General features: G+C 65.7%; 199 protein-coding genes, 1 tRNA gene and 2 pseudogenes (2 of these 202 running past the window's edge). 107 read left to right on the plus strand and 95 right to left on the minus strand.

The annotated features are described in order from the left end of the window. Positions 1–301: the 5' end (the start) of a TonB-dependent receptor gene (locus LOY33_RS15070; protein ID WP_258659257.1), read on the minus strand. 1,922 nt of this gene lie to the left of the window's left edge; only the first 301 of its 2,223 coding nucleotides appear in the window; its start codon is at positions 299–301; its stop codon lies off the left edge, out of view. A gap of 238 nt (positions 302–539) precedes the next feature. Between LOY33_RS15070 and LOY33_RS15075 the strand changes: the two genes are divergently transcribed. Continuing rightward, complete coding sequence (locus LOY33_RS15075) at positions 540–986, plus strand: GNAT family N-acetyltransferase (RefSeq protein WP_258659258.1); 447 nt, start codon at positions 540–542, stop codon at positions 984–986. Between the two features lie 79 nt (positions 987–1,065). Here the strand turns inward: LOY33_RS15075 and LOY33_RS15080 are convergent, their stop codons facing one another. The 3 genes from LOY33_RS15080 to LOY33_RS15090 form a co-directional block, all read right to left on the minus strand. After that, positions 1,066–1,617 (minus strand): DUF4174 domain-containing protein, encoded by a 552-nt coding sequence (locus LOY33_RS15080; RefSeq protein WP_043860195.1) that lies wholly within the window; start codon positions 1,615–1,617, stop codon positions 1,066–1,068. Positions 1,618–1,860: 243 nt separating this feature from the next. Then, a complete protein-coding gene (locus tag LOY33_RS15085; RefSeq protein WP_054916068.1) occupies positions 1,861–4,221 on the minus strand; it encodes a DNA polymerase II in 2,361 nt (786 codons plus the stop codon). Between the two features lie 54 nt (positions 4,222–4,275). Next, positions 4,276–5,490 (minus strand): MFS transporter, encoded by a 1,215-nt coding sequence (locus LOY33_RS15090; protein ID WP_043860193.1) that lies wholly within the window; start codon positions 5,488–5,490, stop codon positions 4,276–4,278. 117 nt (positions 5,491–5,607) lie between these two features. Between LOY33_RS15090 and LOY33_RS15095 the strand changes: the two genes are divergently transcribed. From LOY33_RS15095 to LOY33_RS15115, 5 genes are all read left to right on the plus strand, one after another. Continuing rightward, complete coding sequence (locus tag LOY33_RS15095; RefSeq protein ID WP_213605791.1) at positions 5,608–6,561, plus strand: LysR family transcriptional regulator; 954 nt, start codon at positions 5,608–5,610, stop codon at positions 6,559–6,561. Positions 6,562–6,597: 36 nt separating this feature from the next. Next, positions 6,598–7,284 carry a sel1 repeat family protein gene (locus LOY33_RS15100; RefSeq protein WP_258659261.1) on the plus strand — a complete coding sequence of 229 codons (687 nt, stop codon included), beginning with the start codon at positions 6,598–6,600 and terminating at the stop codon, positions 7,282–7,284. A gap of 83 nt (positions 7,285–7,367) precedes the next feature. Next, a complete protein-coding gene (locus tag LOY33_RS15105) occupies positions 7,368–8,066 on the plus strand; it encodes an AzlC family ABC transporter permease (protein ID WP_043860191.1) in 699 nt (232 codons plus the stop codon). Then, positions 8,063–8,386, plus strand: a complete 324-nt coding sequence (locus LOY33_RS15110; RefSeq protein WP_054916070.1) for an AzlD domain-containing protein — start codon at positions 8,063–8,065, stop codon at positions 8,384–8,386. Before LOY33_RS15105 ends, LOY33_RS15110 begins: the two co-directional genes overlap by 4 nt. Then, positions 8,383–9,213, plus strand: a complete 831-nt coding sequence (locus LOY33_RS15115; RefSeq protein ID WP_054916071.1) for an AraC family transcriptional regulator — start codon at positions 8,383–8,385, stop codon at positions 9,211–9,213. Before LOY33_RS15110 ends, LOY33_RS15115 begins: the two co-directional genes overlap by 4 nt. A 69-nt stretch (positions 9,214–9,282) precedes the next feature. On the opposite strand, the gene LOY33_RS15120 is transcribed toward LOY33_RS15115, so the two are convergent. From LOY33_RS15120 to LOY33_RS15140, 5 genes are read right to left on the minus strand one after another with little or no spacing between them, the layout of a single operon-like run. Further along, entirely contained in the window at positions 9,283–10,035 is a 753-nt protein-coding gene (locus tag LOY33_RS15120; RefSeq protein WP_054916072.1) for an ABC transporter permease, read from the minus strand. Continuing rightward, positions 10,035–11,234: an ABC transporter substrate-binding protein gene (locus LOY33_RS15125; protein ID WP_100633811.1), complete on the minus strand. Its 1,200-nt coding sequence runs from the start codon at positions 11,232–11,234 to the stop codon at positions 10,035–10,037. Before LOY33_RS15125 ends, LOY33_RS15120 begins: the two co-directional genes overlap by 1 nt. Then, entirely contained in the window at positions 11,200–12,048 is an 849-nt protein-coding gene (locus tag LOY33_RS15130) for an ABC transporter ATP-binding protein (RefSeq protein ID WP_043860186.1), read from the minus strand. The genes LOY33_RS15125 and LOY33_RS15130 overlap by 35 nt, the downstream gene beginning before the upstream one ends. Continuing rightward, positions 12,045–13,112 (minus strand): acyl-CoA dehydrogenase family protein, encoded by a 1,068-nt coding sequence (locus LOY33_RS15135; RefSeq protein ID WP_258659268.1) that lies wholly within the window; start codon positions 13,110–13,112, stop codon positions 12,045–12,047. Before LOY33_RS15135 ends, LOY33_RS15130 begins: the two co-directional genes overlap by 4 nt. 51 nt (positions 13,113–13,163) lie before the next feature. Further along, a complete protein-coding gene (locus tag LOY33_RS15140; protein WP_043860184.1) occupies positions 13,164–13,724 on the minus strand; it encodes a carboxymuconolactone decarboxylase family protein in 561 nt (186 codons plus the stop codon). 106 nt (positions 13,725–13,830) lie between these two features. Here LOY33_RS15140 and LOY33_RS15145 point away from each other — a divergent pair, with 106 nt between their 5' ends. Both LOY33_RS15145 and LOY33_RS15150 read left to right on the plus strand, forming a co-directional pair. Next, positions 13,831–14,742, plus strand: a complete 912-nt coding sequence (locus LOY33_RS15145; protein ID WP_043860183.1) for an AraC family transcriptional regulator — start codon at positions 13,831–13,833, stop codon at positions 14,740–14,742. 127 nt (positions 14,743–14,869) lie between these two features. Beyond that, positions 14,870–16,495: a methyl-accepting chemotaxis protein gene (locus tag LOY33_RS15150; protein ID WP_236176847.1), complete on the plus strand. Its 1,626-nt coding sequence runs from the start codon at positions 14,870–14,872 to the stop codon at positions 16,493–16,495. 53 nt (positions 16,496–16,548) lie between these two features. Here LOY33_RS15150 and LOY33_RS15155 read toward each other — a convergent pair whose 3' ends face one another. The 11 genes and pseudogenes from LOY33_RS15155 to LOY33_RS15205 form a co-directional block, all read right to left on the minus strand. Continuing rightward, positions 16,549–17,517 (minus strand): LysR family transcriptional regulator, encoded by a 969-nt coding sequence (locus tag LOY33_RS15155; RefSeq protein ID WP_078480219.1) that lies wholly within the window; start codon positions 17,515–17,517, stop codon positions 16,549–16,551. 54 nt (positions 17,518–17,571) lie between these two features. Beyond that, a complete protein-coding gene (locus LOY33_RS15160) occupies positions 17,572–18,528 on the minus strand; it encodes a peptidylprolyl isomerase (protein ID WP_058541152.1) in 957 nt (318 codons plus the stop codon). Continuing rightward, positions 18,525–19,001, minus strand: a complete 477-nt coding sequence (locus tag LOY33_RS15165; protein ID WP_043860180.1) for a YbjN domain-containing protein — start codon at positions 18,999–19,001, stop codon at positions 18,525–18,527. The genes LOY33_RS15160 and LOY33_RS15165 overlap by 4 nt, the downstream gene beginning before the upstream one ends. Positions 19,002–19,018: 17 nt before the next feature. After that, positions 19,019–19,678 (minus strand): DNA repair protein, encoded by a 660-nt coding sequence (locus LOY33_RS15170; RefSeq protein ID WP_258659272.1) that lies wholly within the window; start codon positions 19,676–19,678, stop codon positions 19,019–19,021. A 24-nt stretch (positions 19,679–19,702) separates the two neighbouring features. Continuing rightward, positions 19,703–21,385, minus strand: a complete 1,683-nt coding sequence (locus LOY33_RS15175; protein ID WP_258659274.1) for a putative porin — start codon at positions 21,383–21,385, stop codon at positions 19,703–19,705. Positions 21,386–21,438: 53 nt separating this feature from the next. Beyond that, positions 21,439–22,113, minus strand: a complete 675-nt coding sequence (locus LOY33_RS15180; protein WP_240619904.1) for an energy transducer TonB — start codon at positions 22,111–22,113, stop codon at positions 21,439–21,441. A gap of 8 nt (positions 22,114–22,121) precedes the next feature. Continuing rightward, positions 22,122–22,547 carry a biopolymer transporter ExbD gene (locus tag LOY33_RS15185; RefSeq protein WP_043860333.1) on the minus strand — a complete coding sequence of 142 codons (426 nt, stop codon included), beginning with the start codon at positions 22,545–22,547 and terminating at the stop codon, positions 22,122–22,124. Between the two features lie 10 nt (positions 22,548–22,557). Then, entirely contained in the window at positions 22,558–24,363 is a 1,806-nt protein-coding gene (locus LOY33_RS15190) for a DUF2341 domain-containing protein (protein WP_054916079.1), read from the minus strand. Positions 24,364–24,393: 30 nt separating this feature from the next. After that, positions 24,394–25,932, minus strand: coding sequence for a ShlB/FhaC/HecB family hemolysin secretion/activation protein (locus tag LOY33_RS15195; RefSeq protein ID WP_088515468.1), 1,539 nt, complete (start codon positions 25,930–25,932; stop codon positions 24,394–24,396). An 87-nt stretch (positions 25,933–26,019) separates the two neighbouring features. Continuing rightward, a pseudogene (locus LOY33_RS26090) lies at positions 26,020–26,334 on the minus strand (transposase); the annotation flags it as partial. A gap of 531 nt (positions 26,335–26,865) precedes the next feature. Beyond that, complete coding sequence (locus tag LOY33_RS15205; protein WP_078481895.1) at positions 26,866–27,492, minus strand: LysE family translocator; 627 nt, start codon at positions 27,490–27,492, stop codon at positions 26,866–26,868. A gap of 135 nt (positions 27,493–27,627) precedes the next feature. Here LOY33_RS15205 and LOY33_RS15210 point away from each other — a divergent pair, with 135 nt between their 5' ends. Next, positions 27,628–28,125: an Lrp/AsnC family transcriptional regulator gene (locus LOY33_RS15210; RefSeq protein ID WP_058541157.1), complete on the plus strand. Its 498-nt coding sequence runs from the start codon at positions 27,628–27,630 to the stop codon at positions 28,123–28,125. Between the two features lie 48 nt (positions 28,126–28,173). Here LOY33_RS15210 and LOY33_RS15215 read toward each other — a convergent pair whose 3' ends face one another. The 9 genes from LOY33_RS15215 to gspG form a co-directional block, all read right to left on the minus strand. Then, positions 28,174–40,806 carry a filamentous hemagglutinin family protein gene (locus LOY33_RS15215; RefSeq protein WP_258659286.1) on the minus strand — a complete coding sequence of 4,211 codons (12,633 nt, stop codon included), beginning with the start codon at positions 40,804–40,806 and terminating at the stop codon, positions 28,174–28,176. 205 nt (positions 40,807–41,011) lie between these two features. Beyond that, positions 41,012–42,154: a substrate-binding domain-containing protein gene (locus LOY33_RS15220; protein WP_043860338.1), complete on the minus strand. Its 1,143-nt coding sequence runs from the start codon at positions 42,152–42,154 to the stop codon at positions 41,012–41,014. A gap of 335 nt (positions 42,155–42,489) precedes the next feature. Then, positions 42,490–43,695 (minus strand): type II secretion system inner membrane protein GspF, encoded by a 1,206-nt coding sequence (gene gspF, locus LOY33_RS15225; RefSeq protein ID WP_054916085.1) that lies wholly within the window; start codon positions 43,693–43,695, stop codon positions 42,490–42,492. Then, entirely contained in the window at positions 43,695–45,113 is a 1,419-nt protein-coding gene (gspE, locus tag LOY33_RS15230; RefSeq protein ID WP_258659296.1) for a type II secretion system ATPase GspE, read from the minus strand. Before gspE ends, gspF begins: the two co-directional genes overlap by 1 nt. Continuing rightward, entirely contained in the window at positions 45,110–47,461 is a 2,352-nt protein-coding gene (gene gspD, locus LOY33_RS15235) for a type II secretion system secretin GspD (RefSeq protein ID WP_258659303.1), read from the minus strand. The genes gspE and gspD overlap by 4 nt, the downstream gene beginning before the upstream one ends. Then, entirely contained in the window at positions 47,458–47,976 is a 519-nt protein-coding gene (gspM, locus tag LOY33_RS15240; protein WP_043860342.1) for a type II secretion system protein GspM, read from the minus strand. The genes gspD and gspM overlap by 4 nt, the downstream gene beginning before the upstream one ends. Then, entirely contained in the window at positions 47,966–48,913 is a 948-nt protein-coding gene (gene gspL, locus LOY33_RS15245) for a type II secretion system protein GspL (RefSeq protein ID WP_088515442.1), read from the minus strand. Before gspL ends, gspM begins: the two co-directional genes overlap by 11 nt. Further along, entirely contained in the window at positions 48,910–49,869 is a 960-nt protein-coding gene (gspK, locus tag LOY33_RS15250) for a type II secretion system minor pseudopilin GspK (RefSeq protein WP_240619902.1), read from the minus strand. Before gspK ends, gspL begins: the two co-directional genes overlap by 4 nt. 8 nt (positions 49,870–49,877) lie before the next feature. After that, positions 49,878–50,321, minus strand: a complete 444-nt coding sequence (gene gspG / locus LOY33_RS15255; RefSeq protein WP_054916090.1) for a type II secretion system major pseudopilin GspG — start codon at positions 50,319–50,321, stop codon at positions 49,878–49,880. Positions 50,322–50,460: 139 nt separating this feature from the next. Between gspG and gspI the strand changes: the two genes are divergently transcribed. Continuing rightward, positions 50,461–50,844: a type II secretion system minor pseudopilin GspI gene (gene gspI, locus LOY33_RS15260; RefSeq protein WP_043860346.1), complete on the plus strand. Its 384-nt coding sequence runs from the start codon at positions 50,461–50,463 to the stop codon at positions 50,842–50,844. Here the strand turns inward: gspI and LOY33_RS15265 are convergent. Then, positions 50,831–51,262: a type II secretion system protein N gene (locus LOY33_RS15265; protein WP_258659313.1), complete on the minus strand. Its 432-nt coding sequence runs from the start codon at positions 51,260–51,262 to the stop codon at positions 50,831–50,833. The two genes, gspI and LOY33_RS15265, sit on opposite strands and share 14 nt — an antisense overlap. 118 nt (positions 51,263–51,380) lie before the next feature. On the opposite strand from LOY33_RS15265, the gene gspH reads away from it, so the two are divergent. After that, positions 51,381–51,824 carry a type II secretion system minor pseudopilin GspH gene (gspH, locus tag LOY33_RS15270; RefSeq protein WP_258659320.1) on the plus strand — a complete coding sequence of 148 codons (444 nt, stop codon included), beginning with the start codon at positions 51,381–51,383 and terminating at the stop codon, positions 51,822–51,824. After that, positions 51,821–52,432, plus strand: coding sequence for a prepilin-type N-terminal cleavage/methylation domain-containing protein (locus LOY33_RS15275; protein ID WP_054916093.1), 612 nt, complete (start codon positions 51,821–51,823; stop codon positions 52,430–52,432). Before gspH ends, LOY33_RS15275 begins: the two co-directional genes overlap by 4 nt. On the opposite strand, the gene LOY33_RS15280 is transcribed toward LOY33_RS15275, so the two are convergent. From LOY33_RS15280 to LOY33_RS15290, 3 genes are read right to left on the minus strand one after another with little or no spacing between them, the layout of a single operon-like run. Next, on the minus strand, positions 52,425–53,336 hold the full coding sequence (locus tag LOY33_RS15280) for a DUF4880 domain-containing protein (protein ID WP_258659324.1): 912 nt from the start codon (positions 53,334–53,336) through the stop codon (positions 52,425–52,427). The genes LOY33_RS15275 and LOY33_RS15280 overlap by 8 nt on opposite strands. A gap of 39 nt (positions 53,337–53,375) precedes the next feature. Further along, complete coding sequence (locus LOY33_RS15285) at positions 53,376–53,906, minus strand: sigma-70 family RNA polymerase sigma factor (protein ID WP_043860351.1); 531 nt, start codon at positions 53,904–53,906, stop codon at positions 53,376–53,378. A 20-nt stretch (positions 53,907–53,926) separates the two neighbouring features. After that, on the minus strand, positions 53,927–54,556 hold the full coding sequence (locus LOY33_RS15290; RefSeq protein ID WP_258659326.1) for an STN domain-containing protein: 630 nt from the start codon (positions 54,554–54,556) through the stop codon (positions 53,927–53,929). A 138-nt stretch (positions 54,557–54,694) separates the two neighbouring features. On the opposite strand from LOY33_RS15290, the gene LOY33_RS15295 reads away from it, so the two are divergent. Next, the gene (locus LOY33_RS15295) at positions 54,695–55,015 is read left to right on the plus strand and encodes a hypothetical protein (RefSeq protein WP_258659328.1); all 321 of its coding nucleotides are present in this window, start codon (positions 54,695–54,697) and stop codon (positions 55,013–55,015) included. A 359-nt stretch (positions 55,016–55,374) separates the two neighbouring features. Here LOY33_RS15295 and LOY33_RS15300 read toward each other — a convergent pair whose 3' ends face one another. Together LOY33_RS15300 and LOY33_RS15305 are read right to left on the minus strand one after the other, a co-directional pair. Further along, positions 55,375–56,673 carry an ATP-binding protein gene (locus tag LOY33_RS15300; RefSeq protein ID WP_054916096.1) on the minus strand — a complete coding sequence of 433 codons (1,299 nt, stop codon included), beginning with the start codon at positions 56,671–56,673 and terminating at the stop codon, positions 55,375–55,377. Between the two features lie 15 nt (positions 56,674–56,688). Further along, complete coding sequence (locus LOY33_RS15305) at positions 56,689–57,390, minus strand: response regulator transcription factor (RefSeq protein WP_043859689.1); 702 nt, start codon at positions 57,388–57,390, stop codon at positions 56,689–56,691. A gap of 155 nt (positions 57,391–57,545) precedes the next feature. Between LOY33_RS15305 and LOY33_RS15310 the strand changes: the two genes are divergently transcribed. The 3 genes from LOY33_RS15310 to mobA are packed head-to-tail and all read left to right on the plus strand — an operon-like array spanning position 57,546 to position 62,503. Beyond that, positions 57,546–58,724 (plus strand): efflux RND transporter periplasmic adaptor subunit, encoded by a 1,179-nt coding sequence (locus LOY33_RS15310; protein ID WP_043859688.1) that lies wholly within the window; start codon positions 57,546–57,548, stop codon positions 58,722–58,724. Positions 58,725–58,735: 11 nt separating this feature from the next. Then, positions 58,736–61,864 (plus strand): efflux RND transporter permease subunit, encoded by a 3,129-nt coding sequence (locus LOY33_RS15315; RefSeq protein ID WP_043859687.1) that lies wholly within the window; start codon positions 58,736–58,738, stop codon positions 61,862–61,864. Positions 61,865–61,924: 60 nt separating this feature from the next. After that, complete coding sequence (gene mobA, locus LOY33_RS15320) at positions 61,925–62,503, plus strand: molybdenum cofactor guanylyltransferase MobA (protein ID WP_258659337.1); 579 nt, start codon at positions 61,925–61,927, stop codon at positions 62,501–62,503. Between the two features lie 661 nt (positions 62,504–63,164). Here the strand turns inward: mobA and LOY33_RS15325 are convergent. From LOY33_RS15325 to LOY33_RS15415, 19 genes are all read right to left on the minus strand, one after another. Beyond that, entirely contained in the window at positions 63,165–64,742 is a 1,578-nt protein-coding gene (locus LOY33_RS15325) for a diguanylate cyclase (protein ID WP_258659339.1), read from the minus strand. 257 nt (positions 64,743–64,999) lie between these two features. After that, a complete protein-coding gene (locus tag LOY33_RS15330; protein ID WP_229589305.1) occupies positions 65,000–66,832 on the minus strand; it encodes a long-chain-acyl-CoA synthetase in 1,833 nt (610 codons plus the stop codon). Positions 66,833–66,971: 139 nt separating this feature from the next. Beyond that, on the minus strand, positions 66,972–67,634 hold the full coding sequence (locus LOY33_RS15335; RefSeq protein WP_043859798.1) for an iron-containing redox enzyme family protein: 663 nt from the start codon (positions 67,632–67,634) through the stop codon (positions 66,972–66,974). A gap of 69 nt (positions 67,635–67,703) precedes the next feature. Continuing rightward, positions 67,704–68,102, minus strand: a complete 399-nt coding sequence (locus LOY33_RS15340; protein WP_043859797.1) for an ester cyclase — start codon at positions 68,100–68,102, stop codon at positions 67,704–67,706. A gap of 38 nt (positions 68,103–68,140) precedes the next feature. Then, positions 68,141–68,917: a hypothetical protein gene (locus tag LOY33_RS15345; RefSeq protein WP_231390606.1), complete on the minus strand. Its 777-nt coding sequence runs from the start codon at positions 68,915–68,917 to the stop codon at positions 68,141–68,143. Between the two features lie 188 nt (positions 68,918–69,105). Then, on the minus strand, positions 69,106–69,552 hold the full coding sequence (locus tag LOY33_RS15350) for an HIT family protein (RefSeq protein ID WP_043859795.1): 447 nt from the start codon (positions 69,550–69,552) through the stop codon (positions 69,106–69,108). A 319-nt stretch (positions 69,553–69,871) separates the two neighbouring features. Then, positions 69,872–70,876, minus strand: a complete 1,005-nt coding sequence (locus LOY33_RS15355) for a CDP-6-deoxy-delta-3,4-glucoseen reductase (RefSeq protein WP_196932328.1) — start codon at positions 70,874–70,876, stop codon at positions 69,872–69,874. Positions 70,877–70,890: 14 nt separating this feature from the next. Continuing rightward, positions 70,891–71,925: a 4-hydroxy-2-oxovalerate aldolase gene (gene dmpG / locus LOY33_RS15360; protein WP_054916102.1), complete on the minus strand. Its 1,035-nt coding sequence runs from the start codon at positions 71,923–71,925 to the stop codon at positions 70,891–70,893. Between the two features lie 10 nt (positions 71,926–71,935). Continuing rightward, the gene (locus LOY33_RS15365) at positions 71,936–72,877 is read right to left on the minus strand and encodes an acetaldehyde dehydrogenase (acetylating) (RefSeq protein WP_043859792.1); all 942 of its coding nucleotides are present in this window, start codon (positions 72,875–72,877) and stop codon (positions 71,936–71,938) included. Continuing rightward, entirely contained in the window at positions 72,874–74,733 is a 1,860-nt protein-coding gene (locus LOY33_RS15370) for a feruloyl-CoA synthase (RefSeq protein WP_258659342.1), read from the minus strand. Before LOY33_RS15370 ends, LOY33_RS15365 begins: the two co-directional genes overlap by 4 nt. A gap of 104 nt (positions 74,734–74,837) precedes the next feature. Further along, the gene (locus tag LOY33_RS15375) at positions 74,838–75,620 is read right to left on the minus strand and encodes a 2-keto-4-pentenoate hydratase (protein ID WP_058541174.1); all 783 of its coding nucleotides are present in this window, start codon (positions 75,618–75,620) and stop codon (positions 74,838–74,840) included. Positions 75,621–75,649: 29 nt separating this feature from the next. Next, positions 75,650–76,621 carry a nitronate monooxygenase family protein gene (locus LOY33_RS15380; protein ID WP_043861080.1) on the minus strand — a complete coding sequence of 324 codons (972 nt, stop codon included), beginning with the start codon at positions 76,619–76,621 and terminating at the stop codon, positions 75,650–75,652. Between the two features lie 31 nt (positions 76,622–76,652). Continuing rightward, positions 76,653–77,465 (minus strand): 3-(cis-5,6-dihydroxycyclohexa-1,3-dien-1-yl)propanoate dehydrogenase, encoded by an 813-nt coding sequence (gene hcaB, locus LOY33_RS15385; protein ID WP_054916105.1) that lies wholly within the window; start codon positions 77,463–77,465, stop codon positions 76,653–76,655. Positions 77,466–77,475: 10 nt separating this feature from the next. Further along, the gene (locus LOY33_RS15390; protein ID WP_043861078.1) at positions 77,476–78,006 is read right to left on the minus strand and encodes a 3-phenylpropionate/cinnamic acid dioxygenase subunit beta; all 531 of its coding nucleotides are present in this window, start codon (positions 78,004–78,006) and stop codon (positions 77,476–77,478) included. Between the two features lie 9 nt (positions 78,007–78,015). Then, complete coding sequence (locus tag LOY33_RS15395) at positions 78,016–79,365, minus strand: SRPBCC family protein (protein ID WP_043861077.1); 1,350 nt, start codon at positions 79,363–79,365, stop codon at positions 78,016–78,018. 38 nt (positions 79,366–79,403) lie between these two features. Beyond that, on the minus strand, positions 79,404–79,757 hold the full coding sequence (locus LOY33_RS15400) for a non-heme iron oxygenase ferredoxin subunit (RefSeq protein ID WP_043861076.1): 354 nt from the start codon (positions 79,755–79,757) through the stop codon (positions 79,404–79,406). After that, complete coding sequence (locus LOY33_RS15405; protein ID WP_054916106.1) at positions 79,754–80,605, minus strand: protocatechuate 3,4-dioxygenase; 852 nt, start codon at positions 80,603–80,605, stop codon at positions 79,754–79,756. Before LOY33_RS15405 ends, LOY33_RS15400 begins: the two co-directional genes overlap by 4 nt. A gap of 4 nt (positions 80,606–80,609) precedes the next feature. After that, positions 80,610–80,906 (minus strand): extradiol ring-cleavage dioxygenase, encoded by a 297-nt coding sequence (locus tag LOY33_RS15410; RefSeq protein ID WP_043861074.1) that lies wholly within the window; start codon positions 80,904–80,906, stop codon positions 80,610–80,612. Between the two features lie 6 nt (positions 80,907–80,912). Next, a complete protein-coding gene (locus LOY33_RS15415) occupies positions 80,913–81,728 on the minus strand; it encodes an alpha/beta fold hydrolase (protein WP_258659350.1) in 816 nt (271 codons plus the stop codon). Positions 81,729–82,022: 294 nt separating this feature from the next. On the opposite strand from LOY33_RS15415, the gene LOY33_RS15420 reads away from it, so the two are divergent. The 6 genes from LOY33_RS15420 (at position 82,023) to LOY33_RS15445 (ending at position 89,117) form a co-directional block, all read left to right on the plus strand. After that, positions 82,023–82,604, plus strand: coding sequence for a TetR/AcrR family transcriptional regulator (locus tag LOY33_RS15420; RefSeq protein WP_043861072.1), 582 nt, complete (start codon positions 82,023–82,025; stop codon positions 82,602–82,604). Between the two features lie 447 nt (positions 82,605–83,051). Continuing rightward, positions 83,052–84,089: a branched-chain amino acid ABC transporter permease gene (locus LOY33_RS15425; RefSeq protein WP_043861071.1), complete on the plus strand. Its 1,038-nt coding sequence runs from the start codon at positions 83,052–83,054 to the stop codon at positions 84,087–84,089. Further along, on the plus strand, positions 84,089–85,855 hold the full coding sequence (locus tag LOY33_RS15430; RefSeq protein ID WP_258659351.1) for an ABC transporter permease subunit: 1,767 nt from the start codon (positions 84,089–84,091) through the stop codon (positions 85,853–85,855). The genes LOY33_RS15425 and LOY33_RS15430 overlap by 1 nt, the downstream gene beginning before the upstream one ends. Positions 85,856–85,860: 5 nt before the next feature. Continuing rightward, on the plus strand, positions 85,861–86,619 hold the full coding sequence (locus LOY33_RS15435) for an ABC transporter ATP-binding protein (protein ID WP_229589366.1): 759 nt from the start codon (positions 85,861–85,863) through the stop codon (positions 86,617–86,619). Between the two features lie 48 nt (positions 86,620–86,667). Then, positions 86,668–87,804, plus strand: a complete 1,137-nt coding sequence (locus LOY33_RS15440) for an ABC transporter substrate-binding protein (RefSeq protein WP_043861069.1) — start codon at positions 86,668–86,670, stop codon at positions 87,802–87,804. Positions 87,805–87,836: 32 nt separating this feature from the next. Further along, complete coding sequence (locus tag LOY33_RS15445) at positions 87,837–89,117, plus strand: OprD family porin (protein WP_258659352.1); 1,281 nt, start codon at positions 87,837–87,839, stop codon at positions 89,115–89,117. A 215-nt stretch (positions 89,118–89,332) separates the two neighbouring features. Here LOY33_RS15445 and LOY33_RS26095 read toward each other — a convergent pair whose 3' ends face one another. The 3 genes and pseudogenes from LOY33_RS26095 to LOY33_RS15455 form a co-directional block, all read right to left on the minus strand. Next, complete coding sequence (locus LOY33_RS26095) at positions 89,333–90,166, minus strand: methyl-accepting chemotaxis protein (protein ID WP_371920459.1); 834 nt, start codon at positions 90,164–90,166, stop codon at positions 89,333–89,335. Positions 90,167–90,196: 30 nt separating this feature from the next. After that, positions 90,197–90,970 (minus strand): annotated as a pseudogene (locus tag LOY33_RS26100) (cache domain-containing protein); the annotation flags it as partial. Positions 90,971–91,115: 145 nt separating this feature from the next. Further along, positions 91,116–92,003 (minus strand): SDR family oxidoreductase, encoded by an 888-nt coding sequence (locus LOY33_RS15455; protein WP_054916111.1) that lies wholly within the window; start codon positions 92,001–92,003, stop codon positions 91,116–91,118. 113 nt (positions 92,004–92,116) lie between these two features. Here LOY33_RS15455 and LOY33_RS15460 point away from each other — a divergent pair, with 113 nt between their 5' ends. From LOY33_RS15460 to LOY33_RS15535, 16 genes are all read left to right on the plus strand, one after another. Next, the gene (locus tag LOY33_RS15460) at positions 92,117–93,094 is read left to right on the plus strand and encodes a LysR family transcriptional regulator (protein ID WP_088515457.1); all 978 of its coding nucleotides are present in this window, start codon (positions 92,117–92,119) and stop codon (positions 93,092–93,094) included. A 42-nt stretch (positions 93,095–93,136) separates the two neighbouring features. Next, positions 93,137–93,841 carry a GntR family transcriptional regulator gene (locus LOY33_RS15465; protein ID WP_043861088.1) on the plus strand — a complete coding sequence of 235 codons (705 nt, stop codon included), beginning with the start codon at positions 93,137–93,139 and terminating at the stop codon, positions 93,839–93,841. A gap of 152 nt (positions 93,842–93,993) precedes the next feature. Further along, complete coding sequence (locus LOY33_RS15470; RefSeq protein ID WP_100633773.1) at positions 93,994–94,926, plus strand: 4-hydroxyproline epimerase; 933 nt, start codon at positions 93,994–93,996, stop codon at positions 94,924–94,926. Further along, positions 94,923–96,038 carry an FAD-dependent oxidoreductase gene (locus tag LOY33_RS15475; protein ID WP_309475757.1) on the plus strand — a complete coding sequence of 372 codons (1,116 nt, stop codon included), beginning with the start codon at positions 94,923–94,925 and terminating at the stop codon, positions 96,036–96,038. The genes LOY33_RS15470 and LOY33_RS15475 overlap by 4 nt, the downstream gene beginning before the upstream one ends. Next, positions 96,031–96,267: a 2Fe-2S iron-sulfur cluster-binding protein gene (locus tag LOY33_RS15480; protein WP_043861063.1), complete on the plus strand. Its 237-nt coding sequence runs from the start codon at positions 96,031–96,033 to the stop codon at positions 96,265–96,267. Before LOY33_RS15475 ends, LOY33_RS15480 begins: the two co-directional genes overlap by 8 nt. Beyond that, a complete protein-coding gene (locus tag LOY33_RS15485; RefSeq protein ID WP_258659353.1) occupies positions 96,264–97,520 on the plus strand; it encodes an FAD/NAD(P)-binding oxidoreductase in 1,257 nt (418 codons plus the stop codon). Before LOY33_RS15480 ends, LOY33_RS15485 begins: the two co-directional genes overlap by 4 nt. Before the next feature lie 74 nt (positions 97,521–97,594). Further along, positions 97,595–98,344: an AraC family transcriptional regulator gene (locus LOY33_RS15490; RefSeq protein ID WP_043861061.1), complete on the plus strand. Its 750-nt coding sequence runs from the start codon at positions 97,595–97,597 to the stop codon at positions 98,342–98,344. Between the two features lie 248 nt (positions 98,345–98,592). Continuing rightward, the gene (locus tag LOY33_RS15495) at positions 98,593–99,411 is read left to right on the plus strand and encodes a transporter substrate-binding domain-containing protein (protein WP_043861060.1); all 819 of its coding nucleotides are present in this window, start codon (positions 98,593–98,595) and stop codon (positions 99,409–99,411) included. Between the two features lie 10 nt (positions 99,412–99,421). Next, complete coding sequence (locus LOY33_RS15500; protein ID WP_078480793.1) at positions 99,422–101,203, plus strand: aconitase X; 1,782 nt, start codon at positions 99,422–99,424, stop codon at positions 101,201–101,203. Beyond that, complete coding sequence (locus tag LOY33_RS15505) at positions 101,196–101,861, plus strand: amino acid ABC transporter permease (RefSeq protein ID WP_043861058.1); 666 nt, start codon at positions 101,196–101,198, stop codon at positions 101,859–101,861. The genes LOY33_RS15500 and LOY33_RS15505 overlap by 8 nt, the downstream gene beginning before the upstream one ends. 10 nt (positions 101,862–101,871) lie before the next feature. Further along, positions 101,872–102,522, plus strand: a complete 651-nt coding sequence (locus LOY33_RS15510) for an amino acid ABC transporter permease (protein WP_043861057.1) — start codon at positions 101,872–101,874, stop codon at positions 102,520–102,522. Beyond that, positions 102,515–103,237, plus strand: a complete 723-nt coding sequence (locus LOY33_RS15515; RefSeq protein ID WP_054916116.1) for an amino acid ABC transporter ATP-binding protein — start codon at positions 102,515–102,517, stop codon at positions 103,235–103,237. The genes LOY33_RS15510 and LOY33_RS15515 overlap by 8 nt, the downstream gene beginning before the upstream one ends. A gap of 116 nt (positions 103,238–103,353) precedes the next feature. Further along, positions 103,354–104,382, plus strand: coding sequence for a trans-3-hydroxy-L-proline dehydratase (locus LOY33_RS15520; protein WP_054916117.1), 1,029 nt, complete (start codon positions 103,354–103,356; stop codon positions 104,380–104,382). A 124-nt stretch (positions 104,383–104,506) separates the two neighbouring features. After that, on the plus strand, positions 104,507–105,424 hold the full coding sequence (locus LOY33_RS15525) for a dihydrodipicolinate synthase family protein (protein ID WP_043861054.1): 918 nt from the start codon (positions 104,507–104,509) through the stop codon (positions 105,422–105,424). An 81-nt stretch (positions 105,425–105,505) separates the two neighbouring features. Further along, positions 105,506–106,897, plus strand: a complete 1,392-nt coding sequence (gene abaF, locus LOY33_RS15530; RefSeq protein WP_213605811.1) for a fosfomycin efflux MFS transporter AbaF — start codon at positions 105,506–105,508, stop codon at positions 106,895–106,897. A gap of 28 nt (positions 106,898–106,925) precedes the next feature. After that, positions 106,926–108,506, plus strand: a complete 1,581-nt coding sequence (locus LOY33_RS15535) for an aldehyde dehydrogenase (NADP(+)) (protein WP_258659354.1) — start codon at positions 106,926–106,928, stop codon at positions 108,504–108,506. Positions 108,507–108,621: 115 nt separating this feature from the next. Here the strand turns inward: LOY33_RS15535 and LOY33_RS15540 are convergent, their stop codons facing one another. The 4 genes from LOY33_RS15540 to LOY33_RS15555 form a co-directional block, all read right to left on the minus strand. After that, a complete protein-coding gene (locus tag LOY33_RS15540; protein WP_058541183.1) occupies positions 108,622–109,629 on the minus strand; it encodes an Ldh family oxidoreductase in 1,008 nt (335 codons plus the stop codon). 218 nt (positions 109,630–109,847) lie between these two features. After that, a complete protein-coding gene (locus LOY33_RS15545) occupies positions 109,848–111,683 on the minus strand; it encodes an NAD(P)/FAD-dependent oxidoreductase (RefSeq protein ID WP_258659355.1) in 1,836 nt (611 codons plus the stop codon). Positions 111,684–111,832: 149 nt separating this feature from the next. Then, the gene (locus LOY33_RS15550; protein ID WP_213605813.1) at positions 111,833–113,905 is read right to left on the minus strand and encodes a PQQ-dependent dehydrogenase, methanol/ethanol family; all 2,073 of its coding nucleotides are present in this window, start codon (positions 113,903–113,905) and stop codon (positions 111,833–111,835) included. A gap of 34 nt (positions 113,906–113,939) precedes the next feature. Further along, positions 113,940–114,863, minus strand: a complete 924-nt coding sequence (locus LOY33_RS15555) for a transporter (RefSeq protein ID WP_052504233.1) — start codon at positions 114,861–114,863, stop codon at positions 113,940–113,942. A 358-nt stretch (positions 114,864–115,221) separates the two neighbouring features. Here LOY33_RS15555 and LOY33_RS15560 point away from each other — a divergent pair, with 358 nt between their 5' ends. After that, a complete protein-coding gene (locus tag LOY33_RS15560) occupies positions 115,222–116,712 on the plus strand; it encodes an aldehyde dehydrogenase (protein WP_258659356.1) in 1,491 nt (496 codons plus the stop codon). A gap of 78 nt (positions 116,713–116,790) precedes the next feature. Here the strand turns inward: LOY33_RS15560 and LOY33_RS15565 are convergent, their stop codons facing one another. After that, on the minus strand, positions 116,791–117,096 hold the full coding sequence (locus tag LOY33_RS15565; RefSeq protein ID WP_043861047.1) for an NIPSNAP family protein: 306 nt from the start codon (positions 117,094–117,096) through the stop codon (positions 116,791–116,793). Positions 117,097–117,213: 117 nt separating this feature from the next. Beyond that, the gene (locus LOY33_RS15570) at positions 117,214–117,591 is read right to left on the minus strand and encodes an SH3 domain-containing protein (RefSeq protein ID WP_058541187.1); all 378 of its coding nucleotides are present in this window, start codon (positions 117,589–117,591) and stop codon (positions 117,214–117,216) included. Positions 117,592–117,687: 96 nt separating this feature from the next. On the opposite strand from LOY33_RS15570, the gene LOY33_RS15575 reads away from it, so the two are divergent. After that, positions 117,688–118,002: a hypothetical protein gene (locus tag LOY33_RS15575; protein WP_258659357.1), complete on the plus strand. Its 315-nt coding sequence runs from the start codon at positions 117,688–117,690 to the stop codon at positions 118,000–118,002. A 114-nt stretch (positions 118,003–118,116) separates the two neighbouring features. Here LOY33_RS15575 and LOY33_RS15580 read toward each other — a convergent pair whose 3' ends face one another. Together LOY33_RS15580 and ggt are read right to left on the minus strand one after the other, a co-directional pair. Next, the gene (locus tag LOY33_RS15580; protein ID WP_258659358.1) at positions 118,117–118,584 is read right to left on the minus strand and encodes a YbaK/EbsC family protein; all 468 of its coding nucleotides are present in this window, start codon (positions 118,582–118,584) and stop codon (positions 118,117–118,119) included. Between the two features lie 76 nt (positions 118,585–118,660). Continuing rightward, the gene (ggt, locus tag LOY33_RS15585; protein ID WP_258662896.1) at positions 118,661–120,439 is read right to left on the minus strand and encodes a gamma-glutamyltransferase; all 1,779 of its coding nucleotides are present in this window, start codon (positions 120,437–120,439) and stop codon (positions 118,661–118,663) included. A 234-nt stretch (positions 120,440–120,673) separates the two neighbouring features. On the opposite strand from ggt, the gene LOY33_RS15590 reads away from it, so the two are divergent. Together LOY33_RS15590 and LOY33_RS15595 are read left to right on the plus strand one after the other, a co-directional pair. Beyond that, positions 120,674–121,861 carry an MFS transporter gene (locus LOY33_RS15590; protein ID WP_178075074.1) on the plus strand — a complete coding sequence of 396 codons (1,188 nt, stop codon included), beginning with the start codon at positions 120,674–120,676 and terminating at the stop codon, positions 121,859–121,861. A 36-nt stretch (positions 121,862–121,897) separates the two neighbouring features. Then, entirely contained in the window at positions 121,898–122,362 is a 465-nt protein-coding gene (locus LOY33_RS15595; protein ID WP_240619899.1) for a hypothetical protein, read from the plus strand. Between the two features lie 90 nt (positions 122,363–122,452). Here LOY33_RS15595 and LOY33_RS15600 read toward each other — a convergent pair whose 3' ends face one another. After that, entirely contained in the window at positions 122,453–122,635 is a 183-nt protein-coding gene (locus tag LOY33_RS15600) for a hypothetical protein (RefSeq protein ID WP_054916126.1), read from the minus strand. Positions 122,636–122,970: 335 nt separating this feature from the next. Between LOY33_RS15600 and LOY33_RS15605 the strand changes: the two genes are divergently transcribed. The 3 genes from LOY33_RS15605 (at position 122,971) to LOY33_RS15615 (ending at position 125,609) form a co-directional block, all read left to right on the plus strand. Further along, complete coding sequence (locus tag LOY33_RS15605) at positions 122,971–123,954, plus strand: DUF1852 domain-containing protein (RefSeq protein WP_100633752.1); 984 nt, start codon at positions 122,971–122,973, stop codon at positions 123,952–123,954. Positions 123,955–123,982: 28 nt separating this feature from the next. Then, positions 123,983–125,014: a methionine synthase gene (locus tag LOY33_RS15610; protein WP_258659359.1), complete on the plus strand. Its 1,032-nt coding sequence runs from the start codon at positions 123,983–123,985 to the stop codon at positions 125,012–125,014. Positions 125,015–125,099: 85 nt separating this feature from the next. Beyond that, positions 125,100–125,609 carry a flavin reductase family protein gene (locus tag LOY33_RS15615; protein ID WP_258659360.1) on the plus strand — a complete coding sequence of 170 codons (510 nt, stop codon included), beginning with the start codon at positions 125,100–125,102 and terminating at the stop codon, positions 125,607–125,609. Positions 125,610–125,630: 21 nt separating this feature from the next. Here the strand turns inward: LOY33_RS15615 and LOY33_RS15620 are convergent, their stop codons facing one another. Genes LOY33_RS15620 through LOY33_RS15630 form a run of 3 tightly spaced genes read right to left on the minus strand, consistent with a single transcriptional unit; the run spans position 125,631 to position 129,103 of the window. Beyond that, positions 125,631–126,950, minus strand: coding sequence for an aspartate aminotransferase family protein (locus LOY33_RS15620; RefSeq protein WP_258659361.1), 1,320 nt, complete (start codon positions 126,948–126,950; stop codon positions 125,631–125,633). Then, entirely contained in the window at positions 126,947–128,014 is a 1,068-nt protein-coding gene (locus tag LOY33_RS15625) for a phosphotransferase (RefSeq protein WP_258659362.1), read from the minus strand. The genes LOY33_RS15620 and LOY33_RS15625 overlap by 4 nt, the downstream gene beginning before the upstream one ends. Positions 128,015–128,071: 57 nt before the next feature. Beyond that, on the minus strand, positions 128,072–129,103 hold the full coding sequence (locus LOY33_RS15630) for an ABC transporter substrate-binding protein (RefSeq protein WP_258659363.1): 1,032 nt from the start codon (positions 129,101–129,103) through the stop codon (positions 128,072–128,074). A gap of 185 nt (positions 129,104–129,288) precedes the next feature. Between LOY33_RS15630 and LOY33_RS15635 the strand changes: the two genes are divergently transcribed. The 4 genes from LOY33_RS15635 (at position 129,289) to LOY33_RS15650 (ending at position 131,845) form a co-directional block, all read left to right on the plus strand. Beyond that, positions 129,289–130,023, plus strand: coding sequence for an SDR family NAD(P)-dependent oxidoreductase (locus LOY33_RS15635; RefSeq protein WP_043861035.1), 735 nt, complete (start codon positions 129,289–129,291; stop codon positions 130,021–130,023). A gap of 67 nt (positions 130,024–130,090) precedes the next feature. Then, entirely contained in the window at positions 130,091–130,759 is a 669-nt protein-coding gene (locus LOY33_RS15640) for a GntR family transcriptional regulator (RefSeq protein WP_043861034.1), read from the plus strand. Between the two features lie 207 nt (positions 130,760–130,966). After that, positions 130,967–131,245, plus strand: a complete 279-nt coding sequence (locus LOY33_RS15645) for a hypothetical protein (RefSeq protein WP_258659364.1) — start codon at positions 130,967–130,969, stop codon at positions 131,243–131,245. A gap of 300 nt (positions 131,246–131,545) precedes the next feature. Then, positions 131,546–131,845: a hypothetical protein gene (locus tag LOY33_RS15650; RefSeq protein ID WP_043861032.1), complete on the plus strand. Its 300-nt coding sequence runs from the start codon at positions 131,546–131,548 to the stop codon at positions 131,843–131,845. Positions 131,846–132,712: 867 nt separating this feature from the next. Here the strand turns inward: LOY33_RS15650 and LOY33_RS15655 are convergent. Together LOY33_RS15655 and LOY33_RS15660 are read right to left on the minus strand one after the other, a co-directional pair. Next, on the minus strand, positions 132,713–133,513 hold the full coding sequence (locus LOY33_RS15655) for a class I SAM-dependent methyltransferase (protein ID WP_258659365.1): 801 nt from the start codon (positions 133,511–133,513) through the stop codon (positions 132,713–132,715). A 905-nt stretch (positions 133,514–134,418) separates the two neighbouring features. Next, a tRNA-Ser gene (locus LOY33_RS15660) sits at positions 134,419–134,506 on the minus strand. A 121-nt stretch (positions 134,507–134,627) separates the two neighbouring features. Between LOY33_RS15660 and LOY33_RS15665 the strand changes: the two genes are divergently transcribed. The 8 genes from LOY33_RS15665 (at position 134,628) to LOY33_RS15700 (ending at position 140,430) form a co-directional block, all read left to right on the plus strand. Continuing rightward, complete coding sequence (locus LOY33_RS15665) at positions 134,628–135,299, plus strand: Bax inhibitor-1/YccA family protein (protein ID WP_043860836.1); 672 nt, start codon at positions 134,628–134,630, stop codon at positions 135,297–135,299. 217 nt (positions 135,300–135,516) lie between these two features. Beyond that, positions 135,517–136,887, plus strand: a complete 1,371-nt coding sequence (locus tag LOY33_RS15670; RefSeq protein WP_043860837.1) for a nucleobase:cation symporter-2 family protein — start codon at positions 135,517–135,519, stop codon at positions 136,885–136,887. Between the two features lie 93 nt (positions 136,888–136,980). Beyond that, positions 136,981–137,373: a sulfurtransferase complex subunit TusD gene (gene tusD / locus LOY33_RS15675; protein WP_043860838.1), complete on the plus strand. Its 393-nt coding sequence runs from the start codon at positions 136,981–136,983 to the stop codon at positions 137,371–137,373. Continuing rightward, entirely contained in the window at positions 137,374–137,733 is a 360-nt protein-coding gene (gene tusC / locus LOY33_RS15680; protein WP_078480771.1) for a sulfurtransferase complex subunit TusC, read from the plus strand. Beyond that, complete coding sequence (tusB, locus tag LOY33_RS15685) at positions 137,733–138,029, plus strand: sulfurtransferase complex subunit TusB (protein WP_058541209.1); 297 nt, start codon at positions 137,733–137,735, stop codon at positions 138,027–138,029. Before tusC ends, tusB begins: the two co-directional genes overlap by 1 nt. Further along, on the plus strand, positions 138,026–138,361 hold the full coding sequence (locus LOY33_RS15690; protein WP_043860841.1) for a TusE/DsrC/DsvC family sulfur relay protein: 336 nt from the start codon (positions 138,026–138,028) through the stop codon (positions 138,359–138,361). The genes tusB and LOY33_RS15690 overlap by 4 nt, the downstream gene beginning before the upstream one ends. After that, a complete protein-coding gene (locus tag LOY33_RS15695) occupies positions 138,358–139,353 on the plus strand; it encodes a glycosyl transferase family protein (RefSeq protein ID WP_078480769.1) in 996 nt (331 codons plus the stop codon). The genes LOY33_RS15690 and LOY33_RS15695 overlap by 4 nt, the downstream gene beginning before the upstream one ends. 108 nt (positions 139,354–139,461) lie before the next feature. After that, complete coding sequence (locus LOY33_RS15700) at positions 139,462–140,430, plus strand: glutathione S-transferase family protein (RefSeq protein ID WP_258659366.1); 969 nt, start codon at positions 139,462–139,464, stop codon at positions 140,428–140,430. A 92-nt stretch (positions 140,431–140,522) separates the two neighbouring features. Here the strand turns inward: LOY33_RS15700 and cysG are convergent, their stop codons facing one another. The 6 genes from cysG to ftsK form a co-directional block, all read right to left on the minus strand. Continuing rightward, a complete protein-coding gene (gene cysG, locus LOY33_RS15705) occupies positions 140,523–141,908 on the minus strand; it encodes a siroheme synthase CysG (RefSeq protein WP_043860844.1) in 1,386 nt (461 codons plus the stop codon). Next, positions 141,909–143,189 (minus strand): serine--tRNA ligase, encoded by a 1,281-nt coding sequence (gene serS / locus LOY33_RS15710; RefSeq protein ID WP_043860845.1) that lies wholly within the window; start codon positions 143,187–143,189, stop codon positions 141,909–141,911. 17 nt (positions 143,190–143,206) lie between these two features. Beyond that, on the minus strand, positions 143,207–143,581 hold the full coding sequence (gene crcB / locus LOY33_RS15715; RefSeq protein WP_043860846.1) for a fluoride efflux transporter CrcB: 375 nt from the start codon (positions 143,579–143,581) through the stop codon (positions 143,207–143,209). Beyond that, positions 143,578–144,903, minus strand: a complete 1,326-nt coding sequence (locus LOY33_RS15720; protein ID WP_043860847.1) for a replication-associated recombination protein A — start codon at positions 144,901–144,903, stop codon at positions 143,578–143,580. Before LOY33_RS15720 ends, crcB begins: the two co-directional genes overlap by 4 nt. Before the next feature lie 19 nt (positions 144,904–144,922). Continuing rightward, positions 144,923–145,546 carry an outer membrane lipoprotein chaperone LolA gene (gene lolA / locus LOY33_RS15725; protein WP_043860848.1) on the minus strand — a complete coding sequence of 208 codons (624 nt, stop codon included), beginning with the start codon at positions 145,544–145,546 and terminating at the stop codon, positions 144,923–144,925. Positions 145,547–145,611: 65 nt separating this feature from the next. Next, positions 145,612–148,017 (minus strand): DNA translocase FtsK, encoded by a 2,406-nt coding sequence (gene ftsK / locus LOY33_RS15730; RefSeq protein ID WP_078480766.1) that lies wholly within the window; start codon positions 148,015–148,017, stop codon positions 145,612–145,614. Positions 148,018–148,358: 341 nt separating this feature from the next. On the opposite strand from ftsK, the gene aat reads away from it, so the two are divergent. From aat to infA, 3 genes are all read left to right on the plus strand, one after another. Continuing rightward, the gene (gene aat, locus LOY33_RS15735; protein ID WP_258659367.1) at positions 148,359–149,036 is read left to right on the plus strand and encodes a leucyl/phenylalanyl-tRNA--protein transferase; all 678 of its coding nucleotides are present in this window, start codon (positions 148,359–148,361) and stop codon (positions 149,034–149,036) included. A 75-nt stretch (positions 149,037–149,111) separates the two neighbouring features. Beyond that, positions 149,112–149,819, plus strand: a complete 708-nt coding sequence (locus LOY33_RS15740; RefSeq protein WP_043860851.1) for an arginyltransferase — start codon at positions 149,112–149,114, stop codon at positions 149,817–149,819. A gap of 101 nt (positions 149,820–149,920) precedes the next feature. Beyond that, a complete protein-coding gene (gene infA, locus LOY33_RS15745; protein WP_002553999.1) occupies positions 149,921–150,139 on the plus strand; it encodes a translation initiation factor IF-1 in 219 nt (72 codons plus the stop codon). A 130-nt stretch (positions 150,140–150,269) separates the two neighbouring features. Here the strand turns inward: infA and clpA are convergent, their stop codons facing one another. Further along, positions 150,270–152,540 carry an ATP-dependent Clp protease ATP-binding subunit ClpA gene (clpA, locus tag LOY33_RS15750; protein ID WP_043860852.1) on the minus strand — a complete coding sequence of 757 codons (2,271 nt, stop codon included), beginning with the start codon at positions 152,538–152,540 and terminating at the stop codon, positions 150,270–150,272. Positions 152,541–152,570: 30 nt separating this feature from the next. Continuing rightward, a complete protein-coding gene (gene clpS / locus LOY33_RS15755) occupies positions 152,571–152,933 on the minus strand; it encodes an ATP-dependent Clp protease adapter ClpS (RefSeq protein WP_043860853.1) in 363 nt (120 codons plus the stop codon). A 228-nt stretch (positions 152,934–153,161) separates the two neighbouring features. Here clpS and cspD point away from each other — a divergent pair, with 228 nt between their 5' ends. Next, on the plus strand, positions 153,162–153,416 hold the full coding sequence (gene cspD / locus LOY33_RS15760; RefSeq protein WP_058541364.1) for a cold shock domain-containing protein CspD: 255 nt from the start codon (positions 153,162–153,164) through the stop codon (positions 153,414–153,416). A gap of 61 nt (positions 153,417–153,477) precedes the next feature. Here the strand turns inward: cspD and icd are convergent, their stop codons facing one another. Continuing rightward, positions 153,478–154,734 (minus strand): NADP-dependent isocitrate dehydrogenase, encoded by a 1,257-nt coding sequence (gene icd / locus LOY33_RS15765; protein WP_043860855.1) that lies wholly within the window; start codon positions 154,732–154,734, stop codon positions 153,478–153,480. Positions 154,735–155,152: 418 nt separating this feature from the next. Here icd and LOY33_RS15770 point away from each other — a divergent pair, with 418 nt between their 5' ends. The 23 genes from LOY33_RS15770 (at position 155,153) to LOY33_RS15880 (ending at position 184,180) form a co-directional block, all read left to right on the plus strand. Then, entirely contained in the window at positions 155,153–157,378 is a 2,226-nt protein-coding gene (locus LOY33_RS15770; RefSeq protein ID WP_054915101.1) for an NADP-dependent isocitrate dehydrogenase, read from the plus strand. A 163-nt stretch (positions 157,379–157,541) separates the two neighbouring features. After that, positions 157,542–157,982 carry an NUDIX hydrolase gene (locus LOY33_RS15775; protein ID WP_054915102.1) on the plus strand — a complete coding sequence of 147 codons (441 nt, stop codon included), beginning with the start codon at positions 157,542–157,544 and terminating at the stop codon, positions 157,980–157,982. Between the two features lie 73 nt (positions 157,983–158,055). Then, positions 158,056–159,177, plus strand: coding sequence for a tRNA 2-thiouridine(34) synthase MnmA (gene mnmA / locus LOY33_RS15780; RefSeq protein WP_058541215.1), 1,122 nt, complete (start codon positions 158,056–158,058; stop codon positions 159,175–159,177). Next, a complete protein-coding gene (gene hflD / locus LOY33_RS15785; protein ID WP_043860859.1) occupies positions 159,177–159,797 on the plus strand; it encodes a high frequency lysogenization protein HflD in 621 nt (206 codons plus the stop codon). Before mnmA ends, hflD begins: the two co-directional genes overlap by 1 nt. A 135-nt stretch (positions 159,798–159,932) precedes the next feature. After that, positions 159,933–161,303: an adenylosuccinate lyase gene (gene purB, locus LOY33_RS15790; RefSeq protein ID WP_043860860.1), complete on the plus strand. Its 1,371-nt coding sequence runs from the start codon at positions 159,933–159,935 to the stop codon at positions 161,301–161,303. Positions 161,304–161,383: 80 nt separating this feature from the next. After that, on the plus strand, positions 161,384–162,550 hold the full coding sequence (locus LOY33_RS15795; protein WP_043860861.1) for a cupin domain-containing protein: 1,167 nt from the start codon (positions 161,384–161,386) through the stop codon (positions 162,548–162,550). Continuing rightward, the gene (locus tag LOY33_RS15800; protein WP_043860862.1) at positions 162,543–162,968 is read left to right on the plus strand and encodes a GNAT family N-acetyltransferase; all 426 of its coding nucleotides are present in this window, start codon (positions 162,543–162,545) and stop codon (positions 162,966–162,968) included. The genes LOY33_RS15795 and LOY33_RS15800 overlap by 8 nt, the downstream gene beginning before the upstream one ends. 125 nt (positions 162,969–163,093) lie before the next feature. Beyond that, positions 163,094–163,828: a secretin N-terminal domain-containing protein gene (locus tag LOY33_RS15805; protein ID WP_258659368.1), complete on the plus strand. Its 735-nt coding sequence runs from the start codon at positions 163,094–163,096 to the stop codon at positions 163,826–163,828. Positions 163,829–164,350: 522 nt separating this feature from the next. Next, positions 164,351–165,676, plus strand: a complete 1,326-nt coding sequence (gene aceA / locus LOY33_RS15810; RefSeq protein ID WP_043860864.1) for an isocitrate lyase — start codon at positions 164,351–164,353, stop codon at positions 165,674–165,676. Between the two features lie 627 nt (positions 165,677–166,303). Further along, on the plus strand, positions 166,304–166,717 hold the full coding sequence (locus LOY33_RS15815; protein WP_010220397.1) for an NADH-quinone oxidoreductase subunit A: 414 nt from the start codon (positions 166,304–166,306) through the stop codon (positions 166,715–166,717). A gap of 10 nt (positions 166,718–166,727) precedes the next feature. Continuing rightward, positions 166,728–167,405 carry an NADH-quinone oxidoreductase subunit B gene (locus LOY33_RS15820; RefSeq protein WP_043860865.1) on the plus strand — a complete coding sequence of 226 codons (678 nt, stop codon included), beginning with the start codon at positions 166,728–166,730 and terminating at the stop codon, positions 167,403–167,405. Between the two features lie 77 nt (positions 167,406–167,482). Further along, positions 167,483–169,264 (plus strand): NADH-quinone oxidoreductase subunit C/D, encoded by a 1,782-nt coding sequence (gene nuoC / locus LOY33_RS15825; RefSeq protein WP_258659369.1) that lies wholly within the window; start codon positions 167,483–167,485, stop codon positions 169,262–169,264. Positions 169,265–169,266: 2 nt separating this feature from the next. Next, positions 169,267–169,764, plus strand: a complete 498-nt coding sequence (gene nuoE / locus LOY33_RS15830; protein ID WP_043860867.1) for an NADH-quinone oxidoreductase subunit NuoE — start codon at positions 169,267–169,269, stop codon at positions 169,762–169,764. After that, the gene (gene nuoF / locus LOY33_RS15835) at positions 169,761–171,116 is read left to right on the plus strand and encodes an NADH-quinone oxidoreductase subunit NuoF (protein WP_043860868.1); all 1,356 of its coding nucleotides are present in this window, start codon (positions 169,761–169,763) and stop codon (positions 171,114–171,116) included. Before nuoE ends, nuoF begins: the two co-directional genes overlap by 4 nt. Positions 171,117–171,244: 128 nt before the next feature. Next, positions 171,245–173,959, plus strand: a complete 2,715-nt coding sequence (nuoG, locus tag LOY33_RS15840) for an NADH-quinone oxidoreductase subunit NuoG (RefSeq protein WP_043860869.1) — start codon at positions 171,245–171,247, stop codon at positions 173,957–173,959. After that, on the plus strand, positions 173,956–174,963 hold the full coding sequence (gene nuoH / locus LOY33_RS15845) for an NADH-quinone oxidoreductase subunit NuoH (RefSeq protein WP_054915105.1): 1,008 nt from the start codon (positions 173,956–173,958) through the stop codon (positions 174,961–174,963). The genes nuoG and nuoH overlap by 4 nt, the downstream gene beginning before the upstream one ends. 11 nt (positions 174,964–174,974) lie before the next feature. Then, the gene (gene nuoI, locus LOY33_RS15850; RefSeq protein ID WP_009400993.1) at positions 174,975–175,523 is read left to right on the plus strand and encodes an NADH-quinone oxidoreductase subunit NuoI; all 549 of its coding nucleotides are present in this window, start codon (positions 174,975–174,977) and stop codon (positions 175,521–175,523) included. Between the two features lie 9 nt (positions 175,524–175,532). Then, positions 175,533–176,033, plus strand: coding sequence for an NADH-quinone oxidoreductase subunit J (gene nuoJ, locus LOY33_RS15855; protein WP_043860871.1), 501 nt, complete (start codon positions 175,533–175,535; stop codon positions 176,031–176,033). A gap of 3 nt (positions 176,034–176,036) precedes the next feature. Then, on the plus strand, positions 176,037–176,345 hold the full coding sequence (nuoK, locus tag LOY33_RS15860; RefSeq protein ID WP_010220409.1) for an NADH-quinone oxidoreductase subunit NuoK: 309 nt from the start codon (positions 176,037–176,039) through the stop codon (positions 176,343–176,345). After that, the gene (nuoL, locus tag LOY33_RS15865) at positions 176,342–178,195 is read left to right on the plus strand and encodes an NADH-quinone oxidoreductase subunit L (protein ID WP_043860872.1); all 1,854 of its coding nucleotides are present in this window, start codon (positions 176,342–176,344) and stop codon (positions 178,193–178,195) included. Before nuoK ends, nuoL begins: the two co-directional genes overlap by 4 nt. A gap of 39 nt (positions 178,196–178,234) precedes the next feature. Then, positions 178,235–179,767, plus strand: a complete 1,533-nt coding sequence (gene nuoM / locus LOY33_RS15870) for an NADH-quinone oxidoreductase subunit M (RefSeq protein WP_043860873.1) — start codon at positions 178,235–178,237, stop codon at positions 179,765–179,767. Between the two features lie 7 nt (positions 179,768–179,774). Then, positions 179,775–181,244: an NADH-quinone oxidoreductase subunit NuoN gene (gene nuoN, locus LOY33_RS15875; protein WP_043860874.1), complete on the plus strand. Its 1,470-nt coding sequence runs from the start codon at positions 179,775–179,777 to the stop codon at positions 181,242–181,244. An 842-nt stretch (positions 181,245–182,086) separates the two neighbouring features. Then, positions 182,087–184,180 carry a TonB-dependent receptor domain-containing protein gene (locus tag LOY33_RS15880; RefSeq protein WP_258659370.1) on the plus strand — a complete coding sequence of 698 codons (2,094 nt, stop codon included), beginning with the start codon at positions 182,087–182,089 and terminating at the stop codon, positions 184,178–184,180. Between the two features lie 17 nt (positions 184,181–184,197). Here the strand turns inward: LOY33_RS15880 and LOY33_RS15885 are convergent, their stop codons facing one another. Then, positions 184,198–185,259 (minus strand): AI-2E family transporter, encoded by a 1,062-nt coding sequence (locus LOY33_RS15885; RefSeq protein WP_043860876.1) that lies wholly within the window; start codon positions 185,257–185,259, stop codon positions 184,198–184,200. Positions 185,260–185,379: 120 nt separating this feature from the next. Here LOY33_RS15885 and yegQ point away from each other — a divergent pair, with 120 nt between their 5' ends. Then, positions 185,380–186,699, plus strand: coding sequence for a tRNA 5-hydroxyuridine modification protein YegQ (gene yegQ, locus LOY33_RS15890; RefSeq protein WP_116054807.1), 1,320 nt, complete (start codon positions 185,380–185,382; stop codon positions 186,697–186,699). An 84-nt stretch (positions 186,700–186,783) separates the two neighbouring features. On the opposite strand, the gene LOY33_RS15895 is transcribed toward yegQ, so the two are convergent. Next, positions 186,784–189,105, minus strand: coding sequence for an acylase (locus tag LOY33_RS15895; RefSeq protein WP_309475758.1), 2,322 nt, complete (start codon positions 189,103–189,105; stop codon positions 186,784–186,786). A gap of 208 nt (positions 189,106–189,313) precedes the next feature. Here LOY33_RS15895 and LOY33_RS15900 point away from each other — a divergent pair, with 208 nt between their 5' ends. After that, positions 189,314–189,700, plus strand: a complete 387-nt coding sequence (locus LOY33_RS15900; protein WP_088515161.1) for a fe2+ zn2+ uptake regulation protein — start codon at positions 189,314–189,316, stop codon at positions 189,698–189,700. Positions 189,701–189,740: 40 nt separating this feature from the next. Here LOY33_RS15900 and LOY33_RS15905 read toward each other — a convergent pair whose 3' ends face one another. Beyond that, positions 189,741–189,929 (minus strand): hypothetical protein, encoded by a 189-nt coding sequence (locus tag LOY33_RS15905; RefSeq protein WP_043860879.1) that lies wholly within the window; start codon positions 189,927–189,929, stop codon positions 189,741–189,743. A 455-nt stretch (positions 189,930–190,384) separates the two neighbouring features. Here LOY33_RS15905 and LOY33_RS15910 point away from each other — a divergent pair, with 455 nt between their 5' ends. Next, positions 190,385–190,765, plus strand: coding sequence for a Mor transcription activator family protein (locus LOY33_RS15910; RefSeq protein ID WP_196933150.1), 381 nt, complete (start codon positions 190,385–190,387; stop codon positions 190,763–190,765). Between the two features lie 79 nt (positions 190,766–190,844). Here LOY33_RS15910 and LOY33_RS15915 read toward each other — a convergent pair whose 3' ends face one another. The 3 genes from LOY33_RS15915 to LOY33_RS15925 form a co-directional block, all read right to left on the minus strand. Next, a complete protein-coding gene (locus LOY33_RS15915) occupies positions 190,845–194,519 on the minus strand; it encodes a translocation/assembly module TamB domain-containing protein (RefSeq protein ID WP_258659371.1) in 3,675 nt (1,224 codons plus the stop codon). Next, the gene (locus LOY33_RS15920) at positions 194,516–196,255 is read right to left on the minus strand and encodes an autotransporter assembly complex family protein (RefSeq protein ID WP_258659372.1); all 1,740 of its coding nucleotides are present in this window, start codon (positions 196,253–196,255) and stop codon (positions 194,516–194,518) included. The genes LOY33_RS15915 and LOY33_RS15920 overlap by 4 nt, the downstream gene beginning before the upstream one ends. Before the next feature lie 66 nt (positions 196,256–196,321). Further along, positions 196,322–196,972 carry an N-acetyltransferase gene (locus LOY33_RS15925; RefSeq protein WP_043860883.1) on the minus strand — a complete coding sequence of 217 codons (651 nt, stop codon included), beginning with the start codon at positions 196,970–196,972 and terminating at the stop codon, positions 196,322–196,324. A 148-nt stretch (positions 196,973–197,120) separates the two neighbouring features. Here LOY33_RS15925 and xthA point away from each other — a divergent pair, with 148 nt between their 5' ends. The 3 genes from xthA to LOY33_RS15940 all read left to right on the plus strand — a co-directional run bounded on the left by xthA (position 197,121) and on the right by LOY33_RS15940 (position 200,488). Further along, positions 197,121–197,933: an exodeoxyribonuclease III gene (gene xthA, locus LOY33_RS15930; RefSeq protein ID WP_258659373.1), complete on the plus strand. Its 813-nt coding sequence runs from the start codon at positions 197,121–197,123 to the stop codon at positions 197,931–197,933. 85 nt (positions 197,934–198,018) lie between these two features. After that, complete coding sequence (locus LOY33_RS15935) at positions 198,019–199,329, plus strand: phosphate ABC transporter substrate-binding/OmpA family protein (protein WP_258659374.1); 1,311 nt, start codon at positions 198,019–198,021, stop codon at positions 199,327–199,329. A gap of 160 nt (positions 199,330–199,489) precedes the next feature. Then, positions 199,490–200,488, plus strand: a complete 999-nt coding sequence (locus LOY33_RS15940; RefSeq protein ID WP_258659375.1) for a TerC family protein — start codon at positions 199,490–199,492, stop codon at positions 200,486–200,488. An 84-nt stretch (positions 200,489–200,572) separates the two neighbouring features. On the opposite strand, the gene LOY33_RS15945 is transcribed toward LOY33_RS15940, so the two are convergent. After that, on the minus strand, positions 200,573–201,802 hold the full coding sequence (locus LOY33_RS15945; RefSeq protein ID WP_043860887.1) for an acyl-CoA dehydrogenase: 1,230 nt from the start codon (positions 201,800–201,802) through the stop codon (positions 200,573–200,575). A 150-nt stretch (positions 201,803–201,952) separates the two neighbouring features. Here LOY33_RS15945 and LOY33_RS15950 point away from each other — a divergent pair, with 150 nt between their 5' ends. The 3 genes from LOY33_RS15950 (at position 201,953) to LOY33_RS15960 (ending at position 204,368) form a co-directional block, all read left to right on the plus strand. Further along, positions 201,953–202,879, plus strand: a complete 927-nt coding sequence (locus LOY33_RS15950; protein ID WP_043860888.1) for a LysR family transcriptional regulator — start codon at positions 201,953–201,955, stop codon at positions 202,877–202,879. A gap of 167 nt (positions 202,880–203,046) precedes the next feature. Beyond that, the gene (locus LOY33_RS15955) at positions 203,047–203,448 is read left to right on the plus strand and encodes a MerR family DNA-binding transcriptional regulator (RefSeq protein ID WP_043860889.1); all 402 of its coding nucleotides are present in this window, start codon (positions 203,047–203,049) and stop codon (positions 203,446–203,448) included. Between the two features lie 20 nt (positions 203,449–203,468). Next, on the plus strand, positions 203,469–204,368 hold the full coding sequence (locus LOY33_RS15960) for a hydroxymethylglutaryl-CoA lyase (RefSeq protein ID WP_043860890.1): 900 nt from the start codon (positions 203,469–203,471) through the stop codon (positions 204,366–204,368). Between the two features lie 550 nt (positions 204,369–204,918). Here LOY33_RS15960 and LOY33_RS15965 read toward each other — a convergent pair. Continuing rightward, complete coding sequence (locus LOY33_RS15965) at positions 204,919–205,437, minus strand: MgtC/SapB family protein (RefSeq protein WP_043860891.1); 519 nt, start codon at positions 205,435–205,437, stop codon at positions 204,919–204,921. 139 nt (positions 205,438–205,576) lie between these two features. Here LOY33_RS15965 and LOY33_RS15970 point away from each other — a divergent pair, with 139 nt between their 5' ends. From LOY33_RS15970 to LOY33_RS15985, 4 genes are all read left to right on the plus strand, one after another. Then, entirely contained in the window at positions 205,577–205,816 is a 240-nt protein-coding gene (locus LOY33_RS15970) for a DUF3203 family protein (protein ID WP_043860892.1), read from the plus strand. Positions 205,817–205,937: 121 nt separating this feature from the next. Beyond that, entirely contained in the window at positions 205,938–207,350 is a 1,413-nt protein-coding gene (ccoG, locus tag LOY33_RS15975) for a cytochrome c oxidase accessory protein CcoG (RefSeq protein WP_043860893.1), read from the plus strand. 39 nt (positions 207,351–207,389) lie between these two features. Then, positions 207,390–208,799 (plus strand): GntR family transcriptional regulator MpaR, encoded by a 1,410-nt coding sequence (gene mapR, locus LOY33_RS15980; RefSeq protein ID WP_043860894.1) that lies wholly within the window; start codon positions 207,390–207,392, stop codon positions 208,797–208,799. Positions 208,800–208,968: 169 nt separating this feature from the next. Further along, on the plus strand, positions 208,969–209,802 hold the full coding sequence (locus LOY33_RS15985; RefSeq protein WP_258659376.1) for a hypothetical protein: 834 nt from the start codon (positions 208,969–208,971) through the stop codon (positions 209,800–209,802). 14 nt (positions 209,803–209,816) lie between these two features. Here the strand turns inward: LOY33_RS15985 and LOY33_RS15990 are convergent, their stop codons facing one another. The 5 genes from LOY33_RS15990 to LOY33_RS16010 all read right to left on the minus strand — a co-directional run bounded on the left by LOY33_RS15990 (position 209,817) and on the right by LOY33_RS16010 (position 214,877). Continuing rightward, positions 209,817–210,245 (minus strand): actin depolymerization factor/cofilin-like domain-containing protein, encoded by a 429-nt coding sequence (locus tag LOY33_RS15990; protein WP_258659377.1) that lies wholly within the window; start codon positions 210,243–210,245, stop codon positions 209,817–209,819. Positions 210,246–210,395: 150 nt separating this feature from the next. Continuing rightward, positions 210,396–211,016, minus strand: a complete 621-nt coding sequence (locus LOY33_RS15995) for a cell wall hydrolase (protein WP_058541232.1) — start codon at positions 211,014–211,016, stop codon at positions 210,396–210,398. A 64-nt stretch (positions 211,017–211,080) separates the two neighbouring features. Next, positions 211,081–212,385: an FAD-binding oxidoreductase gene (locus tag LOY33_RS16000; RefSeq protein WP_258659378.1), complete on the minus strand. Its 1,305-nt coding sequence runs from the start codon at positions 212,383–212,385 to the stop codon at positions 211,081–211,083. Continuing rightward, the gene (locus LOY33_RS16005; protein WP_043860898.1) at positions 212,382–213,470 is read right to left on the minus strand and encodes a polyamine ABC transporter substrate-binding protein; all 1,089 of its coding nucleotides are present in this window, start codon (positions 213,468–213,470) and stop codon (positions 212,382–212,384) included. The genes LOY33_RS16000 and LOY33_RS16005 overlap by 4 nt, the downstream gene beginning before the upstream one ends. 48 nt (positions 213,471–213,518) lie before the next feature. Beyond that, positions 213,519–214,877 (minus strand): glutamine synthetase family protein, encoded by a 1,359-nt coding sequence (locus tag LOY33_RS16010; protein ID WP_043860899.1) that lies wholly within the window; start codon positions 214,875–214,877, stop codon positions 213,519–213,521. Between the two features lie 173 nt (positions 214,878–215,050). Here LOY33_RS16010 and LOY33_RS16015 point away from each other — a divergent pair, with 173 nt between their 5' ends. The 6 genes from LOY33_RS16015 to LOY33_RS16040 all read left to right on the plus strand — a co-directional run bounded on the left by LOY33_RS16015 (position 215,051) and on the right by LOY33_RS16040 (position 220,844). Further along, complete coding sequence (locus LOY33_RS16015) at positions 215,051–215,965, plus strand: helix-turn-helix domain-containing protein (RefSeq protein ID WP_258659379.1); 915 nt, start codon at positions 215,051–215,053, stop codon at positions 215,963–215,965. Further along, positions 215,955–216,164, plus strand: a complete 210-nt coding sequence (locus tag LOY33_RS16020; protein ID WP_116054828.1) for a DUF6434 domain-containing protein — start codon at positions 215,955–215,957, stop codon at positions 216,162–216,164. The genes LOY33_RS16015 and LOY33_RS16020 overlap by 11 nt, the downstream gene beginning before the upstream one ends. Before the next feature lie 91 nt (positions 216,165–216,255). Beyond that, on the plus strand, positions 216,256–216,693 hold the full coding sequence (locus tag LOY33_RS16025; protein ID WP_054915124.1) for a hypothetical protein: 438 nt from the start codon (positions 216,256–216,258) through the stop codon (positions 216,691–216,693). Positions 216,694–216,840: 147 nt separating this feature from the next. Beyond that, on the plus strand, positions 216,841–217,344 hold the full coding sequence (locus LOY33_RS16030; RefSeq protein WP_043860903.1) for a sigma-70 family RNA polymerase sigma factor: 504 nt from the start codon (positions 216,841–216,843) through the stop codon (positions 217,342–217,344). Further along, the gene (locus tag LOY33_RS16035; RefSeq protein WP_258659380.1) at positions 217,341–218,312 is read left to right on the plus strand and encodes a FecR domain-containing protein; all 972 of its coding nucleotides are present in this window, start codon (positions 217,341–217,343) and stop codon (positions 218,310–218,312) included. Before LOY33_RS16030 ends, LOY33_RS16035 begins: the two co-directional genes overlap by 4 nt. A gap of 108 nt (positions 218,313–218,420) precedes the next feature. After that, positions 218,421–220,844, plus strand: a complete 2,424-nt coding sequence (locus LOY33_RS16040; protein WP_253087274.1) for a TonB-dependent siderophore receptor — start codon at positions 218,421–218,423, stop codon at positions 220,842–220,844. A 79-nt stretch (positions 220,845–220,923) separates the two neighbouring features. On the opposite strand, the gene LOY33_RS16045 is transcribed toward LOY33_RS16040, so the two are convergent. Continuing rightward, positions 220,924–221,385 (minus strand): GNAT family N-acetyltransferase, encoded by a 462-nt coding sequence (locus tag LOY33_RS16045; RefSeq protein ID WP_258659381.1) that lies wholly within the window; start codon positions 221,383–221,385, stop codon positions 220,924–220,926. Between the two features lie 79 nt (positions 221,386–221,464). Here LOY33_RS16045 and LOY33_RS16050 point away from each other — a divergent pair, with 79 nt between their 5' ends. Continuing rightward, the gene (locus tag LOY33_RS16050) at positions 221,465–222,403 is read left to right on the plus strand and encodes a helix-turn-helix transcriptional regulator (protein WP_258659382.1); all 939 of its coding nucleotides are present in this window, start codon (positions 221,465–221,467) and stop codon (positions 222,401–222,403) included. Positions 222,404–222,527: 124 nt separating this feature from the next. Continuing rightward, entirely contained in the window at positions 222,528–224,720 is a 2,193-nt protein-coding gene (locus LOY33_RS16055; protein ID WP_258659383.1) for a TonB-dependent siderophore receptor, read from the plus strand. Positions 224,721–224,833: 113 nt separating this feature from the next. On the opposite strand, the gene LOY33_RS16060 is transcribed toward LOY33_RS16055, so the two are convergent. Further along, positions 224,834–225,397 (minus strand): GNAT family N-acetyltransferase, encoded by a 564-nt coding sequence (locus LOY33_RS16060; protein ID WP_258659384.1) that lies wholly within the window; start codon positions 225,395–225,397, stop codon positions 224,834–224,836. Positions 225,398–225,556: 159 nt separating this feature from the next. Here LOY33_RS16060 and LOY33_RS16065 point away from each other — a divergent pair, with 159 nt between their 5' ends. Further along, the gene (locus tag LOY33_RS16065) at positions 225,557–227,971 is read left to right on the plus strand and encodes a membrane-bound PQQ-dependent dehydrogenase, glucose/quinate/shikimate family (protein ID WP_258659385.1); all 2,415 of its coding nucleotides are present in this window, start codon (positions 225,557–225,559) and stop codon (positions 227,969–227,971) included. 5 nt (positions 227,972–227,976) lie between these two features. Next, on the plus strand, positions 227,977–228,451 hold the 5' portion of the coding sequence (locus tag LOY33_RS26105; RefSeq protein ID WP_043860909.1) for a TetR/AcrR family transcriptional regulator. Its footprint extends 161 nt past the window's final position; 475 of the gene's 636 nt are visible here — the first part of the coding sequence; it begins with the start codon at positions 227,977–227,979; its stop codon lies beyond the right edge, outside the window.

The following is a 228,451-nucleotide window of genomic DNA, read 5'->3' on the forward strand; positions in this document are numbered from 1 at the left end:
AGCCCATGCCGCGGATGTACCAGCGCGGGCGCTGGTGCCCGGCGAACTCGGGGGCGATGGCGTTGGGCACGTTCTGCAGGGCCTTGCCGGCACTGAAGCCGCCGCCGCTGCGGTCGATCTGGCGGTCACTGACCACCGAGATCGCCGAGGGTACGTCCTGTACCGATTCTTCGCGCTTCTGCGCGGTCACGGTGACGGTGGGCAAGGCGTCGGCGGGCGGTGCGGCGGCAAGCGCAGCGGCGCCGTGCAACGTGGCGGCAATGGCCAGGGCAAGGGGTAGATAGGCGGTAGGGGCAGGCATGGCTGGGGTTCCGATGAGTCAGGGTAAGCGGACTACCGCAAGCGGCGTGCCAATGAGACATGTACTTGATTTATATGTGTTTTATGGATAAACAGCGAACGTACTGCTGGCCAGGCAACAGTGAGGCAGCAGTGGGTTGTGTGCCAGGCATCAGGGCCTGTTCACCGGCAAAATGCTGCCCTGCGACAACGCCTTGATTTAAGGTAGGCGCTTGCTGCCACCCACCAGGAGCCTGCCGATGATCCGCCCCGCCACCGCCCACGACGTTGCACCTGTACAGGCACTGATCGAGGCTGCCTATGCGCTGTACATTCCACGCATCGGTGCCAGGCCGGGGCCGATGTTGGAGGATTACGCCGCGCTGATCGCCCAGTGTCGGGTCGAGGTGTTCGAAGAGCAAGGTCAGGTGCTCGGTGTGCTGGTGCTGATCGCCCAGGCCGATGGCCTGTTGCTCGACAATGTCGCGGTAAGCCCGGCCGCTCAGGGCCGCGGGCTGGGGCGACAACTGATGGCGCATGCCGAAGCGCGGGCCCGGCAGCTGGGGCTGGAGGTGGTGCGGCTGTACACCAATGAAGCGATGAGCGAAAACCTGGGGCTGTATGAGCGGCTGGGTTATCGCGAAACCCACAGGGCCGAGCAGGCGGGGTTTCGGCGGGTGTTCATGGAGAAGCGGCTGGGCGACTGAAGTGCTTGGCCGGCAAGGCCGACGTCTACAGGCGTAGCGCTGAACCTGTAGGCGCCGGCCTTGCCGGCGAAGGGGTGTCTCAGTCTTCCAGCGGCTTGGGCGGCGCAGCCGGCTTGGCGGGCTTGGCCGGCTTGGCATGCTTGCCCGGCTTGCCCTCTGGCGCAGGCTCGGCGGCGGGCGCTGCGACCGTCGGCGCCACAATGGCCTTTTCGCTGGCCGGCAACTGGTCGACCGCCGCGAAGATCTGCTCCGGCTCCACCGTGCCGTCATGCTCGATGATGTGCTTCTCGCCGTCCTTGCCCACCAGCACCACCTGGGTGCCCTTGCGCGCGCCCAGGCTGAGTTCGCGAATCAGCGCCATGGTGGTCTGCTGCTCGAGGTTCTTGTCGTCACGCTTGCCGACCATGCCCGCCACGCTGTAGAGCACCAGGTTGCGCTCCTCGAACTTGCTCTTGGTCGCCGGGTCCTTGAGGGCCTCGTTCAGGGTGCGCAAGGTCGGGTCGGCGGTGCTGGGGGCAATCACGATCAGGGGTCTGGACTTGCCCAGGTCAACGGCCAGGGGCGCGTCGTCGGCGAGCAGCGGGCTGGCGACTGCCAGCAGGGTGGCGAAGGTCAGTGACCGAACAAGCATGTGCATCTCCTTCTTGTTTCCATGCACCAAAGACTACAGATCAAAGCGAAAGATCCGAGCGAGCCTAAACGACTGCCCGCATGTGTGGACGTTTACAAAAGTAACTTTCGGTTTCAAGGGTAGCTGTGCATGTGCAGAGGATAGCTGAAGGTCAGGGATGTGTCGGGCTACTGGCCCCTCCGCCGGCCAGGCCGGCTCCTGCAGGTTCGCTCAATGGTGGTGTGCAGGGGCGCAACAGCCCCATCAGAACAACCCCATCTGCCGATCGATCAGGGTGCTGAAGTCATCCCCCACAAACGGCAGTATCGCATCGGCCACCGGCTGCAGCTGCCGGGTCAGGTAATGCTCGTAGTCGATGCCGTTGCGCCGGTTTTCCAAAGGCTCGGGCCCGGCCAGGGTCATCACGTAGCTGATCCACCCGCCATTCTGGTACTGGCGTGGCCGCCCCTGGCTGTCGTTGAACTCGTCGGCCATGCGCGCCGCCCGCACATGCGGCGGCACGTTGCGCTGGTAGTCGTCCAGGGGCCGGCGCAGGCGCTTGCGGTAGACCAGCTGATCGTCCAGCTCCCCGGCCAGGGTGCGCTGCACGTAGTCCTTCACATAGGCCTGGTGCGGCCTGCGCTCGAAAATGCGCTGGTACAGCTCCTGCTGAAAGTGCTGGGCCAGCGGCGACCAGTCGGTGCGCACGGCCTCCAGGCCCTTGTAGACCATCTCGTCGGGCCCGCCCTCGCGGTGTACCAGGCCCGCATAGCGCTTCTTGCTGCCCTCCTCGGCACCGCGGATGGTGGGCATCAGAAAGCGCTTGTAGTGGGTTTCGTACTGCAGCTCCAGCGCACTGTCCAGGCCGTACTCATCGCGCAGGTGCTCGCGCCACCACTGGTTGACCTGCTGCACCAGGGCACGCCCGATCTCCCCGGCCTGCGCCTCGTCATGGGCCCGCTTGAGCCACACGAAGGTCGAGTCGGTATCGCCGTAGATCACCGTGTAGCCCTGGGCCTCGATCAGCTCGCGGGTGCGGCGCATGATCGCGTGCCCGCGCATTGTGATCGACGACGCCAGGCGCGGGTCGAAAAAGCGGCAGCCACTGGAACCAAGCACCCCGTAGAAGGCGTTCATGATGATCTTCAGCGCCTGCGACAGCGGCGCATTGTGTTCGCGCTTGGCCTGCTCGCGGCCCTGCCACACGCGCTCGACGATGGCCGGCAGGCAATGCCGGGTGCGCGAGAAGCGTGCGCCGCGAAAACCCGGCACCGAGTGTTCGTCATCCGGCTCGCGCAGGCCCTCGACCAGGCCGATGGGGTCGATCAGAAAGGTGCGGATGATCGACGGGTACAGGCTCTTGTAGTCCAGCACCAGCACCGACTCGTACAGGCCGGGGCGCGAATCCATCACGAAGCCGCCGGGGCTGGCCTCGTCCGGGCGCCCGCCCAGGCTTGGGGCGACGAAGCCCTGGCGGTGCATCAGCGGTATGTACAGGTGACAGAACGCCGCCACCGAACCGCCGCTGCGGTCGGCCGGCAGGCCGGTGACCGTGGCGCGTTCGAGCAGAAAGGTCAGCAGCTCGGTCCTGGCGAAGATGCGCGTGACCAGCTCGCAGTCCTTGAGGTTGTAGCGCGCCAGGGCCGGCTTGTCCTCGGCGAACATGCGGTTGATTTCGTCCATGCGCTGGTACGGCGTATCGATGGCCTTGCCTTCGCCGAGCAGGGTCTGGGCGACGTTCTCCAGGCTGAACGAGGGGAAGCTCCAGGTCGCCGACCGCAGCGCCTCGATGCCGTCGATGATCAGGCGCCCGGCAGCGGCGGCAAAAAAGTGCGTGCGGCTGCCGTGCTCGCGCCATTCCATCACCTCGCCGCCGCGCCCCAGGCGCAGCGGCACCTGCAACTGCTGGGCATGGGCGTGCAGCACGCGCAGGTCGAACTGCACCAGGTTCCAGCCGATGATCGCGTCGGGGTCGTGCCGGGCCATCCAGTCGTTCAGGCGCTCCAGCAGCTGGGCACGGCTGGCGCAGTACTCCAGGTCGAAGTCCACGCCACTGGCGTCGCCGTTGGCCGGGCCGAGCATGTACACCTGGCGCTGGCCACAACCTTCCAGGGCAATCGAGTACAGCTCGCCGCGCTCGGTGGTCTCGATGTCCAGCGACACCAGGCGCAGGTTCGGCCGGTAGTCCGGGGCCGGCTTGAGCTGGGCGTCGAGCAGCAGGCCGTCGGCATCGGGGCGGCCGCTGAACGTCACCGGGGCAGTGATGAAGCGCTCCATCAGGTAGCGCTCGGGCGGGCGGATGTCGGCTTCCAGCAGGTCGACGCCCGCGGCGCGCAGGCGTTTTTCCAGCTGCATCAGCTGGCGATGCTGGCGGCAGTACAGGCCCAGCACCGGTCGGTGGCGGAAGTCGCACAGCGCCAGCTCGCGCAGCTCGACGTCGCGTTCGGTGCGCAGCACCGCCTCGACATGGGCACGCTGGGTGGCGGCGACGAACGCCACCGACGTCTGCACGGGCAGGCGCAACTGGCGCGGGCCCTGGTCGGTCGCCAGCCAGAACTCCACGCATGTGCCCTCTGGCGTATCCCGCCAGTGCCGGGTCAGGACAAAGCCCTGTTGAACCTCCACCGCTGCAACCTCGTACCCCTGTCAATGCGCCGATTCTACCTGATAGTGCCGGGCTTACCCGGCATTGCGCCGCCCCAGCGGAAAACCGTGCCGGTGCGAACGCAGGGTCAGGGTCAACGCCAGCCCCACCAGCGCCAGCAGCAGCCACGGGAAACTCTGCACGCCCCAGTGGCTCAGCAGCACGCCGCCCACCAGCCCGGCCACGGCGATGGCCAGGTTCCACACGGTGACGATCATCGACTGCGCCACGTCCGCGCCCTCGCCCGCCGCATCGGCACTGGCGGTCTGCAGCAGGGTGCCGGCGCCGCCGAAGCTCAGGCCCCACAGCGCCACACTGAAGTACACCAGCAGCGGCGCACCGGTAGCCAGGCCCAGCAGCACCGACGCCACGCCGAAACCGACCAGGCTGCCCAGCACCAGCCGGCGCAGGTGGCGATCGATCAGCGCGCCCACCACGCCAATCCCCACCAGCGCGGCGCAGCCGAACAGCAGCAGTACCGGGCCGGTGCTGCCGGCCATGCCGCCGGCCTGCAGAAACGGCACGATGTAGGTGTACAGCACGTTGTGCGCCAGCACCCAGGTGAAGATCACCGCCAGCACCGCGCTCACCCCGGGGGTGGCCAGCACCTGACCGATGGCGGCACGCCTGCCGGCCGGCAGGCCGTCGAAGTCCGGCACGCTGAGCAGCACCCAGCCCATCAGCACCAGGGTCGCCAGCGACACCAGCACGAAGGTGCTGCGCCAGCCCAGCAGGTCGCCCAGCCAGGTGCCCGCCGGCACCCCCAGCGACAGCGCCAGGGGCGCGCCGATCATGGCCACCGCCATCGCCCGGCCCTGCTGGCTCACGCTGACCATGCGCCGTGCGTACCCGGCGATCACGCCCCACGCCAGGCCGGCCGCCACCCCGCACATGAAGCGCGCCGCCAGGGTCAGGGTGTAGTGCTCGGACACCGCCGTCACCGTGTTGAACACCCCGAAGCCGAGCACCGCCAGCATCAGCACCCTGCGTCGGCGCCAGCCCTGGGTCAGGGTCACCAGCGGGATCGCCGCCAGCAGCGAGCCCAGCGCATAGGCCGTGACCAGTTGCCCGGCCATCGCCTCGCTGACCTGCAGGCCGCTGGCGATGTGCCCCAGCAGGCCGGCCGGCAGGGTCTCGGTGAGAATCGCGATAAAGCCGGCCATCGACAACGCCAGCAGGCCGGACAACGGGAACGCCGGTTCGGCCTCCACCCCTGCTGCGGCCTGGGCCGGGCAACTGCTCTGGGACATGGTGCAAACTCCTGAAATAAAAAAGTGACTGCACGGTAATCCTTCCCGCCACTGCGGAAAAAGACGGGTAGAATTCCGCACAATCCGGACACACCTGTCCGCAATCGGAGAACGACCATGGACAGCCTCAGCGGCTTCGTGGTGTTTGTGAAAGTGGCCGAAACCCGCAGTTTCGTGGCCGCCGGCAAGGCCCTGGGGGTCAGCGCCTCGGCGGTGGGCAAGCGCGTGGCACGGCTGGAGAGCCGGCTGGCGGTACGCCTGTTCCACCGCAGCACCCGCAGCATCACCCTCACTGCCGAGGGCGCGCTGTTTCTGGAGCGCAGCCGGCGCATCCTGGCCGAAATCGAAGCCACCGAAGCCGAGCTGTCCCAGGCCAGCCAGGCCCCGCGCGGCAAGCTGCGGGTGAGCCTGCCCCAGGTCAGCAGCATGATCGTGCCGCTGCTCAGCGACTTCATCGGGCAGTACCCACAGATCGAACTGGACCTGGACTTCAGCGACCGCATGGTGGATATCGTCGGCGAAGGTTTCGACGTGGTACTGCGGGCCGGCGAACCCTCCGATTCGCGTCTCAATGCCCGCCGCCTGGGCGACTTCCGGCATGTGCTGGTGGGCTCGCCGGCCTACTTCGCCGAGCACGGCACACCGCGCCATCCCCGCGATCTGGCCCGTCACGCCGGGCTGCACTACCGCTTCCTGACCACCGGCAAACTCCAGCGCTGGCCACTGCGCCGCGCCGACAACGGCGCCGACCACGAGGTGCCGGTGTCGATGGTGTGCAACCACCTGGAAACACGCATCTGCTTTGCCATGCGCGGCCACGGTATCGCCTGCCTGCCGGACTTCACCATCACCCAGCAACTGGAACGCGGCGAACTGGTGACGGTACTGGATGAACACCTGGACCACGGCGGTTGTCTGTACCTGTTGTGGCCATCGGGGCGACAGATGTCGCCCAAGCTGCGGGTATTCATCGACTTCATGGAGCAACGGCTGTTTGCCCCGGTGCCGCCAACCGCTAGAATGCCGACCCAGGAGCCCCACCCAACCATGGATAGCCGGATACCGACATGACCAGCGCTGCCCTTTTTTCGCGGATGGAACGTTAACGTGTTTTCTGCCTGTCGCTACATCAGCCTGCTCTGTCTGCTGCCCGCCCTGGCCCTGGCCGATGAGGTGCGCATCGACCCCCACGCCGACCTGCTATACCGCCAGGCCCTGCCGTTTCTGGAGCAGGCCGATGCCCGCAGCCGTGCCCTGCCACTGACCCCCGAGCCTGGCGACCAGGAGCTGATCGGCGAGGTCGAGGCGCTGGGGCGCATCCTGGAACCGGCGGTGGCGCTGCTGCGCAAGGCGGCCGAACTCGACCACCCGGTGGCGCAGTACCGCCTGGCGCTGTTCTACATCACCTACCTGCCGCAAAACGACATCGCCAGGTCCACCTGCCCGCTGCTCGAAGCCAGCATTCGCCAGGGCTTCGCCCCGGCCGCCCTGGGCATCACCACCTGGTGCCCGGCCTTCAGCGACAGCGCCGACTACCGCCAGGCGCTGGAACGCATACCGCTGAACAACACCCTGTACGCCCCCTATTACCCGCAGCCGGCGGTGCGCCTGGAATGCAATCGCCAGCAGCCCCAGGGGCTGAACATGCAGTGGGGGCGCCAGCGTGACTTCCAGGCCGAGGTCTACCGCCTGCTGGGCACCATCGACCCGGGTCAGCGCCTTACCTACTACCAGAAGGCCGTCGACATCAATGGCTGCCTGCCGGCGCAGCGACGCCTCACCAGCCAGCGCTGAAGTACGCGGGCACCGCAAGATCGTACAAGGCAAGCGCCCACGGCTCTGGCATCCTGTGCAACCGACCCCAAGCGTGTGTTGTCATGTCCCGTTCTGCCGTTGCCCGCACTGCCTACATCCAAGGCTCGATCGCCTGCCTGCCGCTGTCGCTGGCGGTGGCCCCCTGGGGGCTGCTGGCCGGTTCCATGGCCATCGAGGCCAACCTCACCCCGCTCGAAGGCCAGGGCCTGTCGGCCATCGTGTTCGCCGGCGCCGCGCAACTGGTGGCCATCGGCATGCTCAAGGGCGGCGCCAACCTGTTCTCGATCCTGCTCACCACCCTGCTGCTGACCTCCCAGCACCTGCTGTACGGCCTGTCGATGCGCCCGGTGATCGCCGACCTGCCGCTGCGCTGGCGGCTGGGCCTGGGCTTTCTGCTGACCGACGAATTCTTCGCCCTCACCAGCCAGTACGACCGCCAGCAGTTCAACCGCTGGTACGCGCTGGGCGTGGGTCTGACCTTCTACATTGCCTGGAACCTGTTCACCCTGGCCGGCATCGTGCTGGGGCGCAACATCCCGCACCTGGACCAGCTGGGCCTGGACTTCTCCATCGTCGCCACCTTCGTGGCGCTGATCGCGCCGCTGGTACGCAACCTGGCCACCGTGGTGTGCGTGGCCGTGGCCCTGTTCAGCTCGGTGCTGTTCAGCTACTGGCACTGGGAAACCGCGCTGGTGCTGGCCGGGCTGCTGGGCATGAGCGCAGGCTTCATCTGCCAGAAACTGACCGGAGCACGCACATGATCATGCTGCTGATCGTTGCCATGGGCCTGCTGGTGTTTCTCAACCGCTACGCCTTTCTCGAACCCCGCCTGCCGTTGCGCCTGAGTTCCAATGCGCGGCAGTTCCTGGGGTTTGCCGTGCCGGGCATGCTCACAGCCATCTGCGGGCCGATCGTGTTCATGCCTGACCACCAGCTCGACCTGAGCCTGGCCAACCCCTACCTGCTGGGCGCGGTCGTGGCCGTCGTGCTGGTGCTGTGGACCCGCAGCGTGCTGCTGAGCATGTTGCTGAGCATGGGGTTGTTCTTCGTGCTGCGCTGGTGGTTGAACGGCGCCCCATGAAAACCGTGCTGCGTGAACAGACCCGCCTGTGGCAGGCCCAGGCACTGGGCGACATCGAGATGCTGCATGCGCGCTACGTGCAGCAGCGCTTCGCCCCGCATGTGCACGAAGGCTACGTGATCACCATCATCGAGTCCGGTGCACAGCGCTTCTGGCACCGTGGCAGCGAGCACCTGGCGCCCGAGGGCAGCATGGTGCTGATCAACCCGGACGAGCTGCACACCGGTGCCAAGGCGCATGCCCATGGCTGGCGCTACCGTGGCTACTACCCCGAGCAGGAGCGCATCACCTCGGTGCTGGACGAGCTGGAGCTCAAGCGCGGCGGCCTGCCCATCTTCAAGGCCAGCGTGCTGCACGACCCGCAGCTGGCGCGTGCCTTCAGTGGCTTGCACAGCCTGGCCGAGCATGGCGCCAGTGCGCTGGAGCAGCAGACCGCGTGGCGCGAGGCGGTGTTGCTGCTGGTGCAGCGTCATGCCGGGGCGCGCGAGGCGCGGGCACCGGGGCAGGAGCCGCAGTCGGTGGCCAGGGCCAAGGAGCTGATGGAAAGCCGGCTGGCCTACCCGCCGTCGCTGGAGGAGTTGGCGGTTGCGGTGGGGTTGTCGCCGTTTCATTTTGCCCGGGTGTTTCGCCAGGCTACCGGCCTGCCGCCGCATGCCTGGCTCAAGCAGCGCCGGCTGAGCCGTGCGCGGGAATTGCTCAAGGCTGATTGCCTGCCGTTCAACGTTGCGTTTGCGCTGGGGTATTCGGACCAGAGTCATCTGAACCGGCAATTCAAGCAGGCGTATGGCGTGACGCCGGGGGAGTATCGGCGGGCGTGTTCGGTGTAAGGTGCTGGGCTGCCCCCACGACCTGGAGCCAATGCAGGAGCCGGCCTTGCCGGCGAAGGGGTCAGCCCCTCACCCATGCACCCAGCGCCGATGCAGCCCTCGCGCCAGTGCATCCAGCATGAAGCCCAGCACCCCGATCACCAGCACCATCGCCATCAGCTCCGAGTACGCCAGCCGGTCGCGGGTATCCAGAATGAAATACCCCAGCCCCGCACTCACCCCGAGCATCTCGCACGGCACCAGCACGATCCACAATATGCCGATGGCCAGCCGCACGCCGGTCAGCACATGCCCCACCACCCCCGGCAGGATCACCTTGCGCAAGGTCTCCCAGCGCGTGGCGCTCAGGCTGCGGCTCAACTGCAACCAGCGCGGGTCGAGCTGACGCACACCCGCCGCCGTGTTGAGCAAGATCGGCCACAACGCGGCAAACGCCAGCAGGAAGTAGATCGGCGCATCACCCACCCCCATCAGCATCACCACCACCGGCATCCACGACAGCGGCGAGATCATGCGCAGGAACTGGAACGCCGGGGTGGTCGCCGCGTCCAGGCGCCGGTAGCTGCCCACCAGCAAACCCAGCGGCACGCCCACCAGCAACGCCAGCACCAACCCCACCAGAATGCGCTTGAGGCTCACCGCCACATGCTCGTACAGCTCGGCATGCCCCAAAAGCTCCAGCAGGCTGGCAAAGGTGGCCTGCGGCGCAAACCGCAAGGCCAGCCCGTCACCGCCGAACAGCACGATCCCACCCCACCACAGCAACAACAGCACCAGCAGCCCGGCGATACCCAGGGCCGCGTGTTTGACTGGCTTGACCATCAGACCGCGAACTCCTCGCTGCGCTCGAAGCTGTCGGGCAAGCCGAAGGCCTTGAGCCCGCCGACGGCACCGATGGCGTTGCGCACGAAGCGGTCATCCACCAGGTCGCGGGCGGTCTGTTGCGGGTCCAGTGCGGCCAGGAAGCCCTTGTCGCCTTCGATCAGGGTGTCCTTGAGGCGGCGCACCAGTTCCTCGGTGTAGCTGGGGAACGGGTACGGCTGGAAGTCGATGCGCTGCTCGTCCCACTGCGCATGCCGGATCGCCCCGCTCTGCACATACTGTTCGCGGCTGTCGGCAGCCGGCGTGAGCACCCGGCCCAGCACCTCGGGGGCATGCGGGGTGTAGCGGTTGGCACCGCTCTTGGACAGAATCTGCGCCGCCTCGGCGCGGTGGTCGCGGGTCCACAGCTGGGCCTTGACGATGGCGTTGACCACCTTCTGCGACCACTCGGGGCGGTTGTTCAGGTCGTGCTCGTGCATGAACACCACGCAGCATGCATGGTTGCGCCACACGTCCCCGGTAAAGCGCTGCACGCGCCCGACCTTGAGTTCCTCGGCCAGGGCATTGAACGGCTCGGCGACGATGTAGCCGGCAATGCGCTTGCTGGCCAACGCCGGCGGCATGTCCGAAGGCGGCAGTACCACCAGGTTGACCTCGTTGGCCGCCACCGCAGCCGTCGCCGCCTGCGACACCGGCTGCAAGCCGTTATCACGGAACAGTTGCTGCACCACCACGTTATGAATGGAGTACCAGAACGGGATCGCCACCGTCTTGCCGCCCAGCTGCTTCACCTCGGTGATGTCCGGGGCCACGGTCAGGCCCGAGCCGCCCACGTGATTCCAGGCCACCACCTTGGCCGGCACCTTGCTGCCGTAACGCGCCCATACGGTCATCGGCGACAGCAGGTGGATCACGTTGACCTGCCCGGAAATGAACGCCTCGATCACCTGCGCCCAGCTGCGCAGCAGCACCGGGCGCTCGGCCTTGATGCCCTCGGCCTCGAACAGGCCGTTGTTGTGCGCCACCAGCAGCGGCGTGGCGTCAGTGATCGGCAGGTAGCCGATGCGCACCGGCGCATCCGGCTCGGCGGCGGCACGCGCCTGCAGGCTGCTCAGCAGCGGCATCGCACCGGCGGCACTGAGCACCGCGCTGAGTTTGAGAAAATCACGACGAGTGTGGGTGAAGTCGTCCAGGCACATGGGCAGTCTCCGACGGCGTAGGCAAAGAATCGGTTGGGGAAGTGTGGGTGCGGCTCGCCCGCCGAAGGGTCTTGAGAATCTCGATGCGCAACGCGCCCAGTGCCTCGACCTGCTGCTCACGCGGGTGCGCCAGGTCGATGGGCCATTGGCCGAGGGTCCGCGCCGGGTGGTCGCCCAGTAGCAGGATGCGGTCGGACAACAGCAGGGCCTCGTCGATATCGTGGGTGATCAGCACCGCAGCGGTGCCGTGTTCGGCGATCACGCTCAGCAGCAGTTGCTGCATGTCGGCGCGGGTCACTTCGTCCAGCGCGCCAAAGGGCTCGTCCAGCAGCAGTACATGGGGCTGGCGCGCCAGGCAGCGCGCCAGCGCGGTGCGCTGGGCCATGCCGCCGGACAACTGCGCCGGGTAATGCTGGCGTGCATGCTGCAGGCCCACGGCGGCGATCGCATGGTCGATGCGCGCCTCGCGCTCGGCCTTGGCCAAACGCGGCTGGCGAGCGAAATCCAGGCCGAAGGCGACGTTGCTTTCCAGGCTCAGCCAGGGCAGCAGGCTGGGGTCCTGGAACGCCACCGCCACCCGTGGATGCGGGCCGTCCAGCGGCTCGCCGAGCAGGCTCACGCGACCATCGCGCGCCGCCTGCAAGCCGGCCAGTACCCGCAGCAGGCTGGACTTGCCCACCCCGCTGGGGCCCAGGATCGACACCACTTCGCCCGGCGCCAGGTCCAGGTCGAAGCCTTCGAGCAGGGTTTGCCAGCCCTGTTCGCGGGCGTAGCCCAGGCTGATACCGCGGGCCTGCAGTACCACCTTGCTCATGCTGCGCGTGCCTGGCGTTGCAGCTCGGCGCGCAGTTGCACCAGGCTCGGGGTCACGATCGGCACGAACGCCGACTCGCGCCAGCGCCGCGCAAAGCCTGCGCCGTACTCGCTCAGGTAGGCCTTGCCGCCGCTGGCCTGCAGCTCCAGTTGCAGCGCCTCGCCAACAATCTCGGCCAGGCTGATGCGCACCTTGAACAGCGACGCCGGGTTGCCCAGGAAGCGCCCGTCGAGCAGGCCGGCCTTGAGCTCGCTCACCACATCGGCCAGCAGCTCGCGCTGCGCCTCGAGGGTTTCAGCCAGCACCGAACGCACCCCCTGCAGGTGCCCCTGCGCTTCCTGCAAGGCGCGCCGCGCCAGGCCGATGGCCATGCCGCACTGCAGGCCCAGGAACGCCGGGCGCACCGCCGGCAGGAACTGCCGGGCATCCTCATGCAGCAGCCAGTCGCGGCCCAGGGCCACCTGATCGAAATCCAGCGCGGCGGTATTGCTCGACTGCAGGCCCATCAGTTGCAGGTCGGGGGAGCGCTGCACCCCCGCGATGCCGTCGGGGATCGCCACCACGAACGGTGCACCGCCTTCGGCGCGGTCGATGGCGGCCGCCACCACGAAGCCGCCCTTGCGCAGGTTGGTGACCCAGTGCAGGCGCCCGTTGAGTGACCAGCCCTGCTCGCCGCGCGCCGTGGCGCTGACCTGCAGCGACTCGATGCCGGACAGAAACTTCATTGCATTGGAGAGCCCGGTGGCACCGGCCAGCTCACCGCTGAGCAACGACGGCAGCAGGCGCTCGCGCAGGGCGCTGTTGGGGCTGTGCAGCAGGTATTCGATAAAGGCCCGCTGGCCCCAGAACACGAAGGCGGCGGCCAGCGAATAGCTGGCAACGCTGGCCACGGTTTCCACGGCGTCGGCCACACTGGCGCCGCTGCCGCCCTGACGCGGGTCCACACCCACACCCAGCACCTTGGCTGCGGCCAGTTGCCCCAGCACCTGCTGCGGGTCGCACCGGCCCTGGTCGAGCGCCTCGGCATTGGCCTCCAGCCAGTGCTGCAATACGGGATCAAGCATGTTCTTTCCTCCTTAGAACAGGGCGCCAGCCACACACTGGCGCCACGGGGCTCACTGAGCGTCGGCCTGCCAGCGGTACTTGGCCAGCTCGTCATTGAGCGGCGTGCGCGCAAACACGTTGGCGAAATTGCACAACGTGGCCAGGCTCACCCCCAGGATAACTTCCAGGGCATGGCCTTCGGTGTAACCGGCCTCGCGAAACTCAGCGTAGGTGGCATCGCTCACATTGCCACGGGTGGCAATCACTTCGCGGGCAAACTTCGCCAGGGTTTCGAGCCTGGGCGATGGTAACTCGCCGCGCGCACGCAGGGCCTGCACCACTTCTTCGGGCAGCTTGGCCTTGTTCAGCGCCACCGCCGTATGGCCGGCCACGCAGAAGTCGCAGCCGTGCTGGGTGGCGGCAATCAGCTGCACCACTTCGCGCTCGGCCAGGCTCAGCTCGGCCTTGCCATTGAGCGCCGAAACCGTCACATAGGTTTCCAGCGCGGCCGGCGCGTTGGCCAGCACGCCCAGCAGGTTGGGAATGAAGCCGGAATTCTTCTGCGCGTTCTCCAGGAACGGGCGCGCGGCTTCCGGGGCGCTTTGCACGGTGTGTAGAGTGATGCGTGACATGGCGTGGTCTCCTGCATACTGAAGGTGTTCGCCAAGTCTGTTGGTTATAAGAAAACCGATCCATATTCTACAGTCGCGATTACTTGCTCCTGAGTGTTTCCATTAGATGATTTCTTCCAGCGTTTTGGTCGATTGGTTATTAGAGCGTCTGGAACTGGACGCCAGCCTGTTCCATGTGGGGCGCTACTGCGGTGGCTGGCACGCCAGCACCCAGGGCCTGGCCCGGGCCAGCTTTCATGTGGTGGTGCAGGGCCACTGCTGGCTGCACATCGACGGCCAGCCCGAGCCGCAGCGGCTGGAGGCCGGCGAGGCGGTGTTCCTGCTGCGCGACCTGCCCTATCGCCTGTCCGACAGCGCCGACAGCGACACCGCGCGCTGCCAGCCGCGCATCCCGATGCAGGCGCTCGACAGCCAGGCGGCGGATGGCGTGGGGCTGGTGTGCGGGTTCTTTCACTTCCAGCCGGGGCTGTCGTCGCTGATGGCCGAGTCGCTGGCCGACTGGATCATCCTGCGCACCGGCGACCCGTCGCTGCAGGCGGCGCGGGCGCTGTTCGAGCTGATCCTGGAGGAATGCCAGCGCACCCCCGCACCCTCCTCCACCCTGCTGGAGCGCCTGAGCCAGTTGCTGTTCTTGTACGTGCTGCGCCAGCAGGTGAGCGACAACCAGGACCTTGGCGGCCTGGTCGCCCTGGCCCGTCACCCGGCGTTCGCCCCGCTGCTGGAGCAGTTGATCGAACACCCCGAACAGCCCTGGTCGCTGGAAAGCATGGCCGCCTGCACAGGGCTGTCGCGCTCGGCCTTCTTCAAGCGTTTCAACGAGCTGGCCGGCCAGTCGCCGGGCCAGGTGCTGCTGGCGCTGCGCATGCGTCACGCCTGCCAGTTGCTCAAGGCCAACAACACCGTCGAGCAGGTCTGCGCAGCGGTGGGCTACCAGTCCATCGCCGCCTTCACCCGGGCGTTCGGCAAGGCCATCGGCGTGCAGCCCGGCGCCTACCGCCGCCAGCACGAGGGCCGCTGAAACAAAGGCTGTGCGGTAATCGAACAGAACCCGTCGTCGCCCCCTAAAGTCATGCGCCGCGCCTCCGATAGCAGCCTACCCACCGCACAGAGTGGGGGTATTTTTTACTGCCAGGAGTAATGCCCGCATGCTTGCCGACCTCAAGATCCGCACCGGAATGTTCTGGGTGCTGCTGCTGTTCAGCGCCACCCTGCTGTTTTCCACCGTCAGCGCCTGGCGGGCGGCGGTGGGCAGCGACGCGCAGATCAACGAGCTGGACCAGACCGCCCAGCAGTCCGACCGCCTCAACAACGCGCTGCTGATGGCGATTCGCGCCAGTGCCAACGTGTCGTCGGGCTTTATCGAGCAGCAAGGCGGCCACCTCGACAGTGCCAAGGCGCGCCTGGCCATGTCGCAAAAGCTGCTGGGCGACAGCCAGGCGCTGGTCGACGCCTTCGTCACCAACACCCATGAGCCGGCGCAAAAGGCCCTGGCCCAGGACCTGCAGCGCACCTTCGCCGACTACGCCAACGCCGTGGCCGGGCAGCGCGCCGCCACGCTCAAGGGCTCGCTGGACGACTACTTCACCGTCAACGTGGATGCCGGCAACGCCATGCGTGCCCTGCAGGCGCTGCGCCAGCAACTGGTGGCAGCCCTGGCCGAGCGCAGCCGGCAGATCATGGCCGAGTCCGACCAGCGCCTGGCCACGGCCCAGTGGCTGAGCGTGCTGCTGGGGCTGTTGACCCTGGTGCTGGCCGCCGTGTGCTGGGCCTTTATCGTCGCCCGTGTGCTGCGCCCGCTGCGCGAGGCCGGCGTGCATTTTCAGCGCATTGCCGGGGGCGACCTGAGCGTGCCGGTGACGGTACGCAGCCACAACGAGATCGGCCAGCTGTTCGCCGAACTGGAGCGCATGCAGCACAGCCAGCGCGATACCCTGGGGCAGATCACCGCCTGCGCCACGCAGCTGTCCAGCGCCGCCCAGGCCCTGGACAGCGTGACCGAGCAGAGCACCCAGAGCCTGCGCCAGCAGGACCAGGAGCTGGAACAGGCCGCCACGGCGGTTACCGAGATGACCACGGCGGTCGAGGAAGTGGCGCGCAATGCGGTGTCCACCTCCCAGGCGGCCAGTGCCTCCAATGCCTTGGCCGAACAGAGCCGCCAGCAGGTGGCCGACAACATCGACGGCACCCAGGCCATGGCTCGCGAAGTGGCGATCAGCGGCGAGCGCCTGCAACAGCTGGCTGTGCAGATTCGCGAGATCGGCACGGTGCTGGAGGTGATCCGTTCGGTGTCGGAGCAGACCAACCTGCTGGCGCTCAATGCCGCCATCGAGGCGGCGCGTGCCGGCGAGGCCGGGCGCGGGTTTGCGGTGGTGGCCGATGAGGTCAGGACCCTGGCCTACCGCACGCAGCAATCGACCCAGGAAATCGAGCAGATGATCAACAGCGTGCAACAGGGCACCCAGGCGGCGGTGGACTCGATGCAGGCCAGTACCGGCCGCGCGCAGTCCACGCTGGGCATCACCCAGGCGTCAGGCCAGGTGCTGGAGGGCATCTACACGGCCATCGGCCAGATCAACGAGCGCAACCTGGTGATTGCCAGCGCGGCAGAGGAGCAGGCCCAGGTGGCCCGCGAGGTGGATCGCAACCTGCTGAACATTCGTGAATTGTCGGGCCGCTCGGCGGCGGGCGCCGAGCAGACCCGCGTCGCCAGCAATGCGCTGTCGCAGCTGGCCACGCAACTGACCACGCTGGTCACGCGTTTTATCGTCTGAGGTGCGGCGCCGGTTCGCCGGCAAAGCCGGCGCCTACAGGGCACCGCGCCCCTTCAGAACCACTCCCGACGCTCCTCGAACGCGGCCCGGATCATGGTCACCAGCACCTGCACCAACGCCGCCTGCGCCGCACGCTCATGCACCGCCAGCCACACCGTGCGGCGCATCGGCGCCTCCAGCAACCCCGGCAATGCCAGCAGGCCACGGTCCAGCTGCGCCGCATAATGCGGCAGCAAGCCGATGCACGCGCTGCACTTGATCAACTGGCTGAACAGGTCGTAGCCCGGCACCCGCGTCACCCCCGCCTCGCGCTCGCTCAACAGGCGGTTCCACGGCGCCAGCGCCGCCACCTGGGCCTCGCCCTGCCACTGCACCAGCATGTAGTCGCGCAGGTCGTCCCGGCACACCGGCCGGTTGCTCTCGCGCGAATAGCGCTTGGCAATGTGCGGGTGATACTCCAGCTGCGCCAGGCGCGTCGGCGCCTCGCCGGCAAACCCCGGCAGCGGCACGCTGCCCGCCTCGTCATCGAGCCACAGCACCACATCGGCCTGCGCCAATCCCTGTGCATCCAGGCCGCTGACGTCCAGGCGGATCCCGGCGTTCTGGCGCACGAAGGCCACCAGGTTGCGCGCCAGAATGTCCTGCATGATCGGCTCGGCCACCGCCAGGCGCACCAGCACCGGCGCATCCAGCGCGGTCATGGCCTGTGGCTTGCTGCTCAGGCTCGACTGCAGCAACGCCTGCAACTGGCGCCCCTCGCGGCTGAGCACCAGGGCATGGCCGCGGTTGACGAACAATGGATACCCCACCCGCGCTTCCAGCTGCGCCAGCTTCTTGCGCAACAGGGTGGACTTGAGGTTGAGGCTGCGCGCAGCCTGCATGAAGCAGCCGCACCGCGCACTGGCCAGAAAACAGCTGAGCATCTGCTCGTCCTGCACCCAGCCCAGCCCGGCCCGCACCTTGGCCAGCGGCTCGGCCGGCGGATAATCGGGCACGTAGTGCGGCATATCGAACATCGGCATCCTCGCCTCCTGCCGGGCCCCGGCCAGGGCCCGCTCTTCCTTGATCGACGCCGCCTAGCGGCTGGCGTCCATGACCTGATTGAGCGCAGCGCCATCGATACTCAGCGTCGCGCTGTTGAACATGCCGTCCACGTAGGCCCGGGCCACCTGTTCCTGGCGCTGGGCCCGCAACAGGTCACGCAGGCTGTCGCGCACCTCGTCCAGGCTGGCCACACGCGGCGGCTGCACCTCGATGAGCTTGACGATGTGAAAGCCCGCCGCACTCTGCAACGGCTCGCTCACCGCCCCTTCCTTGAGCTGCGGCACCGCATCGCGCACCTGCGGCAGCAACTGGCTCAGCGGCTGCAAACCACTGTCGCCGCCACGCTGCGCACTCTCGCGGTCCTGCGAGTTGGCCCTGGCCAGCGCGGCAAAGTCGGCATTGGCAGCCTGGGCCTGCTTGCTCAGGGCCAGCGCCTGCTTGCGCACGCGTGCCACCGACTGCTCGTCCGGCACCGCCAGGAAGATCTGGCTCAGGTGATAGCGCGTGGGCAGTTGCAGGCTGGCCTTGCCGTTCTCGTAGGCCGCCTGCAGTTCAGCCTCGCTGGGGTAGTCGGCCGGTACCTGGCTGACCGAGTTCAGGTAGTCGCGCAGCACGATCTGCTCCACCACCGCATGGGTCTGCGCCTGCACATCGGGACGCTCCGACCAGCCCTGGGCCTGGGCCTGCTGGTACAGCGCCTTTTCCGCCAGGCGCGAGCGAATCCAGCCCTCCAGGGCCTGGCGATTGCCGCTCAGTTCCTCGCGCGCCGGCGCCGGCAGCTTGGCGAACAGCGCCTTGAGCTCCTCGACGCTGACCTGCTGGTCGCCCAGGCGCGCCAGCGCCGGCCCCGCATCGCTCGCCACAGCGGCAACCGCCGGCGCTTTCGCGCTGGCTGCCACCGGGTCATCCCCCGTGCGCAGTGCCAACACCACTGCCACGCCCAGAACGGCCAGCGCGCCCGCGCCGGCCCACAGCGTACGTCGAGTCACGAAGCGCTCACCGCTTCAGCCCCGGCCACCGCCTCGTCCTGCACCTGGGCCACGTTGCGGCTGTAGTCGCGCAGGTACACGATGAACTCCTGCAGCAGGCGGTCCCACAGCACCAGGCTGCCCAGCAGGTGCTTGTGGCTGACGCCGTCGGCCACCATCACGTCCATCTCCATCACCAGGAACTCGCCCTGCACCGACAGCCGCGCGAAGCGGCGCGACACGTTCCAGCGTTCGGCCAGCCCGGCCGGCAGTTCACCCTGGATGCGCAGGGCGCAGCTGTAGGTGAAGTCGAGGAACTCGCCCTCGCGCTCGGCACGGTTGCCAAAGCGCACCGCATAGCCCACGCCCTGGCTGGCACTGAGCAGTTGCACCACGGCATTCTGCTCGCTGCGATTGACTCGGCAACCTGCATCCTGCAACAGGGTGGTCAGAGAGTCGGCGCTGACGGTTTCGATCAGTTGGTTGTCGCTCATGGCTTCGCTTCCTTGTGTCAATTGACTTGCGGTTTGCTGCCGCCCTGCGCGGCATCGAACTGGGTCTGGTACAGCTGATCGCCGTAGGCCTGGGCAAGTTCCTCGAACTTCACCCGGGCGCCCCCGGCAAAGGGTTGGCGCATCTTCATCACATCCGCCACATCGATCTTTTCGTAGGCCGCAAGAATCCCCTTGGCGACCCCGTACATCTGCTGATTCTTTGCCGAACACGCCAGCACCTGCTGCTCGCGCTCGGCCAGGCTGGCGGCCAGGCGCGCACGCTCGGCTTCCTTGGCCTTGGCCATGCCCAGCAGCTCGTCGTAGGCCTGCTTGTACTTGCCCAGTTGCGCGTTGCTGCTGGCCACCAGCGCCTGCGTCTGGCCGTGCAGGGCCTGCTGCTGGCCCAGCAACTGCTCGGCCTGGCCACGGGCCTGGGCCAGTTGCGCGGTCAGTTGCTGCACCTGGGCCTGGGCCGCATCGCGTTGCTGCTCGGCGCTCTGGCGCGCCGCCGAAGCCTGCGCCTGTTCGCTCTGCAGCGCCTGCAACTGCTGGGTGGTACTGCGCAGCTGGGTGCGCAGGCGCTCTTCCATGCCTTCGGCCGCAGCCACCCCCGCCCAGCTCACGCCCAACGCCACCAGCAGGTACGAACAACAGGCCCGATAGGCTCGCTTGTTCATGCTCTTTCTCCCTGTGCGCGCCTGCTAGAAGCGCGTGTTGACTTCAAGTTGTAGCACATCGATATCGAACGGCGCGCCGTAGACCGCCTCGGTACTCATCCAGCGCGCCGTGGCGTACACGTTCTGGTCCAGGCCGTAGTTGGCACCGAGGATGAAGCCCTTGGCGTTGGTGCCGCCCAGGTGGAACGAGGAATCGTTGAAGCCGTCGGGCAAGGCATCGGGCTGGATGTGCTTGTAGCCGGCGAACAGGTTCCAGTCGCCCTGCTTTTTCAGCTCCAGCGCGTTGCCCAGGGTGAACTGCACCATCCACGCATTGGCACCGCTCTTGATGTTGCCGTCGCTGTCGAGGTTGTTGGCCAACTGGCCGGCCGAACGCTTGCGCATCTCGCCTTCGTCGTAGGCCAGGTTGTGGATGTAGTTGGCCTGGCTGCGCAGCTTGAAGTCGTGCGGCAGCTCGGTGTCCCATACCGCGTTCAGGTCCAGCAGGTTGAACTCCGACGCCAGCCCCACGAACTGCGGCTGCGGGGTGGCGGCCGGGTTGGCCGGGTTGGGCGTGATGTCGCGCAGCAGGAACAGCGTGTTGCCCTTCTGCATGAAGGTCGGGCGGCTGCCGTCACTGTCGCAGCCAGGGTCGCCGTTCCACGGCTCGCATGCCCCGGAGCGTTCGCCGGCAATGTCGTCGAAGCGGTAGTAGGCCAGCGCGCCCTTGAGCCGGTTGCTGTCGTTGATCTGCCAGTTGGCGCCCAGCTGCGCGCCGTACAGCCACTTGTTGTCGCTGCTTTCCTTGTCCAGCCCGTTGCTGCTGGCGGTGTCGGCGCTGTACTCCACCGGGAACGCGCCGAGGGTCCCGAACAGGCTCAGGCTGTCGCTCAGCGGCTGGTTGAACAGGGCCGCCACGCCGTCGAAGTTGAGGTCGTTGGAATACAGCATGTCGGTGGACATGAACGGGTTGGCGATACGCCCGCCGGTCAGGGTCACGCGCTCGCTCGCCACCCAGCTCAGGTAGCCCTGGTCGAGCCACAGGTCCTTCTTGCCGAAGCCGCCGCCCAGGGTCTGGGTGGTGGACACCGGGCCGTTGTCGCTGCCGGTGCCGATGCGGATACCCGCCGTCCAGCTCGGCGACAGCACCGCCTTCAGGCCCAGGCGCGCGCGCAGGCGCAGCAGGTTCTCGCGGTCTTCGCGGGTATTGAGCAGCGGCGGCAGGTTGCGCCCGTTGTTGGGGTTGACGTCGTAGGGGCCGTCGGCGTTGAGCTTGGCGAAATCGATGATCTGGTTGCTGTTGTTGCCCGAGAAGTAGCGCGACTCGTCGCGCAGGCGCACGTCGCCATCGAAGCTGATGCGCGAGGCCCAGTCGGGGAAGGTGTTGGGCGCGGCCCAGTTCTCCTGCTTGGCCTTGGCCATCACCTCGGCCTTGACCTCGTCGCGGATCTGGTCGCGCACGATGGCCGGCACATACTGCACGCGCACCTCGCCATTGGCCGCCGGCACCGCCGCCACGCTGGCGCGGGCCTGCACCGCCTCGCTTTCGGCCTGGTCGATCAGGGCCTGGGCCTGGTCCTGCTTGAGCACACCCTGCTGCACCAGCAGGCGGATCAGGTTGATCGTCGCGTTCTGCGACGGCGCCGGGGTCTGCGCCACGGCCGGACCGACCGCCGCGGCGACCACCAGGCCGACTGCCAGGGTCAATCGGTTCACTGAGCACATCATGGATTTACCGCTCCTGTTGGTAAGTCGTGCGTCGTAGGGATCGGGCGCCGGGTTCATCCGCGGCGCCCCTGCAAGGCGATGCGCACCGGCAGGGTCAGGCTCGCTGGCGGGCGCTGGGTCATGGCCGGGGCGGCGCGCAACGCGGCCAGCACCTGGGCGTCCACCGCGGCATCGCCGCTGGAGCGCACCAGCTCGACGCGGGTCACCTCGCCGGTTTCGCTGAGCCAAACATCGCCCTGCAGGTTGAAGGTCAGGTTGCGCAGCTCGGGGTTGTCGCGCAGCAGGCGCTGGAAGGCATACGCCAGGAACTGGCCGTAGCTGCCGCTACCCAGCCCGCCACCGCCGCCGGCCATGCCGCCGCCCTTGCCGGCACCGATGTTGAAAGCGTCCCCGCCCGCCTGTGCATCGCCGTCGATCTGCATCGGGTTGGCCATGTCATCGGCCGGGCTCGGCGGCGCCTCCTCGGCCGGCTTGACCTCCTCGGCCTCGGGCACCGGCTGCGGCTCGACAATCTTTTCTTCCACGGGCGGCTCCGGTTCCTTGGGGGGCTCGGGGGGCGGCGGCGGTGGGGGTGGCGGCAGCGGAATGATCGCGGGGATCTTCGGTGCCTCGCGGCGCACCCCGCTCATGTCGTTGGCCCACTGCCACAGCAACCAGGCCAGGCCCGCGCCCACCAGTGCCACGACGCCCCACTTGAGCAGGCGCCGGCTATCGAACTTCTGGTTCATGGGCATCCTCAACCCTGGTTCGGCTTGCCGGTCACCAGCCCGACCTGGGCCAGCTCCAGCCGACGCAACAGGTCGAGCACCTCGACCACCTTCTGGTACTGCACCGCCGCGTCGCCGCGCACGATGATCGGGAAGTCCGGGCTGCGCGCCTTCTCGCTGCGCAGGCGCTCTTCCAGTTCGGCCAGGGTCACCGGGTAGGCGTCGAGAAACACCTGCCCGGCATCGTTGACCGAGATCGCCTTGGTCTTGGGCTGGGACAGCGACACCGAGGCACTGGCCTTGGGCAGCTGGATCTGGATGCCCGACACCTGCGCGGTGGCGGTGAGGATGAACATCACCAGCACCACCATCAGCACATCCACCAGCGGGGTGACGTTGATGCTGTCGACGGCCGCGTCGTCGTCATCGTCGTGGGAAGCATTCATGGCTGCCATGGCGCTCTCCTCAGGCCGGTACGGACGGGTGGGCAGCGTGGGCAGCACGCCGGTGGCTGGCCTCGCCGGCCTGGCCTTCGCCATGCAGCTCGGCCAGGCGCGTGATGAACTCGTCGACGAACACGCGCATGTCGGCGCTGACCTCCTTGTTGCGGGTGATCAGGCGGTTGTAGCCAAACAGCGCGGGGATCGCGACGAACAGGCCCATGGCGGTGGCCAGCAACGCCGCGGCCATGCCGGGGGCGATGGCGTTGATGTTCACGTCACCGGCCATCGCGGTGCCCAGGAACACCACCATGATCCCCAGCACGGTGCCCAGCAGGCCGATGTAAGGGCCGCCGGCAATCGCGTTGGACAGGCTCGACAGCTTCGAGCCCAGCGCCTGGTTCTCGCGGGTGCGCACCCCGTCCATGGAGCAGCGAATGGCCTCGATGGTGGCCGCCGACACCGCCGAGGTGTCGAAGCCCTGGGCGCGGCGGGTACGGATCTCCTTGACCGCCACCAGGTACAGGCGCCACAGCGACGAGTGCGTCAGGCGCTCGCCCAGGGCGGTGTCGTCGGCGAACATCTCAAGGCGCGTGCCGATGTTGGCGAACTGCTCGCGAAACAGCCGGTTGGCCTGGCTGACGTGGTTGAGGGTGCGGTTCTTGCGCAGCATGATCACCCACGACTGCACCATCATCAGCACCAGCACCGCGATGATGATCCAGGCGTCCAGCGGCACCGCCTTGAGCAGAAAGCCCAGGCTGCCGAAACCGAAACCGGACTGCTCTTCATCCACCCCGTACACCACCAGGCGCGACTCGGCGCCCTGGGCCAGCGCGTCGGCCTGCAGCACCGGCACGGCGCGGGCGATGCGCGACAGGCGCAGCTCGTCCATCGCCCCCACGAACGGCACATAGGCGCCGGCTGGCTGACCCTCGGCCGGCGGCAGGTCGGCGCCGATGGCCAGGGTCGAATTGAACGCCGGCACCGCCGCGGTCAGGCTGGCGACCTGGCGCCCGTCCACCAGCAGGCTGAGCGTACCGCCCTCGCCCACCAGCGCCAGGTGTTGCCACTGGCCGGCATCGAGCACCTGGCCGGCAGCGCTGCGCAGGCCGTTGACCTCGACGAACGGCAGGCCCTGGCTCACACCCAGCAGCAGGCGGTTTTCACCTTCATGGCGGGCCAGCAGCAACTGATCGCCCAGCAGCTGGTCCTGGCGTACCCAGGCGCTGAAGGTGAAGGCGGCGCCAGCTGGCAGTTGCAGCGACGGGCTGGGTGCCAGCAGCAGCGGCTGGCCGTTGAACTGGATGGCGCGACCGATGATGCCCTCGATGCTCGCCGCACTGCCCTGGGCCTGGTTGCCGTAGGGGCTGGCGTCACGCGGTGCGGCGCCGTCGAAGTGCATCAGCAGGGTGTAGTCGGCATCGAAGGCCGGTTGCGCATTGGCCGGCTGCGCCTTGGGGTTGCCGTAGTACATCCACAGGTCCTGGCGCTGGCCGCCCTGCACGTCCGGCACGTCGACCCAGATCAGCGCCATGCCCATCAGCGGGTCGAAGCTTTCGATCTGGTGGTTGAGCACGGTCTTGTCGTCGCTGGCCACGAAGCGGATGTCCGCGCCGTTTTCATTGACCCCGTCAAAGCTGAAATTGCCGGTGTGCAGGCGTACCAGCAGTGCCGTGCGGCCCAGCGACTGGGTCAGCGCCGCGCCCTGGGGCGTGGTGTCGACGGAAATCTGCTTGCGGAACTGCCAGTCGTCCTGCCACCAGGCACTGGCGCTGCCCGGCAGGGCAAAGCCCAGGCAAATGAGCAGGGTCAAGATGAGGCGTTGCATGGAATGTCTCCAGGGTCGATGCCGATGGGGTCAGAAGGTTGCCTGTACGCTGAAGTGCAGACGCGAGTGGTTTTTCTCGGTGTTCGCGCCGTCCTTGAGCGGCAGGCCCCAGTCCAGGCTGCCGGACAGCCAGTCGTTGAGGGTGGCGCGGGTGCCCAGGCCGACGCTGGCCAGGCTGAAGTGGTCGTCCTGCTCGGGCAGCGGGTCCTGCAGCGACAGCTGCGCGCCTTCGGCGAACACATAGAAGCGCCAGTCGCTGATGTAGCTGCCCACGTAGCGGCCCAGCGAGGGCGTGCGCAGTTCCTGGGAGAACAGCAGGCCGTCGTCGCCGGTGCGTTCGGCGGCCAGGTAGCCGCGCACCGAGGTGGCGCCGCCGGCAGCGAACTGTTCGTTGGACACCAGGGCCCCGGAGGCCAGTTGAAAGCCCAGCTTGGTTGCGCTCTGCCAGTCGCCGGCAAACGTGAAGGTGTAGTTCGCATCGCCCTTGAGCGCGGCGAAACTGGAGTCGGCGCGGTAGCGCTTGTAGTCGAAGGCCTCGTCGTCGCTGCCGTAGCCGAACAGCCGGCGTGTGCCGGCCACCAGGCTCAGGCCCAGCCCCAGCTGCGAGGCTTCGGTATAGCGAAAGCCGTTGTAGGCCAGGGTGATCGGTGCGTACTTGAGCGGCACGGTATCGCGCTCGCCGCCCAGTTCGACCTGCTCGTCGAAGTCCTTGAAGTCGATGCCCACGGAAAACGAGTTGGCCCAGTTGCCGTCCGGCACCAGTGAGTAGATCGCCGACAGCCCGTAGGAATGGCCCTTGCCCAGCACGTTGCTGCCGCCCACGGTGGCCACGCTGCTGTCGGACTTGTAGCCGCTGGCCTGCAGGGTCCAGCGCGGGTTCAGGGGCGCGCTGTATGAACCGGACCACACCTGCGCGTTGTCGGTGTCCTGGGGGGCGGTGAACCAGGTCAGCGACACGCTGTGACCCAGTTGCCAGAGGTTGTTGTAGCCCACGGTGGCCACGCTGCGCAGCTTTCTGGTGTCGGCGCTGTAGTCGTTGTTCAGGCCGATGCTGGCGTGCCAGGGCTGCTTGTCTTCGACCTGCAGGTCGACGTCCAGGGTGCCGGGGCGCTGGCCTTCGCGCACCAGTGGCATCACCTGGCGCCCGGGGCCGCGGTTGAGTGCGGCCAGTTCGCCCTGGACCTTGGCAAAGTCCGGCACCTGGCCCTCGCTCAGGGCCGGCACCTGCTCGCGGATCTCCACGGGCGAGTAATGCCTGGCGCCGACCACTCGTACCCGGCCGACCCTGGTTTCGCTGACCTGCAGGTACACCACGCCGCCTTCGACCTGCTGCTCGGGCAACTCGACGAACACCGACTGATAGCCCAGCGCCTGATAGCGTTTCTGCAGGGCCTCGCGGGCGCCTTCCAGATCCACCAGGGTCTTCTGCGGGCCGAGGTAGGGGTACACCGCCTCCTCGATGGCGCGGGCATCGAGCACGGTGTTGCCGCGCACCACGTACTCGTTGATATCGACGCGACGCTCGGCCTGTTCGGCGCTTGCGTGGTGGGTTCCCAGGGCCAGCAGCATCACTGCGCCGGCTCGCCACCCGTTGAAAAACAAATGCTCCACACCGCCCCCTCGTTCAAGGAAATCCGTCTGGCCCAGGGCCGTGTCTTATGAATGGTTGTCTGCGCCGCCGTGACCGGCGTGGCGGGCCAGCCAGCTGTGCAGCTGGGCCAGGTTGAGGCTGAACTCGGGCATCTGCGCCAGGCCCGCGTTGCACACCTCGTTGACGATCGACTGCAGCAGGCGCGTGGCCTGCTGGCAGGCCAGCAGTGCGTTGAGGTCGTGGCTGAACAGGTTGAAGCTCCACACCCGCGACTTGAGTTCCAGGCCCACGAACCAGCGGAACAGCAGGTTGTAGTTGAGCTGTTCGTAGAGTTGTTTTTCGCTGGGGACCGAATACAGCAGCTGCAACAGCAGCAGGTGCATCAGGGTGTGCGGGGCGATGCTCATCGCGTTGCGCCGGGCCAGGTCGGCCAGCTCCTGCGCGTGGGCGGCCAGCAGTTCCTCGACCCTGGGCTTGAGCATCACCAGCGAATGGCCTGGCGGGATGCAGCTGGAGACTTCCTTGAGCGCGCTTTGCCAGTCGTCCTGGGACACGATCCACACCCAGGGTGCGCCGTAGCGGTACACCGACACCGGTTGCTTGCGCGCGGCTTCGACGATCTTCGCCAGGCGTTGATCGAGTTCCTGCATTCCGACTTTTGCGTAGCGTTCCATGGTTCCCATCGCTCCACTCCCTTCGTCCCTGTGCGGCTGCGCAGTGACTGCACATACCCATGACGGGGGTGGCGCTTTGCTACCGAACTTTTGTCACCAAAGCTTCATGAAGAGAGATGCAGGGCCTGGGCTATCCAGCGCCCTCAGGGTCGTGCGCCGCCTGCGCGGCGCTCGATTTGAAGAGCGCCACAACTTCATCGACTGGCGCCTGCCGGGCCCGCCCCAACCGCCCGCCCCTCACCCCTGCTGCACCCAGACCAACCGAACCGCAAACCCCACCAGCAGCCCACCAAACACCCACTGCTGAACCTTCTGCGCCAGCGCGCGCTGCTCCAGTTGGCGCCCGACCCACCCGCCGGCCAGTGCATACACCCCATCGAACATCATCCCCATCACCACCAGCACCAGCCCCAGCAGCGCGAACTGCTCACCCACCGCCCCCTGTGCGGGGTGGATGAACTGCGGCAACAGCACCGAGCAGAACAGCAAGGCCTTGGGGTTGAGCAGGTTGGTCAGAAAGCCCTGCGCTATCGCCGCCCTCCACGTGCCCCGTACCGCTGCACCCCCCGGGCCCTGCACTGCACCCGCCACGGGCCTGAACATCTTCACCCCCAGCCACAGCAGATAGGCCGCCCCGGTGTACTTGACCACTTCGAACGTCCAGGGCAGTACCTTGAACAGCGTCGCCAGCCCGACGGCGGCCAGGGTCACGTGGCACGCCCGGGCAACCGCCAGCCCCAGCACGGTCGCCAGCGCCGCCCGCCGCCCCTGGCGCGCACCGGTCTGCAGCAGCAGGATCATGTCCGGGCCCGGCATCAGGTAGATCATCGTCAGGGCAGTCAGGTAGAGCAGTTTTTCGTCCATTTCAACGACCTCAGGCTGGGGCAACAGAGTGAAAATTCTATGCCGGAAGGTCGAGGCAGGTGCTTGCGTTATGCGCCCGCAACGGGGCTATTATTGGCAGGATGTACCAATTCGATACCTAGCCACAGGCCACTTATGCCAAACCACGACCCAACCTACCCCAAGCTGGACGGTTACGACCAACGCATCCTTGGCGCACTGCAGCGCGACGGGCGCCTCACCAACGTGCAACTGGCTGAAGAGATCGGGCTGTCGGCTTCGCCGTGCCTGCGACGGGTGAGGCTGCTGGAAGAAGCCGGGGTGATCCGCGGCTACCATGCCAGCCTCGAAGCCGAGGCGGTCGGCCTGGGGTTGACGGTGTTCGTGGGGGTGAAGGTCGAGCGGCACCATGAGGTCGAAGCGGAGAACTTCCGCCTGGCCGTGCTGGCCCTGCCCGAGGTGGTCAGCGCCTTTCTGGTGTCGGGCGAGTCGGATTTCCTGTTGCATGTGGTGGTGCCGGATCTGCGCGGCTATGAGCGGTTCCTGACCGACACGCTGCTCAAGCTGCCGGGGATCCGGGATATCCGCAGCAACTTCGCAATCAAGACGATCAAGCCGCAGGGGGCGCTGCCGCTGGGGCACCTGGGGCGGTAAGCGGGTAGCAACGACCGGCCCACCCGCCCCGAACCGAACCTGGCAACCCTACAGCACCAGATTCCCGCGCTCCTCCTGCGTCAACCGCCCCCGCGCCTGCTCATCCAGCGCCCCGGCCCCCAGCACCTGCACCGGGCTCTGCGGGTTGTACTGCGGCCCCAGGCTCGCGCCCTCCTTGCCCGGCACCAGGCGCTCGGTACCAAACCCCAGCACCTGCACGGTGATCACCGACGGCTGACGCTGGCGGGCCGCGGCCTGCTGCTGGCGCACCGCATCTTCGGCGGCCTGGGTCGCCGACGACGCCGCCGCACTCGCCGACGAGATCGCGCCGGTGTTCACCGCCGCCACCACCGGCATGCCCTTGGCATCACCCTGCACCTGGATGTTGGCCGCGTTCACCACCTGCAACGCGGCAATGTTGACGTTGCCCGACACCCGGATGCCCGCCTCCCCCGCATCGATGGTGCCCAGCGGCGCAATCAGGTCGATGTCCCCCGGCGGCACTTCCACCACCGGCGCCAGTGTGGCGATACCCGCACCGGTACTCGGTACCGTGGGCGACAGGCTGCTGTTGCCCCAGGTGTCGTACAGCCGGCGTGGCGGGGTGTAGACCACCGTGGTCTTGGAACCACGCCCGGCGTTGATGTCGCCCTCGGCCGACCAGCCCAGAATCGACCCGCCAAAGGTGGTCATGATGCGGCTCTGCCCCAGCAGGATGCTGCCGCGCGCGTAGAGCTGGATATCGCCGTTGCCCTGGGTGATGACCCCGGCACCGGCCGGCGGCGCCTCGCCCTCCACGCCGAACACCTGCTGGCCACCGGGGGTGAGCATCTGGATCGCGCCCCCCACCTGGGTACGCACCCCGGCCCCGCCGAACATCAGGATGTCGCCGTCGTAGCGGATCGGGTTGCCGGCCACGTCCTGCTCGGGGAACAGCGCCGCGATCGCATTGCGCCCGCGCAGGTAGCTGCCCTGGCGCGGCCCGCCCACGGTGTTGTACTCCAGGCCGCCGGCACGCAGCTCGGCAAAGTACACCTGGCGCGCAAACACCGCCTGCTCGGTCGCCGGCAGGCTGGCGAACCGCGCCCGCGCCTGGGCCGCATCGCCCTCGAAGGCGTAGCGCTCGGCCAGCCATTGACGCAACTCCTCGGCGTAGGTCTTGGCCACCTTGCCCGGCTGCGCCGCCAGGCTCTGGTTGTTGTCGGCAAGATTGACCGGGTTCAGGTACAGCTCGGCAAAGCGCGCATACCCTGGCCCCTGGGCGCCCACACCGGCCTGCAACACCAGGCTTGCGCCGGGGCGGTTGTCGCCGGTGACGATGGCGCCCAGGCTGGTGATGGCCGCGCGGTCCTCCTGGCGCAGGTCACGCCCGGCACTGACGGTGAGCGTGCCGGGGCCGGCCACGTTCAGGCCACTGAACAGGATGTCGCGCCCAGCCACCACCTGCGAGTGATCGGTGGCGTGGTTGTGCACGAACAGGTTGCCGCTGGACAGCGCCAGCGCACCGACGATGTCCGACATCATCGCCGGCACGTAGGTGGTCTCGCCAAGGCCGGTACCGCTGTACACGATGTCGCGCCCCGCCATCATCCACACCGGTGCGGCGCCCTCGTACCAGACGGCCCCATTGCGCGCATTGCCGAAGTTCAGGACCTCGCCCGAGCGCACCCCCACCAGGTCGCCGCTCACGGCGTAGATGCGCGCCGGCTGCAACTGCCCGTAGGCATTGGCGGTGCTGGTGCTGCCAAAGGCGAACAGCGGGAAGCGACCCGCTTCCAGGTCTGCCGCAATCCCGTCTGGCCTCTGGTTGCTGACGCTGTGGCCGTTGTAGCTGCCGATGAAACCCGGGTTGAACGGCGTGGCCAGGGCCGACGGTGCGGCGCCGGACTGGTTGATCGCATAGCCACCGGCGTAGATCGAACCCTGCGCCACCAGCTGCAACTGGGCATTGGCCGAAGGTGCCAGCAGCAACGAGTAGCCACTCGCGCCCTGCAGCCGGTTCTTCTCCCGGTACTGCGCGGAGTTCCCGTAGTACAGGTTGCCGGAGGCCGCCACCGCACGCAGGATCGACGGGTAGACAAAGCGCCCGTCGGTGGGCGAGGTATCCAGGCCGGACAGCGCATCACCGCTGACCGGCTGGGTCAATTCGATCAGCTGGGTGCTGGGGGTCAGGTCACCGCCCGCCGAGAACAGGTCGATGGCAGTGTTCGCCGTCCACAGGCTGAACCAGCTGTTGCCGCCCCCCGCCGCCGTGCCGAACGGCGTGGTGTTGAGCGTGGGCACACGGCCCGGGTCGGCCGCCGCCCCCAGCACCAGGTCGCCCCGGGTGCTCAGTTGCACCGTGGCGTCGCCGGGCACCACCACCAGGCCGCCTTTGGCGCTGGCCAGGGTGGCCTGGAACGGGTCGTAGGCGCGGGTTTCGTGGCTGTCCTGCTGTATCCCGAGCGCGCCGTAGGCACGGTCGATACCGCCCAGGGCCGCTGCCGACACCTGCAGGTTGCCGCGCAGGTTGACCAGGGTACCCTGCAGGTCATGGGCGGCCACGCCCAGTACATCGGCGTTGTCGCCACGCCCCAGGGCCGCCTGGGTCGGGTTGACGGCGCCGCCGACCTTCAGGTTCAGGTCGCCGCCACCGCCCAGCGTCAGGATGCCATCGCGGCCCACGCGGCCGGTGCTGCCCACCGCCAGTTGCAAGGCCTGGGTACGTGCGCTGTCGTCCCACTGCGTGCGGTACTGGTCAGCGGTATTGCCGATCACATCGAGGGTACCGGCCTGCCCGCCCACCGTGACATCGAGGTTGCCCCCGCCCAGGGTGCCGAAGCCGGTGAAGCCGGCCACCACACTGTTGCGCTGGTAGCGCACATAGGTGCCGAAGTTGATCCACCAGGCCGTGGGTATCTGCTCGTCTGCCGCCAGCGCGTTGCCACTGCCCTGGCGCCACAGCCAGTTGCCGACCTGTGCGGTGGGCAACTGGTAGGCCAGGCGGGTCAGGCTGCCATATTCGCGGCTGAGGGAGTTGCCCGTCAGGTTGCCCCCCACCGTCAACAGCAGGTTGCCGCCCTGCTCCGGGTACCAGGCCTGGTACAGGCTCTGCGCGCCGCCATCGACCAGCGCCTCGTAGCCGCCGAGAAACTCCGGCAGCACCTGCCCGTCATTGGCCTGCCCGCGTGCCAGTTGATAGGCGGCGGGCACCGGGGTCGCCGTACCGGCGGTGTACACGCCGAACAGCGTGGTCATGTCCAGGTTGCCGGCGGCGATCAGGTCCAGGTCACCGGTACCGGTACGCAGCACGCTGTAACGCGAAGCGCCGCCGGGCACCGTGTCGTGCTCGGTGTTGCCCGGCGCGGTCATCACGCACCAGGTGGGGAACTCATCGCACAGGGTGGGGTAGCCAATCGCATCGAAGTCGATCAGATCGCCCGGCCTGGCATCTGCGCCAAACCCGTCGATGCCTTCCTGGGTCCAGGCCAGGCCACCGCCGGCGGCCGGTGCCCTGGCGCACCAGGTGGGGAACTCGTCGCACAGCGTGGGGTAGCCGATGGCGTCGAAATCGATCAGGTCACCGGGCTTGGCGTCCACGCCAAAGCCGTCGATGCCTTCCTGGGTCCACACCAGGCCGCCGCCGGCAGCCGGTGCCCTGGCGCACCAGGTGGGGAACTCGTCGCACAGCGTGGGGTAGCCGATGGCATCGAAGTCGATCGGGTCGCCGGGCTTGGCGTCCACACCAAACCCGTCGATGCCTTCCTGGGTCCACACCCAGCCGGCACTGGCGCCTACCGCCAGCATGCCCACGTGGTGGTCGGCCAGGCGCAGGCGCCCGCTGGCGTTCGGGTCGGCCAGGCGCGGGTCGGCCGCCGTGGTATCGGCACCGGCCACCACGCGCAGGTTCCACGACTGCGAACCGGCCGGCAGCATGCTGGCAACCGCCCAGTTGGTGCCCTTGCCCTCGCTGCGCAGCGCCACCGAGCCCACGCCCCCCAGCTTGATATCGGTGCGCGGCGGAATGATCGCGCCGCGTTGCAGCACCAGGTTGCCCGCCAGCAGCACCAGGTCATCGGCGCCACCGTTCAGCAGGTGGCCCGGATCGGACGGCAGTGCCACGCCTTTTGGCCAGGTCATGGCCGTGACGGGCGTGTTCACCACCAGCCGCGTGCCGGCGCCCAGTTGCATGCCCGCTTCCAGGCGCAGCGGGGCCTCCAGGCGGGTGCCCGCCGCCAGTGCCTGGCTGCCGTCGGCGTTGTAGAGCGCCGCCGAGAGCACGGTGCCAGCCGGCAGCTCGATCGCGGCCGAAAGGGTTGCACGCACTGGCAGCACAGCGCCCGAGGCCAGCACGCGCGCCTGTATCGGCAGGTCATAGTTGAGCACCTGGCCGGCCAGAAAACCGGTGCCCTCGTGCAGCTCGACCCCGCCGTTGGGCACCACCACCTGGGCGCCATAGGCCAGGCGCCCTTCCAGCAGCACCCAGCCGCCGTCGTCCTGGGTCTCGGGTGGCGGCGCGAAGCCGTCGTTGATGCTGCCCAGCACCTCCACGTCGCCACCGGCACGCAGGCTCAGGCTGCCGGCCTCGCCCGAGCCGTACACCGCGCCGGTCTTGTGCACGTTGGGGTTGAGGCTGGCATAGCGGTAGCGCGACAGGTCGAGGTCGCCGCTGACCACCAGGTCGCCGTCGGTGATAACTTCAAGCCCCGGGCGCAGGTGGAACTGCTGGGCGTAACCCTTGACCAGGCCGGCGAGCTTGCCGTTGACCAGCGCCGTGTTGGCCAGGGCGCTGTCGATGAACTGCACGCTTTGCGCGTGGCGTGCGTCAAGGTAGGCCTGGTCGATCTGGACATAGGGCTTGCCGCTGACATGCGGGTCGACGCCCTGCGGGGCCGCATGATCGCGCGCCATGGCGAACAGGTCGATGCGCTGCGCACCAAGAATCGACAGCGCCTGCGAGGCGTCGATGGCGATGTCGCCATGGGTCGGGTCGTCGGCCCGCAGCCGCGGCGCATACAGCGCCAGGGTGCCGCGCTCGCGGCCATCGTGCTGGCCGGCGGCGCCGCCGCGGGGTGCGTCGGTGCCATGGCGCAGGTCGATACGCACGCCACGCGCCAGGGTCAGTTGCCCGGCACCGGCATTCAGCTCCACCGTGGCCCGGTTGGGGCTGTCGATGATCTTGCCGTAGCTGTCCACGCGCAGCACGCTGCCATGTGCATCGAGCACCGCGCCCTGGGCCAGGGTCAGACCATTGCCGGCGGCCAGGCGAATGCTGCCGACACGCTCGCCGCTGGCATCGATCAGGCCGTTGACGCGCAGATGGCCGTTGTCCAGCGACACCTGCACCTGGTTGGCGCGCACCCCGTTGCCGATCTGCAGGTTGCCCTGCTTGAACTGGAAGCGCCGGCTGCCATGCACGCCGCCGTCGTTCAGGCGCTGGTTGAGCGTGGCGAAGGCACTGCTCAGGTCACCGGCCAGCCCTTGGGCACGCAGGGTGAAACCCGCACCCGCGTAGGGCACCTGGGTGCCCCCGGCATCGTAGTGGCCGGAGCTTGCGCCCAGGAGGCGGCCTTGCAGGTCGACCTGGCCGGCACTGGCGTCCAGCGCCACCACCTCCAGGCTGCCGGCCTGGTTGTGTTCGGCGTGCAGGTCGATGCTCGAGCCGGCCGCCTGGTGAATGTTGCCGTGCTGGCTGCGCAGGATCACGTCGCCGCCCCAGCTGTACTTGACCAGGTCGTTGAGGCTGACCTTGCGCCCGGCCAGGTCCAGTTGCGCCGCCTGGCCCAGGCGCAGGTCGCCCTGGCTGTCGAGGGTCAGCTTGCCGCTGGGCAGTGCCACGCGGGTGTCGAGGTCGATGCGCTGCGCGCTGAACGACCATTCGGCGCCCAGCGCCCCGGCCTTGAGCTGCGCGTCGGCGGTGCTCGGCGCCGCCCCCGCGAGCATCTGCAGGGCACCGCCGACGCGCACCTGGTTGACCGAGCCGGCTTCACCGGTCACCAGCGGGGTGCGCACCAGCAGGTTGCCGCCGCTGTAGCGGTAGCCTTCGCCGGTCACATACTCGCCGCGTGACTGATACACCGACAGGCTGCCACGGTGGTTGGCAGTCAGGCGTTCGCTGGCCAGCAGCGCCACGTCGCTGAAGCCCAGCGCCAGGCGCTCGAACGCCGGCTGGCTGCTGCTCTGCGCCTGCGGGCCATACCCCAGTTCGATGCGCCGGGCTTCGATCTGCAGCCGCCCGCTGCCGGTGCCGGCACCGTTGCCGAGCAGGGCCGGCGCGGCCTGGGTGGCGCCACTCCAGATCAGGTTGCCGGTACGAACGCTGGCCACGTCAGTGGCCGCGCCATGCCCGTAGATCGCGGGGGTGCCCAGCACCAGGTTGCTCAGGCGCGACTTGCCGGTCGCCGGGTCGAGGGTGTCGAGCGCGGTGGTGCCGAAGAAGTTGAGGCTGTCCTGCACGGTCAGCGTCAAGGTTTCCAGGGCCGGCGCGCCACGGCGGGTATCGCCCTGCAGCAGGCGGTCGAGCACCTGCTGGTTGAGGGTCAGGCCGCTGGGCAGGTAGCCCGCCGCAGCGGCGGCGGCCAGGCTTTGCGCACTGCCGACGTTGATCGCGCCCACCGCCAGGGTCAGGTTGCGGGTGCCGAAGCGCACCTGGTCGTCGAGGCTGAAGCGGTTGTTGGTGGCGGCGGCAATGGTGCCTTCGGAATACAGCTCGGTCTGGCCGCTGCACCGCGTCAGGCAGCCGCCGATCAGGATGCTGCCCGGCCCGGTGATCGTCCCGCTGGGCGCTTGCGGCGCCAGCACGTCGACCCAGCCATTGGACACGATCAGCAGGCTGCTGTTGTGCGGGTTGTAGAGGTAGCCGTCGCGGCTGTCGTAGGCGGGTGCGCCCTGCCCGAGCGTATCGATGCTCGCGCCTTGCTCTATGTTGATGGCGCCGGCAATGCGTCCGGTAACCATCAGCACTTCGGCGGCCTTCAGGTGCGCGCCACCCTTGAGCACGATGCTGGTGCCCCTGGCATCACCGAACAGCAGCTGGTTGCCACCCTGCCCGTACACCCGCTGCCCGGCATGGCCGATGCGCAGGCTGCTGGCACCCAGGGCGTTGAGCTGCGACGCGGCAATGGCGGTTTCGCCGGCACCCGGTGTGGCGGGCGCGTTGTCGCCGTGGATCACCAGGGTGTCGCCGAACAGCACCGTGGCGATGCTGCCGTGGCCCTTGTCCGCCGGTTTGTTCAACAGCACGCCCTGCATGCTGAAGCCGGGCCGCGTGGTGTCGTTATGGCCCAGGTCCAGGGTCAGGCCCTTGGCATCGATGGGCAGCGCGGCACGCGGGATACCCAGGCGTGCGGCATCGTTGAGCAGGAACTGGCTGAAACTGGTTTCGTTGTATTGCGAGTACCGACGCAAGGTGTCGGCACCGGTCAGTATCAGGTGCTGCGACAGGGCATCGCCCAGCCCGCTGCCGGCGATCGAGCGCTTGCCGGTCAGGCCCCATGAGCCATTGCGCAGCGCCGTGGCACCTGCCTGCGGCGCGCCGACGCTGGCCTGGCCGTTGACCTCGACACGATAGGCCCCCGGCAACAGCGCATAACTGGCCGGCAGCAAGGTGTAGGTGCCGGCGGGCAGGCCCGGTATCCCGGCGTCCAGGGTGATCTGCTGGCCCACCAACGGCATCGAACCCGATGGCTCGCCCGCCACCGCTTCGGGCGCCACGCTGGCCTGCACACCGGGCACGATGGCGTACACCGGGTTGTCCGCCAGGCCCGGCAGGCTGAAGCTGCCATCGGGGTTGTTGCGCACCAGCGGGTGATAGCGGGCATCGGTGGAGCCGCCGCGCCCGGAGATGAAGCCGGCGCCGCGCACATCGCCACCGCCGGACAGGTCGATTACCGCACCGGGTTGGACCGCGATGCTGCCACCGCCCAGGGTCACGTTGAGCCAGCCGTTGGGCAGGCTCTGGCCCAGCACCGTGCTGTTCAGCGACTGGCCGGCGAAGTTGTACACCAGGCCATCTACCGTGCCGCCATAAGGCATCACCAGGCCGGCGGCACTGACCGAAGTCAGGCTGCCAGGGCGCAGGGTCACTTCGCGGGTGCTGGCGGTGCCCAGTACCAGGGCGCCGAGGGGCGCGCGCAGCACGCCCTGCTGGTCGATGGTGTCGGCCTGTATCGACAGCGCGCCAAACAGCGAATAGGGCTGGGCAGGCGTGGCCGCGCTGCTGCGCGCAATCTTCACATGCTCGGCCTTGATCACTGCCACGGCATTGGTGCCAGGGTAGATCTGCGCCGCGCTCAGGGTCAGCGTGCCCGGCGCCACCAGCCGCGTGTCGTTACCGCCCAGTGTCTTGAGCAGGCGCAGATCGCCGCTGCTGTTCAGGCTGACCTGATGGAAGCCGCGTCGATCGATGCTCAGCGCTTCACTCACCCCCGTGCCGAACTTCAGGGTATTGCGTACGTCGATCAGCGCCGCATCCACCTGCAGCCTGGCCTGATCGGCTTGCGACGAAAGCGCGATACCGATCTGATTGTTGGTGAGGCCCGGCCCGGCCGGCGGCAGGCTGGTGTACCCGGCCAGACGCACATGCGCAGCCGACAGGCGCACCCAGGTATCGGCGCGAGCCCCTTCGGCCAGCCCCAGTGCGCCGGCATACAGGTGCAGGCTGCGCGCCGGTTGCAGCGTCACGTCGTCGGTAAAGCTGATCACGCCGCGGCTGAACAGCGTCAGTGCATCGAACCCGCCCTGCGCCACCTGGGCCACGCTGAGGTGGCCATGGCCATGTTCCAGCTTACCGGCCTGGTTGGCGAAGGCTTCCCCGCGCGGGCTGATACGCAGCTCGCGCTGGCGGATGGCCTCGGCATAGGCCGGGGTGATCGGGTAGGTACCGCTCTCCAGCGCAAGGGTCAGGCTGCCGCCCGCCACGCCAGCGCCACCCGCCGCTGCACGCAACTCGCCGTCCACGTACAGGCCATTGATCGAACTCAGGCTGATGCTGCCGCCCTGGCTGGCCAGCCGAGTCGCGCCAACCCCGGGAACATCGACGCTCATCTGGCTGCCGGACGCATCCAGTACAGCGCCACGCTCGACCACCACGAACAGGTCGGGGGCCAGCGCGCCACCCAGGTTGGGGTCGAAGGTGCTGCCGATGACGATACTGCCGCCCTGGCGCAGTTCGCCATAGCGCTCGCCACGCGCGTCCACGGCGGTGACGGCACGGGCCGATACGTCGAGCAGCGCCCCGGCGCCGACCCGGATCGCCCGTTGATGCGGCTCGAACCGCACCGCACTGGTCAAGGCCTCCTGCACAACAGTGTCAGCCAGGGTGATCTGCCCGCCGTGTGCCACCAGGCTGCCGTCAACCTGCAGGCCACCGGGGCTGCGCAACGTGATGGACTGCCCGTCATCGACCTGGATACGGCTGCCGCTGGCTACCTGCAGCCAGCGTGACGCCACCTGCTGGGCCGACTGGTCCAACTCGCTGCCCGCCTGCAGCAGCAGGCTGGCACCGGCGCGCTGGGTCAGGACGCCCTTGGCCGCGTTCTCCAGGTACTGCGGTGGCGTCCACAGTTCCAGCGCCTCGCCCGCCGAACGGGCATCGCCGCGCAGGCGATACACCGGCCGCGTCACCTGCACCTGGCTGTCGGCCGCCACCTCCAGGCGCTGGTTGCCCACCACCTCGTAGCGGGCAAAGCCCTTGGCGAAGAAATCGCTGCCCAGGTTCAGGCTGGCCGCCGGGGTGTCGGCGCCGATGCTCACGGTGTCGCCGCGCAGGGCCAGCGTACCGGCGCCCGTGGTGCCGTACCCGCGCAGCTCGCCGCCCAGCAGCAACTGCCCACCGGCCCCGCCCGAGGTCAGGCTGGCCAGGCTCAGGTCGCCACCGGCACCCCCGCGCCAGCTGCCGTCGGGGGTGCGCGCCGCGCCGCTTTCCACACTCAGCACACTGCCCTGGCCCAGGCGAATGTCGCCGGTGCCACGCAGGGCCAGCGAACCGCCGTCCAGCCAGGCCGACAGGTCGGCGGGCTGCGCACTGACGCCGTCCTGGCGCCGGCCGCTGGCCTCCACGCGAACCCCGTCGGCCACCTCGATACGCGCGGCCAGGCCGGCATTGCCGACCCGCAGGCTGTCCGAGCCGCGTTGCAGGTTGCCCAGCAGCAGGTCGCCGCCATGGCTGACCAGGTCGGCGTTTATCTGCACCTGTGGCGCCAGCAGGCTCAGGCCGGCGCCGTCGGCCAGGTTCAGCGCCTGCTCCAGGCGGATGCCCTCATACGCGGCCACCTGCAGGCCGCCAAGCTCGCGCAGGCGCTCGGCTTCCAGGCGCAGGACGCCTTCGCGCTCGGCCTCGACCGGGGCGTCGAGGGTCAGTGAGCCGCCCTGCACCTGCGAGCCGATCACCACCTGGTGCAGGTTGCCCGCGCCGGCGTTGAGCACGCTGCCCGTGGCGGTGGGCCGGTAGTCGCCAACGATCAGCTGCGCGCCGCGGGCCTGGCTCAGCTGGCTTTGCCGGTAGCCGTCGAGGCCGGTCTGGGGGGCCTGCAGCTGGTGGTCGCCCTTGAAGGTTTCGCCCAGGATCTCACCGCCCAGCTGCGCATTGGCGGTGCCGACCACCAGCCGCCCGGCATCGCGGCCAACGGTGTAGCCGTTCTCCAGGCGCTCGCGCGGGGCGATCAGCGGGCTGTAGAAGTAGCGGGTCTGGCCCCAGCGTGCGCTGTGCTGCTCGTAGCCCTTGTACACGCCCTGGTACAGCACATCGCCAGGGGCACGCGAGAGGTTGTACAGGCGCCCGTCGGCGCCCTTGAGCCAGGTCTGCTTGAGGTAGCCGGTGGCCACGTCCAGCGTGCCGCCCGAGAGGTTGACCAGCGAGCCGGCCTGGGTCACCAGGTCGCCCCCGGTGAAGCTCACCGTGCCGCCCTGGGCCAGCCACTCGCCCAGCCCGTGGCTGCGCGTGCCGAGGTAGCCGCCCACTTCCAGCAGGCCGCCGGCGGTGTACCAGCGCTCGCCCTCGTAGCCGTTGGTGCCGGCGGCCACGTGCACCAGCTCGCGGATGTCGACCCACACATCGGTGCTGTTGAGCGCGCCGCTGTCGCGGTTGCCCGCCGCGTCGCGCTGCTCGTTGCCCTGGATGTTGACCTTGATGCTGTTGCTGTCCATGGCCAGCTTGACCCCGACCGCGCCCGCCACGTCCAGCACCGCGCCGTCGCGCAGCAGGCTGCGCTGGCCGGCACTCACCGCCACCTGGCCGCCGGTGGCCAGGGTCAGCGAGCCGCCCTGGAAGTCCACCGTGCCGCCACTGACGATCTCCACCCGCGACAGGCTGCGGTCATCGGCCACCGCGCTGAGGTTGTCGAACGCGCCGTTGCGCTGGTTGACCTGCCCGCCCAGGTCCTTGCGCACCGCCTCGCGCTGGCTGTCCAGTGCGCTGCCGGGGTTGGCGTCGATGACGATGGCAGTGGTGCTGCCGGCGGCCAGGGTCACGTTGCCGGTGCGGTCGCTGGCCGCGTTGAGCAGGTGGATGGTGCCGCGGTTGTCGATCGAGCTGGTGGCCACGGCCACGCCCTGCTGGCGCACCTGATGCCCGGTCAGGGTGATGTCGCCCTGGCTGGCCTGGATCAGCCCGCTGTTGCTCACCGTGCCGGCCGTGCTGCCGGCCTTCAGGGTGGTGGCCACCTCGTTGCCGGGGGTGGTGGAGTACGGGTTGCCCGCCGTGCCGACGCCCTTGCGGATGTAGAAGGTATCGCCTGCCGCCAGGGTCGCCTGGCCCTTGGCGTTGATCAACTGGCCGGCGTTCTCCACCTCGTGGCCCAGCAGCAGGGTGTAGCCACCGCCCTGGGTGGAGCTTGCCGGGGCGTGGGTCTGGATCAGCGCGCCGCGCTCGACCATGACCTTGCCGGCGGCATCGGTGAAGGTCGGCTGGCTGCCCAGGCTGTCCACGTACAGGCCGCGCTCGGTGAACTGCTGGTCGCTGATGGTGGCGGCGGCCGCCGTCAGGTTGCGCACGTTGATCTGGCTGCTGCCGCTGAACACGATGCCATTGCGGTTGACGATCATCAGCGTACCGTCGGCCTTGATCGTGCCCTGGATCTGGCTGGGCGCGACGCTGTTGCCGACGCGGTTGAGCAGTGCCCAGTTGGCGTTCTGCTGGAAGGTCAGCTGGGTATCGCGGCCGACGTTGAAGGTTTCCCAGTTGAGAATCGCCTTGTCGGCGGTCTGCTTGATCGTCACCTGGGTGGTGCCGCCCTTCTGCGTCTGTACCGGAGCCTCGGCGTTGGTGAACAACGGCTTGCCATTGGCATCGAGCAGCGGGTTCAGGCCATTGCCGCCCAGGCCGTTGTGGATGCTCGAGGGCGCCGCCAGCGCGGCGGCGCGGCCGGCCGCCTGGGCAGCCTGTTGCGCGGCGATGGCGGCCACGGTGTTGTTGAGGTTTTGCAGCGAACGCTGCAACTGGGCATTGGCACGCTGCTGCTGGGCCAGCGGCGGTGGCAGCCCCGGCAACTGCACCGCACCGCCCTGCCCGCCCGTACCGCCGGCCTGCGGCGCGCTGCCCTTGGCCGCGAACCAGGCCGAACTGAACGCCGCAGGCGCCGCCTGCACGCTGCCGGCCAGGGCCAGCAGCGCAATCACCTGGGCCAGCGGCTTGAGCCGCAGCAGGGGCATATCGGCCTGACGGTGGGTACGGTGGGAGGGCGAAGCAGCAGTGCCAAGGCGCATTGCAATCAATCCTTTTCTGGTCCATCGCGGTAATGGGGTGCCACACGCCGGTGCGGCCGGTGACCTATGACATAGGCGGTTGCACGGGCGGCAGACCGAACCTTTGTCACGCAAAGTTCATGTGATCGGTGGCGTTCTGAAACGCAAAAGCCGGTAACGGCGCGAGCCGTTACCGACGGGGTACAGCGACAGGCGTCGGCGCGGCTTAGGCCGGGCGACCCTGGGTGTTGCACACGCTGAGGTTGTTCACGCCCAGTGCGCCGGACTGGTTGGCGAACTGCAGGCGAACGGCGTTTTTCCAGGCTGGGCTCAACGGGATCAGCTTCTGCGCGATGATGGCCGCATCGTTGTTGGTGGTGGCGCCGTAATGACGGTTCAGGAAGGCGACGACGGCGGTGCCGTCTGCGGCGTCCTTGTAGCACTGACCGAAGATCAGGTTGGTGTAGGCAACGATGGAGTAGCCGGTGGCCGGGTTGGCCAGCACCGGGGCCCAGTTCTGCGGAATCGCGCGTGCGGCGGCGGTGGCCGGTGGCGCGGCGTTGGCCAGTGCAGTCTGCACGTTGCCGACGGTTGGCAGCAGGTTGTTGACGCGGGCGACCTTGGCGTTGTTGGTGGCATCCACGTCTTCAGGGCCTACATAGCCGATGGCGTCTTCGGTGCCGTACACCGAGGTCACGATATCGCCGCTCAGGGCAACACCCTGGAACGTGGCAGGCTCTGCACCGACCTGAGCGGTGGTGAAGGTGCTGCTGACGCCGAACTGGGTCGGGCACTGGCTGTTCAGGTGACGGGTGAAGATCTCGGAGGTGCCGCTGCTGCCGCTGCGGTAGAACACCTTGATGGCCTTGTTCGGGTAGCTGGCGTCGATCTGGTTCCAGTTGCTGATCGAACCCGAGAAGATCCCGCACAGCTGGGCGCTGGTCAGGTTCAGGTCGTTGACGGCAGTGCCGTTGGCCAGCTTGAGGTTGTACGGGATGGTGACCGAGGTGGCTGCCGACGGAACCTGGATCAGCGGGCCCCACTTGTTGGCGACGTCGTTGCCGGCGCTGTTGTGGTCCAGGTTGTAGGTGTTGATTTCCGCATCGGAAAGGATCGAGTCGCTGCCTGCGAAATCGACGGTCACACCGGCGGGCTTGTTGATATCGGCGGCACGGTTGAACAGGAAAGCCGACTTGCCTTTACCGCTGCCAACACCGGTGTAGGTGTCGAAACCGGCGCCCAGTACGCCTGGGGTGGTGTACAGGCCTTGTGGCAGGGTGGCACCGCCACCGACAACCGCTGCCATCGATTGAGCCGAAGCCAGTGCGGCAACAGCCAGCGAGGCTGCGATCATAGTGCGCTTAAACATGAAGAAGCTCCTTTCGTCGTGTTCGTACGTTGAGGTGAGTCGCGCTTGCATGTCACGGTGGCGTGGCGCAGCGCCTTGATCCAGAGGGCTTGCTGGCCGATCCACGAGGCTTAGGTTGGCAGTGCGCGGTGACAGTCAGAGGAAAAAACATCGGGAGCTTGGCGGGTAATTTCTCGGGTGTTTCGGGTGGCCTCATCGCGGGTCAAGCCCGCTCCCACACAGGTCAGTGTGGGAGCGGGCTTGACCCGCGATGGCTTCACCACCGATGGGGCGGCCCCTCGAGGTCCCGGATTCCCCGGCAACCCACTCGGGTGTTGCCCACCCCTCCAAAAAAATCATTGCACCAGCTGGTTGATCTCGATGATCGGCAGCAGCACCGCCATCACGATCAGCAGCACCACCGCACCCATCACCACGATCATCAGCGGCTCCAGCAATGCGGTCATGCCCATCGCTCGGCGCTCGATGTCCTTGGCCAGGCTCTGCGCCGCGCGGTCGAGCATCGGCGGCAGGTTGCCGGTCTTCTCGCCGCTGGCGATCAGGTGGATCAGCAAGGGCGGGAACACCTTCTCCACCGCCAGCGCCGACGCCAGCCCCACGCCTTCGCGCACCCGCGCCGTGGCCTCGCTCACGCACTGGTCGAGGCGGTCGTTGGCCAGGGTCTGGCGCGCCGCCTCCAGGGCCCGCAGCAACGGCACCCCGGCACTGCCCAGAATCGCCAGGGTCGAGGCGAAGCGTGCGGTGTTCAGGCCCAGCACGAAGCGCCCCAGCAACGGCAGGCGCAGCACCCGGCTGTGCCAGGCCAGGCGTGCCGACGCGCCGCGCAGGTACACACGCCAGCCCCATGCCCCGGCCACCAGCACGATGAAACACAGCCAGCCCCAGGCCCGGATGAAGTCGCTGGCGTTGAGCATCGCCAGGGTCAGCCCCGGCAGGTCCTGGCGCGCCTGGGTGAAGGCGCTGACCACCTGCGGCACCACGTAGCTGAGCAGAAAGATCACGATGCCGATCGACACCAGCCCGACCACGCCGGGGTAGATGAACGCGGTGAGGATCTTGCCGCGCAGGGTGTTGCGGTCTTCGATGTAGTCGGCCAGGCGCTCCATCACCTGGGCCAGGTCGCCGGACTCCTCCCCCGCCGCGATCAGTGCGCGGTAGATCTCGGGAAAGTCCCGCGGGCGCGCCGCCAGCGCGTCGGCCAGGCGCATGCCGCTGCGCACGTCGCCGCGCACCGCGCCCAGCACCTGGGCGATGTGCTTGCGTTCGGCCTGCTCCAGGGTCGCGCTCAGGGCGCCCTCCAGCGGCAGCCCGGCGGCCAGCAGGCTGGCCAGCTGGCGCGTGGTCCAGGCCAGGTCCGCATCCGACAGCTTGCTGGCGAACAACCCGCCGCCGGCACTGGCGGCAGGCTCCGGCTCGACCTGCAAGGCGCTCAGGCCCAGCCCGCGCAATTGCCCGATCACCGCCGCCGGGCTGTCGGCCTCCAGCTGGCCACGGCTGATGCGCCCCTGGGCATCGGCGGCTTCATAACGGTATCGGCTCATCAGGCGTCCCGGGTCACACGCAGGATTTCTTCCACGGCGGTACTGCCGCTGTCGACCCAGCGCTGGCCGTCCTCGCGCATGCTCAGCATGCCGGCCTGGCGCGCTGCGGCGCGCAGGGCCTGTTCGTCGGCGCCCTGGTGGATCAGGCCGCGAATCGGGTCATCGATGCAGAACAGCTCGTGGATCCCGGTACGCCCGCTGTAGCCGGTGTGGTTGCAGCTGGCGCAGCCATGGGGGCGAAACTGGCCGGGGGCATTCGGGTCGGGCTGACGGCAGTGCGGGCACAGCCGCCGTACCAGGCGCTGGGCCAGCACGCCGAGCAGCGCCGAGGCCAGCATAAAGGGTTCCACGCCCATGTCGAGCAGGCGGTTGACCGCCGACACGGCGTCGTTGGTGTGCAGCGTGGCCAGCACCAGGTGCCCGGTGAGCGAGGCCTGCACCGCGATCTGCGCGGTCTCCAGGTCGCGGATCTCGCCGATCATGATGATGTCCGGGTCCTGGCGCAGGATCGCGCGCAGGGCCACGGCAAAGGTCATGTCGATGCGCGCATTCACCTGGATCTGGCTGATGCCCGGCAGGTCGTATTCCACCGGGTCCTCGACGGTGAGGATGTTGCTGACGCTGGCATCGAGCCGCGCCAGCGCCGCGTACAGGCTGGTGGTCTTGCCGCTGCCGGTGGGCCCGGTGACCAGCACGATGCCGTGGGGCTGGCGAATCAGCACGTCCAGGCGGGCCAGCAGCGCCGGGGCCATGCCCAGGGTTTCCAGTTGCAGACGCCCGGCCTGCTTGTCCAGCAGGCGCATCACCACCCGTTCGCCATGCCCGGTGGGCACGGTGGACACACGGATATCGATGGGCCGGCCAGCCACGCGCAGGGCGATGCGCCCGTCCTGGGGCAGGCGCTTTTCGGCGATGTCCAGTTGCGCCATGATCTTGATCCGCGACACCAGCGCCGCGTGCAGCGCCTTGCGCGGCGAGACCACGTCGCGCAGGGTGCCGTCGACCCGGTAGCGCACCACCGAGTGGGTCTCGAAGGGTTCGATGTGGATGTCGCTGGCCTCGTCGCCGGCAGCCTGGGTCAGCAGCGCGTTGATCATGCGGATCACCGGCGCGCCGTCCTGGGTGTCGAGCAGGTCGGTGATCTCGGGCATGTCCTGCATCAGGCGGTCGAGGTCGACATCGTTCTCGGCCGCGCCGACCGCCGCTGCGGCGCCGCCGTTGTCGCTGTAGGCGCTGGTCAGCAGGCGGTCGAGCTCGTCTTCGCTGACCTGCTCGGCGGCCTGCTCGCCGAACTGGCGGCGCACCTCGCCCAGCGCCCAGGCCGGGGTCGAGGGGCACAGGCGCAGGGGCGCGGCGTGCTCGCCGGCCAGCAGCACCACGCGCTGGGCCTTGGCCCAGGCGTACGGCAGGCGGCTCACCGGGCAACCCCGACTTCATCCAGCGGCACGGCGCGGATCGCCGCACGCGGGGTGCCGATGGCCGCGCCCGCGCGCGGTACGCCCTGCTCGGCGCTGGGCAGCAGCGGCATCTGCGCGTCCGGCAGCGCCCAGGAATGGGCCGGCTTGAGCCCGCCCTGGGCACGGCGGATGAAATCGTAGCGGTTGAGGGTGATGCTGCGCCCCACCTCGGCATCGCGAATGATGTAGGGGCGCAGGAACACCATCAGGTTGGTCTTGCTGGTGGCGCGGCGCTCGTTGCGAAACAGCACGCCCACCCCCGGCAGGCTGGAAAGAAACGGAATGCCGTCGTTGGCCTGGGTGTAGCCGTCCTGCAGCAGGCCGCCGAGCACCATGATCTGGCCGTCGTCGAGCAGGATGCTGGTGTCGATGGCGCGCTTGTTGGTGACCGTGCCGGCGGCACTGGAGGCGCGTTCGTCGACGCTGCTGACCTCCTGGTAGATGTCGAGCTTGACCGTGCCGCCTTCGGAGATCTGCGGGCGCACGTTGAGCTTGAGCCCCACCTCTTCGCGCTGGATGGTCTGGAACGGGTTGTTGCTGGTGCCGCCGCCATCGGTGACGTACTGGCCGCTGACAAAGGGGATGGTCTGGCCGACGAAGATGCTCGCCGCCTCGTTGTCCAGGGTCAGCAGGTTGGGCGTGGACAGCACGTTGCTGCCGCCCTTGCTGGTCAGGGCGCGGGCCAGCACCTTGAGGTCGAGCACCTCGCCGATGCCGGGGATGTTCACCGTGCCGTCCACCACGCCCACGCTCAGGCCGGGGGGCAGCGCGTCGATGCTGTTCCTGGCACCGCGATTGAACCCGGCACCGCCCAGGTTGGCGCCGCCGAACACACCGTTCTTGCCCAGGTTGCCGGCCTGCCACTGGATGCCGAATTCGTTGGCGTCGTCTTCGCTGACCTCGACGATCAGGCTTTCGATCACCACCTGGGCGCGGCGCTGGTCGAGCAGGTCGATCACCTCGCGCAGGTTGCGGTACAGCGGGTCGGGTGCCGAAATCAGCAGGGTGTTGGTGGTGGCGTCGGCCTGGATGGTCACCCCGCCGGCGGAAAACGCGGTGTTCTGCTCGCTGCCCTGCGAACCGTTGCCATAGGCGTTGCCGGCCTGGCCGAGGCTGGCCCCGTAGGTGGCGGCTGGCGGGGTGGCGCTGGTGGTCTGCGCGGTGTTCGCCGCCGCGCCGCTGCCGTTCTGCTTGCCTGCCAGCAGGCCACCGCTGCTGAGCCTGGCGCGGGCGTCGTCACCGCTGCTGCTGTCGCTCTCGCCGGTGAGCAGCCCGCGCAGGGCCTGGGCCAGCTTGCCGGCCTGGGCGTTGCGCAGGTACACCACGTGCAGGTTGCTGGGGTTGTTCTGTGCGTTGTCGAGCTTGTAGATCAGGTCGCGGGCCAGTTGCGTGCGCTCGGGGCTCCCGGCGCGGATCACCACGCTGTTGGAGCGTGGGTCGCCGATCACGCTGATCTTCTGGGTGGGGTCGTTGCCCTGGGTTTCGAGCAGCTCCGAGACCATGGCCGCGATGTCGCTGGCGATGCCGTTCTGGATCGCCACCACGTCGGTGTCGATGGCGCTGGGGATGTCGATGCTGTCGAGCAGCCGGGCCACACGCTCGAGGTTCTCGGCATAGTCGGTGACTACCACGGTGTTGTTGCCGGGGTAGGCGTTGATCGGGTTGTTGGGCGACACGATGGGGCGCAGCACCGGGATCACGTTGACCGCGTTCTCGTACTGCAGGCGGAAGGTGCGGGTGAGCATGCCGGTGCCGGCATCCTTGCTGTTGATCGGCCCGCCCAGCAGCTTGGCGTCGGCCTCGGGCACCACCTGGCTGACGCCACCCACGTCGACCACGCTGAAGCCCTGCATGCGCAGGGCCGCCAGCAGCATGGCATAGGCACGTGTGGCCGGCACCTCGCCTTCGGACACCAGGGTCAGCTGGCCCTTGACCCGCGGGTCGACCAGAAACTGGCGCCCGGTGGCCCGCGACAGGGCGCGCACCACGGCCTGGATGTCGGCGTCGACGAAGTTCAGCTGCACCGGCTGGTCACCCAGCGGGTTGCCCGGTGCGGCACTGGCGCTGCCATCGCTGTGGGGCCTGGCGCGGTGGGCGGGGGCACGCGGGGTCGGGCGCTGTGGCTCGACCCGCGCCTGCAGGCCGTGGCGTTCCAGGCTGGTCGGCCCGGGCTGCACGTTGGCCAGCGGTCGGCCCAGCTCGCTGCTGGCCAGTGGCTGCGCAGGCTGCTGGCTGCAACCGGCCAGGGCCAGTGCCAGTACCAGGGGAGCCAGGCCGGCCAGTCGGCGCGGCAGTTGGGTGCACATCATGACGATTCCTTAGCGCCTTGCGCCTGGTCCAAGCGAACGATTCCGGAGAACGACGCCGTGGCCGAGGGGTCGGCCAGCGGGTCGCGTTGCAGGCGGCTGTGCACCACCGTCAGGCCCAGTTGTGCGGGGGCCTGCAGCAGCCAGGCGGTGGCGGCCTCGGCGGGGGCCTGGGCAAGATCGAGCTGCCAGCCGCCCTCCACCGCCTGAAGCTGGTAATGGCCGCCCAGCCCGGCGTGCTCCAGGCTCTGGCGCAGGGCCGGCGCCTGTTGCGCGGCGCCCGGCAGTGAGGGGGCGTGGGCAAGCAGGCCGTCGAGGGTTTGCGCCTGGCTGCGCAGCCTGGGCGTTTCGGCCTCCCAGTGGGCGATGCGCGCCAGTGCCGGCTGCACCAGCACCAGCCACCACAGCGTGGTGCCCAGCAGCAGTGCGGTCAGGGCCACGGCGCGGCGCTCGCGCGCACTCAGGCCGTGCCACCAGGGGCGCAGGCGGCGCAGGGGGTGCCGTGCCTTACTCAACATTGGCCACCTCCTCGCCCGTGGCGGTCGCCGGGCGCAGGGTCCAGCCGTGGTCGCTGCTGCTGGCCTCGATGCCCTGCGCCGCCAGCCGGGTTTGCCAGGCGTTGTCGGCCGGGGGCCGCGCGGCGCCGGGCAGTGGCTGCAGGTCGAGCACGCCGTCGTGGTAGGTCAGTTGCTCGACTGCGCCGGCCAGAAACGGCATGGCGCTGCCGGCGGCCTGCAGCAGGTGGTTGAAGGGTGCGACCGCGCCATTGTCGCCGGCGGCGAGCTGCTGGCGTACCTGTTGCAGCGGGTTGAGGATCACCTGCAACTGCGGGTAGGCAGCGCGTACCTGCTGGTGCATGTGCTGGCGCAGTTGCTGGCCGGTGTCGGCCAGCCGCGCGGCGTAGAGGTTCAGGCCCAAGGTCCAGATCATGGCGGCGCTGGCGCACAGGGCGAGTGCCCGTGGCCAGCCGTGCTGTGCGGCGGCAGGGGCGCGCAGGCCGCTGTGCAGGCTCGCCACCGGGCATGCGCCGGCCCTTGCCGGGGTCGGGTACAGGCCCCGGGGTTTGAGGCCGGCATTCGACAGCCACTGCGCCAGGCCCTGCAATGCCGCCTGCCCCAGCCATGCCACCGCCACCTTCCCGTCCGCTGCCCGTGGCCCGTGGGCGATATGCACGGCGCGCACATCGCCCAGTATCAGGCCCTGCGCCGCGCACTGCACCGCCGCCCCCAGGCGCGCCGCCGGCAACGGCGGCAGTACCAGCTCGGTGCACAGGCTGTCGTCCGGGTGCAGCCACGCCAGTACCTCGCGGCCCCGCGCCAGGCTCTTGAGCTGCGCCTGCGCCGCCTCGCCCTCGGCCTCGGTCCGGCCCTGGCGGTCCAGTTGCCGATAGCCGACCCGCGCCCCGCCCTCAAGCGCCGCGAGCCGCGGCAATGCCATGTGCAGTTGTGCCTTCATGCGCCCACCCGTGCCCAGACAACCTGTGCCAGGGGCGCCTGCCCGCGCAGCAGCAGCGCCTCCAGGCGCACCTCGCGCGAGCCGCTGCGGGCCACGCCGTGCAGGCGGAACCAGTCGCTGGTAATGCCCACCGGCACGCTTTCGAGGACCACGTGGGGCATCTGCAGGCGGTTGACGAAATCTCCGCGGTTGACGAACCAGCGCCCGCCGTCGCGCTCGGCGATCAGCTGGCGCGCCTTGTCTACGCTCAAGCCCGGCACCTGCGCCGCCAGCACCTCGGCCGACGCGGTGTTGCCATTGATCCAGGTGTTGGCCGGCAGCACCGTGGCCACTCGGCGCAGGCGTGCCAGCCCTTCGGCATCCAGCCCCGGCACGGCCAGCTGGTCGAGGCTGCGCAGCATCGGCCGGCGTGCCGGCACCGGGCGCGAGGCGGCACCCGGCGAGGTTGCGCGGCCACTGTCGAAGCCGTGCACCGCCTCGGCCACGGGCGCCTGCCGGCGCGGGTAGCCGTCGATCACCCGTGCCGCGATCGCCTGCGCCACCGGCGCGGCCAGGCCGATCAGTGCACACAGGCGCTCGAAGGTGGCCAGGGCCTGCGCGTCGGGTTGCTCCTCGACCACCAGGTTGCGCAGGTTGAACTTGCCCTGCTCGTCTTCCAGCCGGCCCTGAAACACCGCGCCGTGCTCGCCCACCGGCAGGCCGGCGATGGGGCGCGCCCAGCCCTGGTCGAGGCGTACCAGCGGGTCGACGCGGCGCTGCTCGGCCAGTACCTCACGGCTCCAGGCCAGGCCCGCCTGCAGCACGCCCTGCCCCTGGGCACGCTGCTGCAGGCTTTCCAGCTCACGGGTGAATACGCTCTGGCGGCTGATCATGCCCGCTGCGATCACCGCCACCACGGCGGCTATCAGCAAGGCACTGATGATCGCCATTCCGCGTTGCTGCGCGGACGGTCTCATCACGGCGCCTACAGCTGCCAGGAGCCGATATCGGCGTTCACGCCGTCGCCGTCAGGCTCGCCATCGGCGCCCAGCGAGAACACGTCGATCTCGCCGTTGGCACCGGGGTTGAGGTAGTGGTAGGGGCGGCCCCAGGGGTCGTTGGGCAGGCGCTCCAGGTAGGCGCGCCAGGTGCCGGGCTTGGCCGAGGCGGGTTTTTCCACCAGTACCTTGAGGCCCTGGGCGGCGCTGGGGTAGCTGCCGTTGTCCAGGCGGTAGAGCTTGAGCGCCTGCATCAGCCCGGCGATGTCCTGGCGGGCGGCGGTGGCACGCGCCTGGTCGGGGCGGTCGAGCACCTTGGGCACCACCATCGCTGCCAGGATCCCGAGGATGACCACCACCACCATGATCTCGATCAGGGTGAAGCCGCGTTGGCGACGGGGGGCAGAACGGCGTGGGCAGGTAAGCGACATCTCGGCATTCCTTGGCGGGATTCGGGGGCCGATTGTGGCAAGGGCATATGTCAGTGGTATTGAAAATCCTCGGGAGTTCCGGTCGCCAATCGGTCAGACAGACCCCCTAGGATGCAGCTTTGCCCACACCGAGATGCCCATGCGCAGACGCCGCCCGCAACAGGCCGGTTTTACCCTGATCGAAGTGCTGGTGGCGCTGGCCATCGTGGCCGTGGCGATGGCCGCTGCAGTGCGCGCGGCCGGGCTGATGACCCAGGGCAATGGCCTGCTGCGCGACAAGTCGCTGGCCCTGCTCTCGGCCCAGGCGCGCCTTGCCGAACTGCGCCTGGAAGGCCAGGCAACCCCTGGCCTGCGCCGCTTGGAGTGCGACCAGGGGCGCCTGCGCCTGCGCTGCGAGCAGCAGGTCGACAGCCGCCCCGGTGGGCTGCTGCAGGTGCGCCTGGAGGTGTTCGAGCGTGACCGTGAAGGCCCGCCGCTGGCGCGCCTGGAGAGCTGGCTGGGCCAGGCGCCTAGGGGCGAATGAGGCGCGGCAGCGCGGGGCCTTCGGGCAGTCGCGCGATGCCGATGCGGCTGCGTTCCCCGGCGCGCTCGATCACCAGCGCATCGGCTTCTATGGCCACCAGTTGCACCCCCTGCGCCAGTTGCTCGCCCACCCGCACGGCCTGTGGCGCGCCGCCGTTGAGCGAGACGATGGCCACCGCACCGGCACTGCCGGCCAGCAGCCCGCTGAGGCTGATGTCGACCTGCGCCGGCAGGTTGGCGAACCACTGCCCGGCGGGGGCCGGGGGTGCCGATAGGGTCTGCTCCATGGCAGCCGGCACCGGTTGGGGGGTGGGCGTCCAGAGCAACGTGCCCCAGGTCGCGAGCCCGGCCAGCGCCGCGAGCAGCGCCGCGCCCTGGACCAGTTGCGGGGCAGCCACGGGTTTGAATGCTAGTGCCATGGGGAACGGTCTCCGTGTGGTTCCTGGCCCGAGCATACGCGCCGATTCTCACGCTTTTGTTTCACACGACGATCATCTTCGCCGTGCACGCTGTCACCAGCCAAGGAGGCATCGCCCCATGCAACGCAGCCATCCACAACAGGGCTTTACCCTGATCGAACTGATGGTGGTGCTGGTGATCGTCGGCATCGCCAGCGCCGCCATCAGCCTGAACATCCGCCCCGACCCGGCCAGGGCGCTGCGCGAAGACGCCGAGCGCCTGGCGCAATTGCTGCTGGTGGCCCAGAGCGAGGTGCAGGCCGATGGCCGCGCCCTGGTCTGGCAGGCCGACCGCGACGGCTACCGTTTTGTGCGGGCCGGCGCGGCGCTGGACGGCGACCCGCTGCTGCGCCCGCGCCCCTGGCAGGCCGCGCCGGTGACGGTGCAGCGCACCCCGCAGCGGGCCGTGCGCATCGACCCGGAATGGATCGGCGAGCCGCTGACCCTGCGCCTGGCCAGCGGCCAGCAGCAGATCGAGGTGCGCCGCGATGCCGCCGGCCGTGTCGAGGTGCACCAGCCATGAGGCGCCACCCACAGGGCGGGTTCACTCTGATCGAGGTGATGGTGGCGATCCTGTTGATGGCCATCGTCAGCCTGGTGGCCTGGCGCGGGCTGGACAGCGTCAGCCGCGCCGACCGCCACGTCAAGGACAGCACCGAACAGGCCCGCGCCCTGCTGCGGGTGTTCAACCAGCTGGAGCGCGACCTGGCCCTGCGTGCCAGCAGCGAACTGGCCGAGCCGGTGCTGGCGGGCATGGACCCGCCCAGCGAAAAACCGCTGCCTGCGGTGCGGGTGCAGGCCAGCGACGGACGCCCGGCGCGCCTGGAGCTGATTCGCAGCAGCGCCGCCGACGACGGCCTGATGCGCGTGCGCTGGTGGTTGCAGGGTGGCACGCTGTACCGCGCCGCGGCGCCGGCACGCGACCGCTTCCCGCTACCGGCGCCTGCCGGCCGGGTGGCGGTACTGGAGGATGTGGCTGAATTCAACCTGCGGGTGTGGGAGCCGGGCAAGGGCTGGCGGCACCTGACCGGCGAGGCCCGGGACAATCCGCCGGGGCTCGAGATCGAACTGCTGCGCCAGAGCGCCCAGGGCCCGCAGCGTTACCGCCAGGTACTGGGGCCGCTCAACTGAGCAGCACCACGCCACCGGGCAGTTCGGTGCAGCGTGCGCCGTAGGCATCGCGGATCAGCTGCGCCACCCCTGGCAGTTGCGCCAGGCTGAAGCGCGCCTGCACCTTGCGTCGTCCCAGGCTGGGGTTGAGCAGCACCAGCATGCCGGGGCGGTAGCGGTTGATTTCGTCGATCACCTGACTCAGCGGCACGTCATGGAACACCAGCCGCTGCTCGCGCCAGGCCATTACCTGTTCGGCATCGAACGGCTGCGCGCTGCCGGCGCTGCGGGCGTCGTAACGCAGCTGCTGGCCGGCGGGCACGGGCAAGCTGCGGCCCTGCCAGAGAATCTGCACCTGGCCCTGCAGGCAGGTGACGCACACGGCCGAATCGGTGTGGCGCACATTGAAGCGCCCGGCCTGGGCCGACACCCAGGCCTGCCCGGCCTGCACCTGCACCGGGGCCTGGGCCAGCACCTCGACCTCGCCTTCGAGCAGGGCGATTGCTTCGCCGCTGCGGTTGATGCGGGTCTGGGTGTTGAGCTCCAGCGCGATGCCCTGGGTCAGGTCGATGCGCCGCTGCTCGCCGACGCCGGTGTGAAAGTCTGCCGCTGGCGTGCCGAGCCCGTCCACCAGGTTGCTGCGCAGCAGCACGAAGGCTGCCGAGGCCGCCAGCGCGCCACCCAGGAACGCACGGCGCCCCAGGGTACGCAGGGGCACCACGCGCTCGGCCTGGCGCGCCGCCGGCTCCAGCTGCTGCCACAGCTGGCGGGCCTGCTCGAAGGCCTGGGCGTGCGCCGGGCTTTGTGCGCACCACTGGCGCAGGGCGCGTGCGTCGGCGACGGTGGCGCGCCCGGAGGTAAGCAGCAGCAACCAGTCCTGGGCCTGGCTGTGCAGGCTGGGTTCAGCCGAAGTCTGGGGTGTCATGGTCTGAGGGGCCTGCATCAAAATGGCGCTGTGTATTGTTCAAGACGGTTTTCCCGCACCGGGACCGAACCGCTGGAACACTTTTCTTTCCAGCCGCGTGGCGCAGTAACCCAGTGCGGCCTTGAGCTCCTTCTCGACCATGCGCGTGGAGATGCCGAAGCGCTGGGCGATTTCCAGGTGCGAGGCTTCCTCCAGGCGCGCGGCAATGAAGATACGCCGGCGCCGTGCCGGCAGTTCGTAGAGTGCGCCGAGCAGGCACTGGATTTCCTGCTGGCCGCCGACGATGCGCGCCGGGTCCTGGTCTTCGGCCACCTGCAGCAGGTCTTCGACCTCTGCGCCGGTGAGCAGCCGGGCGTCGGCCTGGCGCCGGTCGGCGGCGATGTTCAGGGCCATGCGGTAGAGGTAGGCGTTGGGCTTGTGCAGCGCGTGGGTGGCCTGCATGCGGTCGACCCGCAGGTAGGTTTCCTGGAGCACGTCGCAGGCCAGGTCGTCCGAACCCAGGCGGCGTTTGAGGCGCACCTTGAACTCGTCGTAAGAGGTCAGGAACAACGTGACCAGAGGTGTATTCATACTGCCTAGCCTCCATGCGATTAAGGGCAGTCCATGCGTGTATCGGGCAACAGCAGCAGCGTCACCGGTTGCGCCAGCGCCGAGGGCGGTGGCCGCTCCAGGCGCAGGGCGCGCAGGCTTTCGACCAGCGCGCTGTCACGCCGGTGATCGCCGGTGGAGGCCAGCAGGCGGCTCTGGGCCAGCACCCCGCGGGCGTCGATCCATACCTGCACTGCGGCCCGGTAATGGCCTGGGCGTGCCAGCGCGCTGGCACACAGCGCCTGTTCCACGGCGCGTTGCAGCGTGCGCGCATAATTGCCGGCCGCGCCGGCCCCGCCTGTGGCACGCGGGTTCGGCGCGGCTGCCGGCAGTGCCACGCGCTGCACGGTGAAGGCCTCGGCGCCGCTGTAGCGGGCCATCAGCCCGGTGCCTTCGAGCAGCCTGCGCAGGCCGTCGCGGGCGCTGAACGCGCCGCTCAGCGGCATCGAGCGCTGGCGTGCGGTCAGCTCCCGGTCCACCAGCACCGCCATGCCGCTCTGCTGGCCGAAGGTGTGCAGCGCCTCGTCCAGTGGCTGGGCCGGTATGTCGAAACGGATCGGGCCTGCGCCGTGCACCGGCATCGCCAGCACGGCCAACAGCAGCACGGCGATTCTGGCAAGGCTGTGGCGCAAACCGGTGTCTCCCCCGAAAGTCGCCATCGTGGGGCCTGTGTATGAATCTGATGTGACAGCGGTAGGCAAAAAACCTTAACGATGTGGGAAGTCGCCTGGGGCTAGACTGGGGGAAACCGCTTCAGGGAGGGCATGGACATGGGCTGTCGAATCGCGGGGTTGTGGCTGGTTGCCGGTCTGCTGAGTGGGCTGTCGAGTGGCGTGGTGCAGGCGGGTGAGGACGAGGGTTGCATCGACGTGCAGGTGGGCCAGGCGCGGGCGCTGGCGTACGACTGCCTGACGCGCCAGTTGCAGAACGGCAATGGGCAGCGCGCGGCGCAGGCCAACCGCAAGGCGATGGAGGTGGATGTGAGCCGGCGCGCGCCGAACCAGCTGGGGTTGTTCAACCAGTCGGCCACGGGGCAGCGCATGGGCAATGCGTTCGGGGTGTCGGTGCGGCCGCAGCGGCCGGGGCCGTGATCGGCGCAGTTGCATTCCTGCAGGCCATGGTTCGTTGCAGCCAATGTAGGAGCCGGCGTTGCCGGCGAAGCGCCGCGCGGGCGGCGCTCGGTTTGGGGAGCACCGGTGGATTCAAGACAGGCACCTTCCAGCCCGAATGAACTTCAAGGCTGATGATTGAAGGGGTGAGCGAGAAAACCAGCCAGGAATTGCGGTGGCCGACTAGAGCCAACCGATGCCCTTGCAGCGCTCTCAGGATCGAGCGCCGCAAGCGCGGCGCTTCGCCGGCAAGGCCGGCTCCTACACGGGGCGGTATTGCCAGCCTCGGTGTGTTCGACACCCGATTGCAGTGAATCCACCTGACATCAGACTTGTCGCCCCTACCGCCCCCGCGGCAAGCAGATGCGAAACTGCGCCCCCCCCAACGCCGACTGCCCCACCGTCAGGGTGCCACCCTGCCCCTCGATCACCCGACGGCTGATCGCCAACCCCAGGCCAAACCCGCCCGTGGCACGGTCCCGACTGCGATCCAGGCGGTAGAACGGCTGGAAGATGCGCTCGCGCTCCTCCTGCGGAATGCCGATGCCGTCATCCTCGACGGTCAGCACGCACGCGCCCTTGGCATCCACGCTCAGGCGCAGCAGGATGCGCTGCCCGCAATAACGCATGGCGTTGCGGATCAGGTTCTGCACCGCCCGCGCCGTCAACCGCGGGTCCAGCACAAAGCGCGGCAGATCCGGCTCGGCACGCACCTCCAGGCTCACCCCGCGCCCATCCAGCTCTTCGGCATAGCTGCCCAGGATGCTGTCGACGAACTCGGGCAGCGCCACCTCCACCCGCTCGCCACCCTGGCCATTCTGCAAGCGGTTGTACGACAGCAGCTCAAGCACCAGCGCATCCAGCTCGCGCACGTGCCCCACCAGTTCCAGCAGGCGCTTGCGACTGGCCGGGGGCATTTCGTCGTACAGCAGCACCAGGCCGAAATCCAGGCGGGTCAGCGGCGTGCGCAGCTCATGCGACACCGCATTGAGCAACTCGCGCTGCTGGGTCAGCAGGCATTCGATATCCGCCGCCATGGTGTCGAACACCTTGGCCAGCGCGCCGATGTTCGAGCGTGGCGAGATCAGCGTGCGCTCCGCCAGGTTGCCTTCGCCCAGGCGCTGCGCCGTGGCCTTGAGCCGCTGCAGGTCACGCCAGTGCGGGCGCACCCAGAACAGCAGGCAGCCCAGCAGCGCCGCACCGATCAGCACGGTGATGCCCCACGACAGCAGGTAGATGTCCGCCGGGTCCGGCGGGTTGCGCAGCACCACCATCCACTCGCTGTCCAGCGGCGCCAGGGCGGTTTCGTAATAGCCCCACTCCCCCAGGCGCACCACGTACTGGCCGGCCTGCAGGTGCGCCTGCTCCTCGGCGTTCAGGTCCAGGTCGGCGCGCCGGCGCAGCTCGATGCTGAGGGGGGCGAAATCGGTGTTCAGCGCCTCGGCCACCTGGGGCCAGCTGTCGCGGTGCTTGAGGTGGAACTGGTTGACGATCAGGCGCTGCACGCCCCGCGCCTGGTCCTGGTTGTAGGCGATGTAGCGGTCATGGAACACATGCAGGATGAGTTCGGGGATCAGGAAGATCGACCCGGCATACGCGACGATGGTCACCAGATACAGGCGTACCAGAATTTTCAGCATGGCCGTGGCCGCTCCTCAGAATTCCCACTCGACTCGGCTGAACAGGTAGCCCTTGCCCCACACCGTCTTGATCTTGCGCGCCTCGCCGGCGCTGTCGTCGAACTTGCGCCGCAGCTTGGAGATGGCCACGTCCACCGAGCGGTCGGTGCCGTTGAACTCGATGCCGCGCAACTGCTGCAGGATGCAGTCGCGGCTGAGCACGCTGCCGGCATTGCGCGCCAGCACCACCAGCAGGTTGAACTCGCCGCTGGACAACTCCACCGTCTGGTCGCGCCACAGCACGGTGCGTTCGGCCAGGTCGATGCGCAGCCCGCCGATCACGATCAGGTCGCTCTCGAGATGCGGCTCGTTGATGCTGCTGCGCCGCAGCAGGGTCCGCACCCGCGCCAGCAGCACGCGCGGCTCGCACGGCTTGCTGACGTAGTCGTCGGCGCCCATCTCCAGGCCCAGCACCTGGTCGTGGCTGTCGTCGCGGGCGGTGAGCATGAGGATCGGCAGCAGCAGCGATTCGGCGCGCAGCTGCCGGCACACCTGCAGGCCGTCCAGGCCCGGCAGCATCAGGTCCAGGATCACCAGGTCGGGTTTGCTGCGCCGCGCCTCTTCCAGCACGTGGTCCCCCCGCGCAATCACGCTGACGCTGAAACCATTGCGTTGCAGGTAGCTGGCGATCAGTTCGCTCAGGGCGCAGTCGTCTTCGACCAGAAGGATAGTGGGCATGGGTAGTTTGAAAGGCCGGGAAAGTCAGGCAGGATATAGCGCTTATTCGCAGGTCGCGAAATTCTTCACACTTTTTCACACTCGCCCTACATAGCTTAACAACTGCCTGTAGCGCGGCTGCCTTAGCATTGCCGGGTCATTTATGGAAGATCCGCATGCCCAGTTCAAGCCCCGTCCGTCTGCGTACCCTGGCGCCCCTGTTGCTGCTGAGCCTGGCCCTGGCCGGCTGCGACAGCAAGCCGCCCGCCGAAGAACAAGCCCCCAAGCCCGCCGTCAGCGTCGAAACCGTGCGCGAGCAACCCCTGGCCATCAGCACCGAGCTGTCGGGGCGCATCCTGGCGCCACGCATCGCCGAGGTGCGCGCGCGGGTGGCCGGGGTGGTGCTCAAGCGGGTGTACCGTGAGGGCAGCGACGTGAAACAGGGCGACGTGCTGTTTCGCATCGACCCGGCACCGTTCAAGGCCGACTACGACAGCGCCCGCGCCAACCTGGCCAAGGCCGAGGCCACGCGCTTTCAGGCGCGCCTGCAGGACCAGCGCTACGCCGAGCTGATTTCGATCGACGCGATCAGCCGCCAGGAGCACGACAACGCCCGCGCCGCCGCCATGCAGGCCGACGCCGAAGTGGCAGCGGCCAAGGCCGCGCTCGAGCGTGCGCGCCTGAACCTGGGCTATGCCACCGTGACCGCGCCGATTTCCGGGCGCGTGGGCCGTGCCCTGGTGACCGAGGGCGCGCTGGTGGGGCAGAACGAATCGACCCCGCTGGCGATCATTCAGCAGCTCGACCCGATCCATGCCGACCTGACCCAGTCGACCCGCGAGATCAACGCCCTGCGCCGTGCCCTGCGTGCCGGCGAGCTCAAGCAGGTGGGCCAGGACCAGGCCCGCGCCACGCTGATCCAGGATGACGGCACCCCTTATCCGCTGGCGGGCAAGCTGCTGTTCTCCGACATCAGCGTGGACCCGAGCACCGGCCAGATCACCCTGCGCAGCGAGTTCCCCAACCCCGACCTGGACCTGCTGCCCGGCAGCTTCATCCGCGTGCGCCTGGAACAGGCGGTGCAGCCCAAGGGCATCAGCGTGCCGCAGCAGGCCATCCTGCGTGACAGCGCGGGCCTGCCGCGGGTGCTGCTGGTGGACGCCGAGCAGCGCGTGAGCGAGCGCGCCGTGGTGCTGGGCAGCGTGCAGCAGGACCGCTGGATCGTCACCGAGGGCCTGGCCCCGGGCGATCGCATCGTCACCGAAGGCCTGCAGCACGTGAAGGTGGGTGACCAGGTGAGCGTGACCCCCGCCACCGACACGGCTGCCCCCATCGCCCAGACCACCGCCCAGTGAGGCCCTGATCCATGCCGCAGTTCTTTATTGACCGCCCGGTGTTCGCCTGGGTGGTCGCGCTGTTCATCCTGCTCGGCGGTGCGCTGGCCATCCCGCAGTTGCCGGTGGCCCAGTACCCCAACGTGGCGCCGCCACAGATCGAGGTGTACGCGGTATACCCCGGCGCCTCGGCGCAGACCATGGACGAGAGCGTGGTCAGCCTGATCGAGCAGGAGCTCAACGGCGCCGATCACCTGCTGTACTTCCAGTCCACCAGCAGCCTGGGCAGCGCCACGGTAACGGCGACCTTCCAGCCGGGCACCAACCCGGAACTGGCCCAGGTCGATGTGCAGAACCGCCTGAAGATCGTCGAGTCGCGCCTGCCGCGGGCGGTGACCCAGCAGGGCCTGCAGGTGGAGAAGATCTCCACCGGGTTCCTGATGCTGGTGACCCTGACCGCCGACGATGACCGCCTCGACGAAACCGCGCTGAGCGACTTTCTGGCGCGCAACGTGATGAACGAGGTGCGCCGGGTACCGGGCGTGGGCAAGGCGCAGCTGTATGGCTCGGAACGCGCCATGCGTATCTGGCTCGACCCGCAGAAGCTGATCGGCTTCAACCTCACCCCCGAGGACGTGAACCTTGCGATTGCCGCGCAGAACGCCCAGGTGGCCCCTGGCAGCATCGGCGACCTGCCCGGCAGCCCGACCCAGGAAATCACTGCCAACGTGCTGATCAAGGGCCAGCTGTCGACGCCCCAGGAGTTCGCCGACATCGTGCTGCGCGCCAACCCGGATGGCTCGCGGGTCACCGTGGGTGATGTGGCGCGGGTCGAGATCGGCGCCCAGGAGTACCAGTACGGCACGCGCCTGAACGGCAAGCCGTCCACCGCCTTCAGCGTGCAGCTGGCGCCCGGTGCCAACGCCATGCAGACCGCAACCCTGGTCAAGGCCAAGATGGACGAGCTGTCGCGCTACTTCCCGCCCGGGGCGGTGTACGACATCCCGTATGACACCTCGCCGTTCGTCAAGGTGTCGATCGAACAGGTGATCAACACCCTGATCGAGGCGATGGTGCTTGTGTTCCTGGTGATGTTCCTGTTCCTGCAGAACATCCGCTACACGCTGATCCCGACCCTGGTGGTGCCGGTGGCGCTGATGGGCACCTTCGCGGTGATGCTGACGCTGGGCTTCTCCATCAACGTGCTGACCCTGTTCGGCATGGTGCTGGCCATCGGCATCCTGGTGGACGACGCCATCGTGGTGGTGGAGAACGTCGAGCGGATCATGGCCGAGGAAGGCCTGCCGCCCAAGCAAGCCACGCGCAAGGCCATGCAGCAGATCAGCGGCGCCATCGTCGGCATCACCGTGGTGCTGGTGGCGGTGTTCGTGCCGATGGCGTTCATGCAGGGCTCGGTGGGGGTGATCTACCAGCAGTTCTCGGCGTCGATGGCGGTATCGATCCTGTTCTCGGCGTTCCTTGCCCTGAGCCTGACCCCGGCGTTGTGCGCCACCCTGCTCAAGCCGATCGCCAAGGGCGAACACCACGTCAAGCGCGGTTTCTTCGGCTGGTTCAACCGCAAGTTCGAAGGCATGAGCAACGGCTACCAGCGCTGGGTGATGCACGCGATCCAGCGCAGCGGCCGCTACCTGGTGGTGTATGGCCTGCTGCTGGTGGCGCTGGGCTGGACCTTCAGCCAGCTGCCCTCCTCGTTCCTGCCTACCGAAGACCAGGGCTACACCATCACCGACGTGCAGCTGCCGCCCGGCGCCAGCCGCAACCGTACCGTGCAGGTGGCCGAGCAGATCGAGGCGCACAGCGCAGGCGAACCTGGCGTGGGCAACACCACGGTGATCCTGGGCTTCAGTTTCTCGGGCAGCGGGCAGAACGCGGCGCTGGTGTTCACCACGCTCAAGGACTGGTCCGAGCGCACCGCCAAGGACAGCGCCGAGGCCATCGCCGAGCGCGCCAACATCGCCTTCAGCCAGTTCAAGAACGCGGTGGCCTATGCGGTGCTACCGCCCTCGGTGGATGGCCTGGGCACCTCGACCGGTTTCGAGTTCCGCCTGCAGGACCGTGCCGGCGTGGGCCATGCCGGGCTGATGGCGGCGCGTGACCAGTTGCTGGCCGAGGCCGCGAAAAGCCCGGTGCTGGCCAACGTGCGCGAGAGCGCCCTGGCCGAAAGCCCGCAGGTGCAGTTGCTGATCGACCGCAAGCAGGCCAACGCGCTGGGCGTGTCGTTCGACGACATCGGCACGGTGCTCAACACGGCCATCGGCTCGACCTACGTCAACGACTTCCCCAACCAGGGCCGCATGCAGCGGGTGGTGGTGCAGGCCGAGGGCGACCAGCGCAGCCAGGTCGAGGACCTGCTCAAGATCCACGTGCGCAACACCAGCGGCAAGATGGTGCCGTTGTCGGCCTTCGCCCAGGCGCAGTGGGTATCGGGGCCGGTGCAACTGACCCGCTACAACGGCTACCCGGCCATTGCCGTGTCGGGCGAGCCGGCACCGGGCTACAGCTCGGGCGCGGCGATGGCCGAGGTGCAGCGCCTGGTCGATGCGCTGCCGCTGGGCTTTGGCCTGGAATGGACCGGGCTGTCGCTGCAGGAGCAGTTGTCCGGGGCGCAGGCACCGATGCTGATGGCGCTGTCGCTGCTGGTGGTGTTCCTGTGCCTGGCGGCGCTGTACGAAAGCTGGTCGATCCCCACCTCGGTGCTGCTGGTGGTGCCGCTGGGCGTGCTCGGTGCGGTGCTGGCGGTGACCCTGCGCGACATGCCCAACGATGTGTTCTTCAAGGTCGGCCTGATCACCCTGATCGGCCTGTCGGCGAAGAACGCGATCCTGATCATCGAGTTCGCCAAGAGCCTGGTGGACGAAGGGCATGATCTGGTCGAGGCCACCGTGCAGGCCGCGCGCCTGCGCCTGCGGCCCATCGTGATGACCTCGCTGGCGTTCATCCTGGGCGTGGTGCCGCTGGCGATTGCCACCGGCGCCAGCTCGGCGAGTCAGCAGGCCATCGGCACCGGGGTGATCGGCGGCATGCTCAGCGCCACGCTGGCGATCGTGTTCGTGCCGGTGTTCTTCGTGGTGGTGATGCGCGTGACCGGCTGGCGCCGGCGTGACGCCCAGGCCGACACTGCGGTGGTCGAACAAAGCTGATGGACAGCCGCGCGGCGGTCATGGGATGGTGCTAGCCCGCTTATGGACTGGAACCCTGCAATGACCGCCGCCGTACTTCCCCCCTGCTCCATTCTTTTGCTGGCCGGCGGCCGTGGCCAGCGCATGGGCGGGCAGGACAAGGGCCTGCTGTCCTGGCAGGGCCGCCCGCTGATCGCGCACGTGCACGCCGTGGTGCGTGACCTGAGCGATGACCTGATCCTTTCCTGCAATCGCAACCAGCACGCCTATCGGGCGTTTGCCGACCAGTTGGTGGGCGATGCCGAGCCTGGGTTTCCCGGGCCGCTGGCCGGGGTGCTGGCCGGGCTTGCGGTGGCGCGGCATGCCTGGCTGGTGGTGCTGGCGTGTGATGCACCGCTGATCGAGCGCGGGTTGCTCGAGCAGTTGCTGAGCGTGGCGGTCACCGGGGACTGCGCGGCGATGGTGCGCCAGGGCCAGCAGTGGCAGCCGATGTTCTGCGTGATCCCGGTGCGCCAGCAGGCGAGCTTGCAGGCGGCATGGCAGGCCGGTGAGCGCAGCCTGCTGCGGGCGTTGCTGGAGCATCCGTTGCAGGCAGTGGAGTGTTCAGAGGAGGACCGGCGCCTGAGCAACTTCAATACGCCGCAGTGGTTGGGGCAATAAGGCTTTTTGTGTCGTCTGTGAGGGCCTCTTCGCGGGCCAAGCCCGCTCCTACAGGGGGCGGCGGTGACCTTTAGGCCCGTGCAATACCAGTGGGAGCTGGCTTGCCAGCGAAGGGGGCAGTTCAGGCGCCGGAGATTCGAGGCCCATCGCGGGCCAAGCCCGCTCCCACAGGGACGGCGGTGACCTTTAGGCCCGTGCAACACCTGTGGGAGCTGGCTTGCCAGCGAAGGGGCAGTTCAGGCGCCGGAGATTCGAGGCACATCGCGGGCCAAGCCCGCTCCTACAGGGACGGCGGTGACCTTTAGGCCCGTGCAATACCTGTGGGAGCTGGCTTACCAGTGAAGGGGGCAGTTCAGGCGCCGGAGATTCGAGGCACATCGCGGGCCAAGCCCGCTCCTACAGGGACGGCGGTGACCTTTAGGCCCGTGCAATACCTGTGGGAGCTGGCTTACCAGTGAAGGGGGCAGTTCAGGCGCCGGAGATTCGAGGCACATCGCGGGCCAAGCCCGCTCCTACAGGGGACGGCGGTGACCTTTAGGCCCGTGCAGCACCTGTGGGAGCTGGCTTGCCAGCGAAGGGGCAGTTCAGGCGCCGGAGATTCGAGGCCCATCGCGGGCCAAGCCCGCTCCTACAGGGGACGGCGGTGACTTCCAGGCTTGCGCTACCCCTGTGGGAGCGGGCTTGACCCGCGATGGGCGGCACCGCCCCCCTCGAACACCACACACCGATTACGCCCCGCCGCCTTGGCCGCATACAGCGCCTGATCGGCCGCCGCCACCAGCGTCAGGGGCGTTTCGCCCTGCCCCGCCATGCCTGCCACGCCGATACTCACCGACACCCGCCCCAACGGGCTGCCAGCATGCACGATGTTCAGCTCGGCCAACCGCGCCAGCACCGTCTCGGCCACCACCACCGCGCCCGCCACCTCGGTATTGGGCAGCACCATCGCCAGCTCTTCCCCGCCATAACGCGCCACCACATCCGTCGGGCGGCGCACGCACTCGCGCAGCAAGGCGCTCACCGCCTTGAGGCATTCGTCACCGCCAATGTGCCCGTAGGCGTCATTGAAGCGTTTGAAATGATCGATATCGATCAGCAGCAAAGCCAGCGGCTGGGCCTCGCGCTGGGCACGCCGCACTTCGCTGGCCAGCACCTCGTCGAAACGCCGGCGGTTGGCCAGCCCGGTGAGCGTGTCGTGGGTGGCCAGCACCGCCAGCTGCCGGTTGGTGGCCAGCAGTTCTTCGCGCGCCACCAGCAGTTGCGCATCCATCTCGGCACGATGGCGCATGTCGCGGATCAGCAGCCGGCCAATCACCGCGATCACCCCCTGCAACGCCAGCACCAGCCCCACCGTCAGCCACGCTTCCATGCGCCAGGCGTCCAGGGCCTCGCGCTTGCCGATGGCCACGGTGGTCACCAGTGGCAGGTGCTCGTTCTTGCGAAACGCATACAGGCGCTCCACCCCATCCAGGCTCGAGGCAAACGAAGCCGTGCCCACCGAGTTTTCCACCAGGTAGCGGGTGTAGATCGGCGACCGGGAAAAGTCGCGGCCCATGTCCTGCTCGCGAAACGGGTAGCGCACCAGGATGCGCCCACTGGTGTAGGTGAGCGCGATCGCACCGTCTTTGCCCACGTCGATCTTGCCGAACAGGCGCAGAAAGTTCTCCACCCCCAGGGTCACCGCGATCACCCCGGCGAACTGCCCTCCGGGCTGCTCGAAACGCCGGCTGACGGTGATCACCCAGTCCTGGGTGGAGCGGCTGCGGATCGGCGGGCCGATGAACACCTCGCGGGACGGGTTGTCACGATGGTGGATGAAGAACTCGCGGTCGGCGCTGTTCGCACCGTCCGGAATCGGGCCGTTGGTCGACATCAGCCATTCGCCCGTCGGGCCATAGATGGTCAGCCCATGCAGTTGCGTCAGCAGTTCGTTCTGCTCCTCCACCAGCCCGGCCAGGCGCGCCAGTTGCTGCGGCCCGCCGCCATCGACTTCGAGCCGCTCGCTCAGGCCCAGCAGCATCATCGAACTCTGGCGGATGATGCCCTCGGCATAGGTGTCCAGTGCCTGGGTCAGGTTGAGGCTGTGTACCTGAACCTCGTTCAGCGCGCGCTGACGTGCAGCCCATATCTTCCAGGCCGTCAGCGATGCCAGCGATACGCAGATCACCAGCAACAGCAGCACGGCCAGGCGCACGTCACGCTTGTGCGGCAGCGGCACCGGCAGTAAGGGGGTCGACATCATGAAACGCTCCTGCGATGCCACAACTGAAGGCATCCTGCCATCAGCTGTACTCCGGAATGCCCTGTACCGCAAGGGGCGGAGCATCAGGCGCGCAATCAAGCGGTGGGGGTCACGACGGGCTGCTGCAGAATCCGGCAGGCAGAAGTTGCAGGGCAGTGAAGCTGAAAGTGGGACGCAAGGCCGCCCGCTCCAGTGAGCAGCCTTGCGCATGCATGCAGGCAGGCCTTGCGGTGCGCCGCTGGCGCGGTTGCCCTTCAGTAGCGGAACTTGCCGCCATGAATGTCCTGCAGCACCTGATCGGTCACCCGCACGTAGGTTTCGGTGCCCGGCAGCCAGGCATACACCGGGTCTTCGCCGGTCTGGCTGGGGTCGAAGGCTTCGCTTCTGAGCTTGGTCTTCTGGTACTTGAAGGTGCCGGTGGTTTCCATGCAGGTCTTGACGCGCAAGAACATCGGCACCGCGTAGTGAGGCATCTGGCTCTTGACGAAGCGCAGCAGGTCGCAGAAATCCAGCTGCTCCAGCGGCGCCGACGGGGTGATGGCGGCCATCCCGGCGCGACCGTTGGTGTTCTTGATTTCCACCCCGTAGGCCACGGCTTCGGCAATGTGGGGGTGCTGCACCATGATGTTCTCGACTTCGGTGGTGGAGACGTTCTCGCCCTTCCAGCGGAAGGTATCCCCCAGGCGGTCGACGAACTGGGCATGGCCAAAGCCGATATCGCGAATCAGGTCGCCGCTGTTGAAGTAGCGGTCGCCCTTTTCGAACACGTCGTAGAGCACCACCTTCTTGCTCTTCTCCGGGTCGGTGTAGCCATCGAACGGGGCGTCGTCGTCGATCTTGGCCAGCAACAGGCCCTGACCGCCCTTGCCGACCTTCTGCATGAATCCGTCGGCGTTGCGCCGTGGTTCGCCGGTGTCGTGTTCGTACTCCACCAGCGACCAGGCGTTGATGGCAAAGCCGATGGTGTTCTCGAAATTGAGGATGTTGGTAAAGCCGATGTTGCCGTCACTGGCGGCGTAGAACTCGCAGACCCGCTCGATGTTGAAGCGTTTCTTGAAGTCGAGCCACACGCCCGGACGCAGGCCGTTGCCGATCATCTTCACCACCGGGTTGTCGCCATCGTTGCCGGCCGCAGGCTGATCGATCAGGTAGCGGCACAGTTCACCGACGTAGCAGATGGTGGTGGCCTTGAATTTGCGCGTGTCTTCCCAGAACTGGCTGGCGCTGAACTTGCGGCGGATGGCGAAGCCCGAGGCACCGGCCAATGCCGAACCCCAGCTCACGCACAGGCCGGTGCCGTGATACAGCGGCAAGGTGCAATAGACGATGTCATCGGGGCGCATGTCCAGGGCGATCATGCCGAAGCTGCCGTAGACCTTCATCCAGCGCCCATGCTTGAACACCCCGGCCTTGGGCAGGCCGGTGGTACCGGAGGTGTAGATGTAGAAGCAGGCGTCGTCGAGGTAGACCTGCTGGGTAGTCGCCGGATTGGCCGTAGCGTGCCCCTGACTGGCAAGAGTCAGGTTGACGTAGCCCTCGGGGGCGATGCCGGCATCGCGCGTGGTATCGGTGTCGGCCAGGAAAAAGCTGCGCTGCCTGTCGATGGCCACCTCGTCGCGCACCGCCTCGAACGATGGCACCAGCTCCTGGCCGACGATGATCGCCGACGGGTTGACCAGGCCCAGGCTGTGGATCAGCACGTTGTTGGTCTGCGAGGTGTTGAGCATGGCGCAGATGCCGCCGATCTTGCTCACGGCCAGTACGCTGACCAGCAATTCGGGGCGGTTCTCGATGAAGATGCCTACCACATCGCCTTTTTTCAGGCCACGGGCCAGCAGGTAGTGGGCGAAACGGTTGGCCCACTGGTTGACCTGTTCGTAACTGAAGCGCGTGTCCTTGTAGAGCAGCGCCGGCCCTTGAGGGTTGCGCGCCACCGCCTGTTCGAAGGCCCAACCCAGGCCACAGGGCTGATCGGCCTTGAGTTTGGAAACCTTGAGGCCCCTGACGAGCCGAGGAATGGCCCGAGTGATCGAGGGAATTTTGCGCAGCATCATGCCCCAGGTAATCATGTCGCTATTACTACTCATGGCACCTCCTGGTGGATTGACCGTGGCCGCCAGGCGGTTCGACAAACGCCATGACCAGCCAATCGTTTTTATTGTTGTGCACGCCATGTGAAAAAGTCCTCGCGCAGCGGGGTGCGCGAGGACGCCTGGTGCCGATCAATCAGAACTCGTCGGCGACCGACTCGAGGATCTTGCCCATCAGGTAGACCGTGGTGCGGGCCACTTGCTTGACCGCCTCTTTTTCTTCGTCGGTCACGACCCAGCGGTCGATGGCGGCGTTGACCTGCTCGGAGTGCTTCTCGTCGATGATCGCGTGGGCGACGAAGAAGGTCAGTTGCTGGTCGGTCAGCTTGAGATGGTTCTTGCACACGTCCATCAGGGGTTCGAGGTGCTCATAGCAGTCCTCGGCCCAGAAGCTGTAGCCCAGGCGCGGAATGATGCCGCGGCATACGGAAACGAAGTCCAGGTAGCCGTAGAACGCCTCGGTAGCCGGCAGCATCGGTTTCTCGAACTCCGACGGGTCCACGCCAATGGCGATCAGGTCGTTGTACGCCATGTTTTCGTGGCCCAGCTCTTCCAGCGCATGCTTCATCGCGAAACGCAGCAGGCCGACCTTCTTGTGGTCCTGGTTCCAGCACGCCACCGCCTGGTTGATCGCGTTGTTCTTGGTGTAGTGGTACACCTGGACAATCGACTTGATGTACAGCTCACGCTGCAGTTCGGGACGCTTCATCATCTGGAAGAAACGGCCGGCCTTGATCTTTTCCCATTCGGCGTCACAGATGGCTTTGAGCTCTTTGCGAAACGCGGTCACTTCAGTCATTTCACTCTCTTCCTTGGCGTGTTGATAAATCGTTCATGACACGTGTTATACGGTCAGGCGAATACGGCGTTACAGGCGCAGCACGGACTTGATGATGTAGATGAACTTGGAAAAGAAGCCCAGGCCTTCGATAGTGTCCCAGTGTTCCATCAGCACACCATTTTCAACACGGTAGATATCGATCACCTTGTAGTTCACCGTGAAGAACCTGTGCTTGGCCCAGTGCTTGGCATACAGGAAGACATAATCGCCTTCGGCGCAGACCCGCTCGATACTGGTACCCGACTCGGGGAACGTCTTGAAGAACTGCGTGAAGTAGGTCTTGAAGCCTTCGCGGCGCGGGGGAATGAACACGTTGTTGTGCTGCACGTAGTCCTCGGCAATCAAGGTATCGGCAACCGCCAGTTCACGCTGACCAAACATGCGCTCGTAAAACTCGATGACCACTTCTTTGTTCCTGGCTTCCATCTTGGATCAACCTCAATGTTGTCGTTATTGTGTGATGCTTATCCCGCCAGTGACTGCCTCGCGTGACGGGCGGCCAAGGTATGGCGAATCAGGTCATCGACGTCCTTCAGGTCTGCCGGGCAGCTGGGCAGGCCGAAGAAGGGCGTCACCGACGGCATCAGATCGCCTTTGTACAGGGCGTAGTAATGATCGCCACGGGCCTTGATCTGGAAGAAGATGCCGTCCTGATCGAACACGAAGCTGTCGAACTTCGGCGCCAGCCGTGGCTTCACATAGGTGATGAACGTCTTGTAGCCGCCTTGCAGGGCCACCAGCGAGGCACCGGTCATGGCCAGCCCGTTGACCACGTTCTTGACCGGGGCATGCTTGTCGACGATCAGGCGCGAAAGTTCGACGCACTCGTGCTCGTAGTTGGGCCCGGAGAACTGCACCAGTTGTTCATGGCTGATGAACTCACCCGACTCGTGAGGGAACGGCGTAATACGCTGAGTGCCGATGATTTCACCATCATGATAAAAGGCAAACACATAGGAACGCGGGTCGTATTCATCCAGGCACACGGTGTTGTCGACCGAGTTGCCAAACAGCGTCTTGTAATAGATCTTGCGCTGCCCATACAACCGGCTACGGGCACGAGAAAGTTCGATGAATTGCGCAGGCGTTACCACCTGCCTGACCTTTACCTTGTCAGACTGGCACAACTCCTGGAGGACTGAATCATAGAAACTGTAGATGGCCGAACCGGCGGAATCATCCTTGACCAACTGCATACTTGCCGAAGGCAAGTCAGCCTTGTTACTGGCGAGTGACGGCATGAGAAATCCCTTCTTATTGTGATCTGTAGTATTCAACTCAGCCCAGCGCACGACTTAAGTTTCCACAGGACAATACATAGCTTCGCCTCCTTGCGTAGATAGCCATAGGTTGTTGATTTGCGGGCTGCGCACAGCCAGACACCCACCCGCTAGTGGCGGGCGTGCCGTTGAACCAGAGCGAGGTGCAGTCAGTTCGGTGGTAGCGAGGCCAAGGCTCGGCGGATCTGCTCGGCGCGCTCGCCCAGCACCTGTGGCGTGGCGATCGGGAGGTCCGCATGACCCAGGTTGAAACCGTCACCGACAAAGCGGGCCAGCACATGCAGGTGCGCGTGACCTACGGTCTGCCCGGCCACTGCGCCATCGCACAGCAGCAGGTTGATACCTTCACAGGGCTGTTCTTCGAGGCTCAGGCCGCTTTCACGCAGGGCGGCCGCCATCCGTTGACCCACACGCATCATGTGGCCACAGGTTTGAGGAGGGATATCACCCAGGCCGCTTGCGTGGGCCTTGGGAATGACCAGGACATGGCCAGGAGTGATCGGCTGAATCGAGAGAAAGGCAAGGCACTGCTCGTCTTCGTAGACAACGGCAGCCGGTGCTTCTTTCTTGGCGATTGCACAGAAAATGCAGTTCACGGATAGCTCCCTCTATTGTTGTAGGTGCAACCCCGGTGGAGGCATGAAGATCCGGGATGCTACAGGCTGCATTCCATTGCAGAGTTGACCGCGCAGCTTGTAGGAGAAATTACCCCTGGCCTTCCTCAGCTGTACACGGGAGTTTTGAAATTTTTTGTATCTGAACCCCGTCAATTTCCTAATGGGTTGATTTGAATGGGTTTTCCCAAGGTAACTTTTTGTATCCGGGCTGCATGAATGCGTCACCGGCCAGGGCCATGAGGGCCGAGGACGGTGACGCCATCACCCACCCGCTGTGCGTGGGCTCGCCCGGCCTGAGCTACACGAACGCATCGGCATGAAAATGCGCGGGCTCCAGCCCCCGCTGCTCGACGAAATCACGTCGCGCCGAGTCGACCACGATCGGCGCACCGCAGGCATAGACCTCGAAGTCCTTGAGGCTATGGAAGTCCTGCAGCACCTGGCGGTGCACGAAGCCGGTGGCCCCCTGCCAGTCGCAGGCCGGGCCCGGCTCGGACAGCACCGGGGTGTAGCGCAGCCACGGCAACTGCGCCTCCCAGGCCAGCAGCTGTTCATGCCGGTAGAGGTCCTCACGGCGCCGCCCGCCCCAGTACAGGTACACCGGGCGGCGGTTGTCGCCGCGCTCGCGCAGTTGCTCGAGCAGCGCCTGCACCGGGGCAAAGCCGGTGCCGCTGGCCAGCAATACCATCGGCCGTTGGCTGTCGCGCAGGTAGAACGAACCGAACGGCCCCTCCATGCGCAGGATCGCCCTGGGCTGCAACGCATTGAACACATGCCCGCTGAACACCCCGCCCGGCATGTGCCGGATGTGCAGCTCAAGCTGGTTGTCGCGCGCCGCTGCGGTGGCCATCGAGTAGCTGCGCCGGCTGCCGTCCTTGAGCAGCACCTGCACGTACTGCCCCGGCAGGTAGGCGAATGCGGCGCCCGGCGCGAGCATCAGGCGCAGCACCGCCACGTCGTGGCTGACCTTGTCGAGGCTGGCCACGCGCACGCCCATCTGCTGGATGCCGATGCCGCGCAGCTCGGTGACTTCCGGCGCGTCGATGACCAGGTCGGAACGTGCCCTGGCGCAGCAGAACAGCGCCAGGCCCTGGGCCCGCTCGGCTTCGCTGAGCACTGCCAGCGGGCTGTCGGCGTGGTCCACCTCGCCGCTGAGCACCTGGCCCTTGCAACTGCCACAGGTGCCGGTGCGGCAGCTGTGCTTGAGCATCAGGCCATCGGCCAGGGCAGCGTCGAGCACGCTCTGCCCGGCGTTGACCGGGCAGCTCAGGCCGACCGGCTGGATCTGCAGGGTGAAGCTCATGTGCGTACCCTCCGTCACTGCGCGCGTCCGGCGGCGGCCAGCAGGTCCAGCGCCACGTCGACGATCATGTCCTCCTGGCCGCCGACCATGCGCCGCTTGCCCAGCTCGACCAGGATGTCGACGGTTTTCAGGCCATAGCGCGCCGCGGCGATTTCGGCGTGGCGCAGGAAGCTGGAGTAGACCCCGGCATAGCCCAGCGCCAGCGATTCGCGGTCGACCCGCACAGGACGGTCCTGCAACGGGCGCACGATGTCGTCGGCTGCATCCATCAGCGTGTAGAGGTCGGTGCCGTGGTTCCAGCCCAGGCGCTCGGCGGCGGCGATGAACACTTCCAGGGGCGCGTTGCCGGCGCCCGCGCCCATGCCGGCCAGGCTCGCATCGATGCGATCGCACCCCTCCTCCACCGCGGTGATCGAGTTGGCGACCCCGAGGCTGAGGTTGTGGTGGGCATGCATGCCGGTTTCGGTCTCGGGCTTGAGCACGGCCTTGAACGCGCGAAAGCGATCACGCACGTCCTGCATGTTCATCGCACCGCCGGAGTCGGCCATGTACACGCAGGTGGCGCCGTAGCTTTCCATCAGCTTGGCCTGGGCGGCCAGCTGCTCGGCCGGGATCATGTGGCTCATCATCAGAAAGCCCACGGTGTCCATGCCCAGCCCGCGCGCATATTCGATGTGCTGGCGGGCCACGTCGGCCTCGGTGCAGTGGGTGGCCACGCGCACCACGCGGGCGCCGGCGTCATACGCGGCCTTGAGGTCGTGCACCGTGCCGATGCCGGGCAGCAGCAGGGTGGTGATCCTGGCGTGGCTGATCACGTCGGCCACGGCCTCGATCCACTCCAGGTCGGTGTGGGCGGCAAACCCGTAGTTGAAGCTGGAGCCCTGCAGGCCATCGCCGTGGGCCACTTCGATGGAATCGACCCTGGCCTTGTCCAGCGCACGGGCGATGTCCTGCACGTTCTGCAGCGAGTACTGGTGGCGCACCGCGTGGCTGCCGTCGCGCAGGGTCACGTCGCTGATGTAGAGCTTCTTGGCGGGATTGAACGTCATGCGGGCATCCTCAGTTGTGCGCCATGGCCTGGGCCATGCGCTCGGCGGTCGCCATCGCGGCGGACGTCATGATGTCGAGATTGCCGGCGTAGGCCGGCAGGTAGTGGGCGGCGCCTTCGACTTCGAGAAACACCGAGGTCTTGAGCCCGCTGAAGCGGCCCAGGCCCGGGATCAGCAGCGGCGCCTGGGGCTCGATCACCTCGAACTGCACCTGCTGCTTGAGCCGGTAGCCGGGCACGTAGGCCTGCACCGCCTGGGCCATCTCGTGGATGGAGGCCTGCACGCGGGCCTGCTCGCAGGCTTCGGAGAGCACGAACACGGTGTCGCGCATGATCAGCGGCGGCTCGGCCGGGTTCATCACGATGATCGCCTTGCCCCTGGCTGCACCGCCGATGGCTTCGATGGCCTTGGAGGTGGTTTCGGTGAACTCGTCGATGTTGGCGCGGGTGCCGGGGCCGGCGGACTTGCTGGCAATCGAGGCGACGATTTCGGCGTAGTGCACCTTGGCCACCCGCGACACCGCGGCCACCATCGGGATGGTCGCCTGGCCGCCGCAGGTGACCATGTTGACGTTCAACTGCGCCAGGTTCTGCTCCAGGTTCACCACCGGCACGCAGTACGGGCCGATGGCTGCCGGGGTCAGGTCGATCAGGCGGATGCCGGGCTTGCGTGCGCGCAGGTAGGCGTCGTTGCGTACATGGGCGCCGGCCGAGGTGGCATCGAACACGAAGTCGATATCGGCGAACTCGGGCATGCGCGCCAGGCCCTCGACCCCTTCGTGGGTGGTGGCAACGCCCAGGCGGCGGGCGCGTTCCAGGCCGTCGGAGGCCGGGTCGATGCCGACCATCACGGCCATTTTCAGGTGCTTGCCGTGGCGCAACAGCTTGATCATCAGGTCGGTGCCGATATTGCCGGAGCCGATGATGGCGACATTGAATTTTGCAGGGTTCATACGGCTTCTCCGTAGACTTCGGCGAGGAGGATGACGCTCGGGTCGAGGCTGTCGGCGTACAGGCGCTGCACGGCCTCGGCGCGCAGGCTCAAGGCGGTGCGCTGGTTGATGTAGCCCTTGTCGGTGATCTCGCCGTCGTTGAGGCTGGGCGGCGAATCGAGGATCACCAGGCGCACGGCATGCTGGGACGAGGCCGGGTATTCCCGGGCCAGTGCCTGCAGGCCCGCGCACAGCGCCAGGCGCACCTCGGGCTGCAGCGCCAGCTGTGCACCGCTCATGTGCTGGCCCTCGTCGCCGAGCAGGTCGCGCAGGGCCTGGGACGGGTAGACCAGCGCGCCGATCATGTCGCGGTCATGCCCGCCGATCACGCAGTCGCTGGCATACGGCGCCAGCGCGCTGACCAGGCGTGGGCGCAGTGTGCCCACCGACACCCAGGTGCCGCTGCAGAGCTTGAAGTCCTCGGTCACACGGCCGTCGAACTGCACGCCCAGCTCGGGGCGCGCCGGGTCGACCAGGCGCCCGGCGTCGCCGATACGGTAGAAGCCCTCTTCATCGAACGCCGCCAGGGTGCTGGCCGGGTCGCCCAGGTAGCGCGGGAACACCGAGGGGCCGCGCACGCGCATCTCCAGCTTGTCGCCGGCCGGCACGAACTTGAGCTCGGTGCCCGGTACCGGCAGGCCGATAATGCCGGCCTTGTCGGCGGCAAAATGCACGCTGGTGACCACCGGCGAGGTTTCGGTGGAGCCCCATTCGGTGGCAAAGAACAGCGGCGTGTCGCGCACCTTCCCGGCACACGCCACCAGCCGGCTCCAGCTGCTTTGCGGCAGGGCGGCAGCGGCATAGAACAGCATGCGCAGGCGCCCGAACAGGGCCTGGGCCAGCGCCGGGTCGCGCTCCAGGTGCGGCAGCAGCATCTCGTAGCCGCGCGGCACGTTGAAGAACAGCGTGGGCCTGACCGAGCGGATGTTCTCCAGCGTGCGGTCGATCTGCCCCGGCACCGGCAGGCCGTCGTCGATGTACAGGGTGCCGCCGTTGCGCAGCACCAGGTTGAAGTTGTGGTTGGCGCCGAACACGTGGCTCCAGGGCAGCCAGTCGAGCACGATCAGTTCGCCCTGCTCCAGAAAGCGCCAGCACTGGGCAATCGCCTGCTGGTTGGCGCAGAGCATGCCGTGGGTGTTGACCACGGCCTTGGGCGCACCGGTGGAGCCGGAGGTCATCAGGTAGCGCGCCGGGGTGTCGCCATCCAGGCGCGCGAAGGCGGCCATCACCGCCGGGGTCTCGGCCTTGTACAGGTGCGGCAGGGCCAGCGCACCGGGGATTTCCTGGGCGTTGCGCGCCGCCACCACCGGGCAGTCCGGGTCGACCAGGGCGATGGCGCGGCCATAGGCATCGCCGTCGTTGACGAATATCAGCCCCGGCTTGAGCACCTCGACAATCGCCTTGAGCTTGGCGCAGCCGCTGCCGGTATTGCGCGAGTAGGCCACCGAGATGGTCGACACCGGGATGCCCACGTGCATCGCCGCCAGGGTCAGCAGCGCCTGGTCCAGGTCGTTTTCCGAGAGCATCAGCAGCGGCCGGCCAGCTGCGATGTCCAGTTCCAGCAGGCCCTGGGCCAGGGCGCCGACGCGCTGGCGCACCTGCTCGTAGGTCAGGCTGAACCAGCCCGCGCCGCGCCGTTCGGCCAGGTAGGCACGCTGCGGCGCCTGCACGGCCCAGTGTTCCAGCCACTGGCCGATGCAGCGCGCATAGGGTTGCAGCGGCTCGGGCGAGCTGAGCACGAAGCTGCCGTCGGCACGCGGTTCGTACAGCACCTGGGCGGGGGCCAGCTGGGTGGGGTCGTTGAAGAAGTCGTACATTGCACGCCCTCGTGAGCGCGGCAGGCCGTCGGCCCGCTGCTCACTGGTTTTATTGTTGTAGGTACCGGCGGTCGGTCAGGCCGCCGGGTTCAAGCCGGCACGGCTCAGGTGAAGCGACAGCTCACTTCGCCCAGGCGGGTCAGGCGCAGGCGCAGGCTGTCGCCCGCCACCACCGGCACCATCGGCCCCAGCGCGCCGGACAGCAGCACGTCACCGGCCTGCAGCGGGCGCCCGGCCAGGGCCATGGTGCGCGCCAGCCACAGGCAGGCATCCAGCGGGTTGCCCATGCACGCGGCGCCCACGCCGATGGCGGCCTGGGCACCGTTCTTCTCCAGCAGCATGCCTTCCAGGGCCAGGTCCAGGCCGTGCAGGCTGACCGGGGTCTTGCCCAGCACGTAGAGGCCCGAGGAGGCGTTGTCGGCCACGGTGTCGACCAGGGTGATCTTCCAGTCCTCGATGGCCGAGTCGACGATCTCCAGCGCCGGCAGCACATGGTCGACCGCGCGCAGCAGCTCGCCCAGGGTGGTGTCGGGGTCGGGCAGGTCGCGCCCCAGCACGAAGGCGATCTCGCCCTCGGCCTTGGGCTGAATCAGCCGCGTGCTGTCGATGGCCTGGCCATCGTGGCATTCCATGTCGGCGAACAGCATGCCGAAGTCGGGCTGGTCGACGCCCAGTTGCTGCTGCACCGCCAGCGAGGTGAGGCCGACCTTGCGCCCGCTCAGGCGCCGGCCGGCGGCCAGCGCGGCCTGGGTGGCGAGTTCCTGCACGGCGTAGGCGTCGTGCAGCGACTGGATGTCGAAACGCTCGGAAATGCGCCCGCACGGGGTGCGGGTCGAGCGGGCCTGGGCCAGCGCTGCGGCGGCGGCCTGAAGGTTGGGGTGGGTCATGGGATTGCTCCTGAACGGGTCCGGTTGGCTTACAACGCGCGCGCGCGACTCTGGCGATAGCCCTGGTGCAGTTCGTCGACCAGCTCGGCCACGCTGCAGGTGCGGGTGATCTGGCCCACGCCCTGCCCCGCCGACCACACGTGCTTCCACGCCTTGTTGGCGGTGGCGATGTCGCCGGAGAAGTCGATGCTGGGGCGGGTTTCGCTGCGCGGGTCGATGCCGGCCTTGTCCAGCGACGGCTGCATCCAGTTGGCCAGCACACCGCTGACCGCCTTGGTGGTGGTCACCTGGTCCAGCGAGCACTCCACCAGCATGTCGCGGTAGGCGTCCTCGACCAGGCTTTCGTGGGTGGCGATCAGGCGCGTGCCCACCAGCGAGAAGTCGCAGCCCAGCACCTGCGCGGCATGGATGTCGCGCCCGTTGGAGATCGCCCCGGCCAGGCCCAGCGGGCCGTCCCAGAACTCGCGCACTTCGGCGACGAAGGCGAACGGGTTGTAGTTGCCTGTATGCCCGCCGGCGCCGTTGCACACCAGCACCAGGCCATCGACGCCGGCGGCCACGGCCTTGCGTGCCAGGGCCGGGCTGATCACGTCGGCGATCACCACCCCGCCATAGGCGTGCACGGTGTCGAGCACGCGCTTGGGGCTGCCCAGGGCGGTGGAAACGATCGGCGGCTGGTAACGGCGCACCAGTTCAAGCTCGGCCTCGAAGCGGTCGTAGGTGCTGTGCACGATCATGTTGAGCATCCACGGCGCCCACTGTTCGCCACGCTGCTGCGCGGCGTCACGCTCGCCGACGATCTGTTCCAGCCATTGCTGCAGTTGCTCGACGGTGCGCGCATTGGGCGCCGGCAGGCTGCCGACGATGCCGGCCTGGCAGCTGGCGGCGAGCAGGCGCGGGCCCGACACCAGGAACATCGGCGCAGCCAGCACCGGCAGGTCGAGCCCGGCGAACAGGTTCAGGAGTTGCTGTTGCGGTGCACTCAGGCTTGTTGTTGTCATCACGCATCTCTCTTGTTCTGGTTATCAAGGCTCAGGCCTTGCGCGACCGCGTGGGGCCGGCGCTGCGAATCTCCCAGCCGCCATCGCTGTGGATGATGTTGGCGGTGGTCAACCCGGCATTCTCGCGCGAGGCCAGCAGCACGTAGTGCCCGGTGTGGTCCTCGGGCTCGGCAATCCGTTGCAGGGGCACAGCCTGCGCGGCACCGGCCTCGAACCCGGGGATCTGGTTGAGCGGTACGCTGCGGCTGTTCAGGCCATCCAGGCTTTTCATCGGCGTGTTGGTCGCCCCCGGCGCCACGCCGTTGACCCGGATGTCCGGCGCCAGCTCGTAGGCCAGCTGGCGGATCATGCCCACCAGCGCATGCTTGGCGGTGACGTACAGAATGCCACCACCGCCGGCATAAAAGGCACTGTTGGACAAGGTAAAGATCATGCTGCCACGGGTTTGGCGCAGCGCCTCGATCGACGCCTGCGCGCCGAGCAGGTAGCCCTGCACGTTGGTGGCGAAGAGTTTCTGGAACGCACCCTCGAAATCCTGCGGGGCGATGCGGTCCAGGCGGGTGAAATAGTCGAACACCGCGGCGTTGCCGACGAAGGTGTCGAGCCTGCCGAACGCCTCCAGGGTGGCGGCCACGGCGCGCTGGTTATCCTGATAGCGCGCCACGTCGCCCTGCACGGTGATCACCGCATCGCCCAGCTCGGCAGCCAGCGCCGCCAGTTGCGCCGCGTCGCGGCCCATTACCGCGACCCTGGCGCCTTCGGCCACGTAGCGGCGCACGATGGCGCTGCCGATGCCGCCGGTACCGCCGGTGACCAGTGCCACCTGCCCTTTCAACCAAGCCATGTGCAGGCCCTCATAGGAACGTGTTGATGTTCTTGCACAGCAACATCGCGTTGGGGATCAGAATCTTGCGCTTGAGCAGCTTGAGGCCCTCGGCCTCCAGGCGCAGCACGTCCTCGCGCCGCCCGGCCAGCTGGGCGTGTTCGTCCAGGCCGCGGCTGCGCACGTTGACGAAGCACGAGTACGCCAGGTACTCGCCCGGCTCGGCGCCGGCGTACACCTCGATGTTGCTGACCAAGTGCACGTTGCGCGTGGGCGGGTTCTCGGCCCAGGCCGAGGGCTGCTTGAAGCGCGCCACGCGGCGCTTGAGCTCGCGCATGCCGTCATCGAAGAAGGCCATGTGCTCCAGGCGGTAGGGCCCGGACTTGTCTTCGCGGCGACGGTTCTCGATGCCGGGCATCCAGTAGTGGATGGCTTCGCTCAGGCTCAGCAGCCATTGGTCCCAGCACTCGTTGTCGAGCAGGCGCGCCTCGCGCAGCAGAAACTGTTCGACCCGGCGGGCCTCGTCGATGGACACCGGGGTGTCCTGCAGTTGGTGTGTCATTTCGCCCCCTCAGCGCAGCGTGCCGTTGCGGTCTGGTACGTCGGCCCAGGTCGGTGCCTGCAGCAGGTCTTTCCAGCGCTGGTAGAACGCCCGCGCGTTGCATTCGTTGAGCTGGCCCTTGAACACGTTGCCCGGCAGCTCGCTGTCGTCCAGGCGGGTGTGCATGCCCAGGCCCACGTACAGGTCCTGGTAGCGCGTGACCACGCCACGGCTGGTCTTGGTGCAGTATTCCCAGTTCTCGCCGTCGTCCATCTCGAACACGCCGGTGGGCGAGAAGGTCATCATCGCGCCACGGCGCCATTTGTCCTTGATGTCCTGCGGGGCGTTCTTGTTGACGATGACCCAGGTGAACAGCTCGATCTTGTGCGGGCCACGCGGCTGCCAGATGCGCACGGTGTTCTGCCCCGGCAGGAACGAGAAGTTGGGGAACACGGTGAACGAGGAGATCGCGCCGATCAGCTTCGAGCGGAACTCGCCCAGGCGCTCGGCGACCTTGGGGCGCAGCACATGCAGGTACTTGTTGATGTCCTTTTCGCCCAGGGTGGCGGCGTTGCCGACCACGTCGGTGGCGAACTCGTAGCCGTGGCCGTTCCAGTTCACCGAGTAGGATTCGGGCAGTTCGCCGACATTGGCCACCGGGCCGCCGAGCATGGCCTTGGCCGCCGAGTCGTGGGTCCAGCCGCCGTGCAGGATGTCGCCGACGAAGTTTTCGGCGGCGATCTTCCAGTTGCACTCGATGGTGGAGCGGATGCAGCCGCCCAGGAACTCGCTGCCGCCCTCGTCCATGTCGAGCATCACGTCCATGTACCAGGTCATCGGCCCGAGGTACTCCTCCAGGGTCGGCGCATCGCTGGCAAAGGTGGCGAACACCAGGCCCTTGTAGCTGGCCACGCGGGCTTCGCGCAGGCCATGCCTGGACTTGTCGAACTGGCTTTCTTCGTAGCACTTGGATTCGTGCATGCCCATCAGGCGCCCGCCATCGGCGCCGAACGACCAGCCGTGGTAGTTGCAGATGAAGCCGCGGGCGTTGCCGGCCTCGGCAAAGCACACCTTGTTGCCGCGGTGCGGGCAGGCATTGAGGAACACCTTGATCGAGGCGTCCTTCTGGCGTACCACCAGCACTTCGTCTTCGCCCATCGAGGTGGTCAGGTAGTCGCCGGACCTGGGCAGCTGGGATTCGTGGGCGACGAACAGCCAGCAGCGCGCGAAGATCTTCTCCAGCTCCTGCTCGTAGATCGCCTCGTCCCAGAACACCTTGCCCGACAGGCGCCCCTCCTGCATGTCGCAGAGGCGGTCGAGGTTGCCCAGGGCGGGCGTGCTTTCGAGGGTTCTGAGCGGTATGTGCTTGTTGTTATCCATTGTTCAGACTCACAGGTATGCGGTTGGACGGCGCCCGGTCAGACCGGGCTGTCGGCGTCGGCCAGCGCCTCGTCGGCTTCCAGGGCCGTGTCGGCATACACCTCGCGGTCGGTGACGATGACCTTGTAGGTGCGCAGGTGCCGTTCGCAGGGGAAGGTCACGGCCTTGCCGCTGGGGATATGGAACTGGCCCCAGTGCACCGGGCAGGTGATCAGGTCGTCTTCCATGTCGCCTTCGGCCAGCGAGGCGGTGGCGTGGGTGCACATGTCGGTGGTGGCGTAGAAGGTGCCGCCCAGGTTGTAGACGCACAGGGCATCGCCATCGCCGTTGGCGACCTTCTTCAGTTCGCCCGGCGCCAGCTCGTCACGCTGGCAAAGCAGTACGCGGCTCATGCCGGCTCCTCGTTGTTGAGTTGCACAAAGCCCAGGCCGGTGACCCAGGCGGGCACGGCTTCATAGGCGATCACTTCACCGCGCGGACGCTCCAGGGCGGCCATGGCGCAGGCGAAGTTGCGGATTTCCATCGCGCCGTTGCCGGCCCGACGCAGGATGTCTTCGTCGCGGTAGGCACACAGTGCCTGCAGGTCGCCGTTGACCCCGTGGGCAAGGATTTCGCGGTCGAAGTCCTCGGCCACCTGGCCCATCTCGACGGTGCCTACCCAGTGGCTGATGCCGCCGCTGCCGATGATCACCACGCGCTCGTCGGCGTCGAATGCCTCGACTGCCGCGCGCAGTTGCCGGCCCAGGTCGGCCGAGCGCTCCAGCGAGATGTACGGGTCGACGCCGCACGCCAGGTACACCGGGATGCTCGGCAGCTCACGGCCCAGCAGGGCCTCGGCCGGCTTGACCACCAGCTGGTGCGGGATCGAGAACGAATGGTCGACGGTGAAGCTGCGCGCCACGGTCCAGTCCACGCCCTGCCCTTCACCGTGATGGACGATGTGCTCGGCCAGCGCCTGGTGGTTGCGCACCACGCCCCGGTCCAGGCCTGGCAGGCGGTCGATGGGGCCGTCCACGTCGCCGGTGCCGATCACGTAGCGCGGCAGGCAATGGGGGCCGAACAGGATGTAGTGATCGCAGCCGACGATGATCACCGCCGTGGGCTGCAAGGCGGCCAGGCGCTCGGCGCATTGGGCATAGGCGCCCCATACGGCATCGCGTTGTGCGGCCGGTGGCGCTTCGGGCGCCACGAACATCACCGGGTCATGCGGCATCCAAAAGCCGCCCACTATCTTGCCCATCGGTTCACCCCTTGAGCGCGGCGGAAAACCCCGCGCCTTGTTCATCGGTACAGCCCAGGCGCTGCTTGTAGACGCGCATGCTGCGTTGCGGCGAAAGCTCCTGCCAGAAGCCCATGGTCAGCATCGGGTTGACCCCGGCCGCCTGCAGGCCGGCCACGTCGAAGTCGAGGATCATCTGCGCCTCGTCGGGGGCCAGGGCGAAGCGCTGCACGAAGCCTGCGGCGTCTTCACGAAAGCGCTGCTTGGCCGCGCGCTCCACGCACAGCTGCCACAGCACCCGCTCCATCACGTTTCTGCTCATGCCGGATTACTCGCCGAGAAAGTCGCGAACCAGCGCGGCAAAGCGCCGTGGCTGCTCGCTCTGGACCCAGTGACCGCAGCGCCCGAACAGGTGCAGGTCGGCGTCGGCAATGCTGTTGGCGATCAGCAGCCCGCACTCCGGCGGCACCACACGGTCTTCGCGACCGTGTACCACCAGCGTCGGCGCCACGATCTTGGCCAGCGCGGCGGCGGGGAAGCCCTTGACCATCGTCTGGCCTTCGGCGGCGGGCTGCGGGATCAGCTTGCGCAAGGCGGCCTGGGCACCGGGCCGGGCACTGGCCTCGTAGCGGGCCTGCACCATGGCGTCGGTGATCAGCGCCTTGTCGTAGGGGAACAGCTCCATCAGCTGGCGCATGTTGGCCAGCGACGGCTCGTATTCCCAGGCGCCGCGCAGGCCGGGGGTCTGCACGAACTCGCCGGCCGGGGTGCCGAGCAGCACCAGCTTGTTGACGCGCTCGGAGGCGAACACCGCCAGGCCGATGGCCAGGGCGCCGCCGAACGAGTTGCCGATGAAGGAGGCCTTCTGGATATCCAGGGCATCCATGATGCCGATCAGGTGGCTGACCCACAGCTTGATGTCGTACCGGGCGTCATCCTTGAACTCGGTGAAACCGAAGCCGGCGATGTCCGGCACGATCACCCGCCAGCGGTCGGCGAACACCGGCACGCTGGCGGCCCAGTTGGCCCAACCCGAAACACCCGGGCCCGAGCCGTGCAGCAGGAACAGCGGCTCGCCCTGGCCGGCCTCGTGGTAGTGGGTGTGGTGCCCTGCTGCGAGCAGAGTCTTTGCAGTTGCGCTCATGTCGGCCTCCGGTTTTTATTCTTAACATACAGTTGTGTATCTGCATGCTATTTACCGTTTTGACCTGAGTCAATGAAAAAACATGACTATTTTCAAATAATGAGCAGCCGTACCTACACCTATGTACTGTCATGCATGGCAGGATGCGGACACCCGGCACTGGCCTTGTGGCCAATGCCGGCAATAGCTTCGCCGTTGCGGCGGGCGTTAGAATGACGGTTTGCTGCCAAGGCCAAGCGTCGAACCCTGCGCTGCCCTGGCGCTTATCCAGCTTGTTGGACAAGGCCCTACACAATGTCATCACGCACCAACCTCACGCGGGAAGATTGGATTCATGCGGCACAGGAAGTGCTTGTCACCAGCGGCGTCGACGCCGTGCGCGTCGACACCCTGGCCAAGGAACTGAAGATCACCCGTGGCAGTTTCTACTACCACTTCAAAAGCCGCGGCGAACTGCTCGAAGGCATCCTGGGCAACTGGCGCGCACGCGCCACCGAGGATGTGATCCTCAACCTGCGCACGGCCCACAGCTCGCCGCTGCAGCAGTTGCAGCGCCTGCTGGAGCTGCCTTCCCACGGCCAGACCGCCAAGGACGCCGCCTCGATCGAACTGGGCATCCGCGGCTGGGCGCGGCGCGACAAGCAGGCGCGCCAGGCCATCGACGAGGTGGACAGCCATCGCCTGAACTACATCGAGGGGCTGCTGATTCAGGCCGGCGTGCCCAGCGACGAAGCCCAGGACCGCGCCTACCTGATCTACGCCTACCAGATCAGCCTGTCGCTGCTGCACAGCGAAGACACCCCGCAACAACGCCTGGCGCGCAGCCAGCGCATGGCCGGCATCCTCCTCCCCGCGTGCAGCCACGCCCCGGCCTGAGCGCCTGTGCCGACCCGCTCGGCACATTGCAAATACACAAATGTATCTTTGTATATCCATTACCCGCCATCCAGCGGGTATTGGCACGCTCGTCTTGAAAAATATTTATTCAATAAATTCAAATAGATAATCGAATAAATCGGCGAATGCAGGCGCGCCGCTGCGGCGCCTGTTGACAAGCCGCCCACCTTCCCGCGTAGTCTATACATACACATGCACATGTGTATTTAAACGCCTTGCATGTTGCCCTGCCCCGGGCAGGGGCGCACCACAATAAGAATAGAAAACGAGTACTTCACTATGCACGCGCCTGCACGCTCTCGCCGGGTCCCGCCCTGCGCGCCCGACCCGTCACGCCCCCGGTACGGCACCGCCGCACCGACGCCGACCGCCCTCTGCGACCGGCATCCCACCTCCCCCTTGCCCACTGCTCGCTGAGGCCTGCCCATGGATTTCTCGATACTGGCGTTTCTTGCCCAGGACGGCCTGACCACGGGCGCGATCTACGCACTGGTGGCGCTGGCCCTGGTGCTGGTGTTCTCGGTGACGCGCACCATCCTGGTGTGCCAGGGCGACTTCGTCACCTACAGCGCCCTGACCCTGGCCACCCTGCAGCTGGGCCTGATGCCCGGCACCGTGTGGCTGCTGCTGGGCTGCTCGCTGGCCGCCTGCGCACTGGACTGCACCGACGCCGCACGGCGCCGTCAATGGCGCCGGCTGCCGGGCCTGCTGGCGCGCTACCTGAGCCTGCCGCTGCTGTTGTGGGCGGTGCTGGGCAACCTCGACCTGGCGAGCCTGCCGGCGCTGCTGCAGATCCTGCTGACCCTGGCCCTGGTCACGCCGCTGGGGCCGTTGCTGTACCGCCTGGTGTACCAGCGGGTGGCCGAGACCTCGGTGCTGTTGCTGTTGATCGTGTCGGTGGCGGTGCATATCGCGCTGGTGGGCGTGAGCCTGCTGATGTTCGGCGCCGAGGGCGTGCGCACCGAGGCCCTGGCCGAGTCGGTATTCATGCTCGGCGAGCTGCCGGTGGGCCTGCAGAGCCTGCTGGTGATCGGCAGCGCGCTGCTGCTGATCGGCCTGCTGTATGCCTTCTTCGGCCACAGCCTGTACGGCAAGGCGCTGCGTGCCACTGCGCTCAACCGTACCGGCGCGCAGCTGGTGGGCATCCCCACCCAGTTGGCCGGCAAGGCCGCGTTCGGCCTGGCCGCGCTGATCGGCGCGATCTCCGGGGTACTGATCGGCCCGCTGACCACGCTGTATTACGACTCGGGCTTTCTGATCAGCCTCAAGGGCTTTGTGGCGGCGATCTTCGGCGGCCTGGCCAGTTACCCGATAGCCGCGGCCAGTGCGTTCTTCGTCGGCGTGCTGGAGAGCTTCGCCAACTTCGGCGCCTCGGCCTACAAGGAGGTCATCGTGTTCACCGTGGTGATCCCAGTGCTGCTGTGGCTGTCGCTGAAAAACCCGCATCTGGAGGAGCAACACTGATGGCCCTGCGACTGATCCCCCTGTTGGCCCTGCTGCTGGTGGCGGGCCTGGCGCCGCTGGTGCTGCCCGCGTTTCACGTGACCCTGCTCAACTACATCGGCCTGTACAGCCTGGTGGCCCTGGGCCTGGTGCTGCTGACCGGCATCGGCGGCATGACCTCGTTCGGCCAGGCCGCATTCGTGGGCATTGGCGCCTACGCCAGCGCGGTGCTCACCACCCAGTACGGCCTGTCGCCGTGGCTGGGCCTGCTGGCGGGGCTGGCGATCACCCTGGTGGTGGCCACCAGCCTGGGCCTGCTGACCCTGCGCCTGGCCGGGCACTACCTGCCCATCGGCACCCTGGCCTGGGGCCTGGCGCTGTTCTACCTGTTCGGCAACCTGCCGGGCCTGGGCGGCTTCGGCGGCCTGCAGAACCTGCCGAACATCGAGCTGCTGGGCTGGCAGATCAGCGGCTCGGCCGATTTCGCCGTGCTGATCGGGTTGTTGCTGGCGGCCAGCCTGTGGCTGCTCGACAACCTGCTGCACAGCCGCCAGGGCCGTGCCATCCGCACCCTCAAGGAATCGGCCGGGATGGCCGAGGCGATGGGCATCGATACCGCACGCAGCCGTCTGCAGGTGTTCATCGCCGCCGCCCTGCTCGCGGCCCTGTCGGGCTGGCTGTACGCGCACCTGCAGCGGGTGGTCAACCCCACGCCGTTCTCGGTGGTGATGGGCATCGAGTACCTGTTCATGATCGTGCTGGGCGGCGTCGCCAGCCTGTGGGGCGCGCTGCTGGGCGCAGCGTTGCTGACCCTGATCAAGCAGGTGCTGCAGGACGTGCTGCCGCAGCTGTTCGGGCATGCCGACAACGTCGAGATGATCTTCTTCGGCGTGCTGGTGATCCTGGTGCTGCAATACGCCCGCGGCGGCCTGCTGCCGGTGCTGCGCAGTGTGCTGCCGGCCAGCCGCCCGCGCACCCTGGCGCTGGATGACGCGCCGGCCCTGCCCCGGCGCAGCATGCCGGCGGCCGGCAAGCCGCTGATGGTGGCCCAGGGGCTGCTCAAGCAGTTCGGCGGGCTGGTGGCCAACAAGAACATGGGCCTGTCGGTGAATGCCGCCGAGGTGACCGCGCTGATCGGCCCCAACGGCGCCGGCAAGTCGACCCTGTTCAACCTGCTGTCGGGGGTGCTGACGCCCAATGCCGGGCAGATCACCTTCAACGGCCAGCGCATCGAAGGCCTGTCGCCGCGCGCCATTGCCCACCTGGGCGTGAGCCGCACCTTCCAGCACGTGCGCCTGCTGGGCGAGATGAGCGTGCTGGAGAACGTCGCCCTCGGCGCCCATGCCCGGGGCAAGGCCGGGCTGCTGCGCTCGATGCTGCACCTGGAACGCAAGGAAGAAGCCGCCCTGCTCGCCGAGGCCACGCGTCAGATCCAGCGGGTGGGCCTGGGCGAATACCTGCACACCCCAGCCGGCAGCCTGCCGCTGGGCCAGCAGCGCATCGTCGAGATCGCCCGCGCGCTGTGCAGCGACCCGTTGCTGTTGCTGCTCGACGAACCCGCCGCCGGCCTGCGCCATGGCGAGAAACAGGCGCTGGCGCAACTGCTCGAGCAGTTGCGTGGCGAGGGCCTGGGCGTGCTGCTGGTGGAGCACGACATGGAGTTCGTGATGGGCCTGGCCGACCACATCGTGGTGATGGAATTCGGCCAGCCCCTGGCCAGCGGCACCCCGCTGCAGATCCAGCAGAACCCTGCGGTGCTGGCCGCCTACCTCGGAGGTGTCGAATGAGTCGCCTGCTGGATGTGCGCAACCTGTCGATCAACCACGGCAAGGTCGAGGCGGTACGCAACCTCGACCTGCACCTGGAGGAAGGCCAGATCGTCAGCCTGATCGGCCCCAATGGCGCCGGCAAGACCACCCTGATGGCGGCGCTGATCGGCCTGCTGCCCTGCCAGGGCCAGGTGACCTACGCCGGCCAGGCGTTGCTGGGCCACCACGACGTGGCCCAGCGCATCGACCAGGGCATGGTGCTGGTGCCCGAGAGCCGCGAGCTGTTCGGCCTGATGAGCGTGGAGGACAACCTGCGCCTGGGCGCCTTCAGCCGCCACCGGCGCGGTTTTCGCGACCATCAGCAGACCCTCGATGAGGTGTTCGGGCTGTTCCCGCGCCTGCTCGAACGGCGCCAGCAGGCCGCCTGCACGCTGTCGGGCGGCGAGCGCCAGATGCTCGCCATCGGCCGCGCGCTGATGGCCAAACCGCGCCTGCTGATGCTCGACGAACCGAGCCTGGGCCTGGCGCCGCGGGTGATCGGCGAGATCTTCACCATCTTCGACACCCTGCGCCAGAGCGGCGTGTCGATCCTGCTGGTGGAGCAGAACGCCCGCGCTGCGCTGAAGATTTCCGACTACGGCTACGTGCTGGAGGTCGGCGAGATCGTGCTTGAAGGCGACGCCCAGGCGTTGGCCAGCAACCCCCGGGTGGTCGAAAGCTACCTGGGCCGCGCACCCGCGCCCACCGCCACCACGGAGGTGATCAGCGCTACCGGCACGTAGCGCCCCGCAGCACTTGCCACACCCATAAAAACAATATCAGGAGCTTGCATGAAACCTATTCTTCCCTTGCTGTTGCTGGCCACGCTGTCGACCGCTGCACAGGCCGACATGACCGTCGGCGTGATTCTCTCCACCACCGGCCCGGGGGCCTCGCTGGGCATCCCCGAGCGCAATACCGTGGCGCTGCTGCCCAGGGAGATTGCCGGGCAGGCCGTGAAATACGTGGTACTGGACGATGCCAGCGACAGTACCGCCGCGGCCAAGAACGCGCGCAAGCTGGTCAGCGAGCACAAGGTCGACCTGCTGATCGGCTCGACCACCGTGCCCACCTCGGCAGCAGTCGCGCAGATCGCCAAGGAGAGCCAGACCGCGCAGATCGCCCTGGCACCGTTCAGCCCCGCCAGCGGCGAGCAGAGCTGGATCTTCACCATCGCCCAGACCAACACCCTGATGGCCCAGGCGCTGATCGAGCACATGCAGCAGAACGGTGTGAAGACCCTCGCCTACATCGGCTACAACGATGTGTGGGGCGAAGACTGGCACAAGGTGCTCAGCGAAATGGCGCCGGCGGCAGGCATCACGCTGGTGCGCGACGAGCGCTTCAACCGCACCGACTCGTCGGTCAGCGGCCAGGCGCTGAAGGTGATGAGCAGCAAGCCCGACGCGGTGCTGATCGGCGCCACCGGCACCCCGGCGGCGCTGCCGCATACCGAGCTGCGCCGGCTGGGCTACAAGGGCACCGTGTACCACACCCACGGCGCGGCCAACAGCGCGTTCCTGCGCATCGGCGACAAGGCGCTCAACGGTGCGATACTGCCGGTGGGCCCGGTGGTGGTGTGGGACAAGCTGCCCGCCAGCCACCCCTCCAAGGCCATCGCCAGCCAGTACGCGCAGGACTACCAGGCCAAGTACGGCGACAACAGCCTGTCGCCGTTCGGCGCCTACCTGTACGACGCCATGCTGCTGGTGCAGGCGGCCACCCCGGCGGCGCTCAAGGGTGCCGAGCCCGGCACCGCGCAATTTCGCCAGCAACTGCGCGACCAGCTGGAGCAAACCCGCGACGTGGTCGGCACCCATGGCGTGTACAACCTCAGCGCCACCGACCATTTCGGCCATGACCAGCGCGCGCGTGCACTGGTGAGCGTGCAGGACCAGCAATGGGTCCTGCTGCATGCCCCTGAATAAACCCCCACAACAATAATAAAAAAGGCAGATCCATGAGCACTCTGAAACGGGTCAACACCACCCTCGCCCTCGGCACCCTGTGCGGGCTCAGCCCGGCACTGCTGGCCCAGGGTTTCATCGAAGACAGCAAGGCCACCCTGACCGCGCGCAACTACTACTTCGACCGTGACTACAAGGGCGAATCGGCGCAGTCGGCGACACGCGAATGGGCCCAGGGCTTCATCCTGCGCTTCACTTCCGGCTACACCCCGGGCACCGTCGGCTTCGGCCTGGATGCCCAGGCCATGCTGGGCCTGAAACTGGACTCCAGCCCCGCGCGCACCGGCACTGGGCTGCTGCCGTTCGACCCCAGGGACCGCGACCCGCGCGACGATTATTCGGAGCTGGGCCTGACCGGCAAGGTCAAGGTCTCCAGGACCGAACTGCAGGCCGGCACCCTGGCACCGTTTTCGCCGATCCTGTTCGCCAGCCCCACGCGCCTGCTGCCGCAGACCTTTCGCGGGGTGCAGTTCAAGTCCCAGGACATCGACAACCTGACCCTCAGCGGCGGGCGCCTGGACCGCATGAACCAGCGCGATTCCACCAACTACCAGAAGATCACCGTCGCCGCGCCCAACCGGCGCTTCAATGGTGCGGCCGAGTCGGACAGCTTCACCTATGGCGGCGGCGACTATCAGTGGTCCGAGCAGCTGGTGCTCAAGTACTACCATGCGCAGCTGGAGGACATCTATCGCCAGGACTACGTCGGCTTCGTCGACAACCGTGCGGTGGCGAACGGGCGCCTGAAGACCGATGTGCGTTACCACATCAGCGGCGAGGACGGCCCGGCCAGGGCCGGCAAGGTCGACAACCGTACCTTCGGCGTGATGAGCACCTACAGCCTGGGCGCACACAGCCTGGGGCTGGGCTACATGCAATTGAGCGGCGATACGGCGATGCCGTACATCGCCGGGTCCGAGCCGATGGTGGTGAGCGAGGGCGCATTGAGCAGCGAGTTCCTCAACCCCAAGGAGCGTACCTGGCAGGTGCGCTATGACTACGACTTCGTCGCCCTGGGCGTACCGGGGCTCAAGGGCATGCTGCGTTACCTGGACGGCAGCCGCATCGAATTGCCGAATGCGCTGGGCGGCAGCGGGCTCAGCGAGAGCGAGAAGGACATCGAGTTGTCGTATGTGGTGCAGAGCGGCACGTTCAAGAACGTTGCATTGCGGTTGCGCCATGCGTGGTACCGCAATGACTTTGCCTCGACTGCGGCGTTCAGGGATGACAACGAGCTGCGGGTGAACGTGGATTACACCGTGGCGCTTTGGTAACGCGCTGGCATCGTGTGTAGATGAACAAACGCCCCGGCTTGCCGGGGCGTTTTGCGTTGGCAGCGTCGAATCACCGCGGTACCTGTAGGAGCCGGCCTTGCCGGCGAACGGGCGCGCTGCGCTCGCGGGGCAGTCAGGCCGCCTGTGCCGGTCCTGCTGGTGCTTCGCACCAGTTCGCGGGGCAAGGCCCGCTCCTACACGTCCGTTGCCGCGCCCTACCCCGTAACCACCTGCCCCACCTGCTCCTCCAGCTGCTGCGCCAACGCCCTCAACTCATCACACGACTGGCGCGTCTGCTCGATGGTGCGCGCGCTCACCGTCGAGGCGTCGTGGATGCGCGTGACGCTGCGGTTGATACCGTCTGCCGTGGCCGCCTGCTGCTCCGCCGCACTGGCAATCTGCAAGGTCATCTGGCTCACCGTGGACGCCGACGCATCGATCAACGCCAGCGCCTGCCCCGCCCGCGCCGAGGCAGCCACCGGCTGCTGCGCCGACTCGACGTTGGCGCCGATCTGCGCCGCCGCCTGGCTGGCACCGGCCTGCACGCGGTTGATGATCTGCTGGATCTCAAGCGTCGACTGCTGCGTACGCCGCGCCAACGTGCGCACCTCGTCCGCCACCACCGCAAAGCCACGCCCATGCTCACCCGCGCGCGCCGCCTCGATGGCAGCATTCAACGCCAGCAGGTTGGTCTGCTCGGCAATCGCGGTGATCACGTCCAGCACGCGCCCGACACTGCCCGAGTCGGTGGCCAGTTGGTCGACCACGCTGCGGCTGTGCTCCAGCGCCTCGGCCAGCGCACCAATCGCCTCACCGGCATCGCGCACCGTGGCGCTGCCGGCCGTGGCCTGTTGCTCGGCATCGCGGGTGGCGCTGGCGGCGACGCTGGCGTTGTGCGCCACGTCCTGCACGGTGCTGACCATCTCGCTCATGGCCGTGACCACGCTGTCGGTCTCCAGTTGCTGGGCCTGCATGCTGCGCTGCGCCGCCTCGGTGATCTGCCCCAGGCTGTCGCTGGTGCTGGAGATGCGCTGGCTGGCCTTGGCCATGCTGCGGGTGACGCGGTGCGCAGCCTCCACCAGGCGGTTGAAGCTGTGCGCCACCTGGGTCAGCTCGTCGAAGCCGTCGGTGGGCAGGCGCAAGGTCAGGTCGGTGTGGCCATCGGTGGCGCGGGCCAGCGCCTGCACGGTGTGGTTGAGCGGCCGGGTGATGCTGCGAATCAGCAGCCAGGCGCACAGCGCCATGCCGAGCAACGCCACCAGCACCAGCAACGCCGGCATGCGCAGCACCGTGTTCACTTCGTGGCGCACGTCCTGCGGGTGGATGCCGCTGGCCAGCACCCAGCCCCAGGGCTTGAACAGCACCACCTCGGACACCTTGAATTCCGGCGCCTGCCCGGCTGCCCGCGGAAACCAGTACTCGACCGTGCCGCGCCCCTGGGCCACGGCCCGGTCGATCATTTCACGGGCGAACGGCTTGCCGTTGACGTCCTTGAAATCGGCCTGCGACTTGCCCACCAGGGCGGGTGCCTTGGGGTGCATGAGCATGCGGTGCTGCAGGTCGAGGATCAGCAGGTAGTTGTCGCCCAGGTAGCGAATGCGGCTGACCATTTCTGCCGCCTGGCGCTGCGCCTCGGCGCGGCTCAGGTGGCCTTCCTCGGCCTGCTTCTCATAATGCGCCAGCAGGGTGGATGCGGTGTCCAGCGCAGTGCCGACACCGGCCATCTTCTCCTGCAGCAGGCTGCGTTGCAGGGTCAGCCCCAGCCAGCCACTGAGCAACACGACAAACAGGGTGATACCGATCACCAGCACGGTGATGCGGGTGCTGATACGCAGATGTCTCAACCCGATCATAGGGGGCAATACCTCATTTTATTGTTATGCACGAAGGCGCAAGGCGCACCGCGCACAAACATACACTATTGTATTTTAAAATGAAGATTGACCAGCTTCTAATCTGGCATTTACCCCTTACAAAAAGATTCAGACATGTATTCGATCAGTAGGCGAATGCAGCCCGGTGCTTGCGCACGAAATCCACCCAGCGCACCGGCTCGCGGCCGGTGATGGCCTGGAAGTTGTCGAACACCTGGTCGACCCCGGGGATGGTGCCGGCGGCCATGCGCGTGAAGTTGTCGTGCACGCAGCTCATGTAGGCCATCTCGGCGCCGGCGGCGCGCATGTTTTCGAGAAACACGTCGGGTGATTGCGCGTCATAGCGAAACGGCTGGCCGAGTACCTCGCTCATCACCTGTGCCACCTCGTCGTAGGACTTCACGTCGTAGCCCAGGCGGTAGGTCTGCCCGGCATGGCGCTGCGGGTGCAGCAGGGCCTGCGCCGCCACCCGCGCCACGTCTTCGCCGTCGACCCAGCTGAACCGCGTGTGGCCGGTGTACTGTTCGATCACGCCGTTGCGCACGGCCTGGGTGCCGTCGTAGCTGAGCAGGTTCTGCATGAAGCACTCCGGGCGCAGGTGGGTGAAGCTGAAGCCGCACCATTGCACATAGCGCTCCACGAACTGGTGCCAGGCCCAGTGGCCGATGGTGGCGTCGTCGTCGCCACAGGCCCCCAGGTGCACCACGTGCTGCACCCCGGCGTGGCGTGCGCGGTCGAGAAAGGCCTTGCTCTGGCGCAGCATGTCGACGCTGTAGCCGGTCACCAGCAGCACCCGGTCGACGCCCTGCAGGGCCGGCGCCAGGGTGTGCTCGTGGTCGAAATCCATGATCACCGTGCGGATGCCACGGGCCTCGAAGGGCTGCGCCTTGGCCGGCGAACGCACGGCGGCCACCAGTTCGATGGTGTCGTCGCCTTGCAGAAAGCGCAGGGTGTCGCCGCCGATCTGGCCGGTGGCGCCGGTGATGAGGACGGTGGGCTTGGTGTCGTGCATGCTCGCAACCTGTTGTGCAGTAGAGGTTGAATCAGGCTACTCGGGAACAACCGGCGTATTGGCGATATGTTTTACCGGGTAAAGTGACTGCAATTCATCAATGGGGTGGGCACATGTATTCTTCGGAACGCCTCAAGGGCATCGACGTGTTCGTCTGCGTGGCCGACCTGGGCAGCTTCAAGGCCGCGGCCGAGCGCCTTAACCTGACCGGCTCGGCAGTCAGCAAGAGCGTCGCGCGGCTCGAGGCGCGGCTGCACACGCGCCTGTTGGCACGCACAACACGGCGCGTGGCGCTGACCGAAGCCGGGGCGGCGTTCTATCGCACCTGCACCGGCGTGCTGGCCGAGCTGGAAGAGGCGGAGCTGGCGCTGAGCACCCAAGACGCCGAGCCGCGCGGCCGGGTACGCATCGACCTGCCGGCGGCCTTCGGGCGCCTGCACGGGCTGCCGGCGATTCTGGCCTGCGTGCGCGAGCATGCGTTGCTGATGCCGCACGTGACCTTCTCCGACCGCTTCGTGGACCCGGTCGAGGCCGGCATCGACCTGTTCGTGCGCATCGGCGGGCCGCAAAGCTGGCCGGCGGCGGTGGGGCACCATTACCTGGGCTCGCAGCGCGTGGTGTTCTGCGCCGCCCCCGCGTACCTGGAGCGCCATGGCGAGCCCGGCAACGAGCTCGAACTGGAACGCCACAGCTGCATCGTGTACGGGCTCAATGACGGCATGGTCGGCCCGTGGCACTTCCCTACCGCCCGCCCCGGGCATACCGAGCGTCGGATCATGCCGGCACGCATGGCGGTGGGCGATGCCGAGGGCCAGGTGGCCGCGGTGCTGGCCGGGCATGGCATCGCACAGCTGCCGACCTGGCTGATTCGTCGTCAGCTGGAAGACGGCAGCCTGGTGCAGGTGCTGGCGCCGCTGGCCACCGACGGCCTGCCGATTCACCTGGCGTGGCTCAAGAGCCGGCAGGCGCAGCCCAAGGTCGCGACGCTGCTGACGCACCTGCGCCAGTGCCTGTCGGGGGACGGTTTCGAGCCGCCGTCGCCGTCATCGTGTGGCAACGCGTCGCGCTCCCGGGCGAACGTTTCCAGATAATTCGTATACCATATCCCTAAATCCCCTCGAATGATTGCCACCGTGAACCTACCCAAACTCAACGCGCCGGACCTGGGCAACACGCCCTCCACGTCCGAGATCATCACCCGGCACCTGCGCGATGCCATCGTGGCCGGGCACTTCGACGAAGACGAGCCGATTCGCCAGGACGACATCGCGCGTCAGTTCAACGTCAGCAAGATCCCGGTGCGCGAGGCGCTCAAGCGGCTTGAGGCCGAGGGGCTGGTGATGTTCCAGCGCAACCGGGGGGCGATGGTCACGCGCTTGTCGGACTTCGAGCTGGCGCAGATGTTCGAGGTGCGCATGTTGCTGGAGGACAAGGTGTTGCGCCTGGCCATCCCGAACATGACCGAGGCCACGTTCGAACAGGCCGAGCGCATCTGCCAGGAGTTCATTGGCGAGAACGATGTGGGCCGCTGGGCGCAGTTGAACTGGGAGTTGCATGCGTGCCTGTACGAGCCGGCGCAGCGACCGTTTCTGGTGAGCATGATCCGTTCGGTGAACGACAAGCTGGAGCGGTACCTGCGCATGCAGATGAGCCTGTCGGCGGGCAAGGAGCGTGCCGACCACGAACACCGCGAGATCCTCGATGCATGCCGGGCGGGTGATGTGGAGCGCGCGGTGGGCTTGCTGGATGAGCATATTGCGGGGGTGTGCGAGACCTTGCTGGAGCACTTGCCGATGGCCAAGCCCCACCCCAGTCTGGAGCCGGGCCAACAAGGCTGACCTCTCAAAACCCCCAGGCCATGGCGCGTTGCAACAGTTCGGACATGTCATGGCCCTATGCCGATTTCGTCATCCACACCGCGCAATTCCATCAAGACGCCACCCCCCACCAACCGCCACCCTTGCGTCCATACCCCCAACGGACGCGCCCCATGAAACGCATCACCGTGATCGACTCCCACACCGGCGGCGAACCCACGCGCCTGGTCACCGCAGGCTTCCCCGACCTGGGCCACGGCAGCATGGCCGAACGCAGGCAACAGCTGGCCGAACACCACGATCAGTGGCGCGCCGCCTGCATGCTCGAACCCCGCGGCAATGATGTGCTGGTGGGCGCACTGCTCTGCGAACCGGTCGACCCCAGCGCCTGCGCCGGGGTGATCTTCTTCAACAACACCGGCTACCTGGGCATGTGCGGCCACGGCACCATCGGCCTGGTGATCTCGCTGGCCCACCTGGGCAGGATCGGCCCCGGCACCCACACCCTCGAAACCCCCGTGGGCAACGTGCAAGCCACCCTGCACGACGACCACTCGGTCAGCGTGCGCAATGTACCCGCCTACCGCTATCGCCACGCCGTCAGCGTGCAGGTGCCCGGCATCGGCGAAGTGACCGGCGATATCGCCTGGGGCGGCAACTGGTTCTTCCTGGTGGCCGAGCACGGCCTGCGTGTCAGCGGCGACAACCTCGACGCGCTCACCGCCTACACCGTTGCCGTGCAGCAGGCCCTGGAAGATCAGGGCCTGCGCGGCGAGGACGGCGGCCTGATCGATCACGTCGAGCTGTTCGCCGACGACCCCGACGCCGACAGCCGCAACTTCGTGCTGTGCCCCGGCAAGGCCTATGACCGCTCGCCCTGCGGCACCGGCACCAGCGCCAAGCTGGCGTGCCTGGCCGCCGACGGCAAGCTGCAACCGGGCCAGATCTGGCGCCAGGCCAGCGTGATCGGCAGCCAGTTCGAAGGCTCGTTCGAAACCGCCGGCGATCGCATCGTGCCGACCATTCGCGGCCGCGCGCATATCAGCGCCGAAGCCACGCTGATCATCGAGCAGGACGACCCGTTCGCCTGGGGCATCCGCCTGTGACCCAGGGCCTGGCCGCCGATGTGATCGTGGTGGGCGCCGGCATCATCGGCGCGGCCTGCGCCCAGGCCCTGGCCCGGCGCGGCCTCGACGTGCTGGTGCTGGATGCCGGGCTGCCCGGCGCCACCGCCGCCGGCATGGGCCACCTGCTGGTGCTGGACGACAACCCCGCCGAACTGGCCCTGAGCCAATACTCGCTGCAACGCTGGCGCGACATTGCGCGCAACCTGCCCGAAGGCTGCGCCTACCGCAGCAACGGCACCCTGTGGCTGGCCGCCAACGCTGAAGAAATGGCCGTGGCCGAGCACAAGCATGCCAACCTGCGCGCCCATGGGGTGATCTGCCAGCTGGTCGGCGCACCTCGATTGCGCGAACGCGAACCGCTGCTGCGCGAAGGGCTGGAGGGCGGCCTGCTGATCGAGGACGACGGCATTCTGTATGCCCCGGCCACCGCGCGCTGGATGCTCGACCAGCCGCGCATTCGCCAGCGCCAGGCACGGGTCGCCGAGGTGGATGGCGCCCGCGTGCGCCTGGACGACGGCCAGTGGCTGGCCGCCACGGCCGTGGTGCTGGCCAACGGTATCCAGGCCACCGAACTGTGCCCCGAACTGCCGATACAACCCAAGAAGGGCCACCTGCTGATCACCGACCGCTACCCCGGCCAGGTCACCCACACCCTGGTGGAACTGGGCTACGTGACCAGTGCGCACAACGCCAGCGGCCCGTCGGCCGCGTGCAATATCCAGCCGCGCCCTACCGGCCAGCTGTTCATCGGTGCCTCACGCCAGTTCGGCACCACCGACCCGCAGGTGGAAGGCTGGATGCTTGCCAGGATGCTCAAGCGCGCCACCGAATACGTGCCGGCGCTGGCCCAGCTCAATGCGATTCGCGCCTGGACCGGCTTTCGCGCCGCCAGCCCCGACGGCCTGCCGCTGGTGGGCCAGCACCCGCGACGCCCCGGCCTGTGGCTGGCGGTGGGGCATGAAGGGCTGGGCGTGACCACGGCCCCGGCCACCGCCGACCTGCTGGTGGCGCAACTGTTCGACGAACACCCGCCCCTGGCCGCACAGGCCTACCTGCCACAGCGTTTTCTCGGAGAACCGACCCATGCCTGAACTGACCCTGGACGGACGTGCCCTGCGCGTGGCCGAAGGCACCAGCGTGGCCGCTGCACTGGCCCTGGCTGGCGACGGCTGCACGCGTACCTCGGTGAGCGGCCAGCGCCGCGCACCGCTGTGCGGCATGGGCATCTGCCAGGAATGCCGGGTGAGCATCGACGGCCGGCGCCGCCTGGCCTGCCAGACCCTGTGCCGCGACGGCATGCAGGTGGAGACCCGCGCATGAGCGCCCATGCCGACGTACTGATCATCGGCGCCGGCCCGGCCGGCCTCAATGCCGCACTGGCCGCTGCCCCCAGCGGTGCACGCATCGTGCTGCTGGACGACAACCCCTGGCCCGGCGGGCAGATCTGGCGCGACGGCCCGCAGGCCAGCGTGCCGGCGCAGGCACAGCGCCTGCGCGAGCACGTGGGCGCCTTGAACAATGTGCAACACCACCCGCAGACCCGCGTGATCGCCGCCACCGGCCCGCGCCAGTTGCTGGTGGAAGACGCCGAGCGCGGCTGGGTGATCGACTACGACACGCTGATCCTGTGCACCGGCGCACGCGAACTGCTGTTGCCCTTCCCCGGCTGGACCCTGCCCGGCGTGACCGGTGCCGGTGGCCTGCAGGCACTGATCAAGGGCGGCCTGCCGGTGCGCGACCAGCGCGTGGTGATCGCCGGCAGCGGCCCGCTGCTGCTGGCCAGCGCTGCCACGGCGCGGCACAACGGCGCGCAGGTGGTAGGCGTTGCCGAACAGGCAACCCGCGGCGCGGTGGCGGGTTTTGCCGCACAACTGCCGCGCTGGCCAAACAAGCTGCTGCAAGCGTTCGGCCTGTTCGACCGCCACTACCGCACCGACAGCCATGTGGTGGAGGCACTCGGCACCGAGCGCCTCGAAGGCGTGCGCCTGCGCCAGCACGGCAAGCTGGTCGAGCTGGCCTGCGAGCGCCTGGCCTGCGGCTTCGGCCTGATTCCCAACAGCCAGCTCGGCCAGGCCCTGGGCTGCACACTCCACGGCCAGGCGCTGGCCGTGGACGCGTGGCAGGCCACCAGTGCGCCGGGCCTGTTCGCGGCCGGGGAATGCACTGGTTTTGGGGGCAGCGAACTGGCGCTGGTGGAAGGCACCATTGCCGGGCTGGCGGCCGTGGGCGACCGCCAGGGCGCCGCCCGCCACTGGCCGCAGCGAGCGCGCTGGCAGGGCTTCGCCAAGGCGCTCAACCACGCCTTCGCCCTCGCCCCGCAGCTCAAGCAACTGGCCCGCCCCGATACCCTGGTATGCCGCTGCGAGGACGTGCCCTACAGCAAGCTCGCCGGCCAGCGTGACTGGCGCGAGGCCAAGCTGAGCAGCCGCTGCGGCATGGGTGCCTGCCAGGGCCGGGTGTGCGGCGCCGCAGCGCAGCACCTGTTCGGCTGGCAGCCCTCGGCGCCGCGCCCGCCGTTCAGCCCGGCGCGCATCGAGACCCTGCTGTGCCTGGACGACACCCCGCCCGCATGAAACGCACCCCGGGGCTTTCGAGGCGGGCGCCGGATCTCTATGATCCCGAAGGTGCCCACCAGACCGTCAGCGCCATGTACGTATCGCTCAACAGCTTCCAGCCCTGCGACCTGCCCAGCCTGCTGAGCAGCCTGCAGCCGATCGCGCCGCTGCTCGATACGCTGAGCGACGTGGTGTTCTTCATCAAGGACACCCAGGCCCGCTACGCCTTCGTCAACCACACCCTGGCGCGGCGCTGCGGCTTCAGGCACAGCCACGAGCTGCTGGGGCTGACCGCCGACAGCGTGTTCCCCGAACGCTTCGGCCCGCTGTACACCGCGCAGGACCGCCGCGTGCTCGACAGCGGCCGCGAGCTGGCCGACCAGCTCGAACTGCACCTGTACTTCGGCAACCAGCCGGTGTGGTGCCTGACCCACAAGCTGGCACTGTTCGACACCCAGGGCCAGATCGTCGGCCTGGCCGGCATCTCCCGCGACCTGCAGGCGCCCCAGGCCAGCCACCCCGGCTTCGATCGCCTGGCGGCGGTGGATGCGCACATTCGCGAGCACTTCGCACGGCCCGTGAGCCTGGCCGAGCTGACCGCGATTGCCGGGTTGTCTGCCGCGCAGCTGGAGCGCAACTGCAAGCGCGTGTTCCAGCTCACCCCGCGCCAGATGATCCACAAGGTGCGCCTTGAAGAAGCCTCGCGGCTGCTGCACCACAGCGACCTGCCGATCACCGAGATCGCCCTGCGCTGCGGCTACACCGACCACAGCGCGTTCAGCCGCCAGTTCCGCGCCCTCACCAGCCTGTCGCCAAGCCAGTACCGCGATACCCGCCGCTAGACGCGGTGTGTTCCTTTAGGGTGCGCCGCCGCGCCCACTGCTCCCATATGTAACACCGCCGGCACCGGCCAGCGTTTCCTGCGCACCGCCCGCCTGCCCTGCCGGATTCAACGCAAGTCCTCTGGCTCAAGGGCCGCAAAGCAATTGCATCGCGCGGGCAAAAACAGGCACGCGCATTGCTATAAAAATATCGTATACGAAATTCACAATACGCCCGCTACCAGCACCTTCCGACAAACGAGGCTTCCATGAAAAACCCCGCTTTTGTTGTAGCTCTCAGCGCTGTGCTCAGTACCTCCTTCATCGCCACCGCCCAGGCCGACAAGCTCGATGACATCATCGGCTCCGGCAAGCTGCGCTGCGCCGTGACCCTGGACTTCCCGCCCATGGGCTTTCGCGACGACGCCAACAAGCCGGCCGGCTTCGACGTCGACTACTGCAACGACCTGGCGAAGGTCCTCGGGGTAGATGCCGAGATCGTCGAGACGCCGTTCCCGGACCGTATCCCGGCGTTGGTCTCGGGGCGGGCCGACGTGATCGTGGCGTCCACCTCCGACACCCTGGAGCGGGCCAAGACGGTCGGCCTCACGGTGCCCTACTTTGCCTTCCAGATGGTCGTGCTGACCCGCGACAACACCGGCATCAACAGCTTCGACGACATCAAGGGCAAGGCCCTGGGCAACACCAGCGGCACCTATGAAGCCATCGCGCTGGAGAAGGACGTGAAGCAGTGGGGCAGCGGCAGTTTCCGCGCCTACCAGTCGCAGAACGACACCATCCTGGCCGTGGCCCAGGGGCACATCGATGCCACCGTGGTGACCAACACCGTGGCCGCCGCCACGCTCAAGTCGGGCAAGTACAAGAACCTGAAGATCGCCGGCAACGCACCCTACGTGATCGACTACGTGTCGCTGGGGGCCAAGCGCAACGAGTACGGCCTGCTCAACTACCTCAACCTGTTCGTCAACCAGCAGGTACGTAGCGGCCGCTACAACGAGCTGTTCGTCAAATGGGTAGGCACCGATATCCCGCCGACCGACCTGACCGTGCCGAAGGTCTACTACTGAGGTGCCCGGCATGCCCAGCCCTTCCACTGCCCTGAACGGGCGTAGCCTGGTCGATGGCGCGGCCAGTGGCGAGTTGCTGTTCGCCGACATCGGCCTGAGTTTCTGGGGCGGTGTCGACGCCTTCAGCGGCGAGGTCATCGACCGCCATCACCCGCTCAGCGGCGCACACCTGGCCGGCCGCGTGCTGGCCATTCCCAGCGGGCGCGGCTCGTGCACCGGCAGCAGTGTGATGATGGAGCTGATCAGCAACGGCCATGCACCGGCGGCACTGGTGCTGGCCGAGCCGGATGAGATCCTGACCCTGGGCGTGCTGGTGGCGCAGTTGCTGTTCGGGCGCTCGCTGCCGGTGCTGTGCATCGGCCAGCAGGCCTTTGCCGCCCTGCGCGGCAAGGCCTTCGCGCAGGTGCAGGGCGAGCGCCTGGTGCTGTTCGACCAGGCCCCCGCCGAGGCGCTGCCGGCAGCCCCCGCCAGCCCGCCGGCGGCGACGCGCCCGACCACCCTCACCCTTACCGACCACGACCAGGCCTTGCTCGCGGGCGACCTGGGCAAGGCCGCGCAGGTGGCGATGCAGATCGTGCTGCGCATGGCCGAGCTGCAGGGCGCACACAGCCTGGTGGACATCAGCCAGGCGCATATCGACGGCTGCATCTACACCGGCCCCGCCAGCCTGCGCTTTGCGCAGCAGCTGGTGCAGTGGGGCGCCAGGGTGCGGGTGCCGACCACCCTCAATTCGATTTCCGTGGACCAGCGCCGCTGGCGCGAACTGGGTATCGACGCGGCGCTGGGCGAACCTGCCAGTGCGCTGGGCGATGCCTACATGGCGATGGGCGCGCAGATGAGCTTTACCTGCGCCCCCTACCTGCTCGACAGCGCGCCGAAGCTCGGCGAGCAGATCGTGTGGGCCGAGTCCAACGCCGTGGTGTACGCCAACAGCGTGCTCGGCGCGCGTACCCTGAAGTACCCCGACTACCTGGATATCTGCATCGCCCTGACCGGCCGCGCGCCGCTGATCGGCTGCCACCTGGAGGCCCAGCGCAAGGCGCGGGTGCAGATCGACCTGCCGGCGCTGACCCACCTGGACGATGCGTTCTACCCGCTGCTGGGCTATCACATCGGCGCCATGGTCGGCAGCCGGATCCCGCTGGTGACAGGGCTGGAGCGTTTTGCCCCGACCCACGACGACCTCAAGGCCTTCGGCGCCGCGTTCGCCACCACCTCGGCGGCGCCGCTGTTCCATATCGCCGGGGTCACACCCGAAGCGCTGGACCCGGCCCAGGCGGTCAGCGCGGGCGAGGTGCTGCCGGTAAAACGCATTGCCCTGGCCGACCTGCTGGTGAGCTGGCGCGAGCTGAACAGTGCCCGTGACAGCCAGGTGGACCTGGTGTCGCTGGGCAACCCGCACTTCTCCCTGGGCGAGTTCGCGCACCTGGCACAGCTGTGCCGCGGGCGCACACGCAACCCGGCGGTCAGCCTGGTGATCACCTGCGGCCGTGCGGTGCTGGAGCAGGCCCGTGACGCCGGCCACCTTGCCCCGATCGAAGCCTTCGGCGCGGTGCTGGTGACCGACACCTGCTGGTGCATGCTCGGCGAGCCGGTGATCCCGCCCGCCGCCCGCACACTGATGACCAACTCGGGCAAATACGCCCACTACGCCCCCGGGCTGGCGGGCCGGGCGGTGCATTTCGCCAGCCTTGGCGAGTGCGTCGAGGCCGCCTGCACCGGCAGCGCCAGCGGTCGCCTGCCGGCCTGGCTGCAACCGGCCGCCCCACAGGAGAGCCCCGCGCATGTTTGACTACACCTTCCAATGGCGCTCGGCCCTGCGCGCCCTGCCCGACATGCTGGCCGGTGCCTGGGTCACCTTCGAGACCGCCGCGCTGTCGATGATCTTCGGCGTGCTGATCGCCCTGGCCTTGACCGTGATGCGTGAAGCGCAGCAGCCGGTGTTGCGCGGCATCGGCAATGCCTGGGTATCGATTGCGCGCAACACCCCTTCGCTGTTCCAGATCTACATCCTGTACTTCGGGCTTGGCTCGCTGGGGCTGCACGTGAGTTCGTGGTTCGCACTGCTGGCCGGCATCACCTTCAACAACGCCGGGTACCTGGCGGAGAACTTTCGCGGCGGGCTCAAGGCAGTGCCGACCACGCAGATGCGCGCGGCACGCTCGCTGGGCATGAGCGCGTTCCAGGCCTACCGCATGATCATCGTGCCGCAGTTGCTGCGGGTGGTGTTCTACCCCTTGAGCAACCAGATGGTGTGGGCGGTGCTTATGACCTCGCTGGGGGTGATCGTGGGGCTCAACAACGACCTCACCGGCGTGACCCAGGACTACAACGTCAAGACCTTCCGCACCTTCGAGTACTTCGCCATTGCAGCGGTGCTGTATTACCTGATCGCCAAGCTGATCGTCGCGGTGGCCCGGCTGATGGCCTGGCGGCTGTTCCGTTACTGAGGAGCTGTCCATGTTTTCTACAAGCTTTACCTGGAACGACATGCTGTTCCTGCTCGACGGGGCCTGGGTCACCCTGCAGCTGACCTTCTGGTCGATCATGCTGGGCTCGGTGGCCGGGCTGGTGTTCGGCCTGCTGCGTGCGCTGCTGCCACGCGCCAGCCTGCCGCTGGCCTGGGTGCTGGATGTGTTTCGCAGCGTGCCGCTGCTGATCCAGTTCGTGCTGTTCAACTCGTTCAAGAGCATCGTGGGCCTGAACATCAGCGCCTTCAGCGTGGGCTGCATCGTGCTGGGGGTGTACGCCGCGGCGTACTTCACCGAGATCGTGCGCAGCGGTGTGCTGGCGGTACCGCCCAGCGTGCGCCGGGCCAGCCGGTCGCTGGGCCTGAGCTACCTGCAGGACCTGCGCTGGATCGTGCTGCCGATGGCCTCGCGGGTGGCCTTTCCGGGCTGGCTGAACCTGGTGCTGAGCGTGATGAAGGACACCGCGCTGGTGATGTGGATCGGCATCGTCGAATTGCTGCGCGCCTCCCAGACCATCGTCACACGGATTCAGGAACCCCTGCTGGTGCTGTGCATCGCGGGCCTCATCTATTACGTCATGAGCCTGGTGGTCGCACGCCTGGGCGCCCGACTGGAAAGAAGGTGGCAAGAAAATGATTGAGATCGACAACGTACACAAATCCTTCGGCGACCTGGAAGTGGTCAAGGGCGTGAGCCTGACGGTGAACAAGGGCGAGGTGGTGTCGATCATCGGCGGTTCGGGCTCGGGCAAGTCGACCCTGCTGATGTGCATCAACGGCCTGGAGCCGATCCAGAAGGGCAGCATTCGCGTGGACGGCATCGAGGTGCACAACCGCGCCACCGACCTCAACCGCCTGCGCCAGAAGATCGGCATCGTGTTCCAGCAGTGGAATGCCTTCCCGCACCTGACGGTGCTGGAGAACGTGATGCTGGCGCCGCGCAAGGTACTGGGCAAGAGCCGCGAGGAAGCCGAGGCACTGGCGATCCAGCAGCTGACCCACGTGGGGCTGGGCGACAAGTTCAAGACCTTCCCCGGCAAGTTGTCCGGTGGTCAGCAGCAGCGCATGGCGATTGCCCGGGCGCTGGCGATGTCGCCGGACTACATGCTGTTCGACGAGGCCACCTCGGCGCTCGATCCGCAACTGGTGGGCGAAGTGCTGGACACCATGCGCATGCTTGCCGAGGACGGCATGACCATGGTGCTGGTGACCCACGAGATCCGCTTTGCGCGGGATGTGTCGGACCGGGTGGCGTTCTTTCGCAACGGGCTGGTGCACGAGATCGGCTCGCCGGACCAGGTGATCGGCAATCCGCAGCAGCCGGAGACGGCGGCGTTTCTCAAGTCAGTGAAGTAACCAGGGGCCTCATCGCGGGTCAAGCCCGCTCCCACACAGATCAGCCCATACCCTGTGGGAGCGGGCTTGACCCGCGATAGGCTGCGCAGCAGCCCCAATCAATCAGGAGCCAGGCAATGCGTTCATCAAAGGTGATTCATGTAGTCAGCTGCCACGCCGAAGGCGAGGTCGGCGATGTGATTGTCGGTGGCGTCGCGCCGCCACCGGGCGACACCCTGTGGGAACAGTCACGCTGGATCGCGCAGGACGACACCCTGCGCAATTTCGTGCTCAACGAACCGCGTGGCGGCGTGTTCCGCCACGTCAACCTGCTGGTGCCGCCCAAGAACCCGGCCGCGCAGATGGGCTGGATCATCATGGAGCCGGCCGACACCCCGCCGATGTCCGGCTCCAACTCGCTGTGCGTGGCCACGGTGTTGCTCGACAGCGGCATCCTGCCGATGACCGAGCCGCAGACCCGTTTGGTGCTCGAAGCCCCCGGCGGCCTGATCGAGGCCGTGGCCGAATGCCGGGACGGCAAGGTGCAGCGCGTGGAGGTCAGGAACGTGCCCTCCTTCGCCGACCGCCTGGACGCCTGGATCGAGGTCGAGGGCGTGGGCTCGCTGCAGGTCGACACCGCCTATGGCGGCGACAGTTTCGCGATTGTCGATGCCCAGCGCCTGGGCTTCGCCATTCGCCCCGACGAGGCCGCCGACCTGGTGGAGGTGGGCCTGAAGATCACCCGCGCCGCCAACGAACAACTGGGTTTTGTGCACCCGCTCAACCCCGGCTGGTCGCATATCTCGTTCTGCCAGATCGCCGCGCCCATCGTGATGGAGAATGGCGTGGCCACCGGTGCCAACGCGGTGGTGATCCAGCCCGGCAAGATCGACCGCTCCCCCACCGGCACCGGCTGTTCGGCGCGCATGGCAGTGTTGCAGGCCAAGGGCCTGATGCAGGTGGGCGAACGCTTCATCGGCCGTTCGATCCTGGGCTCGGAGTTCCACTGTCGCATCGATTCGCTGACCGAAGTGGCCGGGCGCGCCGCCATCTACCCGTGCATTTCGGGGCGCGCCTGGATCACCGGTACCCATCAGTTGCTGCTCGACCCCGCAGACCCGTGGCCACAAGGCTACCGACTGTCGGACACCTGGCCCGGCGCCTGATCGCTAAGCCCTTGATTCACAAACCCTAAGCAAAAAGACCAGCAAAAACCCCGAAATAACGCTGGTCTGCTTCACACACATAAAATATCGTATACGAAATACTAACAACCACCGGAGACAACCAATGAGCAAGCGCATCAACTGGAGTGGCGTGTTCCCTGCGGTCACCACCCAATTCAACGACGACTTCTCCATCAACCTGGAAAAAACCCACCAGGTGATTTCCAACGTGATCCGCGACGGCGTGTCGGGCCTGGTGGTGTGCGGCTCGGTGGGCGAGAACACCTCGCTGACGGCCGAAGAAAAGATTGCCGTGACCGAAGTGGCGGTGGATGCCTCGCGTGGGCGTGTGCCGGTGATCTGCGGCGTGGCCGAGTTCACCAGCGTGCAGGCCGCCAAGGTGGCCAACGCGGTGCGCAAGGTGGGCGTGGACGGGGTGATGCTGATGCCGGCGCTGGTGTACGGCTCCAAGCCGTTCGAGACCGCCGAGCACTACCGTTACGTGGCCAAGCATGCCGACGTGCCGCTGATGGTCTACAACAACCCGCCGATCTACAAAAACGACGTGACCCCGGACATCCTGATTTCCCTGGCCGACTGCGACAACGTGGTGTGCTTCAAGGATTCCTCCGGCGACACCCGCCGCTTCATCGACGTGCGCAACGAGGTGGGTGACCGCTTCGTGCTGTTCGCCGGCCTCGACGACGTGGTGCTCGAAAGCATCGCGGTGGGCGCCGAGGGCTGGGTGTCGGGCATGTCCAACGTGTTCCCCAAGGAGGGCGAGACGATCTTCCGCCTGGCCAAGGCCGGACGCTTTGCCGAGGCCATGCCGATCTACGAGTGGCTGATGCCGATCCTGCACCTGGATGCCCGCGCCGACCTGGTGCAGTGCATCAAGCTGTGTGAAGCCATTGCCGGTCGCGGCAGCGCGCTGACCCGTCCACCGCGCCTGGCCCTGCCAAAGGACGACCGCGAGTTCGTCGAGCAGATCATGGCCAAGGCCCTGGCCAATCGCCCCGAACTGCCGGATGTCGGCCTCTGAGTGAGTGCCGGGCGGGCCTCTCTGCGGGGCCCACCCGGCGCGCCTGTTTTTCTGTCTTGCGCCTGCACAGGAAACGCCAGCATGAGCACTGCACACCCCTCTCCCCGCGCATCCACCGCCCCGGCGGGCCTCAAGCGTGTGGTAGCGGCCGCCATGGCCGGTACCGTCGCCGAATGGTATGAATTCTTTCTCTACGGTACGGCCTCGGCACTGGTGTTCGGCCAGTTGTTCTTTCGCCAGACCGACAGCCCCATCGACGGCATCATCGCCGCCTTCGCCCTTTACGCCGTAGGTTTTCTGGCCCGCCCGCTGGGCGGCCTGGTGTTCGGCCACTATGGCGACAAGTTCGGGCGCAAGCGCCTGCTGCAACTGAGCCTGGTGGTGGTCGGCATCACCACCTTTCTGATGGGCTGCCTGCCCGGTTTCGACAGCATCGGCTACGCCGCGCCCATCCTGCTGGTGCTGCTGCGCCTGATCCAGGGGTTCGCCTTTGGCGGCGAATGGGGCGGCGCGATTTTGCTGGTGTCCGAGCACTGCCCGGACAACCGACGCGGCTTCTGGGCCAGCTGGCCGCAGGCCGGCGTACCGGCCGGCAACCTGCTGGCCACGGTGGCGCTGCTGGCGCTGTCGAGCACCCTGAGCGAGGAGCAGTTCCTGGCCTGGGGCTGGCGCGTGGCGTTCTGGCTGTCGGCACTGGTGGTGCTGATCGGCTACTGGATCCGCACCAGCGTGGATGATGCCCCGATCTTCAAGCAGGCCCAGGCCCGCCAGGCGCAGCACAAGGTGCAGCAGCTGGGTGTGGTGGAAGTGCTGCGCCATCACTGGCGTTCGGTACTGGTGGGCATCGGCGCCCGGTTTGCCGAGAACATCCTGTACTACACCGTGGTGACCTTCTCGATCACCTACCTCAAGCTGGTGGTGCACAAGGACACCTCGCAGATTCTGCTGCTGATGTTCGGCGCGCACCTGCTGCACTTCTTCCTGATCCCGCTGATGGGCTACCTGTCCGACCTGGTGGGACGCAAGCCGGTGTACCTGACCGGTGCGGTGCTGACCGCGTTCTGGGGCTTCGTCGGCTTCCCGATGATGGACACCGGCAACAACTGGCTGATCATGGCGGCGATCACCCTGGGCCTTGCCATCGAGTCGATGACCTATGCGCCCTACTCGGCGCTGATGGCCGAGATGTTCCCCACCCATGTGCGCTACACCGCCTTGTCGCTGTGCTATCAGGTGGCGCCGATTTTCGCCGGCTCCCTGGCACCGCTGATCGCCATCACCCTGCTCAACAAGTACAACAGCTCGACGCCGATTGCCTGGTACCTGGTGGGCGCCGCGGCGATCTCCATCGTCGCCGTCGGCCTGACCCGTGAAACCCGTGGCAAGTCGCTGCACCTGGTCGACGCCGAGTCGGCCGAGCGGGTTGCCGCCAGCACCGACACCGCCAGCGCTCGCGGCAACTCGCTGGCCTGAGCCCAAACCCTTTCAACAGGAGGTCTGCATGACCGAGATCATCGGCCACAACTACATCGGCGGTGCGCGCAGCGCCGCCGGCAGCATCACCCTGCACAGCCATGACGCCACCACCGGCGACGCCCTGCCGTACCGTTTCACCCAGGCCACCGCCGAGGAAGTGGACGCTGCCGCCCGTGCCGCAGCGGCGGCCTACCCGACGTTTCGCAACCTGCCGGCCGGGCGCCGGGCGGAGTTTCTGGAGGCCATAGCCGAGCAGCTGGAGGCGCTGGACGATGACTTCGTCGCGCTGGTAACCCGCGAAACGGCCTTGCCCACGGCACGGATCAAGGGCGAGCGCGGCCGCACCAGCGGGCAGATGCGCCTGTTTGCCCAGGTGCTGCGCCGGGGCGACTTCTACGGTGCACGCATCGACCGCGCATTGCCCGAGCGCCAGCCGCTGCCACGGGTGGACCTGCGCCAGTACCGTATCGGCGTGGGGCCGGTGGCGGTGTTCGGCGCCAGCAACTTTCCGCTGGCGTTCTCCACCGCCGGGGGCGATACCGCAGCGGCGCTGGCGGCCGGCTGCCCGGTGGTGTTCAAGGCCCACAGCGGGCACATGGCCACGGCCGAGCACGTGGCCAACGCGATCATTCGCGCCGCCGAGCGCACCGGCATGCCCGAGGGCGTGTTCAACATGATCTATGGCGCCGGGGTGGGCGAGGCGCTGGTCAAGCACCCGGCGATCCAGGCCGTGGGCTTTACCGGCTCGCTCAAGGGCGGGCGCGCGCTGTGCGACATGGCGGCGGCGCGGGCGCAGCCGATCCCGGTGTTTGCCGAAATGAGCAGCATCAACCCGGTGCTGGTGCTGCCGCAGGCGCTGCAGGTGCGCAGCGAGAAAATCGCCACGGAGCTGGCGGCGTCGGTGGTGATGGGCTGCGGGCAGTTCTGTACCAACCCCGGGCTGGTGATCGGGCTGCGCTCGCCGCAGTTTTCGGCGTTTGTTGCGCACTTGACGGCGACGCTGGGCGAGCAGCCGGCGCAGACCATGCTCAATGCCGGCACCCTGCGCAGTTATGCCAAGGGCGTACAGGCGTTGCAGGCGCACCCTGGGGTGAGCCACCTGGCGGGCCGTGAACAACAGGGCAACCAGGCGCAGCCGCAGCTGTTCAAGGCAGATGTGAGCTTGCTGCTCGACGGTGATGCGCTGTTGCAGGAGGAGGTGTTCGGGCCGACCACGGTGGTGGTGGAAGTGGCCGATGCGGATCAGTTGCATAGCGCGCTGGCGAGCCTGCATGGGCAGTTGACCGCCACCCTGATTGCAGAAGCCGACGACCTGGCGCAGTTTGCCCAGGTGCTGCCGCTGCTGGAGCAGAAGGTTGGGCGGGTGCTGTTCAACGGCTACCCGACCGGTGTTGAAGTGTGCGATGCGATGGTGCATGGCGGGCCCTACCCGGCCACCTCGGATGCGCGGGGGACGTCGGTGGGGAGCCTGGCGATCGATCGGTTCCTGCGGCCGGTGTGTTACCAGAACTGCCCGGATGATCTGCTGCCGGCGGCGTTGCAGGATGGCAACCCGCTGGGGATTGTGCGGTTGGTGGAGGGTTGTAGCAGTCGCGAACCGCTCTGACTGATTTGGGGCTGCTTTGCAGCCCATCGCGGGCCAAGCCCGCTCCCACAGGTACACCACTGTGTTCATGGTCAGTGGAGACCCTGTGGGAGCGGGCTTGGCCCGCGATGGGGTTTCAGTTCAGCAATGCCTTGAGGTCGTTGTACAGCGCCTCGGGGATCTGCACGCCCTCCTCCAGGCTGCGCTTGCGCGCCTCGAAGCGGCGCTGTGACGGCAGCCGCGCACCCTGCCCCTCGATGCCCGCAAACACCGCCTCCGCCCGCGCCAGGTGCGCCTCGGCGCCCGCCCCCAGAAACCGCTGCGGGTCCAGCGCGAGGATCAGCTCGCCATGGTACGGCGAGGACTTGCTGCCCGCGTCATAGGCCAGCGACTCGGCACTGGTCAGGTCGCCGATCAGCGGCCCGGCAATCAGCTCGACCATCGCCGCCAGCGCCGAACCCTTGTGCCCGCCAAAGGTGAGCATCGCGCCACTGTCGAGCACCACGTTCGGGTCGGTGCTCGGCTGCCCCTGGGCATCCACGCCCCAGCCTTCGGGGATGGCCTTGCCGGCGCGCCGATGCAGCTCGATGTCGCCGCGCGCAATCGCGCTGGTGGCAAAGTCGAACACGAACGGGTTGGCGCCCGCACGCGGCCAGCCGAACGCGATGGGGTTGGTGCCGAACACCGGCTGGCTGCCCCCGGCCGGCGCCACCCAGGCATGGCTGGGGTTGCACGCCAGCACCACCAGGCCGGCCTCGGTCAGTTGTTCGATCTCGACCCACAACGCCGAAAAGTGCACGCAATGGTTGATGGCCAGGGCCGCGATGCCGTTGCTGCGGGCCTTGGCCTGCAGCATCGGCAAGCCGGCCTGGAACGCCAGCTGCGAGAAGCCGCCAGCAGCATCCACACGCACGATCGAGGGCGCCTGGTCGATCACCTGCGGCTCGGCCGCCGCCGACACCTTGCCGGCCTTGAGCGAGTTCACACAGCCGATCACCCGGTACAGCCCATGGGAGGCGCAGCCATCGCGCTCCCCGGCGACCACCGTGGCCGTCACGGCTGCGGCGTGCGCCGCGTTGAAACCGTTGTGCAGCAGGATCGACTCTGCCAGTTCATGGGCTTGGGTAAGGGTCAGTCGAATCATGGTCAGCTCCTTGGACAGACCGTCCATCGTGCCCCATCGACCGGGGCCGGGCTTGATCGATTCGGACCACGGGCATGACGAACTTGGCACAGTGGCCAACAGCCCCCCACGCACACCCAGGGAAGCTGTTCAGTTTGTAATCAAACTGACGCAGCCCTTGTGGTACGTAGCGTGTAGCGCTTTATCCACAGAGCTACCCACTTTTTTTGTGGATAGCTTCAGCGCAGTTCGACCGGTTGCAGGTCGGCCCAGGATTCCACCGGGCCGGGGTTGCGCGGGTCGCTCGCGCCGCCCAGGCACACGGCAATCTTGTTCACCGCATTGAGTGCGCTGGTAACCGCGCCCTCGGCCCAGCCACCGGTCCAGGACACGTCGTCGCCGGCCAGCACGAAGCCGTAGGGCGTGGCGCTGCCCACCCCGGTCATGAACTGCGCGAAGAGCCTGCGCTGGTAGGCGTACTGCCCGGGCAGGTTCATCTTGAAGGCGCCCAGGTAGTGCGGCTGGTCCTCCCAGTTGAACTCGACGAAGGTGTTGCTGGCACTGTAGTGCGCGGCGAGGTCCACGTTGGGGTAGATGGCCTGCAGCAACGTGGTGCACAGCTGGGCATGCTGCGGCGCCGGCCTGGCGCGGTCGCCCAGGAACTTCAGCGCATCGTCGTTCCAGGTGTACGACAGGAAGATGCCGCTGCCGCGGTAGCCGCTTGGCGCCTGCGCGTAATCGACCAGGTAGGTGCCACGGGTGAGGCCATCGGACAGCGTCACGCTCAGCGTGCGTTCCTGCATCGGCCCCGGTCGTTCGTGCCAGAAGGGCCGCCGGGTGGCCGCGAAGATCTTTGCCGACTGCATGTAGTGGGTATATTTGACGGCCTCCCAGGTCGCGCTGGGCAGCAGCGCGTCCATGGCCTTCAGTTGCGGCACGGTGCCGCTGGCGCGCAGCTTGTCGAGCACCCGCAGGTGCGGGGTGTAGACCACGTGGCCGATGGTCAGCCAGGCGCTGGTATCGCGCTTGAGGTCGTGGACCAGTACCGAGAACTCACCGTTCGCCAGCGGGCTGATATGCCGGACTTCCTGGTTGAACGGCTCGGCAAATACCTGGCGGGTCATCGACTCGACGCTGCTGTCGCCCTGGCCGTTGTCGCAGGGGTCGCCCAACGCAGTGGGCGATTGCGTCCACAGCGCCCTGGGCAGTGCATCGGCGCCCTGGTACATGAGCCGGTGGCTGGCATCCAGCCCGGTGTACAGCACCCGCAGCACTTCGAGAATGCTGTTGGGGTAGTCGGTGTTCCAGCCACCGGTGCCGAAGCCGATCTGGCCGAACAGGTTGATCTGCTCGCGGCTCCACCCCGACTCCTGCAGCAGGGCCTGATAGAAGCTGACGTCGTCCCAGCTGCGGCCGGCGCCGCAGTGGACGATGGCATTCCACAGGCGCTTGATGGCTTTCTGGTCGATGCTGCCTTCGGTCATGGCGGTTTCCAGTTCATGGAAGTGGAACGGCGCGCCCGCCAGAAAGGTGTCGAAGAACTGCTCTTCGAGCTGCAGGTACTCCGGTGGCACGGGGAACACCGGGCTGTCGTGCTCGTAGTACTTCACGCGGCCCTGGTAGTCGACCACGGTGCTGACTGCGGCCGCTGTGCCGGGGTTGGGAAAGTCCGCCGACTGCGCGGTCATGCCCACCTTGTCGAAGTAGTGGAACAGCGCCTTGCCGGATACCGGAAAGCGCATGGCGCCCAGCTCGCAGATCACCTCGGCGCCGGGGTCGCCCATGACCCTGGAATACAGCCGCCCGCCGATGCGCTCGCCGGCCTCCAGCACCACCGGGTGCAGGCCCATCTTCAGCAGTTCGTAGGCCGCCACCAGGCCGGCGATACCGGCGCCGACCACCAGCACCTTGCGGCCCCAGCACTCGGGCGGCACGCGGCACAGCGGCTGGCCGGCGGCACGAGCGGCGGCGAGGTAGTCGGCGTAGTGGAACGGGAAGTCCGGGACCAGCGCGGTCACGTCCTTGTTGCGGGCAAGTGGCGTCCTGCGGGGGCTGCGCGAAGGGATGGCGGACATGGCAGTGGCTCCAGGGGCAATCGGGCTCTTGCGTTGAAGTCACAAAGACTGCCAGCGATGTGACTACTTTCAGAAAAGACCAGATCGACCCGGAGCACCAACACGCACCCGACCGGCGGCCTGTGACGTACACAGGCCGCCGGTGCGATTCAAGGTGCGGCTTTGTGGCGCGCCATGTAGTCCTCGTACTCGCGCGACATCACGTAGAGCTTGATCTGCTCGACCTCCTCGGGCTTGAGCGAGTCGTCGAACGACGGCATGCCCAGTGGCTTGAGCGCGCCCTGCAGGACGATCTGCTGGAAGTGCTCGCGGGTGGCGTCGCTGGACTGGCGCAGGTCGGGAATCAAACCGCCGCTGATGGTGCCCATGCCGTGACACACGCTGCAGAACTGGCCATACAGCTGCTTGCCGGCCTGCACCTGCTCGGGTGCTGCGGTGACGGGCTGGGGCACGCGCTCGACCTTGGCGGGCGCCGGGGCCGGTGGCGGCAACTGCGCCTTGCCATCGAGGGCGAACACCAGCAGGCGGCTGCGGTTCTTCATGCCCGGCAGGTTCATCGACTCGCCGCCGGTCAGGGTGGCTACGCCGCCCCAGCCGGCCATGATCGCCACGTACTGACGCCCGGCCAGTTCGAAGGTCATGGGCGCGGCAACGATGCCGCTTTGCGCCTCGAACTGCCACAGCGCCTCGCCCTTGTCGGCGGAATAGGCATGCATCTGCCCCGCCGCAGTGCCCTGGAACACCAGGTTGCCGGCGGTGCTCAGGGTGCCGCCGTTCCAGTGCGTGGGGTACGGCACCTTCCAGGCGGCCTTCTGCTTGACCGGGTCCCAGGCCAGCAAGGCGCCGCTGACCACGGCGGCCGGCACGTCGGTGGCGTCGGCAAAGCCGGCGGCGGTGTTGAATGCCTTGCGGGTGACGAAGTCCTTGCCTTCGTTGCGGTACACACCGGGCACTTCCTGGTAGGGGATGTACACCAGGCCGGTGCCGGGGTTGAACGACATCGAATGCCAGTTGTGCGCGCCGAAGGGGCTGGGCCACATCACGATGGGCTCTTTTTCGTAGCGCACCCCAGGGGCCTCGACCGGCCGGCCGGTGGCGAGGTCGACCTTCTCGGCCCAGGTGACCTTGCCGAACTTCTCGGCCGAGATCAGCTTGCCGTTGGTGCGGTCGAGCACGTAGAAGAAGCCGTTTTTAGGCGCCTGCATCAGGACCTTGCGCGGTTTGCCGTCGATGTTCAGCTCGGCCAGGGTGATCTGCTGGGTGGCGGTGAAGTCCCAGCTGTCGCCCGGGGTGACCTGGTAGTGCCAGGCCAGCTTGCCGGTGTCGGGGCGGATGGCGAGGATCGACGACAGGTACAGGTTGTCGCCACCGCCCGGGCTGCGCACCTCGCGGTTCCACGGCGAGCCGTTGCCGGTGCCGACGTAGAGCAGGTCCAGCTCGGGGTCGTAGGCCATGCTGTCCCACACCGTGCCGCCACCGCCGAGCTTCCAGTACTGGTCGCCCTGCCAGGTCTTGGCCGCTTCGCGCAGTTCGGGGTGCTCGTAGGGCAGCGCCGGGTCGCCCGGTACGGTGTAGAAGCGCCAGGCCAGTTTGCCGGTGTCGGCGTCATAGGCCGAGACGAAGCCGCGCACGCCGTATTCGGCGCCGCCGTTGCCGATGATGACCTTGCCTTTGACCACCCGTGGCGCGCCGGTGATGCTGTAGGGCTTGGCCGGGTCGGTGGTCTGCTGGCTCCAGATGGCCTTGCCGGTCTTGGCGTCGAGGGCGATCAGACGCCCGTCCAGGGTGCCGACGTAGACCTTGTCGCCCCACAGTGCCACGCCGCGGTTGACCGCGTCGCAGCACGAGGTACGGGCCTTGACCTTGGCCACCTCGGGGTCGTAGCGCCACAGCTCCTTGCCGCTGGCGGCGTCGACCGCGATCACCCGGCTCCAGGACATCGAGGTGTAGATCACCCCGTCGTGGAACAGCGGCGTCGCCTCCAGGCCTCGGGTGTTGTCCAGGTCCATGTACCAGGCCAGGCCCAGCGACTTGACGTTGCTGGCGTCGATCTGCTTGAGCGGGCTGAAGCGTTGTTCGGCATAGGTGCGGCCGTGGCTGAGCCACTCGCCGCCGGCCTGTTCGGTGGCGCGGATGGCGGCCTCGTCCACCCCGGCGGCAAGGGCTGTCAGCGGGGTGGCCAGGCACAGCATCAGCAATGAAGTACGCAAAGGTTTTTTCATGTTCGGTGTCCTCGGTGATGGCTGCAGGTGCGGGTCAGAACACCTGCATCAGGCGTACGTTGAAGCGGTCGCCTTCCTTGAAACCGTTTTCCACCGACTGGTCACGGCCATAGTTGAACAGCAGCTGGGTCTTGGGCGTGACGAACCAGCCTGCGCCCACCAGAAACTTGGCGGTGTCGGGTTTGTCGTGCTGGTCGACGCCGTCCAGGCGGGTTTCGCCGCCCCACAACCTGGAGTAGCCCACGCGCAGGTCCAGGCTCGGGGTGAGCTGGTAGCGCAGGAACGCCTGGCCCTGGTACAGCGCGGACTGGCGCAGGGTCAGGCCGGCGGAGGTGGCGTCGTCGTTCTTGCCGAACCAGGTGACGTCGCCGATCAGGTCCAGCCACCACTTGTCGCCCAGGCCCTGGATGTAGCCGGCCTGCAGCGCGAACTTCCAGCGGTTCTCGCCGATGTTGAGCGCGTCGTCGCGGTCGTAGCGGCCGGTGGGCACGTAGAGGAACGGGGTGATGCCGAAATAGGTCTTTTCTTCCGGGCGCTCCACCAGCCACACGGTGGAGGCCAGGATCAGGTCGCCGATGCCGCCATCGCTCTTGCCCAGGCCCGAGGTGTCGCGCTTGCCTTCGAGCTGGCCGAAGGGCAGCAGGAACTGCGGGTCGATGGTGAACCCGCCCAGCTTCATGAAGTGCACGCCCCTGAGAATGCCGATGTCGGAGTTCAGCCCGGCACGCACCGGCTGCTTGTGGCCACCGGAGTACAGCGAGCGACGTTCGGCATGCTGGTAGTAGACCATGCCCAGGTTGGTGCCTTCGGGCAACGCGGTGTAGTCCCCGGCGTCCACATCCACGGCGTGCGCCTGGCTGCCCAGGCAGCCGGCGAGGCCCAGCGTCCAGGCCTGTGCCCAGCCCAATGCAGTACGACGGCGGTGTGCCGGCACGCTTGACAGTACGGTCTTGCTCATCGAGTCACCTGTTTATTGTTTTTGTCGGATGAGCCACCCAATGGGCGGCACACAGGCCGTAGCAGGCTTCGTGCCAACGAAATTAATCCATTGATATCAATTGGTTGCGCTTTGAGGGCGTCAACCTGCGGTGAAGTGCACGGCTGCCATCTGCCGCGTTGCAGGCCCGGTTTGCAAGGCTTTGCGGGGTTTCTCAGGGGCGTCTCATGTGTCTCACCGTTTGTCTCGACCTAATACGCACAGAACCGGCTCAAGCCCTCCAAACCCCTGAAAAACAAGTACTTTGGTAGTAGAAAAAAGCTGGCACAAGGGTTGCTGAATGCCTCGGGTTCCTTTCAATAACAAGAGAGCCACACCCATGACCCATGCCTTCCCGGTTCACAGTGATACCCAGGCGTTCGTACAGCGGCAGCACCGCATGCTGATCGGTGCCGACTGGCGCGGCGCCAGCGATGGCGCCACGCTGCAACTGCTCAACCCGGCCAACGGCCAGGCGCTGGCCCAGGTGCCTGCCGCCACGGTCGAGGATGTCGACCAGGCGGTACGTGCCGCGCGCCAGGCGTTCGATGACTCGCCCTGGAGCCGCATGCGCCCGCGCGAGCGCCAGAACCTGCTGTGGAAGCTGGCCGACCTGATCGAGCGCGATGCCCAGGTGTTCGCCGAGCTCGAATGCCTGAACAACGGCAAGAGCGCGCAGGTGGCGCGGGTGATGGACGTGCAGATGGCCATTGACTCGCTGCGCTACATGGCCGGCTGGGCAACCAAGATCGAAGGCACCACGATCGACCCGTCGCTGCCGCTGTTCGACGGCGAGTTCCATGCCTATGTGCGCCGCGAGGCGGTGGGTGTGGTGGGTGCCATCGTGGCGTGGAACTTCCCCCTGCTGCTGGCCTGCTGGAAGCTGGGGCCGGCGCTGGCCACCGGGTGCAGCGTGGTGCTCAAGCCGGCGGACGAGACCCCGCTGAGCGCGCTCAAGCTGGCCGAGCTGGTACTGGAGGCCGGCTACCCGGCGGGCGTGTTCAACGTGGTCACCGGCGTGGGCGCGGTGGCCGGTGCGGCGCTGTCGGCGCACCCGCTGCTGGACAAGGTGACCTTCACCGGCTCGACCGAGGTGGGCAAGCTGATCGGCAAGGCGGCGATGGATTCGATGACGCGGGTGACGCTGGAGCTGGGCGGCAAATCGCCGACCATCATCCTGGCCGACGCCGACCTTGAGGTGGCCGCTGCCGGTGCCGCCAGCGCGATCTTCTTCAACCAGGGGCAGGTGTGCTGCGCGGGGTCGCGCCTGTATGTGCACCGCAAGCATTTCGACCGCGTGGTGGCCGATATTGCCGGCATCGCCAACGGCATGAAGCTGGGCAATGGCCTGGACCCGAGCATCGACATGGGCCCGTTGATCTCGGCCAAGCAGCAGGCACGGGTGGGCCGCTACATCGACATGGGCCGCGAGCTGGGCGCCAAGGTGGCGTGTGGCGGCGAGTATTACGGGCCGGGGTATTTCGTGCAGCCGACGGTGATTGCCGACGTCGACCAACAGTGCCCGCTGGTGCAGGAGGAGATTTTCGGGCCGGTGCTGGTGGCGATTCCGTTCGACGACATGGACGAGGCGATTCGCCTGGCCAACGACAGTGCCTATGGCCTGGGCGCGAGCATCTGGTCCAACGACCTGGCGCAGGTGCACCGCATGGTGCCGCGCATCAAGTCGGGCTCGGTGTGGGTCAACTGTCACAGTGCGCTGGACCCGGCGCTGCCGTTTGGCGGCTACAAGCTGTCGGGCGTGGGGCGCGAGATGGGCGCGGCGGCCATCGAGCATTACACCGAGCTGAAGTCGGTGGTGATGAAGCTGTAGGCGGCAGTTGGGGCCGCTCTGCGGCCCGATCGCGGGTCAAGCCCGCTCCCACAGGAGGGGGCTTGCGCCGTGATGGGGTCAGCCCAGTACAGGGCGGAAGAAACTGCGCTCGTAGCTGATGATGCACCGGGTGTCTTCGGCGTACTTGAACGCGGCGATGCACTCGGCGTCGGTTTTCGACTGTTCGCGGTAACGTTCGTACGCTGCCAGGCTCGGGAACGAGAACATCGCCAGGGCGACGTTGTTGGCGCCTTCGCTGGGCAGGAAGTAGCCATGGTGCTGGCCGCCGAATTTCTCCACCAGCGGTATCCACATGCGCCCGTAGGCTTCGAACTCTTGCAGCTTGTAGGCATCGACGATGTAGCGCAGGTAGCAGGTAACCATTGCAGCACTCCATGAAAGGGACCGGCAGCGAGCCTAGTGGGCGTCACGGGCGGGCGTCAATACGCGACAGGTGCAGCGAGCATCAGCGCTCGCACCGTTGAACCCGCGTGCAGCCCTTCAGCGGGTCGGTGCCGCCGGCGCCTGTTCGATGTGGCGCAGATGACTTGAAGGCACCCAGCCGGCCTGCGCGTCGCGCGACCTTGTGCACCAGGACCAGCCGTTGAGCGACCTCACGCAGAGCAACTCATCGCCAATGTCCACGTCCAGCTCCCTGGCGGTGTAGTCCTCGCGCGCGCGGCCTGCCTGCTCGCCCAGCCTTTCGATCACCTGCGCCGGCACCCAGCCACCCTGCTGGCCGGGCGTGGTGCAGAAGTACCAGTTGTCCCATCCTTCATCGCCCTGGTACACCTCCCCCACCTCCAGCACGGCCCCCTTGGCAAAGGTGATGGGCTGAGGGAATTCGCTGCGGTGCGCTTTAATCACGCGGTATTGCATGTGCCTTCTCCTTGGTGAACTGAAGCCGGTGCCCACCCAGCGGCGCGGCTGTGCGAAAATAGCGCCTTTGTTATCAACAGGTTGGAGATGTACGGTTTGGTTACACACTATTCGGCGAACGGCGCCAATGCCGCCTGCGGGCGTACCAGTCAGACCCTCAACAGCACTCAGGCAGCGGATCAGGTGTCGTGCAAGTCCTGCCTGCGCTCGCTGGCTGCCCCCGACTCGGCAGCCGTGGCCGCCAAGGCCAAGACCCCTTCGCTGGCCGAACTGCGCAAGCAGCGCAAGCAACAGGCCGCGCCGGCGCCGGTGCCCGCGTTCAGCGTCAAAGCCAGCTGGCAGGCCCGCCTGAGCAGCCAGGCCGACCGTTGCCGCCTGCCACGCGGTGCGCGCAAGCAGATCTGCGTGTGACCCCCGGGCAGGCCGGCTTGCCGTGGCAAGTCGGCCTGCCCGCCGTTGCCCTGCAACGGATAATCGAGCGGATTTCATAACCCCGCGCCACCACCGCTTGCGCGCCTGGCGACTTCAGGCCAGTGGCTGGATCACGTCGACCCACTGCGCGTTGACCAGGGTGGCCAGGCGCTGGGGCTCGATGCGCACCGCCGCATTGACCGCACCGCCGGCGGGGAAGACCACCTCGAAGTCCTTCAGCGACTCGTCGCAGTACACCCGCAACGGCTGGCTCAGGCCGAAGGGGCACACGCCGCCGATGGGGTGGCCGGTGTGCTGCTCGACCTGCTCGGCCTCGAGCATGCGTGCCTTGACGCCGAACTGCTGCTTGTACTTGCGGTTGCACAGGCGCGCATCGCCGCGTACCACCAGCACGATCACCTCCTCCCCCACGCGCAGCGAGAGCGACTTGGCGATCTGCCCCGGCTCGACCGCCAGCGCCTCGGCGGCCAGGGCGACGGTGGCGGTGCTGGACGCCAGTTCCAGCACCTGCAGGTCGGGTGAATGGTGGGAGAAAAACGCTTTGACTGACTGCAGACTCATCTTCGCTTGATCCTCTGAAAAAACAGCCCTGGCGGGATACCGTTGCGTACCCTACCAGCTTGGGCAGGCAAAAAACTCAGTCGCCCAACGCGACGCCCTCGCGACGTGGGTCGGCACCGGCCGACCAGCCCTGCCCATCACGCACGATGACCTGCGTGCCGCTGGTCATCTCGATGGGCGATACCGCATGCCCGCGGGCCTTGAGCTGCTCGATCAGGGCGGGGCCGACCAGCCCGGCCTCCACTTCGGTGCCGACGTTGCGGCTGCCGAAGTTGGGCAGCTCGACGGCCTGCTGCGGGTCGAGCTTCCAGTCCAGCAAGCCGATCAGCGCCTTGTTCACGTACTCGATGATCTGCGAGCCGCCGGGCGAGCCGAGGGCAGCCACCAACTGGCCGCTGGCCTGGTCGAACACCAGGGTCGGCGCCATCGAGGAGCGCGGCCGCTTGCCCGGTGCGATGCGGTTGGCCACCGGCTTGCCGTTCTCCTCGGGGATGAACGAAAAGTCGGTCATCTGGTTGTTGAGCAGAAAGCCCTTGACCAGCACATGAGAGCCGAACGCCGCCTCGACCGAGGTGGTCATCGACAGCGCGCCGCCCTGATCGTCCACCGCGACGATCTGCGAGGTGGAAATGCGCAACGGCGAGCGGTCAGGCGCCCATGCCAGGGGCATGCCGGGCGGCACACCGGCAGTGGCGACGCCCATGCTCCGGTCACCGATCAGCGTGGCGCGCTGGGCCAGGTACGCCTTGCTGGTGAGCCCGGGCACATTGACCGGCACCTGGTCGCTGTCGGCCAGGTACAGGGCGCGGTCGGCATAGGCCAGGCGCTCGGCTTCGGCAATCAGGTGCACGGCCTGGGCGGAGGGTTGCATGACGCCCCCGGGCCGAGCTTTTTCGGGCGCCATCGCGGCCAGGTCCAGTGCCGGTTTCTGGCGCTGCAGCGCCTCCAGGATGCCCAGCGTCTGCAGTACCGCGACGCCACCGGACGACGGTGGCGGCATGCCGCAGACCGTCCACTGCTTGTACGGCCCGCATACCGGCGCGCGCACCTTGGCCCGATAGCCTGCAATGTCGCCCAGCGACAACGTGCCGGGGTTACTGTGGGTATTGACCTGCTGCACCATCGCCTCGGCGATGGGCCCGTGGTAGAAGGCGTCCGGGCCCTGGTTGGCGATGGCCTCCAGGGTTTGCGCCAGCTCGGGGTTCTTCAGCAGCGTGCCCACGGGCAAGGGCTGGCCCTGGGGCGTGAGCAGGTAACGGGCCAGTGCAGGCGACTGCGGTATCGAGGTGGAGGCGGCAATCAGGGCGTGCAGCCGCGCAGACACGGGGAAGCCGTCGCGGGCCAGGTCGATGGCCGGCTGGAACAGCGCGCGCCAGGGCAGCTTGCCGTGTTGCTGGTGCGCCATCTCCAGGGCCCTGAGCACACCGGGCACGCCCACCGAGCGACCGCCGATCTGGGCGTCCTTGAATCCCATCGGCGTACCGTCCGGCTTCAGGAACAGGCGGCTGTCGGCCCCATGGGGCGCCGTCTCCCGCCCATCGAACGCCTGCACCTGCCTGCCATCCCAGTACAGGATGAAGGCGCCGCCGCCGATGCCGCTGGACTGCGGCTCCACCAGGGTCAACACCGCCTGCATGGCAATGGCGGCATCGATCGCAGACCCGCCCTTGCGCAACATCGCCTGGCCGGCGGCGCTTGCCAGGGGGTTGGCTGCCGCGGCCATATGGTGCTGTGCCTGTACCGGGGCCATGCCTGTGCGGTAGCCCGAGGCGACTTCCGGGGCGGCGGGCAAGGCGGTGCTGGATGGCGCAGGCGGGGTTGCGCTGGTACAGGCGCCGAGCAGCAACGCTGCCATCGAGAAGCCGAGGGCGTGCATCAGGTGTTTGCGGGTGGTTGGGTAACCGGTCAAGACCAACTCCATTGAGCGTTTGGGGAACGCGGGCAATGGTAGCGTGATTGACGCGAGCAGGCCCGGTACTCACCGCGGCTTGTGCGGCGATTCCAATGCGCGTGCCCTGATTCTCGACGCGTAGGGTGCAGATTGATTAAGCTTCCCGCTTTAACGTTTCAGTTTGTTTCAAGGATTCAGATGACCATTCAGCAAGCGCCGCCACTCGCCTATTCCAGAGCCACCGTCGGCAAGATGGAAGCCGCCATGGCCCTGGGAAGTTTTGCCATCGGTACCGGCGAGTTCGCGATCATGGGGCTGATGCCCGACATCGCCAGCAACCTGCACCTGAGCGAGCCCCAGGTGGGCCATGCCATCAGCGCCTATGCCCTGGGCGTGATGGTGGGTGCGCCGGCCCTGGCGATTCTGGGCGCCAAGCTGCTGCGCAAGCACATGCTGCTGTTGCTGATGGCGCTGTATGCGCTCGGCAACCTGGCCACGGCCTTCGCGCCCTCCTTCGCCGGGCTGGTGGCGTTTCGCTTTATCAGCGGCCTGCCCCACGGCGCCTACTTCGGCATCGCGGCGGTGGTGGCCTCGAGCATGGTGGCCACCGACCAGCGCGCGGGCGCGGTGGCACGGGTGATGATGGGGCTCACCCTGGCGATGCTGCTGGGCAACCCGGTGGCGACCTTCCTGGGGCAGTTCTTCGGCTGGCGTGCGGCGTTCGTGCTGGTGGGCGCGATTGCGCTGTGCACCATCGGGCTGGTGTGGCGCTACGTGCCGCAGCGTCACGATGAAGTACGCAGCGACCCGCGCAAGGAGCTCCAGGCGTTTCGCCTGCCGCAGGTGTGGATGGCGCTGGCTATCGCCTCGATCGGTTTTGCCGGCATGTTCTGCGTGTTCAGTTACCTGGCGCCGACCATGCTGCAGGTGACCAAGGTGTCGCCACAGTGGATTCCATTCGGGCTGGCGGCGTTCGGGGTGGGCGGCATCATCGGCAACATCGCGGGCGGCAAGCTGTTCGACCGCCTGCAGTTTCGCGCGGTAGGGTTGGTGCTGGTATGGTCGATTCTCGTGCTGAGCCTGTTCCCCTTCGCGGCCAGTTCGCCGTGGGGCGTGCTGCTGGGCTGCGGGCTGGTCGGCACCATGATCGCACTGGCCGCCCCCTTACAGATTCGCCTGATGGACATTGCACATGAAGCGCCGAGCCTGGCGGCGGCATCGAACCATGCGGCGTTCAACCTGGCCAATGCACTGGGGCCATGGTTTGGCGGCATGGCGATTACCGCGGGGTTCGGCTGGACCAGTACCGGCTACATTGGCGCGGCGACTGCGCTGGTGGGGTTGGGGATCTACCTGGTGGCGCGGCGCATGAAGGGCGGGCACTGAGGGCCTGCCAGGTTTTGCCAAAGGAAAGAAACCAACGTGAACCAGCTTTCAATCGCCAGCTTCAAATCGAAGTACAGCCAGGGCTTCTACTCGACCTTCGCCATCGATGGCGTGCCGCTGGAAGTCTGGCTGCCAATACGAGACCCCGCTGCGCAGCTTCATCTGGTGGCAGCGCATGCCGGCCTCTACGGCGAAGACGATAATGAACTGGTGTGGGACCGCAGCTACTCCACTGCCCCTGGGTGGACCACCCTGGTGCCGCTGCTGGTGTGCTCCGATGACCTGGACCTGAGCTGCACGGTCATCGTCGTGGAGCAACACGCCCATGAGGACCACATCCACTGGCGGCGCTTCGGCCTGCTGCACGAGGTGATCACCCTGGAGCAGCCCCGCGTCAGCTGGTTCGAGGCCGCGTGCACCGCCACCTTCGAACGCGCCGAATTCCACCACACACTGGATGAATTTCGCCGGCTGGAAGGCGTGGTGATGGCCTGGGACTAGGGTCTGTATGAAAAGTCTTGAGACGAAGGTCAGGCTGTTTTCAACGCAGCATCATCGAGTATCAAGGCTTTTCGTACAGAGCCTAGGCCGTTATCGAAGCCTGGACTGTTCGCATGCAGCCTTGAGGCGCTGCATGGCATCGGGCGCCATGGGCGCGGTCATCATGGCGTGATAGTTCATGCATTCCCGGGTTTGCTGCTCAGCCGTGGGAGCGCCGCTGGAGGTACAGCCGGCGAGGATGAACAGCGCAAGGGCCGTGATCAGTGGTTTCATTTATATATCCGCAACAAGTGACGCCATGGCCTCCAGCGCCTTGAGGCCTCAATGGTCACCATGGCCTGCGCGCATCTTGAAAAAGCGAACCTGCCGCTTATTGGCCAAGGCGGAAAATAATAATCAAAAGCCCTGCAGATGAGCATCATGAGGGTGGCTAACGTTCCCATGAAATCAATTCAATTTAACTCGTTCGATGCCCGGACATAAAATACGCCCCAATTAAGGAACACTTCAAGACGCCCGAGCAAAAAAACCTACAACGAATCAAACTTGCCGAAGAGGGCAAATGTAGATTCGGTTTTTATCTCGGACCATCAGGGCATCCGATTAAAATGAGCACAGCATTTACATTCTCGATCAAGCGTATTCGTTTCGACGAACATTATCGCCCCGCTGAAAACACCCGCACGACCACCAACTTCGCAAACCTGGCGAGGGGGCAGCGTCGCCAGGAGAACCTGCGCAACACCCTGACGATGATCGACAATCGTTTCAACGCCCTGGCGCACTGGGACAACCCGAAAGGCGACCGCTACAACGTCGAACTTGAAATCATTTCCGTAGAAATGAATATGGATGCCGAGCACAGGGACACCGCCCTGCCGCTGATTGAAATATTGCAGACCACCATTGTGGATCGCAAAACAAGCGAACGCATCGAGGGCATCGTAGGCAACAACTTCTCCTCGTACGTGCGCGATTATGACTTCAGCGTGCTGTTGCTGGGGCACAACAAGAACCAGCAGGGGTTCAGCACGCCGGAGGATTTCGGCGAGCTGCACGGCAAGCTGTTCAAGCATTTCGTGAACTCGAGCACTTACAAAGAACACTTCAAAAAACCACCGGTCATCTGCCTGAGTGTTTCCAGCAGCAAGACTTATCAGCGCACCGAAAACCAGCACCCGGTATTGGGCACCGAATACCAGCAGGACGAATATTCCCTGACCGATGAGTACTTCCGGAAGATGGGCCTGAAGGTTCGCTACTTCATGCCTGCCAACAGCGTGGCACCGCTGGCGTTCTACTTTGCTGGGGACTTGCTTGGGGATTACACCAACCTTGAACTGATCAGCACCATCAGCACGATGGATACCTTCCAGAAGATCTATCGCCCTGAAATCTACAACGCGAATTCAGCAGCAGGTCGATGCTATCAGCCGAGCTTGAATCACCAGGATTACTCGTTGACCCGCATTGTCTACGATCGAGAAGAGCGCAGTCAGTTGGCCATCGAACAGGGCAGGTTTGTCGAAGAGCACTTCATCAAGCCCTACCAGACCGTGCTTGAGCAGTGGTCCGCCCAATACGCGCTTTGATCATTCAGAACATACAAGGTCATCTATCGTGAAAAAACTGCTACCCACCTCCACTGCTGGCAGCCTGCCCAAACCGTCCTGGCTTGCACAACCCGAGACGCTCTGGTCGCCCTGGAAGCTGCACGACGAGGAACTGCTCGAAGGCAAGCAGGATGCCTTGCGCCTGGCCCTGCAGGAACAGCAACACGCAGGCATTGATATCGTCAGCGACGGCGAACAGACCCGCCAGCATTTCGTTACCACCTTTATCGAGCACCTGAGCGGAGTGGATTTCGAGAAGCGCGAAACCGTCAGAATTCGTGACCGCTATGATGCAAGCGTGCCGACCGTTGTGGGCGCTGTTGCCAGGCAGAAACCGGTGTTTGTCGAAGATGCCAGGTTTCTGCGCCAGCAGACCAGCCAGCCTATCAAATGGGCCCTGCCCGGCCCCATGACCATGATCGACACGCTGTATGACAGCCACTACAAAAGCCGGGAAAAGCTGGCTTGGGAATTTGCCAAGATCCTCAATCAGGAAGCCCGAGAGCTGGAGGCGGCGGGCGTGGACATCATCCAGTTCGACGAGCCTGCCTTCAACGTGTTCTTCGACGAGGTGAATGACTGGGGCGTGGCCACCCTGGAACGGGCGATCGAAGGGCTCAAATGTGAAACGGCCGTGCATATTTGCTACGGCTACGGCATCAAGGCCAATACCGACTGGAAAAAGACGCTGGGCTCGGAGTGGCGCCAATATGAGGAAGCCTTCCCCAAGCTGCAGAAATCCGGCATCGATATCATCTCGCTGGAGTGCCACAACTCCCATGTCCCGATGGACCTGATCGAGCTGATTCGCGGCAAGAAAGTGATGGTGGGGGCCATCGATGTGGCGAACCACGCCATCGAAACCCCCGAGGAAGTGGCCAACACCCTGCGCAAAGCGCTGCAGTTCGTGGACGCCGACAAGCTCTACCCGTGCACCAACTGCGGCATGGCCCCTCTGCCCCGCGAGGTGGCGCGCGGCAAGCTGAACGCCTTGAGCGCCGGCGCGGACATCGTGCGCAGAGAGCTCTTGAACCGATAAGGGTGCAGGAGGGGTTGCAGCGCTGATCGAGCGGCTTGCCCCCTCCCCGCCGCCTTTGGACCCGCCCCTTCAGCCAGGACCTACCATGTCACGTTCCAGTACTGCCATCGAGCCATTGCGCTTTCGCGAAGCGCTCGGGCACTACGCATCCGGTATCACGGTGATCACGTCGCAGATCGAGAAGGAGCCGGTCGGCTTTACCTGCCAGTCGTTCTATAGCGTGTCGATGAGCCCGCCGCTGGTGTCGTTCAGCGTGATGGCCGGTTCGGCCAGCTACCCCAGGATCCGCCAGGCAGGCCGCTTCGCGGTCAATATCCTGTCCGGTGAACAGGTCGGGATCTCCAACCAGTTCGCCCGACGAGGTACCGACAAGTGGCAGGGCGTGCAATGGCAGGCATCGCCACTGGGCAACCCGATCATTGCCGGCAGCCTGCACTGGCTCGATTGCGAGATCCACGCCGAACACGTCGCCGGTGATCACCTGATCGTGATTGGCGAAGTGAAGGCGCTGAACCTGCAGCAAACTGCCGCCACGCAGCCCTTGCTGTACTTCAAGGGGCAATACTGCAACCTCGCCGCCCACGGCGCAGGCTGAGGAACCAGGGGCCTGGCCTTCTCAACAAGCCCCTTGCATCGCGGTATCGACCGCTTCCACAAGCATCTGCGCATGCTCTTCGGTAAACGCCAGCAGCGGACGGATTTTGAGCACGTTCTGGTGCGGACCGGCGGCGCTGATCAGCACGCCCTGCTCGCGCATCGCGTTGACCACCTGGCGGGCCTGCCTGGCTGCGGGTGCCCTGGTGGCGCGGTCGGTGACCAGCTCAACCCCAAGGAACATGCCGGCCCCCCTGACGTCGCCGATAATTTCATGGCGCAGGGCAAGCCGTGTCAGGCCGTCCAGCAGGTAGCTGCCAATGTGATGGGCCCTCTGCTGCAGGTGTTCTTCGCGGATGACGTCCAGCACCGCCTGACCTGCCGCGCACGAGACCGGGTTGCCGCCAAAGGTATTGAAGTAGCGCATGCTCCTGCCGAAGTGATCGACCACCTGGGAGCGCCCGACGATGCCGGCAATGGGCTGGCCATTGCCCATGGGCTTGCCGAGGGTGACGAGGTCCGGGCGCACGTCGTGCCTGGTAAACCCCCACATGTTAAGGCCGGTACGCGCAAAACCCGGCTGTACCTCATCGGCGATGTACAGCAGGCCTTCGGCCTGGGCCAGCGCCACACCCTCGGCGATACAGCCCGCCGGCCCGGGCAGCACGCCGTCGCTGGAGAAGATGCCATCCAGCAGGATTGCCGCCGGGCGGATGCCGTGCGCTTTGAGGTCATCGATTGCGGCGCGCACGTCTGCGGCGAACATCGACGCCACGTTTTCGGCCCCCAGACGGTAAGCGTCAGGTGCGCGAACGGTGCGCACATGCGCCGGGAGCACCATGGCGCTGCCAAGCGATGGTGAAAGCTCGGCGATGTCTGCGGTGACGCCGTGGTAGGCGAACCGGGTGATGATGACGCCGGTGCCACCGGTGCAGTGCCTGGCGATGCGCAGCGCCAGATCATTCGCCTCGCTCCCGGAGCAGGTGAACATGACGCGATCCAGGTCATCGGTGAAGGTACCGAGCAACTGCTCGGCATAGTCGAGAATGCCCTCCTGCAGGTAACGGGTGTGCGTGTTCAGCACCTGCGACTGCCGATGCATCGCCTCGACCACCCGGGGATGGCAGTGACCGATGGAGGCAACGTTGTTGTAGGCGTCCAGGTAACGACGGCCCTGCTCGTCGAAGAGCCATACGCCCTCCCCTCGAACAGTGTGCAGCGGTCGCTCGTAGAACAGGCGGTATGCCGGGCCCAGTAGCCGCTCGCGGCGCTCGATCAGGCGTCGCTGCGATGCCGAAAGCCGGGTGGCGTCGGCTGACGTGAAGCCGTTGATCATGCTCATGCTCGATTTGCTCGCAGGCAGGCCGAAGCAATTCGGTCTTCTGTTTCAGCGCGAGACAGCGCCGACAGTGCCTTCAGGTTTGCCCAGGCACGCTGGGTGTTTCGAAGGATGTACTGGCGATTGTCCGGATGCAGTTCGGCGCGCCAAGAGTTGATGCACAGGGCCAACGCCAGGCGCGTGGCCAGCAGCTCGGGCAGCAGCGCCAGCTCCTGCTGGTTCAGGGGGTTGCACTGGTGGTAGCCGACAATCACATCCAGGGCCGGCTCCAGTACATCGCCTACCTGCCCAAGGTGGTAGGAAGCGGCAACCGCGACCTCGTTGACCAGCGGCGCATGCACCATGTCACCGAAATCGAGGATGCTGCGCAGCACATCGGGGTTGTGGGCATCCACGATGATGTTGTGCGGGTTGGTGTCATTGTGAATGACCTGCTTGCGCAGCCCGGGGATGCTTGGCACCACCACCGACGCATACTGCTCGAGGCTGCGCTGCACCAGGCTTCGTCCGGGGCCGGGTTCGATGTGCACCAGCAGCGGTCGAAGGTGCGCGGCGTGCTGCATGTCCCACAGCAGCGCATGCCCGGCGGCGGGGTGGGCAAACCCTTGCAGCGCCACGTCAAGCCGGGCGATGGACTGCCCGATGACCCGGCGAAACGTCGGTGTGGGGTGACTCACGCAGTGAAGGGGCATGCCATCTTCGAAGGACAGCAGCCGCGCCAGCATGCGCTGCCCGTCGATCTCGACGAAGGTGGCGTACTGGCCCTCAAGCGAGGGGTGCACGCGCTGAACCGCAAGCCCGGGATCGCGAAGCTCGATTCTTCGCATCGCCTGGTTGTGGAAGTCGACCACATCGGGGTTTTCAAGCGGGTGGGAGAGCTTGAACAACCGGGATGAGCCGTCTTCGAGCATCACGCGGAAATTGAGGTCGCGCTCGCCGCCCAGTTTTTCGAGCGTGCCGGTCAAACCAAATTGCTGGCGCAGCACTGCACACGCCTGCGCATCGGTGACCCGTGCCGGAGCAGCTTCGAGCAGGCTGTCATCGACAGCCAGATTTTCAAGGGGCATGACTCGCATCCTTATACGGCCTTTGAATGGCGCCCCCGGTTTCAGGGGCGCCATGCATCACTTGTTGACCCAGGCGTTGAAGCGTTCCTCCAGGTCCTCACCGTGGTCGATCCAGAACTCGGCGTCGGTGGCACGGGCGTTTTTCAGGTTTTGCGGGGCAGTGGGCAGTTTTTCGCCCACGCGCTTGTCCAGCAGGTCCATCGCGCCGGTGTTGCTGGGCCCGTAGGGGATGGCCTCGACGAAGTTCTTCTGTTGCATGGGCTCGCTGGCGAACGCGATGAAGCGCTCGGCCAGTTCCTTTTTCGGCGCCCCTTTCACGATGGCCCAGTGATCGAGGTCGTAGAGGCTGCCATTCCATTGCATCGCAAACGACTGGCCTTCCTCCTGGGCAGAGGTGACACGGCCGTTGTAGGCGGAGGTCATGACCACGTCACCGGCGATCAGCCATTGCAGCGGCTGCGCGCCGGAGTCCCACCACTGGATACTGGACTTGATTTCATCGAGCTTCTTGAACGCACGTTTGACACCCTCTTCAGTACCCAGCAGCGTGTAGAGGTCCTTGTTGTCTACCCCATCGGCCAGCAGCGCGAACTCCAGCGTGAACTTCGCGCCGCGGCGCAGGCCGCGCTTGCCGGGGTACTTCTTCAGGTCCCAGAAGTCGGCCCAGCCTTGCGGGCTGGAGGCGAGTTTGTTGGGGTCGTAGGTCAGCACGGTGGACCAGATGAAGATGCCGATACCACAGTCGCTGACGGCCGCAGGAATGAAGTCTTCCTTGTTGCCTATCCGGCTCCAGTCCAGCGGTTCGAACACCCCTTCGCTGCAACCACGGATGAGCTCGGGCGATTCGACCTCCACCACATCCCAGCTGGTTTTGCCGGTGTCGGCCATCACCTTGATCTTGGCCATTTCGCCGTTGTAGTCGTCGGCGGTGATGGCCACGCCGGTCTGGGCGGTGAAGGGTTTGTAGAACGCCTTCTCCTGCGCCTGGCGGTTGTTGCCGCCGAAGGACACCACGGTCAGCTTTTCAGCGGCATACAGCGGGCTTGCGATGGTTGCGAGCAAAAGTACAGCTGCGATTTTCTTATTCATGCGTCTCTCCAGGTCAGCTACGGGTCGTGGGCAGCTTTAAAGGGATGGCAGTTTTCTTGTAGTGGCAGCAATCGATCGAACGTGACGCTTCCCCGGTGGGGACGGGACGCATTAAAACACATAATAAATATGATGCATCATATTTTACGCTACACTTGCCCTCACCAATGAACAGGGAACCCGCCATGACCGATCAACGTACGCTGCTTCTCACCGGTGCCAGCCGGGGCATCGGCCACGCCACCGTGAAACATTTCAGTGCTGCGGGTTGGCGCGTGTTTACCGCCTCGAGGCAGGACCTGGGCGAAGGCTGCCCCTGGGCCGAAGGCATCGCCAACCACATTCACCTCGACCTGGGGAGCGTGGAGGACATACAGCGCAGGCTTCCGGAAATCCGGGAAAAACTCGGGGGGCGGCTGGATGCGTTGGTCAACAACGCCGGCGTTTCACCCAAAGGCCCGGATGGGGAGCGACTGGGGGTGCTGGAGTCCGACTACTCGACCTGGCTGAACGTGTTCAACGTGAACATCTTCTCGACGGCCCTGCTGGCGCGGGGGTTGTTCGAGGAGCTCAAGGCGGCAAAGGGCTCGGTGATCAACGTCACCTCCATTGCCGGTTCGCGGGTGCACCCGTTCGCAGGGGTGGCGTATGCCTGCTCCAAAGCGGCGCTGTCGGCGCTGACGCGCGAGATGGCGCATGACTTCGGGCCCTATGGGGTTCGGGTGAACGCGATCGCCCCGGGGGAGATCGACACCTCCATCCTGTCCGCTGGCACCGAGCTGATCGTGGAGCGTTCGATCCCGATGAAACGCATGGGCAAGCCCGAGGAAGTCGCGGCGTTGGTGCATTTTCTCTGCACGCAGGGCGCTTCGTACGTCAATGGCGCAGAAATCCATGTAAACGGTGGGCAACATGTTTGAGTTACTCGATAATCGCTGCCGGTAGCCTCCCCTCTCCCGCCGGGCCTGTGCCGCACACGAGTACGCGATGAATTATCCGATTGAGCACCTGAAACACTCCTACCTTGGCAGCGGTATCTATGGCCTGCTGCGCGAAGCCCTGATTACAGGGCGCTTCCAGCCTAACGACCGGCTGCGCATACGCGACCTTGCCGAACAGCTGGGTACGAGTGTCACACCAGTGCGGGACGCGATTCTTCAACTGGCAAAGGAGCAGGCGCTGGTTCTGAAGACGCCGCGGGACATTCGTGTGCCGGTACTGACTTCCAAGCAGTACCTGGAGATCAGGAGCATCCGGCTCTCGCTCGAGGGGTTGGCGGCCGAAACAGCTGCATCGCTGGCGACCGAGGAGCAAGTGGCGCGGCTGCAAACCTGCATTCAGAACAACCTGGTGGCGATCAAGGACAATGACTTGAGGTCCGCGCTGACCTTCAACCACGAGTTTCACTTCAGGTTGGCGGAAATCGCCGATATGCCGGTGCTGGTCAGCCTGCTGGATGGGTTGTGGATGCGTACCGGGCCGCTGATTGCCCGGGCCTACGGCGGGTTCAACGAGCGCATGGCGATTGATCATCACTGGGATGTGCTGGAGGCGTTGAAGCAGCGCGATGGTGCGGCGGCTCGCCTGGCGATCTGCAGTGACATTCTGGATGGGAGCCAGAAGATGCTGGAGTATGTTCAGATGGAGCATGACTGAAGGGGCGTGGTGCTGGCGATAACTCGGCATGCGACAGGCCGCATGCTGCAAGTGGCGCCGCTGGCGTTCTGAAACCGATTCTCACCCCTGTTCCGGCGTCCTGCCGACCGAAAAAATCCCCCTCCCCGTGCAATTCGTCGCCTCGGCTCGCCGCGCTCGCCCGACTGGATTACTGTATATGCAAACAGTATCCATATGGTGGCGGAAATGACCCAAGACATTGAAGACCTTGACGGCTTAGGAGCGCCCACTGAGCTGGAGATGTGGAAGCACCAGGTGGTGCTCATTACGAATGAGGCCGAATACCTGACCCGAGAGCTGGGCAAGGCGCGCAGGAACATTGCCAAGCTTGTGGCGATGAACCAGGGGCTGACGAAGGACCTGCACGACCTGCAGCTGAAATCGACAGGGCGAGTGCTCCCCACGAGCTGCGCACTCAGTGGCAGCCCGGCACAGGAAATCGCGGAACTTCATAAAAACTCATAAGGCGCGTCGTCACCGTAAAACTTAGCGGGAAAGGCAGGAAACTTACACGGTGCACGAACCCATTAAAGTGAGAGCGAAACTTTTTTTGAACAAGAAATAAATTGTAACAATGACCTGTTGAAATATTTTAAATACCAGGAACCCAACCTTTATTGACCAAAAAATGTGAAGCCGTGCGTTTTTATAGCTGGATGGAAACCCAGTTCAATAAAACCTCACCCGATGGTAACGTATGCTTTCGCATTGCTCAGAATAATAAAAAACATGAGCAAACTTGTTGGTTGAATAAAGGATTAACGAATGACTATCGAGCGAGAGATTTTCTCGGCCCTTATCGCGCAGAACGCATTTCAAGGTGAAAAGCCGAGCGTACAAAGCTACGCCCAGCTAGCCGTAGACAAGGGTTTCAGAGCGCTTACGTCAAGGCAGCAGGCGGTGGTGAGCCCCTTCCTGAAAAAACAATGCGAGGGGATGAGAAAACCAAACGAAAAACACAACAACTGCCAAAACACGATAGCCGGTCGTGATCTGGTTGCAGCGCTTGAAAAAGCAGAAAGTTACAAGGGATGGCGCTGCGAAAGCTGCCGGAGTGCATCTTAAAAACCAGACAGCACCGCAAAAAGAGTAGCCCTCCAGAAAAGCTGTAAAGTAAAAAACACTACTGCACTCGCTACTCCTGACTGTTATTGCAGCAGGCCGCCATGGCCTGCTCGCAAGTTTTTCTTTTTAGGCCCTGATCAGCCCACCCGCCAATCGTCGTTCACTCGTCACGCACCTGAGCGCCTTGAAAAAAAATAGTGCACGAAACAGCCCGATTCTTTTGCGCGGCCAACTTTTTTTAGAGAGAAAAATAGTGCCTATCTACCAGGCAGCACTACTGGTTGTGCGCCGGGTCATCGCTTACAGTGAGGCCAGCATCCTCGACAGCGATGTTCGGTGCGGGCGGTCTGGCACTCGTAGCCAGACCAATTAGCGGGCCTACCAAGAGCTGGCGAGTGCTTCAATGACGACGCTGCCCGTCAGAGCATCAACGCTTCCGGTGCAGTTCGGGTGACCAGGCGCTGCTCAGGACGATAACCCCGAAGATCACCAGGTACAGCCAGTATTGGCTCGGGTACGAGAAAGAGCCCACTTGGGCGACCACAAACACGCCGCCACCAACAACTAACCGCTGCCGACGCGTGAACCTCTGCCTGAGCGCTACCAGCTTGCTTCTCCACCCCATTGCCACGCTCCCTGTCTGGTCAGCGGCAAAGCATATCACCCCTATTCAATGATTCCGCCTCGCGCCAGATGCTCGACGCACCGCTGTGCGCTGAGCAGCTCATGGAGCTTGCGGAAGACAGGCAGGTGCCACGACCTCGGTATCAGGGCCAAGGGCGTGGCCAGAGAGATTTGAACGTATCGAATGTCATTGCAAAGACCGGATGTTGCTGGCTCCGCACTTTTAGCGGGGCCAGACAAAAGCTACCCCGGCTTGACGGAACACGTTGCGATGAATGTTGGCATGTAGTTGTCGATCAGAAATCGGGGCACCGGCTGAAAAGCTTCTTCGAAGCCTGTTAGCAGCAAGCCCGCCTCCAGCTGCCCGCTTATTTGCTCCGCTAACGTGTGACCAAATACGAATGCCTCACCTCTCGCTATCTTACCCTCAATTTCGTCAGCATTCAGATCGGTTATGTCTGCGTAAGGCAGTGTGAAGCGCGGTTTCATCAAACCGCTTTTAGCCAGGTCAGTAGAGCGGTCGAAAATGAATACTACCGGATTGTAAAAGCTGCTGAGCAGCTTTCCTCCCTTACCGAGTACGCGATAACATTCAGCCCATACTTTACGAATATCGGGCACATACAGATTCGAGATCGGATGAAAAATCAGGTCAAATGACTCATCATCAAATGATGACAAGTCCTGCATATCTCCCAAGACCGTGCGTAGAGAAAGATCGTCTCGCTTTGCAACCATATCATCCAATGCCAGCTGATCGCGAGAGGCATCCATCACAACCACTTCAGCCCCCGCAGCCGCCAACACGGGGGCTTGCTGCCCTCCGGAAGCAGCTAGGCACAAAATGCGCTTCCCTTGCACATCGTTAAGCCACGCTGTCGGGAGCTCTGCGGGGATAAGTTGTATTTTCCACTCCCCTCTTCGAGCAGCCTGAATAACTTCGGCAGAAACTGGCTTCGACCAATCACAACCTTCGCGAGCAAGTCGGTTCCAGACATTCTGATTATGATCATAAACATCTTTTGAGGAGAATCGGGCAGTCATCGTTACTTATCCCTACAGAAGAGAACAACGCCAAACAGTAAAGCAAGAAGGCTTTATTAGCCGTCACCATCGATCAATTCAAGGTAACAGGCCATATCAACTCAAACAATTACGTGCTTTGACTTTTGGCAAATCCGCAAAAAGCAAATACGCATTAATTATTCATTTCGGGAGAATCTCGATGCAAGATTAATTCAATGAAGACTTTTGAACATAACTGCCCAAGCCGATTCATGCAAGTATCACATTTCGGATACAAGGTGGACTCTAGATAGAAACCAGGTCGGCAGCTACGGGCTCATACGCACACACAGCGGTTACTCCAGCGCCAACTGCACCTCATCCAGCTCAAGTGATGGCGGTTCGAGCTCCAGCTGCGACTACCTCCTCCCCGCCTCCGCCACCATTTGCGGCGTGGGGCTTATCCCACGTAAATCGAAGTACTGACAACGAGCTGTCTGAGCTGACCGGCTAGAAGGCCAGTAGCTACCAGCGCGGCTAGCTTGAAGAGCTCCATTGGCACTTCACCGAACGCTGCGGCAGATGACTATTGGTTGGCAGCCAGTACGCCCGAATGAAACTGGGTATAACGCTTCAAGCCATGCTGTCCATGGATCTGGCGTGTCTGACAGGACAGCGTCCTGCGGACGTGCGGGTGCTGAGGAGGAACTACATCGAGGGCGTTGCCCTGGGCGTGAAGCAGCAGAAGACACACAAAAAGCTGCGGGCCCTGCTTGAGGTTACGGAGTAGAGCGCAGTTTAGTGGCCATGATCAGCAACATCCTGGCTCAGAATGAGCAATAGGAGGGACAATGCGAAAGAAAAGAATTCCCAAGTGTGTTTCCAAGGCCTTTTTCCCTACCCTCAGAAACGCAAAAAGCCCTGAATAATCAGGGCTTTAGAAGTGGCGGAAGCGTAGAGATTCGAACTCTAGGATAGTTGCCCATCGACGGTTTTCAAGACCGTTGCCTTAAACCACTCGGCCACGCTTCCTCGTATTGCGGGCGCCATAATACCGAAATGAAACAAGCTGTCAAACTCTCTAGGTGGCTGGTCTGCGCGCCTCTGTTATGATCTTTGCATCTGAACGTTTCAAACCCACAGGAGTGTCGCCATGCGCGAACAGGATTACGCCGTCAACCACGGCCTGCAGGTCGAACAGCAAGAGGTCAGCCGCGTCCTGCGCAACACCTATGGCCTGCTGGCCATCACCCTCGCTTTCAGTGGTGTCATGGCCTATGTGGCCCAACAGATGCGCGTCGGCTACCCGAACATTTTCGTGGTGCTGATCGGCTTCTACGGCCTGTTCTTCCTCACCAACAAGCTGCGTGATTCGGTATGGGGCCTGGTGTCCACCTTCGCGCTGACCGGTTTCATGGGCTTCCTGCTCGGCCCTATCCTCAACCGCTACCTGGGCATGGCCGGCGGCGCTGAAGTGGTCAGCTCGGCATTCGCCATGACCGCACTGGTGTTCGGTGGTCTGTCGGCCTACGTGCTGATCACCCGCAAGGACATGAGCTTCCTGGGCGGCTTCATCACCGCAGGCTTCTTCGTGCTGCTGGGCGCTGTGCTGGCAAGCTTCTTCTTCCAGATCAGCGGCCTGCAACTGGCGATCAGCGCAGGTTTCGTGCTGTTCTCGTCGGTGTGCATCCTGTTCCAGACCAGCGCCATCATCCACGGTGGTGAGCGTAACTACATCATGGCGACCATCAGCCTGTATGTATCGATCTACAACCTGTTCGTCAGCCTGCTGCAACTGTTCGGGTTGATGGGTCGGGACGACTGATCCGAGCTTGGTTGGTTGAGTGTTGAAAAAGCCCGCTTCGGCGGGCTTTTTTGTGGGTGGCGTTTGAGGGGCGCTGTCTTCGCGCTCGTTCGCTGGCAAGGCCGACCCCTACGCCCCGCGGGCTGTAGCGCCAGATAATGCTGGCAAACTGGGCTACCCCAATCCCCGCGCGCGCCGTAGAATGCGCTCCTTTTTTCTGCCCGGGGCAGCAACACCCATGAGCTCACTCGAACAAGCGCCCGAACAGGCCAATGAACTGGTTCTAGGCCTGGAAGACCGGCCCCGGCCGCTGATCGCCCTGCTCGCTGCCCTGCAGCACCTGCTAGCGATCATCGTGCCTATCGTTACCCCCGGCCTGCTGATCTGCCAGGCACTCGGCGTATCGGCCCGCGATACCAACCTGATCGTGTCGATGTCGCTGGTGATCTCCGGGATCGCCACCTTCGTGCAATGCCGACGCTTCGGGCCCTTCGGCGCCGGGCTGTTGATCGTGCAAGGCACCAGCTTCAACTTCGTTGGCCCGCTGATCGCCGGCGGCGCGCTGATGGTCAAGCAAGGTACGCCCGTAGAAGGCGTAATGGCGGCGATCTTTGGTGTGGTGATTGCCGGCTCGTTCGTTGAGATGGGCATTTCGCGCATCCTGCCGTTCGTGAAGCGCCTGATCACCCCCCTGGTCACCGGCATAGTAGTGCTGATGATCGGCCTCACGCTGATCAAGGTGGGCCTGATCAGCATGGGCGGCGGCTTCGGCGCCATGGCCAACGGCACCTTCGCCAACGGCGAAAACCTGCTGCTGTCCGGCGTGGTGCTGGCCATCATCGTGGTACTCAACCGCATCCCGGTGGTGTGGATGCGCAGTTGCGCGATCGTGATCGCGCTGGCCGTCGGCTACGCACTGGCCGGCTACCTGGGCCGCCTGGACTTCACCGGCATGCATGAAGCCGCCGTATTCCAGGTGCCGGTGCCATTGCACTTCGGCCTGAGTTTCTCCTGGGCGCTGTTCATTCCGATGCTGGTGATCTACCTGGTGACTTCGCTGGAAGCCATCGGCGACGTTACCGCCACCAGCAAGGTGTCGCGTCAGCCGGTCGAAGGCCCGCTGTGGATGCAACGCATCAAGGGCGGCGTGCTGGTCAACGGCGCCAACTCGCTGCTGGCCGGTGTATTCAACACCTTCCCCAGCTCGGTGTTCGCGCAGAACAACGGCGTGATCCAGCTGACCGGTATCGCCAGCCGCCATATCGGTATCTGGATTGCCGCAATGCTGGTGATTCTGGGGCTGTTCCCAAGCGTGGCCGGGGTGATCCAGGCGGTGCCGGAGCCGGTGCTGGGTGGCGCTGCGATGGTGATGTTCGGTGCCGTAGCGGCCTCGGGTATCAACATTCTGGCCAGCATCAGCCTGGACCGTCGCGCCCTGCTGATCATCGCGGTGTCCCTGGCGCTGGGCCTGGGCGTGGCGCAGGTGCCGGAATTCCTGGCGCACATGCCATCGGCACTGCGCAATGTGCTGGAGTCTGGCGTGGCAACCGGCGGCATCTGTGCGCTGGTGCTGAACTGGTTCCTGCCCGAGTCCAAAGCGCAGAACTGAGGCCGCTTGCCAAGCTGCCCCAACCAGGCCCGCGCCCACAAGGCGCGGGCTTTTTGCTTTATCATGGGCGCAGTTTTGCTGACAGAGCCTGCCATGAAGTTCGCCCTCGCGGTATTTTCCCCCGGCCATGCGCCCTCCTCGCGCCGTGCACTGCTGTTCGCCCAGGCTGCCCTGGCCAGCGGGCACGAGATCGTGCGGCTGTTTTTCTATCAGGATGGCGTGCACAGCGCCTCGGCCAACGTGGTCGCGCCGCAGGATGAGCTGGACGTGCCGGCGCAATGGCGTGCCTTCGTCACCGAGCACCAGCTCGATGCGGTGGTGTGCATCGCCGCCGCCCTGCGCCGTGGCGTGTTGAACGCCGAAGAAGCCCAGCGTTATCAGCGCCCTGCCGTGAACCTGCCCGCGCCGTGGGAACTGTCGGGCCTGGGTCAGTTGCACGAGGCTGCACAAACCGCCGACCGCCTGGTCTGCTTTGGAGGCGATTGAATGGCCAAGTCATTGCTGATTATCAGCCGCCAGGCCCCCTGGGCCGGCCCGTCGGCCCGCGAGGCACTGGATATCGCCCTGGCCGGCGGCGCCTTCGACTTGCCGCTGGGCATGCTGTTTCTGGATGACGGCGTGTTTCAGCTGGCACCTGCACAGCAACCGGCACAGCTGCAACAGAAGAACCTGGCGGCCAACCTCCAGGCGCTGCCGATGTTCGGCGTGGAGGCCCTGTTCGCCGACGCCCGCAGCCTGCTCGAGCGCGGCCTGGACGCTGAACACCTGACACTGGACGTCGAGGTACTCGACGACGCTGCACTGGCAGCCCTGATCAACCGTTTTGACCAGGTGGTAACCCTCTGATGAGCACCCTGCACGTCATTTCCCACTCGCCCTTCGGCGATAATCGCCTGAGCAGTTGTCTGCGCCTGCTGGGCAGCAACGACGGCCTGCTGCTGTGCGGCGACGCAGTGTATGCGCTGCAGCCCGGCAGCGAGCCGCTGAAGGCGCTGGAGCACGCCAACCTGGGCGCAAGGCTGTTTGCGCTGGAAGAAGACCTGCAAGCCCGCGGCATCTCCAGCGACGCGGCCCGGGCCATCGACTACCCGGCGTTCGTGCAGCTGTCGCTGGACCACGACAAGGTCAACAGCTGGCTATGAGCACCCTGAGCCTCGACAACCGCGACATCGCCCTGGACAAGGACGGCTTCCTGGTCGACCTGAAGGACTGGTCAAAGCCCGTGGCACAAGCCCTGGCCGAGCGCGAAGGCCTGGAACTGACTCCCGAACACTGGGAGGTACTGGAGCTGCTGCGCCAGTTCTACCAGGAGTTCGAGCTGTCGCCGGCCACGCGCCCGCTGATCAAGTACACCGCCTTGAAGCTGGGCCCGGACAAAGGCAACAGCCTGCACCTGAACCGCCTGTTCAACGGCACCCCCGCCAAACTTGCCGCGAAGCTCGCGGGCCTGCCAAAGCCGACCAACTGCATATGACTGCCCCTACCCCGCTCACCCTCGAAACGCCCGCCGAACACCCCTTCGCCCAGTTCGTGCGCATTTTGGGCAAAGGCAAACGCGGCGCCCGCGGCCTGACCCGGGAAGAAGCCCGCGAGGCCATGGGCATGCTGCTGGACGGCAAGGTCGAGCAGACGCAGCTGGGCGCCTTCCTGATGCTGCTGCGTCACAAGGAGGAGAGCCCCGAGGAGCTGGCCGGCTTCACCGAAGCCGTGCGCCAGCGTGTACAGGCACCGCCCATCGCGGTCGACCTGGACTGGCCGAGCTATGCGGGCAAGAAGCGCCACCTGCCGTGGTTTCTGCTGGCGGCCAAGTGCCTTGCGAAAAACGGCGTGCGCATCCTGCTGCACGGCGGCGGCGCTCACACCGCCGGGCGCCTGTATACCGAGCAGGTGCTGGAACAGGTGCAGATCCCGCTGTGCCGCGACTGGGCCAGCGTCGCCAGTGCCCTGGACGAGCACTGCATCGCGTTCATCCCCCTGCAGGACTGGGCGCCGCGCCTGCAGCACATGATCGACCTGCGCAACACCCTGGGGCTGCGCTCGCCCATTCACTCCCTGGCACGGGTGCTCAACCCGCTGGGGGCGCGGTGCGGCCTGCAGAGCATCTTCCACCCCGGCTACCAGGCCGTACACCGCGAAGCCAGTCGGCTGCTGGGCGATACGGCGATTGTGGTCAAGGGTGACGGCGGTGAGATCGAGATCAATCCGGATGCCACCAGCCACCTGTACGGCACTGCCCATGGCCAAGACTGGGATGAAGAATGGCCGCAGCTGTCGGCCCAGCGCCATGTGAAGCCAGCCAGCCTCGACCTGCAGCACCTGCTGGCAGTATGGCGCGGCGAGGCCCGCAACAGCTACGGTGAACTGGCTCTTGTATCGAGCATGGCGCTGGCGCTACGCGGCTTGGGGCAAACCCGAGAGGACGCCTTCACGCAGGCGCAGCACTGGTGGGATCAACGCCTGAGCTAGGCGACTGATCGGGGTTTTCGATCAAACAGGCCGATGCTTTGCGCCATTGGTTCGAACTTGAGCCCGTACACTGGGCTCCAAGTTGAACGAATCGCCAAGGAGACCACCATGGGCCTGTTGATCGATGGCCGCTGGCATGACCAGTGGTATGAAAGCAGCAAAGACGGCACCTTCCAGCGCGAGAACGCGCAGCGGCGCAATCAGCTGCCCGCAGCCGACACCGGGCGCTATCACCTGTATGTGTCGCTGGCCTGCCCCTGGGCGCACCGCACGCTGATCTTTCGCACGCTCAAGGGCCTGGACAAGCTGATCGACGTGTCGGTGGTCAGCTGGCTGATGGGCGAGAACGGCTGGACCTTCGACACAGCTCTGGGTTCGACGGGCGACAAGCTCGACCAGCTTGAATTCCTGCATCAGCGCTACACCCGCGACGACCCGCATTACACCGGCCGGGTCACGGTGCCGGTGCTGTGGGACAAGCAGGAACAACGCATCGTCAACAACGAGTCGGCAGAGATCATCCGTATCTTCAACACCGCCTTCGACGGGCTGACCAGCAATCGCCTGGACCTTTACCCCGAGCCGCTGCGCGCGAGCATCGATGCACTGAACGAGCGGATCTACCCTGCCGTGAACAACGGCGTGTACCGCGCAGGCTTTGCGACTACGCAAAAAGCCTACGAGCAGGCGTTCGACGAGCTGTTTGCCGAGCTGGATGCACTGGAAAAGCTACTGAACGACCAGCGCTACCTGGCCGGCGAGTACCTGACCGAAGCTGACTGGCGGCTGTTCACCACGCTGGTTCGGTTCGACGCGGTGTATCACGGGCACTTCAAGTGCAACCTGCGGCGCATCGCCGATTATCCGAACCTGTCGAACTGGCTGAGAGAGCTGTACCAGTGGCCGGGAGTGGCCGAGACGGTGAACATGGAGCATATCCAGCATCACTATTACATGAGCCACAAAACCATCAACCCGAACGGGATCGTGCCCAAGGGGCCATTGCAGGACTTTGCGGCGCGACACGATCGGGAGCGGCTGGTGGGCCGGGGGATTTGGGACAAGACCAGTTTTTGATCAGGGGTTGAAGGGCCCCTTCGCCAGCAAGGCTGGCTCCTGCAGTGGGTCGCGTGAACCTGCAGGAGCCAGCCTTGCTGGCGAAGCTGTTGTTACTGAGCCCCTTCGAACCACGCCAGCTTCTCGCGAAGCTGCACCACCTCGCCCACGATCACCAGCGTCGGCGCATGCACTTCGTGCTCCGCCACCAGTTGCGGCAGGTCGGCCAGGGTGCCGGTAAACACCCGCTGGTTGGTGGTAGTGCCCTGCTGCACCAGCGCCGCCGGCGTACTAGCCGCACGGCCGTGACGAATCAGCTCGGCACAGATGGTCGGCAAGCCCACCAGCCCCATGTAGAACACCAGGGTCTGCGCAGGCGCCACCAGGTCATTCCACGGCAGGTTGCTGGTACCGTCCTTGAGGTGACCGGTCACGAAGCGCACCGACTGGGCATAATCGCGGTGGGTCAGCGGTATGCCGGCATACGCCGAACAGCCGCTGGCCGCAGTGATGCCCGGCACCACCTGGAAGGGTATGCCATGCTCGGCCAGCTCTTCGATCTCCTCGCCACCCCGGCCGAAGATGAACGGATCGCCGCCCTTGAGGCGCAGCACGCGCTTGCCTTGCTTTGCCAGGGTCACCAGCAGCTGGTTGATCTGGTCCTGCGGTACGCTGTGATCGGCGCGGCGCTTGCCCACGTAGATGCGCTCGGCGTCGCGCCGGCACAACTCGATGATGGCGGGCGCCACCAGGCGGTCGTACAGCACCACATCGGCCTGCTGCATCAGGCGCAGCGCACGGAAGGTCAGCAAGTCCGGATCACCCGGCCCCGCCCCCACCAGGTACACCTCGCCCGAGGTCTGCGGCAGCGCGCCATCCACCTTGGCCTGCAGCAGGCGTTCGGCTTCGGCGCCCTGCCCGGCCAGCTGGCGCTCGGCAATCGGGCCCTGGAACACGTCTTCCCAGAACCCACGACGCTGGTTCACGTCGGGGTACAGTTCCTTGACCCTATGGCGAAAGCGCGCGGCCAGGCCGGCCAGTTCGCCATAGGCGGCAGGAATCCAGGTTTCCAGCTTGGCGCGGATCAGGCGTGCCAGCACCGGCGCATCGCCGCCGCTGGACACTGCCACCACCAGTGGCGAACGGTCGACGATCGCCGGGAAGATCACCGTGCACAAGGCCGGCGCATCCACCACGTTGACCGGCACACAGCGCTGGCGCGCATCGGCCGATACCTGGGCGTTGAGCGCCTGGTCGTCGGTGGCGGCGATGATCAGCTGGCAACCGTCGAGGTCGCTTTCGTGATAGCCGCGGGCCAGGGTCTGGCCGCCACTGGAGCGTGCCAGTTCGGCCAGTTGCCCCTCGATTTCAGGGGCAACCACCCGCAGCACGGCACCTGCATCGGCCAGCAGGCGAGACTTGCGCAGGGCAATCTCGCCTCCACCCACGACCAGCACCTGGCTGCCCCGCAGGTTGTGGAACAGCGGCAGGAACTCCATTTAACCGATGATCTCCAGGCCACCCATGTAAGGCTTGAGCACGTCCGGTACACGGATGCTGCCATCAGCCTGCTGGTAGTTCTCCAGCACTGCCACCAGGGTACGGCCTACAGCCAGGCCCGAGCCGTTGAGGGTGTGCACCAGCTCCGGCTTGCCGGTTTCCGGGTTGCGCCAGCGGGCCTGCATGCGGCGCGCCTGGAAGTCGCCGCAGTTGGAGCACGAGGAAATTTCGCGGTACTTGTCCTGGCTCGGCACCCACACTTCCAGGTCGTAGGTCTTCACGGCACTGAAGCCCATGTCGCCGGTGCACAGCGACAGTACGCGGTAAGGCAGCTCCAGCAGTTGCAGCACACGCTCGGCGTTGGCAGTCAGGCCTTCGAGGGCTTCCATCGACTTGCCCGGCTCGACCACCTGGACCATCTCGACCTTGTCGAACTGGTGCTGGCGGATCATGCCGCGGGTGTCGCGACCCGACGCACCGGCTTCGCTACGAAAGCACGGGGTGTGGGCGACGAACTTGATCGGCAGTTGCTTGGCATCGACGATTTCGCCGGCCACGATGTTGGTCAGCGACACTTCGGCCGTCGGGATCAGGTAGAAGTCGGCCTCGCCTTCGCGGCTGATCTTGAACAGGTCTTCCTCGAACTTGGGCAGCTGGCCGGTGCCTTGCAGCGCCGGGGCCTGTACCAGGTACGGGGTGTAGGCTTCCTCGTAGCCATGCTCGGCGGTGTGCAGGTTGATCATGAACTGCGCCAGGGCACGGTGCAGACGGGCGATCGGGCCGCGCAGCAGGGCAAACCGCGCGCCCGACAGCTTGGCTGCGGTCTCGAAGTCGAGGTAGCCGTTGCGCTCGCCCAGGGCGACGTGGTCCTGGATCGCAAAATCGAAGCTGCGCGGGGTGCCCCAGCGGCGCACTTCGACGTTGTCGTCTTCATCGGCGCCCACCGGTACGCTGGCGTCCGGCAGGTTGGGGATGGTCAGCAGGATAGCGTCCAGCTCTTCGCGGATACCTTCCAGCTCCACCTTGCCGGCAGCCAGTTCGTTGGCCATGCGCTCGACGTCGGCCATCAGCGGGGCAATGTCCTCACCCTTGGCCTTGGCCTGGCCGATGGATTTGGAACGGGCGTTACGCTCGGCCTGCAGCTGTTCGGTGCGGGTCTGCACAGACTTGCGGCGCTCTTCAAGTGCTTCGATGCGCGCGACATCCAGGCTGAAGCCACGGGAAGCCAGGCGATCCGCCACTTCCTGAAGTTGGCCGCGTAACAGTTGGGAATCGAGCATATCGTTTTCTCGCTGGTTCAGAATTTGGTCAAGGACAAACCGGCCCAGGTGGCGAGCAGGCCACCCACTACACTGAGGCTGGCATAGCCGAACGCCAGGGGCGCTTGCCCGCTTTCGAGCAGGCGTACGGTGTCCATGGAAAAGGATGAAAAGGTCGTCAGGCCGCCAAGGAAGCCGACGATCAGGCCTGCGCGCAGCTCGACCGGCACCAGCGGGCGATGCAGAAACAACCCGTAGAGCAAGCCGATCAGCAGGCAGCCAATCAGGTTGACCGCCAGCGTACCGAGATAGAAGTGGCGTGGCCAGTGGGCATTGACCCAATTTCCCGCGGCAAAGCGCAGCAGCGTGCCGGCAATGCCCCCGGCGCTGACTGCGGCCACCAGGGCAATCATGGCTTCCTCCGCTGGCGCGGGCTCAGGCGATCGAGTTCGGCCAGGTGGCGCAGCTTCTCGCCGATCTTCAGTTCCAGGCCGCGAGGCACCGGCTGGTAGTACTGGCGCGGCGCGAGGTCATCGGGAAAGTAGTCTTCGCCCGCCGCATAGGCATCGGGCTCGTCGTGGGCATAACGGTACTCGTCGCCGTAGCCCAGTTGCTTCATCAGCTTGGTGGGTGCGTTGCGCAGGTGCAGCGGCACTTCCAGCGAACCATGCTCGGCGGCTTCGCGCAGGGCGGTCTTGAAGCCCATGTACACCGCGTTGCTCTTGGGCGCACAGGCCAGGTACGTAATGGCCTGGGCCACCGCCAGCTCGCCCTCGGGGCTGCCCAGGCGCTCCTGCACGTCCCACGCGGCCAGACACAGGCTCAGCGCACGCGGGTCGGCGTTGCCGATGTCTTCGCTGGCCATGCGCACCACGCGCCGCGCCAGGTACAACGGGTCGCAGCCGCCATCGAGCATGCGCGCGAACCAGTACAGCGCCCCATCGGGGTTGGAGCCGCGCACCGACTTGTGCAATGCGGAAATCTGGTCGTAGAAGGCCTCGCCGCCCTTGTCGAAACGTCGACGGGTATCACCGAGCAGGCTTTGCAGCAGCTCCACCCCGATCTCGCTGCCGTCTTCGGCCAGGTCCGAGGCATTCTCCAGCAGGTTGAGCAGGCGCCGGCCATCGCCATCGGCGGCAGCCAGCAGCATCTTGAAGGCTTCGTCGCCCAGGCTCAGGTTGCGCTTGCCCAGGCCGCGCTCCTCGGTCAGTGCGCGCTCCACCAGGCGGTGCAACGCGGCTTCGTCCAGGCTCTTGAGCACATACACACGCGCCCGCGACAGCAGGGCGTTGTTGAGTTCGAACGAGGGGTTTTCGGTGGTGGCGCCGATGAAGATCAGCGTGCCGTCTTCCACATACGGCAGAAAGGCGTCCTGCTGCGACTTGTTGAAGCGGTGCACTTCGTCGACGAACAGGATGGTGCGCCGCCCGTACTGGGCGGCCTGCTGCTTGGCGATCTCCACCGCCTGGCGGATCTCCTTGACCCCGGCCAGTACGGCCGAGACGGTCTCGAAGTGCGCCTCGCAGAACTGTGCCAGCAAACGCGCCAGGGTGGTCTTGCCCACCCCGGGCGGGCCCCAGAAGATCATCGAGTGCAGCGCGCCCTGCTCCAGTGCCTCGCGCAGCGGCTTGCCGCGCGCCAGCAGGTGCTGCTGGCCGACGTATTCGTCCAGGTTGGCCGGGCGCAGGCGCGCGGCCAAGGGCTGGGCAACAGGGTCACTTCGAAACAGGTCCATGGACGCGGGCTTGACCTCTTTACTCTTGAATCACGTCGGCGCCTTCAGGCACGACGAACTTGAATTTGCTCGCCGGGATCGGCTCATTGGCCTTGACCCCGCTGAACAGGATATTGGTGCGCTGGCCGACGCTGTCGATCAGTTGCATATCGTTCACCAGCCCCTTGCGGAAGGACAGGCGCAGCGAGTCGAACAGGGTGTCCTTGGTTTTGGGCTTGAGCGTGAAATCGATCACGTCACCCTGTTGCTTGGAGGTGATATCGAAGCTCTGGCTGATTTTCGAGATATCACCCGACAACAGCAAGGCCGGCGTTTCGGTCAGACGCTCGTCGAGCTTCTTGATGGTCGCCTGCTCCAGGTCCGGGTCCCACAGGGTCACCTTCTTGCCGTCCGACACCACCACCTGCTCGGCAGGCGCATCGGTGTGCCAGTAGAACAGGCCAGGGCGCTGTACCGCCATCTGACCGGTGGTTTCCTGCAACTGGGTGCCGCTGCCATCGAGGGTCAGTTGCGAGAAACCGGCAGAAATGGTCTTGGACGTCTCCAGCAATTGGGTCAGGCTTTTGACGTCCGCCTCTGCGGCGAAAACCGAAGCGCTGGACAGGGCCATGGCGGAAACCAACAGCATGCGAATCAGGCGCATGGAAATCCTCGTTGCAGTAGGGGTGGGCCGGCGTCCGTCAATGGCCGCCGGCAGATAAGGAATCATCAGTCGCGCATCGGTCCGGGCGCAATCACTTCACGCGAACCGTTGGTGTTCATGGCAGTGACCACACCGGCCATTTCCATCGCCTCGATCATGCGGGCGGCGCGGTTGTAGCCGATCTTGAGCTTGCGCTGTACTGCGGAAATGGAGGCACGACGGCTTTCGAGCACGAACTGCACGGCCTCGTCGTACAGCGCGTCGGTTTCGGCGTCATCGTCACCGCCACCACCACCGCCCCCATCGAAGCCGCTGCCGGCCTCTTCGACACCACTGAGGATGTCGTCGTTGTAGTCAGGGGCGCCGCGCAGCTTCCAGGCCTCGACCACGCGGTGAACCTCTTCGTCGGACACGAAGGCGCCGTGCACGCGAATCGGCAGGCTGGTGCCCGGCGGCATGTACAGCATGTCGCCATGGCCCAGCAGCTGTTCGGCGCCGCCCTGGTCGATGATGGTACGCGAGTCGATCTTGCTCGATACCTGGAACGCCATGCGCGTCGGGATGTTGGCCTTGATCAGGCCGGTGATCACGTCCACCGACGGACGCTGGGTGGCCAGGATCAGGTGGATACCGGCAGCCCGCGCCTTCTGTGCGATACGGGCGATCAGTTCTTCGACCTTCTTGCCGACGATCATCATCATGTCGGCGAATTCGTCCACCACCACCACGATGGTCGGCAGGGTCTTGAGCAGCGGCGGCACGTCATCCATGCTTTCGCGCTTGAACATCGGGTCGTAGATCGGCTCGCCCGCTTCTTCGGCGTCCTTGATCTTGCGGTTGAAGCCGGCCAGGTTGCGCACGCCCATGGCCGCCATCAGCTTGTAGCGGCGCTCCATCTCGGCCACGCTCCAGCGCAGGGCATTGGCGGCGTCCTTCATGTCGGTGACCACCGGGCACAGCAGGTGCGGGATGCCTTCGTAGATCGACAGCTCGAGCATCTTCGGGTCGATCATGATCAATTTGGCGTCTTCGGGGCCGGACTTGAACAGGATCGACAGGATCATCGCGTTCACGCCCACCGATTTACCGGAACCTGTGGTACCGGCCACCAGCAGGTGCGGCATCTTGGCCAGGTCGGTGATCACCGGCTTGCCGCCGATATCGTGCCCCAGGGCCATGGTCACAGGCGACTTGGCCTCGTCATACTGCGGCGACGACAGCACCTCGGAGAAGCGCACGATCTGGCGGTCTTCGTTGGGGATCTCGATACCCACCGTGGTCTTGCCCGGGATCACTTCGACCACGCGCACGCTGGTTACCGCCAGCGAGCGCGCCAGGTCCTTGGCCAGGTTGGCGATGCGGCTGACCTTGACCCCGGCGGCCGGCTGGATTTCGTAGCGGGTGATCACCGGGCCGGGGTGGATCGAGTCCACCGACACTTCAACCCCGAACTCCTTGAGCTTGATTTCCAGCAGATGGCCCACGCCCGCCAGGGACTCTGGCGAATAGTTGACCTTCTTCTTCTCGGCCGGGTCGAGAATCGAAATCGGTGGCAGCGTGCCTTCGATGGCGCTGTCGACGAACAACGGCGCCTGCTTTTCCTTCTGCACGCGCTTGCTCGGCTCTGGCGCCTTGGCCGGCGCCGGCATGATCACCGGTGGCACATGCTGCTCGCGCTCGGCCACATGCTTGCTCAGCGTGGTATCGCGCTCGATGATGCGTTCCTTGGCCTTGAGCTGCTCGCGGCGGTCGGGCACCACAGGCGCCACCACGTCGTGCACCTGCTCGTCGACTTCACGCAGTTGGGCAACCAGGCGCTTGCGCTCGTTGCGCCCGGCCCACCAGCGGTTGGCCGCCCCCTGGAACAGTTCGAACAGGTCGAGGGTGATCTTGCCGGTGATGTCCATCACCTTGAACCACGACAGGTCGGTGAACACGGTCAGGCCGAACAGGAACAGCGCGATGAACATCAGGGTGCTGCCCTGCACGTTCAGCGCGTTCTTGGCCAGGTCACCCAGGCTTTCGCCCAGCGCGCCGCCCGCCGAGGCCGGCAGGCTCGGGGCCGAATGGAAATGGATATGCGCCAGCGCGGCGCCCGACAGCACCAGGAACACCAGGCCGATCAAACGCCAGGAGAACAGCCAGCCGCTCCACTGCCAGGGCTGATGACGTTCGCGAAAGATCTGCCAGGTCTTGATCGCCAGCAGCAACGGGAAGATATAGGCGAAATAGCCCAGCACCATGAACAACACGTCGGCAAAGAACGCCCCGGCGCGACCGGCGGCGTTCTGCACCTGCTCGACATTGCTGGTATGGCTGAAGCCCGGGTCGGCCTGGTCGTAGGTGAGCAGGGCCATCCACAGGTACAGGCACAGCGCGCCCATGGCGATCAGCGCACCTTCCTTGAGCCGGTAGTGCAACTGCTGGCGCCAGATCGGCTCGGGGTTGGGTGTTGCGGTGGATTTCTTCAAAACGCGTCTATTCCTGCGCTCAATGCGCGTCCAACAGGGGTCGACCGGGCGACCGGGTCAACAAACCACTACTTTTAACATTACTGCCCGCCTGCCGCCATGACGGCACGCCGGAACGAGGCGTAAACGGGGGCCAATTTCCTATACGGCAATTTGAGCACGCATTCTCTTTTGTGACAAAGGCTTATGCGGGGTTTTTGCGTAGTTGGGACAGCATAGTGCAGGTTAAGTTGCGCCGCCCGCCAACGCCGGCGGGGCAACGGCTGGCGCCGGCCTTGCCGACGAAGCCTTTTGCGGCGATCCTTCCCCTCCCCTCCTCCACCGCACGGCGACCCACCTCCATGCTGACCTGGCTGAGCCGCAACAACCTGGACTTCCCGCCCCTGGAAAAGGCCCTGCACGAACCCAACGGCCTGCTCGCCGCCGGCGGCGACCTGAGTGCCGAGCGCCTGGTGCAGGCCTATCGCCATGGCTGCTTCCCGTGGTACCAGGACGGCCAGCCGATCCTGTGGTGGTCGCCCGACCCGCGCACCGTGTTGTTCCCGGACGAGCTGCACGTGTCGCGCTCGCTGCGCAAGGTCATTCGCCAGGGCCGCTATCAGGTCAGCTTCGACCAGGACTTTGCCAGCGTGATCAGTGCCTGTGCGGCGCCTCGCGACTATGCCGACGGCACCTGGATCACCGCCCCCATGCAGGCTGCCTACCTCACGCTGCACCAGCAGGGCTTCGCCCACTCGGTGGAAGTGCGCGAAAACGGCGAGCTGGTGGGCGGGCTCTACGGCCTGGCCATAGGCCGCCTGTTCTTTGGCGAATCGATGTTCAGCCGCGCCGACAACGCCTCCAAGGTGGGCTTCGTGCACCTGGTGGAACACCTCAAGGCGGCCGGCTTCGTACTCATCGACTGCCAGATGCCCACCAACCACCTGCACAGCCTCGGCGCCCGCGCCATCGCTCGCAGCGCCTTTGCCGAGTACCTGCGCAACTACCTCGACCAGCCGGCCAACGTCAGCTGGGCCTGACGTCCTGGCGTTTGCTAGGCGAGTTTTCACAGCTGGCTTACACTTAATCCAAACGCACCTCCCGAGGGGTTGATCATGACAGAGCTGGCGCGGTTGAAGTTTTATGCCACTCAACCCCATGCCTGCAGCTACCTGCCAGACGAGCAAGCCACCACGCTGTTTCTCGACCCGAGCCAGCCAATGGACGCCAACGTCTACGCAGACCTGTCGGAAATGGGCTTTCGTCGCAGCGGCGACCACCTGTACCGCCCGCATTGCCAGAACTGCAATGCGTGCGTACCTGCGCGCATTCCGGCGGCTCGCTTTACACCCAATCGCCAGCAGAAGCGCATCATCAAGCGCAACGCCGACCTGGTGGTGACCCCGGCACGCCCTCGGTTCAACGAAGAATACTTCGAGCTGTACCGCCGCTACATCGAGCAGCGCCATGCCGACGGCGACATGTACCCGCCCAGCCGCGACCAGTTCTCCACCTTCCTGGTCCGCGACCTGCCGTTTTCACGCTTCTACGAGTTTCGCCTGGACGGCAAGCTGCTGGCGGTGGCGGTCACCGACCTGCTGCCCAACGGCGTATCGGCGGTGTACACCTTCTACGAACCCCAGGAAGAACGGCGCAGCCTGGGACGTTTCGCGATCCTCTGGCAGATCAGCGAAACCCTGCGCCTGGGGCTTGAAGCGGTCTATCTCGGGTACTGGATCAAGAACTGCAAAAAGATGAATTACAAGACCCAGTACCGCCCCATCGAGCTGCTGATCAATCAACGATGGGTCACGCTTAACTGAAACCCTTGGCTTGAACCCCATTTTTCGGGCACAATGCACGCCACTTTTTAGCCTGGCGCAGTTGCACCGGGCCGGCAACTGGACACCGAGGGCTTTACTGCATGTCGAAAGAAGACAGCTTCGAAATGGAAGGCACTGTCGTCGACACCCTGCCCAACACCATGTTCCGCGTGGAGTTGGAAAATGGGCACGTCGTTACCGCGCATATCTCCGGCAAGATGCGCAAGAACTACATCCGTATTCTCACCGGCGACAAGGTCCGCGTCGAACTGACGCCTTATGACCTGAGCAAAGGGCGCATCACCTACCGCGCCCGCTAAACGCTACACACAAGAACGCCCGGCCAGTGCCGGGCGTTTTTGCGTGCCTGCCTGAAAAGCCTCGCCGGCAAGGCCGACTCCTACCAGGGCTGCATCACCCCGCAGGAGCCGGCCGTGCCGGCGAACGCGATCAGGCCATCTCGGCCGTGGTCTCGAAGTCGAACACCAGCTCGCCATCGCGCAGGTCGATGTGCACCACGCCGCCATGCTCGGCCAGCTCGCCAAACAGGATCTCTTCGGCCAGCGGCCGCTTGATCTTGTCCTGGATAAGCCGCGCCATGGGCCGCGCACCCATCTGCGCATCGTAGCCACCGGCTGCCAGGTAGCTGCGAGCAGCATCCGACACCTCCAGCAGTACGCGCTTGTCTTCCAGCTGGGCCTGCAGTTCGGTGAGGAACTTGTCGACCACGCTCTTGATCACTTCGTGGCTCAGGCGACCAAACTGGATGATGGTGTCCAGGCGGTTGCGGAACTCCGGCGTGAAGCTCTTCTTGATCACTTCCATCGCGTCGGACGAGTGGTCCTGATGGGTAAACCCGATCGAGGCCCGTGCCGCAGTCTCGGCGCCGGCGTTGGTGGTCATGATCACGATGACGTTGCGAAAGTCCGCCTTGCGCCCGTTGTTGTCGGTCAGGGTACCGTGGTCCATCACCTGCAGCAGCAGGTTGAAGACTTCCGGGTGAGCCTTCTCGATTTCATCGAGCAGCAGCACGCAATGCGGCTGCTTGGTGATGGCTTCGGTCAACAGGCCGCCCTGGTCGAACCCGACATAGCCCGGAGGCGCACCGATCAGGCGCGACACGGTGTGACGCTCCATGTACTCGGACATGTCGAAACGCACCAGCTCGACCCCCAGCGCCTTGGCCAGCTGACGCGCCGCCTCGGTCTTGCCGACCCCGGTAGGGCCTGCAAACAGGAACGAGCCCACCGGCTTGTCCGGCGCCTTCAGGCCCGCACGCGACAGCTTGATGGCGGTGGCCAGCGAATCGATCGCGGCATCCTGGCCAAACACGGTCAGCTTCAGGTCGCGCTCCAAGTTGCGCAGCAGCTCCTTGTCGGAACTGGTGACGTGCTTTGGCGGAATGCGCGCAATCTTGGCGACGATGTCTTCCACCTGCTGCACATCGATGCGCTTGACGCGCTTCTCGACCGGCTGCAGGCGCTGGTACGCCCCCGCCTCGTCGATTACGTCGATGGCCTTGTCTGGCATGTGACGGTCATTGATGTAGCGCGCTGCAAGCTCCGCTGCGGCACGCAGCGACTCATCGCTGTACTCGATGCTGTGATGGGACTCGAAACGCCCCTTGAGGCCGCGCAGGATGCCGATGGTGTCTTCCACCGACGGCTCGCTGACATCCACCTTCTGGAAGCGCCGCGCCAGGGCCCGGTCCTTCTCGAAGATGCCGCGGAACTCCTGGAACGTAGTCGAGCCGATGCAACGGATATCACCCGAAGACAGCAGCGGCTTGAGCAGGTTGGACGCATCCATCACCCCGCCCGATGCCGCACCGGCGCCGATGATGGTGTGGATTTCGTCGATGAACAGGATCGCCTGCGGACGCTTGCGCAGTTCGCCGAGCAGCGCCTTGAAGCGCTTCTCGAAGTCGCCACGGTACTTGGTACCGGCCAGCAAGGCGCCCAGGTCCAGCGAATAGACCACGCTCTGGGCCAGCAGGTCAGGCACCTGCCCGTCGACGATACGCTTGGCCAGGCCTTCGGCGATGGCGGTCTTGCCCACCCCGGCCTCGCCCACCAGCAGCGGGTTGTTCTTGCGCCGACGCGCAAGGATCTGCGCCACGCGCTCGACCTCGGTCTCGCGCCCCACCAGCGGGTCGATACGCCCCTGGCGTGCCAGTTCGTTGAGGTTGCTGGCATAGGCATCCAGCGGATTGCTCGAGGACGAGGCTTCGCCGCCGTCTTCGTCCTGCATGTCCTGCTCGCCGTCCTGGTGTTCGCCATGGCCCGGCACCTTGGAGATACCGTGGGCGATGTAGTTGACCACGTCGATTCGCGCGACACTTTGCTGTTTGAGCAGGAACACCGCCTGGCTTTCCTGCTCGCTGAAGATCGCCACCAGCACATTGGCGCCGGTGACTTCACGTTTACCCGAGCTCTGTACATGGAACACGGCACGCTGAAGCACCCGCTGGAAGCCCAGGGTTGGCTGGGTCTCGCGGTCTTCATCATGCACGGGGATCAGTGGCGTGGTGGAGTCGATGAACTCCTGCAGGTCGTGCTTGAGCTTGTCGAGGTTGGCTCCACAGGCACGCAAAACGGTTGCGGCGGCCTCATTATCCAAAAGCGCCAGCAGAAGGTGTTCGACGGTCATGAACTCATGACGCTTCGAACGGGCCTCCTTGAAGGCCAGATTGAGGGTGACTTCGAGCTCGCGGTTTAACATAGCTTCACCTCATACCCAAGTGGTCGGCGATTAACCGTCCTTCTCGATTTCACAGAGTAGCGGATGCTGGCTTTCCCGGGCGTATTGGTTGACCTGCATGGCCTTGGTCTCGGCGATGTCGCGGGTAAACAATCCGCACACTGCCCGCCCTTCTGTATGGACGGCCAGCATGACCTTGGTCGCCAGCTCGCGATTCAGGTTAAAAAACACCTCGAGCACTTCGACGACGAAATCCATCGGTGTGTAGTCATCGTTGAACAAAACCACCTTGTACATCGGTGGTGCCTGCAGCGCGGGCTTGGCTTCCTGTACCGCCAGACCAGAGCCATCGTCCTCATCCTGCTGCGGGCGATCCTGATTGAATGTTAGTCGAATCTGGCTATGTGCATGCATGGAAAGAAATTCATCATTTCGACAGGTTAAGGTTGAATGTGGACCGCCTGGCCACACGCCGGAACGGCCGTCGCCTGACCTTGACTATCGGCAAATCGGTGTTACAACCAATAAGAGCCCACCGTGGTCGATAAAGATCCGCGCAGTCAACCAGAATTTTCGCAGGTTCATAGGCGGATGGAGTGGATGATACTCCAGTGATGGAGTCCTTTGCAGAGGGATATGAGGATGGCAACCGGCAAAGTCAAGTGGTTCAACAATGCCAAGGGATTCGGATTCATCAACGAGGATGGCAAGGATGAGGACCTGTTTGCCCACTTCTCTGCCATTAACATGGAAGGTTACAAGACCCTGAAGGCCGGACAAGTCGTCACATTCGATATCATTCAGGCACCCAAGGGGTTTCATGCGCAGAACATAAGACCCGTCGTCACCAGCGCCCAGAGCGAGCCCGCCGGCAGCGCGACCACGATCGACGCCTGAACACCCCAGGAACACCAGGGCCGGCCTGCCCTCTCGGACAGGCCGGCCTTTTGCTGCCCGCTTACATGTGCTTGATCAGCGCCTCACCGAAGCCCGAGCTCGACACCAGCGTCGCACCTTCCATCAGGCGCTCGAAGTCGTAGGTCACGGTCTTGGCCTTGATAGCCCCGTTGGTGCCCTTGATGATCAGGTCCGCCGCCTCTGTCCAGCCCAGGTGACGCAGCATCATCTCGGCCGACAGGATCACCGAACCAGGGTTGACCTGATCCTTGCCGGCATACTTGGGCGCCGTGCCGTGGGTGGCCTCGAACATGGCCACGGTGTCCGACAGGTTGGCACCCGGCGCGATACCGATACCGCCCACTTCCGCCGCCAGGGCGTCGGACAGGTAGTCACCGTTCAGGTTGAGGGTGGCGATCACGTCGTACTCGGCCGGACGCAGCAGGATCTGCTGGAGCATGGCGTCGGCAATGGCGTCCTTGACGATCACTTCACGCCCGGTCTTGGGGTTCTTGAATTTCATCCACGGGCCGCCATCGAGCAGCTCGGCGCCGAATTCGTTCTTGGCCACCTCGTAGCCCCAGTCCTTGAAGGCACCCTCGGTGAACTTCATGATGTTGCCCTTGTGCACGATGGTCAGCGACTCGCGGTCGTTATCCACCACATACTGCAGGGCCTTGCGCACCAGGCGCTGGGTGCCTTCCTTGGAAACCGGCTTGATGCCGATGCCGCAATCCTGGTCGAAGCGGATCTTGGTGACACCCATTTCCTCCTTGAGGAACTTGATGACCTTGTTCGCCTCGGGCGAGCCGGCCTTCCACTCGATGCCGGCATAGATGTCCTCGGAGTTCTCGCGAAAGATCACCATGTCGACGTCGCCAGGTTTTTTCACCGGGCTGGGCACACCCTCGAACCACACCACCGGACGCAGGCACACGTACAGGTCCAGTTGCTGGCGCAGGGCGACGTTCAGCGAACGGATGCCGCCGCCGACCGGGGTGGTCAGCGGGCCCTTGATCGATACCACGTAGTCTTTCACCGCATCCAGGGTTTCCTGGGGCAGCCAGGTGTCCTGGTCGTAGACCTGGGTGGCCTTCTCGCCGGCATACACCTCCATCCAGGAGATCTTGCGCTTGCCGCCATAGGCCTTTTCGACTGCAGCATCGACCACCTTGATCATCACCGGACTGACATCGACGCCAATACCGTCACCTTCAATGAAGGGGATGATCGGATTGTCGGGAACATTGAGAGAATGGTCTGCGTTGACGGTGATTTTGTCACCGACTGCCGGAACCTTGATTTTCTGGTATCCCATGCTGCACTCCGCTTTTTTCTGGTTGATAGGACTTCATGCAATCCCCAGAGCCTAACCCAGTTGAACGCAGACGCAAACCTCGCCGAAAAAACCGTCATACCAGCGTAAAACGCTCTACGTCTTTGGTCTAAAAGTGGCCATCCGACATGTTGACCTTGATGATTACGACCAAGGGTTTGATATACTCCGCCGGTGACCAAAGGGTCACTGGGGGCGACCGGTCCGAATAGAGACGTCCGGCCCCGACAAGACTGGGCTGTTACCGCAGTTCAGCCGTTTGACACTCGACTGATGCAACCCACCATCACAGCCCGGAATCCTCGACTTTCTGCTCATGGATCCGCTTGAGCGAAGCGCCTATCCTGCGCACCCCTCGAGATTCCGCGCACGCTCAGCAAAACAGAGAGTTAACCCGAATATGCCCACCCGATCCAAGATCATCTACACCTTCACCGACGAAGCCCCCGCCCTCGCCACCTACTCACTGCTGCCCATCGTCGAAGCGTTCACCGCCACTGCCGACATCGCCGTCGAAACCCGTGACATCTCGCTCGCTGGCCGTATCCTCTCTGCCTTCCCTGAACAGCTCGGCGCCGACAAGCAAGTGGCCGACCACCTGGCAGAACTGGGCCAACTGGCAACCACGCCTGAAGCCAACATCATCAAGCTGCCGAACATCAGCGCCTCGGTACCGCAGCTGAAGGCCGCGATCAAGGAACTGCAAGCCAAGGGCTTCAACATCCCGGACTACCCGGACACCGTCAGCACCGACGCGGAAAAAGAAGCCCGCGCCCGCTACGACCGCATCAAGGGCAGCGCCGTGAACCCGGTACTGCGCGAAGGCAACTCCGACCGCCGCGCACCGCTGTCGGTCAAGAACTACGCCCGCAAGCACCCGCACAAGATGGGCGCCTGGGCAGCCGACTCCAAGTCGCACGTCGCGCACATGGACAACGGCGACTTCTACGGCAGCGAAAAAGCCGCGCTGATCGAAGCCGATGACAGCCTGCGCATCGAACTGCTGGCCAAGGACGGTTCGACCACCGTCCTGAAAGAGAAAACCGCGGTCAAGGCCGGCGAAATCGTCGACTGCGCCGTGCTCAGCACCAAGGCCCTGCGCAGCTTCATCGCTGCCCAGATCGAAGAAGCCAAGGCCCAGGGCGTACTGCTGTCGGTTCACCTGAAAGCCACCATGATGAAGGTCTCCGACCCGATCATGTTCGGCCAGATCGTCGCCGAGTACTACAAGGACGCGCTGACCAAGCACGCCGCCGTACTGGAGCAGGTCGGCTTCAACCTGAACAACGGCATCGGCGACCTGTACGCCCGCATCAAGGACCTGCCAGCCGAGCAGCAGGCCCAGATCGAAGCCGACGTGCAGGCCGTGTATGCCGTGCGCCCGGCGCTGGCCATGGTCAATTCCGACAAGGGCATCACCAACCTGCACGTGCCGAGCGACGTCATCGTCGACGCCTCGATGCCGGCGATGATCCGCGACTCGGGCAAGATGTGGAACACCGAAGGCCAGCTGCAGGACACCAAGGCAGTGATCCCGGATCGCTGCTACGCCACCATCTACCAGGCGGTGATCGAAGACTGCAAGCAACACGGCGCCTTCGACCCTACCACCATGGGCAGCGTGCCGAACGTCGGCCTGATGGCACAGAAGGCCGAAGAGTACGGCTCCCACGACAAGACCTTCCAGGCCAAGGCTGATGGCGTGATCCGCGTCGTCGACGGCAAGGGCAACCTGCTGCTGTCCCAGGACGTCGAAGCCGGCGACATCTTCCGCATGTGCCAGACCAAGGACGCGCCGATCCAGGACTGGGTCAAGCTGGCCGTCAACCGTGCCCGCGCCAGCGCCACCCCGGCGATCTTCTGGCTCGACCCGCAACGCGCCCACGACGGCGTGCTGATCGAGAAGGTCCAGAAATACCTGAAAGACCACGACACCACCGGCCTGGACATCCGTGTCCTGTCGCCTGTCGAGGCCATGAAGGTTTCGCTGCAGCGCATCCGTGCCGGCGAAGACACCATCTCGGTCACCGGCAACGTGCTGCGTGACTACCTGACCGACCTGTTCCCGATCATGGAACTGGGCACCAGCGCCAAGATGCTGTCGATCGTGCCGCTGATGAACAACGGCGGCCTGTTCGAAACCGGCGCCGGCGGTTCGGCACCCAAGCACGTGCAACAGCTGGTGGAAGAAAACTTCCTGCGCTGGGATTCGCTGGGCGAGTTCCTGGCCCTGGCAGCTTCGCTCGAGCACCTGAGCACCGCCTACGCCAACCCCAAGGCCAAGGTACTGGCTGCGACCCTGGACCAGGCCACCGGCCAGTTCCTGGACAACAACAAGTCCCCTGCGCGCAAGGTTGGCAGCATCGACAACCGTGGCAGCCACTTCTACCTGACCCTGTACTGGGCCCAGGCACTGGCTGCACAGACCGATGACGCGGCGCTGCAAGCACGCTTCGCACCGCTGGCCAAGGCACTGACCGAGAACGAAGCGACCATCGTCGCCGAGCTCAACGCAGTCCAGGGCAAGCCGGTTGAAATCGGTGGTTACTACTACCCCGATGCCGAGCTGACCGCCAAGGCAATGCGCCCGAGCCAGACCTTCAACAACGCGGTTGCCGCGCTGTAAGGTTGGCTTGAGCTGACACACAGACCCCGGCCACGCACCGGGGTTTGTGCTTTCTGGAATCTGTGTCGTCTGCATCGTGGGTCAAGCCCGCTCCCACAGGGGTTGTGTGGGAGCGGGCTTGACCCGCGATGCAGGCGACGCTGCACTGAGCAGGAGCACCCGCATGACCTGGCAACCCCACATCACCGTCGCCACCATCGTCGAAGACAACGGCCGCTTCCTGCTGGTCGAGGAATTCAAGGCCGGCCGGCACGTCTTCAACCAGCCCGCCGGCCACCTCGAAGCCAACGAAACCCTACTCGAAGCCGCCCTGCGCGAGACCCTCGAAGAAACCGCCTGGGACGTCGAGCTTACCGGCATCGTCGGCATCTACCTCTATACCGCCCCCAGCAACGGCGTGACCTACCAGCGCATCTGCTTCGCTGCCCGCCCGCTTCGCCACCACCCCGAACGCGCCCTGGACACCGATATCGTGCGCGCCACCTGGCTCACCCGCGACGAACTGCTGGCAGACCCCGAGCGCTGGCGCAGCGAGCTGGTGCCGCAATGCATCGACGACTACCTGGCCGGCCCGCTGCACAGCCTGAGCCTGATCCGCAATTGAAGCCGCGGCTTTCGCCTTGCGCGGCGCAGCCTGATAGAATCGACGTCTTTTTCCAGATACACAGCCGGTACCTATGACCAGTCCAGCACTCTACGAACCCGAAAAGACACGCGTCATCGTCGGCATGTCCGGCGGCGTGGACTCTTCCGTCTCCGCCCTCCTGCTGATCGAGCAGGGCTACCAGGTGGAAGGCCTGTTCATGAAGAACTGGGAAGAGGACGACGGCACCGAATACTGCACCGCCCGCGAAGACCTGGCCGATGCCCAGGCCGTGTGCGACCGCATCGGCATCAAGCTGCACACTGCCAACTTTGCCGCCGAGTACTGGGACCACGTGTTCGAGCACTTCCTGGAAGAGTACAAGGCCGGGCGCACGCCGAACCCGGACATCCTGTGCAACCGCGAAATCAAGTTCAAGGCGTTCCTCGACTACGCCCTGATGCTCGGTGCCGACCTGATCGCCACCGGCCACTATGTGCGCCGCCGCGACATCGACGGGCGTACCGAGCTGCTCAAGGGCCTGGACCCGAACAAGGACCAGAGCTACTTCCTGCACGCCGTCGGCGGCGAGCAGATCGCCCGCACGCTGTTCCCGGTGGGCGAACTGGAAAAGCCCGAGGTGCGCGCCATCGCCGAAAAACACGGCCTGGCCACGGCCAAGAAGAAGGACTCCACCGGTATCTGCTTTATCGGCGAGCGCCGTTTCAGCGATTTTCTCAAGCAGTACCTGCCGGCGCAGCCCGGTGAAATCCAGACCACCGAGGGTGAAGTCATCGGCCAGCACCACGGCCTGATGTACCACACCATCGGCCAGCGTCAGGGCCTGGGCATCGGCGGCCTCAAGGATGCCAGCGACGAGCCGTGGTACGTGCTGGAGAAAGACCTCAGCCGCAACGTGCTGGTGGTCGGCCAGGGCAACGAGCACCCGTGGCTGTTCTCCCGCGCCCTGCTCGCCTCGGAGATCTTCTGGGTCAACCCCGTCGACCTCTCCAGCCCGCGCCAGCTGACGGCCAAGGTGCGCTACCGCCAGAGCGACCAGGCGTGCACCCTGGAACGCACCGCAAGCGGCTACCGCGCCGTTTTCGACGAGCCGCAGCGCGCCGTGACGCCGGGCCAGTCGGTGGTGTTCTATGACGGTGAGGTATGCCTGGGGGGCGGTGTGATCGAAGTGGCCGAGCCCTGGAGCAGCCGCTGATGAACCAGATGCAAGAACAACTGGTCGCTCTGGGCGGGGTATTCCAGGCCGCCGTGCTGGTCGACCGAATCGCCCGCACGGGCCAGGCCAGCGAGGCCGACCTGGGCTGCATGCTCGGCAGCCTGCTGGTACGCGACCCCAAGGACACCCTGGAGGTGTTCGGCGGTGACGACCTGAACCTCAAGGATGGCTACCGCGCCCTGGCCAGCGCGCTGGAGCGCGACCCTGCCAGCCTGCAGCGCGAGCCGCTGCGCTACGCCTTGTCGATGCTGGGCCTGGAGCGCCAGCTGGCCAAGCGTGGCGACATGCTCGACACCATCGGCAAGCGTCTGCCGCAGATCCAGTCCCAGGCCGATCATTTCGGCCTGGTGCATGAAAACGTGATCGCTTCGTGCGGCGCCCTCTATCAGGACACCCTGAGCACCCTGCGCCAGCGTATCCAGGTGCATGGCGACATGCGCAACCTGCAGCAGCCCAACAATGCCTCGAAGATCCGCGCCCTGCTGCTGGCCGGCATCCGTGCTGCGCGCCTGTGGCGCCAGCTGGGCGGGCACCGCTGGCAGCTGGTGATCAGCCGGCGCAAGCTGCTCAAGGAGCTGTACCCGATGCTGCGCGGCTGACCCTGACCGCGTCGCGGCCTTCGCTGGCTTGCCAGCGAAAAGGCCCGAAAGACCTTTTGTCACCCTCAAAACCCGGGCGCGTTTTTCATGTATGATATGCGCCCTTTTCGTTGCCCGACTGTCCGAGAACACCCCATGCAGCTTTCCTCGCTCACTGCGGTTTCCCCTGTTGACGGCCGCTACGCCGGCAAAACCCAGGCCCTGCGCCCCATCTTCAGCGAATACGGCCTGATCCGTTTCCGCGCCCTGGTCGAGGTCCGCTGGCTCCAGCGCCTGGCCGCCCACCCGCAAATCGCTGAAGTACCAGCGTTTTCCGCCGAAGCCAACGCCGTGCTCAACGCCCTGGCCGACGACTTCGCCCTCGAGCACGCCGAGCGCGTCAAAGAGATCGAGCGCACCACCAACCACGACGTCAAGGCCATCGAGTACCTGCTCAAGGAGCAGGCCGCCCAGCTGCCGGAACTGGCCAAGGTCAGCGAGTTCATCCACTTCGCCTGCACCAGCGAGGACATCAACAACCTGTCCCACGGCCTGATGCTGCGCGAAGGCCGCGACAGCGTGCTGCTGCCGCTGATGCGCCAGATCGCCGAGTCGATCCGCGAACTGGCCCACCGCTTCGCCGACGTACCGATGCTGTCGCGCACCCACGGCCAACCGGCTTCGCCGACTACCCTGGGCAAAGAGCTGGCCAACGTGGTGTACCGCCTGGAGCGCCAGATCGCCCAGGTTGCCGCCGTGCCGCTGCTGGGCAAGATCAACGGCGCCGTGGGCAACTACAACGCCCACCTGTCGGCCTACCCGCAGATCGACTGGGAAGCCAACGCCCGCGCCTTCATCGAAGACGAGCTGGGCCTGGTGTTCAACCCCTACACCACCCAGATCGAACCGCACGACTACATTGCCGAGCTGTTCGACGCGATCGCCCGCTTCAATACCATCCTGATCGACTTCGATCGCGATATCTGGGGCTACATCTCGCTGGGCTACTTCAAGCAGCGCACCATTGCCGGCGAAATCGGTTCCTCGACCATGCCGCACAAGGTCAACCCGATCGACTTCGAGAACTCCGAAGGCAACCTGGGCATCGCCAACGCGCTGTTCCAGCACCTGGCCAGCAAGCTGCCGATCTCGCGCTGGCAGCGCGACCTGACCGACTCCACCGTGCTGCGCAACCTGGGCGTCGGTTTCGCCCACAGCGTGATCGCCTACGAGGCCAGCCTCAAGGGCATCAGCAAGCTGGAAATCAACGAAGCCCGCATCGCTGAAGACCTGGACGCCTGCTGGGAAGTCCTGGCCGAGCCGATCCAGACCGTGATGCGCCGCTACGACATCGAAAACCCGTACGAGAAGCTCAAAGAGCTGACCCGCGGCAAAGGTATCAGCCCTGAAGCGCTGTTAACCTTCATCGATGGCCTGGACATGCCGGCCGAAGCCCGCGCCGAGCTGAAGAAGCTGACCCCGGCCAACTACATCGGTAATGCCGCGGCACAAGCCAAACGCATCTGATTGCCCCCGCGTTTTGACGCCCGGCTTGGCCGGGCGTTTTTATTGCTGAAAGAAAATTACTTTTTTTCAATAGGTTACACATGAATCCTGATACCCCACTTCAGCTGCTGGGCGGCCTGACTGCCCGCGAATTCCTGCGCGACTACTGGCAGAAGAAGCCCCTGCTGGTTCGCCAGGCCTTCCCTGATTTCGAAAGCCCGATCGATGCCGATGAACTGGCCGGCCTGGCACTGGAAGAGGAAGTCGAATCGCGCCTGGTCATCGAACATGGCGAGCGCCCGTGGGAACTGCGCCGCGGCCCGTTCGACGACGACACCTTCAGCACCCTGCCTGAGCGCGACTGGACCCTGCTGGTACAAGCCGTCGACCAGTTCGTGCCGGAAGTGGGCGAGCTGCTGGAGAGCTTTCGCTTTCTGCCAAGCTGGCGCATCGACGACGTGATGATCAGCTTCGCCGCCCCGGGTGGCAGCGTGGGCCCGCACTTCGACAACTACGACGTGTTCCTGCTGCAAGGCCAGGGCAAGCGCAACTGGAAGATCGGCCAGATGTGCGACAGCGACAGCCCGCTGATCGAGCACGCCGACCTGCGTATCCTGGCCGACTTCGAGCAGACCGACGAGTGGACCCTGGAACCGGGCGACATGCTCTACCTGCCACCGCGCCTGGCCCACTACGGTGTGGCCGAAGACGACTGCCTGACCTATTCGGTCGGCTTCCGCGCGCCGAGCGCCGCCGAAGTGCTGACCCACTTCACCGACTTCCTCAGCCAGTTCCTGCCTGACGAAGAGCGCTACACCGACGCCGACGCCCAGCCAGTGAGCGACCCGCACCAGATCCAGCGCGACGCCCTGGACCGCCTCAAGGGCCTGCTGGCCGAGCACATGAGCGACGAGCGCCTGCTGCTGACCTGGTTCGGCCAGTTCATGACCGAACCACGCTACCCGGAACTGGTGGCTGGCGAGGCACTGAGCGAAGAAGACCTGATCGACAGCCTGGAACAGGGTGCGATCCTGATCCGCAACCCGAGCGCGCGCCTGGCCTGGTCGGAAGTCGACGACAACGTACTGCTGTTCGCCAGCGGCCAGAGCCGCCTGCTGCCGGGCGAACTGCGCGACCTGCTCAAGCTGATCTGCGCCGCCGACGCCCTGCACGTGGAAAACCTCGCGCCATGGCTTGGCGACGAAAATGGCCTTACCCTGATCTGCGAACTGGTCAAGCAAGGAAGCCTGGGATTTGCCAATGAATAAGATCGAAGTACGCCTGGCCGACTGGCAGAAAGACAACGCCGACATCCGCCGTATCCGCGAATCGGTGTTCATTGCCGAGCAGAACGTGCCGCCAGAGCTGGAGTGGGATGCCGACGACAACATCGCCGTGCACTTCCTGGCCTTTGAGGGTGACTACGCCATCGGCACCGCCCGCCTGTTGCAGGATGGCCAGATCGGGCGCGTGTCGGTGCTCAAGGACTGGCGCGGGCTCAAGGTGGGTGACGCACTGATGCAGGCCGCCATCGCCGAGGCGCAGAACCGGGATCTGCGCCAGCAGAAGCTCACCGCACAAGTGCATGCCACCGCATTCTACGAGCGCCTGGGCTTCAAGGTCGTCAGCGAGGAGTTCCTCGAGGCCGGCCTGCCGCACGTGGACATGGTGCGCGACTCCCAGTAAGCGCCAGCCCTGTCGCCGGCAAGACCAGCTCCCATACCTGCGGGAGCCGGCCTTGCCGGCGAACAGGCCAGCACAACCGCTACAAATTTGCCATCATGTCCACTCCACCCGCGGAGACCATGGACATGCCGCTACGCCCCCTGCTCGCCACCCTGCTTCTGTCGTTCAGCCTCAGTGCGCTGGCCGCCACCGAAGTCCTGCCGCTGAACCACCGCACCAGCGCCGAACTGCTCCCCGCCGCGCAAGCCTTCATCGGCAAGGACGGCAGTATCAGCACCTTCGAAAACAAGCTGATCGTCAATGCCGAGCCCGGCAAGATCGACGAACTTCGCACCCTGCTGCAACAACTGGACACCGCCCCCAAGCGCCTGCTGATCAGCGTCGACAACACCGACAGCAACGTCCAGGACAACCGCGGCAACGCCCGCGTGATCCGCTACGGCACCGCCAACCGCGAGGGTGGGCTGCAACAGGTGCAGGCCAGCGAGGGCACTCCAGCGCTGATCCAGGTTGGCCAGAGCATTCCCATCACCAGCACCCAGACCGACAGCTACGGACGCGTGCAGAGCAACACCGAGTACCGCAACGTCACCCAGGGTTTCTACGTCACCGCCAGCGTCACCGGCGAAACCGTGCACCTTGCCATCAGCACCAACAATGACCGGATGAGCCAGGAACGCCCCGATGTAGTGAAGGTGCAAAGCACCGACACGAAGGTCACCGGCAAGCTTGGCAAGTGGATCAGCCTGGCAGGTGTCAACGCTCAAAGTCAGGCCGATGGCAGCGCTTCGACCCTCAGTTACTCCACCCAGCGCGGTGAGAACATGACTTTGCGGGTAAAAGTCGAGGCACTGGACTGACCCCGCGTCGTTCAAGGCCTCGACCAAAGGCCTCGAAACTGACTGACGAGTCGTATTAGACCAAAGATGTAGTGGATGAAAAAAAGCACTACAAAACATTTGACGCCCCCGAATCGCAGAGGCATGATGGCCCCGCTCCCGCTAATCAGAGGCCCTGGCAAGGGCCTTCGAGTTGCGCTCTGACCTACCCGACCTGAGCCGATTCGTGTCTGTACAGCCCACAAGGCGGTTTGACGAGATTGCGACTGGAACGAAGTTGTCCCGAGGGACGGAAGCGCATCAAACGGTAGACGGCACACCCTGATCGACGCAGCACGGCAACCACGAGCCAACCTGCCCGGCAGCCACGCCAAGGACCTGCTCACTTCCCCCTTCGAGCCCCATCGTTCAACGTCGCCATTTCGCCCACACCACTGGCTGCCAGTGCTTCTGACCAGCGAGCAATCGGAGCTGCCCCTGTACGCACAGCGCAGCCGACAGAGCGAACATTTTTTACCGACCTATGCGACGAGGTTTACTTTCATGGCACTGACACGCGAACAGCAAATTGCAGCCCTCGAAAAAGATTGGGCCGAGAACCCACGCTGGAAAGGCGTGACCCGTACCTACTCTGCCGCTGATGTCGTTCGTCTGCGTGGCTCGGTTCAACCTGAGCACACCCTGGCCCGCATGGGTGCCGAGAAGCTGTGGAACCTGGTAACCAAAGGCGCCCACCCTTCGTTCCGCCCTGAAAAAGATTTCGTCAACTGCATGGGCGCCCTGACCGGCGGCCAGGCTGTTCAACAGGTCAAGGCCGGTATCCAGGCTATCTACCTGTCCGGCTGGCAAGTGGCTGCCGACAACAACTCGGCCGAGTCCATGTACCCCGACCAGTCGCTGTACCCGGTGGACTCCGTGCCAACCGTGGTCAAGCGCATCAACAACTCGTTCCGTCGCGCCGACCAGATCCAGTGGAAAGCCGGCAAGAACCCGGGCGACGACGGCTACATCGACTACTTCGCACCGATCGTGGCTGACGCTGAAGCCGGTTTCGGCGGCGTACTCAACGCCTACGAGCTGATGAAGAACATGATCGAGGCAGGCGCCGCCGGCGTTCACTTCGAAGACCAGCTGGCCTCGGTTAAAAAATGCGGCCACATGGGCGGCAAGGTACTGGTTCCGACCCAGGAAGCCGTACAGAAGCTCAGCGCTGCCCGCCTGGCAGCCGACGTTGCCGGTGTACCGACCATCATCCTGGCCCGTACCGACGCCAACGCCGCCGACCTGCTGACCAGCGACTGCGACCCGTACGACCAGCCATTCGTGGTGGGTGAGCGCACCCAGGAAGGTTTCTACAAGGTACGTGCCGGCCTGGACCAGGCGATTGCCCGCGGCCTGGCCTACGCACCGTATGCCGACCTGATCTGGTGCGAAACCGCCAAGCCGGACCTGGACGAAGCACGCCGCTTTGCCGAAGCCATCAAGAAGGAATACCCGGACCAGATCCTGTCCTACAACTGCTCGCCTTCCTTCAACTGGAAGAAGAACCTGGACGACGCGACCATCGCCAAGTTCCAGCGCGAGCTGTCGGCCATGGGCTACAAGCACCAGTTCATCACCCTGGCTGGCATCCACAACATGTGGCACGGCATGTTCAACCTGGCGCACGACTACGCCCGCAACGACATGACTGCCTACGTGAAGCTGCAGGAGCAGGAATTCGCCGACGCGTCCAAAGGCTACACCTTCGTGGCGCACCAGCAGGAAGTGGGCACTGGCTACTTCGACGACATGACCACCGTGATCCAGGGTGGCAAGTCTTCGGTTACCGCCCTGACCGGCTCGACCGAAGAAGAGCAGTTCCACTGATCGGCTGATCGATTGGTGACATTCGGGTAACACGCAAGACCCGGGGCCTGTGATGGGGCTCCGGGTCTTGTGCCATTCATACCCCGCGCAGGCGCCAGCCTTGCCGGCGAAAAGGCCAGCCGCCCGGCACAAGGCTTCCTTATTACCCCCGATTGGCTATGCTAGTGCACACCGGCGTCAGCGGACGGCCGTGGCAGCGCAGATACCGACGCGCCACCCCCGCGCACAACCCTGAGCCAGAGCCCAGCGCCAGCACGCAGACACTGCCCGAAACAGGGGCGCACAAACTTGCCGGCCACACCCTTGAACAACAACTTTTAGTTGACGCAGGAGGTAGGAATAACAGGAGCGCTTCAAATGATATTAATTATCATTTCGAAACTTGCATTTCGTTACGCCATACAAGAAACATAATTAACAAAAGCACGCGCAATCCACGGAATACGTGGCCTGCAGCGAGTTACGAAAGATTTTTGTTCTTAATGCTACGAATAAATTTGCTGCAGAAATTTTACTTGCTACGGGTTTACCCATAAAATCAGCGCGATAGATTTCGCTGCGACATATCGTCACTGCTCTACTTCTTTTCAAGCTCAGAGACCAAGCGCTCTGTTAAGGATTTTCAGCATGCCCGATTCGACAGGACTCATCGCCCACAACTGGGGCTTTGCCATCTTCCTTTTGGGTGTCGTCGGCCTGTGTGCCTTCATGCTCGGCCTGTCCGCCCTGCTGGGCAGCAAGGCCTGGGGCCGCAGCAAGAACGAACCGTTCGAGTCCGGCATGCTGCCAACAGGCGGTGCCCGCCTGCGTCTTTCCGCCAAATTCTATCTGGTCGCGATGCTGTTCGTGATCTTCGATATCGAAGCCCTCTTTCTCTTTGCATGGTCTGTGTCCGTCCGCGAAAGCGGCTGGACCGGATTCGTCGAAGCACTCGTTTTCATAGCAATTCTGTTGGCAGGTCTTGTCTACCTATGGCGCGTCGGGGCCCTCGATTGGGCTCCCGAAGGTCGTCGCAAGCGGCAAGCGAAGCTGAAACAATGAGGCTTTGGCAATGCAATACAATCTCACCAGGATCGACCCCGATGCGCCCAACGAGCAGTATCCAATCGGTGAACGGGAAACCGTCTCCGATTCGCTGCTAGAGGACCAGGTCCACAAGAACATCTTCATGGGCAAGCTCGAAGATGTACTCAGTGGAGCCGTCAACTGGGGGCGCAAGAATTCCCTGTGGCCGTACAACTTCGGCCTCTCCTGCTGCTACGTGGAAATGACCACGGCCTTCACGGCGCCCCACGACATCGCCCGCTTCGGCGCCGAGGTCATCCGGGCATCGCCGCGTCAGGCCGACTTCATGGTCATCGCCGGCACCTGCTTCATCAAGATGGCGCCGATCATCCAGCGCCTGTACGAGCAGATGCTCGAACCCAAGTGGGTCATCTCCATGGGTTCGTGCGCCAACTCCGGTGGCATGTACGACATCTACTCGGTCGTTCAGGGGGTCGACAAGTTCCTCCCCGTGGATGTCTACGTGCCTGGCTGCCCGCCTCGCCCCGAAGCGTTCCTGCAAGGCCTGATGCTGCTGCAGGAATCGATCGGCAAGGAGCGGCGCCCTCTTTCGTGGGTCGTCGGCGATCAAGGCGTGTACCGCGCCGAGATGCCGTCGCAGAAAGAGCAGCGTCGTGAACAGCGTATCCAGGTTACCCACCTGCGCAGCCCCGACGAAGTCTGATCCAGCGACCTGCCGCCTGTTCATTCGAGCAGGCGGCCTGGCTTCATTCTCTACGTTGACCGAAAGCGATCGAGACCATGACAGCGGACACCGCTATTTACATCCCGCCTTACAAGGCTGACGACCAGGATGTGGTCGTCGAATTGAACAATCGTTTTGGCCCCGAGGCGTTCACCGCCCAGGACACCCGCACCGGCATGCCGGTGCTTTGGGTTGCCCGCGCCAAGCTGATCGAAGTGCTGACCTTCCTGCGCAACGTGGCCAAGCCGTACAGCATGCTGTACGACCTGCACGGCGTGGACGAGCGCCTGCGCACCCAGCGTCGCGGCCTGCCGGGCGCCGACTTCACCGTGTTCTACCACCTGCTGTCCGTCGAGCGTAACAGCGACGTGATGATCAAGGTGGCACTGAACGAAGGTGACCTGAACCTGCCCACCGTCACCGGTATCTGGCCCAACGCCAACTGGTACGAGCGCGAAGTCTGGGACATGTTCGGCATCGACTTTGCCGGCCACCCGCACCTGACCCGCATCATGATGCCGCCCACCTGGGAAGGCCATCCGCTGCGCAAGGACTTCCCGGCGCGCGCCACCGAGTTCGACCCCTACAGCCTGAACCTGGCCAAGCAGCAGCTCGAGGAAGAAGCCGCACGCTTCAACCCCGAAGCCTGGGGCATGAAACGTTCCGGTGCCAACGAGGACTACATGTTCCTCAACCTTGGCCCCAACCACCCTTCGGCTCACGGTGCGTTCCGTATCGTGCTGCAGCTGGACGGTGAAGAGATCGTCGACTGCGTCCCGGACATCGGCTACCACCACCGTGGTGCCGAGAAGATGGCCGAGCGCCAGTCCTGGCACAGCTTCATCCCCTACACCGACCGCATCGACTACCTGGGCGGGGTGATGAACAACCTGCCCTACGTGCTCGCGGTCGAGAAGCTGGCCGGCATCAAGGTGCCGCAGAAGGTCGACACCATCCGCATCATGATGGCCGAGTTCTTCCGCATCACCAGCCACCTGCTGTTCCTGGGTACCTACATCCAGGACGTCGGCGCCATGACCCCGGTGTTCTTCACCTTCACCGACCGTCAGCGCGCCTACACCGTGATCGAAGCCATCACCGGTTTCCGTCTGCACCCGGCCTGGTACCGTATCGGTGGCGTGGCCCACGACCTGCCGCGCGGCTGGGAAAAACTGGTCAAGGACTTCGTCGACTGGCTGCCCAAGCGCCTCGACGAGTACACCAAGGCCGCCCTGCAGAACAGCATCCTCAAGGGCCGTACCATCGGCGTGGCTGCCTACAACACCAAGGAAGCCCTGGAATGGGGCGTCACCGGTGCCGGCCTGCGTTCGACCGGTTGCGACTTCGACCTGCGCAAGGCACGCCCGTACTCGGGCTACGAGAACTTCGAGTTCGAAGTGCCGCTGGCCAACAATGGCGATGCCTATGACCGCTGCATGGTGCGCGTGGAAGAAATGCGCCAGAGCATCAAGATCATCGACCAGTGCATGCGCAACATGCCGGAAGGCCCGTACAAGGCGGATCACCCGCTGACCACGCCGCCGCCAAAAGAGCGCACCCTGCAGCACATCGAGACCCTGATCACGCACTTCCTGCAGGTTTCGTGGGGCCCGGTCATGCCGGCCAACGAGTCCTTCCAGATGATCGAAGCGACCAAGGGCATCAACAGTTACTACCTGACGAGCGACGGCGGCACCATGAGCTACCGCACCCGGATCCGCACTCCGAGCTACCCGCACCTGCAGCAGATCCCTTCGGTGATCCGCGGCAGCATGGTCGCGGACCTGATTGCGTACCTGGGCAGTATCGACTTCGTTATGGCTGACGTGGACCGCTAAGCATGAATAACACGCTTATCCAAACCGACCGTTTCGCCCTGAGCGAAACCGAGCGCTCGGCCATCGAGCACGAGATGCACCACTACGAGGACCCGCGCGCGGCGTCCATCGAAGCCCTGAAGATCGTTCAGAAGGAACGCGGCTGGGTGCCGGACGGCGCCGTGTACGCCATCGGCGAAGTGCTGGGCATCCCTGCCAGCGACGTCGAAGGCGTGGCCACCTTCTACAGCCAGATCTTCCGCCAGCCGGTCGGCCGCCACATCATCCGTGTGTGCGACAGCATGGTCTGCTACATCGGCGGCCACGAGTCGGTGGTCAGCCAGATCCAGAGCGAGCTGGGCATCGGCCTGGGCCAGACCACCGCAGACGGGCGCTTCACCCTGCTGCCGGTGTGCTGCCTGGGCAACTGCGACAAGGCCCCGGCCCTGATGATCGACGACGACACCTTTGGCGACGTGCAACCTGCCGGCGTTTCCAAACTGCTGGAGGGTTACGTATGACCATCACTTCCTTCGGCCCGGCCAACCGCATCGCGCGCGCCGCCGAAACCCATCCGCTGACCTGGCGCCTGCGCGACGACGGCGAGCCACTGTGGCTCGACGAGTACCAGGCCAAGGACGGCTACACCGCTGCCCGCAAGGCACTGGCGCAGATGTCGCAGGACGACATCGTGCAGACCGTCAAGGACTCCGGCCTCAAGGGCCGTGGCGGTGCGGGCTTCCCGACGGGCGTCAAATGGGGCCTGATGCCCAAAGACGAATCCATGAACATCCGCTACCTGTTGTGCAACGCGGACGAAATGGAGCCCAACACCTGGAAGGACCGCATGCTGATGGAGCAACAGCCCCATCTGCTGATCGAAGGCATGCTGATCAGTGCCCGCGCGCTCAAGGCCTACCGCGGCTACATCTTCCTGCGTGGCGAATACACCACCGCCGCGCGCAACCTCACCCGTGCGGTCGAGGAAGCCAAGGCTGCCGGCCTGCTGGGCAAGAACATCCTGGGCAGCGGTTTCGATTTCGAGCTGTTCGTGCACACCGGCGCCGGGCGTTACATCTGCGGTGAAGAAACCGCACTGATCAACTCCCTCGAAGGCCGCCGCGCCAACCCGCGCTCCAAGCCGCCCTTCCCTGCCGCCGTGGGCGTGTGGGGCAAGCCGACCTGCGTGAACAACGTCGAGACCCTGTGCAACGTGCCGGCCATCGTCGGCAACGGCATCGACTGGTACAAGTCTCTGGCCCGCGAAGGCAGCGAAGACCACGGCACCAAGCTGATGGGCTTCTCCGGCAAGGTGAAGAACCCTGGCCTGTGGGAACTGCCCTTCGGCGTCACCGCCCGCGAGCTGTTCGAAGACTACGCCGGCGGCATGCGCGACGGCTTCAAGCTCAAGTGCTGGCAGCCAGGCGGCGCCGGTACCGGCTTTTTGCTGCCCGAGCACCTCGACGCCCAGATGTACGCCGGCGGCATCGCCAAGGTCGGTACCCGGATGGGTACGGGCCTGGCCATGGCCGTTGACGACAGCGTCAACATGGTCTCGCTGCTGCGCAACATGGAAGAGTTCTTTGCCCGCGAATCGTGCGGCTTCTGCACCCCGTGCCGCGACGGCCTGCCGTGGAGCGTCAAGCTGCTGCGCGCCATCGAGAAAGGCCAGGGTCAGCCAGGCGACATCGAGACGCTGCTGGGGCTGGTCGGTTTCCTCGGCCCAGGCAAGACCTTCTGCGCTCACGCACCCGGTGCGGTCGAGCCGCTGGGCAGTGCCATCAAATACTTCCGCCCCGAGTTCGAAGCCGGCATCGCAGCCACTGCTGCACCGCGCCCGGACTTGGCCAAACCCGTTGTGGTTGGCGCATAACGAACAAGAAGACGGGCGGTCCGTGCCGCCCGTTGCCCGCGATGCTCGCCCGGATGACGGCGAACCGCAGGCATACAGCTTTCCATTAGCCACGCCCGCAGACGCGGGCCAACGAAGAACTTTGAACCATGGCCACTATCCACGTAGACGGCAAAGAGCTCGAAGTCAACGGTGCAGACAACCTGTTACAGGCGTGTCTGTCGCTAGGCCTCGACATCCCCTATTTCTGCTGGCACCCGGCGCTCGGTAGCGTCGGTGCCTGCCGCCAGTGTGCGGTCAAGCAGTACACCGACGAGAACGACACCCGTGGTCGCATCGTCATGTCCTGCATGACCCCTGCCACCGATGGCAGCTGGATTTCCATCGAAGACGAAGAAGCCCGCGTGTTCCGCGCCAGCGTCGTCGAATGGCTGATGACCAACCACCCGCACGACTGCCCGGTGTGCGAGGAAGGCGGTCACTGCCACCTGCAAGACATGACGGTGATGACCGGCCACAACGAGCGCCGCTACCGTTTCACCAAGCGTACCCACCAGAACCAGGAGCTCGGCCCGTTCATCTCCCACGAGATGAACCGCTGCATCGCCTGCTACCGCTGCGTGCGCTACTACAAGGACTACGCCGGCGGTACCGACCTGGGCGTGTTCGGTGCGCACGACAACGTGTATTTCGGCCGCGTCGAGGACGGTGCCCTGGAGAGCGAGTTCTCCGGCAACCTGACCGAGGTCTGCCCGACCGGTGTGTTCACCGACAAGACCCACTCCGAGCGCTACAACCGCAAGTGGGACATGCAGTTCGCCCCGAGCATCTGCCATGGCTGCTCCAGCGGCTGCAACATCAGCCCGGGCGAGCGCTACGGTGAACTGCGCCGCATCGAGAACCGTTTCAACGGCTCGGTGAACCAGTACTTCCTGTGCGACCGTGGCCGCTTCGGCTACGGCTACGTCAACCGTACCGACCGCCCACGCCAGCCATTGCTCCAGGACGGCCAGAAACTGGGCCTGGACGCCGCGCTGGACAAGGCCGCCGACATGCTGCGCGGGCGCAACATCGTGGGTATCGGTTCGCCCCGTGCAAGCCTGGAGAGCAACTACGGCCTGCGCGAGCTGGTGGGTGCCGAACACTTCTATGCAGGCATGGAAGCCGGTGAGCTGGAGCGCGTGCGCCTGGCTTTGCAGGTGCTCAACGACAGCCCGCTGCCGGTGCCGACCCTGCGCGACATGGAAGACCATGACGCGGTGTTCGTGCTTGGCGAAGACCTGACCCAGACCGCTGCCCGCGTGGCCCTGGCCCTGCGCCAGTCGGTCAAGGGCAAGGCCGAGGCGATGGCCGATGCCATGCGCGTTCAGCCGTGGCTCGATGCCGCGGTGAAGAACATCGGCCAGCACGCCATGTACCCGCTGTTCATTGCCAGCCTGAGCGAGACCAAGCTCGACGACGTGGCGCAAGAGTGCGTGCACGCCGCGCCGGACGACCTGGCCCGCATCGGTTTCGCCGTGGCCCACGCCATCGACCCGAGCGCCCCAGCCGTCGAAGGCCTGGACGCCGAAGCCCTGGACCTGGCCAAGCGCATCGCCGACGCCCTGGTCGCGGCCAACCGCCCACTGGTGGTTGCCGGTACTTCGCTGGCCTCCAGGGCTCTGATCGAAGCTGCCGCCAACATCGCCAAGGCACTCAAGCTGCGCGAGAAGAACGGCTCGCTGAGCCTGGTGGTGCCCGAGGCCAACAGCCTGGGCCTGGCCATGCTCGGTGGCGAGTCGATCGATGCGGCGCTGGACGCCGTGATCGCCGGCAAGGCCGATGCCATCGTGGTACTGGAAAACGACCTGTACAGCCGCGTACCGGCTGCCAAGGTCGACGCTGCCCTGGCCGCGGCCAAGGTGGTGATCGTTGCCGACCACCAGAAAACCCCGACCACCGACCGCGCGCACCTGGTGCTGCCGGCCGCCACCTTCGCCGAGGGCGACGGTACCCTGGTCAGCCAGGAAGGCCGCGCCCAGCGCTTCTTCCAGGTGTTCGACCCGCAGTACCTGGACAGCAGCATCCTGGTGCACGAAGGCTGGCGCTGGATGCACGCACTGCGTGCCACCCTGCTCAACAAGCCGGTCGACTGGACCCAGCTGGACCACGTGACCCACGCCGTGGCTGGCGTGGTGCCGCAACTGGCCGGCATCGTCAACGCCGCCCCATCGGCCGCGTTCCGCATCAAGGGCATGAAACTGGCCCGCGAGCCGCTGCGCTACTCGGGCCGTACCGCCATGCGCGCCAACATCAGCGTGCACGAGCCACGTACCCCGCAAGACCCGGACACCGCGTTCGCCTTCTCCATGGAAGGCTACTCGGGCTCCGCCGAACCGCGCCAGCAGGTGCCGTTCGCCTGGTCGCCGGGCTGGAACTCGCCGCAGGCCTGGAACAAGTTCCAGGACGAGGTCGGTGGTCACCTGCGTGCAGGCGACCCGGGCACCCGCCTGATCGAGACCCAGGGCGACAGGCTGAACTGGTTCGCCAGCGTTCCGGCGGCGTTCTCGCCGGCCCGTGGCACCTGGCAGGCCGTGCCGTTCTACCACCTGTTCGGCAGTGAAGAGAACTCTTCGCGCGCCGCCCCGGTGCAGGAGCGCATCCCGCAGGCCTACGTGGCACTGGCCAAGTCCGAAGCCGACCGCCTGGGCGTCAACGACGGCGCACTGCTGAGCCTGAACGTGGCCGGCCAGACCCTGCGTCTGCCGCTGCGCATCAATGAGGAACTGGGCGCAGGCCTGGTTGCATTGCCCAAAGGCCTGGCCGGCATCCCGCCTGCCATCTTCGGTGCATCCGTCGAAGGCTTGCAGGAGGCAGCACAATGACCTGGTTCACCCCTGAAGTGATCGATGTGATCCTCACTGTCATCAAGGCCATCGTGGTGTTGCTGGCGGTGGTGGTCTGCGGTGCGCTGCTCAGCTTCGTCGAGCGTCGCCTGCTGGGCTGGTGGCAGGACCGTTACGGTCCTAACCGCGTCGGCCCGTTCGGCATGTTCCAGATTGCCGCCGACATGCTGAAGATGTTCTTCAAGGAAGACTGGAACCCGCCCTTCGTCGACAAGGTGATCTTCACCCTGGCGCCGGTGGTGGCCATGAGCGCCTTGCTGATCGCCTTCGCGATCATCCCGATCACCCCGACCTGGGGTGTCGCGGACCTGAACATCGGCCTGCTGTTCTTCTTCGCCATGGCCGGCCTGTCGGTGTACGCCGTCCTGTTCGCCGGCTGGTCGTCGAACAACAAGTACGCCCTGCTCGGCAGCCTGCGGGCCTCGGCCCAGACCGTGTCGTACGAAGTGTTCATGGGCCTGGCGCTGATGGGCATCGTGGCCCAGGTCGGCTCGTTCAACATGCGCGACATCGTCGAATACCAGGCGCAGAACCTGTGGTTCATCATTCCGCAGTTCTTCGGCTTCTGTACCTTCTTCATCGCTGGCGTGGCCGTGACTCACCGTCACCCCTTCGACCAGCCGGAAGCGGAACAGGAACTGGCCGACGGCTACCACATCGAATATGCCGGCATGAAGTGGGGCATGTTCTTCGTGGGCGAGTACATCGGCATCATCCTGATCTCGGCGCTGCTGGTAACCCTGTTCTTCGGTGGCTGGCACGGGCCGTTCGGCATCCTGCCGCAACTGTCGTTCGTGTGGTTCGCCCTGAAGACCGCGTTCTTCATCATGCTGTTCATCCTGCTGCGCGCCTCGATCCCGCGCCCGCGCTATGACCAGGTGATGGACTTCAGCTGGAAGTTCTGCCTGCCGCTGACCCTGATCAATTTGCTGGTGACCGCTGCGCTCGTGTTGCTCAACACGCCAGCTGTTGCGGCCCAGTGAGGATTTGACCCATGTTCAAGTATATTGGCGACATCGTTAAGGGCACTGGCACCCAGCTGCGCAGCCTGGTGATGGTGTTCTCCCACGGGTTCCGCAAACGCGACACCCTGCAATACCCCGAAGAGCCGGTCTACCTGCCGCCGCGCTACCGCGGCCGCATCGTGCTGACCCGCGACCCCGACGGCGAGGAGCGCTGCGTGGCCTGCAACCTGTGCGCCGTGGCCTGCCCGGTGGGTTGCATCTCGCTGCAGAAGGCCGAGACCGAAGACGGTCGCTGGTACCCCGAGTTCTTCCGCATCAACTTCTCGCGCTGCATTTTCTGCGGCCTCTGCGAGGAAGCCTGCCCGACCACCGCGATCCAGCTCACCCCGGATTTCGAAATGGCCGAGTTCAAACGTCAGGACCTGGTGTACGAGAAAGAAGATCTGCTGATCTCCGGCCCCGGCAAGAACCCTGATTACAACTTCTACCGTGTTGCAGGTATGGCCGTTGCCGGCAAGCCGAAGGGCGCCGCGCAGAACGAAGCCGAGCCGATCAACGTGAAGAGCTTGCTCCCTTAAGGAAGAAAGATGGAATTCGCTTTCTATTTCGCATCCGGTGTCGCCGTGGTGTCCACCCTGCGGGTGATCACCAACACCAACCCGGTGCATGCCCTGCTCTACCTGATCATTTCGCTGATCTCCGTGGCGATGACCTTCTTCGCCCTCGGCGCGCCGTTTGCCGGCGTGCTCGAAGTGATCGCCTACGCTGGCGCCATCATGGTGCTGTTCGTGTTCGTGGTGATGATGCTCAACCTGGGGCCGGCCTCGGTCGCCCAGGAGCGCGGCTGGCTCAAGCCCGGCATCTGGGGCGGGCCGGTGTTCCTCGCCGTCCTGCTGCTGGCCGAACTGCTGTACGTGCTGTTCGTGCAGCCGAGCGGCGCCGCCATCGGTCATACCACCGTTGACGCCAAGGCCGTGGGCATCAGCCTGTTCGGCCCTTACCTGCTGGTGGTGGAACTGGCCTCGATGCTGCTGCTGGCTGCAGCAGTGACGGCGTTCCACCTCGGCCGCAACGAGGCGAAGGAGTAAATCATGTCAGCAATTCCTCTCGAACACGGCCTGGCCGTCGCCGGCATCCTGTTCTGCCTCGGCCTGGTCGGGCTGATGGTGCGCCGCAACATTCTGTTCGTACTGATGAGCCTGGAAATCATGATGAACGCCTCGGCACTGGCATTCATCGTGGCGGGCAGCCGCTGGGCGCAACCGGACGGGCAGATCATGTTCATCCTGGTGATCAGCCTGGCCGCCGCCGAGGCCAGTATCGGCCTGGCGATCCTGCTGCAGCTGTATCGCCGCTTCCACACTCTCGATATCGATGCTGCCAGTGAGATGCGCGGATGAACCTACTCTTTCTGACCTTCGTCTTCCCCCTGATCGGCTTTGTGCTGCTGTCGTTCTCGCGCGGGCGGTTCTCGGAGAACCTGTCGGCGCTGATCGGTGTCGGTTCGATCGGCCTCTCGGCCATCGTGGCCGCCTACGTGATCTGGCAGTTCAACGTCGCCCCGCCTGAAGGCGGCGCGTACAGCCAGCTGCTGTGGCAGTGGATGCAGGTGGGCGACTTCAAGCCCAACTTCACCCTGTACCTGGACGGCCTGTCGGTGACCATGCTCGGCGTGGTGGTCGGCGTGGGCTTCCTGATCCACCTGTTCGCCTCGTGGTACATGCGTGGTGAAGCCGGCTACTCGCGCTTCTTCGCCTACACCAACCTGTTCATTGCCAGCATGCTGTTCCTGATCCTGGGCGACGACCTGCTGTTCATCTACTTCGGTTGGGAAGGCGTGGGCCTGTGCTCGTACCTGTTGATCGGTTTCTACTACAGCAACCGCAACAACGGCAACGCAGCGCTCAAGGCCTTCATCGTCACCCGTATCGGCGACGTGTTCATGGCCATCGGCCTGTTCATCCTGTTCCAGCAACTGGGCACCCTGAACATCCAGCAACTGCTGGTGCTGGCGCCGCAGAAGTTCCAGGCCGGTGATTTCTGGATCGTGCTGGCAACCCTGATGCTGCTGGGCGGCGCCGTGGGCAAATCGGCCCAGCTGCCGCTGCAGACCTGGCTTGCAGACGCGATGGCCGGCCCTACCCCGGTATCGGCACTGATCCACGCCGCCACCATGGTGACCGCCGGTGTCTACCTGATCGCGCGTACCCACGGCCTGTTCGCCCTGGCACCCGACGTGCTGCACCTGGTGGGTGTGGTCGGCGGCGTGACCCTGGTGCTGGCCGGCTTTGCCGCGCTGGTACAGACCGACATCAAGCGTATCCTGGCCTACTCGACCATGAGCCAGATCGGCTACATGTTCCTGGCCCTGGGCGTGGGCGCCTTCGACGGCGCGATCTTCCACCTGATGACCCACGCCTTCTTCAAGGCCCTGCTGTTCCTTGCCTCCGGTGCGGTGATCGTTGCCTGCCACCACGAGCAGAACATCTTCAAGATGGGCGGCCTGTGGAAGAAACTGCCACTGGCCTACGCCAGCTTCATCGTCGGTGGTGCCGCCCTGGCTGCCCTGCCGCTGCTGACCGCCGGCTTCTACTCCAAGGACGAGATCCTCTGGGAAGCCTTCGCCAGCGGCAACAGCGGCTTGCTGTACGCCGGCCTGGTGGGTGCGTTCATGACCTCGCTGTACACCTTCCGCCTGATCTTCATCGCCTTCCACGGCGAAGCCAAGACCGAAGCCCACGCTGGCCACGGCATCTCGCACTGGCTGCCGCTGGGCGTGCTGATCGTGCTGTCGACCTTCGTCGGCGCCTGGATCCACCCACCGCTGGCCGGCGTGCTGCCGCAGAGCGTCGGGCATGCCGGTGGCGAAGCCAAGCACAGCCTGGAAATCGCCTCGGGTGCCATCGCCATCGCCGGTATCCTGCTGGCCGCCATGCTGTTCCTGGGCAAGCGTCGCCTGGTTACCGCGATCGCCAACAGCGGTATCGGTCGTGTGCTGTCGGCCTGGTGGTTCGCCGCCTGGGGCTTCGACTGGATCTACGACAAGCTGTTCGTCAAACCTTACCTGCTGATCAGCCACATCCTGCGCAAGGATCCGGTTGACCGCAGCATCGGCCTGATTCCGCGTTTGGCCAAGGGCGGTCATGCCGCCATGAGCAAAACCGAAACCGGTCAGCTGCGCTGGTACACCGCCTCGATCGCCATTGGTGCCGTGCTTGTGCTCGGTGCCGTTGTTGTGGCTGCGGTCTGATATGAACCTTGCGACTTTGCGAAAGGAATTGAGCCCGTCATGATTTTGCCTTGGCTGATCCTGATCCCCTTTATCGGCGGCCTGCTGTGCTGGCTGGGTGAGCGCTTCGGCGCCACCCTGCCGCGCTACATCGCGCTGCTGACCATGTCCCTGCTGCTTGGTATCGGCCTCTGGCTGTGGGCCAACGGCGACTACACCCTGGCGCCTGCGCCGGGTGCCGCGCCACAGTGGGCCTACGAGTTCAAAGTGCTGTGGATCGAGCGCTTCGGCATCAGCCTGCACCTGGCCCTGGACGGCCTGTCGCTGCTGATGATCCTGCTCACCGGCCTGCTCGGTGTGCTCTCGGTACTGTGTTCCTGGAAAGAGATCCAGCGCCACGTCGGCTTCTTCCACCTCAACCTGATGTGGATCCTGGGCGGCGTGGTCGGTGTGTTCCTGGCCCTGGACCTGTTCCTGTTCTTCTTCTTCTGGGAAATGATGCTGGTGCCGATGTATTTCCTCATCGCGCTCTGGGGTCACAGCTCCTCGGACGGCAAGAAGACCCGGATCTACGCAGCCACCAAGTTCTTCATCTTCACCCAGGCCAGCGGCCTGATCATGCTGGTGGCGATCCTGGGCCTGGTGCTGGTCAACTACGGCAACACCGGTGTGATCACCTTCGACTACACCCAGTTGCTCAAGGCCGACCTGCCGGCGGGTACCGAATACCTGCTGATGCTGGGCTTCTTCATCGCCTTCGCGGTCAAGCTGCCGGTGGTACCGTTCCACTCCTGGCTGCCTGATGCCCACGCCCAGGCGCCGACTGCCGGTTCCGTCGACCTGGCCGGTATCCTGCTGAAGACCGCGGCCTACGGCCTGCTGCGTTTTGCCCTGCCGCTGTTCCCGAATGCCTCGGCCGAGTTCGCGCCGATCGCCATGACCCTGGGTCTGATCGGGATCTTCTACGGTGCATTCCTGGCCTTCGCGCAAACCGACATCAAGCGCCTGATCGCGTTCTCCAGCGTCTCGCACATGGGCTTCGTGCTGATCGGCATCTACTCCGGCAGCCAGCAGGCCCTGCAGGGCGCGGTGATCCAGATGCTGGCCCACGGCCTGTCGGCGGCGGCGCTGTTCATCCTCAGCGGCCAGCTGTACGAGCGTCTGCACACCCGTGACATGCGTCAGATGGGTGGCCTGTGGTCGCGCATCGCCTACCTGCCGGCCATCAGCCTGTTCTTCGCCGCGGCCTCGCTGGGCTTGCCGGGTACCGGCAACTTCGTCGGCGAGTTCCTGATCCTGATCGGCAGCTTCGTCAGTGCCCCGTGGGTCACCGCGATTGCCACCTCCGGCCTGGTGTTCGGCTCGGTGTACTCGCTGATCATGATCCACCGCGCCTACTTCGGCCCGGCCAAGTCCGACGAAGTACTGGCCGGCATGGACAACCGCGAACTGATCATGGTGCTGGGCCTGGCGGTACTGCTGATTGTGCTGGGCGTTTACCCGCAGCCGTTCCTGGATACCTCCGCCGCCACCATGAGTGGTGTGCAGCAGTGGCTCGGCTCCGCTTTCACTCAACTCGCTTCGGCCCGGTAAGAGCGCTATGGACCTGACGATTCAACACTTTATTGCGCTTGCGCCACTGCTGATCACCAGTATCACCATCGTCGTGGTGATGCTGGCCATCGCCTGGCGCCGCAATCACTCGCAAACCTTCCTGCTGTCGACCGTGGGGCTGAACCTGGCCCTGCTGTCGATCATCCCGACCCTCAAGGTGGCCCCGCTGGCGGTCACCCCATTGCTGACCGTCGACAGCTTCGCGTGCCTGTACATGGCGTTGATCCTGGTCGCCACCCTGGCCTGCGTGACCCTGGCGCATGCCTACCTGGGTGACGGCGGCAAGGGCTACCCGGGCAACCGCGAAGAGCTCTACCTGCTGATCCTGATGGCGGCCCTGGGCGGCCTGGTGCTGGTCTGCGCGCAACACCTGGCCGGCCTGTTCATCGGCCTGGAGCTGCTCTCGGTACCGGTTTATGGCCTGGTGGCGTATGCGTTCTTCAACAAGCGTTCGCTGGAAGCCGGCATCAAGTACATGGTGCTGTCGGCAGCCGGTTCCGCGTTCCTGCTGTTCGGCATGGCGCTGCTGTATGCCGACGCCGGCAGCCTGAGCTTCGACGGCATCGGCAAGGCCCTGGCCACCACCAGCCTGCCAAGCCTGATTGCCCAGCTGGGCCTGGGCATGATGCTGGTCGGTCTGGCGTTCAAGCTGTCGTTGGTACCGTTCCACCTGTGGACCCCGGACGTATACGAAGGTGCTCCGGCGCCGGTCGCCGCGTTCCTGGCCACCGCGAGCAAGGTGGCTGTATTCGCCGTTGTGGTACGCCTGTTCATGCTCTCCCCTGCTGCCAGCAGCGGCGTGCTGACCACCGTGCTGTCGGTGATTGCAGTGGCCTCGATTCTGGTCGGCAACCTGCTGGCGCTGACCCAGAGCAACCTCAAGCGTCTGCTGGGTTACTCCTCGATCGCCCACTTCGGTTACCTGCTGATTGCGCTGGTGGCGAGCAAGGGCATGGCGGTGGAAGCCATTGGCGTGTACCTGGTGACCTACGTGATCACCAGCCTGGGCGCGTTTGGCGTCATCACCCTGATGTCCTCGCCTTACAAGGGCCGTGATGCCGATGCCCTGTACGAGTACCGCGGCCTGTTCTGGCGTCGTCCGTACCTGACGGCGGTACTGACCGTGATGATGCTGTCGCTGGCGGGTATTCCGCTGACCGCGGGCTTCATCGGCAAGTTCTACATCATTGCTACCGGCGTCGAGTCGCAGCTGTGGTGGCTGGTGGGTGCGTTGGTGATCGGTAGTGCGATCGGGGTGTTCTACTACCTGCGCGTGATGGTCACCCTGTACCTGATCGAGCCGAACCTGCGTCGTCACGATGCGCCGTTGAACTGGGAACAGCGTACCGGTGGTGTGATGCTGCTGGCGATTGCGATTCTGGCGTTCGTGCTGGGTGTTTATCCGCAGCCGTTGCTGGACCTGGTGCAGCATGCAGGTTTGCAGTTGCTTGGTTGAGTGCTGATGCATTGACAGGACACCCCGCTTCGGCGGGGTGTTTTGTTTTTGGCGATTGAACAACCCATCCCCAGCACCGCCGTTGTTCTTGATCTTGATCTTGATCTTGATCTTGATCTTGATTGTCCGGCCTGTCAGGAGGCCGAGTGGAGGTGTCGTGCAGGGGGCGGGGCGCAGCCCCTTCGGCGTTAGCCGAAGCGAGCGACTGTTAGAGTTGCTTGCAACTCGGGTCGCGTGCCCCCTGGACGGCGCCGGAGGGAGGGAACCCGGAGCGAAGCGTAGGGCCGTATGTTTGGCCGGGGACCTTTTGGTTACTTTTGCGTCCTTGCAAAAGTGACCCGCTGTAAGAGCGGAAGGCGTCATTCGCAGCGCTATCCATGCCGGATAAACACACCGCTCGATAAAATCGACGACCGTGAACATATCCAGCATGCATATCGACAATCAGGGCCCCTTCCGCTCTTACAGCGGCTTACTTTTTTCTTGGAAAAAGTAAGCAAAACCGCTCCGTCCATCATCAGGCCCTACGCTTCGCTCCGGGTCCCCTCCCTCCGGCGCCGCTCCGGGGGCACGCGACCCGAGTTGCAAGCAACTCTAACAGTCGCTCGCTTCGGCTAACGCCGAAGGGGCTTCGCCCCGCCCCCTGCACGACACCTCCACTCGGCCTTCTGGGGGACGGAAGATCAAGATCAAAAGCAGATCAAAATCAAAAGCAAATCAACAGCAGATCCAGAGCAGATCCAGAGCAGATCAAAAGCATGACTGCACTACAGATCACCCACTGTGCTTCGTCTGATACTTGCAACGTCAGATACCCGCCCAACCGTCCCGGAACCCCTTCGATGCACCCCACCCTGCCCCGCTCGTCCCTCGCCGTATTGATCGCCTGCACCGCCACCGCCCAAGCCAACCCAGGCATCGAACTCGGCCAGGTACTGATCCAGGACCAGGAACACAACGAACTTCAGGACGCCCGCGAGCGCCTGCAGCAAATCCCCGGGGCCACCAACCTGATCGACATGCAACAGGTCGAACAAGGCCGCGTCGCCAGCAACCAGGACGTTCTCGCCTACCAGCCCGGCGTGTTCGCCCAATCCGCCGGCAACGACGGCATCAAACTGTCGATTCGCGGCTCGGGCCTGAACCGTGCCCCCGGCGCCCACGGCTCCGGCGTATACACCCTGTTCGACGGCCTGCCCCTGACCGGCCCCGGCGGCACGCCCTATGAACTGTTCGAGCCCCTGTGGCTAAGCAGCGCCGAGGTACTGCGCGGCGCCAACGGCTTCGACCGCGGCGCCCTGGCCCTGGGCGGCGCCATCAATTACGTGACCCACACCGGCTACGACGCCGCGCCCCTGCAGGTACGGGTCGAGGCCGGCAGCCGTGGCTACGGCAAACGCCAGGTCAGCTCCGGCCAGGTACTGGGTGACCTGGACTACTACGTCGCCCTCACCGACTCGGAATACGACGGCTACCAGGACCACAGCAGCGGCAGCAGCAAGGGCATCGCCGCCAACGTCGGCTACCGCTTCAACCCCAACCTGGAAACCCGCTTCTACCTGCGTTACCGCGAAACCGAAAACGAACTGGCCGGCCGCCTGACCAAGGACCAGATCAAGCACCACCCGCGCGCTGCCAACCCGCTGTACCTGAGCCGCGACGCCAGCCGCCCGCAACCGGGCAGCACCTGGCTGGGCAACAAGACCACCTTCTACCTCGATGACGACTCGCAGCTGGAAGCCGGCCTGGTCTACCACGACTACCCCATGGACCTGCGTGAAGGCACCAAGCGCCTCAAGGTGGCGTACACCGACGTCAGCGGCACGCTCAACTACCTGCGCCGCGACACCCTGTTCGGCCACGAGAGCAAGACCACCCTGGGCTGGCGCACCACCAAGCACCTGCCCAACACCGGGGCCTCGGAGTTCGTGCGGGTCGAGACCGACCCCACTCAGCCCATAGGCACCAAGACCCGCGACTTCACCTACCAGGGCTCGGACAGCGTCCTCCACTTCAGCAACGAACTGGAACTGGTGCCAGACCTGTGGCTGACCAGCGGCCTGGCGATGATCTATACCCGCCGCGAAAGCGCCGTCACCTATCCGGCCAGCGGCGGCAAGGTCAGCCAGCATGACTGGGACTACGCCCCGCGCCTGGGGCTGCGCTACGACTTCAGCCCCGCGCTGCAGCTGTACGGCAACCTGAGCCGCTCGGTGGAGCCTGCGCACCCCTGGGCGCTGATCTGGAGCTCGCCAGCGATCAACGGCCTGCAGACCCAACCCATCGAGCTGCGCAACCAGACCGCCACCACCCTGGAGCTCGGCGCCCGCGGCGACTCGCGGCTGGGGCGCTGGGACCTGGCCTGGTACTACTCGGCCGTGCGCCACGAACTGCTGACAGTGGAAACCGTGGCCGCCAGCAGCAGCACCAACGCCATCGTCGGCGAGGTGAATGCCAGCCCTACCGTGCACCAGGGGGTGGAAGCCAGCCTCGACAGCCTGCTGTGGGAACACAGCGGAGTTGGCCGGGTGTCGCTGCGCCAGGCCTACACCTTCAGCGACTTCCACTACCGCGATGACGCGGCGTTCGGCGACAACCGCCTGCCCGGCATGCCGATGCACTACTACCAGGCGCAGGTGCGCCTGGACCATCCCAGCGGCTTCTATGCCGGGCTCAACACGCAGATGGCCTCAAAGGTGCAGGTCGACTACGCCAACTCCTACCAGGCCGATGCGTATGCCCTGCTGGGCGCAACCTTCGGCTACGCCTCCCCCCGACAGGACTGGACCACCTGGCTCGACCTGCGCAACCTCACCAACAAGCGCTATGCCGCAACCGTGACGCCCGGCTACGACGACAAGGATCTCGATGCCGCACGCTCCACCCCCGGCGAAGGCTTCGCAGCCTACGTGGGCATGTCCTATAGCTGGAAGTGACGCTCGCCAGCGGCGCCTCAGGGCAGTTGCACCTGAGGCTTGGTCGCCACGAAAATCCCCCAGCTGGACATGAACAGCGCCGCGATCAACGGCCCGATGACGAAGCCGTTGAGGCCGAACACCGCCAGCCCGCCCAGGGTCGAGATCAGGATCAGGTAGTCGGGCATGCGGGTGTCCTTGCCCACCAGGATCGGGCGCAGCACGTTGTCCACCAGGCCGATCACGAACACCCCGAAGGCGGCAAGCACCACACCCTGCCAGATCGAACCACTGAGCAGGAAGTACGCGGCCACCGGGCCCCACACGATGCCGGCACCCACCGCCGGCAGCAGCGACAGAAACGCCATCAGCACCGCCCACACCAGCGCACTGGGGATATCCAGCACCCAGAAGATGAACCCGCCGAGCGCGCCCTGGGTCACCGCCACCAGCAGGTTGCCCTTGACCGTGGCACGCACCACGCGATTGAACTTCAGTTGCAGGCGACGCTTCTGGTGTTCGGCCAGGGGCACCGCCGTGCGGATCTTGCGCACCAGCTCGGCGCCATCGCGCAGGAAGAAGTACAGCAGGTACAGCATGATGCCGAAGCTCACCAGGAACTCGAACGTGCCCTGCCCGAAGCTGAACGCCTGGGTGGCGAAGAACTGGCTGCCCTGCATCGCGCCCTTGGCGATCTTGTCGCGCAAGCCCTCCAGATCCCCCATACCCAGGCGTTCCAGGCCATGCTGGGCCACAGCGGGCAGCATGTCCTTGAAGCGCTCGATGTAGCCGGCGATATCCAGTTGGCCGCTCTCGATGTTCTTGTACAGCGTGGCGCCTTCCTGAACCAGCAGCGTGCTGATGACGATCACCGGCAGAATCGCGATCAGCAGGCACACCAGCAGCGTGATGCCCGCTGCCAGGTTGCGCCGCCAGCCCAGGCGCAACAGCAACCGGCGCTGCAACGGCGCAAACACGATGCCCAGGATCACCGCCCAGAACACCGCGCCGTAGTAGGGCAATAGAATCCAGATGAAGGCCAGGGTCACCAGGACCAGCAACCACATCAGGGCTTTTTGCTGCAATACCGATTCGTTCATGTCCGCTCCTTTGCGCTCTGATGATTAGTGCGCGGCGCACTGCAGAAAGTGCCGTTGCCGTGGATCAATAAAATCGGTGGTGCAGGCGCGTAGCATCCGCGCTTTTGTCGCGACCTTGCCATGACCCACCTCGCCCGACCCGAACTGCTCGCCCCTGCCGGCACCCTGAAGAACATGCGCTATGCCTTCGCCTATGGCGCCGATGCGGTCTACGCCGGCCAGCCGCGCTACAGCCTGCGTGTGCGCAACAACGAATTCGACCATGCCAACCTGGCGCTGGGCATCCAGGAAGCCCAGGCCCAGGGCAAGCGGTTCTACGTGGTGGTCAACATCGCCCCGCACAATGCCAAGCTCAAGACCTTCCTCAAGGACCTGGAACCTGTGATCGCCATGGGCCCGGACGCGCTGATCATGTCCGACCCTGGGCTGATCATGCTGGTGCGCCAGCACTTCCCGGCCATGCCGATCCACCTGTCAGTACAGGCCAATACGGTGAACTGGGCCAGTGTCGCGTTCTGGCAATCCCAGGGCCTGAGCCGGGTGATCCTGTCCCGGGAGCTGTCGCTGGAAGAAATCGAAGAGATCCGCCAGCAGGTGCCGGCGATGGAGCTGGAAGTGTTCGTGCACGGCGCCCTGTGCATGGCGTATTCGGGGCGCTGCCTGCTGTCGGGCTACCTGAACCGGCGCGATGCCAACCAGGGCAGCTGCACCAACGCCTGCCGCTGGCAGTACAGCGCCACCCCGGCCCAGGAAAACGAGGTGGGTGACATCGTGCGCGAAGTCCAGCCGACCCTGGGCGTCGGCGCCCCCACCAACCAGGTGTTCGTGCTGCAGGAAGCCAACCGGCCCGGCGAAGACATGCCGGCATTCGAGGACGAGCACGGCACCTACATCATGAACGCCAAGGACCTGCGTGCCGTGCAGCACGTCGGGCGCCTGACCCGCATGGGGGTACACTCGCTGAAGATCGAGGGGCGTACCAAGTCGCACTTCTACTGTGCCCGCACCACCCAGGCGTACCGGCAGGCCATCGACGATGCGCTGGCGGGGCGTGAATTCGACCGTTCGCTGATGCTCGACCTGGAGTCATTGGCGCAACGCGGCTACACCGAAGGCTTCTTGCGCCGCCACGTGCACGACGAGTACCAGAACTACGAGCGGGGCAACTCGGTGTCCGAGCGCCAGCAATTCGTGGGCGAGCTGACCGGGGAACGGGTCGACGGGCTGGCCGAGGTCAAGGTCAAGAACCGTTTCGGGCTGGGCGATCACCTGGAGCTGATGACGCCGCGGGGCAACTACCATTTCGACCTGCACCAGCTGCGGGATCGCGCGGGCAATCCGCTGGAGGTGGCGCCGGGGGATGGGCACACGGTGTACCTGCCGATTCCCGAACAGGTGGAGCTGGGCTACGGGCTGTTGTTGCGGGATCTGAATACGTAGCCACGCTATCGCGGGTCAAGCCCGCTCCCACAGGTAGTGCGCAATCCTGGTGGGAGCGGGCTTGACCCGCGATGCAGCCGACGCTCAACGTGGGCTGCTGGCTACAGCTGCAGTATCCGTCTCACGTATCACCTGCACCTGATACTGCGGGTCCGCCTTGATCTGCGCCTCGGTGAATGGAATGGTGTGCCAGTGCCCGGCCGAGAACGCACGGGTCTGGTCACTGGCATGCACCGACCCCGCCTCGCTGGACTGGGAAAACGCCAGCAGCCCCTGCGCGTGCGGCCCCTTGTCATCGAAACTGACCACCTGCAGGTAACTGGTGCCGCTGATCACGGTGCGCTTGCCCCCCTCGCCCGGCACGCTCTGCATGGCGTTGTACACCCCAAGGCTCGACGGCCCGCCATGCATCGGCGTGCCGTCGCCCGCCTGCTGGATCTGCCCCCACTGCACATTCGCACTCAGCCCGGCCTCGGCCACCTGCGCCTGCGACGCCAATGCCGCCGCACGCACGGCCCTGGCCACCTCGGCACGCTCCAGCGCAAGGCCGCGTGGGGTGTGCTGGGGGTCGGCCGGATCGAATGCCACGCGCCAGAACTCACCGTGCTCCTGCAACGCCTGCAGGATGTTCTGGAAGTGCACCAGGCCGATGCCACTGGCCAGGCCGGCCTTGCCATCCCACGCCGCCAGGCTGTCGCAAACGGCCTTGAGCTGCGGATCGGCCGTCGCGCCCTTGCACCACTGCAGCAGGTCGGGCAGCGCCAGCTCGGCCAGGTACACCTTGTCGTCCATGACCATGTGGTGCAGGTCCTGCGCGCTGATCTTGCCGGGGCGGTTCAACCGCTGCAGGGCAAAGCGGCTGCGCGGGCCCAGGGGCACGTCTTCGCGGCTGATGATCGGCGAGTAGCCGCGCAGCGGCTGCGCCGGGTTGACCATCCAGGCCGAATCGTTGGAGTGCTGTACGAAGTCGCCACGCAGCAGGCTTGGCTGCAGTTGCGCGGGGAAGATACCGGGCTGCGCCGCTCGCGCATCGACCTTCCAGTTGCAGGCGCTGCGCGAACCGTCGAGCACGATCAGTTCCAGGCCCGCCGCCGGGTCGCTGCACTGCGCCAGCAGCGGCGCATCCACATAGGGCACCACCGACTGGTTCAGGTACAACGCCTGCCCCCTGGCATCCACCGCCAGGGTGTTGACCCAGGGTATGCCCTGCAGGCGCTGCACCGACTGCTGCAGGGCCTGCAGGCTGTCGGCCTGGTTCATGCTGTACCACTGCTGCAGCACGCGGGTGTTGCCCAGGTTGGCATCACGCAGGCTGAAGGCCACCTGCCCGGTCCAGTCCAGCCGCCCGGGCCACTGCACCAGCGGGCCGTAGATCGTGCCGTACAGCTCGCGGGTGACCACCTGCTGCTGGCCGTCCTCAGCCTTGACCGACACGCTCACCGGCTGGCGGGTCATGGGGGTGGACACGCCGTCGAGCAGGTAGCGGGTCGAGTCTTTCGGGTCCAGTTGCAAGCGGTGCAAGGTGAAGTGCCGGGAGGTGTCAACGGTGTGCGTCCAGGCCAGATGCCGGTTGAAACCGATGTTGATCAGCGGCAGGCCGGGCAACGCGGCGCCCATCACGTTCAGCTTGCCGGGGATGCTCAACTGCATCTGGTAGAAGCGCATGCCACCCACCCACGGGAAATGCGGGTTGGCCAGCAACAGGCCACGGCCATTGGCCGAACGCTCGTGCCCTATCGCCACCGCGTTGCTGCCGCGCTCAAGCGCAAAGTTGGCCTGGCGCGCCTGGGCCACACTGAAGGCCGCAGCCGGCAACCCCGCCGCTGCACCGGGGGGCGCGGCACCGGCCACGGCTTCGACGAACTGCCCGGCCCCACCCTCGACCAGCAGGCGCCGGGTCAGCTTGACCAGGTCCAGGGCGGTGATGGGGCGCAGCCACTCGGCCTGCTGGCACTGGGCAGGCAGGCCCTGGGCAGTGCGCTCGGCCAGCGCGCGGTTGTAGCCCAGCGCGTAGCCTTCGAGCAATGAACGGATCGGCGCCGGTTGCGCCTGCCAGTACGCAGACACCGCCGCCGGCGTGTTCAGCCAGGTGAAAAACACGTCGCTGGCCAGGTTTTCACGCTGCTCCAGGGTCAGCGCCTGCGGCCCGAAGAACCGCGAGCGCTCACCGTTGACGGTCACCACTTCGTTGGCCAGCAGGCACAGGTTGTCCTGCGCGTAGGCATACCCGATGCCATAGCCCAGGCCACGCTCATCGCGGGCCACGATGTGCGGCACACCGAAGCTGGTGCGGCGGATCTCGGCCCGGGCCTCGCCCGGCGGCGCCTCGCGGGCGTGGGCTGAACAACTCAGAGCAACCAGCAGGGCCGTCAGGCAGAACGAGGGGATCGAGCGATTGGCAGACACGCGGACTCCGGCAGCATCAGGGTGAACGAACATCCTGACTAGACGAATTTCATCATGAAAATTTACCGCTTTTGCGCCGCTCGTTCGTCTCTCTCTACATAAAGGCAATATTTTTTGCCTTGCCGATGCAGATTTGCCGCGCTCGTTCGTCTTATAGAGTGAGAGCACCACACGCAAACTGGACAGGCTCGGGAAAGGGAGTTTTCACATGTACAACCAGCAACAGCCAATCACACCGCTGCGTTTCAGACGCAAAGCCCACGCGCCGCTGCCGGAAAAGCCCGAAGCGGCTGAACCGGACCGCGCCGGCAACGAACATATCCGCGAACTGCTCAAGGCATTCGGCCTGCGCACCAGCCTGATCCGGCTGAAGGTCATCGATGCGCTGCACGCGGCCGCCAGAGAGGGGCGCAGTATCGGGGTGCGCGGGGTGCACAGCCAGCTCGAGCAGCTGGATATTCCGCTGTCGTTCCTGAGCGTTCGCGAAGTGCTCAAGCGCCTGTGCGTCGAAGGTGTGATCAGCCTGGGCAGCGACAAGTGCTACAGCCTCAACCCCGAGGCTCGCGCGGTGCTGGAACAGCCGGTTTCACGCTAGGCCAACGGCCGGGTGACGCCGGCCGCAGCCTCGCAAGCGGTCAGAACTTGACCTTGCGCCGCATGATGCCGTTCACGATCACGGCCAATACGGCTACGCCGATGGCGATGTACTGGAACACCTTTTCGCTGATCACGCCGGCGTTCTGCAGGTACGAGCCGCCCAGCATGATTGCCAGCACCACCAGGGCAACCAGGATCGAGTATTTCAGGCGTTGAGCTTGAGTCATTGAAAAATCCTTACGACAACGGGTTTGAGGGCCCTACTGCGGCCGGCGGCCATGATACAACGCCACGTCACGCAGGAGGATGTTTCCCGGTTTTTCCCGACGCGACAACCTGAAATCATCCGCCAGGTGTGCCCGTGCCCTGCGTTCAGGGTTGAGCAACCTGAACCACAGCGCTGGAGCAGGCTCGCCGTAGACACGGGGCCACGCCCTCCCTGACGCCGCTGGTTCCTACAACAGATCACCGACTTCCTCACGCAATGTGTACGGAAAGACTACCTCCCCTGACCCGCTTGCTGCCTAGATCTCCCCTTGGCGGTTGACCGAGAATTCCTTCAGGCCACTTGGCAGTTCAACGCTGTCGACGTGGGGCGCGCCGCACCTGGCAAGGATGCTCAGGCACGGACGGCACCCGATGAAGTGGCCCCTTCGCTCATACCGCCAACAAGGAAGTCATCATGGAACTGTGTGACCTGAACAAGATCGACATCGAACAACTGCCCCAGTCACTGCAGATGCTCATCGAATGCATCGGGCTGGAGCATGCCTACCGCCTGACCACCATCTACGGTGGCCGCCCCAAGTACATTCCCAAGCACCGCGAGCGCACCACGCTGGCCGAGATCCTGCCAACCGCAGCGCTGGATGCATTGATCAAGCGCTACGCCGGCATGGCGCTGGAGATTCCCAAGGCCGACCACTTCAATCGCCAGCTGCGCAACCAGCAGATCCAGCAGGAAAGCTCCAATGGCCAGTCACGCAGCGTGCTGGCCGACAAGTACGGGTTGAGCCTGCGCCAGATCGGCAACATCCGGCGCCAGGAAGCGCACACGCGCTAGACACACCCTGCACACAACAACGCCAGGCGCGAGCGGTCGCGCCTGGCGTTGTTGTGTGCGCAGCCCTTGACGGGCCGTATCAGAAGTCGCGCTTGTAGAAGATATCCAGCGAGCTGGCGATACCGCTGGCAGCCTCCAGGTAGACCTTCTTGCTGAGCAGGTAGCGCAAGGCGATGGTGTTGGCCGGCTCGAACACCCCTACGCCGTAGCGCAGGCTCAGGCGCTCGGTCAGCTTGCCGCTGGCCACCACGCTGGTGTTGTCACCGCTGCCCTGGGTGTCGAGCTGGAAGTCCTCGATGCCCAGGCTCGATGCCAGGCTGCCGGTAATCCCCGCGCTGCCCGCCAGGCCCAGGCCCAGGGCCGCCTCCGCCAGCATGTTGTTGTCTTCGCCGGTATTGCCCAGGGGACGCCCCAGCACCAGGTACGACAAGGCCTGCTCCTGGCTCATCGCCGGCTCGGAAAACACCTGGGTGGTGGGCTGTTCGGCGCTGCCGCTGAGGCGGATGCCGGCAATCACGTCGTCGGTCTGGCGAATGGCCTCGATGTCCAGGTAGGGCTGGTCGATCGGCCCGGCAAACAGCAGCCGCGCACGGCGGATGGTCAGGCGCTGGCCATAGGCGCGGTAGCGCCCATCGGCCAGGCTGAGCTCGCCACGGGTATCGAGGTTGTCGCCAATGTGCACGCGCCCCAGCAGGTTGGCGGTCAGGCCGAAGCCGCTGAATGCCAGCTTGTCCTGCCCCACCTCCACGTCGATGTCCATGGCCACGGCCATCGGCGCCTTGCCCTGCTCGGTCTGGTGGCCGACGATGACCGTGTCATCCGACACCTTGACGGTCGAAGGCGGCAGTTCGCGCACGGTGATCTTGCCCTTGGGCACCAGCACCTTGCCGGTGACCGCGAGCTTTTCGCCGATCATGTGGATCTTCAGGTCCGGCGCCACCTCCAGGTTGGCGTAGGGTTCGACGGTGACCGGCAGGCGCTGCCCCTGCAGTTGCAACTCCACCGCCAGGCCCTGGGCCCAGCCGATCTGGCCACTCAGGCGGCCCTGGCCGACCGGGCCGCTCTTCCACTCGCCGCCCAGTTGCACCTGCTCGCCTGCGATCTGTGCCCGCAGGCTGAGGTCGCTGAGGCTGATGGGCAACTCGGCACCCGACACTTCGCCATTGCTCAGCGTCAGGTTGCCGTTGACCTGGGGCGCCAGCAGCGTACCGGTGATCTGTCCGCTGCCGTTGAGCTGACCAGCCAGGCGCTCGACCATCGGCGCGAACGGCCGGCCCACCGACAGGTCCAGCCCGCTCAGGCGGAAGTCTCCGCTCAGCGGCTTGTTGCGCGCCAGTGGGTCGATGCGCGCCGACAGGGTCAGCTCGCCCAGGCGCCCGCCCACGAACTCCAGGCGCGTGTCCACGCGGCGCGGGCCCAGGGTGCTGTTCAGGCGCAGCGCCTGGTACGGGAAGTCCAGCCATCGATCCTTTTCCCGCACCCGCAAGGTGCCGCCACTGGCGTCTACCACGATCGACCCCTTGGGCCCGCTGGCCGGCAGGTCGAGGTTGATGTCGGCATTGAGCATGCCCTGCCAGGCGAAGTCCTTGGGCAACCACTGCGCCAGGCTTTGCAGCGGGAACTGCTTGAGGTGGTAGCGCAGGCGCGGGTCGGGCATCAGGCGCTGGTCTTCACCACACAGGCTGGCCTGCCCGGAGCGCCAGCAATGGGCGCCGAAATCCACCTGCCCATTGGCCAGGCGCTGCAACCTGGCCGGTGCCTGCAGCTGCCAGTCCTGCCCGCCCGCCTGCACCTGGCCGCTGGCCAGGCGTCCGCGCCAGTTGCCCTTGTCGAGCTGACCGTCCAGGCCCAGGTCGAGCTTGAGCTGCGGCCCATCGAGGGCCAGTTGCAATTGCTGCTTGCCAATGTCGCCCTGGCCTTTGGCAGTCAGGGTGCCCAGGTTGGTTTCGCCCAGGCGGATCGACCCGGCCTGCAGGTCGATCAGGGCACGCTGGGCGCTGTCCAGCCGGGCGTCCAGGTCAAGGCGTTGCACGCGGTTTTCGGCCTGGCCCAGTTGCTGGCCCTGCAAGGTCAGTTGCCCCTGCGGCGCCTTGAGCGTACCGGCCACATCGAGCCGGCCCTTGAGCTGGCCTTGCAGTTGCGGCCACAGCTGGCCCAGGCGCGGCAGGTTGAGGTCAAGCTGACCGGCCAGGCGTTGCTGCACACTGGCGCTGCCGTTGATCTTGTTGTCCCCCAGCTGGATCAGCAAGGTGCCCAGGGTCCAGTTCTCGCCTGCACCGTCGGCCTTGGCCTGCAGCACGGCGGGCTGGCCGCGCAATCGCCCCTTGAGGTCCAGATCGGCATTCAGGCGCAGCGTGTCGCCCTTGAGTTCGCCCTTGCTGCGCAGCGGGCCCGCCAGGGTGCCCGGCAGCTCGGCCAGCCAGTACGCCGGGTTGAGCGCCGACAATTCCAGTGCCGCGTCCCACGCCACGCCCTCGGCAAACTGCACGGCGACGCTGCCGGCCACCTTGCCCTGGCCGGCTTCAAGGGCCAGCTGTGGCAGGCTGACCTGGCCCAGGTCGCCCTTGAACGGGCTGCTGACCTTGAAGGCACCTGCCGGCCCGTCCAGGTCGCCACTGAAATCGCCCTGGTAGTTGCCGTCGCGGTAGTTGACCTTGGCGTTCAGGCGCCGCAGCGTGACCTGCGGAGCCTCGTCCAGCGGGTACAGGCGCAGCCACGGGAAGTCCAGCCAGTCGATGCTGGCATCGGCAACCAGACCGCTCTGCCAGTCGGCAGTGGCGCTGAGCGTGACACGCTGCTGCGCGGCGGCGCTCAGGTCCAGGGCGGCGATCTGGGCGCCCTTGGCATCCACCCGGCCACGCAGGCTCAGGCTGATCGGCCCCTGCTCGGCCGGCAGGCGGCCGGCGCCCACCAGTTGATAACCTTTTTCCAGGTCGCCATAGGCACTGAGTTCCAGCTGCTCGAACTGCAGGGTGTCCGGCAATCCGGCCGATGGCTTGAAGCCGGTGGCGCTCAGGCGTACCTGGGCCGGCAGGTGCTCGGCCAGGGGCCGCAATTGACCCGCCAGGCGCCCTTGCAGGTAGCCGCTGCTGTCGGCCTGCAGGTCGAGGCTTTTCTGCAGGTCGCCTTTTATCTGCACCGCCAGTTGCCAGGGCTGGTCGTCGATGGCCGGCAGTTGCACCTGACCCTGCAGCTGCAACGGCCAGTCACCCACCGGTTGCAGCAGGCCGCTGAGGTTCAGGCTGAGGTCTTCGCGTTGCAGGTTCAGGCTGTCGATCTGCAGGCCCTGGGCGGTCCAGTGTGCAGCCAGTTGCAACTGGCTCAACTGCTCGCTGCCGTCCAGATGCAACTGGCCGACCTGTACTTCGCCCAGTTCGATCGCCACTGGCAACTGGAGGCTGGGCAACTGCAGCGGCCCGCTGTCGGGCGCTGCCTCGCTGGGGGCGAAGTCCAGGTTGACCTGCCCGGCGCGCAGCTGGTCGATGCACAAGGTCATGCGCAACAGGCAGCCGGGCGACCAGGCAAACACCGGTGCAAGCACTTCGACCCGGTCCTCGCCCTGCTGCCAGATCAGCCGATCGGCCTGCCATTGCCCGCCAAGGCGGCCTTGAAAATTGTCCAGCTGCAAGCCCGGCACCAGGCTCAAGGCCCAGCGGCTGCCGGCCTGGGTACCCAGCAGGATACCCACGGCCAGCACCAGCACGACCAGCAGCGCCAGCAGGGCCAGCCCGCCGCGTTTCAACACCTTGCTCACAACTCGGGCCCCATGGAAAAGTGCAAACGTATGCCGCCGTCATCGTCCAGCGCCTTGGCCAGGTCGAGCCGCAGCGGGCCGACCGGCGACACCCAGCGTACACCGAAGCCGACGCCGGTCTTGAGGCTGGGAAGCTCCAGGCTGTTGAACGAGTTGCCCTGGTCGACGAAGGTCGCCAGGCGCCACTTCTCGGCGATCGAGTACTGGTACTCGGCACTGGCGGCCACCAGATAGCGCCCGCCGATACGGTCGCCATCGGCGTTCTTGGGTGAAAGGGTCTGGTAGTCGTAGCCACGCACGCTCTGGTCGCCACCGGCAAAGAAGCGCAGCGAGGGGGGCACCGACTTGTAGCCGTTGGTGGCGCTGCCGCCGAACTGCACCCGGCCCAGGAAGCGGTGGTTCTGCGCGACGGTGGTCAGGCCCTTGAGCAGCACGTTGCCATGCAGCAGGTTGGTGTCGGACAGCAGCCCTTCCTTGGCCACCTGCGCGTCGAACTGCAAGCGGTAGCCGTTGTGCGGGTCGATGCGGTTGTCGCTGCGCAGGTAGCTGTAGCTCACACCCGGCATCAGCAGGGTGCTCAAGCCCGAATCGTCACCCAGACGGTACTCTTCGCGCTGCCACTTGAGCGATACCACGCGCTGCCAGCCGCTGGGCAGCTTGCTGTGCCATTCCGGGCCCACGGTGAGCAGTTTGCTGAGGCTGTCGGTGCCGGCGATCTCTTCGTTCTGGTAGCCGCCGGCAAAGCGCAGCTTGTCGGTCAGCGGCGGGTCGAGCGGTATGTCGTACCACAGGCCGACGTTCTGGCGCGGCGCCGAAAGCTCGGTTTCCAGGCCATAGCTGTGGCCTTGCGGGTTGACCCAGTGGCGGGTCCAGTTGGCCTTGCCGCGCGGCCCGACGTCGGTCGAAAAGCCCAGGCCCAGGCCCATGGTGCGGGGCTTGCGGGTTTGCAGTTGCACCTCTACCGGGATGCTCTGCGCCACGGCGGCGGTGGGCGCAGCGTCGACCCGCACGCCTTCGAAGTAGCCACTCGATTGCAGCGCGTTGTTCAGTTCGGCGATCAGTTCGGAGTCGTAGGGGGTGCCTTGCTTGAAGGGCACCATGCGTTGCAGCAGGCTCTCGTCGAACGGCGCGTCGCCTTCGAAGCGGACCTTGCCCAGCTGGTAACGCGGGCCGCTGTCGTACACCAGTTCGATGTCCGCCACACCCGCCGCCGGGTCGACCGCCAGGCGCTGGCGCAGGAAATGCCCGCTGAAGAAACCGTAGCGCGAGGACTGGTTCTGGATCAGCCGCTTGGCGTCCTCGTAGTTGCCATGGTTGAGCACAGCCCCAGGCCGCAGCGCCTTGCTCGAAGGAACCCGGAAGGCCGTCATCTCGCTGGCCGGGCCCTCGACGCGCACGGTCACCTCGCGCAGGCGCACCGGCTCGCCCGGCTCGATGCTGAGCACCAGTTGCGGGCCCTTGTCGGCCTTGGGCGAAGGTTTGACCTGGCTGTCGATCTGCGCCTGGTAGTAGCCCAGCGCCTGGGCAGCTTTTCTGGCCTGCTCCACGGCGCCGCGGCTGAAGCGCAGCAGCGCTTCTTCATCGCGGGTGCCAAGGCTGCCGATATAGCCTTCGACGTTGGCCTTGAGCTCGTTGTTGGCGGGCTTGATGCGTACTACCAGCTCGCTCTGTGCGTACACCGCGCAGCTGGCAACCCATAAAATCAACCCGCAGGTGAATCGTCCTGAATACGTCATAGGCGCGGATGCTACCAGAGCTTGGCGGTTGCCCGCAGCTCGCCGACGGTCTGATACACCACCCCTTCAGGCCTGTGCCTGGCGCAAACGCTGGGGATTGGGATGAAAAAACACATGCTCGCGGATTGGTCCTACAGCAATTTCACCGATTTCCAGGTAGCCCTGTCGCTTGTAGAACTCGAGGTAGTGGTCATTGCCGGTATTCAGTACCACCCCTTCGGACTGTTCGTCCTCGGCGCACCAGTCATGCAGCGCCAGCAGCAACTGTTCGCCATAGTGATGGCCCTGGAACTGCGGGTGAATGCCCAGTAGCGGCAGCACATGCACCGCGTCGCCCGGCACACAGGCCATGACCGCGGCCTGGTAGTCCAGGTAGCGCCGGGTACAGCGCAGGCCGGCGCTCAGCAGCATGCGCAGGCGCCACGCCCAGCTCTCGGTGATGCCCAGGCGCCGCTGCGGCGGGGCGATCAGGGCAATGCCGATCAGCCGGTCCTGCACCAGCAGGCCCAGCGCCGGCAGGTCCTGGAAGAAATGCTGACGCACCAGCTCGCGTACCGTGGCGCGCACGCGATGGTCGTAGCCGGGGCGATCGGCCTCGAACAGGTAGCGAAAGGTCGGCTCATGCCGGTAGGCCTGGTACAGCAGCGAGCGCGCCTCACGGCTGTAGCCGCTGTCGAGCTGACGAACTTCGGCCGGTACGGCAGGGGTATCGGACATGGTGACTCTCCTGGTGGGCTTCAATGCCTCTTTCTGAGTAGTGCGCGCTGGCCAACGTTCCCTTTGACTATAGGCCAGGACGCCACGCGTGCTGACACGCCGGGCGCCATCGGCTAGCATTCCCGATTTGCTCAGGATTGCGCCCCCCATGAAGATCGTCTCGTTCAACATCAATGGCCTGCGCGCCCGCCCCCATCAACTGGCCGCGCTGATCGAAAAGCACCAGCCGGACGTGATCGGCCTGCAGGAAACCAAGGTGTCCGACGAGCAGTTCCCGCTGGCCGAGGTGCAGGCGCTGGGCTACCACGTGCACTTTCACGGGCAGAAGGGCCACTACGGTGTCGCCCTGCTGTCGCGCCAGGCGCCGCTGAGCCTGGTCAAGGGCTTCAGCACCGATGAAGAGGACGCGCAGCGGCGTTTCATCTGGGGCACCTTCGCCGACGAGCACGGCAACCCCATCACCATCATGAACGGCTACTTCCCCCAGGGCGAAAGCCGCGACCACCCCACCAAGTTCCCGGCCAAGCAGCGCTTCTACGAAGACCTGCAGGCCCTGCTCGAATCCCGATTCCAGAACGACCAGCCACTGGTGGTGATGGGCGATGTGAACATCTCGCCCGAGGACTGCGACATCGGCATCGGCCCAGACAATGCCAAGCGCTGGCTGAAGACCGGCAAGTGCAGCTTCCTGCCCGAAGAGCGCGAGTGGATGGCGCGCCTGAAGAGCTGGGGCCTGACCGACAGCTTCCGCCATCTGCACCCGGAAGTGGCCGACCGCTTCAGCTGGTTCGACTACCGCAGCCGCGGCTTCGAGGACGAGCCCAAGCGCGGGCTGCGCATCGACCTGATCCTGACCTCCCAGGCACTGCTGCCGCGCATCAAAGCCGCCGGGGTCGACTACGAGTTGCGTGCCATGGAGAAACCCTCCGACCATGCGCCGATCTGGCTGGAACTGAACTGAGTCATGCGCTCGATGGCAGTCATTGGACTGTCATCGATCTGTCTTAATCTGCGCTCACCATCTTGAGTGCAGAGCACCCCCGGCAATGTTGCGATCTTTCTGTCTGCTGCTTGGCCTGCTGCCGGCGCTGTGCTGCGCCGAGCCGGCCAGCCTGCGCCTGCAAGGCTCCAATACCGTGGGCAGCGTGCTCGGCCCCGCGCTGGTACGCGGCCTGCTGCAGGCCCAGGGCGCCGGGTCGATCCAGACCCTGCCCGGGGCACGGCCCAACGAGGTGTGGGTGCAGGGGGTTTCGCCACAGGGCCAGACACTGCGCGTGAGCATTGCCGCCCATGGCTCGAGCACCGGCTTTGCTGCGCTCAAAAGCGGCGACGCCGACCTGGCGGCCACCTCACGCCCGATCAACGACAGCGAGCAGCAGGCGCTGCACGCGCTGGGCGACCTGAAAAGTGCCGACGCCGAACAGGTCATCGCCCTCGATGGCGTGGCCGTCATCGTGCACCCGGACAACCCGCTGCCCCAGCTGAGCACCACGCAACTGGCGCAGATCTTCGCCGGCCGCATCACCACCTGGGATGAACTGGGCGCCGGTAGCGGGCCGATCCACCTCTACGCCCGCGATGACCGCTCGGGCACCTTCGACACCTTCAAGGCCCTGGTGCTGGACGCCCAGCAGTATTCGCTGGCCAGCCACGCCAGGCGTTTCGAGTCCGGCGAGCAGTTGGCCGACGAGGTCAGTGCCGACCGCCAGGCCATCGGTTTCAGCAGCCTGGCGTCGGTGCACGGGGCCAAGGTGCTGGCCATCGTCGACGGCACCTCCCAGGCCATGCTGCCGACCCCCGCCCTGGTGGCCAGCGAAGACTACCCGCTGTCGCGGCGACTGTACCTGTACCTGCCGCCCGCCCAGCGCAACCCGCTGGCCAGTGCCCTGGTGGAGTTCGCCCAGAGCGCAGCGGGCCAGGCCATCGTGGCCAGCAGCGGGTTCGTCGCACAGCAGGTGCGGCCGGTCCAGGTACAGGCCTTGCCGGGCATGCCGGCGCAGTACCGCCAGTTGATCGCCAACGCCAGGCGCCTGAATGTCAATTTCCGCTTTCAGGAAGGCAGCGCCAGCCTCGACAACAAGGCGCTGCGCGATGTGCAGCGCGTGCTGGAGTACCTGCGCGAACACCAGAAGCTGCAGCACAGCGTGGTGCTGGTGGGGTTTGGCGACGCCAAGGACGACCCCGACCGCGCCGCCCTGCTCTCGCGCCTGCGGGCCATGGCGGTACGCCGCGAACTGGTGCGCGAAGGGGTGAACCTGCGCGAAGTGACGGGCCTCGGCGGTCAGATGCCCGTGGCGACCAATGCCGCCGAAGAAGGCCGAATCCGCAATCGCCGCGTGGAAGTCTGGGTCTACTGACCCACCCACCCGGGAAACCATTTGTAACAGCCTCCCCCCTCACCCTTTCCAGAGGCGAGCTAGGCTTTGGCTCAGTGACACCGGGCCCCTCTGACGGCTGATCGCCGCCATGTCGGAGTCACAGTTGTTTTCATACAACTACGACGACAAGGAGGGGCTCATGAGCGCTCTGCCGTTATTTCTCTTCGACCACTTCCTGGGCACGGCCGTGTGGCTGTGGCTGGTGTTCATCACCCTGGTGGTGGCTCTGCTGGTCCTGGACCTTGGCGTGCTGCACCGTCGCCCGCACGACATCGAAATGCGCGAAAGCCTGCTGCTGTACTCGGCCTACTTCAGCGTGGGGCTGCTGTTCGGTGGCTGGGTGTGGCTGGAGCTGGGCGCACAGAGCGCGCTGGAGTTCTACACCGGGCTGCTGGTGGAACAGTCGCTGTCGATGGACAACGTGTTCGTCATGGCGATGATCTTCGGCTTTTTCGGCATCCCGCGCCGCTACCAGCACCGCGTGCTGTTCTGGGGCATTCTGGGCGTGGTGGTGCTGCGCGCCCTGATGATCGGCCTGGGCAGTGCGCTGGTGCAGGAATTCGACTGGATACTGTACCTGTTCGGCGCATTCTTGCTGTTTACCGGCCTCAAGATGCTGTTCACCCGCCACGAAACGCACCCGGACCTGGCACACAACCCGGTGATCAGGTTCGTGCGCCGGCACATGCGCGTGACCGATGACCTGCATGGGGCGCGCTTCTTCGTGCGCCTCAAACCGGCTGGCCAGCCCAGGGCACTGCTGTACGCCACGCCGCTGTTCCTGGCCCTGGTGCTGATCGAGCTGGCCGACCTGGTGTTCGCGGTAGACAGCGTGCCGGCCATCCTGGCGATCACCCAGGACCCCTTCATCGTGTACACCTCCAACATCTTCGCCATCCTGGGCCTGCGTGCGCTGTACTTCGCCCTGGCGGCGCTGGTGCACCGCTTCGTTTACCTCAAGTACGCCCTGGCGCTGGTGCTGATATTCATCGGCGGCAAGATCTTCGCCCACGGCCTGATCGGCAAGGTGCCGCCGCTGCTGTCGCTGTGCGTGACGTTCGGGCTGCTGGCCGGTGGCGTGCTGCTGTCGCTGTTCAAGACACGAACGGCGGCCAAGGAGGTGAAACGGGTGGAGTAGCCTCGGGCAGCGTGTCGAATACCCTCGCGGATCATGCCCGCCCCACCCGGTCAGCAGGCGATCCGCGAGGGCATCGACGCGGGCTCAGTGCCCGCTGCGCAGCATCTCCCGGGGCACGTACTTGCCGATCTCGTACTTGCCGATCGCCGCGCGGTGCACTTCATCCGGCCCGTCGGCCAGGCGCAGGGTGCGTTGCATCGCGTACATGTAGGCCAGCGGGAAGTCGGCACTGACCCCTGCCCCGCCGTGAATCTGGATGGCCCGGTCGATCACCTTCAGCGCCACGTTCGGTGCCACCACCTTGATCTGCGCGATCTCGCTGCGGGCCACCTTGTTGCCGACGGTGTCCATCATGTAGGCCGCCTTGAGGGTCAGCAGCCGGGCCATGTCGATCTCCATGCGCGAGTCGGCGATCTTGTCGATGTTGCCACCCAGGCGCGCCAGCGGCTTGCCGAATGCGGTGCGCTCGGCCGAACGCTTGCACATCAGCTCAAGGGCACGCTCGGCCATGCCGATCGAACGCATGCAGTGATGGATGCGCCCCGGCCCGAGACGGCCCTGGGCGATCTCGAAGCCGCGCCCTTCGCCCAGCAGCACGTTGTCATACGGTACGCGCACGTTCTCGAACAGCACCTCGGCGTGGCCGTGGGGCGCATCGTCGTAGCCGAACACCGGCAGCGGGCGAACGATCTTCACCCCCGGTGCATCAGTAGGCACCAGGATCATCGAGTGCTGCTGGTGACGCGGCCCGTCCGGGTTGCTCAGGCCCATGAAGATCATGATCTTGCAACGCGGGTCGCAAGCGCCGGAGGTCCACCACTTGCGGCCGTTGATCACCCACTCGTCACCGTCGCGCACCGCCCGTGCGGCCATGTTGGTGGCATCGGACGAGGCCACGTCGGGCTCGGTCATGGCGAACGCCGAACGGATCTCACCACGCAGCAGCGGCTCCAGCCACTGGCGCTTCTGCGCCTCGCTGCCGTAGCGCACCAGGACCTCCATGTTGCCGGTGTCCGGGGCCGAGCAGTTGAACGGTTCCGGCCCCAGCAGCGAGCGGCCCATGATTTCGGCCAGCGGCGCGTACTCCAGGTTGGTCAGGCCGGCGCCCAGCTGCGACTCGGGCAGGAACAGGTTCCACAGGCCCTCGGCCTTGGCCTTGTCCTTGAGTTCTTCCATGATCGCGGTCGGCTGCCAGCGATCACCTTCGGCAACCTGGCGTTCGAACACCGCCTCGGCGGGATATACATAGGCGTCCATGAACGCGGTGACGCGTTCGCGCAGTGCCTGGACCTTGGGTGAATAGGCGAAATCCATGAGCGGTACCTGCTGGGAAAGGCGAGTGATTTAAGAGATCTGGCTTGGATGCTAGATCACCGGGCAAAATCCACCTAGCCTATTCTCGGCGTGTATAAACATTCATAACCGATATATGATCGGGCCATAACTCCAACAAGAGCGGCATCCATGAACCTCAGCAAGGTCGATCTGAACCTGTTCATCGTCTTCGATGCGATCTACACCGAAGCCAACCTGACCCGTGCCGGGCAGATCGTCGGCATCACCCAGCCTGCGGTGTCCAATGCGCTGGCGCGGCTGCGCGAGACCTTCAACGACCCGCTGTTCGTGCGCACGGCCCAGGGCATGGTGCCCACGCCCATGGCCCAGAACATCATCGGCCCGGTGCGCAATGCCTTGTCGCTGCTGCGGGTGTCGGTGCAGGAGAGCCGCATCTTCAACCCCTTGCAGGCCAACAAGACCTTCCGCATCAGCATGACCGACCTTACCGAGGCGGTGGTGCTGCCATCGCTGTTCCAGCGCCTGCGCCGGCTGGCGCCGAACGTGGTGATCGAGAGCTTTCTGTGCAAGCGCCGCGAGACCACCAAGGAGCTGGCCGCCGGACGCCTGGACTTTGCCGTGGATGCACCGCTGAACACCGACCCGCAGGTGCGTCACGTCAAGCTGATGCAGGACCCGTTCGTGTGCGCGATGCGCCAGGGCCACCCGCTGGCCAGGGACAGCATCAGCCTGGAGGATTACCTGAGCCTGACCCACATCCAGATCTCCAGCCGGCGCAACGGCCTGGGGTATGTGGACCTGGCGCTCGGCAAGCAGGGGCTCAAGCGCAAGATCGCGCTGCGCTCGCAGCATTACCTGATGGCCTCGCAGGTGCTGCAGCAGACCGACATGGTGATGACCGTGCCGGAGCGCTTCGCGCGGCGCCACCAACTGAACTACGTGAGCCTGCCGGTGGGCGACGTGCCGCCTTTGGAAACCCACCTGTACTGGCATGAAAGCACCGACCAGGACCCGGCCAACCGCTGGATGCGCGAGCAGATGATCGAGTTGTGCCAGGCGGTGGTGGCGCAGGACGAGCGGGAGGCACGCGCATAAGGTGCGGGCTGCGTTGCAGCCATCGCGGGTCGAGCCCGCTCCCACCCGACCTGCGCTGAAGCTGTGGGAGCGGGCGTGACCCGCGACAGCCATCCCCGAATGCCTGCTTGACGTATACGTCAACCAGCCAGTAGCTTAGCCGCATGCCCCCTTCCCCGAGCCATGCAATGAGCAGCCAGACCTACAGCATCTCCGACCTTTCCCGCGAACTCGACATCACCACCCGGGCCATCCGCTTCTATGAGGAGCAGGGCTTGCTCAGCCCCGAACGTCGTGGCCTGGAGCGTGTGTATTCGGCCCGCGACAAGGTCAGCCTCAAGCTCATCCTGCGCGGCAAGCGCATCGGTTTCTCGCTGGCCGAGTGCCGCGAGCTGATCGAACTCTACGACCCCACCAGCGGCAATCAGAAACAGCTGCACAGCATGCTGGCGAAGATCGCCGAGCGCCGCGCCCAGCTCGAACAGCAACTGCTCGACATCCAGCAGATGCAGCTGGAACTCGACACCGCCGAGGAGCGCTGCCAGCAGGCGCTGGCCACCACCCTGAACAATCAGAAAAACGGCCATTGAGGCCCACAGGAACCCTAGCCATGTCATTGCCTACCCATGTGCGTCTGGTCGAAGTCGGCCCCCGCGACGGCCTGCAGAACGAAGCCCAACCCATCAGCGTGGCGGACAAGGTCCGCCTGGTGGATGACCTGACCGACGCCGGCGTGTCCTATATCGAGGTGGGCAGCTTCGTCTCGCCCAAGTGGGTACCGCAGATGGCCGGTTCGGCCGACGTGTTCGCCAGCATCCGCCAGCAGCCCGGCATCACCTATGCGGCGCTGGCCCCCAACCTGCGCGGTTTCGAAGACGCACTGGCCGCAGGCGTCAAGGAGGTGGCCGTGTTCGCCGCCGCGTCCGAGGCGTTTTCGCAGCGCAACATCAACTGCTCGATCAGCGAAAGCCTGCAGCGCTTCGCGCCCATCATGCAGGCGGCGCGCGAACACGGGGTGAAGGTACGCGGCTATATCTCGTGCGTGCTGGGCTGCCCCTATCAAGGCCAGGTAGATGCCGAGCAGGTCGCCCCCATCGCCCGCGAGCTGCGCGACATGGGCTGCTATGAGGTGTCGCTGGGCGACACCATCGGCACCGGCACCCCGGGCGCCACCCGCCGCCTGTTCGAAGTGGTCGGCGCGCAGGTGCCGCGTGCCGAGCTGGCCGGGCACTTCCACGATACCTACGGCCAGGCGCTGGCCAACGTGTACGCCAGCCTGCTGGAGGGAATCAACGTGTTCGACAGTTCGGTCGCCGGCCTGGGCGGCTGCCCGTATGCCAAGGGCGCCAGTGGCAACGTGGCCAGTGAAGATCTGCTGTACCTGCTGCAGGGCCTGGGCATCGAGACCGGCATCGACCTGGACAAGCTGATCGACGCCGGCCAGCGCATCAGTGCCGTGCTGGGCCGCGCCAGCGGTTCGCGTGTGGCCAGGGCACGCGCTGCCCGGTAACGGTGCGCAGCAACAGGGCCAATGGGGGGTGAGTGTTACCGCCCCCACACCCGACAGGGAAAATCCGGGTAACACGGAAACAAATCAGCACAATTTCCCGTGGCGATTTTTCCATCAAACCAGCAAACCATTGATTTTATTGGGTTTTAAAAAGTTGGCACGGCACCTGCTATATCTTTCGTACAACAACAATAAAAAATGCGACAACCCAATAAAAATAAGACGTACCGGCTCTGACATAACAAGAACAACACGGCAGAGGCGCAGCTAACAGATTTTTTTGAAGTGGATGGCTTTTCGGGGGCGTGCCCCGCGACCTGACAGAGAACAATAAAACTACCCCAAGGTAGCGCCCGTCTCGGTTGGATCAGCAATGATAAAGGTCGATCAGCGCTCAAAAAAATACGTTTGCTCTTGATCCCGGATGGGGATCGCAACGCAACAAGAGGCAAGGGTCGCCAAAAACAACAATAGACCACCCTCCAATAATAAAAAGAGCACACGCAACAAAATTTGAGGGGAGCCCAGGCTCCCCTCAGTGCTTGCTGCCCTACTCGTTCTGCTGGTCATCCTCTGGCTTGCGCTTCTCCAGGCGGTCGACCACCCACGGCATCACCCCCAGCACCAGCAACGCCAGCACCGTGCTCACCAGTGCAGTGGCTTCGCGCCCCATGCCTGCGGCCACGCCGATGGCGGCGGTCATCCACAGGCCCGCAGCAGTGGTCAGGCCCTTCACATGGCCCGCATCGTCCTCCTTGCCCTTGAGTATGGTGCCCGCCCCCAGAAAGCCGATGCCGGCGACGATCCCCTGCACCACCCGACTCAACGCTGCGTCGTCCGCCCCGGCCATGCGCGGCACCAGCACGAACAGCGCCGCACCGATGGCCACCAGCATGTGCGTGCGCACTCCCGCCGCCTTGCCCTTGAGCTCGCGCTCGAAGCCCAGCACCGCCCCCAGCAGCGCAGCCATCAACAGGCGCACCGTCACCTGCGTCAGTTGCTTGGCATCGGTGATATCGGCGAATTCGGCAATCAGTGTCGACCAGACTTGGTGCCACCAGGCGTCCATGAGCAGCGTCCATCAGCAAGGGGATACTGGATGGACAACAGCCTGGCGCGCGAGTGCTGTCGACCGCTGATCGGCCACGCTCAGCAACCCGGCCGGCAACGGGGTCACAGCTGTAAGCCCCCCGTTCGAGGACACCGCCATGCCCATTGAAATCAACGAAACCACCAAGCGCTGCACCCTGATAGCCGACGACCTGAACATCGAAGGTGAAGCGGCAGAGGTGCAGATCATCACCGATGCCGGCCTGCGCATGTCGATCGCGACCCTGGCCGGGCAACGGGTGCCGATCACCGAGGCAGAGGCTGACGCGCTCACCGTGGCAGGTGCGGTGGATAGTCGCAGGCATTTGAAGACCTCCGAGGAGGGCTCGATCATATAAGGGCTGCAGGGTTTCAAGGGATAATCTGATACGGTTTTTATCCAGATATCTGCACCTGTTATGCAAACAGATGGGACGCCATAGTGCTCTGGCCTGATCGAGGCCTGATGAGCGACGAACCATGAGCGAACGAATTCCCGTCCAGATCGTTGAAATTGCCGAGCCCTCCACGTTCAAGAAGAAGGCCGCCAGCAGCGACAGACACATCCACACCCGTAGCTTCACCGGCTTTTTCCGAAACCTGCGCCTGGGTGGCGCGGGTTTTCTGTTTCTGCTGTTTTTCGGCACCGTCTGGCTGAACTGGGACGGGCGCCAGGCGGTCCTCTGGGACCTGGCCGACAGCAAGTTCCACATCTTCGGCGCCACCTTCTGGCCGCAGGACTTCATCCTGCTGTCGGCGCTGCTGATCATCTGCGCCTTCGGCCTGTTCGCCATCACCGTGTTCGCCGGGCGCGTCTGGTGCGGCTACACCTGCCCGCAAAGCACCTGGACCTGGGTGTTCATGTGGTGCGAAAAGGTCACCGAGGGCGAACGCAACCAGCGCATCAAGCTCGATGCGGCGCCCTGGGGCCCCAACAAGCTGGCGCGCCGCGCAGCCAAGCACACCCTGTGGCTGGGCGTCAGCCTGCTGACCGCACTGACCTTCGTCGGCTACTTCACCCCCATCCGGCCACTGACCCAGGAGCTGTTCACCCTGCAGCTGGGTGGCGTCAGCCTGTTCTGGATCCTGTTCTTCACCGGTGCCACCTACATCAACGCAGGCTGGCTGCGCGAGGCGGTGTGCATGCACATGTGCCCGTATGCCCGGTTCCAGAGCGTGATGTTCGACAGGGACACCCTCACCATCGCCTATGACCCGCAGCGCGGCGAGTCGCGCGGGCCGCGCAAGAAGGACGCCAACCACAAGGCCCAGGGCCTGGGCGACTGCATCGACTGCCACATGTGCGTGCAGGTATGCCCCACCGGTATCGACATCCGCGACGGCCTGCAGATGGAGTGCATCGGCTGCGCCGCCTGCATCGACGCCTGCGACAGCATCATGGACAAGATGAGCTACCCACGCGGGCTGATCGGCTACAAGTCCGAGCACACCCTGCAAGGCGGCACCACCCAGTGGATGCGTCCGCGCCTGCTGGGCTACGTGACCGTGCTGGTGGTGATGATCGGCGCCCTGGTGATCGCCCTGCAGCAACGCCCGATGGTGTCGATGGACGTGATCAAGGACCGCGGCCTGTTCCGCGAGAACGCCCTGGGGCAGATCGAGAACATCTACACCCTCAAGGTCATCAACAAGACCCAGCAGCCGCAGACCTACCGCCTGCGCCTGGTGGACGCCGAGGGCTTCGAACTGCATGGCAAGACCGAGTTCACCCTGGCGGCCAGCGAGATGAGCGATATACCGGTCTCGGTGGCGATGCTGGCCGACCGTGCGCCCAGCAGCTCCCAGGAGATCAGCTTCGAACTCATCGACACCGACCAGCCGAACGTGCGCAGCCTTGCGCGCAGCCGTTTTGTCGCGCCTTTGAACCGCTGATCACATACACTCCGCTGAGTCAGACCGCCCAGAGCCATGATGAAACGCTACGAGAAATTCGCCGACGACATTGCCGAACTGATTCGCTCCGGGGTACTCGGCCCCGGCCAGCGCGTGCCGTCGGTGCGTTACGCCAGCCAGACCCACGGGGTCAGCCCGTCCACGGTGTTCCAGGCCTACTACCTGCTGGAGCGTCGCGGGCTGATCCGGGCCCGGCCGCGCTCGGGCTACTTCGTCAACACCCACGCCCCGCGCCAGTTCAACGAGCCGCAGATCATCGAGCAGGCCAGCGAATCGACCGAGGTGGACGTCAGCGAGCTGGTGTTCTCGATCCTCGACTCGATCAAGGACCCGCAGACGGTGGCCTTCGGTTCGGCGTTCCCCAGCCCCAACCTGTTCCCGCTGCCGCGCCTGGCGCGCTCGCTGGCCAGCGCCAGCCGCGAGATGGACCCGCGCATGGTGGTCACCGACCTGTCGCCGGGCAACCCGCAACTGCGCCGCCAGATCGCCCTGCGCTACATGGTCGGCGGCTTGATGCTGCCGATGGAAGAACTGCTGATCACCAACGGTGCGCTGGAGGCATTGAACCTGTGCCTGCAGGCGGTAACCGAGCCGGGTGACCTGGTGGCCATCGAGGCACCGGCGTTCTATGCCTGCCTGCAGATTCTGGAGCGGCTCAAGCTCAAGGCGGTGGAGATTCCGGTGCACCCGCGCGAAGGCATCGACCTGGGGGTGCTGGCGCAGACGCTGGAGCGGCATCCGGTCAAGGCCGTGTGGTGCATGACCAACTTCCAGAACCCGGTGGGCGCGAGCATGCCGGAAGACAAGAAGAAGCAGCTGGTCGAGCTGCTGAGCGTGCACCAGGTGCCGCTGATCGAAGACGACGTGTATGCCGAGCTGTACTACGCGCAGCAGGCGCCCAAGCCGGCCAAGGCATTCGACACCGAAGGGCTGGTGATGCATTGCGGCTCGTTCTCCAAGAGCCTGGCGCCGGGCTACCGGATCGGCTGGGTGGCGGCCGGGCGCTATGCGCAGAAGATCGAGCGGCTCAAGCTGATGACCTCGCTGTGTGCATCGATGCCGGCGCAGGCGGCGATTGCCGACTACCTGCAGCATGGTGGCTACGACCGCCACCTGCGGCGCCTGCGCTATGCGCTGGAAGAGCAGCAGAACGCCATGCTGGCGGCGATTGCCCGGCACTTCCCGGCGCAGACGCGGGTCAGCCACCCCAGCGGCGGGTACTTCCTGTGGTTGGAGCTGCCGGAGCAGATGGACTCGCTGAAGCTGTTCCAGATGGCATTGGCCCAGGGCATCAGCATTGCGCCGGGGCCGATCTTTTCGCCGACGCGGCGGTTTCGCAACTGCATCCGCCTCAATTACGGCAGCCCCTGGACCGAGCAGTCGGAGCAGGCGATGGAGACGCTGGGGCGGATCGTGCGGTCGTTCTGAGGGGCTGGCATGACGGCCAACGCCCCATCGCGGGTCAAGCCCGCTCCCACATGACTGCGGTGATCCTGTGGGAGCGGGCTTGACCCGCGATTGGGTCGGTGCAGCCCCTTGCCCACACCCGCACAATCGCGCACCATCCCCTCCCGCACTTGCCCACGGATGGCCCCGGATGAAACCGCTGTACCTGCTACTGGCCCTGCCCCTGCTGCCCGCCTGCAGCCTGATCGGTTTCGTCGCCAAGGAAAGCGTCGTGGGCGCCACCAGCCACTACGGCTTGAGCAGCACCACGCTGATCGCCGAACTCCCGCCCAACCACGGCGTCACCTATAACGCCAGCTACGCCCCGCTCGACCCGTACCGCTGCACCGTGGCCTCCCCCGCCACCGGCGGCATGCGCTCGCGCCCCAACCAGTACCGCACCGACCAGGCCGATGCGCACCCCGACGCGCGCACCGTCACGTTCAGGATCCCGCTGACCTACACCATCGGCAGTTGCACCCAGCAACTGGACAACATCACAGTGAGCATCAAGTCCCCCAGCGGGCGGTACAGCCTGGCGGGGGTCAAGGTATTGCCGGCACTGCCCGACGGCACTGGGCCGGTGCGCGACGCAGACCCCGAGCTGGTTGTGCGCCGCCTGTGCGGCACGGCCTACCACATCGTGCCCGGGCATGAGCGCCACGTGCTGGCCAGGGACATCGACTGCCTCGCCGCCGACAGCCAGTGGCAACCGCTGGAGCGGACCTCCAGGCACCCCGGCCCGGTCGCCAACGTCGCCTACACCCAGCTGAACAAGACCGACCTGCGCTTCGTGTACCGCCTCATCGACAAGGAGTGGCCGCTTTATCCTGAGAACTGGTCACCGGTCGGCAATGGCATGAAGCCCTGCGCTTCACAATGGAAGTGGGTTGGCGAAGCCTCCTGCAGTTATCGTGCCCCGACATTTTCGACTTTCGAGATGGACGGTCGTGAATGTGCTCTCTATCCAGGCTGTACAGAGTAAGCCCGAATGGATATTCACCGAATTGCAAGTTTTTGACGAACCGTATCCAGAACCTCGTCGTATTCAAGTTCTTCTTTTCCAGATGCCTGAATATTTACAGCAATACCAGTTAAAGCACGTCTAAGTGCATCTTTACTGGAGGCATAGACCATCTTTTTCTTTATGGCGGCTAAATCATCTGAGTATAGAGTAAACAAAATTGCATTTCGCCTCCCCCCAACGGTTTCAAACTCAAAGTCGACGACAGCATATCGCACTTCATTCGGGGTCAGCGCGTTCAGAAAATCCTCGTAGGTTGCGGACCTATCGCCTGTTGATTCAACAACAACCTCCTTGTAATCATCTGAGATCTTGAAAACAATATACCTAAGCGCTTTACTTAACTTGAGCGAATCGTAAGCATTTCGACACTCATCCGTCACTAACACACCAGTGCTTGACATGGCCATCATCCTCTTCCGATTCAATCGCGTACCACGCCAACTAACCGCGAAGTCAGGCATCACCATACAACAGCGCCTAATCAACCGACACTGGCAAAGTTATCAGGTTACATACTGCTGAAAACAGGCTGCGCCCTGCTTACCTGCCAATCACCGCGCCTCCCCCGCACGCGGCTTGTAGAACAGGAACCTGGGGGTTTCGGCGGTCTTCAAGTACGTCCTGGCCCACGCGGGATGCACATGGCGGTCATGAAAGTACATCGCGCCATCGGTGCTGTCGGTCAGTTGCTGATTCAGCGCCTTGCGCGCGATTTCCTTGGCCACGGTGTACTGCACCGGCTCTTCCACATCGTCCGAGCGCCCGTCGCACCACCACGAGAACTGGCATGTACGCTCCTTGATGCCCTGCTTGACCACCTCGCACACGGTGCCCGGAAACCCTTCGTGCCCCAGCCGGTTCATCACCACGCTGGCCACACCCTGCATGTCCGCCGCCTCACCGCCCTTGGCCTCCCAGTAGAGGGTGCGCGCCAGGCAGGTGATCGCGTCATCCAGCGCGGCCTCGCCCTTGGGGTCGACCGCCTGCACTTCGCTGCGGGTGATGGCCTGGTCGCTGGGTACGCTGGCCTCGCGCCCCTGTTCGGCAGCCTTCTGCTCCAGCACCTGGGCCTTGTCTTCGGCTACCGCCGCAGGCGGCGCCGCGGCGGCAGAGCCCGGCAGAACAGCGATCAACCACACGGCAAGACAGCAAACTGCAGCGAATGAGCGCATGACCGAGCCTTCTTGTGAGCCTCTGATAGATGCACAGTAGCTGCAACCGGCGATTTGCGCCGCCCTACCCCAGCAGCTCGCGCAGGCGGTACCACAACATGCCCAGCGCCAGCAGTGGCGAGCGCAGGGCCGGGCCGCCGGGGAAGGTCATGTGCGGCACCTTGCTGAAGATATCCAGGCCCTGGCTATGCCCGGCGTGGATCGCCTCGGCCAGCAACTTCGCCGTCCAGTGGGTGACGTTCACCCCGTGCCCCGAATAGCCCTGGGCGTAGAACACGTTGGGGTGCTGCTGCAGGCATCCCACCTGCGGAAAGCGATTGGCGGTAATGCCGATCTTGCCGCCCCACTGAAAGTCGATGCGCACATCCGCCAGCTGCGGGAACACCTTGAGCAGCTTGGGCAGCATGTAGCCGGCGATATCCGCCGGGTCGCGCCCGGAATAATGGCAGGCCCCGCCGAACAGCAGGCGCCGGTCGGCAGTAAGGCGGTAGTAGTCCAGGCCGACCTTCTGGTCGCACAGCGCCAGGTTCTGCGGGATAAGCCCGGCGGCGCGCGGTGCCGACAGCGGCTCGGTGGTGATGATGTAGCTGCCGGCCGGCAGCACCTTGCCGCTCAGGCGTGGCTCCAGGTCGTCCAGGTGCGCATTGCACGCCAGCACCAGGCTGCCGGCCCGCACGCTGCCGCGCGCGCAGCGCACCTGCACGGTGGGGCCATGCACCAGTTCGAGCACCGTGCTGTGCTCGAACACCTGCACCCCCAGCGACGCCGCCAGGCGCGCCTCGCCCTGCACCAGGTCGAGCGGGTGCAGGTGGCCGGAGCCCATGTCCAGCAGCCCGCCGGCATACACCTTCGAGGCCACCACCTCGTGCATCTGCTGCGGCCCGTAGAGTCGGGTCTGGTGCCGATAGCCCAGCGCCTCCAGGCTCTGCTGTTCAGCCTGGAACGCTGCGTACTGCGCCGGGGTATTGGCCAGCTCGCAGAAGCCCCAGCGCAGGTCGCAGTCGATGCCGTCCTCCTGCACCCGGCGGCCCACTACCTCCACCGACTCGATGCCGGCGCGTTGCAGGTAGGCCACCCCTTCCTGCCCCACGTAGCGGGCAAACCCCGACACCTCGTGGCCGATGCCGCGAATCAGTTGCCCGCCGTTGCGCCCGCTGGCACCCCAGCCGATGCGCCGCCCCTCCAGCAACACCACCGAAAGCCCGCGGCGAGCCAGTTCGATGGCAGTGTTGACCCCCGTGAAGCCACCGCCGATCACGCACACATCGGCGATCAGGTCCTGCTCCAGCGTCGGGTAGTCGGCCTGGCGTCTGGCCGTCGCTGCGTAGTACGAACGGGCGTGTTGCGCATTGCCATTCACGTTGTTCATTTGTTCGATTTCACTTTGCTCCACGAGCGGGTCATCAAACGCATGATGGCCGGCGTGGGGGTGCTGGAGATATACAGTTTGTCGAGCACCGCCTGGGGCGGATACACCTCGGGGTTGTCGACCAGGTCGGCGGCCATGTACTGGCGCGAAGCCGGCGTCGGGTTGGCGTAGCCCACCAGGGTGCTGACCTTGGCGATCACCTGCGGGTCCATCAGGTAGTTGATGAAGGCGTGCGCCTCCTTGGGGTTGGTGGCGTCGGCCGGGATCGCCAGCAGGTCGAACCACAGGTTGCTGCCCTCCTTGGGAATCGAATAGGCGATGTTCACGCCGTTGTGGGCTTCCCTGGCGCGGTTGGCCGCCTGGAACACGTCGCCGGAGTAACCGAAGGCGATGCAGATGTCGCCGTTGGCCAGGTCCGTGACGTACTTGGAGGAATGGAAGTAGGTGATGTACGGGCGCAGCGCCAGCAGCTTGGCCTCGGCCTTCTTGTAGTCCTGCGGGTTTTCGCTGCGCGGGTCCAGGCCCATGTAGTTGAGCACTGCCGGGAACAGCTCGTCGGCAGAATCCATGAACGACACGCCGCACTGGCTGAGTTTTTTCAGGTTCTCGGGCTCGAACAGCACCGCCCACGAGTCGATATGGTCGATGCCCAGCACCTGCTTGACCTTGTCGACGTTGTAGCCGATGCCATTGGTGCCCCACAGGTAGGGCACCGAGTGGCGGTTGCCGGGGTCGTTGTCCTCCAGTTTCCTGAGCAGAACCGGGTCGAGGTTCTTCCAGTTGGGCAGTTGCGAGCGGTCCAGTTCCAGAAACGCCCCGGCCTTGATCTGGCGCGCCAGAAAGTGGTTGGACGGCACCACCACGTCGTAGCCGGTGCGCCCCGCCAGCAGCTTGCCCTCCAGGGTTTCGTTGGAGTCGAACACGTCGTAGATCACCTTGATCCCGGTCGCCCCCTGAAAGTCGGCCAGGGTGGTGGGGCCGATGTAATCGGTCCAGTTGTACACGCTGACGCTCGGCTGGGCCTGTGCGGCGGCCCCCCACAGCAACCCCAGGGCCACCGGCAACACGGATTTCAACAGACGCATATCGACACCTCTTCTGATTGTTTTATCGATGATCGGCAGGTCAGCGCATCACACGCTCAGCAGCAGGAACTCGCGCTCCCACGAACTGATCACGCGCTTGAAGTTCTCGTGCTCGGCGCGCTTGACCGCCACGTAGCCACGCACGAACTTGCTGCCCAGGTAGCGTTCGATGGTCGGGCAGTCTTCCATGTGCGCCAGCGCGTCCTCGATGGTGATCGGCAGGCGCAGGTTGCGCCGCTCATACGCACGCCCCTGCACCGGGGCGCTGGGCGCGATGCCCTCGACCATGCCCAGGTAGCCGCACAGCAGGCTGGCGGCAATCGCCAGGTACGGGTTGGCATCGGCGCCGGGCAGGCGGTTCTCAACGCGCATCGACTCGGGGCTGGAGGTGGGCACGCGCAGGCCCACGGTGCGGTTCTCTTCGCCCCACTCCACGTTCACCGGTGCCGAGGTGTCGGGCAGAAAGCGGCGGAACGAGTTGACGTTGGGCGCGAACATCGGCAACACCTTGGGGATGTACTTCTGCAGGCCGCCGATGTGCTGCAGGAACAGCTCGCTCATGCTGCCGTCGTCATTGACGAAGATCGGCTTGCCGGTGGCGCTGTCGACCACGCTCTGGTGCAGATGCATGGCGCTGCCCGGCTCGTCGCCCACCGGCTTGGCCATGAAGGTGGCGGTGACGTTGTGCTTGAGTGCGGCCTCGCGCATGGTGCGTTTGAACACGGTGATCTGGTCGGCCAAGTCCAGGGCGTCGCCGTGGCGGAAGTTGATTTCCATCTGCGCCGGGCCGTCTTCGTGAATCAGCGTGTCCAGGTCCAGGCCCTGGGCCTCGCACCAGTCGTAGACGTCCTCGAACAGCGGGTCGAACTCGTTGGCGGCATCGATGGAGAACGACTGGCGGCCACTTTCGGCGCGGCCCGAACGGCCCAGTGGCGCCTGCAACGGCAGGTCCGGGTCTTCGCAGCGCTGGGTCAGGTAGAACTCCATCTCCGGTGCCACGATCGGTTGCCAGCCCTTGTCGGCGTACAGCTTGAGGACTTTCTTGAGCACGTTGCGCGGCGACAGCTCGATGGGGTTGCCCTGCTTGTCGAAGGTGTCGTGGATCACGATCGCGGTGGGCTCCAGCGCCCAGGGTACCGGGTAGATGGCCGTCGAGTCGGGGCGGCAGAGCATGTCGATGTCGGCCGGGTCGAGCAGGTCGTAGTAGATCTCGTCCTCGACGAAGTCGCCGGTCACGGTCTGCAGCAGCACACTTTCCGGCAGGCGCATGCCTCGCTCATGCAGGAACTTGTTGGTGGGGGCGATCTTGCCGCGGGCGATACCGGTCAGGTCGGTGACCACGCATTCCACTTCAGTGATCTTGTGTTCTTTCAGCCAGGTGGACAGCTGATCGAAGGGGGTATTCATGAGAACCTCGTTGTCGTGATGCAGGGCATGCGCAAGGGTGTGTGTGGCGCGGGCGGGCAAGGCCTGGCTTCCCCTGCGCCGCGTTGAGGTCTATCTTGGTGCCGCAACTGCGGCTGCATCTATCCACTTTGAGCAGAAGAAAATGCACCAAAGCAGTGCATTCAGAGGTTCTCATGACAACCCCGTCGCCCTTGCGGGTACAGGCCTTCACCAGTGCCGATGTGGCCGAACAGGTACGCGCCACGCCAGGCTGGGCACAGCACTACCAGCAGATGTCACCCGGGCACTTTGCCGGGATGGTGCGCTGCCTCGACCTGCACGGCGTGGAGGTGTACGAAGAGCGCATGAACACCCGGGTGGAGCAGAGCTTCAGCGCCCCCGGCGGTTCGCTGTCGTTCTGCTTCGACCGCAGTGACAACAGCCTGTACGTGCTCAATGGCGAAAGCCGCAACATCTGGATCACCCCCGAGAACTACCAGGAAGTGGCCGTCGTGTTCGGCCCTGCGTTCGTGCGTGAGCACGGCGTGGACGTTGCGGCGCTCGAAGGTCTGTTCATGGCACCGCTCAATTCCCAGCGCAATGCCTTGTTCAGCGGCTGGCTGAGCAGTACCCTGACGCGCCTCTCGCAGAGCGAGGACGCGCCGTGCCAGCAGGTGCTGGCCAGGCAGTTGCTGGACGATTGTCTGTACATTCTCGACACCGCCTCGGTGTGCCTGGACCGAGGCGAGCTGTGGCGGCGCACCGAGGAGCGCACCATCATGCGCAAGGTCAGCGAATGGGCGGCGGATTCGCCGGAGGAGTCATTGAACCTGCTGCAACTGGCGCAGGTGGCCGGCAGTTCGGTGCGTCAGTTGCAGCATGCGTTCAAGGCGTACACCGGCATCACGCCCAGCCACTGGCTGCGCCTGCGCCGCCTCAATGGCGCGCACCGCGAGCTGCTGACCGCGCGCGGCCACACCGTGGCGGAAGTGGCAATGCGCTGGTCGTTCTGGCACCTGGGGCGGTTTTCCAGCAGTTATCAGGCGCTGTTCAAGGAGTTGCCCAGTGAAACCCTCAAACGACGCAAGGAGACACGGTATGGCTTTTGACTGGCATGGCGGGGTGATTACCCGGGAGACACCGGTGGGCGAGGATTACCGCAACACGCAGAACGTGCGGCGGTTCATGCGTGAGCAGTGTGGCGAGGATTTCAGGTTCGACCGGCCGTTGATGGCATGGATAGTCGATGGTACGGCGCGGACGATGGGGGATGTGGTGGATGAGTGGGCCAGGCGTCGTAGCGCTTAGCTGAACCCGCGACATCCCTGCGCAAGTACCCACTGGCAGCCCAGGCTGGTATTGTGCCGCCCTGCAAACCCAACTGGATGACTGTGAGGAAATGACGTTGAACGCTGATGCGAACATGACCGGGGACCTGTTCGAAGTCGACAAGCGCCTGGGCCTCAAACCCGTGGTGGACTTCAACACCTACCTGCGCGCCGCATTCGCCGACGGCGCCTGCGCATGCAGCCGCTGCCTGGAAAACAAGGGCGACGAGAGCGGCTACGCCTTCGCCCATACCTTCGACTTCCAGGGCCAGGTCACCCATCGCCGCTTCGCCACCACCACCGCCAGCGATGTGCTGATGGTCCTGAAAAAAGCCTGGCTGTCCTACACCAAGGCCGAACTGGATGTCAGCGGCAACCTGGACCTGGACGCCATCAAGGCCTTCGTCGAGCCACAGCTGCACAAACGCCTGGTGCCACTGTTCGTCGCCAGCGGGCTGGTTGTCGAGGTCGACGGGCAACTGGTGCTGCAAGCCCAGGCCGCCGCCTGACGGTCATGCCTGGGGCGCGTTGACGGCAGAGCCGGCAACGCGCCCTGGCGCAACCCGCGCGCGACTGCACCCGCGCCCAGGCTACACACAGGCATTGCGACACTGTAGTATTGAGAACTATTCACATTCACTGTCGAGTCGTTCCCGGTGCACACGCCTTCCTCCAAGCTCGGCTTCTTCTTCAGCGACCACCACCGCTGGCTGCTGCAACACATCCAGAAGCGCCTGCGCAACCGCGCCGACGCCGAAGACACGGCTGCCGAGGCGTTCTGCCAATTGCTGGTGGCGCGGGTTGATCCGGACAGCATCCAGCAACCGCGGGCCTTTCTGTCGACCATCGCACGCCGGCTGATCTTCGATCGTCACCGCCGCCGCCAACTCGAAAATGCCTACCTGGAACGCCTGTCGAGCCTGCCCGAACAGGTAGCGCCCTCCCCGGAGGAACAACTGCTGCTGGTCGAAGCGCTGGTGGCCATCGACCGAGCGCTCACCGGCCTGCCCGCGGTGGTCAAGGCAGCCTTCCTCTACAGCCAGCTCGATGGCCTGAGCTATGTGGAGATCGGGCGCAAGCTCGCGCTGTCGGAACGCACCGTCAGCCGCTACATGAAACAGGCCCTGCGCCAGTGCTACCTGGCCGAGATGGCACCATGAGCAAGGCCCGCCTCGACCCGGCCGCGGAGCAGGCCATCGACTGGATGGTGCGCCTGAGCGCCGACCGCAACGACACCCGCCTGCACGCCCGTTTCGATACCTGGCTCAACAGCGACCCGGCCCATGCCCAGGCCTGGGGCCGGCTGCAGGAGCGCCTGGGTGGCGCGTTCGGCACCGTGCGGGCGCTGGACCAGCGCCTGCCCGGCCAGGCCGGCGAAGCCCGGCGCGTGCTGATGCAGCCCGGCACCTCCCGGCGCGATGTGCTGCGCGCCATCGGCGGGCTGGGCCTGCTGGGCGGCGGGTTGTGGCTGGCGGCGCGCAGCGAGGTCGGCACCACGCTGATGGCCGACCTGCACACCGGTACCGGCGAGCGGCGCACCCTGGAACTGGAAGATGGCAGCCAGCTGAGCCTGAACGCTAGCACTGCCGTCGACCTTCAATTCGATGCCCACCAGCGCCTGGTACTGCTGCGCCAGGGCGAACTGGTGATTGAAGTGGCACCCGACCCGCAGCGCCCCCTGCGCGTGCGCACCGCCCAGGGCGAAATCCGCGCGCTGGGCACGCGCTTTCTGGTCAGCCAGCAGCCCGACGCCACCCGCGTGGTGGTGCTGCAGCATGCGGTGCGCGCACGCCTGCACGATGGCAGCGAACTGGACCTGCAGGAAGGCCAGGCCGCCCTGCTGCACGCCCAGCGCATCGAGCGTCTGGGCCGTGACGAGCGTCACCGCGCCGACTGGCTGAACGGGCACCTGAATGTACTGGATGACCCGCTGGATGCAGTGGTCGACGCGCTGTGCCCCTACACCCGCGGCTTCGTGCGGGTCGCGCCGCAGGTGCGCAACCTGCGCGTGCAAGGGGTGTTCCCGCTCAACGATCCGCAGCGCAGCTTCGGTGCGCTGGCCGAAACACTGCCGATCGAGGTACGACACTACGGCCCGTGGTTGACCCTGATCGGCCCGAAAAGCTGAGCCCGAGAACCCTCTGAAAAGTTTTTATGAAAAACAATCGCATTTGTGTCCGGTTTTCATTTCTCATCCCACCTATCTCCTGACTGCACACACAATCAGGAGAATTCCGTGCTCAACCCTTGGTCCCGCGCCCTCCCCGTCGCCGTTGCCCTGGCCACCCTGAGCTGCGCCGTGTCTGCCCAGCAGCAGGCACTTGCGTTCAACCTGCCGGCCGGCCCGCTCGCCGCCACGCTTAATGCCATCGCCAGCCAGAGCGGCCAGATCATCTCCCTCGACCCGGCCCTGGTGCAGGGCAAACAGGCCCCGACCGTCCGTGGGCAGATGAGCGCCGAGCAGGCCCTGCAGGCCGCACTCGCCGGCAGCGGGCTGCAACTGCTGGTGACCGGCAGCGGCCACTTCAGCGTGGTGCAAGGTGTGAGTGCCGACGGCGCACTGGAGCTGGGCGCCACCAGCATCACCGAGGTGCGCAACCTGGCCACCACCGAAGGCTCGAACTCCTACGCAGCGCGGGTCACCACCATCGGCAAGGGCGAACACACGCTCAAGGAAATCCCCCAGTCGGTCAGCGTCATGACCCGCAAGCAGATGGACGACCAGGGCCTGACCAACCTCAAGGACGCCGCCAACCAGACCACCGGCCTGGTCGGCCAGCAAGGCGTGGGCAAGGGCATGATCCTGATGTCGCGCGGCTTTCAGATCGACGACTGGCAGTACGACGGCGTACCGATTCCGCGCAACACCTACTCGCTGGGCAACTGGGCGACCCAGGACCTGATCTTCTTCGACCGCATCGAGTTCCTGCGCGGTGCCTCGGGCCTGCTGCAGGGCACCGGCAGCCCGGGCGGCGCGATCAACCTGGTGCGCAAGCGCGGGCAGGACAAACCCACCGTGACCGTCACCGGCAAGGCCGGCTCCTGGGACCACTACGGCCTGCAACTGGACGCTGGCGGCCCGCTGAACCAGCAGGGCACGATCCGCGGGCGCTTCGTCGCCGACGAAGACCAGAGCCAGTCGTTCATCGACTACGAGTGGAGCAAGACCCACTCGCTGTACGGCGCGCTGGATTTCGACCTGAGCCCGGACACCACCGTGGGTGTGGGCGTGAGCTACTCGGACAACACCTCGCGGCCCATGCTGCGTGGCCTGCCGCGCTATGCCGACGGACGCCCTGTGGACGTGCCGCGCTCGACCTATACCGGCGCGCGCTGGAACCACTCCGAAATCGACGTGACCACGGTGTTTGCCGACCTCGACCACCGCTTCAACGACGACTGGAAGGTGCATGCCGCCGCCGTGTACATGAGCGAGAGCAACGACTCGCTGCACCAGCGGGTGCAAACCACCGGCCAAGGGCTGAATCCTGACGGCAGTGGTGTCCAGTATGCCAACTGGTACACCGACTTCGACTCGACCAAGGTGGGGCTGGACGCCTACGTCAACGGCCATTTCGAGACGCTGGGGCTGCAACAGGAACTCATCCTGGGTGGCAACTATTCCCAGCTCAAGACCGACGATGTGTTCGCGCGCACCTTCATCAACGGCGGCAATATCTTCGATATCGACCACGACCGCCCCAAACCCAGCTACGACAGCCTGATGCGTGACGGCGGCCGAGCCACCGCAAGCGAATATGACGTGCGCCAGAAAGGCCTGTACGGCAGTTGGCGGGTCAAGCTGGCCGAGCCGTTGACCGTAGTGCTTGGCTCGCGCGTGAGCTGGTACGACTTCCGCTACTCCTCAGTCATCACACAGGGCAACACGGTGACGGTCGCTGACCCAAGCGTCATGACCGAAACCGGTGTGGTTACCCCCTATGCCGGCATCATCTATGACCTGACCCAGGAATGGGCGGCCTACGCCAGCTACACCGACGTGTTCCAGCCGCAGAGCGAACTCGATGCCGCACAATCGGTACTGAAGCCGATTGTCGGCAGCAACTACGAAGTGGGCCTCAAGGGCGAACTGATGGATGGCCGGGTCAACACCTCGTTCGCCGTGTTCCGCTACGACCAGAACAACCGAGCGATCACCGACGCCTCTGCGCAATGCGGCTCCGGCGATTGTTCGAAAGCGTCCGGCAAGGTGCGCAGCCAGGGTTTCGAAGCCGAAATCAGTGGCGAAGTGATGCCCGACCTGCAGCTGTTCGCCGGGTACACCTACACCACCACCACGTACATCAAGGACCCGGAGAACGAAGGCAAGGTCTTCAACCAGTGGACCCCCAAGCACATGCTGCGGGTATGGAGCGACTACCGTTTGCCGGGCGACTGGAGCCGCGTAAGCGCGGGCCTGGGCTTCAGCAGCCAGAGCCACACACTGGGTTACGAAAGCACGTTTGATGTGCCCGGTTACACGGTGTGGAATGCACGCCTGGCCTATCAGCTGACGCCTGAGGTGAGCGTGGCAGTCAACGCCAACAACCTGTTCGACAAACACTACATTGCCTCGGGCTACAACCAGCTCGGCGGCAACAACAACTACGGCGAGCCGCGCAACATGATGTTCAGCGTCAAGTACACGCCGCAGTTCTGAGGCGTCTGCTTCGCCGGCAAGGCCGGCTCCTACACGGCCTGTAGGAGCCTGCCTTGCCGGCGAATGCCCCGACGCGGTGTCACCTGCCCAGCGCCCTGGCCATCACGATGGTGCGCTCTTCCCCCTCCACCACCTCGCGCACCACCGCATACCCCAACCGCGCATAGAACGCCTGCGCCGTCAGCGAGGACGGTACCCGCAGCGCCTGCACCCCCGTCGCACCGGCCAGCTCTTCAACATGCAGCATCAAGGCCCGACCGATGCCCAGCCCCTGCCGGTCCGGCGCCACGAACACCGTGCGCACCACGTCCCCCTCCAGGCTCGCGGTACCCACCACCTGCCCGCCCAACTGCGCCACCACCACCTGCCGGCGCGCCATCAACCCCAGCAGCGCCTCGGGGGAAAAACTCTGCTCCACCCGCGCAATCACCGCCGGCGAATAATCCTTGCTGTTGCTCGTGCGCAAGGCCTGGACAATCACCCGGCTGATCGCCGGCGCATCCGTTTCCAGTGCTTGGCGCACCTGACATGTTTCGCTCATCACCGCCCCACTCCAGCCACCCTGCATTTGAGAATGAATGCTATTATCGCCTTCCTTTTTTCGACACCCGAGCCCTGTCTTGTCCGCGCCCACCCGCTACCTGCTGAGCGACTTCCATGCCCTGGGCCAGCGCTACGACGTGCACTATAGCCTGCCCGAAGGCGACGGCGGCGAGGACGATCCGTGCCTGATGCAGGGCCATATCAGCGAACATCGCCTGGCCCCCGGCTTCAGCCTGGTGAACTCCGACGTGCAGGCCTTCCACACCTACCGCGCCGATTCGCTGGACATGCCCGACCTGACCCTCGCGCTGGTACTTCAGGGTCAGGCCTCGATCACCTACACCCGCACCCAGCCCCTGCAACCAGGCGCCTGCATCACCGCGCTGTGCGGCGATGGCCGGCCGATGTCGGCACTGCACCGCGGTGGCGCGCACCTGCGCGGGCTCAACCTGTCGCTGCGCCGCCCGCAGGATGTGGGCGAAGAGGCCTTGGCCGAGCTGATCGAGGCCCGCCTGCGCGGCCACGGCTCGGCCCTGAGTTGCTGGGCCCTGCCGGCGCACCTGCTGGCGGGCATCGAAGACATGTTGTCCGGTCGCTGGCAAGGCACCCTGCAGCACCTGTTGTGCCAGGGCCTGAGCCTGCAACTGCTCAGCCACGGCCTGGCCAGTTTCGACAGCCTGCCGGGCCCTTCGCCGGGCCTGTGCCCACGCGACCGGCTGATGCTCGAACGGGTGCGCGAGCACCTGCACCAGCAGCCCGGCGACGAGCACGACCTCACCGAACTGGCGCGCCTGGCCTGCATGAGCAGCAGCTCACTGCGCAGCAAGTTCCGCGCGCTGTACGGCGAAACGGTGTTCGGCTACCTGCGCAACCGGCGCCTCGACCAGGCCCGCCAGTTGCTCGAACAGGGCTGGCAGATCCAGCAGGCCGCGCACCATGTCGGCTACCGCCACGCCAGCAATTTCGCCACCGCGTTTCGCCAGCGCTTTGGCCACGCCCCCCGCGAGACCGCCTGAAGTTCCCCTCCCGACGCACGCTTTGGCAGCGCCCATAAGCAGTCTGGCATCTGCCAAACGTGGCCCCGCAAGCAACTGTGAATAATACGCAGACGATAACGATACTCTGCGGAGAACGATTCCCATGCAGCGCCGCCTTGCCCCCTCTACCCGACCGATCAGCAGCGTGCGTATCGCCCTGCTGGGCGGGGCCTTTGTCTCCCTGATGGCCAGTGCCGAGGAGTCCGCCGAAAAGCCGGTGCTGACACTGCAGGCCACCGACGTACAGGGCGAGGCGTACCGGCCGCAGACCACCGAAGGCAGCGCCAGCTACACCACCGGCGCGATGTCCACCGCCATCGGCTTGCCGATGTCGATCCGCGAAACCCCGCAGTCGGTCAGCGTGGTGACCCGCCAGCAGATCGAGGACGAGGGCCTGAGCAACACCGCGCAGATTCTCGACAGCGCGCCGGGCATTTCCCATGTGCGCAACGACAGCAATCGCCTGTCGTTCTCGGCGCGTGGTTTCACCATCGACAACTTCCAGTTCGACGGCCTGGCCTCGCCGATCAACGGCTTCTGGAACTTCGGCGCCACCGAGATGGACTCGGCCATCTATGATCGCGTCGAGATCGTGCGCGGCTCCACCGGCCTGCTGACCGGCGCCGGCAGCCCGTCGGCGGCGGTCAACTTCGTGCGCAAGCGCCCGCTGCCCGAGTTCGCCGCCAGCGGCTCGGCGGGCATCGGGCGCTGGGACGAGCGACGGGGTGATGTGGACGTGTCGGCCCCGCTGACCGAGGACGGGCGCATCGCCGCGCGGGTGGTGGCCGCCTATTCGCAGAAGGACAGCCACGTCAGCTACCTGGACTACGGCTCGCGCACCTTGTACGGCGTGGTCAGCAGCGAACTGGGCCCGCGCACCCGGCTGACCACCAGCCTGGAGTACCAGAAGAACGAAACCGACGGCATGGGCAGCGGCTTTCCGCTGTTCTACAAGGACGGCGGGCGTACCGACTTCGGCCGATCGGCGGCCAACAACACCAAGTGGGGCTACTTCGGCACCGAGTCCACCACCGCCTTCGTCGACCTCGAGCACCAGCTGGAAAACGACTGGAAGCTGCGCGCCGCCTACAGCCGCTTCGAAGGCAACTACCGCATGCGCTACCTGTACCGCGGCGGCTACCCGGACCGCGAAACCGGGCGCGGCATGTCGGCCAGCTTCCTCAAGTACGAGGGCGAACGCACCCGTGACGACTGGCACCTGACCGCCAGCGGGCCGTTCCAGCTGCTGGGCCGCAGCCACGAGCTGGCGTTCGGTGCGATGAGCATCGACGATGACCTGACCATCGACCAGTTCAGGCCGCTGGGCACGGTACCGGATACCGGCAACTTCATGGACTGGAACAGCAACCACGTTGCCGAGCCCGCCTGGGCCAACGTGCGTGCCTCGGGCGATGCCACCCACACCCGGCAGAACGGCGGCTACGCGGTAACGCGCCTGTCGCTGGCCGACCCGCTGCACCTGATACTCGGCGCACGGGTCAGCAACTGGGAAATCGACCAGGACTACTACGGCAGCCTGCGCCAGTACCGCTACCGCAACGAAGTGACACCCTACGCGGGGCTGGTGTATGACCTGAACTCGACCTACAGCCTGTACACCAGCTACACCAGCATCTTCAACCAGCAGAACGCGCGCGGGCCGGACGGCAGCATCCTCGACCCGGTGACCGGTGACAGCTACGAGGCCGGCATCAAGGCCGGCTACCTGGACGGTCGCCTGAACGCAGCGCTGGCGGTGTACCGCACCCAGCAGGAGGGCCTGGCCGAAGCGATCCCGGGGGTGAACGTGGAGGGGCGCCCCAATGAGCAGGCGTACAAGGCCGGCACCGGGGCGCGGGTCGACGGCTTCGACCTGGAGCTGGCCGGGCAGCTCACCGAGCAGTGGAACCTGTCGGCCAGCTACACCCACTTCATTGCCCGCAATGCCGACGACAAGGCGATCAACACCAACCACCCGCGCACCCAGGCCAAGCTGTTCACCACCTACCGTCTGGGCGGTGTGCTGGACAAGCTGACCGTGGGCGGAGGCGCGACGTGGCGCAGTGGCGTGTCACGCAGCGACGTGGCGATGCCGGGCGGTTTCACCGACCTGGAGCAAGGCGGCTACACGCTGGTCAGCCTGATGAGCCGTTACGCCCTCAACGACCACCTGAGTGTCAGTGCGCATGTCGACAACCTGTTCGACAAGCGTTACTACGAGCAGATCGGCTTCTACAGCCAGGGCTGGTACGGCGAGCCGCGCAACCTGCGCCTGAGCGTGCGCGCCACCTTCTGACCGCATCGCGGGTCAAGCCCGCTCCCACAAGTACTGCGCCGGCCCCAGGAACATCGCAATACCTGTGGGAGCGGGCTTGACCCGCGATGGGCTGCAAGGCAGCCCCGCCTCAATCATCCCTCAACCCTGCGCTCGAATATCCAGGTGTCATGCACCCCATGCCACGGTGTATCGCGCACACCCTCCACCACCCGCACCACCTCGAACCCAAGCGCCCTGGCCAGCCCATGGCTGGCGCCGTTCACCGACGCCGCGGTCAGGCGCAAGGTGCCGAAATCCTGCGCCGCCAGCAGCGCGCCGATGCCTTCGCTCATCAACCCCTGCCCGCTGTACCCGACGTTGGCCCAGTACCCCAGCACATGCGCATGCTCGCCCGCAGGGTCCGGATACAGGCCAGCACAGCCAATCACCGCGGTCTGATCGGCCGTGAGAATGAAGTAACGCTTCTCGGCCGCCACCCGCGCGTGGTCCAGCAACGCCTGGCGCAGGTTGTTGCGCGTGTCCTGCAACGCCGGTGCGGCCTTGGCCCACGGCAAAAACGGCTGGTGCAGCACAAAGCTGTCGATCAACGCCTGGTTCACCCACGGCGCCAACACCGCATCCGGCATCACCACCAACGTCCTGGGCGTACTCGCCACCACCTGCAACACCATGCCTGCACTCCCCTTGCTGTTCATCCTGATCCCGATGATTGTCACAAAAAATTTCACCGGTGCGACATTTTGTCTTTCATTGCCGCCTGAACAGGTTCAAAATAAAACTGTACCGTACAGTACTAAACATGAATCCACGCCCCCATGCCCGCGCAGCTGGGGTCGTGTCATGGACAAACAGGAATGAAAAACACAGATAACCCGGGGGCCCCTGCCCCTGCTTCAACTCGCCTTGCCTTTTATATCTTCGGTACCCTGCTCGGCCTCAGTGGCCTGGCCCTGGCGGTCGGCGGTGTGCGCCTGGCCACCCTCGGCGGCTCGTGGTACTACCTGTTGGCCGGCCTGGGCATGCTGCTGGCCGGTGTGCTCTATGCCCGGCGCAAGCCGCTGGGCGCCGGCCTGATGGCGCTGGTGTTCGGCGCCACCGTCATCTGGTCGCTGTGGGAAGTCGGCCTGCGCTTCTGGCCACTGGTGCCGCGCCTGGCGCCGTTCCTGGTGATCGGCCTGGTGGCGGCGGTGTTGCATCCGTACCTGGGCGGCGGCCGTCAACGTGGCCTCAGCCATGCGTGCGCCGCCCTGTTCGGGCTGGCCCTGGTGGCCGGCGGCGCCTCGACCTTCGTGCCGCACGGGGTCATGCACGCCACCACCCAACCGGTGCTCGACACCCCGGCCACCACGGCCGGCGCCCCCCAGGACTGGCAGCACTACAGCAACGGCCCGCAGGGCACGCGCTTCACGCCGCTGGACCAGATCAACAAGGGCAACATCGACAAGCTCCAGGTGGCCTGGACCTACCGCACCGGCGAGATCGCCGAAGGCGCCTCCGAGTCGCAGAACACGCCGATCCAGATCGCCGACACGGTGTACACCTGCACCCCGTTGAGCAAGGTCATCGCGCTGGATGCCGACACCGGCAAGGAGCGCTGGACCTTCGACTCCAAGCCCGCCAACGACAAGACCTGGAACCGCTGCCGCGGCCTTGGCTACTACGAGCCGGACAAGGTCCAGAAGCCGTTCCAGTTCGCTGACCTGGCACCCGCCCCACGCGCCACGGGTGGTGTGTGCGCCAAGCGCATCGTGCAGGTCACCATGGATGCACGGCTGATCGAGATCGACGCCGACACCGGCAAGCCGTGCGAAGACTTCGGCGACAAGGGCTCGGTCGACCTGACCCAGGGCCTGGGCCTGGTGGATGAAGGCGTGCCGTACTACGCCTACACCTCCGCGCCCACCGTGGCACGCAACCTGATCATCCTCGGCGGCTGGGTCTTCGATGGCCGCTCCACCGACGAACCGTCAGGCGTGGTGCGTGCCTTCAGCGCCGACACCGGCGAACTGGTGTGGGCGTGGGACCTGGGCAACCCGGCCATCACCAAGCTGCCACCGGAGGGCGAAACCTATACCCGCAGCACGCCGAACATGTGGTCTACCCCGGCGTTCGATGACGAACTGGGCCTGGTCTACCTGCCTACCGGCAACCAGCAGCCCGATTTCTGGGGTGGCGATCGCCCGGCGCTGACCGAGAAATACTCGTCTGCCGTGGTTGCCCTGGACATGGCCACCGGCCGCGAGCGCTGGACCTTCCAGACCGTGCACCACGACATCTGGGACTACGACGTGGCTGCCCAGCCGGCGCTGTACGACGTGCCGGACGGCAAGGGCGGCAAAATCCCCGCGCTGATCCAGCTGACCAAGCGCGGGCAGATCTTCCTGCTCGACCGTCGCACCGGCAAGCCGATTGCCGACGTGGTCGAAAAACCCGTGCCCCAGGCCCATGCCGAAGGCGACTGGGTAGCCAAGACCCAACCCTACTCGGTAGGCATGCCGGCGCTGGGCGCCGAACCGCTGACCGAACAGGACATGTGGGGCGCGACCTTCTTCGACCAGCTGATGTGCCGCATCAACTTCCGCGAGCTCAACTACGAGGGTGAGTTCACCGCACCGAGCACCCGCGACACCCTGATCTACCCGGGCTACTACGGTGGCTTCAACTGGGGCGGCGCGGCCATCGACGAGCGCAACGGCTACCTGTTCCTCAACGACATCCGCATCCCGCAGGTGGTCAAGCTGGTCAAGCGTGAAAACGTCGACCTGTCGCACCTCAAGTCCGGGCACGGCGTGGGCAGTACCTACCCGATGGACGGCACGCCGTTCGTGATCGACCACAAGGCCTTCAACTCGCCACTGGGCATCCCCTGCCAGAGCCCGCCATGGGGCGTGTTCGCCGCCATCGACCTGAAAACCCGCAAGCAGGTCTGGGAACGTCCGGCCGGTACGGTGCAGGACGCGGTGATCAATGGCGTGCGTGCCAACCTGCCGATCCCGCTGGGCATGCCCACCCTGGGCGGCGGCGTGAGCACCGGTGCCGGGCTGGTGTTCTATGCCGGTACCCAGGACTACTACCTGCGGGCACTGGACATCGCCACGGGCGAGGAAGTGTGGAAGGGTCGCCTGCCAGTCGGCGGCCAGGCCACGCCGATGAGCTACGTGTCGCCGCGCTCGGGCCGTCAGTACGTGGTGGTGGTGGCCGGCGGTGCGCGCCAGTCTCCAGATCGCGGGGATTACGTGATAGCGTACGCGCTCCCTGACAAAGAGTAGCGCCCATGACCCCGTTGCACCGTGCCCCGACTTCCCCTACGAGCCGAAGTGTGGAGCGCAGGCGCAACCTGCTGGTGACCGCCAGCGAGCTGTTTCTGGAGCACGGTTACGATGGCGTCAGCATGGACGCCATCGTCGCCGCGGCAGGCGGTTCCAAGGCCACCATCTACCGCTACTTCGGCAGCAAGAACGAGCTGCTGGTGGCGGTGGTGGAGTACCTGTGCGACGACTTCATCATCGACCTGCGCCAGCTGGACACCAGCACCGTGGGGCTGGCCGAGGGGCTGCGGCTGATCCTCGACCAGTTGGTGGCGGTGGTCACCAGCCCGCGGCACGTGGCGTTCTACCGCCTGGTGGTCAATGGCACGGCGCATGTGCCCGAAGTGGGCCAGACCTGGTACGAGCATGGCCCGCAGGTGTGGCATTCGCTGATTCTGCGCTTGCTCGAAGGCCAGCGCGGGCAAGGGGCAGTGGCCGCGG

The organism is Pseudomonas sp. B21-036 (genome assembly GCF_024748925.1).
Lineage (GTDB): Bacteria > Pseudomonadota > Gammaproteobacteria > Pseudomonadales > Pseudomonadaceae > Aquipseudomonas > Aquipseudomonas palmensis.

Excerpts from the sequence above, each read along its gene's own strand:
- LOY33_RS15075 (WP_258659258.1), top strand. The coding sequence starts at position 540 with ATGATCCGCCCCGCCACCGCCCACGACGTTGCACCTGTACAGGCACTG.
- LOY33_RS15080 (WP_043860195.1), bottom strand. The coding sequence starts at position 1,617 with ATGCTTGTTCGGTCACTGACCTTCGCCACCCTGCTGGCAGTCGCCAGC.
- LOY33_RS15090 (WP_043860193.1), bottom strand. The coding sequence starts at position 5,490 with ATGTCCCAGAGCAGTTGCCCGGCCCAGGCCGCAGCAGGGGTGGAGGCC.
- LOY33_RS15095 (WP_213605791.1), top strand. The coding sequence starts at position 5,608 with ATGGACAGCCTCAGCGGCTTCGTGGTGTTTGTGAAAGTGGCCGAAACC.
- LOY33_RS15105 (WP_043860191.1), top strand. The coding sequence starts at position 7,368 with ATGTCCCGTTCTGCCGTTGCCCGCACTGCCTACATCCAAGGCTCGATC.
- LOY33_RS15110 (WP_054916070.1), top strand. The coding sequence starts at position 8,063 with ATGATCATGCTGCTGATCGTTGCCATGGGCCTGCTGGTGTTTCTCAAC.
- LOY33_RS15115 (WP_054916071.1), top strand. The coding sequence starts at position 8,383 with ATGAAAACCGTGCTGCGTGAACAGACCCGCCTGTGGCAGGCCCAGGCA.
- LOY33_RS15120 (WP_054916072.1), bottom strand. The coding sequence starts at position 10,035 with ATGGTCAAGCCAGTCAAACACGCGGCCCTGGGTATCGCCGGGCTGCTG.
- LOY33_RS15125 (WP_100633811.1), bottom strand. The coding sequence starts at position 11,234 with ATGTGCCTGGACGACTTCACCCACACTCGTCGTGATTTTCTCAAACTC.
- LOY33_RS15130 (WP_043860186.1), bottom strand. The coding sequence starts at position 12,048 with ATGAGCAAGGTGGTACTGCAGGCCCGCGGTATCAGCCTGGGCTACGCC.
- LOY33_RS15135 (WP_258659268.1), bottom strand. The coding sequence starts at position 13,112 with ATGCTTGATCCCGTATTGCAGCACTGGCTGGAGGCCAATGCCGAGGCG.
- LOY33_RS15140 (WP_043860184.1), bottom strand. The coding sequence starts at position 13,724 with ATGTCACGCATCACTCTACACACCGTGCAAAGCGCCCCGGAAGCCGCG.
- LOY33_RS15145 (WP_043860183.1), top strand. The coding sequence starts at position 13,831 with ATGATTTCTTCCAGCGTTTTGGTCGATTGGTTATTAGAGCGTCTGGAA.
- LOY33_RS15150 (WP_236176847.1), top strand. The coding sequence starts at position 14,870 with ATGCTTGCCGACCTCAAGATCCGCACCGGAATGTTCTGGGTGCTGCTG.
- LOY33_RS15155 (WP_078480219.1), bottom strand. The coding sequence starts at position 17,517 with ATGCCGATGTTCGATATGCCGCACTACGTGCCCGATTATCCGCCGGCC.
- LOY33_RS15165 (WP_043860180.1), bottom strand. The coding sequence starts at position 19,001 with ATGAGCGACAACCAACTGATCGAAACCGTCAGCGCCGACTCTCTGACC.
- LOY33_RS15170 (WP_258659272.1), bottom strand. The coding sequence starts at position 19,678 with ATGAACAAGCGAGCCTATCGGGCCTGTTGTTCGTACCTGCTGGTGGCG.
- LOY33_RS15175 (WP_258659274.1), bottom strand. The coding sequence starts at position 21,385 with ATGATGTGCTCAGTGAACCGATTGACCCTGGCAGTCGGCCTGGTGGTC.
- LOY33_RS15180 (WP_240619904.1), bottom strand. The coding sequence starts at position 22,113 with ATGAACCAGAAGTTCGATAGCCGGCGCCTGCTCAAGTGGGGCGTCGTG.
- LOY33_RS15185 (WP_043860333.1), bottom strand. The coding sequence starts at position 22,547 with ATGGCAGCCATGAATGCTTCCCACGACGATGACGACGACGCGGCCGTC.
- LOY33_RS15190 (WP_054916079.1), bottom strand. The coding sequence starts at position 24,363 with ATGCAACGCCTCATCTTGACCCTGCTCATTTGCCTGGGCTTTGCCCTG.
- LOY33_RS15195 (WP_088515468.1), bottom strand. The coding sequence starts at position 25,932 with ATGCTGCTGGCCCTGGGAACCCACCACGCAAGCGCCGAACAGGCCGAG.
- LOY33_RS15205 (WP_078481895.1), bottom strand. The coding sequence starts at position 27,492 with ATGGACGAAAAACTGCTCTACCTGACTGCCCTGACGATGATCTACCTG.
- LOY33_RS15210 (WP_058541157.1), top strand. The coding sequence starts at position 27,628 with ATGCCAAACCACGACCCAACCTACCCCAAGCTGGACGGTTACGACCAA.
- LOY33_RS15215 (WP_258659286.1), bottom strand. The coding sequence starts at position 40,806 with ATGCGCCTTGGCACTGCTGCTTCGCCCTCCCACCGTACCCACCGTCAG.
- LOY33_RS15220 (WP_043860338.1), bottom strand. The coding sequence starts at position 42,154 with ATGTTTAAGCGCACTATGATCGCAGCCTCGCTGGCTGTTGCCGCACTG.
- gspF (WP_054916085.1), bottom strand. The coding sequence starts at position 43,695 with ATGAGCCGATACCGTTATGAAGCCGCCGATGCCCAGGGGCGCATCAGC.
- gspD (WP_258659303.1), bottom strand. The coding sequence starts at position 47,461 with ATGATGTGCACCCAACTGCCGCGCCGACTGGCCGGCCTGGCTCCCCTG.
- gspM (WP_043860342.1), bottom strand. The coding sequence starts at position 47,976 with ATGTTGAGTAAGGCACGGCACCCCCTGCGCCGCCTGCGCCCCTGGTGG.
- gspL (WP_088515442.1), bottom strand. The coding sequence starts at position 48,913 with ATGAAGGCACAACTGCACATGGCATTGCCGCGGCTCGCGGCGCTTGAG.
- gspK (WP_240619902.1), bottom strand. The coding sequence starts at position 49,869 with ATGAGACCGTCCGCGCAGCAACGCGGAATGGCGATCATCAGTGCCTTG.
- gspG (WP_054916090.1), bottom strand. The coding sequence starts at position 50,321 with ATGTCGCTTACCTGCCCACGCCGTTCTGCCCCCCGTCGCCAACGCGGC.
- gspI (WP_043860346.1), top strand. The coding sequence starts at position 50,461 with ATGCGCAGACGCCGCCCGCAACAGGCCGGTTTTACCCTGATCGAAGTG.
- LOY33_RS15265 (WP_258659313.1), bottom strand. The coding sequence starts at position 51,262 with ATGGCACTAGCATTCAAACCCGTGGCTGCCCCGCAACTGGTCCAGGGC.
- gspH (WP_258659320.1), top strand. The coding sequence starts at position 51,381 with ATGCAACGCAGCCATCCACAACAGGGCTTTACCCTGATCGAACTGATG.
- LOY33_RS15275 (WP_054916093.1), top strand. The coding sequence starts at position 51,821 with ATGAGGCGCCACCCACAGGGCGGGTTCACTCTGATCGAGGTGATGGTG.
- LOY33_RS15280 (WP_258659324.1), bottom strand. The coding sequence starts at position 53,336 with ATGACACCCCAGACTTCGGCTGAACCCAGCCTGCACAGCCAGGCCCAG.
- LOY33_RS15285 (WP_043860351.1), bottom strand. The coding sequence starts at position 53,906 with ATGAATACACCTCTGGTCACGTTGTTCCTGACCTCTTACGACGAGTTC.
- LOY33_RS15295 (WP_258659328.1), top strand. The coding sequence starts at position 54,695 with ATGGGCTGTCGAATCGCGGGGTTGTGGCTGGTTGCCGGTCTGCTGAGT.
- LOY33_RS15300 (WP_054916096.1), bottom strand. The coding sequence starts at position 56,673 with ATGCTGAAAATTCTGGTACGCCTGTATCTGGTGACCATCGTCGCGTAT.
- LOY33_RS15305 (WP_043859689.1), bottom strand. The coding sequence starts at position 57,390 with ATGCCCACTATCCTTCTGGTCGAAGACGACTGCGCCCTGAGCGAACTG.
- LOY33_RS15310 (WP_043859688.1), top strand. The coding sequence starts at position 57,546 with ATGCCCAGTTCAAGCCCCGTCCGTCTGCGTACCCTGGCGCCCCTGTTG.
- LOY33_RS15315 (WP_043859687.1), top strand. The coding sequence starts at position 58,736 with ATGCCGCAGTTCTTTATTGACCGCCCGGTGTTCGCCTGGGTGGTCGCG.
- mobA (WP_258659337.1), top strand. The coding sequence starts at position 61,925 with ATGACCGCCGCCGTACTTCCCCCCTGCTCCATTCTTTTGCTGGCCGGC.
- LOY33_RS15325 (WP_258659339.1), bottom strand. The coding sequence starts at position 64,742 with ATGTCGACCCCCTTACTGCCGGTGCCGCTGCCGCACAAGCGTGACGTG.
- LOY33_RS15330 (WP_229589305.1), bottom strand. The coding sequence starts at position 66,832 with ATGAGTAGTAATAGCGACATGATTACCTGGGGCATGATGCTGCGCAAA.
- LOY33_RS15335 (WP_043859798.1), bottom strand. The coding sequence starts at position 67,634 with ATGACTGAAGTGACCGCGTTTCGCAAAGAGCTCAAAGCCATCTGTGAC.
- LOY33_RS15340 (WP_043859797.1), bottom strand. The coding sequence starts at position 68,102 with ATGGAAGCCAGGAACAAAGAAGTGGTCATCGAGTTTTACGAGCGCATG.
- LOY33_RS15345 (WP_231390606.1), bottom strand. The coding sequence starts at position 68,917 with ATGCCGTCACTCGCCAGTAACAAGGCTGACTTGCCTTCGGCAAGTATG.
- LOY33_RS15355 (WP_196932328.1), bottom strand. The coding sequence starts at position 70,876 with ATGAGCTTCACCCTGCAGATCCAGCCGGTCGGCCTGAGCTGCCCGGTC.
- dmpG (WP_054916102.1), bottom strand. The coding sequence starts at position 71,925 with ATGACGTTCAATCCCGCCAAGAAGCTCTACATCAGCGACGTGACCCTG.
- LOY33_RS15365 (WP_043859792.1), bottom strand. The coding sequence starts at position 72,877 with ATGAACCCTGCAAAATTCAATGTCGCCATCATCGGCTCCGGCAATATC.
- LOY33_RS15370 (WP_258659342.1), bottom strand. The coding sequence starts at position 74,733 with ATGTACGACTTCTTCAACGACCCCACCCAGCTGGCCCCCGCCCAGGTG.
- LOY33_RS15375 (WP_058541174.1), bottom strand. The coding sequence starts at position 75,620 with ATGACCCACCCCAACCTTCAGGCCGCCGCCGCAGCGCTGGCCCAGGCC.
- LOY33_RS15380 (WP_043861080.1), bottom strand. The coding sequence starts at position 76,621 with ATGACAACAACAAGCCTGAGTGCACCGCAACAGCAACTCCTGAACCTG.
- hcaB (WP_054916105.1), bottom strand. The coding sequence starts at position 77,465 with ATGGCTTGGTTGAAAGGGCAGGTGGCACTGGTCACCGGCGGTACCGGC.
- LOY33_RS15390 (WP_043861078.1), bottom strand. The coding sequence starts at position 78,006 with ATGACACACCAACTGCAGGACACCCCGGTGTCCATCGACGAGGCCCGC.
- LOY33_RS15395 (WP_043861077.1), bottom strand. The coding sequence starts at position 79,365 with ATGGATAACAACAAGCACATACCGCTCAGAACCCTCGAAAGCACGCCC.
- LOY33_RS15400 (WP_043861076.1), bottom strand. The coding sequence starts at position 79,757 with ATGAGCCGCGTACTGCTTTGCCAGCGTGACGAGCTGGCGCCGGGCGAA.
- LOY33_RS15405 (WP_054916106.1), bottom strand. The coding sequence starts at position 80,605 with ATGGGCAAGATAGTGGGCGGCTTTTGGATGCCGCATGACCCGGTGATG.
- LOY33_RS15410 (WP_043861074.1), bottom strand. The coding sequence starts at position 80,906 with ATGAGCAGAAACGTGATGGAGCGGGTGCTGTGGCAGCTGTGCGTGGAG.
- LOY33_RS15415 (WP_258659350.1), bottom strand. The coding sequence starts at position 81,728 with ATGAGCGCAACTGCAAAGACTCTGCTCGCAGCAGGGCACCACACCCAC.
- LOY33_RS15420 (WP_043861072.1), top strand. The coding sequence starts at position 82,023 with ATGTCATCACGCACCAACCTCACGCGGGAAGATTGGATTCATGCGGCA.
- LOY33_RS15425 (WP_043861071.1), top strand. The coding sequence starts at position 83,052 with ATGGATTTCTCGATACTGGCGTTTCTTGCCCAGGACGGCCTGACCACG.
- LOY33_RS15430 (WP_258659351.1), top strand. The coding sequence starts at position 84,089 with ATGGCCCTGCGACTGATCCCCCTGTTGGCCCTGCTGCTGGTGGCGGGC.
- LOY33_RS15440 (WP_043861069.1), top strand. The coding sequence starts at position 86,668 with ATGAAACCTATTCTTCCCTTGCTGTTGCTGGCCACGCTGTCGACCGCT.
- LOY33_RS15445 (WP_258659352.1), top strand. The coding sequence starts at position 87,837 with ATGAGCACTCTGAAACGGGTCAACACCACCCTCGCCCTCGGCACCCTG.
- LOY33_RS26095 (WP_371920459.1), bottom strand. The coding sequence starts at position 90,166 with ATGGCCAAGGCCAGCCAGCGCATCTCCAGCACCAGCGACAGCCTGGGG.
- LOY33_RS15455 (WP_054916111.1), bottom strand. The coding sequence starts at position 92,003 with ATGCACGACACCAAGCCCACCGTCCTCATCACCGGCGCCACCGGCCAG.
- LOY33_RS15460 (WP_088515457.1), top strand. The coding sequence starts at position 92,117 with ATGTATTCTTCGGAACGCCTCAAGGGCATCGACGTGTTCGTCTGCGTG.
- LOY33_RS15470 (WP_100633773.1), top strand. The coding sequence starts at position 93,994 with ATGAAACGCATCACCGTGATCGACTCCCACACCGGCGGCGAACCCACG.
- LOY33_RS15480 (WP_043861063.1), top strand. The coding sequence starts at position 96,031 with ATGCCTGAACTGACCCTGGACGGACGTGCCCTGCGCGTGGCCGAAGGC.
- LOY33_RS15485 (WP_258659353.1), top strand. The coding sequence starts at position 96,264 with ATGAGCGCCCATGCCGACGTACTGATCATCGGCGCCGGCCCGGCCGGC.
- LOY33_RS15490 (WP_043861061.1), top strand. The coding sequence starts at position 97,595 with ATGTACGTATCGCTCAACAGCTTCCAGCCCTGCGACCTGCCCAGCCTG.
- LOY33_RS15495 (WP_043861060.1), top strand. The coding sequence starts at position 98,593 with ATGAAAAACCCCGCTTTTGTTGTAGCTCTCAGCGCTGTGCTCAGTACC.
- LOY33_RS15500 (WP_078480793.1), top strand. The coding sequence starts at position 99,422 with ATGCCCAGCCCTTCCACTGCCCTGAACGGGCGTAGCCTGGTCGATGGC.
- LOY33_RS15505 (WP_043861058.1), top strand. The coding sequence starts at position 101,196 with ATGTTTGACTACACCTTCCAATGGCGCTCGGCCCTGCGCGCCCTGCCC.
- LOY33_RS15510 (WP_043861057.1), top strand. The coding sequence starts at position 101,872 with ATGTTTTCTACAAGCTTTACCTGGAACGACATGCTGTTCCTGCTCGAC.
- LOY33_RS15515 (WP_054916116.1), top strand. The coding sequence starts at position 102,515 with ATGATTGAGATCGACAACGTACACAAATCCTTCGGCGACCTGGAAGTG.
- LOY33_RS15520 (WP_054916117.1), top strand. The coding sequence starts at position 103,354 with ATGCGTTCATCAAAGGTGATTCATGTAGTCAGCTGCCACGCCGAAGGC.
- LOY33_RS15525 (WP_043861054.1), top strand. The coding sequence starts at position 104,507 with ATGAGCAAGCGCATCAACTGGAGTGGCGTGTTCCCTGCGGTCACCACC.
- abaF (WP_213605811.1), top strand. The coding sequence starts at position 105,506 with ATGAGCACTGCACACCCCTCTCCCCGCGCATCCACCGCCCCGGCGGGC.
- LOY33_RS15535 (WP_258659354.1), top strand. The coding sequence starts at position 106,926 with ATGACCGAGATCATCGGCCACAACTACATCGGCGGTGCGCGCAGCGCC.
- LOY33_RS15540 (WP_058541183.1), bottom strand. The coding sequence starts at position 109,629 with ATGATTCGACTGACCCTTACCCAAGCCCATGAACTGGCAGAGTCGATC.
- LOY33_RS15545 (WP_258659355.1), bottom strand. The coding sequence starts at position 111,683 with ATGTCCGCCATCCCTTCGCGCAGCCCCCGCAGGACGCCACTTGCCCGC.
- LOY33_RS15550 (WP_213605813.1), bottom strand. The coding sequence starts at position 113,905 with ATGAAAAAACCTTTGCGTACTTCATTGCTGATGCTGTGCCTGGCCACC.
- LOY33_RS15555 (WP_052504233.1), bottom strand. The coding sequence starts at position 114,863 with ATGAGCAAGACCGTACTGTCAAGCGTGCCGGCACACCGCCGTCGTACT.
- LOY33_RS15560 (WP_258659356.1), top strand. The coding sequence starts at position 115,222 with ATGACCCATGCCTTCCCGGTTCACAGTGATACCCAGGCGTTCGTACAG.
- LOY33_RS15565 (WP_043861047.1), bottom strand. The coding sequence starts at position 117,096 with ATGGTTACCTGCTACCTGCGCTACATCGTCGATGCCTACAAGCTGCAA.
- LOY33_RS15570 (WP_058541187.1), bottom strand. The coding sequence starts at position 117,591 with ATGCAATACCGCGTGATTAAAGCGCACCGCAGCGAATTCCCTCAGCCC.
- LOY33_RS15580 (WP_258659358.1), bottom strand. The coding sequence starts at position 118,584 with ATGAGTCTGCAGTCAGTCAAAGCGTTTTTCTCCCACCATTCACCCGAC.
- ggt (WP_258662896.1), bottom strand. The coding sequence starts at position 120,439 with ATGGCAGCGTTGCTGCTCGGCGCCTGTACCAGCGCAACCCCGCCTGCG.
- LOY33_RS15590 (WP_178075074.1), top strand. The coding sequence starts at position 120,674 with ATGACCATTCAGCAAGCGCCGCCACTCGCCTATTCCAGAGCCACCGTC.
- LOY33_RS15600 (WP_054916126.1), bottom strand. The coding sequence starts at position 122,635 with ATGAAACCACTGATCACGGCCCTTGCGCTGTTCATCCTCGCCGGCTGT.
- LOY33_RS15605 (WP_100633752.1), top strand. The coding sequence starts at position 122,971 with ATGAGCACAGCATTTACATTCTCGATCAAGCGTATTCGTTTCGACGAA.
- LOY33_RS15615 (WP_258659360.1), top strand. The coding sequence starts at position 125,100 with ATGTCACGTTCCAGTACTGCCATCGAGCCATTGCGCTTTCGCGAAGCG.
- LOY33_RS15620 (WP_258659361.1), bottom strand. The coding sequence starts at position 126,950 with ATGAGCATGATCAACGGCTTCACGTCAGCCGACGCCACCCGGCTTTCG.
- LOY33_RS15625 (WP_258659362.1), bottom strand. The coding sequence starts at position 128,014 with ATGCCCCTTGAAAATCTGGCTGTCGATGACAGCCTGCTCGAAGCTGCT.
- LOY33_RS15630 (WP_258659363.1), bottom strand. The coding sequence starts at position 129,103 with ATGAATAAGAAAATCGCAGCTGTACTTTTGCTCGCAACCATCGCAAGC.
- LOY33_RS15635 (WP_043861035.1), top strand. The coding sequence starts at position 129,289 with ATGACCGATCAACGTACGCTGCTTCTCACCGGTGCCAGCCGGGGCATC.
- LOY33_RS15640 (WP_043861034.1), top strand. The coding sequence starts at position 130,091 with ATGAATTATCCGATTGAGCACCTGAAACACTCCTACCTTGGCAGCGGT.
- LOY33_RS15645 (WP_258659364.1), top strand. The coding sequence starts at position 130,967 with ATGACCCAAGACATTGAAGACCTTGACGGCTTAGGAGCGCCCACTGAG.
- LOY33_RS15650 (WP_043861032.1), top strand. The coding sequence starts at position 131,546 with ATGACTATCGAGCGAGAGATTTTCTCGGCCCTTATCGCGCAGAACGCA.
- LOY33_RS15655 (WP_258659365.1), bottom strand. The coding sequence starts at position 133,513 with ATGACTGCCCGATTCTCCTCAAAAGATGTTTATGATCATAATCAGAAT.
- LOY33_RS15665 (WP_043860836.1), top strand. The coding sequence starts at position 134,628 with ATGCGCGAACAGGATTACGCCGTCAACCACGGCCTGCAGGTCGAACAG.
- LOY33_RS15670 (WP_043860837.1), top strand. The coding sequence starts at position 135,517 with ATGAGCTCACTCGAACAAGCGCCCGAACAGGCCAATGAACTGGTTCTA.
- tusD (WP_043860838.1), top strand. The coding sequence starts at position 136,981 with ATGAAGTTCGCCCTCGCGGTATTTTCCCCCGGCCATGCGCCCTCCTCG.
- tusC (WP_078480771.1), top strand. The coding sequence starts at position 137,374 with ATGGCCAAGTCATTGCTGATTATCAGCCGCCAGGCCCCCTGGGCCGGC.
- tusB (WP_058541209.1), top strand. The coding sequence starts at position 137,733 with ATGAGCACCCTGCACGTCATTTCCCACTCGCCCTTCGGCGATAATCGC.
- LOY33_RS15690 (WP_043860841.1), top strand. The coding sequence starts at position 138,026 with ATGAGCACCCTGAGCCTCGACAACCGCGACATCGCCCTGGACAAGGAC.
- LOY33_RS15695 (WP_078480769.1), top strand. The coding sequence starts at position 138,358 with ATGACTGCCCCTACCCCGCTCACCCTCGAAACGCCCGCCGAACACCCC.
- LOY33_RS15700 (WP_258659366.1), top strand. The coding sequence starts at position 139,462 with ATGGGCCTGTTGATCGATGGCCGCTGGCATGACCAGTGGTATGAAAGC.
- cysG (WP_043860844.1), bottom strand. The coding sequence starts at position 141,908 with ATGGAGTTCCTGCCGCTGTTCCACAACCTGCGGGGCAGCCAGGTGCTG.
- serS (WP_043860845.1), bottom strand. The coding sequence starts at position 143,189 with ATGCTCGATTCCCAACTGTTACGCGGCCAACTTCAGGAAGTGGCGGAT.
- crcB (WP_043860846.1), bottom strand. The coding sequence starts at position 143,581 with ATGATTGCCCTGGTGGCCGCAGTCAGCGCCGGGGGCATTGCCGGCACG.
- LOY33_RS15720 (WP_043860847.1), bottom strand. The coding sequence starts at position 144,903 with ATGGACCTGTTTCGAAGTGACCCTGTTGCCCAGCCCTTGGCCGCGCGC.
- lolA (WP_043860848.1), bottom strand. The coding sequence starts at position 145,546 with ATGCGCCTGATTCGCATGCTGTTGGTTTCCGCCATGGCCCTGTCCAGC.
- aat (WP_258659367.1), top strand. The coding sequence starts at position 148,359 with ATGCTGACCTGGCTGAGCCGCAACAACCTGGACTTCCCGCCCCTGGAA.
- LOY33_RS15740 (WP_043860851.1), top strand. The coding sequence starts at position 149,112 with ATGACAGAGCTGGCGCGGTTGAAGTTTTATGCCACTCAACCCCATGCC.
- infA (WP_002553999.1), top strand. The coding sequence starts at position 149,921 with ATGTCGAAAGAAGACAGCTTCGAAATGGAAGGCACTGTCGTCGACACC.
- clpA (WP_043860852.1), bottom strand. The coding sequence starts at position 152,540 with ATGTTAAACCGCGAGCTCGAAGTCACCCTCAATCTGGCCTTCAAGGAG.
- clpS (WP_043860853.1), bottom strand. The coding sequence starts at position 152,933 with ATGCATGCACATAGCCAGATTCGACTAACATTCAATCAGGATCGCCCG.
- cspD (WP_058541364.1), top strand. The coding sequence starts at position 153,162 with ATGGCAACCGGCAAAGTCAAGTGGTTCAACAATGCCAAGGGATTCGGA.
- icd (WP_043860855.1), bottom strand. The coding sequence starts at position 154,734 with ATGGGATACCAGAAAATCAAGGTTCCGGCAGTCGGTGACAAAATCACC.
- LOY33_RS15770 (WP_054915101.1), top strand. The coding sequence starts at position 155,153 with ATGCCCACCCGATCCAAGATCATCTACACCTTCACCGACGAAGCCCCC.
- LOY33_RS15775 (WP_054915102.1), top strand. The coding sequence starts at position 157,542 with ATGACCTGGCAACCCCACATCACCGTCGCCACCATCGTCGAAGACAAC.
- mnmA (WP_058541215.1), top strand. The coding sequence starts at position 158,056 with ATGACCAGTCCAGCACTCTACGAACCCGAAAAGACACGCGTCATCGTC.
- hflD (WP_043860859.1), top strand. The coding sequence starts at position 159,177 with ATGAACCAGATGCAAGAACAACTGGTCGCTCTGGGCGGGGTATTCCAG.
- purB (WP_043860860.1), top strand. The coding sequence starts at position 159,933 with ATGCAGCTTTCCTCGCTCACTGCGGTTTCCCCTGTTGACGGCCGCTAC.
- LOY33_RS15795 (WP_043860861.1), top strand. The coding sequence starts at position 161,384 with ATGAATCCTGATACCCCACTTCAGCTGCTGGGCGGCCTGACTGCCCGC.
- LOY33_RS15800 (WP_043860862.1), top strand. The coding sequence starts at position 162,543 with ATGAATAAGATCGAAGTACGCCTGGCCGACTGGCAGAAAGACAACGCC.
- LOY33_RS15805 (WP_258659368.1), top strand. The coding sequence starts at position 163,094 with ATGCCGCTACGCCCCCTGCTCGCCACCCTGCTTCTGTCGTTCAGCCTC.
- aceA (WP_043860864.1), top strand. The coding sequence starts at position 164,351 with ATGGCACTGACACGCGAACAGCAAATTGCAGCCCTCGAAAAAGATTGG.
- LOY33_RS15815 (WP_010220397.1), top strand. The coding sequence starts at position 166,304 with ATGCCCGATTCGACAGGACTCATCGCCCACAACTGGGGCTTTGCCATC.
- LOY33_RS15820 (WP_043860865.1), top strand. The coding sequence starts at position 166,728 with ATGCAATACAATCTCACCAGGATCGACCCCGATGCGCCCAACGAGCAG.
- nuoC (WP_258659369.1), top strand. The coding sequence starts at position 167,483 with ATGACAGCGGACACCGCTATTTACATCCCGCCTTACAAGGCTGACGAC.
- nuoE (WP_043860867.1), top strand. The coding sequence starts at position 169,267 with ATGAATAACACGCTTATCCAAACCGACCGTTTCGCCCTGAGCGAAACC.
- nuoF (WP_043860868.1), top strand. The coding sequence starts at position 169,761 with ATGACCATCACTTCCTTCGGCCCGGCCAACCGCATCGCGCGCGCCGCC.
- nuoG (WP_043860869.1), top strand. The coding sequence starts at position 171,245 with ATGGCCACTATCCACGTAGACGGCAAAGAGCTCGAAGTCAACGGTGCA.
- nuoH (WP_054915105.1), top strand. The coding sequence starts at position 173,956 with ATGACCTGGTTCACCCCTGAAGTGATCGATGTGATCCTCACTGTCATC.
- nuoI (WP_009400993.1), top strand. The coding sequence starts at position 174,975 with ATGTTCAAGTATATTGGCGACATCGTTAAGGGCACTGGCACCCAGCTG.
- nuoJ (WP_043860871.1), top strand. The coding sequence starts at position 175,533 with ATGGAATTCGCTTTCTATTTCGCATCCGGTGTCGCCGTGGTGTCCACC.
- nuoK (WP_010220409.1), top strand. The coding sequence starts at position 176,037 with ATGTCAGCAATTCCTCTCGAACACGGCCTGGCCGTCGCCGGCATCCTG.
- nuoL (WP_043860872.1), top strand. The coding sequence starts at position 176,342 with ATGAACCTACTCTTTCTGACCTTCGTCTTCCCCCTGATCGGCTTTGTG.
- nuoM (WP_043860873.1), top strand. The coding sequence starts at position 178,235 with ATGATTTTGCCTTGGCTGATCCTGATCCCCTTTATCGGCGGCCTGCTG.
- nuoN (WP_043860874.1), top strand. The coding sequence starts at position 179,775 with ATGGACCTGACGATTCAACACTTTATTGCGCTTGCGCCACTGCTGATC.
- LOY33_RS15880 (WP_258659370.1), top strand. The coding sequence starts at position 182,087 with ATGCACCCCACCCTGCCCCGCTCGTCCCTCGCCGTATTGATCGCCTGC.
- LOY33_RS15885 (WP_043860876.1), bottom strand. The coding sequence starts at position 185,259 with ATGAACGAATCGGTATTGCAGCAAAAAGCCCTGATGTGGTTGCTGGTC.
- yegQ (WP_116054807.1), top strand. The coding sequence starts at position 185,380 with ATGACCCACCTCGCCCGACCCGAACTGCTCGCCCCTGCCGGCACCCTG.
- LOY33_RS15900 (WP_088515161.1), top strand. The coding sequence starts at position 189,314 with ATGTACAACCAGCAACAGCCAATCACACCGCTGCGTTTCAGACGCAAA.
- LOY33_RS15905 (WP_043860879.1), bottom strand. The coding sequence starts at position 189,929 with ATGACTCAAGCTCAACGCCTGAAATACTCGATCCTGGTTGCCCTGGTG.
- LOY33_RS15910 (WP_196933150.1), top strand. The coding sequence starts at position 190,385 with ATGGAACTGTGTGACCTGAACAAGATCGACATCGAACAACTGCCCCAG.
- LOY33_RS15920 (WP_258659372.1), bottom strand. The coding sequence starts at position 196,255 with ATGACGTATTCAGGACGATTCACCTGCGGGTTGATTTTATGGGTTGCC.
- LOY33_RS15925 (WP_043860883.1), bottom strand. The coding sequence starts at position 196,972 with ATGTCCGATACCCCTGCCGTACCGGCCGAAGTTCGTCAGCTCGACAGC.
- xthA (WP_258659373.1), top strand. The coding sequence starts at position 197,121 with ATGAAGATCGTCTCGTTCAACATCAATGGCCTGCGCGCCCGCCCCCAT.
- LOY33_RS15935 (WP_258659374.1), top strand. The coding sequence starts at position 198,019 with ATGTTGCGATCTTTCTGTCTGCTGCTTGGCCTGCTGCCGGCGCTGTGC.
- LOY33_RS15940 (WP_258659375.1), top strand. The coding sequence starts at position 199,490 with ATGAGCGCTCTGCCGTTATTTCTCTTCGACCACTTCCTGGGCACGGCC.
- LOY33_RS15945 (WP_043860887.1), bottom strand. The coding sequence starts at position 201,802 with ATGGATTTCGCCTATTCACCCAAGGTCCAGGCACTGCGCGAACGCGTC.
- LOY33_RS15950 (WP_043860888.1), top strand. The coding sequence starts at position 201,953 with ATGAACCTCAGCAAGGTCGATCTGAACCTGTTCATCGTCTTCGATGCG.
- LOY33_RS15955 (WP_043860889.1), top strand. The coding sequence starts at position 203,047 with ATGAGCAGCCAGACCTACAGCATCTCCGACCTTTCCCGCGAACTCGAC.
- LOY33_RS15960 (WP_043860890.1), top strand. The coding sequence starts at position 203,469 with ATGTCATTGCCTACCCATGTGCGTCTGGTCGAAGTCGGCCCCCGCGAC.
- LOY33_RS15965 (WP_043860891.1), bottom strand. The coding sequence starts at position 205,437 with ATGGACGCCTGGTGGCACCAAGTCTGGTCGACACTGATTGCCGAATTC.
- LOY33_RS15970 (WP_043860892.1), top strand. The coding sequence starts at position 205,577 with ATGCCCATTGAAATCAACGAAACCACCAAGCGCTGCACCCTGATAGCC.
- ccoG (WP_043860893.1), top strand. The coding sequence starts at position 205,938 with ATGAGCGAACGAATTCCCGTCCAGATCGTTGAAATTGCCGAGCCCTCC.
- mapR (WP_043860894.1), top strand. The coding sequence starts at position 207,390 with ATGAAACGCTACGAGAAATTCGCCGACGACATTGCCGAACTGATTCGC.
- LOY33_RS15985 (WP_258659376.1), top strand. The coding sequence starts at position 208,969 with ATGAAACCGCTGTACCTGCTACTGGCCCTGCCCCTGCTGCCCGCCTGC.
- LOY33_RS15990 (WP_258659377.1), bottom strand. The coding sequence starts at position 210,245 with ATGTCAAGCACTGGTGTGTTAGTGACGGATGAGTGTCGAAATGCTTAC.
- LOY33_RS15995 (WP_058541232.1), bottom strand. The coding sequence starts at position 211,016 with ATGCGCTCATTCGCTGCAGTTTGCTGTCTTGCCGTGTGGTTGATCGCT.
- LOY33_RS16000 (WP_258659378.1), bottom strand. The coding sequence starts at position 212,385 with ATGAACAACGTGAATGGCAATGCGCAACACGCCCGTTCGTACTACGCA.
- LOY33_RS16005 (WP_043860898.1), bottom strand. The coding sequence starts at position 213,470 with ATGCGTCTGTTGAAATCCGTGTTGCCGGTGGCCCTGGGGTTGCTGTGG.
- LOY33_RS16010 (WP_043860899.1), bottom strand. The coding sequence starts at position 214,877 with ATGAATACCCCCTTCGATCAGCTGTCCACCTGGCTGAAAGAACACAAG.
- LOY33_RS16015 (WP_258659379.1), top strand. The coding sequence starts at position 215,051 with ATGACAACCCCGTCGCCCTTGCGGGTACAGGCCTTCACCAGTGCCGAT.
- LOY33_RS16020 (WP_116054828.1), top strand. The coding sequence starts at position 215,955 with ATGGCTTTTGACTGGCATGGCGGGGTGATTACCCGGGAGACACCGGTG.
- LOY33_RS16025 (WP_054915124.1), top strand. The coding sequence starts at position 216,256 with ATGACGTTGAACGCTGATGCGAACATGACCGGGGACCTGTTCGAAGTC.
- LOY33_RS16035 (WP_258659380.1), top strand. The coding sequence starts at position 217,341 with ATGAGCAAGGCCCGCCTCGACCCGGCCGCGGAGCAGGCCATCGACTGG.
- LOY33_RS16045 (WP_258659381.1), bottom strand. The coding sequence starts at position 221,385 with ATGAGCGAAACATGTCAGGTGCGCCAAGCACTGGAAACGGATGCGCCG.
- LOY33_RS16055 (WP_258659383.1), top strand. The coding sequence starts at position 222,528 with ATGCAGCGCCGCCTTGCCCCCTCTACCCGACCGATCAGCAGCGTGCGT.
- LOY33_RS16060 (WP_258659384.1), bottom strand. The coding sequence starts at position 225,397 with ATGAACAGCAAGGGGAGTGCAGGCATGGTGTTGCAGGTGGTGGCGAGT.
- LOY33_RS16065 (WP_258659385.1), top strand. The coding sequence starts at position 225,557 with ATGAAAAACACAGATAACCCGGGGGCCCCTGCCCCTGCTTCAACTCGC.